Origin of the sequence: Gluconacetobacter azotocaptans (genome assembly GCF_014174355.1) — a bacterium.
Taxonomy (GTDB): Bacteria; Pseudomonadota; Alphaproteobacteria; order Acetobacterales; family Acetobacteraceae; genus Gluconacetobacter; species Gluconacetobacter azotocaptans.
In genome coordinates, this window is the sequence record NZ_JABEQF010000001.1 from 282,167 (window position 1) to 491,842 (window position 209,676).

171 protein-coding genes, 2 pseudogenes, 1 CRISPR repeat array and 1 riboswitch (1 of these 175 running past the window's edge) are annotated in these 209,676 nt (G+C 66.3%); of the genes and pseudogenes, 106 read left to right on the forward strand and 67 right to left on the reverse strand.

All coding sequences use genetic code 11. From position 1 onward, the window contains the following. Positions 1-371, reverse strand: partial view of an acrylate utilization transcriptional regulator AcuR gene (acuR, locus tag HLH34_RS01310; protein WP_183117774.1) — the 5' portion only. The gene continues 322 nt to the left of window position 1, outside the view; only the first 371 of its 693 coding nucleotides appear in the window; it begins with the start codon at positions 369-371; its stop codon lies beyond the left edge, outside the window. 161 nt (positions 372-532) lie between these two features. On the opposite strand from acuR, the gene HLH34_RS01315 reads away from it, so the two are divergent. The 3 genes from HLH34_RS01315 (at position 533) to HLH34_RS01325 (ending at position 4,068) form a co-directional block, all read left to right on the forward strand. Continuing rightward, positions 533-1,975, forward strand: coding sequence for an NAD-dependent succinate-semialdehyde dehydrogenase (locus HLH34_RS01315; protein WP_183117775.1), 1,443 nt, complete (start codon positions 533-535; stop codon positions 1,973-1,975). 7 nt (positions 1,976-1,982) lie between these two features. Beyond that, positions 1,983-2,807, forward strand: a complete 825-nt coding sequence (locus HLH34_RS01320; protein ID WP_183117776.1) for a nitroreductase family protein — start codon at positions 1,983-1,985, stop codon at positions 2,805-2,807. Positions 2,808-2,973: 166 nt separating this feature from the next. Next, positions 2,974-4,068 carry a branched-chain amino acid aminotransferase gene (locus tag HLH34_RS01325; protein WP_183117777.1) on the forward strand — a complete coding sequence of 365 codons (1,095 nt, stop codon included), beginning with the start codon at positions 2,974-2,976 and terminating at the stop codon, positions 4,066-4,068. 145 nt (positions 4,069-4,213) lie between these two features. Here the strand turns inward: HLH34_RS01325 and HLH34_RS01330 are convergent, their stop codons facing one another. Next, positions 4,214-4,690 (reverse strand): MarR family winged helix-turn-helix transcriptional regulator, encoded by a 477-nt coding sequence (locus HLH34_RS01330; protein ID WP_183117778.1) that lies wholly within the window; start codon positions 4,688-4,690, stop codon positions 4,214-4,216. A gap of 179 nt (positions 4,691-4,869) precedes the next feature. Here HLH34_RS01330 and HLH34_RS01335 point away from each other — a divergent pair, with 179 nt between their 5' ends. The 8 genes from HLH34_RS01335 (at position 4,870) to HLH34_RS01370 (ending at position 15,439) form a co-directional block, all read left to right on the forward strand. Beyond that, a complete protein-coding gene (locus HLH34_RS01335) occupies positions 4,870-6,219 on the forward strand; it encodes an MFS transporter (protein ID WP_183117779.1) in 1,350 nt (449 codons plus the stop codon). A gap of 109 nt (positions 6,220-6,328) precedes the next feature. Next, positions 6,329-7,456 carry an FAD-dependent oxidoreductase gene (locus HLH34_RS01340; protein ID WP_183117780.1) on the forward strand — a complete coding sequence of 376 codons (1,128 nt, stop codon included), beginning with the start codon at positions 6,329-6,331 and terminating at the stop codon, positions 7,454-7,456. A gap of 24 nt (positions 7,457-7,480) precedes the next feature. Further along, positions 7,481-7,969 carry a (2Fe-2S)-binding protein gene (locus tag HLH34_RS01345; protein WP_183117781.1) on the forward strand — a complete coding sequence of 163 codons (489 nt, stop codon included), beginning with the start codon at positions 7,481-7,483 and terminating at the stop codon, positions 7,967-7,969. 8 nt (positions 7,970-7,977) lie between these two features. Beyond that, positions 7,978-11,610 carry a molybdopterin cofactor-binding domain-containing protein gene (locus HLH34_RS01350; protein WP_183117782.1) on the forward strand — a complete coding sequence of 1,211 codons (3,633 nt, stop codon included), beginning with the start codon at positions 7,978-7,980 and terminating at the stop codon, positions 11,608-11,610. Beyond that, entirely contained in the window at positions 11,607-12,920 is a 1,314-nt protein-coding gene (locus HLH34_RS01355) for a solute carrier family 23 protein (RefSeq protein ID WP_183117783.1), read from the forward strand. The genes HLH34_RS01350 and HLH34_RS01355 overlap by 4 nt, the downstream gene beginning before the upstream one ends. 4 nt (positions 12,921-12,924) lie before the next feature. Continuing rightward, a complete protein-coding gene (locus HLH34_RS01360; protein WP_183117784.1) occupies positions 12,925-13,974 on the forward strand; it encodes a 2,5-dihydroxypyridine 5,6-dioxygenase in 1,050 nt (349 codons plus the stop codon). Next, complete coding sequence (locus tag HLH34_RS01365) at positions 13,971-14,597, forward strand: isochorismatase family protein (RefSeq protein ID WP_183117785.1); 627 nt, start codon at positions 13,971-13,973, stop codon at positions 14,595-14,597. Before HLH34_RS01360 ends, HLH34_RS01365 begins: the two co-directional genes overlap by 4 nt. 38 nt (positions 14,598-14,635) lie before the next feature. Beyond that, positions 14,636-15,439 carry an alpha/beta fold hydrolase gene (locus HLH34_RS01370; RefSeq protein ID WP_183117955.1) on the forward strand — a complete coding sequence of 268 codons (804 nt, stop codon included), beginning with the start codon at positions 14,636-14,638 and terminating at the stop codon, positions 15,437-15,439. Between the two features lie 21 nt (positions 15,440-15,460). Here the strand turns inward: HLH34_RS01370 and HLH34_RS01375 are convergent, their stop codons facing one another. Next, on the reverse strand, positions 15,461-16,234 hold the full coding sequence (locus HLH34_RS01375) for an SDR family oxidoreductase (RefSeq protein ID WP_183117786.1): 774 nt from the start codon (positions 16,232-16,234) through the stop codon (positions 15,461-15,463). Positions 16,235-16,355: 121 nt separating this feature from the next. On the opposite strand from HLH34_RS01375, the gene HLH34_RS01380 reads away from it, so the two are divergent. Further along, complete coding sequence (locus tag HLH34_RS01380; protein ID WP_183117787.1) at positions 16,356-17,303, forward strand: LysR family transcriptional regulator; 948 nt, start codon at positions 16,356-16,358, stop codon at positions 17,301-17,303. A 7-nt stretch (positions 17,304-17,310) separates the two neighbouring features. Here HLH34_RS01380 and HLH34_RS01385 read toward each other — a convergent pair whose 3' ends face one another. From HLH34_RS01385 to HLH34_RS01395, 3 genes are all read right to left on the reverse strand, one after another. Further along, entirely contained in the window at positions 17,311-17,664 is a 354-nt protein-coding gene (locus HLH34_RS01385; RefSeq protein WP_183117788.1) for a RidA family protein, read from the reverse strand. Between the two features lie 84 nt (positions 17,665-17,748). After that, on the reverse strand, positions 17,749-18,918 hold the full coding sequence (locus HLH34_RS01390) for a cytochrome-c peroxidase (protein ID WP_220792002.1): 1,170 nt from the start codon (positions 18,916-18,918) through the stop codon (positions 17,749-17,751). A 226-nt stretch (positions 18,919-19,144) separates the two neighbouring features. Continuing rightward, positions 19,145-20,788 (reverse strand): phospholipase C, encoded by a 1,644-nt coding sequence (locus tag HLH34_RS01395; protein WP_373318654.1) that lies wholly within the window; start codon positions 20,786-20,788, stop codon positions 19,145-19,147. A gap of 231 nt (positions 20,789-21,019) precedes the next feature. Between HLH34_RS01395 and HLH34_RS01400 the strand changes: the two genes are divergently transcribed. The 3 genes from HLH34_RS01400 to HLH34_RS01410 all read left to right on the forward strand — a co-directional run bounded on the left by HLH34_RS01400 (position 21,020) and on the right by HLH34_RS01410 (position 26,100). Continuing rightward, positions 21,020-23,056, forward strand: coding sequence for a hypothetical protein (locus HLH34_RS01400; protein ID WP_183117790.1), 2,037 nt, complete (start codon positions 21,020-21,022; stop codon positions 23,054-23,056). A 156-nt stretch (positions 23,057-23,212) separates the two neighbouring features. Continuing rightward, positions 23,213-25,096 (forward strand): DUF4422 domain-containing protein, encoded by a 1,884-nt coding sequence (locus HLH34_RS01405; protein ID WP_220791986.1) that lies wholly within the window; start codon positions 23,213-23,215, stop codon positions 25,094-25,096. Positions 25,097-25,143: 47 nt separating this feature from the next. Continuing rightward, complete coding sequence (locus HLH34_RS01410; protein WP_220791987.1) at positions 25,144-26,100, forward strand: glycosyltransferase family 2 protein; 957 nt, start codon at positions 25,144-25,146, stop codon at positions 26,098-26,100. A gap of 59 nt (positions 26,101-26,159) precedes the next feature. Here HLH34_RS01410 and hutU read toward each other — a convergent pair whose 3' ends face one another. From hutU to hutI, 3 genes are all read right to left on the reverse strand, one after another. Then, entirely contained in the window at positions 26,160-27,839 is a 1,680-nt protein-coding gene (gene hutU, locus HLH34_RS01415) for a urocanate hydratase (protein ID WP_183117793.1), read from the reverse strand. Between the two features lie 104 nt (positions 27,840-27,943). Further along, entirely contained in the window at positions 27,944-28,660 is a 717-nt protein-coding gene (gene hutC / locus HLH34_RS01420; protein ID WP_183117794.1) for a histidine utilization repressor, read from the reverse strand. A gap of 54 nt (positions 28,661-28,714) precedes the next feature. Then, on the reverse strand, positions 28,715-29,950 hold the full coding sequence (gene hutI / locus HLH34_RS01425; protein ID WP_183117795.1) for an imidazolonepropionase: 1,236 nt from the start codon (positions 29,948-29,950) through the stop codon (positions 28,715-28,717). Between the two features lie 124 nt (positions 29,951-30,074). On the opposite strand from hutI, the gene HLH34_RS01430 reads away from it, so the two are divergent. Both HLH34_RS01430 and hutG read left to right on the forward strand, forming a co-directional pair. Beyond that, a complete protein-coding gene (locus HLH34_RS01430) occupies positions 30,075-31,460 on the forward strand; it encodes a formimidoylglutamate deiminase (RefSeq protein ID WP_244959542.1) in 1,386 nt (461 codons plus the stop codon). Between the two features lie 33 nt (positions 31,461-31,493). Further along, positions 31,494-32,303, forward strand: coding sequence for an N-formylglutamate deformylase (gene hutG, locus HLH34_RS01435; protein WP_183117796.1), 810 nt, complete (start codon positions 31,494-31,496; stop codon positions 32,301-32,303). Between the two features lie 6 nt (positions 32,304-32,309). Here hutG and HLH34_RS01440 read toward each other — a convergent pair whose 3' ends face one another. Both HLH34_RS01440 and HLH34_RS01445 read right to left on the reverse strand, forming a co-directional pair. Further along, positions 32,310-33,380, reverse strand: coding sequence for a C45 family autoproteolytic acyltransferase/hydolase (locus tag HLH34_RS01440; RefSeq protein ID WP_183117797.1), 1,071 nt, complete (start codon positions 33,378-33,380; stop codon positions 32,310-32,312). Then, a complete protein-coding gene (locus HLH34_RS01445; RefSeq protein WP_306417763.1) occupies positions 33,377-34,831 on the reverse strand; it encodes an aspartate aminotransferase family protein in 1,455 nt (484 codons plus the stop codon). Before HLH34_RS01445 ends, HLH34_RS01440 begins: the two co-directional genes overlap by 4 nt. A gap of 68 nt (positions 34,832-34,899) precedes the next feature. On the opposite strand from HLH34_RS01445, the gene HLH34_RS01450 reads away from it, so the two are divergent. Next, positions 34,900-35,703 (forward strand): aldolase, encoded by an 804-nt coding sequence (locus tag HLH34_RS01450; protein ID WP_183117798.1) that lies wholly within the window; start codon positions 34,900-34,902, stop codon positions 35,701-35,703. A 10-nt stretch (positions 35,704-35,713) separates the two neighbouring features. Here HLH34_RS01450 and HLH34_RS01455 read toward each other — a convergent pair whose 3' ends face one another. Further along, complete coding sequence (locus tag HLH34_RS01455) at positions 35,714-36,574, reverse strand: LysR substrate-binding domain-containing protein (protein ID WP_183117799.1); 861 nt, start codon at positions 36,572-36,574, stop codon at positions 35,714-35,716. A gap of 98 nt (positions 36,575-36,672) precedes the next feature. Here HLH34_RS01455 and HLH34_RS01460 point away from each other — a divergent pair, with 98 nt between their 5' ends. Continuing rightward, complete coding sequence (locus HLH34_RS01460) at positions 36,673-37,572, forward strand: DMT family transporter (RefSeq protein ID WP_183117800.1); 900 nt, start codon at positions 36,673-36,675, stop codon at positions 37,570-37,572. 4 nt (positions 37,573-37,576) lie between these two features. Here HLH34_RS01460 and HLH34_RS01465 read toward each other — a convergent pair whose 3' ends face one another. Beyond that, entirely contained in the window at positions 37,577-38,368 is a 792-nt protein-coding gene (locus HLH34_RS01465) for a helix-turn-helix transcriptional regulator (protein WP_183117801.1), read from the reverse strand. Positions 38,369-38,458: 90 nt separating this feature from the next. Between HLH34_RS01465 and HLH34_RS01470 the strand changes: the two genes are divergently transcribed. Next, entirely contained in the window at positions 38,459-39,223 is a 765-nt protein-coding gene (locus HLH34_RS01470; RefSeq protein WP_183117802.1) for a class I SAM-dependent methyltransferase, read from the forward strand. A 12-nt stretch (positions 39,224-39,235) separates the two neighbouring features. On the opposite strand, the gene HLH34_RS01475 is transcribed toward HLH34_RS01470, so the two are convergent. Continuing rightward, positions 39,236-39,841 (reverse strand): TetR/AcrR family transcriptional regulator, encoded by a 606-nt coding sequence (locus tag HLH34_RS01475; RefSeq protein WP_264784514.1) that lies wholly within the window; start codon positions 39,839-39,841, stop codon positions 39,236-39,238. 78 nt (positions 39,842-39,919) lie between these two features. Here HLH34_RS01475 and HLH34_RS01480 point away from each other — a divergent pair, with 78 nt between their 5' ends. Together HLH34_RS01480 and HLH34_RS01485 are read left to right on the forward strand one after the other, a co-directional pair. Continuing rightward, complete coding sequence (locus HLH34_RS01480; RefSeq protein WP_183117803.1) at positions 39,920-41,197, forward strand: MFS transporter; 1,278 nt, start codon at positions 39,920-39,922, stop codon at positions 41,195-41,197. 96 nt (positions 41,198-41,293) lie between these two features. Then, positions 41,294-42,727: a M20 family metallopeptidase gene (locus HLH34_RS01485; RefSeq protein ID WP_183117804.1), complete on the forward strand. Its 1,434-nt coding sequence runs from the start codon at positions 41,294-41,296 to the stop codon at positions 42,725-42,727. A 142-nt stretch (positions 42,728-42,869) separates the two neighbouring features. On the opposite strand, the gene HLH34_RS01490 is transcribed toward HLH34_RS01485, so the two are convergent. Beyond that, the gene (locus tag HLH34_RS01490; RefSeq protein ID WP_183117805.1) at positions 42,870-45,425 is read right to left on the reverse strand and encodes a TonB-dependent receptor plug domain-containing protein; all 2,556 of its coding nucleotides are present in this window, start codon (positions 45,423-45,425) and stop codon (positions 42,870-42,872) included. A 324-nt stretch (positions 45,426-45,749) separates the two neighbouring features. Here HLH34_RS01490 and HLH34_RS01495 point away from each other — a divergent pair, with 324 nt between their 5' ends. The 12 genes from HLH34_RS01495 (at position 45,750) to HLH34_RS01550 (ending at position 58,194) form a co-directional block, all read left to right on the forward strand. Further along, on the forward strand, positions 45,750-47,351 hold the full coding sequence (locus HLH34_RS01495; RefSeq protein ID WP_183117806.1) for a flavin monoamine oxidase family protein: 1,602 nt from the start codon (positions 45,750-45,752) through the stop codon (positions 47,349-47,351). Beyond that, positions 47,351-47,770: a c-type cytochrome gene (locus tag HLH34_RS01500; protein WP_183117807.1), complete on the forward strand. Its 420-nt coding sequence runs from the start codon at positions 47,351-47,353 to the stop codon at positions 47,768-47,770. The genes HLH34_RS01495 and HLH34_RS01500 overlap by 1 nt, the downstream gene beginning before the upstream one ends. A gap of 4 nt (positions 47,771-47,774) precedes the next feature. After that, positions 47,775-48,284, forward strand: coding sequence for a RidA family protein (locus tag HLH34_RS01505; RefSeq protein WP_183117808.1), 510 nt, complete (start codon positions 47,775-47,777; stop codon positions 48,282-48,284). A 164-nt stretch (positions 48,285-48,448) separates the two neighbouring features. Next, complete coding sequence (locus HLH34_RS01510; RefSeq protein WP_183117809.1) at positions 48,449-48,952, forward strand: HD domain-containing protein; 504 nt, start codon at positions 48,449-48,451, stop codon at positions 48,950-48,952. Positions 48,953-49,550: 598 nt separating this feature from the next. Further along, positions 49,551-50,132: a hypothetical protein gene (locus tag HLH34_RS01515; protein ID WP_183117810.1), complete on the forward strand. Its 582-nt coding sequence runs from the start codon at positions 49,551-49,553 to the stop codon at positions 50,130-50,132. Then, positions 50,129-51,457, forward strand: coding sequence for a discoidin domain-containing protein (locus tag HLH34_RS01520; RefSeq protein WP_183117811.1), 1,329 nt, complete (start codon positions 50,129-50,131; stop codon positions 51,455-51,457). The genes HLH34_RS01515 and HLH34_RS01520 overlap by 4 nt, the downstream gene beginning before the upstream one ends. A gap of 157 nt (positions 51,458-51,614) precedes the next feature. Continuing rightward, the gene (locus tag HLH34_RS01525) at positions 51,615-52,250 is read left to right on the forward strand and encodes an ABC transporter ATP-binding protein (protein ID WP_264784513.1); all 636 of its coding nucleotides are present in this window, start codon (positions 51,615-51,617) and stop codon (positions 52,248-52,250) included. Then, on the forward strand, positions 52,247-53,041 hold the full coding sequence (locus tag HLH34_RS01530; RefSeq protein ID WP_183117812.1) for an ABC transporter permease: 795 nt from the start codon (positions 52,247-52,249) through the stop codon (positions 53,039-53,041). Before HLH34_RS01525 ends, HLH34_RS01530 begins: the two co-directional genes overlap by 4 nt. A gap of 140 nt (positions 53,042-53,181) precedes the next feature. Beyond that, a complete protein-coding gene (locus HLH34_RS01535) occupies positions 53,182-53,550 on the forward strand; it encodes a YtcA family lipoprotein (protein WP_183117813.1) in 369 nt (122 codons plus the stop codon). Then, on the forward strand, positions 53,547-54,596 hold the full coding sequence (mdtN, locus tag HLH34_RS01540; RefSeq protein ID WP_183117814.1) for a multidrug transporter subunit MdtN: 1,050 nt from the start codon (positions 53,547-53,549) through the stop codon (positions 54,594-54,596). Before HLH34_RS01535 ends, mdtN begins: the two co-directional genes overlap by 4 nt. Next, positions 54,593-56,629, forward strand: a complete 2,037-nt coding sequence (locus HLH34_RS01545) for an FUSC family protein (RefSeq protein ID WP_183117815.1) — start codon at positions 54,593-54,595, stop codon at positions 56,627-56,629. Before mdtN ends, HLH34_RS01545 begins: the two co-directional genes overlap by 4 nt. Next, positions 56,626-58,194 carry a TolC family protein gene (locus HLH34_RS01550; protein ID WP_183117816.1) on the forward strand — a complete coding sequence of 523 codons (1,569 nt, stop codon included), beginning with the start codon at positions 56,626-56,628 and terminating at the stop codon, positions 58,192-58,194. Before HLH34_RS01545 ends, HLH34_RS01550 begins: the two co-directional genes overlap by 4 nt. Before the next feature lie 52 nt (positions 58,195-58,246). Here HLH34_RS01550 and HLH34_RS01555 read toward each other — a convergent pair whose 3' ends face one another. Next, entirely contained in the window at positions 58,247-60,460 is a 2,214-nt protein-coding gene (locus HLH34_RS01555) for a malate synthase G (RefSeq protein ID WP_183117817.1), read from the reverse strand. Positions 60,461-60,513: 53 nt separating this feature from the next. Then, entirely contained in the window at positions 60,514-61,821 is a 1,308-nt protein-coding gene (gene aceA, locus HLH34_RS01560; RefSeq protein ID WP_183117818.1) for an isocitrate lyase, read from the reverse strand. A 145-nt stretch (positions 61,822-61,966) separates the two neighbouring features. On the opposite strand from aceA, the gene HLH34_RS01565 reads away from it, so the two are divergent. Further along, complete coding sequence (locus HLH34_RS01565; RefSeq protein ID WP_183117819.1) at positions 61,967-63,409, forward strand: helix-turn-helix domain-containing protein; 1,443 nt, start codon at positions 61,967-61,969, stop codon at positions 63,407-63,409. A 123-nt stretch (positions 63,410-63,532) separates the two neighbouring features. Beyond that, the gene (gene acs / locus HLH34_RS01570; RefSeq protein ID WP_183117820.1) at positions 63,533-65,473 is read left to right on the forward strand and encodes an acetate--CoA ligase; all 1,941 of its coding nucleotides are present in this window, start codon (positions 63,533-63,535) and stop codon (positions 65,471-65,473) included. A 54-nt stretch (positions 65,474-65,527) separates the two neighbouring features. On the opposite strand, the gene HLH34_RS01575 is transcribed toward acs, so the two are convergent. Further along, the gene (locus HLH34_RS01575; protein ID WP_183117821.1) at positions 65,528-66,406 is read right to left on the reverse strand and encodes an SDR family oxidoreductase; all 879 of its coding nucleotides are present in this window, start codon (positions 66,404-66,406) and stop codon (positions 65,528-65,530) included. Between the two features lie 116 nt (positions 66,407-66,522). Here HLH34_RS01575 and HLH34_RS01580 point away from each other — a divergent pair, with 116 nt between their 5' ends. From HLH34_RS01580 to HLH34_RS01600, 5 genes are all read left to right on the forward strand, one after another. After that, a complete protein-coding gene (locus HLH34_RS01580) occupies positions 66,523-67,461 on the forward strand; it encodes a LysR family transcriptional regulator (RefSeq protein ID WP_183117822.1) in 939 nt (312 codons plus the stop codon). 31 nt (positions 67,462-67,492) lie between these two features. After that, entirely contained in the window at positions 67,493-68,911 is a 1,419-nt protein-coding gene (locus tag HLH34_RS01585; RefSeq protein ID WP_183117823.1) for an amino acid permease, read from the forward strand. Between the two features lie 69 nt (positions 68,912-68,980). After that, entirely contained in the window at positions 68,981-69,787 is an 807-nt protein-coding gene (locus tag HLH34_RS01590; RefSeq protein ID WP_183117824.1) for a dienelactone hydrolase family protein, read from the forward strand. A 37-nt stretch (positions 69,788-69,824) separates the two neighbouring features. Further along, on the forward strand, positions 69,825-70,679 hold the full coding sequence (locus HLH34_RS01595) for an SDR family NAD(P)-dependent oxidoreductase (protein ID WP_183117825.1): 855 nt from the start codon (positions 69,825-69,827) through the stop codon (positions 70,677-70,679). Between the two features lie 11 nt (positions 70,680-70,690). Then, entirely contained in the window at positions 70,691-71,164 is a 474-nt protein-coding gene (locus HLH34_RS01600) for a hypothetical protein (protein ID WP_183117826.1), read from the forward strand. A 22-nt stretch (positions 71,165-71,186) separates the two neighbouring features. On the opposite strand, the gene HLH34_RS01605 is transcribed toward HLH34_RS01600, so the two are convergent. After that, positions 71,187-72,062, reverse strand: coding sequence for a fatty acid desaturase family protein (locus HLH34_RS01605; protein WP_183117827.1), 876 nt, complete (start codon positions 72,060-72,062; stop codon positions 71,187-71,189). A 468-nt stretch (positions 72,063-72,530) separates the two neighbouring features. Between HLH34_RS01605 and HLH34_RS01610 the strand changes: the two genes are divergently transcribed. From HLH34_RS01610 to HLH34_RS01650, 9 genes are all read left to right on the forward strand, one after another. Further along, positions 72,531-73,631 carry an alkene reductase gene (locus HLH34_RS01610; protein WP_183117828.1) on the forward strand — a complete coding sequence of 367 codons (1,101 nt, stop codon included), beginning with the start codon at positions 72,531-72,533 and terminating at the stop codon, positions 73,629-73,631. A gap of 23 nt (positions 73,632-73,654) precedes the next feature. Beyond that, positions 73,655-74,857 (forward strand): MFS transporter, encoded by a 1,203-nt coding sequence (locus HLH34_RS01615; protein ID WP_183117829.1) that lies wholly within the window; start codon positions 73,655-73,657, stop codon positions 74,855-74,857. 63 nt (positions 74,858-74,920) lie between these two features. Then, a complete protein-coding gene (locus tag HLH34_RS01620; RefSeq protein ID WP_183117961.1) occupies positions 74,921-76,927 on the forward strand; it encodes a M61 family metallopeptidase in 2,007 nt (668 codons plus the stop codon). Positions 76,928-77,011: 84 nt separating this feature from the next. Next, positions 77,012-77,578: a TIGR00645 family protein gene (locus HLH34_RS01625; protein WP_183117830.1), complete on the forward strand. Its 567-nt coding sequence runs from the start codon at positions 77,012-77,014 to the stop codon at positions 77,576-77,578. A gap of 20 nt (positions 77,579-77,598) precedes the next feature. Next, positions 77,599-78,222, forward strand: a complete 624-nt coding sequence (locus HLH34_RS01630; RefSeq protein WP_183117831.1) for a trimeric intracellular cation channel family protein — start codon at positions 77,599-77,601, stop codon at positions 78,220-78,222. Between the two features lie 94 nt (positions 78,223-78,316). Beyond that, positions 78,317-78,523, forward strand: coding sequence for a TOBE domain-containing protein (locus tag HLH34_RS01635; protein ID WP_183117832.1), 207 nt, complete (start codon positions 78,317-78,319; stop codon positions 78,521-78,523). A 5-nt stretch (positions 78,524-78,528) separates the two neighbouring features. After that, positions 78,529-79,041: a molybdopterin-dependent oxidoreductase gene (locus HLH34_RS01640; protein ID WP_183117833.1), complete on the forward strand. Its 513-nt coding sequence runs from the start codon at positions 78,529-78,531 to the stop codon at positions 79,039-79,041. 9 nt (positions 79,042-79,050) lie between these two features. After that, complete coding sequence (locus HLH34_RS01645) at positions 79,051-79,923, forward strand: extracellular solute-binding protein (protein ID WP_183117834.1); 873 nt, start codon at positions 79,051-79,053, stop codon at positions 79,921-79,923. Beyond that, the gene (locus tag HLH34_RS01650) at positions 79,920-81,743 is read left to right on the forward strand and encodes an ABC transporter ATP-binding protein/permease (RefSeq protein ID WP_183117835.1); all 1,824 of its coding nucleotides are present in this window, start codon (positions 79,920-79,922) and stop codon (positions 81,741-81,743) included. Before HLH34_RS01645 ends, HLH34_RS01650 begins: the two co-directional genes overlap by 4 nt. A gap of 11 nt (positions 81,744-81,754) precedes the next feature. On the opposite strand, the gene HLH34_RS01655 is transcribed toward HLH34_RS01650, so the two are convergent. Together HLH34_RS01655 and HLH34_RS01660 are read right to left on the reverse strand one after the other, a co-directional pair. Next, positions 81,755-82,378, reverse strand: a complete 624-nt coding sequence (locus tag HLH34_RS01655) for a LysE family translocator (protein WP_183117836.1) — start codon at positions 82,376-82,378, stop codon at positions 81,755-81,757. A 5-nt stretch (positions 82,379-82,383) separates the two neighbouring features. Beyond that, positions 82,384-83,442, reverse strand: coding sequence for a threonine aldolase family protein (locus HLH34_RS01660; RefSeq protein WP_183117837.1), 1,059 nt, complete (start codon positions 83,440-83,442; stop codon positions 82,384-82,386). Between the two features lie 53 nt (positions 83,443-83,495). Continuing rightward, a riboswitch (SAM-I-IV-variant riboswitch) is annotated at positions 83,496-83,601 on the reverse strand. A gap of 112 nt (positions 83,602-83,713) precedes the next feature. Here HLH34_RS01660 and HLH34_RS01665 point away from each other — a divergent pair. Further along, positions 83,714-84,973, forward strand: coding sequence for an MgtC/SapB family protein (locus HLH34_RS01665; RefSeq protein ID WP_183117838.1), 1,260 nt, complete (start codon positions 83,714-83,716; stop codon positions 84,971-84,973). On the opposite strand, the gene HLH34_RS01670 is transcribed toward HLH34_RS01665, so the two are convergent. Both HLH34_RS01670 and HLH34_RS01675 read right to left on the reverse strand, forming a co-directional pair. Next, on the reverse strand, positions 84,970-86,394 hold the full coding sequence (locus HLH34_RS01670) for a protein adenylyltransferase SelO (RefSeq protein WP_183117839.1): 1,425 nt from the start codon (positions 86,392-86,394) through the stop codon (positions 84,970-84,972). The genes HLH34_RS01665 and HLH34_RS01670 overlap by 4 nt on opposite strands. Before the next feature lie 115 nt (positions 86,395-86,509). Further along, positions 86,510-86,920, reverse strand: a complete 411-nt coding sequence (locus HLH34_RS01675) for a DoxX family protein (protein ID WP_183117840.1) — start codon at positions 86,918-86,920, stop codon at positions 86,510-86,512. Between the two features lie 239 nt (positions 86,921-87,159). Here HLH34_RS01675 and cas3 point away from each other — a divergent pair, with 239 nt between their 5' ends. From cas3 to cas2e, 8 genes are all read left to right on the forward strand, one after another. Beyond that, positions 87,160-89,853, forward strand: coding sequence for a CRISPR-associated helicase Cas3' (gene cas3, locus HLH34_RS01680; protein WP_183117962.1), 2,694 nt, complete (start codon positions 87,160-87,162; stop codon positions 89,851-89,853). Between the two features lie 121 nt (positions 89,854-89,974). After that, positions 89,975-91,627 (forward strand): type I-E CRISPR-associated protein Cse1/CasA, encoded by a 1,653-nt coding sequence (gene casA, locus HLH34_RS01685; protein ID WP_183117841.1) that lies wholly within the window; start codon positions 89,975-89,977, stop codon positions 91,625-91,627. Then, entirely contained in the window at positions 91,624-92,217 is a 594-nt protein-coding gene (gene casB / locus HLH34_RS01690) for a type I-E CRISPR-associated protein Cse2/CasB (protein ID WP_183117842.1), read from the forward strand. The genes casA and casB overlap by 4 nt, the downstream gene beginning before the upstream one ends. Continuing rightward, complete coding sequence (gene cas7e, locus HLH34_RS01695; RefSeq protein WP_183117843.1) at positions 92,214-93,272, forward strand: type I-E CRISPR-associated protein Cas7/Cse4/CasC; 1,059 nt, start codon at positions 92,214-92,216, stop codon at positions 93,270-93,272. Before casB ends, cas7e begins: the two co-directional genes overlap by 4 nt. Positions 93,273-93,280: 8 nt before the next feature. Continuing rightward, on the forward strand, positions 93,281-94,063 hold the full coding sequence (gene cas5e / locus HLH34_RS01700; protein WP_183117844.1) for a type I-E CRISPR-associated protein Cas5/CasD: 783 nt from the start codon (positions 93,281-93,283) through the stop codon (positions 94,061-94,063). Next, a complete protein-coding gene (gene cas6e, locus HLH34_RS01705; protein WP_183117845.1) occupies positions 94,060-94,746 on the forward strand; it encodes a type I-E CRISPR-associated protein Cas6/Cse3/CasE in 687 nt (228 codons plus the stop codon). Before cas5e ends, cas6e begins: the two co-directional genes overlap by 4 nt. 12 nt (positions 94,747-94,758) lie before the next feature. Beyond that, positions 94,759-95,718, forward strand: coding sequence for a type I-E CRISPR-associated endonuclease Cas1e (cas1e, locus tag HLH34_RS01710; RefSeq protein ID WP_183117846.1), 960 nt, complete (start codon positions 94,759-94,761; stop codon positions 95,716-95,718). Beyond that, entirely contained in the window at positions 95,699-96,040 is a 342-nt protein-coding gene (gene cas2e / locus HLH34_RS01715; protein ID WP_183117847.1) for a type I-E CRISPR-associated endoribonuclease Cas2e, read from the forward strand. Before cas1e ends, cas2e begins: the two co-directional genes overlap by 20 nt. Before the next feature lie 72 nt (positions 96,041-96,112). Then, positions 96,113-96,997: a CRISPR direct-repeat array (repeat unit 29 nt; unit sequence GTGTTCCCCGCATGCGCGGGGATGAACCG). Positions 96,998-97,479: 482 nt separating this feature from the next. Here the strand turns inward: cas2e and HLH34_RS01720 are convergent. The 3 genes from HLH34_RS01720 to alr all read right to left on the reverse strand — a co-directional run bounded on the left by HLH34_RS01720 (position 97,480) and on the right by alr (position 101,497). Further along, a complete protein-coding gene (locus HLH34_RS01720; RefSeq protein ID WP_183117963.1) occupies positions 97,480-98,913 on the reverse strand; it encodes an aminotransferase-like domain-containing protein in 1,434 nt (477 codons plus the stop codon). A 122-nt stretch (positions 98,914-99,035) separates the two neighbouring features. After that, on the reverse strand, positions 99,036-100,292 hold the full coding sequence (locus HLH34_RS01725) for a D-amino acid dehydrogenase (RefSeq protein ID WP_183117848.1): 1,257 nt from the start codon (positions 100,290-100,292) through the stop codon (positions 99,036-99,038). 56 nt (positions 100,293-100,348) lie between these two features. After that, a complete protein-coding gene (gene alr / locus HLH34_RS01730; RefSeq protein WP_183117849.1) occupies positions 100,349-101,497 on the reverse strand; it encodes an alanine racemase in 1,149 nt (382 codons plus the stop codon). 135 nt (positions 101,498-101,632) lie between these two features. Between alr and HLH34_RS01735 the strand changes: the two genes are divergently transcribed. The 3 genes from HLH34_RS01735 (at position 101,633) to HLH34_RS01745 (ending at position 104,062) form a co-directional block, all read left to right on the forward strand. Further along, on the forward strand, positions 101,633-102,076 hold the full coding sequence (locus HLH34_RS01735) for an Lrp/AsnC family transcriptional regulator (protein WP_183117850.1): 444 nt from the start codon (positions 101,633-101,635) through the stop codon (positions 102,074-102,076). A 179-nt stretch (positions 102,077-102,255) separates the two neighbouring features. Beyond that, positions 102,256-103,605, forward strand: coding sequence for an aspartate aminotransferase family protein (locus HLH34_RS01740; RefSeq protein ID WP_183117851.1), 1,350 nt, complete (start codon positions 102,256-102,258; stop codon positions 103,603-103,605). Positions 103,606-103,645: 40 nt separating this feature from the next. Further along, the gene (locus tag HLH34_RS01745; RefSeq protein WP_183117852.1) at positions 103,646-104,062 is read left to right on the forward strand and encodes a tautomerase family protein; all 417 of its coding nucleotides are present in this window, start codon (positions 103,646-103,648) and stop codon (positions 104,060-104,062) included. A 321-nt stretch (positions 104,063-104,383) separates the two neighbouring features. Here the strand turns inward: HLH34_RS01745 and HLH34_RS01750 are convergent, their stop codons facing one another. Together HLH34_RS01750 and HLH34_RS01755 are read right to left on the reverse strand one after the other, a co-directional pair. Next, positions 104,384-105,277 (reverse strand): NAD-dependent epimerase/dehydratase family protein, encoded by an 894-nt coding sequence (locus HLH34_RS01750; RefSeq protein WP_183117964.1) that lies wholly within the window; start codon positions 105,275-105,277, stop codon positions 104,384-104,386. A gap of 2 nt (positions 105,278-105,279) precedes the next feature. Beyond that, positions 105,280-106,386, reverse strand: a complete 1,107-nt coding sequence (locus HLH34_RS01755) for an alkene reductase (protein WP_183117853.1) — start codon at positions 106,384-106,386, stop codon at positions 105,280-105,282. A 148-nt stretch (positions 106,387-106,534) separates the two neighbouring features. Here HLH34_RS01755 and HLH34_RS01760 point away from each other — a divergent pair, with 148 nt between their 5' ends. The 3 genes from HLH34_RS01760 (at position 106,535) to HLH34_RS01770 (ending at position 108,839) form a co-directional block, all read left to right on the forward strand. Next, positions 106,535-107,449, forward strand: coding sequence for a LysR family transcriptional regulator (locus HLH34_RS01760; protein WP_183117854.1), 915 nt, complete (start codon positions 106,535-106,537; stop codon positions 107,447-107,449). Positions 107,450-107,544: 95 nt separating this feature from the next. After that, entirely contained in the window at positions 107,545-108,501 is a 957-nt protein-coding gene (locus tag HLH34_RS01765; protein WP_183117855.1) for a CHAD domain-containing protein, read from the forward strand. Between the two features lie 122 nt (positions 108,502-108,623). Continuing rightward, positions 108,624-108,839 carry a hypothetical protein gene (locus HLH34_RS01770; RefSeq protein WP_183117856.1) on the forward strand — a complete coding sequence of 72 codons (216 nt, stop codon included), beginning with the start codon at positions 108,624-108,626 and terminating at the stop codon, positions 108,837-108,839. On the opposite strand, the gene HLH34_RS01775 is transcribed toward HLH34_RS01770, so the two are convergent. Beyond that, positions 108,840-109,340, reverse strand: coding sequence for an L-2-amino-thiazoline-4-carboxylic acid hydrolase (locus tag HLH34_RS01775; RefSeq protein WP_183117857.1), 501 nt, complete (start codon positions 109,338-109,340; stop codon positions 108,840-108,842). It abuts the gene before it with no gap. A 199-nt stretch (positions 109,341-109,539) separates the two neighbouring features. Between HLH34_RS01775 and HLH34_RS01780 the strand changes: the two genes are divergently transcribed. Continuing rightward, on the forward strand, positions 109,540-110,520 hold the full coding sequence (locus HLH34_RS01780) for a DMT family transporter (RefSeq protein WP_183117858.1): 981 nt from the start codon (positions 109,540-109,542) through the stop codon (positions 110,518-110,520). Between the two features lie 24 nt (positions 110,521-110,544). On the opposite strand, the gene HLH34_RS01785 is transcribed toward HLH34_RS01780, so the two are convergent. The 3 genes from HLH34_RS01785 to HLH34_RS01795 form a co-directional block, all read right to left on the reverse strand. Then, a complete protein-coding gene (locus HLH34_RS01785) occupies positions 110,545-110,832 on the reverse strand; it encodes a DUF1330 domain-containing protein (protein WP_183117859.1) in 288 nt (95 codons plus the stop codon). A 72-nt stretch (positions 110,833-110,904) separates the two neighbouring features. Continuing rightward, a complete protein-coding gene (locus tag HLH34_RS01790; RefSeq protein WP_183117860.1) occupies positions 110,905-112,056 on the reverse strand; it encodes an acyl-CoA dehydrogenase family protein in 1,152 nt (383 codons plus the stop codon). Between the two features lie 148 nt (positions 112,057-112,204). After that, positions 112,205-114,511, reverse strand: a complete 2,307-nt coding sequence (locus tag HLH34_RS01795) for a TonB-dependent receptor (protein ID WP_183117861.1) — start codon at positions 114,509-114,511, stop codon at positions 112,205-112,207. 706 nt (positions 114,512-115,217) lie between these two features. Between HLH34_RS01795 and HLH34_RS01800 the strand changes: the two genes are divergently transcribed. Next, positions 115,218-116,297 (forward strand): purine-nucleoside phosphorylase, encoded by a 1,080-nt coding sequence (locus HLH34_RS01800; protein WP_183117862.1) that lies wholly within the window; start codon positions 115,218-115,220, stop codon positions 116,295-116,297. Positions 116,298-116,389: 92 nt separating this feature from the next. Here the strand turns inward: HLH34_RS01800 and HLH34_RS01805 are convergent, their stop codons facing one another. Further along, the gene (locus HLH34_RS01805) at positions 116,390-117,646 is read right to left on the reverse strand and encodes an ammonium transporter (RefSeq protein WP_264784510.1); all 1,257 of its coding nucleotides are present in this window, start codon (positions 117,644-117,646) and stop codon (positions 116,390-116,392) included. 266 nt (positions 117,647-117,912) lie between these two features. Between HLH34_RS01805 and HLH34_RS01810 the strand changes: the two genes are divergently transcribed. Continuing rightward, a complete protein-coding gene (locus HLH34_RS01810) occupies positions 117,913-118,575 on the forward strand; it encodes a helix-turn-helix domain-containing protein (RefSeq protein ID WP_183117864.1) in 663 nt (220 codons plus the stop codon). Between the two features lie 42 nt (positions 118,576-118,617). On the opposite strand, the gene gloA2 is transcribed toward HLH34_RS01810, so the two are convergent. Continuing rightward, a complete protein-coding gene (gene gloA2 / locus HLH34_RS01815) occupies positions 118,618-119,001 on the reverse strand; it encodes an SMU1112c/YaeR family gloxylase I-like metalloprotein (protein ID WP_220791989.1) in 384 nt (127 codons plus the stop codon). Positions 119,002-119,142: 141 nt separating this feature from the next. Between gloA2 and HLH34_RS01820 the strand changes: the two genes are divergently transcribed. Continuing rightward, positions 119,143-119,343, forward strand: a complete 201-nt coding sequence (locus HLH34_RS01820; protein WP_183117865.1) for a hypothetical protein — start codon at positions 119,143-119,145, stop codon at positions 119,341-119,343. A 390-nt stretch (positions 119,344-119,733) separates the two neighbouring features. On the opposite strand, the gene HLH34_RS19280 is transcribed toward HLH34_RS01820, so the two are convergent. Further along, positions 119,734-120,039 carry a hypothetical protein gene (locus HLH34_RS19280; RefSeq protein WP_244959544.1) on the reverse strand — a complete coding sequence of 102 codons (306 nt, stop codon included), beginning with the start codon at positions 120,037-120,039 and terminating at the stop codon, positions 119,734-119,736. On the opposite strand from HLH34_RS19280, the gene HLH34_RS19285 reads away from it, so the two are divergent. The 10 genes and pseudogenes from HLH34_RS19285 to HLH34_RS19295 all read left to right on the forward strand — a co-directional run. After that, complete coding sequence (locus tag HLH34_RS19285) at positions 120,038-120,316, forward strand: hypothetical protein (protein ID WP_244959545.1); 279 nt, start codon at positions 120,038-120,040, stop codon at positions 120,314-120,316. The two genes, HLH34_RS19280 and HLH34_RS19285, sit on opposite strands and share 2 nt — an antisense overlap. After that, on the forward strand, positions 120,316-120,600 hold the full coding sequence (locus HLH34_RS19290; RefSeq protein WP_244959546.1) for a hypothetical protein: 285 nt from the start codon (positions 120,316-120,318) through the stop codon (positions 120,598-120,600). Before HLH34_RS19285 ends, HLH34_RS19290 begins: the two co-directional genes overlap by 1 nt. A 640-nt stretch (positions 120,601-121,240) precedes the next feature. After that, the gene (locus HLH34_RS01830) at positions 121,241-122,275 is read left to right on the forward strand and encodes a hypothetical protein (RefSeq protein ID WP_220791990.1); all 1,035 of its coding nucleotides are present in this window, start codon (positions 121,241-121,243) and stop codon (positions 122,273-122,275) included. A 407-nt stretch (positions 122,276-122,682) separates the two neighbouring features. Next, positions 122,683-123,768, forward strand: a complete 1,086-nt coding sequence (locus HLH34_RS01835; protein ID WP_183117867.1) for a hypothetical protein — start codon at positions 122,683-122,685, stop codon at positions 123,766-123,768. A gap of 23 nt (positions 123,769-123,791) precedes the next feature. Next, entirely contained in the window at positions 123,792-124,571 is a 780-nt protein-coding gene (gene rfbF, locus HLH34_RS01840) for a glucose-1-phosphate cytidylyltransferase (protein ID WP_220791991.1), read from the forward strand. Positions 124,572-124,595: 24 nt separating this feature from the next. Further along, complete coding sequence (gene rfbG / locus HLH34_RS01845; RefSeq protein WP_244959547.1) at positions 124,596-125,756, forward strand: CDP-glucose 4,6-dehydratase; 1,161 nt, start codon at positions 124,596-124,598, stop codon at positions 125,754-125,756. Then, positions 125,753-126,169: a dTDP-4-dehydrorhamnose 3,5-epimerase gene (locus HLH34_RS01850; RefSeq protein WP_264784508.1), complete on the forward strand. Its 417-nt coding sequence runs from the start codon at positions 125,753-125,755 to the stop codon at positions 126,167-126,169. Before rfbG ends, HLH34_RS01850 begins: the two co-directional genes overlap by 4 nt. Then, positions 126,166-127,041, forward strand: coding sequence for an SDR family oxidoreductase (locus HLH34_RS01855; protein WP_244959568.1), 876 nt, complete (start codon positions 126,166-126,168; stop codon positions 127,039-127,041). Before HLH34_RS01850 ends, HLH34_RS01855 begins: the two co-directional genes overlap by 4 nt. Then, positions 127,038-128,363, forward strand: a complete 1,326-nt coding sequence (locus tag HLH34_RS01860; RefSeq protein ID WP_183117870.1) for a protoporphyrinogen/coproporphyrinogen oxidase — start codon at positions 127,038-127,040, stop codon at positions 128,361-128,363. Before HLH34_RS01855 ends, HLH34_RS01860 begins: the two co-directional genes overlap by 4 nt. A 93-nt stretch (positions 128,364-128,456) precedes the next feature. After that, positions 128,457-128,751: pseudogene (locus HLH34_RS19295) on the forward strand (IS481 family transposase); the annotation flags it as partial. Between the two features lie 27 nt (positions 128,752-128,778). Here the strand turns inward: HLH34_RS19295 and HLH34_RS01865 are convergent. The 6 genes and pseudogenes from HLH34_RS01865 to HLH34_RS01890 form a co-directional block, all read right to left on the reverse strand. After that, positions 128,779-129,739: pseudogene (locus tag HLH34_RS01865) on the reverse strand (integrase core domain-containing protein). A 169-nt stretch (positions 129,740-129,908) separates the two neighbouring features. Further along, the gene (locus HLH34_RS01870) at positions 129,909-130,565 is read right to left on the reverse strand and encodes an ABC transporter ATP-binding protein (protein WP_183117871.1); all 657 of its coding nucleotides are present in this window, start codon (positions 130,563-130,565) and stop codon (positions 129,909-129,911) included. A gap of 15 nt (positions 130,566-130,580) precedes the next feature. Then, the gene (locus HLH34_RS01875) at positions 130,581-131,309 is read right to left on the reverse strand and encodes an ABC transporter permease (RefSeq protein ID WP_244959548.1); all 729 of its coding nucleotides are present in this window, start codon (positions 131,307-131,309) and stop codon (positions 130,581-130,583) included. A 70-nt stretch (positions 131,310-131,379) separates the two neighbouring features. Further along, positions 131,380-132,543, reverse strand: a complete 1,164-nt coding sequence (locus HLH34_RS01880) for a capsule biosynthesis protein (protein WP_220791992.1) — start codon at positions 132,541-132,543, stop codon at positions 131,380-131,382. Between the two features lie 112 nt (positions 132,544-132,655). Further along, on the reverse strand, positions 132,656-134,191 hold the full coding sequence (locus HLH34_RS01885) for a glycosyltransferase family 2 protein (RefSeq protein WP_183117874.1): 1,536 nt from the start codon (positions 134,189-134,191) through the stop codon (positions 132,656-132,658). A 106-nt stretch (positions 134,192-134,297) separates the two neighbouring features. Further along, positions 134,298-136,412, reverse strand: coding sequence for a glycosyltransferase (locus HLH34_RS01890; protein ID WP_183117875.1), 2,115 nt, complete (start codon positions 136,410-136,412; stop codon positions 134,298-134,300). Between the two features lie 228 nt (positions 136,413-136,640). Between HLH34_RS01890 and HLH34_RS01895 the strand changes: the two genes are divergently transcribed. Both HLH34_RS01895 and glf read left to right on the forward strand, forming a co-directional pair. Further along, complete coding sequence (locus HLH34_RS01895; protein WP_264784507.1) at positions 136,641-137,786, forward strand: polysaccharide biosynthesis/export family protein; 1,146 nt, start codon at positions 136,641-136,643, stop codon at positions 137,784-137,786. 98 nt (positions 137,787-137,884) lie between these two features. Next, complete coding sequence (glf, locus tag HLH34_RS01900; protein WP_183117877.1) at positions 137,885-139,033, forward strand: UDP-galactopyranose mutase; 1,149 nt, start codon at positions 137,885-137,887, stop codon at positions 139,031-139,033. A 257-nt stretch (positions 139,034-139,290) separates the two neighbouring features. On the opposite strand, the gene HLH34_RS01905 is transcribed toward glf, so the two are convergent. After that, entirely contained in the window at positions 139,291-140,805 is a 1,515-nt protein-coding gene (locus tag HLH34_RS01905; RefSeq protein WP_264784505.1) for an LTA synthase family protein, read from the reverse strand. A gap of 396 nt (positions 140,806-141,201) precedes the next feature. On the opposite strand from HLH34_RS01905, the gene HLH34_RS01910 reads away from it, so the two are divergent. The 4 genes from HLH34_RS01910 (at position 141,202) to HLH34_RS01925 (ending at position 146,949) form a co-directional block, all read left to right on the forward strand. After that, positions 141,202-142,374: a glycosyltransferase family 4 protein gene (locus HLH34_RS01910; RefSeq protein WP_183117879.1), complete on the forward strand. Its 1,173-nt coding sequence runs from the start codon at positions 141,202-141,204 to the stop codon at positions 142,372-142,374. Between the two features lie 533 nt (positions 142,375-142,907). Beyond that, positions 142,908-144,392 (forward strand): capsular polysaccharide export protein, LipB/KpsS family, encoded by a 1,485-nt coding sequence (locus tag HLH34_RS01915; protein WP_244959549.1) that lies wholly within the window; start codon positions 142,908-142,910, stop codon positions 144,390-144,392. Beyond that, the gene (locus tag HLH34_RS01920) at positions 144,389-145,591 is read left to right on the forward strand and encodes a glycosyltransferase family 4 protein (RefSeq protein ID WP_183117881.1); all 1,203 of its coding nucleotides are present in this window, start codon (positions 144,389-144,391) and stop codon (positions 145,589-145,591) included. Before HLH34_RS01915 ends, HLH34_RS01920 begins: the two co-directional genes overlap by 4 nt. A gap of 134 nt (positions 145,592-145,725) precedes the next feature. After that, positions 145,726-146,949 carry a capsule biosynthesis protein gene (locus HLH34_RS01925; protein WP_244959550.1) on the forward strand — a complete coding sequence of 408 codons (1,224 nt, stop codon included), beginning with the start codon at positions 145,726-145,728 and terminating at the stop codon, positions 146,947-146,949. Here the strand turns inward: HLH34_RS01925 and HLH34_RS01930 are convergent. From HLH34_RS01930 to HLH34_RS01965, 7 genes are all read right to left on the reverse strand, one after another. After that, on the reverse strand, positions 146,892-148,178 hold the full coding sequence (locus tag HLH34_RS01930) for an aminotransferase class I/II-fold pyridoxal phosphate-dependent enzyme (protein ID WP_183117882.1): 1,287 nt from the start codon (positions 148,176-148,178) through the stop codon (positions 146,892-146,894). The two genes, HLH34_RS01925 and HLH34_RS01930, sit on opposite strands and share 58 nt — an antisense overlap. Before the next feature lie 175 nt (positions 148,179-148,353). Further along, positions 148,354-155,418 carry a type I polyketide synthase gene (locus tag HLH34_RS01935; protein WP_183117883.1) on the reverse strand — a complete coding sequence of 2,355 codons (7,065 nt, stop codon included), beginning with the start codon at positions 155,416-155,418 and terminating at the stop codon, positions 148,354-148,356. A gap of 1,558 nt (positions 155,419-156,976) precedes the next feature. Beyond that, complete coding sequence (gene holA, locus HLH34_RS01945; RefSeq protein ID WP_183117885.1) at positions 156,977-157,993, reverse strand: DNA polymerase III subunit delta; 1,017 nt, start codon at positions 157,991-157,993, stop codon at positions 156,977-156,979. Next, positions 157,990-158,733 (reverse strand): hypothetical protein, encoded by a 744-nt coding sequence (locus HLH34_RS01950; protein WP_244959551.1) that lies wholly within the window; start codon positions 158,731-158,733, stop codon positions 157,990-157,992. Before HLH34_RS01950 ends, holA begins: the two co-directional genes overlap by 4 nt. Positions 158,734-158,737: 4 nt before the next feature. Next, entirely contained in the window at positions 158,738-161,353 is a 2,616-nt protein-coding gene (gene leuS, locus HLH34_RS01955) for a leucine--tRNA ligase (RefSeq protein WP_183117886.1), read from the reverse strand. Between the two features lie 120 nt (positions 161,354-161,473). Further along, positions 161,474-162,001, reverse strand: coding sequence for a DUF3576 domain-containing protein (locus HLH34_RS01960; protein WP_183117887.1), 528 nt, complete (start codon positions 161,999-162,001; stop codon positions 161,474-161,476). 182 nt (positions 162,002-162,183) lie between these two features. After that, a complete protein-coding gene (locus HLH34_RS01965) occupies positions 162,184-163,356 on the reverse strand; it encodes an MFS transporter (protein ID WP_183117888.1) in 1,173 nt (390 codons plus the stop codon). 289 nt (positions 163,357-163,645) lie between these two features. Between HLH34_RS01965 and HLH34_RS01970 the strand changes: the two genes are divergently transcribed. Then, complete coding sequence (locus HLH34_RS01970) at positions 163,646-165,589, forward strand: glycoside hydrolase family 3 C-terminal domain-containing protein (RefSeq protein WP_244959552.1); 1,944 nt, start codon at positions 163,646-163,648, stop codon at positions 165,587-165,589. Here the strand turns inward: HLH34_RS01970 and HLH34_RS01975 are convergent. From HLH34_RS01975 to HLH34_RS02000, 6 genes are all read right to left on the reverse strand, one after another. Further along, a complete protein-coding gene (locus HLH34_RS01975) occupies positions 165,570-166,796 on the reverse strand; it encodes a lytic transglycosylase domain-containing protein (protein ID WP_373318645.1) in 1,227 nt (408 codons plus the stop codon). The two genes, HLH34_RS01970 and HLH34_RS01975, sit on opposite strands and share 20 nt — an antisense overlap. Next, positions 166,784-167,230 (reverse strand): DUF1489 family protein, encoded by a 447-nt coding sequence (locus HLH34_RS01980; RefSeq protein WP_183117890.1) that lies wholly within the window; start codon positions 167,228-167,230, stop codon positions 166,784-166,786. Before HLH34_RS01980 ends, HLH34_RS01975 begins: the two co-directional genes overlap by 13 nt. 17 nt (positions 167,231-167,247) lie before the next feature. After that, on the reverse strand, positions 167,248-168,399 hold the full coding sequence (locus tag HLH34_RS01985) for a nucleoside hydrolase (protein ID WP_373318644.1): 1,152 nt from the start codon (positions 168,397-168,399) through the stop codon (positions 167,248-167,250). Positions 168,400-168,438: 39 nt separating this feature from the next. Beyond that, positions 168,439-169,641: a radical SAM family heme chaperone HemW gene (gene hemW / locus HLH34_RS01990; protein ID WP_240162215.1), complete on the reverse strand. Its 1,203-nt coding sequence runs from the start codon at positions 169,639-169,641 to the stop codon at positions 168,439-168,441. Continuing rightward, positions 169,631-171,631 carry a potassium transporter Kup gene (locus HLH34_RS01995; protein WP_183117891.1) on the reverse strand — a complete coding sequence of 667 codons (2,001 nt, stop codon included), beginning with the start codon at positions 171,629-171,631 and terminating at the stop codon, positions 169,631-169,633. Before HLH34_RS01995 ends, hemW begins: the two co-directional genes overlap by 11 nt. A gap of 66 nt (positions 171,632-171,697) precedes the next feature. Further along, the gene (locus HLH34_RS02000) at positions 171,698-172,447 is read right to left on the reverse strand and encodes a YggS family pyridoxal phosphate-dependent enzyme (protein ID WP_240162216.1); all 750 of its coding nucleotides are present in this window, start codon (positions 172,445-172,447) and stop codon (positions 171,698-171,700) included. 199 nt (positions 172,448-172,646) lie between these two features. On the opposite strand from HLH34_RS02000, the gene HLH34_RS02005 reads away from it, so the two are divergent. The 4 genes from HLH34_RS02005 (at position 172,647) to HLH34_RS02020 (ending at position 177,724) form a co-directional block, all read left to right on the forward strand. After that, positions 172,647-173,939 carry an RsmB/NOP family class I SAM-dependent RNA methyltransferase gene (locus HLH34_RS02005; RefSeq protein ID WP_183117893.1) on the forward strand — a complete coding sequence of 431 codons (1,293 nt, stop codon included), beginning with the start codon at positions 172,647-172,649 and terminating at the stop codon, positions 173,937-173,939. Positions 173,940-174,014: 75 nt separating this feature from the next. After that, positions 174,015-174,692 carry a ribulose-phosphate 3-epimerase gene (rpe, locus tag HLH34_RS02010; protein WP_183117894.1) on the forward strand — a complete coding sequence of 226 codons (678 nt, stop codon included), beginning with the start codon at positions 174,015-174,017 and terminating at the stop codon, positions 174,690-174,692. Positions 174,693-174,753: 61 nt separating this feature from the next. Beyond that, complete coding sequence (locus tag HLH34_RS02015) at positions 174,754-176,547, forward strand: heparinase II/III family protein (RefSeq protein WP_183117895.1); 1,794 nt, start codon at positions 174,754-174,756, stop codon at positions 176,545-176,547. A gap of 52 nt (positions 176,548-176,599) precedes the next feature. After that, positions 176,600-177,724 (forward strand): glycosyltransferase family 4 protein, encoded by a 1,125-nt coding sequence (locus HLH34_RS02020; RefSeq protein WP_183117896.1) that lies wholly within the window; start codon positions 176,600-176,602, stop codon positions 177,722-177,724. 72 nt (positions 177,725-177,796) lie between these two features. On the opposite strand, the gene HLH34_RS02025 is transcribed toward HLH34_RS02020, so the two are convergent. Next, positions 177,797-178,294 carry a hypothetical protein gene (locus tag HLH34_RS02025; RefSeq protein WP_183117897.1) on the reverse strand — a complete coding sequence of 166 codons (498 nt, stop codon included), beginning with the start codon at positions 178,292-178,294 and terminating at the stop codon, positions 177,797-177,799. Beyond that, positions 178,291-179,538 (reverse strand): aminopeptidase, encoded by a 1,248-nt coding sequence (locus tag HLH34_RS02030; protein WP_183117898.1) that lies wholly within the window; start codon positions 179,536-179,538, stop codon positions 178,291-178,293. The genes HLH34_RS02025 and HLH34_RS02030 overlap by 4 nt, the downstream gene beginning before the upstream one ends. Before the next feature lie 94 nt (positions 179,539-179,632). Here HLH34_RS02030 and HLH34_RS02035 point away from each other — a divergent pair, with 94 nt between their 5' ends. Beyond that, on the forward strand, positions 179,633-180,001 hold the full coding sequence (locus HLH34_RS02035) for a Rieske 2Fe-2S domain-containing protein (protein WP_240162131.1): 369 nt from the start codon (positions 179,633-179,635) through the stop codon (positions 179,999-180,001). Positions 180,002-180,010: 9 nt separating this feature from the next. On the opposite strand, the gene HLH34_RS02040 is transcribed toward HLH34_RS02035, so the two are convergent. The 3 genes from HLH34_RS02040 to HLH34_RS02050 all read right to left on the reverse strand — a co-directional run bounded on the left by HLH34_RS02040 (position 180,011) and on the right by HLH34_RS02050 (position 182,509). Continuing rightward, positions 180,011-180,400: a DUF4186 domain-containing protein gene (locus HLH34_RS02040; RefSeq protein ID WP_183117899.1), complete on the reverse strand. Its 390-nt coding sequence runs from the start codon at positions 180,398-180,400 to the stop codon at positions 180,011-180,013. 17 nt (positions 180,401-180,417) lie between these two features. Further along, entirely contained in the window at positions 180,418-181,662 is a 1,245-nt protein-coding gene (gene tyrS / locus HLH34_RS02045; protein WP_183117900.1) for a tyrosine--tRNA ligase, read from the reverse strand. A 181-nt stretch (positions 181,663-181,843) separates the two neighbouring features. After that, the gene (locus HLH34_RS02050; RefSeq protein WP_183117901.1) at positions 181,844-182,509 is read right to left on the reverse strand and encodes an alpha/beta hydrolase; all 666 of its coding nucleotides are present in this window, start codon (positions 182,507-182,509) and stop codon (positions 181,844-181,846) included. A 613-nt stretch (positions 182,510-183,122) separates the two neighbouring features. Between HLH34_RS02050 and HLH34_RS02055 the strand changes: the two genes are divergently transcribed. From HLH34_RS02055 to HLH34_RS02090, 8 genes are all read left to right on the forward strand, one after another. Then, a complete protein-coding gene (locus HLH34_RS02055) occupies positions 183,123-184,277 on the forward strand; it encodes a cysteine desulfurase family protein (protein WP_373318655.1) in 1,155 nt (384 codons plus the stop codon). After that, entirely contained in the window at positions 184,274-185,509 is a 1,236-nt protein-coding gene (locus HLH34_RS02060; protein WP_183117903.1) for a cysteine desulfurase family protein, read from the forward strand. The genes HLH34_RS02055 and HLH34_RS02060 overlap by 4 nt, the downstream gene beginning before the upstream one ends. Continuing rightward, on the forward strand, positions 185,497-185,811 hold the full coding sequence (locus HLH34_RS02065) for a ferredoxin family 2Fe-2S iron-sulfur cluster binding protein (RefSeq protein ID WP_183117904.1): 315 nt from the start codon (positions 185,497-185,499) through the stop codon (positions 185,809-185,811). The genes HLH34_RS02060 and HLH34_RS02065 overlap by 13 nt, the downstream gene beginning before the upstream one ends. Positions 185,812-185,835: 24 nt before the next feature. Beyond that, positions 185,836-186,915 carry a tRNA 2-thiouridine(34) synthase MnmA gene (gene mnmA, locus HLH34_RS02070; protein WP_183117905.1) on the forward strand — a complete coding sequence of 360 codons (1,080 nt, stop codon included), beginning with the start codon at positions 185,836-185,838 and terminating at the stop codon, positions 186,913-186,915. Positions 186,916-186,944: 29 nt separating this feature from the next. Continuing rightward, entirely contained in the window at positions 186,945-187,613 is a 669-nt protein-coding gene (locus HLH34_RS02075; RefSeq protein ID WP_183117906.1) for a glutathione S-transferase, read from the forward strand. Between the two features lie 7 nt (positions 187,614-187,620). Further along, the gene (locus tag HLH34_RS02080) at positions 187,621-188,715 is read left to right on the forward strand and encodes a glycosyltransferase family 4 protein (protein WP_183117907.1); all 1,095 of its coding nucleotides are present in this window, start codon (positions 187,621-187,623) and stop codon (positions 188,713-188,715) included. An 80-nt stretch (positions 188,716-188,795) separates the two neighbouring features. Further along, the gene (locus HLH34_RS02085) at positions 188,796-189,794 is read left to right on the forward strand and encodes a CobW family GTP-binding protein (RefSeq protein ID WP_183117908.1); all 999 of its coding nucleotides are present in this window, start codon (positions 188,796-188,798) and stop codon (positions 189,792-189,794) included. Next, entirely contained in the window at positions 189,791-190,855 is a 1,065-nt protein-coding gene (locus tag HLH34_RS02090) for a WD40 repeat domain-containing protein (protein WP_183117909.1), read from the forward strand. Before HLH34_RS02085 ends, HLH34_RS02090 begins: the two co-directional genes overlap by 4 nt. Before the next feature lie 51 nt (positions 190,856-190,906). Here the strand turns inward: HLH34_RS02090 and HLH34_RS02095 are convergent, their stop codons facing one another. The 3 genes from HLH34_RS02095 to HLH34_RS02105 all read right to left on the reverse strand — a co-directional run bounded on the left by HLH34_RS02095 (position 190,907) and on the right by HLH34_RS02105 (position 194,413). Further along, on the reverse strand, positions 190,907-192,277 hold the full coding sequence (locus HLH34_RS02095) for a chloride channel protein (RefSeq protein ID WP_183117974.1): 1,371 nt from the start codon (positions 192,275-192,277) through the stop codon (positions 190,907-190,909). A 207-nt stretch (positions 192,278-192,484) separates the two neighbouring features. Continuing rightward, complete coding sequence (locus tag HLH34_RS02100) at positions 192,485-193,381, reverse strand: cation diffusion facilitator family transporter (protein WP_183117910.1); 897 nt, start codon at positions 193,379-193,381, stop codon at positions 192,485-192,487. 3 nt (positions 193,382-193,384) lie between these two features. Continuing rightward, entirely contained in the window at positions 193,385-194,413 is a 1,029-nt protein-coding gene (locus HLH34_RS02105) for a cation diffusion facilitator family transporter (protein WP_183117911.1), read from the reverse strand. 184 nt (positions 194,414-194,597) lie between these two features. Between HLH34_RS02105 and HLH34_RS02110 the strand changes: the two genes are divergently transcribed. Then, positions 194,598-196,283, forward strand: a complete 1,686-nt coding sequence (locus HLH34_RS02110) for an NAD(P)/FAD-dependent oxidoreductase (RefSeq protein ID WP_183117912.1) — start codon at positions 194,598-194,600, stop codon at positions 196,281-196,283. A gap of 12 nt (positions 196,284-196,295) precedes the next feature. Here the strand turns inward: HLH34_RS02110 and HLH34_RS02115 are convergent, their stop codons facing one another. Then, entirely contained in the window at positions 196,296-197,216 is a 921-nt protein-coding gene (locus HLH34_RS02115) for an AraC family transcriptional regulator (protein WP_183117913.1), read from the reverse strand. Positions 197,217-197,599: 383 nt separating this feature from the next. Here HLH34_RS02115 and HLH34_RS02120 point away from each other — a divergent pair, with 383 nt between their 5' ends. Genes HLH34_RS02120 through HLH34_RS02130 form a run of 3 tightly spaced genes read left to right on the forward strand, consistent with a single transcriptional unit; the run spans position 197,600 to position 203,431 of the window. Further along, positions 197,600-200,785 (forward strand): efflux RND transporter permease subunit, encoded by a 3,186-nt coding sequence (locus HLH34_RS02120; RefSeq protein ID WP_183117914.1) that lies wholly within the window; start codon positions 197,600-197,602, stop codon positions 200,783-200,785. After that, the gene (locus HLH34_RS02125) at positions 200,778-201,947 is read left to right on the forward strand and encodes an efflux RND transporter periplasmic adaptor subunit (RefSeq protein ID WP_183117915.1); all 1,170 of its coding nucleotides are present in this window, start codon (positions 200,778-200,780) and stop codon (positions 201,945-201,947) included. Before HLH34_RS02120 ends, HLH34_RS02125 begins: the two co-directional genes overlap by 8 nt. Beyond that, the gene (locus HLH34_RS02130; RefSeq protein ID WP_183117916.1) at positions 201,944-203,431 is read left to right on the forward strand and encodes an efflux transporter outer membrane subunit; all 1,488 of its coding nucleotides are present in this window, start codon (positions 201,944-201,946) and stop codon (positions 203,429-203,431) included. The genes HLH34_RS02125 and HLH34_RS02130 overlap by 4 nt, the downstream gene beginning before the upstream one ends. Positions 203,432-203,628: 197 nt before the next feature. On the opposite strand, the gene HLH34_RS02135 is transcribed toward HLH34_RS02130, so the two are convergent. Next, a complete protein-coding gene (locus tag HLH34_RS02135; RefSeq protein ID WP_183117917.1) occupies positions 203,629-205,890 on the reverse strand; it encodes a primosomal protein N' in 2,262 nt (753 codons plus the stop codon). Between the two features lie 74 nt (positions 205,891-205,964). On the opposite strand from HLH34_RS02135, the gene HLH34_RS02140 reads away from it, so the two are divergent. The 3 genes from HLH34_RS02140 to HLH34_RS02150 all read left to right on the forward strand — a co-directional run bounded on the left by HLH34_RS02140 (position 205,965) and on the right by HLH34_RS02150 (position 208,868). Next, complete coding sequence (locus HLH34_RS02140) at positions 205,965-206,918, forward strand: tyrosine recombinase XerC (protein ID WP_183117918.1); 954 nt, start codon at positions 205,965-205,967, stop codon at positions 206,916-206,918. Between the two features lie 68 nt (positions 206,919-206,986). Beyond that, positions 206,987-207,928: a prolyl aminopeptidase gene (pip, locus tag HLH34_RS02145; RefSeq protein WP_183117975.1), complete on the forward strand. Its 942-nt coding sequence runs from the start codon at positions 206,987-206,989 to the stop codon at positions 207,926-207,928. A gap of 103 nt (positions 207,929-208,031) precedes the next feature. After that, complete coding sequence (locus HLH34_RS02150) at positions 208,032-208,868, forward strand: retroviral-like aspartic protease family protein (protein ID WP_264784532.1); 837 nt, start codon at positions 208,032-208,034, stop codon at positions 208,866-208,868. A gap of 19 nt (positions 208,869-208,887) precedes the next feature. Here the strand turns inward: HLH34_RS02150 and HLH34_RS02155 are convergent, their stop codons facing one another. Together HLH34_RS02155 and HLH34_RS02160 are read right to left on the reverse strand one after the other, a co-directional pair. Continuing rightward, a complete protein-coding gene (locus HLH34_RS02155) occupies positions 208,888-209,364 on the reverse strand; it encodes a hypothetical protein (RefSeq protein WP_183117920.1) in 477 nt (158 codons plus the stop codon). A gap of 184 nt (positions 209,365-209,548) precedes the next feature. Next, the coding region (locus HLH34_RS02160; protein WP_183117921.1) for an ammonium transporter at positions 209,549-209,676 on the reverse strand (128 nt) is incomplete at its 5' end.

Below are 209,676 nucleotides of genomic sequence, written 5' to 3' on the forward strand. Positions count from 1 at the left end.
CGGTAGGCATGCCGGGCCATGCCGGCACAGGCATCGTCGATCATCGCGTACAGCCGATCGAGCGGCGCGCGGGCATCGTCGCACAGGAACCGTTCCAGCCGCCGGTCGAAATAGGCGGCGTAGCCGTCGATCAGCCGCAGGCCGAACGATTCCTTGCTGTCGAAATAATGGTAGAACGACCCCTTGGGCACCCTGGCGATCCGCAGGATCTCGTCCAGGCCGGTGGCCACATATCCCTTTTCGGTAAGCAACGCGATGCCGGTGCGGATCAGCAGGTCGCGCACGTCGTCGCCGTCGCCCGGCGCGCGCGGCGGCCGGCCGCGCCGGCGGGAATGGGGAGGCGCGACGAGGCAGGGCGGGTCGTCGGACATGACGATTTATTGGACCGGTCGTCTTTTAAAATCCAGTATCGTTCCCGTGAGGCAGGCCGCGTTCAGAGGCTTTGACCCGGGCGGGCGGTTCGGGCAGGGTTTCGCCCCCGGCCCGCGAGCCGGCAGCCTGCCTTTTCACTCGCAGTTATGGAGAGCCCGTCGTGCCCCACTATCCGGATACCCTCCTGTTCATCGACGGACAGTGGACAGCATCGGGGGACAACCGCTTCATCGACGTGGTGAACCCTGCGACCGAACAGGTGATCGGGCGGGTGGCCCACGCCGGCCAGCCGGAACTGGCGGCGGCGGTGGTGGCGGCCGAGCGTGGTTTCGCGGTCTGGAGCCGCATGTCGGTGTTCGATCGCTACAAGATCATGCGTGAGGCCGCGACCCTGTTGCGCGCGCGCGTCGGCACCATCGCCCCGATCATGACCATGGAGCAGGGCAAGCCGCTGGGCGAGGCGCGGGTCGAACTTCTGGCGGCCGCCGACACCATCGACTGGCTGGCCGAGGAAGGCCGCCGCACCTATGGCCGCCTGGTCCCGTCGCGCGCCACGGGCGTGACCCAGGCGGTGATCCGCACGCCGGTCGGCCCGGTTGCCGCGTTCTCGCCGTGGAATTTCCCGGTCAACCAGGTCGTGCGCAAGGTCGGCGCGGCTCTGGCGACCGGCTGTTCGATTATCGTCAAGGCGGCCGAGGAAACGCCGGGCTCGCCGGCCGAACTGATCCGCGCCTTCGCCGACGCCGGCGTCCCGCCGGGGGTGATCGGCCTGGTCTACGGCACCCCGTCCGAGATTTCGGAAACGCTGATCGCCCATCCGGCCATCCGCAAGGTGACGTTCACCGGGTCGACCGCGGTGGGCAAGATGCTGGCGGCGCTGGCGGGGTCGCACATGAAGCGTGCGACCATGGAACTGGGCGGCCACGGTCCGGCGATCGTCTGCGCCGATGCCGATGTCGACCAGGCGGCGACCACCCTGGCGGCGGCCAAGTTCCGCAATGCCGGGCAGGTCTGCGTCTCGCCGACGCGCTTCCTGGTCGAACGTCCGGTCTTCGGCCGCTTCGTCGAACGGTTCGCGGCGCTGGCCGCCGCCCATAAGGTCGGTGATGGGCTGGAGCCCGGCACCACCATGGGGCCGATGGCAAACGTCCGGCGCATCGACGCGATGGAATCGCTGATCGCCGACGCCACCGCCAAGGGGGCGGAAATCGTCACCGGCGGCCATCGTGTCGGCAATTCGGGCTATTTCTTCGCGCCGACAGTGCTGTCCGGCCTGACGGGCGAAATGCGGATCATGAACGAGGAGCCGTTCGGCCCGGTGGCGCTGATGTGCCCGTTCGACACGCTGGACCAGGTGGTGACCGAGGCGAACCGGCTGCCGTACGGGCTGGCCGCCTATGCCTTTACCGGGTCGGGCCGCACGGCGGCGCGGCTGCGCGACGAGGTGCGCACCGGCATGCTGACCGTCAACCATCTGGGCCTGGCCTTCCCGGAAGTCCCGTTCGGCGGGATCGGCGATTCGGGATACGGGTCGGAAGGGGGCACCGAGGCGCTGGAAGCCTATCTGGACACGCGCCTTTTCACGATGCGCGAATACGTCTGAACCCGGCATGACCGACGATGTGATCGCCGAGCTGTGGAGAGAGCGCTACCGGACCGCGCCGCCGGCCGGCGGATGGTCCGGCGACGACGTGCTGCGCCATCTGCTGTCGCATCGCTCGGTCCGCGCCTACCGTCCCGACCCGCTGCCCGACGGGGCGTTGGAGGCCGCGGTGGCGGCTGCGCAATCGGCCTCGACCTCCTCCAACCTTCAGGCCTGGAGCGTGGTGGCGGTCGAGGACCCGGCCCGGCGCGCCCGCCTGGCGGCCCTGGCCGGCGGGCAGGCGCATATCGTGCAGGCGCCCCTGTTCCTGGCCTGGCTGGTGGACCTGTCGCGCCTGTCGCGACTGGGGGCGGCCCGCGCCCACACCACCGACGGGCTGGATTACCTGGAAATATTCGTCGTAGGTGTCGTGGACGCGGCCCTGGCGGCCCAGAACGCGGCTGCGACCTTCGAATCGCAGGGGCTGGGGATCGTCTATATCGGCGGGTTGCGCAACCATCCCGAACAGGTGGCGCGGGAACTGGAACTGCCGGAGCGGACGATGGCCGTGTTCGGCATGTGCGTCGGTCATCCCGATTCCGACCGGCCGGCCACGATCAAGCCGCGCCTGCCGCAATCGGTGGTCCTGCATCGCGAACGCTACGGCATGGCGGACGAGGCCGCGGGCATCGCGGCTTACGACCAGTACGACGCCGCGTTCCAGCGCGAACAGGGGCTGGCGCCGCGCGCCTGGTCCGACGCCATGGTCCGCCGGGTGGCCGGGCCGGAATCGCTCAGCGGCCGCGACCGGCTGCGCGACGCGCTGGCGGCGCTGGGCTTTCCGCTGCGCTGACGCCGGCGGTCAGCCCTGCCCCGTTCAGGGGGCTGGCGGGCTTGACGCGCGGCGCGATCTGGGGACTCTGGCCGATCGGCGCGGCCTGTCCGATGGGCGTGCGCCATGCCTGTCATGGGCCGGCGCGCAGAGGATCGCGCCGATGTGGTGGTGAAAGAGCAAGATCATGGATAGCGCCGACAATTTTCGTTTCACGCTTTCTCCGCATCCCGCGCCGGTTCCGGCCGCGCAGCGCGCCGCGCTGCTGGCCGATCCGGGATTCGGCCGGGTCTTCACCGATCACATGGCGGTCGTCCGATACAAGGAAGGCCAGGGCTGGCATAACCCCACCATCGAGGCCCGGGCGCCGATCCCGCTCGATCCCGCCGCTGCCGTGCTGCATTATGCGCAGGAAATCTTCGAGGGAATGAAGGCCTACCGTGCCGCCGATGGCGGCGTGGTCATGTTCCGCCCCGACGCCAATGCACGCCGTTTCCACCAGTCGGCCGAACGCATGGCGATGGCCCCGGTGCCCGACGCCCTGTTCCTGGAGGCGGTGCGCCAACTGGTGCGCGTCGATCGCGACTGGATCCCCGAAGGCGAGAATGCCAGCCTGTACCTGCGTCCGTTCATGATCGCGAACGAGGCGTTCCTGGGCGTGAAGCCGTCGTCGGAATATCTGTTCATCGTCATCGCCTCGCCGGTCGGGTCGTATTTCAGCGGCGGCGCGGTGTCGGTCTGGGTGTCCGAGGACTATACCCGCGCGGCCCCCGGAGGCACCGGGGCGGCCAAGTGCGGCGGCAATTATGCCGCCAGCCTGCTGGCGCAGCGCGAGGCCAAGGCCCAGGGCTGCGACCAGGTGGTGTTCCTGGATGCCGTCGAACATCGCTGGGTGGAGGAGATGGGCGGCATGAACATCTTCTTCGTGATGGACGACGGGTCGCTGGTGACGCCGCCGCTGGGCGGGACCATCCTGCCGGGCATCACCCGCGACGCGATCCTGACGCTGGCGCGTGATCGCGGCCTTGCGGTGCGCGAGGAACCGTACAGCATCGACCAGTGCTATGCCGATGCGGCCAGCGGCCGACTGAAGGAAGTCTTCGCCTGCGGGACGGCGGCGGTGGTGACGCCGGTCGGCCGGCTGCGCGGCAAGAGGGGCGAAATCGTGATCGGCAGCGGCAACGGCGCCGACCCGGTGACGGAAAGCCTGCGCGCCGCCCTGATCGGCATCCAGCGCGGCCAGCTTCCCGACCCGCACGGCTGGGTGCAGCGGGTCGACTGACCCGCGCCGCCGACCGGCCCACAGGCCGGGCTTTGTCCGAACCCACCAAAGGGCGTAGCCCTGACGAATGGGATGCAAGGGCCTCGGCCCTTGCCGGGTTCGGGCAGAGCCGACCTTCCTTTGAAGCCTGCCGCCGCAGAAAAATTCAGATCCCGGCGAGTTTGCGCAGGATATGCATCGCCGCGACCCGTTCGCACTCGTTCAGCGGCGCCAGGGTCAGTTCCGTGATGTGCAGGGCCTCGGGGATATGGGTGCGGACCAGTTCCTCGCCCTGCGGGGTCAGCGACACGATGCGCTGCCGCCGGTCGGCGGTGTCGTTGTGGATATCCACCAGCTGCCGTTCCTTCAGGCGCGCCACGATGCCCCGCAGCGTCGCGTGATCGATGGCCGTGGTGCGGCCGATATGGATCAGCGGGGCGGGTTGTTCGTCGCGGATGGCCACCAGCACGGCGAACTGCACGGCGGTCAGCCTGTCGTCGGGAATCGTTTCCTGGAAGAGCGCGGTATGCCGCTGATAGGCGCGGCGCAGCAGATGGCCGATCTGGGCGGACAGATCGTAGGCGGCGGGGGGCGCGGGTTTGGACGACCTGCCTGAGTTCGTGCTCCTGGTCGCCGCCGTCATGATGCCTCTTTCCGTCCTGGCCGTGTCGTGGGGACCATACGTGACTTGGTCTGTTCATGCAAAAATCCGGTAAGGTGCCATTGGTTATCGGGAACGATTTCCAATCGAAATGTCTAGTCGGCACGACAAATAATGTGTACGCTATATCGGAATGATCTCGAACGGCCGGGTGCGCGTATATGACGGGTTCCGATCTCTCCCTCGATCTTGATGGCGATTTCTCGCGAGGCGGCGTGGCGGGCGACCCTGTCGCCGCGCTGTATCGGCGGGTCGCCTGGCGGATCGCGCCTTTCCTGTGCCTGGGCTTCCTCGCGGCCTATGTCGACCGGGTGAATGTCGGCTTCGCCAAGCTGCGGATGGCGTCCGACCTGGGGCTGGGCGAGGCCGCGTACGGCCTGGGGGCCGGCCTGTTCTTCATCGGCTACGTGCTGTGCGAGGTACCGAGCAACGTCGTCCTGCAACGTGTGGGCGCGCGCTTCTGGCTGGCCCGCATCATGTTGACCTGGGGCCTGCTGTCCGGGGCCATGTGCATGGTCCACACGCCGATGTCCTTCTACGTGCTGCGCCTGCTGCTGGGCATCGCCGAGGCCGGGTTCATGCCCGGCGCGCTGCTCTATCTCAGCCAATGGTTCCCGCCGGATCGCCGCGCGCGGGTCACGGCGCTGTTCATGGTCGGCATTCCGCTGTCCAGCGTGCTGGGGGCGCCGCTGTCGGGCTTTATCATGGCGCATGTCTCGGGCGTGGGCGGGATCGCCGGCTGGCGCTGGCTGTTCGCGATCGAGGCCCTGCCGCCCATACTGCTGGGCGTGTGGGCCTTGCTGTTCCTGCCCGACAGCATCGAGCGATCGGCCTGGCTGAGCGGGGCCGAGCGGCAGTTCCTGCGTGGCCGGTTGCGCGAGGCGCACGACGATCATGCGGTCTCGCACCTGTGGGCGGCCTTTCGCGACATCCGGGTCTGGCACCTGGGGCTGATCGACGGGTCGGTGCTGCTTGGCCTGTATACGGTGGCGTTCTGGTTTCCCTCGTTCCTGAAAGGGCACGGAGTGCACGATCCGATGACCATCGGCTGGATCACGACCATCCCGCACCTGGTCGCGGTCTGCTGCATGATTTTGAATGGATGGCATTCCGACCGGTCGGGCGAACGCCGGCTGCATATCGTGCTGCCGATCGTGGCGGGGGCGGTGCTGCTGGCCTGCAGCACGCTGGCGGACGGCAGCCTGGTGCTGTCGGTGACGCTGATCGCACTGGCCAACGGGGCGATCCTCGGCGCGCTGCCGCCCTTCTGGTGCATTCCCGCCAATTTCCTGACAGGGCCGGCCGCCGCGGCGGGGCTTGCGATCGCCTGTTCCTTCGCCAACCTGGCGGGCTTTTTCGCCACGGCCCTGATCGGCTGGACCATCGAACGCACCCACAGCCCCGACCTGGCGCTGGATATCTTCGCCCTGGCAATGGGGTGTGCGGCGCTGAGCCTGTTCCTGATCCCCCGGTCGGTGGTCGATCGCGGCGGGAAACGCCCCATGGCGTGACGCGAGGCCCGAGGCACCAAATTTCTTGCCGGACCGAAATATCGCGTATACACTGTAAATGAATCGGGGCATCGGCCCTGCGGCTCGAATGTGAACAGGATGTGGAACAATGGCTGAAGCGTTGCGGATCGGGATCATCGGGGCAGGGCTTGGCGGGACGGCGGCGGCCGGCCTGCTGCAGCGCGCGGAGTTCGACGTCACGCTGTATGAGCAGGCGCCGTCCTTCTCGCGCCTCGGGGCCGGGATCCAGTTCGGGCCGAACGTGATGAAGATCATGCGGCGCCTGGGGCTGGAGCAGAAGATCGAGGAGGTCTCGTGCCATCCCGATTACTGGTTCAGCCGGAACTGGGATGACGGCGCCTACCTGTCGCGCATTCCGCTGAACGCCCAGCACGATCGCTATGCCGCCACCTACATCACCATCCATCGCGGCGACGTGCATGAAATCATGATCGGCGCGGTCGATCCCGCCCGGATCCGTTTCGGCAAGAAGCTGGTGGATCTGGAGGAAACGGCGGCCGGCGTCGTCCTGTCGTTCGAGGACGGATCGACCGACACGGTCGATATCGTGGTGGGCGCCGACGGGTTGAATTCGCGCGTGCGCGAGAAACTGCTGGGCGTGGAAGATCCGCTGTTCACCGGGTGGGTGGGGCATCGGGCGATCATCCCGGCGTCGAAGCTGTCGGGACTGGATGTCGAACCCTGCGTGAAATGGTGGTCCGAGGATCGCCATATGATGGCGTATTTCCTCGACAAGGACCGAAGCGAATTCTACTTCGTGACCGGCGAGCCGGCGGAAAGCTGGCCGCGCGGCGTGGCCTGGGTGCCCAGCACGCGCGACGAGATGCAGGCGTCCTTCAAGGGTTATCACCCGCTGGTGCAGGCCTATATCGAGGCCGCCGACACCATCACCAAATGGCCGCTGTTCACCCGCCATCCGCTGCCGTTGTGGCACCGGGGGCGCGTCGTCCTGCTGGGCGACGCCTGCCATCCGATGAAGCCGCACATGGCGCAGGGCGCGGCGATGGCGATCGAGGACGCGGCAATGCTGACCCGCTGCCTGTCGGAACTGGGCACTGCCGATCTGGGGGGCACGTTCGAGGCCTATCGCACCCATCGTATCGAACGCGCGTCGCGGGTGCAGCAGGTCTCCAACGCCAACACCTGGCTGCGCGCCGACGAGGATCCGTTCTGGGTCTACGGTTACGACATCTACGGCGTCGACCTGCGGGGCTGACGGCGCGGGCCGGGGAGGGCAGGCATGGCGGACGGCGCGGTCGAGATCATGGTCAACGGGACGCGGCACGCCGTGCAGGTCGATCCCGGCACGCCGTTATTGTACGTGCTGCGCAATGACCTGGGGCTGAACGGACCCAAATACGGCTGCGGCCTGGGCGAATGCGGGGCCTGCACGGTGCTGATCGCGGGGCGGGCCGCGCGTTCGTGCAGCGTGCCGGTCGATGTTGCCCGTCACTGGCCCATCACGACCCTGGAAGGGCTGGTCGTGGACGGCGTGCCCGACCCGGTGCAGGATGCCTTCATTACCGAACAGGCGGTGCAGTGCGGCTATTGCCTGAACGGCATGGTCATGACCGTGCGGGCGCTGCTGAACGCCAACCCGGCCCCGACCGAGGCGGAGATCCGCGATGCGCTGCGGTACAATCTGTGCCGCTGCGGCACGCATATGGAAATCCTGAACGCGGCGCGCCGGGCCTGCGGCCTGCCGGTTCGCGTGGCAGCGGGGGGCTGAGGGCGGCCATGGACGACATCGCCCGTTCCGGCGGATTTCTCGCCATCGTCCGTCCCGCCCGCTCGCCGGGCGGCCTCGTGGCGCGGGCGGTGTCCATCGAGAGCCTGCCGGAGGAGATCTTCGTCGTCGTGCATGCGACGGGCGGCGTGACCGGCTATTGCGGGCATGTTGACCTGGGCACCGGCATCCGCACCGCGCTGGCCCAGATCGTGTCCGAGGAACTCGACGTACCGTTCGGCGACGTCGCCATGGTGCTGGGCCATACCGGCGAGACCCCCAACCAGGGGGCGACGATCGCCAGCGAAACCATCCAGGTGTCCGCCGTCCCCCTGCGCAAGGCCGCCGCCCATGCGCGCGCCGTGCTTCTGGACCTGGCCGCCGACCGGACCGGCCGCCCGGCGGCGGAGCTGGACCTGCGTGACGGGCTGGTCGTCAGCGATCTGCCGCTGCCCGACAACGCCGCCCTGACCTACGGCATGCTGCTGCACGGGCAGGCCCTGCGGGTGCAACTGGACGAGGACATCCCCGTCAAATCGCCCGACCGCTATCGGGTGGTGGGGCGGACGGTGCCGCGCGTCGACATCCCCGACAAGGTGACGGGCCGGGCGGTCTATGTGCACGACGTGCGCGTCGCAGGCATGCTGCACGGGCGGGTGGTGCGCCCGCCCTATGGTGGGTTCGACCACGGGCCGTTCGTCGGACGCAGCCTGCGGCAGGTGCATCGCGCGTCGGTGGCGCATCTGCCGGGGCTGGTCGATGTGGTCGTCATCGGTGATTTCGTCGGCGTGGTGGCCGAGCGCGAGGAACAGGCCGCCGAGGCCGCGCGCCTGCTGCATGTCGTATGGGACGTGCCCGACCTGCCGGACCTGTCGGACCTGGAAGGCGCGCTGCTGGCCAATCCGGCGACTCCGCGCCGCCTGCTGGACCGGGGCGATGTCGATGCGGCGCTGGACGGCCCGGGGGCCCGGATGGACCGGACCTACCTGTGGCCGTACCAGATGCATGGCTCGATCGGCCCGTCCTGCGCGGTGGCCGACTGGCGGGCCGATGGGCTGACCCTCTGGTCCGGCACGCAGAATCCGCACATGCTGCGCGCGGATATCGCCCTGCTGGCCGATCTGCCCGAGGAGCGGATTTCCATCATCCGGCACGAGGCCGCCGGATGCTACGGCCGCAACTGCGCCGACGATGTCTGCGGCGATGCCATGCTGCTGTCGCGTGCGGTCGGCCGGCCGGTGCGGGTGCAACTGACCCGCGAACAGGAACATGTGTGGGAACCCAAGGGCGCCGCGCAGTTGATGCAGGTGCGCGGCGGCATCACGCCCGACGGCGTGCCGGCGGCGTATGATTTTTCCACGCGCTATCCCTCGAACGTCTCGCCGTTGCTGGGGCTGGTGCTCACCGGCACCGTCCCGGCGGCCGTGCCGTCGGTGGTGCCGATGGGCGACCGCACCTGCATCCCGCCCTATGCCTACGACAATGCGCGGGTCACGGTGCATGACATGCCGCCCATCGCGCGGGCGTCGTGGTTTCGCGGCGTGTCGGCAATGCCCAACAGCTTCGCCCACGAATGCTATGTCGACGAACTGGCCGCCGCCGCCGGGGTCGATCCGGTGGAGTATCGCCTGCGCTACCTGAAGGATGCGCGTGCCGCCGAATTGCTGCGCGCCGTGGCCCGGCGGGCGGACTGGGCGGCGCGCACCGCACCTGTCCGGGTCGATCCGGCCGCGCGGGTGCTGCGCGGGCGCGGGGTGGCCTATGCCCAGTATGTCCACGGCACCTTCCCGGGGGTGCCGGCGGCCTGGGCCGCCTGGGTCACGGATGTCGCGGTCGATCGCCAGACCGGCCACGTCACGGTGACGCGCGTCGTCGTGGGGCAGGATTCCGGCATGATGGTCAACCCGGCCGGGGTGCGGCACCAGATCCACGGCAATGTCATCCAGTCTACCAGCCGCGCCCTGCGCGAGGAAGTGTCGTTCGATGACTCCGGCGTCGCCAGCCGGGAGTGGGGCGGCTATCCGCTGATCACATTCCCCGAGGTGCCGGACATCGACGTGCTGATGCTGGACCGGCCGGACCAGCCGCCGCTGGGCGTGGGGGAATCGGCGTCGGTTCCCGGCGCGGCCGCCATCGCCAACGCGCTGTATGACGCGACCGGGGTGCGGTTTCGCGAACTGCCCTTCACGCCCGACCGCATCCGGGCCGGGCTGGATGCGGCGCTGGGCCCGCTGCCCGCGCCGGAGCCGGAGCCTCTGCCGCAACCGATGCCCGCGCGGCCTGCGCCGATGCCCGCATTGGCGCGCCCACGCCTGTGGACGGGGCTGGCGGCACTGGGGACGCTCTGTTCGACCATCGGTGGGCTGGCGGTGACGGCTTCGCCATGGCGGCCGGAAATCGCGCCGATCGCCCGTCCGGACCCGCGCCTGTTTTCGGCCGAGACCATCGCGCGGGGCCGCGCGCTGGCGGCGGCCGGCGACTGCGCCGTGTGCCATACCGCGCCCGGCGGCGCGGCCAATGCCGGCGGGCTGGAACTGGACACGCCCTTCGGCATCATCCGCACGACCAACATCACGCCCGACGAGGAAACCGGCATCGGCCGCTGGTCCTATCCCGCCTTTGCCCGCGCCATGCGCGAGGGAATCGGGCGCGACGGCCGGCATCTGTATCCCGCCTTTCCTTACACCGCGTTTGCCAAAATTACCGAACCCGACATGGAAGCGCTGTACGCCTATCTGATGGCGCAGCAGCCGGTGCGGAATGTGGTACCGGAAACGAAGCTGGCCTTCCCCTACAATATCCGGCCGATGATGGCGGGGTGGAACGTGTTGTATCACGACCCCCGGCCATTCGCGCCCGACCCCGCCCGCTCGGTGGAATGGAATCGCGGCGCCTATCTGGCCGAGGGGCTGGGCCATTGCGGCGCCTGCCACACCCCCCGCAACGCCCTGGGGGCCGAGCGGTGGAAGAGGGCCTATCTGGACGGCGGTGAGGCCGAGGGCTGGGATGCCCCGGCGCTGAGCGCGCTGTCGCGGTCGCCGCTGCCCTGGACGGCGGACGAATTGTTCACCTATCTGCGCACCGGTTTTTCCGACCGGCACGGGCCGGCGGCGGGGCCGATGGCACCCGTCGTGGCCGAGATGGCCCGGATGCCCGAGGCGGATGTGCGGGCGATCGCGGCCTATGTTGCCTCGTTCGACACGCGCGAGACTACCGGGGATCTGCCCGCCGGGAATCTGGCCGAACGCATTGAGGACGCGGCCGCCGCGCGCCAGGCCGACGCGGCCTGGGCCGGACAGGGGGCGCGGGTCTATGGCGGCAGTTGCGCCGCCTGCCACGAGGGGCAGCAGGCGCATATGTTCGGCGCCCGCCCGTCGCTGGCGCTGAACACCAATGTCGCCGCCGACCGGCCGGACAATCTGGTCCGGGTGATCCTGGACGGGATCGCCCATCCCGCGACGCCGGGCGTGGGGGCGATGCCCGCCTTCCGCGACAGCCTGACCGACGGGCAGATCGTCGACCTGGTGCGCCATATCCGCGCGACCTTCGCACCGGGCCGCCCGGCATGGGACGGGGTCGCGGCGACGGTGGCCCGGCTGCGCGCCGCGCCGTCCCATGCGGCCCCTCATCCGGTGCTTCCATGAACAGCGCATGGCCGACATGGCGCCGGGTGGACGGGCAGGGCGTCGTCGCGCCCGACGAGCGCCTGGCGTGGGGCCAGACCGTGATGATGGGCCTGCAGCATGTGCTGGCGATGGCGGGCTCGACCATTCTCGGCCCGCTGCTGATGGGCTTCGACCCGAACGTGGCGATCCTGTTTTCGGGGCTGGGGACCCTGCTGTTCTTCGTGGTGACGGGCGGGCGGGTGCCCAGCTATCTGGGGTCCAGCTTTTCCTTCATCGCTCTGGTGGCGTCGGTGACGGGCTATGCGGGGCATGGTCCCAACCCGGACGTGCCCCTGGCGGCCGGCGGCATCGTCACGGCGGGGGCGGTCTATGCGTTGCTGGGGCTGCTGGTGTGTGCGACCGGCACCGGCTGGATCGAACGGCTGATGCCGCCGGTGGTGACGGGGGCGGTGGGGGCGGCGATCGGCCTCAACCTGGCGCCCATGGCTGCCCATGGGGTCAGCGGATCGCCGGCCGCGACGCTGACGGGCCTGTTCACTCTGCTGGCCGTCGCAGCGTTCGCCGTCTATGCGCCGCCCCTGCTGCGCCGGTTGTCGATCCTGTGCGCCATGGCGTTGTCCTGCGTGGTCTATGTGCTGGCGGCCAATGGGCTGGGCCTGGCGCCGCCGGTCGATTTCGCGCCGGTGCGCGCCGCCGCCTGGTTCGGCCTGCCGCCCCTGCGGGCGCCGCGTTTCCAGCCCCACGCCATGCTGGCCATCGCCCCGGTCGCGATCGTGCTGGTGGCGGAAAATCTGGGGCACCTGAAGGCATTGGGCGCGATCACCGGCCAGCCGTTCACGCGCATGGCCGGGCGCACCTTCCTGGGCGACGGGCTGGCGACGATGCTGGCGGGCAGCGGCGGCGGCACGGGGGTGACGACCTATGTCGAGAATATCGGCGTCATGGCGATCTCGCGCGTCTATTCCACGCTGATCTTCATCGTCGCGGCGCTGTTCGCCATCCTGCTGGGGTTTTCGCCGGGCTTCGGGGCGATGCTGCGGGCGATCCCCGACCCGGTGCTGGGCGGTCTGGCCATTGCCGTATTCGGGCTGATCGCCGCGACCATGGTCCGGATCTGGGTCGATCACGCCGTCGATTTCACCGACCCGCGCAATCTGTTCACCGTCGGCGTGGCCCTGGTGGCCGGGGCGGGAAATCTGACGGTGTCCGTGGGTGGCGTCACGCTGGGCGGCATTACCACGGCGACCGTGGCCGCGATCGGCCTGTACCAGTTTCTCGGGTGGGGCCGCGCGCGCAATGTCGTTGCCTTGTCTTCCGGCAGGGAGTAGGAAAATGCCTGTAAGCGACTTCGAACTTGTGGAGGCCTGGGGCCAGGTCCTGGCCCTGTCGGGGGTGCGGGCCGGGCAGACGGTGACGGTCCTGACGTCGAGCGACACGAATGCGCAGACGATGCGCACGGCGATCCTGGCCGCACAGGCCAGAGGGGCCATCGTCAATCGGCTGGACCTGCTGCCGGTCAACGGCGGCACGTCGCTGTCGCGCGACCCGCTGGCCTTCGTCGGCACGACGCCGCTGACCGGCAACCGCGCGGCGCTGGAACTGCTGAAGGCCAGCGACCTGGTGCTGGATTTGATGACCCTGCTGTTCTCGGCCGAGCAGCATGAAATCCTGGCGGCCGGCGGGCGCATCCTGCTGGCGGTCGAACCGCCCGAGATCCTGCTGCGCATGGTCCCCACCGAAGCGGACCGGCAGAAGGTCCTGGCAGCGTCGAAGGTGCTGCGCGCGGCGCGCGAGATGCATGTGACCTCGGCCGCCGGCACCGACGTCCGCTTCACCCTGGGCGATTATCCGATCCTGGAGGAGTACGGCTTCTGCGAGCGGCCCGGCCGGTGGGATCACTGGCCCAGCGGCTTCCTGGCCACCTGGTCGAACGAGGGCACGGCCCAGGGCCGGATCGTGCTGGATCGCGGGGACATCCTGCTGCCGCAGAAATCCTATGTGCGGGACCCGGTGACCTTCACGATCCGCGATGGCTACGTGACCGAAATCGAGGGCGGGCTCGATGCCGATCTCCTGAAAGGCTACATGGAGTCCTTCAACGATCCGGAAGTCTACGCGATTTCCCATGTCGGCTGGGGGCTGCAGGACCGCGCGCATTGGTCGGTGTTGGGGCTGTACGACCGCGAGGCGACGATCGGCATGGATTCCCGAGCCTGCGCCGGCAATTTCCTGTGGTCGACCGGTCCGAACAACGAGGCCGGGGGCACGCGCGACACCGCCTGTCATATCGACATTCCCATGCGCAACTGCACCGTCATGCTGGACGGAAACGCGGTGGTGCGTGACGGCAAACTGGTGAACGCAACGGAGGGTGGACAGTGACCGAGACGAATAACGCGCTGTATCAGCGCCAGGGCTTCGGCCGCCAACTGGGCATCGTGGGGCAGGTGGGCCTGCTGATCGTGGATTTCGTCAATGGCTTTGCCGATCCGGCGGCGTTCGGCGGCGGCAATATTCCGCAGGCCATTGCGCAGACGAAGCCGTTGCTGGCAACGGCCCGTCGCCTGGGCTGGCCGGTCGCGCATACGCGCATCGTCTTTGCCGATGACGGGTCGGACGCCAATGTCTTCTCGGCCAAGGTGCCCAGCATGCTGGGCCTGACCGAGACCAATCCCACCAGCGCCATCGTGCCCGAACTGGCCCCGCTGGCGGGCGAGTATGTCGTGCGCAAGACCGTGCCCTCGGCGTTTTCCGGCACGCCGCTGGCGTCGTGGTACGCGCATCGCGGCGTGCAGACGCTGGTGGTCGCGGGCTGCGTCACCAGCGGCTGCGTCCGCGCCAGCGTGATCGACGCCATGTCGCTGGGCTTCCGCCCGATCGTCGTCGCCGACTGCGTCGGCGACCGCGCGATCGGCCCGCACGAGGCGAACCTGTTCGACATGGCGCAGAAATGCGGCGACGTCATGCCGTACGAGACGCTGCTGTCGCGCCTGTCCAACCAGTGACTCCCAGTGCCGGCCGCCTATTGATGAAGGACGAGATGATGACCGAGAGCACCTTTCTGTACGGGGCGAACGTCCACGCCAATTCCATTCGCCAGCATTATCTGCGCTACGGCGGCAAGGGTATGCCGCTGGTGCTGGTTCCGGGCATCACCAGCCCGGCCATCACCTGGGGCTTCGTCGCCGAACGCCTGGCGGCGACGCACGATGTCTACGTCCTGGATGTGCGCGGGCGCGGCCTGTCCGAGGGCGGGCCGGACCTGGCCTACGACCTGGACGCCTATGCGGCCGACGTGCGGGGCTTCGTCACCGCCCTTGGGCTGAGCGAGTACGTGGTGCTGGGTCATTCGATGGGGGCGCGGATCGCCATTCGCATGGCGCGGCAGGACGCCACCGGCATCGCCGCGCTGGTCCTGGTCGACCCGCCGGTCAGCGGCCCGGGCCGCCGTGCCTATCCGGCGCGGATCGAATGGTATGTCGAGTCGATCCACGAGGCCCGGCGCGGCATGGATGCCGAGGCAATGCGCCGCTATTGCCCCAGTTGGACCGAGGAGCAGCGTCGCCTGCGCGCCGAATGGCTGCATACCTGCGACGAACTGGCGACCCGTATCACGTTCGAGAAATTCCATACCGAGGACGTGCATCAGGATATCCCTTACCTGACGCCCCCCACGCTGCTGATGAGCGCCGCCCGCGGCGATGTCATCCTGCCCGAGGAGGAGGCCGAGATCCGCATCCTGTTGCCCTCCGTCGCCACCACCCGCGTCCCCGACGCCGGCCACATGATCCCGTGGGACAATCTGGACGGCTTCTGCGACGCGGTCGCCGGCTTCCTGGCGGCCTGATCCGGGCGGAGTGGGCGGGACTTATTTGGTGGTGTAGCCGCCGTTGACCAAAATGGTCTGGCCCGTCATCCACCAGCCGTCCGAAACCAGATGGCGGATGATCGGCACTATATCGGCGATGTCGGTCAGCCCGGTGGTGGAGAACGCGGAAAGAGCGGCGGCGGTCTTGTGGTAGGCTACGGCGTCGACGCCCTCGGCGGGGTAGAAGAACGGGGTATCCATCGGGCCGGGACCCACCGCGTTGACCGAGATGCCGCGTGATCCGAATTCCTTGGACGCGGCCCGGGTGAAATGTTCGACCGACGCCTTGGTGCCCGCATAGGTCGCATAGAATGGCGTGTACGCCCCCAGCAGCGAAGTCACCAGCGTCAGCACCTTGCCGCCGTCATTCACGTGGCGCCCGGCCTCGCGCAGGAAGAAGAAGGCGCTTTTGGCGTTGACGGCGGTCATGTCGTCATACTCGGCCTCGTCGGTCTCGATGATCGGCTTTTTCAGGACCTTGCCCACGGTGTTGATGGCGATGTCCGGCCGGCCGAAGGCCTGGATTGTGTCGGCGAACAGCGTCTCCATCGCCCCGGCGGTCGTCAGGTCGGCCTGGAAGGCGGCAGCCTCGGCACCGGCGGCCCGGATGGCCGCCACCGTCTCGTCCGCCGCGTCGCGGCTGGCGGTGCTGTTGTAATGGATGGCCACCGCCCGCGCGCCCCGCGCCGCCAGGTCGCGGGCCACCAGCCCGCCCAGATTCTTGGCGCCGCCCGCGATCAGGACGGTCTTGCCCTGGATGGTATGGCTGGTCATGGTCCGCTTCCCTTCCCTGTGGCCTGTCGGGAACAGAATGGGTGGTCCGGATTTCAGGATAAAGATGCCTGTCTTGACATGATCCGTCGCCGATTGCGAACAATCGTGCGGAGGCGATGTGATGGACCGGATCGACCTGTTCAGGATCTTCGCCCGCGTGGTCGCATGCGGGCATTTCACGCAGGCGGCACAGACCCTGCATCTGCCGCGCTCGACGGTGTCCACCTCCATCCGGACGCTGGAGACGCTGCTGGGCACGCGCTTGATTCACCGCACGACGCGCCGCATGGCGCTGACCGAGGACGGGCGGATGTTCCATGACCGCTGCCTGAGGTTGTTGCAGGAGTATGACGAGGCCGAAACGCTGTTCCGCCGGGGCGCGGCGCCCCTGCATGGCCGGCTGCGGATCAACGTGCCGGCGCGGTTGGGACGGCTGGTGATCGCGCCGGCCCTGCCGGATTTCCTGGGCCGGTATCCGGGGATCGCACTGGACATGGGGTCCACCGATCGGGCGGTCGATCTGGTGTGGGAAGGGGTCGATTGTGCCGTCCGGGTCGGCGTGCTGGAGGACTCGGGTCTGATTGCCCGCCCGGTCGGACAATTGACGTTGGTCAATTGCGCCAGCCCGGATTATCTGGCGCGGCACGGCATTCCGCGTGAGACCGCCGAGCTGGCCCGGCATGTCGCCGTCGGCTACACGGCCCCCGCGACGGGCCGGACCGAGGAATGGGAAGTCGCGGGCCGCGACGGCGTGCGGCTAATGGCCCTTCCCAGCCGGGTGACGGTCAATTGTGCCGAATCCTATATCGCCTGCTGCCTGGCGGGGCTGGGGTTGATCCAGGTGCCGCTGTACGACGTGCGCGCCCATCTGGATACGGGCGCGCTGGTCGAGGTGCTGCCCGATGCGCGGGCGGCGCCGATGCCGGTCCATCTGGTCTTTCCGCATCGCGGTCCGCGCACGCGGCGGCTGGCGGTATTCGCCGACTGGCTGACCAGCTTGCTGGCGGCGCGCGTGATCGACGCGCCGGACAGCGGGCCAACCCGTCCGCCGGTCGCGGACGGGGGGTGATCGGCGATCAGGGCAGGGCGGCGATGCCCGTCAGTTCCACGCGCCAGTAGGGGTCGGCCAGGCTGGCCTCGACGGTGGCGCGGGCGGGCTTGTTGGCGGGGTCCAGCCAGGCGTCCCATGCCCGGTTCATGCCGGCCATGTCGCCCATGTCGGCCAGGAAGATCTGCACCGTGATCAGGCGGCTCTTGTCGGTGCCGGCCTCGGCCAGCAGGGCGTCGACCTGCCGCAGGATGTCGGCCATCTGGCCCTCGGCATCCAGTGTGGCGTCATCGGCCACCTGACCGGCAAGATAGACCAGCCCATTATGGACGACCGCGCCGGTCAGGCGGGCTTCGGGTTGCAGGCGGGTAATGGGCGACATCGGATGGCCTTCCTCTGATGGATGGGCGGAGGATCGGGACGATAGACCGATCGGGCCCTGTGGAAACAGGGGGGGGCGGCGCCGTCAGCGCGCCGGGCGGTCGGTCAGCGTGCCGAGGAAGGCGACGATATCCTGCCGCTCCCGGTCCGTCAGGGCCGGGGCGTCGCCCGGGTGGCGGTCGAACGGTGCGTCGGTGGTATCGATGTTCGATTGGTAGGGCTGCGGAAGGTCGTCGTATTTCAGCACATGCCCCTTCGCATCGACGGGGTACACCCGTTGCGGCGCGATATCACGGAACGTGTAAAAAGCCAGGACCTGATCCAGCGTGCGAAAGACCCCATTATGGAAGAAGGCATGCCGGGTGGCGGTGTTGCGCAGGGTCGGGGTCGTGAACATGCCGCACCACATGGCCTGCCCCGTCATGTCGGGGCGCTGCGGCCCGCACAGGCCCAGATCATGGAATGCCGCGTCGCGATTGACGGCCAATGCACGGTTCCGGGGGGCGCCGAGGGCTTCGAACTGGTGATCGGTCAGCAGCGGCGGCGCGCCGTCCGGGCCGGGCCGGTCGGGATGGCAGGCCGCGCAATTGCCTTTGGCCGGGTCGTTGAACAACAGATATCCCCGCCGTTCGGCCGGCGTCAGGCGCGCCCGGCCTTCCAGCCAGGCGTCGAACCGGCTGGAATAGGGATGGAAGGCCGGATCCTCGATCTGATAGCGCGACACGGCGAACAGCGCCTCGGCCAGCAGCAGGTCCGGCGACTGTGCCGCGGCGGGGCCGGCCAGTTGTAGCAAGACCCTAGTGTAGGGGGCATGGGCCAGCCGCGACAGGACGATGGCGCGGCTGGAAGCCATTTCCTGCGGGTCGAACAGCGGGCCGGACGCCTGCTGTTGCAGTGTGTCGGCCCGCCCGTCCCAGAACAGTCCGCCCTGCGGGACCAGGTTGGTGGCCGATGCCGCGACGTTCTGCGCGCTTTTGGCCGCGTGGGGCGCTGGCGGCCCAGCGGCGGCTGCTGGGGGTGGGCCTTCGCTCTCGGCGTCGTCGGGGCCGATACTGAATCCGGGCCGGCGTTCCAGATAGGTCAGCGTCGGCACGGCGCGCAGGCCCTGCCGGGTCAGGTCGTGGCCCCCGCGCGCCACCATGTCCTGGCCGGGAGGGCCGTAATGTGCGGCCCGGTCGTGGCATGACGCGCAGGAGAGCCGCCCCGATCCCGACAGAGCCTGGTCATGGAAGATTGCCCGGCCCGCCAGCGCCATGGCCGACAGCGGCGCCGAGAGCGGCCGTTGCAACCGCACCGGACAGGGATTGCCGCCGTCGCTGGCGGGCAGGCATGCGCCGGCCCCCATGGCGCTGGACTGGGCATTGCCCAGCGCCGGCCAGAGAACGAGCCCCAGGATGGGAAGCCAACGAAGAGGCGGACGACCAACCGGCAGCCATCCGAATGGCCGCCGGGGGGCGTCGGCGCGGGGCCGGGTCATGCCGTTATCGGGAAGGCCGCGTGGTTGCCGTCCGCAACGGCGTGCCGCTACGGGGATCGAGGTAAAGGGGGACCAGGCGCGGTGGCTGCGTGAAGTCGAACAGGCCGGACAAATCCGCGGCGTCGGCATCGAACGAGCCGCCGCCCAGGCGGGCGCCACCCAGCCAGTTATCCTCGATGAACCGGGTGACCGAACTCTGAGTGATCAGGGTATGGCCGACGTAGTTGGTCCGCGCCCAGGGCGAGACGACGATCAGCGGAAGGCGGGTGCCGGGGCCACAGCGTCCGTTGACCGGCTTGCCGTCCACGCCGGCCGGCCGGGTGCCGGTGCCGCATCGGCCCGGTCCGTTCAACTGGTCGGTCTCGGCGTCGAACGAGGCGCGGGTGGTGGGCGTGAAGGCGTGATCGTACCAGCCGTCCGAATCGTCCCACGCGATGATGATGGCGGTGTGCTTCCATTCCGGCCGATGCTGCACGGCGTTGATGACACCGACGAGGCCCTGCTGCTCGTCCAGCGGGTCGGAATAGCCGGCATGGCCGTCCTGATAGGCCGGCAGTTTCAGGAACGACACCGCGGGTAGCTGTCCGGTGCGCAGGGCGGCGAAGAAATCATGCAGGTCGTATTCGTGGTTCGCCGGATCGCGCGTGGTGCCGTCGGGGCCGAACGTATGGCCGATGGCGGCGACGGACCCCGGCCGGGCATGGGTAGGGTTGGCGGTGCTGGGATAGTACTGGAACCAGTTGTGATGCGGGATGTAGTCGACGACGGTTTCGCCAACGAGGGGCGAGGGTGTGGCGCGCTGGCATCCGGTGGACCCGTCGGGGTTGCGCAGGCCCAGGTCGAACCCGCCCATGAACCCGCCCCACGAAATGTCGGCGGCATTCAGCAGGTCGCCGATATTGCGCCCGCGCATCACCACCTGGTCTCCGGGAACCGAACATACGTCGTGGGCGGGGTCGATGTCGTTGATCATCGTCCAGCCGCCCTGTCCGTCGGCAATGTAGGGCGACGAGATCTGCCGGGTCGCGGGCTTCTGCGTCGTCGCGACGATCTGCATGCCGTTGGTCTGGCCTGACACCACCTCCAGCGCGCCGGGGGTCGAGGGGCCGTAGGTATCGGTATAGGCCGCGTCGCTCATGGCGAATCTCTGGACATAGCGCCACAATGCGCCGACGGTGTTGCCGTCATAATAGCCCATGACCTGCCCGCGGGTGGCGAATGCGCCGACACCGCCCGGCGTGCCGCGCCCGGTGTGAAGGGGAAACAGGTCGGCCTTGCCGCCGTTATAGGCCAGTTGTTCGGCCGTGTAGGCGTGGTTCTGGTCGGCGGTGGCGGCCTGGCTCCGGTCCAGTCGGAAGGGCAGGGCGGCCTCGCGCCCGTTGAGCGGGCCGGCATTGGGGTTGGACGTCAGCAGGCCGGCGGCCGCCAGCGTATTGGCCACAGGGGTACCCGCCCGCGCGACGAAGGCCGGTTCGCCCGGAGGGTTGGCCGCCTGCGGATAGGTGGCGAAATAATGGTCGAACGAGACGTTTTCGTCATACACGACGATCAGGTGCCGGATTGGCGTGGCGGGGGCATGCGCCTCCGCCCCCGCCCCCAAGGCTGGTCCCGAGCGCATGAGAAGGGGACTGGAGAGCGCGGTGGCCATAAGGACAGACAGCACGCACCGTCTAGATGTTACAATTGGGCGACAGAGGGCAAACATAGTCGTAAGTATAAAGGAGGATAGGAAGATGGGAAACGGTTTTCTGGACCGGCAGAACGATCTGTTGTGATGCCCCTGATTGCGGATAAGGCGTATAGTGCGTGACCGCCCCGAGAGCCGGAGGGTGCGGACGCTGATCGTCAGCGTGGATTTCCTTAGGGATGTGAGTTTTTGATGGAAGACAGGGCGCTCAAGTTATCAGACCTGACGATCTTGATCGCGTTGCCGATCATCCTGTTTCAGGTTTTTCAGTATATGGAGGTGGAGAACCCGATTTATATTTGGGATTACAAGGCCTACTGGCTGACTTGGGAAAATTTTTCCCAGATGGCGGTCCACGCGCCATGGCATTGGGTCAAGGCGAATTTGGCAAGCATAAATGGAAGTGATTACAATACGTCGCCAATTTCCGTCCTGTTTCCATTTTATTTCATCGGTATAGGGAGCAGGTTAGAGTATGTTCTTGGACTGTCTCTGTTTTATCTTCTGCCCATCGTGTATCTGACCGCTGCGATCTTCGACAGGCTGAAACCCGGCCAGTCGCGGTTGTGGCAGGGGGTAATCGTTCTTGCCACGACGGCCTACGCGCCATTCTGGAAACCGATCCTCCGAGGGTATCCGGATGATGTCGGTCTGATCGCCATCATGCTTGCCATCCTGTATGTGCTTCGCACCGATCTGACCGGCAGGATACGGCCGAAGACCATCCTGATGCTCGGTATCCTGATGTGGATGCCTTTTCTGCTGCGGCGGTGGTATGCCTATACCGTGGTGTCGCTGTACATGACGATGCCCTTCCTGAATTTCATGCTGTTTTCGGGGCAGGAGAAGTCAAAACTGGTGCAATTCAAGAATGTAGCCGGCCATTTCGTTGGCGCCGGCATTGTTTCTATCGTATTTGCTATTATATTTCAGCTTAGTCTGCTCCGACGCATTGTCGGAACAAATTATTCCTATATCTATTCGGCTTATCAGACCGATTTCCAGACGTCGTTGCATTATATGCTGCATGACGGTGGATTATATATGCTTCCGTTTTTCTGTGTTGGCGCCATATGGAGCATGTCCAGGACCAGAAGCCCGGCAAAGAATTTCTGTCTTTTTTCGGCGGCAAATTTATTCATCAGCTTTATCCTTTTTACACGCACGCAGAGCCCGGGCATGCAGCATTGTCTGCCGTTTTCGATGTGGGTTTTGTTCACATCTCTTTTCGGGTTTCGATGGTTGCTTGACCTGATCCGCAATGGTGCCGCTCAGAGGGCCGTGATGCGCCTGGCGGCCGTGACTCTGTTGCTCATTTTCATGGCGACGTTCAACAGGGTGCAGGGCAGGGCCATGCTGGTTAACGACTACATGCCATCGAAACTCTACCCGCTTCATCTGGATAATTTTCAGAATTACCGGACGATGGCCGACACGCTGGAAAAACTGGCGTCGGGCGACGACAGGATCCTGGTGCTGAGTTCGAATGACATATTGAGCGACGATCTGGTATCAACCCTGACGCATGGTCGTATCGACAGCCATCTGGTTTACGCGTCGCAGGTCGATTTGCGTGACAGGCTGCGTCTGACCGAATTCATGGCGCGATATGTGGTCGTGGCCGACCCGATCCAGATTCACCTTCATCCGGAGGGACAGAGGGTGATTGCGATTCCTGCGCAGGAAATACTGAGTGGGAGGGGGATCGGGGCGGCTTACAGAAGGACAGATATGGCGTTTCATCTGTCCAATAACGTAACGGCAACCATCTTTGAAAAAATCAGGCCATTTACGCCGGACGAGGCGGAACGGTTTATCAAGGAATTCGTGGATTTCTATCCGGACTGGAAAGGGGCGTATTCGACGCCGTTGAGCGAATCCTATCTGACGGCGAACATTGCGCGGGGGGATATCTGGGGCGCATTCGACCTGGGTTTCAACGGAGAAGCTATCGTCGCCCATCCGGGGGAACATTCGCCGACCATCGTGGACTGGTATTTCGGCACCCTTCACGAGTTGGCTTTTCGTTCGACCAATACCCGCTGCCCGACAGCCGACGGGGTGACGATCCAACTGGCGCAGGGGGACGGCGCGCCGATCCGGATCGAGGTGCCGAACGGCGGCACGCGAGAGGTCGACGTGTCGGCGCTGGCTGGAAAAACCGGGCGGGTCGTCATTGATAAGAACGGGAATTCGGCCTGCGATGAGGTAGAAATCACAGCGCGATAGGTCCATCGTCCAGGTCCGTAAAACGGGGTAGAGTAGCGGGGGAGAAGGAACCGGAGAGGTCCCTTTTGCCTTGATGTTGGGAAGAATTGCGAGAGAACATGCCGCCAGCGGTCGTGGTGCCACGGGAGACATGTTAAATCGTGAGAAGATGCGTGTTTGAAGAATGAGGCCGAAGTGAAGACCGAAATATATATCGCTGCCCACAGAGAAGCCGACATGCTTTCCGGAGCGTGCTTTATTCCGATCCAGGTAGGAAAATCTCTGTCGAACGAGGATATGTACCCGACCGGCGACGATACAGGCGATAATATTTCGGAAAAAAATCATACCTTCTGCGAACTGACCGCTTTGTACTGGCTCTGGAAAAATACCTCCGGACAGGATTATGTCGGGCTGTTCCATTATCGCCGCCATCTGAATTTTTCCCTGGTCGAAGGGCCGGAGGACCAGTGGGGGATGGTTGTCTATCCGGCGATGGATGACGAATATGTGGATGCGAACAACCTGACCGACGATGGCGTGTCGTTTTTCGTCGGGGAGAACGACATCGTGCTGCCCAAGCGGTGGGATGTCCGACAGGCCGGCTCACGCACGATGCGGGAGCATTACAAGAGCGGCGGGCATCACAATATCAAGGACTATGACCGGGCAACGGAAATCATCAAGAAAAAATACCCCGCTTACGCGCCGTTCGTGCGCAAGGTGAATGAGTCTTCGCGGGGCTACTTCACCAACATGTTTGTCATGAAGCGGGACATTTTTGATCAATATTGCAGCTGGTTGTTCGATGTGCTGTTCGAGCTTGAACGACAGATCGACTTGTCGGCCTATTCCATTCAGGAAGATCGGGTCTTCGGCTACATTTCCGAGTGGCTTTTCAATATATTTATCGAAAAATATATGTATGATCACAAGGAAGTGAAAGTCCGCGAGGCCCAGCGTACGTTCGTCGAGAATCCACTGACGTCGGTGACGCCGTTCTTCGATGAGAACGCCGTTCCGATCGTCCTGTCGTTCAACGACGCCTTCACGCCTTATGCGGGCGCCTGTATCCAGTCCATCATCAATACGTCATCAGCGGACACGAATTACGATATCGTCGTCATCAATGACGATATATCGGACAATAGCAAGACGCTGTTGACCAGCCTCGCCAGCGGCAGGGCCAACATATCCATACGGTTCATCGAAGTCGGTTTCATATTCGATAAATTCGACCTCGATACGCATATGCATTTTTCCAGGGAAACGTACTATCGTCTTTGTATCCCGGAAATATTTTCACATTATAGTCGAATCATTTATATTGATAGCGATACTATCATAAAGCGTGACCTGGCGCAGTTGTTCGCGACGGATCTTCAGGGGAAGATGGTGGGCGCGGTGCGGGACTGCGTCATGACGGGCTTCCGCAAGCTGCGCATTCCGTCGATGGCGGAATGCGGGGGGCTGGATGCGGACAGCTATCTGCGTGGATATGTCGGGATGCCGGATCCGGCCGGCTATTTTCAGGCCGGCGTCATGGTCTTCGATCTTCCGCGGATAGATGGTGCGTATCCGGACCGTGTCCGGTCTATATTGGAATCAGGTCGACGTTACTGGTTCCTGGATCAGGATATCCTGAATCTTCTTTTTCAGGGCAATGTCCATTACCTTGATATGCAATGGAACGTCTATCACGGCAATGGCGATGTCCACACGTTTTTCGCCAATCTGCCGTCCGATATCCGCAAGGCCTACATGGATGCGCGAAAGGCGCCCTACATCATCCATTATGCCGGTGAGAAGAAGCCCTGGTCCTTTCCATTAATCGATTTCGCCGTCGATTTCTGGACCGTGCTGCGCCAGACCCCGTGGTATGAGTTCGTGGTCATGCGGAATGCAAAGGGGGCCTCGGAGACCGCTGTGCAGCATGGGTCGATAATCGTCGGGTTGCGCGACATAGCGCGCGCCGTTGCCAGCCCGATTGCCCCTCTGGGGTCGAAGCGGCGATCCGCATTGAGGAAAATATATAATGTCGCGCAAAAAATTCGAAATTGAATTGGTGACGGCCCGTCCGGATTCCGTGTGACAAGATGACGAAGCAAATGACGCCGATATTGGCCATTGTTGTGCCATGCTATAATGAATCGGAAGTCTTTCCTCTGTGTCTTCGCGAATTGTCGGCCGTCATGGCCGGCATGGTCGGAAACGGGTTGATTGCCGGCAACAGCTACCTTCTGTTCGTCGATGACGGCAGCAAGGACGACAGTTGGGCCCAGATCGAAGCGGCCTGCCGTGGCAACGGCCATGTGCAGGGCCTGAAGCTGTCGCGGAACAAGGGCCATCAGCTTGCCTTGCTGGCGGGCCTTGCGGCGGCGGATGCCGACATCATCGTCAGCATAGATGCCGATCTTCAGGATGATATTTCGGTCATACCGGACATGGTGAAGGCATATCTCGCCGGCAGCGACATCGTGTACGGCGTGCGTGGGTCACGCGATGCGGACAGCGGCTTCAAGCGTGTCACGGCCGAAGGCTTCTACAAAGTCATGGGGCTGATGGGGGTGCAGCAGGTCTTTAACCATGCCGATTTCCGGTTGCTCAGTCGGCGGGCGTGCGCGGCGCTGCTCTCGTACCGCGAGCAGAATATCTATCTGCGCGGCCTGGTTCCGCTTATCGGCTTCACATCATCCTGCGTCTATTATGATCGCGCCGAACGCGCGGCGGGGGAATCGAAATATCCGCTGAAAAAGATGATCGCCCTGGCGCTGGAGGGCATTACATCGCTCACCGTCACGCCGCTGCGGATCATCGCGACCCTGGGCCTGTCCATATCGGCCCTGTCCATGGTGGCCACCGTTTATTCGATCGTGATGAAATATACCGGCAAGACGGTGGAAGGCTGGACATCGGTCATGATCGCCATCTTCTTCATGGGCGGTGTCCAGATGCTGTCCCTGGGCATTATCGGCGAATATGTCGGCAAAATTTACATGGAGACGAAAGGCCGGCCGAAGTTTTTCGTGGAAAAACATGTGGGTAGTCTACGCGACGCATCGTAATGCCCCTCCACAAACAGCAGGTCGATCTGACGGCCGCGAGGGGCCGCCGGATGTGAACATTACGGCTGCCGCGTGATCATCGGCAGGTCCAGCCCCCGCTCGCGCGCGCAGTCGATGGCGATGTCATAGCCGGCGTCGGCATGGCGCATCACGCCGGTGGCGGGGTCGTTCCACAGCACGCGCTCCAGCCGGCGCGCGGCCTCGGGCGTGCCGTCGGCGACGATGACCATGCCGGCATGTTGCGAAAAGCCCATGCCCACGCCACCGCCGTGATGCAGCGACACCCAGGTGGCGCCCGATGCCGTGTTCAGCAGCGCGTTCAGCAGCGGCCAGTCGGACACCGCGTCGCTGCCGTCGCGCATGGCTTCTGTCTCGCGGTTCGGGCTGGCGACCGATCCACTGTCCAGATGGTCGCGGCCGATCACGATCGGGGCCTTCAGTTCGCCGCTGGCCACCATCTCGTTGAACGCCAGGCCCAGGCGGTGGCGATCGCTCAGCCCGACCCAGCAGATACGCGACGGCAGGCCTTGGAACTGGATCCTGTCGCGCGCCATATCCAGCCAGTTATGCAGGTGGATGTCGTCGGGCAGCAGTTCCTTCACCTTCTGGTCGGTGCGGTAGATGTCCTCGGGGTCGCCGGACAGGGCGGCCCAGCGGAACGGCCCGACGCCGCGGCAGAACAGCGGGCGGATATAGGCCGGGACGAAGCCGGGGAAGGCGAACGCATCTTCCAGCCCGGCCTCGAAGGCCATCTGGCGGATGTTGTTACCGTAATCGAAGGTCGGGACACCCTGGCGGTGGAAGGCCACCATGGCTGCTACATGCAGGCGCATCGACGCCTTCGCCGCAGCCTCGACGGCCGCCGGGTCGGTGACCCGCATCCGTTCGGCCTGTTCCAGCGTCCAGCCCGCAGGCAGATAACCGTTCAGCGGATCGTGCGCCGAGGTCTGGTCGGTTACCGCATCCGGACGGATGCCGCGCCCAACCAGTTCGGGGAAGATCTCGGCCGCGTTGCCCAGCAGGCCGACCGACACGGCCTCGCCGCGCGCGCAGGCGGCGTGGATGATCTCCAGCGCTTCGTCCAGCGTGTCGACCTTACGGTCCAGATAGCCGGTCTGCAGGCGCTTTTCGATGCGGCTGGGCTGGCATTCCACCGCCAGCATCGAGGCCCCGGCCATGACGGCGGCCAGGGGCTGCGCGCCGCTCATGCCGCCCAGGCCGCCGGTCAGGATCCATTTGCCCTTCAGCGTGCCGCCATAATACTGGCGCCCCATCTCGACAAAGGCTTCGTACGTGCCCTGCACGATCCCCTGCGACCCGATATAGATCCACGACCCGGCCGTCATCTGCCCGTACATCATCAGGCCCAGCCGGTCGAGTTCGTTGAACTTGTCCCAGTTGGCCCAGTGCGGGACGATGTTGGAATTGGCGATCAGGACACGCGGCGCATCCGCATGGGTGCGAAAGACGCCGACCGGCTTGCCCGATTGCACCAGCAGGGTCTGCTCGTCACCCAGGTCGCGCAGGCATTCGACGATCTTGTCGTAGCAGGCCCAGTTGCGGGCGGCGCGGCCGATGCCGCCATACACCACCAGGTCGGACGGTCGTTCGGCCACGTCCGGGTCCAGATTGTTCATCAGCATGCGCAGGGCGGCCTCGGTCTGCCAGCTTCTGGCGGAACGGGACGTGCCGGTATCGGCGCGGACGATGCGGTCGTTCGGGGACGGCTGGTGGGTCATGGCGACACCTTGACTATACTTGTATATGCAAGTGGTAGCGGCGACCCGCCGCGCCTGTCAACGCAATTCGTAACGGGGTCGGACCGGTCGCCCCGGCTTCGCCGTTACGGGCGGTAGCGTCCGCCCAGGCTGTAGCGGCTTCCGGGATAGGTGAAGATGCCCTTCATCACGACGCGGCTGTCCACCCAGGTGCGGCGCACCAGTTGCAGGCAGGCCTCGGGCGCATCCAGTTCCAGCAGGTCGCAGATCTGCGCGTTGGGGGTGATGGCGAAGACCACATGCTCGACCTCCTCGGGGCCGGCGATGCGGTACAGGTGACGGTGCGGATGGGCGATGGAGAAATCCTGGTCCAGATAGTCCGGCGCGAAATGCGGCGAGACGAAGCGTTCCTCGACCTGCAAGGGGGTGTCGTCCTCGTAATGGACGATGACGGAATGGAACAGCCGGGCGCCGGGCCGCTGGTCGAAGGCGGTCGCCAGATCCATGTCCGCGCGGATCGTGTCCAGGGTAACGATGCGCGACCGATGGATATGGCCGCTGGCCACGATATCGTCGGCGATGTCGCGCAGTTCCAGAAGCTCGGCGCCCGTCGAAGGGGGCGAGACGAACGTGCCCACGCCCTGCGCCCGCGTCACCACCCCCTCGCTGGTCAGTTCGCGCAGGGCACGATGGACCGTCATGCGCGATACGCCCAGCGTTTCGACGAACGCGCTTTCGGACGGCAGCCGGCGCCCGACTTCCCATTCGCCGCTCTGGATGCGGTCCAGGATATATTGCTTGACCTGTCCGTACCGGGTCGGCGGGCGGAGAGTGTCGGACATGGGGCGTTTCTCCTGAAATGCGGCGGCGATCTGATTATACCGGCCCACGCCGGTTTACGAGCCGGCCGCCCCGTCGGGCCGGCCCTGGAAGACTCGGCCCAGGGGACGCACGCCGCCGATCCAGTAAGACAGTTCGTGCGGGCCGGCGACCGGCCAGAAGGCGATGTCGGCCGACAGGCCGGCGGCCAGGCGCCCGGCTTCGTCCCGCAGGCCCAGCGCCCGGGCGCCCACATGGGTGACGCCGGCCAGGGCCTCGGCCGGCGTCATCCGGAACAGGGTGCAGGCCATGTTCATCATCGTCGTCAGGTCCAGCGCTGGCGACGTGCCGGGATTGCAGTCGGTGGCCAGGCCCATCGGCACCCCATGGCGGCGGAACAGTTCGACCGGCGGCACGGTCTTTTCCCGCACGAAATAGAATGCGCCGGGCAGCAGCATCGCTACCGTCCCGGCGGCGGCCATGGCGCGGATGCCATCCTCGCTGGCATATTCCACATGGTCGGCCGACAGTGCGCGATAGCGCGCGGCCAGCGCGGCGCCCCCCAGGTCGGACAGCTGGTCTGCGTGCAATCGCACCGGCAGGCCCAGCGCGCGGGCGGCGTCGAACAGGCGTGCGACCTCGTCGGGCTGGAAGGCGATCCCTTCGCAGAAGGCGTCGACGCTGTCGGCCAGCCCCTCGGCTGCGACGGCCGGCAGGACGGCGTCCAGCAGATGATCGACATAGGCGCCCCGCCGCCCGGCGAACTCCGGCGGCACGGCATGCGCGCCCAGGAAGGTCGTATGCACGCGCACCGGCAGGTGGCGGGCCACGGCGCGGGCTACCCGCAACTGCTTCAGCTCGTCTTCCAGGGTCAGGCCGTAGCCGGACTTGATTTCGACCGTGGTGACCCCGCCGGCGATCAGCCGCCGCGTGCGCTGCAGCGCCAGGGCCAGCAAGTCCTCGAAGCTGGCGCGCCGTGTCGCCTGCACCGTGGACAGGATGCCCCCGCCGCGCCGGGCGATGGCTTCGTAGGATACGCCGTTCAGCCGTTCCTCGAACTCGCCGCTGCGGTCGCCGGCATAGACGATGTGCGTGTGCGGATCGACCAGCCCCGGCGTCGCCCATGCGCCGTCGCAACCGATGACGTCGCGCGCCAAGTCCTGCGGCCGGCCGGGCAGGGCGTCACGCGGACCGACCCAGACGATCCGTCCGCCCTGCGCCGCGATGGCGCCGTCCGCGATGCGGCCGTACGCGTCGTCGGGTTGGGCGTCCATCGTCGCCAGATGCACGTCGATCCACAGCGTGTCCCACATTATCGTTGTCCTCGCGATTCGATCATGCGTTGAAAGATGTCCAGATATGTATATACGTCTATGCCCTATCTGGCATCCCACCGAAACGGATAACAGACAGGACAGGCAGGACGGGTCGATTTCGATGACAATGGGTCCGACGACAGTGGGGTTCGCCCGGCAGGCACTGCTGCCCGATGGCTGGCGGGACGATGTGCGCATCGTGACCGACGCCGCCGGCCGCATCGCGGCGGTCCAGGCCGGGGCCGACCCGGCCGGCGCCGACTGGCGGGCCGACATCGTAATTCCGCCGATGCCCAGCCTGCATTCCCACGCCTTCCAGCGCGCCATGGCCGGGATGACGGAAACGCGCCAGAACCCCACAGACACGTTCTGGACGTGGCGCACACTGATGTATCGCCTGGCGTTGCGGCTGTCGCCCGATCAGATGGAAATCGTCGCGGCGTATCTGTACATGGAAATGCTGTGCGCCGGGTACACGCAGGTTGCCGAATTCCACTATCTGCACCATGCGCCGGACGGCACCCCCTATGAGCGAAAGGCGGAAATGTCGCTGCGCCTGCTGGCCGCGGCGCAGGGGGTGGGGATGGGGATCACCATCCTGCCGACGCTCTATGCCCAGGCGGGCTTCAACGCGGCGCCGCTGCAACCCGACCAGCGGCGTTTCGCCACCGATGTCGAGACGATCGGTACGATCGTCGCCGATCTGCGGCGGGCGTCGGCGCATGATCCGCTGGCGACGGTGGGCCTGGGCTTCCATTCGCTGCGTGCGGTAACGACCGATGCCATGCGCCGCGCCCTGGCAGCACCCGAGCATGACGGGCCGATCCACATCCATGTGGCTGAGCAGCAGCGCGAGGTTACGGACTGCCTATCCGCCACCGGACGGCGGCCGGTGGCGTTCCTGATGGACGAAATCGGGGTCGACGCGCGCTGGTGCCTGGTGCATGCCACCCATCTTGATGCCGATGAAACCGCCCGGCTGGCCGCGTCGGGCGCGGTGGCCGGCCTGTGCCCGATCACCGAGGCCGATCTGGGCGACGGGCTGTTTCCACTGCGCGATTTCCTGGATGACGGCGGCCGGTTCGGCATCGGGACCGACAGCAATATCCTGATCAGCCCCGGCGAGGAACTGCGCCTGCTGGAATATGGCCAGCGCCTGGGGCGGCAGCAGCGGTGCGTGTCCCTGCCGTCGGGACAGACGGGTTCGGTCGGCGGATATCTCTATCGCGCGGCGCTGCGCGGCGGGGCGCAGGCCTGTGGGCTTCCGGCCTGGGGACTGGCGCCGGGGGCGCGGGCCGATCTGTGCGTGCTGGATGCCGGCCGCCTGTCTTTGCCCGGGCTGAAAAGGGACGCGATCCTGGATGCCGCGCTGTTCGCCAGTCCGCGCCTGCCGGTGCGCGACGTGATGTGCGGCGGCGTCTGGCGTGTGCGCGACGGTCGGCATGCGGATCATGACCGGCTGACGCAGGCGTTTCGCACCACCGTCGCCGCCGTGCTGGCGGACTGATCGCCAGGGACATCGGCCGGAGAGGATGTATCAATGATCCCACCCGTCTTTTCATTCACACCGGGCACGTCCCCCGTGCTGGTGACCCTGCCGCACGCCGGCACCGCCCTGCCGCCGGGGATGGAGCCGCACCTGACCCCGCGCGGCCGGATGCTGCCGGACACCGACTGGTACATGGACCGCCTGTATGCCGGCGCGCTGGCGCGGGGCGCCGGGGTACTGCGGGCCAACTATTCCCGCTATGTCGTCGACCTCAATCGCGGCGCGGACGATGCGGCGCTCTATCCCGGCCGGCCCAGCACCGGGCTGGCGCCGCTGCTGTCGTTCGACGGCGATCCGCTCTATGTCCCGGGGCAGGAGCCCGATGCGGCGGCCCTGGCGGAGCGGACCCGCCGGTTCTGGGCCCCGTACCACGACGCGGTGACGGCGGAACTGGTGCGTCTGCGCGGCATCTGGGGCTGGGCCGTGCTGTGGGACGGGCATTCCATCCGGTCCGAATGCCCGCGCCTGTTCGAGGGCGTGCTGCCCGACCTGAACCTGGGCACCTATGGCGGCCGGTCGTGCGACGCAGGACTGACCGCCCGGCTGGTCCGTCATGCCGAAGGCCTGACGGAATATACCCATGTGCTGAACGGGCGCTTCCAGGGCGGATACACGACCCGGCAGTACGGGCAGCCGTCCGACCATGTCCACGCCGTCCAGCTTGAAATCGCGCAGAGCGCCTATCTGGCCAGCGAAGATGCCCCCTGGCCCGCCGATCCGGCGAAAGAGGCGCGGCTGCGCGCGGCCATCGACGGCTTCCTGGACATCGTCATCGCCTGGCGACCCCACGGTCTGGCGTGAAAGGCGCTACCGGGTGCGGGCTGGGTCTTCCTTTTCCTTCTCCGGCCGTCGCGGCACCTCGAAGGTGAAGCGGGCGGGGCCGGACAGCGTATCGTAAATCTGCCCCCCGACTCCCTTATCCGTCACAGTGAAGCGGACGGTGGCCAGCGTATTTTCCTCGTCCGGGTCGACCGGGTCGTCGCGGCGGATCGGCAGGCCCGGACCCGCCCGGTCGCGCAGGACCGCCAGCGGATCGCGCGCCGCCAGGCCGGACGTCACCAGTTCGTCGCCCCGACGCTGCCGGCAGGCCGAAGATTCTGTGACGATCTGGGGGATGTGGCGCTGCTCGGGATGGACGGCGTGGTTGGCATGGACCGCCGGCGCCGTGACGGTCCGGACGGAACAGACGTGGGCCGAAAATTCGATGCTCATCAGTCGCGGGTCGCCCGCCTGGGCCAGCGTCAAATGATAGCCGCCGGCCCGTTCGGCGTGGCGCAGCAGGTCGATGGCGTGGTCCAGGCTGGCGCAGTCCAGCACCGCCCGGGCCAGCACCATGCGGGGCACGCCCTGGGCGGTGGCCCGGAAGCGGATATTGTTCACCGTCTGCACCAGCCCGGCATCGTTCAGCGCGAAGGCGTGTCCGGGCAGCGAGGCCGGATAGAGGAACGATGAAAAGGCGATCCCGTCATCCGGTTTTACCCGGACCCAGGCGCAATGTCCCCGGAAGGCGGGGTCTCCGTCCTCGTTATGTGCGATGGTGATCGACGGGCCGGGCAACATCACGGTCGTGCAGCCTTCCGGCGCCATCGCCCAGATGTCGCCGCGGCAATTCCAGGCGAACAGGTCGGCGAACGGTACCTCCAGCCCGTGGGCCATGCCGTGCAGTTCGGCGAACTGGCGGGGGAAAAGCCGTTGTACCTGGTCGCGCATATGCCCCACGCGCCGGTCGTCGCGGTGGGCGGTCACATGGGCCCAGCCGGCGGTGTGGATCAAATGGGCATGGACGATGTCCCGCCCGAACATGCCCATCCCCACGCCGGTTTCGTACGCGCTTCCGCCGACCGTCAGCGCCCGCAGGGTGGCGTTGGCTGCCGTCATGACGGCAGCGTGGCCAGCGCCGCGTCGATGGCGTCGCCCAGCCGGTCGACGATACGGCCGACGTCGCCGGGTGTGACGATGAAGGGTGGGGCCAGCAGTACATGGTCGCCGCGTGTCCCGTCCGCGGTGCCGCCGGACGGATAGACCATCAGGCCGCGCGCCATCGCCTCGTGCTTGATGCGGGCATGCAGTTTCAGGGACGGGTCGAAGGGCGCGCGGGTCGCGCGGTCGGCGACCAGTTCGACCGCGCGGAACAGGCCGCGTCCCCGGATGTCGCCGACTTGCCGGCTGTCGCCCAGCCGTTCGACCAGACCGCGCTGCAATATCTCGCCCATCGCTGTCACGTTGGCCAGCAGCCCGTCGCGACGGACGATGTCCTGCACCGCCAGTCCGGCGGCGGCGGCCATCGGGTGGCCCATGTAGGTATGGCCATGCATGAACGCGCCGGACCCGTCGGCGAACGCATCGAAGATCCGGCCCGACAGCAGCACCGCGCCGATCGGCTGGTAACCGCCGCCCAGGCCCTTGGCGATGGTCATCAGATCGGGCGACACGCCGTCCTGTTCACAGGCGTGCAGCGTGCCGCACCGGCCCATGCCGCACATGACCTCGTCCAGGATCAGCAGGACGCCGTACCGGTCGCAGATGGCCCGGACCCGCTTCAGGTAATCCGCCAGCGGCGGGACGGCGCCGGCCGTCGCGCCGACGACGGTTTCGGCGACGAAGGCCATGACCCGCTCGGGGCCGATTTCCAGGATCCGGTCCTCCAGCGCCTGGGCGGCGCGGGCCGCGTAGGCCGCGTCGCTCTCGCCGGGTTCGCGCAGGCGGTAGGCGTAGCAGGGGTCGATATGATGGGTGTCGATCAGCAGCGGCTGGAAGGCCGCGCGCCGGCCCGCATTGCCCCCCGTCGCCAATGCGCCCAGCGTGTTGCCGTGATAGCTCTGCCGTCTGGCGATGACGTGCCGGCGCTGGGGCTGCCCTGTCTCGACCATATACTGGCGGGCCATCTTCAGGGCGGCTTCGACCGCCTCGGACCCGCCGCTGACCAGATAGACGCGCTCCAGCCCCGGCGGAGCGTCCGCGACCAGCCGTTCGGCCAGTTGCTCGGCCGGTTCCGAAGTGAAGAAGCCGGTATGGGCGTAGGCCAGGCGGTCGAGTTGCGCATGCAGCGCGGCCAGGACGTCGGGATGCTGGTGACCCAGGCACGAGACGGCGGCGCCCCCTGAGGCGTCGATATAGCGCCGTCCCTCGCTGTCGATCAGTTCGATCCCCTGTCCGCCGACGGCGACGGGCAGGGTGGCGCGCGCGGTGCGATACAGCAGGCGGGTCATGCGGCGCGCGCCCAAGGCTGGAAAGGGGTCATTGTCGGCCAGTGCGTTGGCAAACCGCCGGCGCATGCGACCATGCGGCACAGCACCGGGGGCGGGGTGGGCATGGCCGATTCTTGGCACGCTTCATCCGGTTGTGCAACAATCTCGCCCGACGGCCGAACCCGTCGTCCCGAGGCATGAGGTATGTGATGGCTCATCCGCTCTTTCCCCGTGGGAATGGTCCCTCCGGATCGTCGGCCGGGCATAACCGGCCGGATCTGGAGGCCGAGATCGTCTGGCAGGCGCGGGCCGATCTGGCCGCGTGCTTTCGCATGGCGGCCCGCCTGGGGCTGGAAGAAGGGATCTGCAACCATTTCTCGGCCCTGGTGCCGGGGTATGACGATCTGTTCATCGTCAATCCCCACGGCTATGCCTTTCGCGAACTCACGGCCTCCAGCCTTCTGATTTGCGATTTCGACGGCAATGTCGTCGACGGCGCGGGCCAGCCCGAGGCCACGGCGTTTCATATCCATGCCCGCATCCACCGTCAGGTGCCACGAGCGCGGGTAGCGCTGCACACCCACATGCCCTACGCCACGGCCCTGACGATGACCGAAGGCGACCCCCTGCTGTTCGCCGGGCAGACCGCCCTGAAATTCCATGGCCGCGTCGCGGTGGACCAGCATTATAACGGCCTGGCGCTGGATGCGGCGGAAGGCGATCGCATCGCGGCGGCCATCGGCGGGGCCGACATCGTCTTCATGCGGCATCACGGCGTGATGGTGCTTGGCCCGACGATCGCCGAGGCCTGGGACGATTTGTATTATCTGGAACGCGCCTGCCAGGTGCAGTGCCTGGCCATGGCGACCGGGCGGCCCCTGGTGCCCGTGGACCCGGCGGTGGCAGAGGCGACGGCACGGCAGATGCGCGCGGGCGACGCGGAGTCCGCGCGGCTGCATCTGGCATCGGTCCGGCGCGTCTTGGATGCCGAGGACCCGTCCTACCGGTCGTGAGGACTGCCGGTCAAAGGGCGATCAGCGCCAGATTGGCGCGCAGGAAATCGTCCATGCATTCCACCGCCGCGCCGTCGGCGGCGTGGCTGCGCAGCAGGCTGAATTCCAGATGGTCCAGGGGCGGCATGGCTTCGGCCTCGCCGATGATGTCGATGGACGGCGGCACGCTGCATCGCGCCAGGGCCGCGACCGCAAGGCCGGCCTGCACGGCGGCGACCAGCCCCGGCAGGCCGGCGCTGAAGCAGGCGCAGCGATAGGGACGTCCAGCCTCGCCCAGCGCATGCAGCACGCCCGAGCGCGCGGCGCATCCCGGTTCGAACAGCGCGACCGGTAGTGGATCGCGCCTCCAGGCTTCATGCGCGCGCGACGCCACCCAGACCAGCGGTTCGCGGCGCAGCACCGGATAGGGCTGTTCGGGCAGGCGGGTGACGATTGCCAGGTCGATCCGTCCGGCCGCGATGGCCGGCACCAGCCGGACCGATGGTTCGCAGACCAGTTCGACCGTGACCAGAGGGTGATGCGCCGCGACATGCGACAGGATGGGCGGCAGCAGGAAGCCCGCATAATCGTCGGGGACACCCAGCCGGACGCAGCCGCGTTCCTCGGGCTGGGTTACGCTGGCCCAGACCTCGTCCGACACATGCAGCAGTCGCCGCGCCTGCACCAGGAAATCCGCACCGGCCGGGGTGGGGACGACCGAACGCGGATGGCGGACCAGCAGCGGCCGGCCGACGCTTTCCTCCAGCCGCTGGATCTGCATGCTGACGGCCGACTGGCTGCGCCCGATCCGTGGGGCGGCCGCCGACAGGCTGCGGCATTCCACGACGGTCACGAAACTGCGGAGAAGATCGAGGTCGAGCGGATGTGCCATGCCATCAATATAACGGATGGCAGCATTCAGTTCTATTCGTTTGAGTGAACGGAAGAAGCCGTCCACTGTGCCGTCCTCCGCCACGGCAGGTTTTCGTCATGACCCATCGCGACCATCACGGTCATCCCGCACTGAAGCTGGCCTTCGCCATGCTGCTTTCCGGCACCATCGGCGTGTTCGTGATGCAGAGCGGGCTCGACCCGATCAATGTCGTGTTCTGGCGGTGCGTGTTCGGCACGGCGTTCATGGGGGCGTGGTGCCTGTTTCGCGGTTATTTCCGTGGGCTGGCCTGGCGGGGCGTACGGATGGCGATCGTGTGCGGCGTGCTGGTGGTCCTGAACTGGATCACGCTGTTCACCGCCTATCGCCTGACGTCGATCGCGACGGCAACCATTGTCTATAACGCCTCGCCGTTCTTCGTGGTGCTGGCGGGACGCCTGTTCCTGAGCGAGGCGATCACCCGCGACCAGATGGTATGGATGTTGGCGGCGTTCGGCGGCGTCGTGCTGGCCAGCGGACTGCTGTCGTCCGGGGAGCATGGGGAAGCGGGCTGGGCGGCCGGCACCGCGATTACCCTGGTGGCGGCGATGCTGTATGCGATGACGACCCTGATTTCCAAGGGCATGGGGCATCAGCGGCCGGAAATCACGGTGTTCTGGCAGACCGCGACGGGCATCGTGCTGCTGGCGCCATTGGCCGACCTGTCTCATCCGGTGCCGGCCGCCGCGTCCTGGGGGTGGCTGCTGGGGCTGGGGGCGGTCCATACCGGCCTGTGCTACGTGCTGATGTATGCGTCCTATCCCCGGCTGACGACATCGACGATCGGCACGCTGTCGTTCATCTACCCGCTGGTAGCGATCGTCAGCGACTGGATGGTCTATGGCCATCGGCTGACGGTGGCACAGATCACCGGCGCGCTGGTGATCGCGGTGGCGACGCTGGGATCGCGGCTGGGCTGGCGGGTGGGGTGGCCGCGTGGTTATTCGCGCGCCGGATAGCGATTTACCCGTCGCCCGGCGGCAGCACGACCAGCTTGTAGTCCGGATGGCCGGCGGGAATGAGCGTGATCTGGTCGTGGACCAGCAGGCCGTCCTGCGGGTGCATGAACCGTCGCGGGCCGCCCGCACGCGACAGTACGGCATGCCCGGTCCAGAACCGCGCGAAATCCGGGCTGTCGCGCAGCAAGGCCGCAACGATGCGTTCCAGGGCGGGATCGTCGGCCAGGCGCGCCGTATCGGCGCGGAATTCGGCCAGGATCCGGTGCGCGCGGTCATCCCAATCCTCCAGGAACGTTCGGGCGGCGGGGTCCAGGAAGACGTAGCGCAGCAGGTTTGGCTCCGGCCCCGCCAGCCAGCCGGTAAACAGATGGCGCGCCCGGGCATTCGCCGCCCGCACGCACCATAGCCGGTCCAGAAGATAGGCGGGCGCGTCTATCAGTTCGGGCAGGCGGGTCAGGTCGGGCGGCAGCGATTCAGCCCCGGCCGGGTCGGGTGGGCGTGGGTCCTTCTGGCGGGTGAGTTCGAACAGATAGGCGCGTTCGGCCGGAGACAGGCGCAGCGCATCGGCCAGGCGCCCGAGTGTCGGGGCGGACAGGGTGATGTCGCGTCCCTGTTCCGCCCAGGTGTACCAGGTGGTGCTGATGCCGCAGAGCTGCGCCACCTCCTCGCGCCGCAGGCCGGGTGTCCGACGGCGGGCGGAGACGCGCATCACCCCGGCCCGTTCGGGCGGCAGGGCCTCGCGCCGGGCACGCAGGAAGGCGCCGAGAACGGGGCGCTGGTCGGGGGCGATCGGCATGATGGCAGTTTTTATACCAGGATAAGTGGACATCTTATACCCGTGTCCTGGGCCCTGTACCTTGTCGTTATCAACGCCCGGGAGACGGACATGACGGACGAACAGGATCATTTCGCCGCGCGGCATTACGGTGCGCGTGCGGCCGACTACGTCAGCAGCGCGGTCCATGGCGCCGGCGCCGATCTGGACGAGATCGAGCGCGTGGTGGCGGGCCGGGGGCTGCGCCGCGTTCTGGACCTGGGGTGCGGCGGCGGGCATGTCGCCTATCGCGCGGCCCCGCACGTCGCCGAAATCGTGGCCTGCGACGTCACCCCCGAGATGCTGGAGGCCGTGGCCCGCACCGCGCGGCAACGCGGCCTGGCCAACATCGTGACGCGCCGCGCGGCGGCGGAATCCCTGCCGTTCGCGGACGGAACGTTCGACGCCGTGCTGTGCCGGTTCACGGCCCATCACTGGTCCGACATGGAGGCGGGAATGCGCGAGGCGCGGCGGGTTCTGGCAGCGGGGGGTGTCGCCGTCTTCGCCGATGCCGTCGCTCCGGTGGACCCGCTGTGCGACAGTTGGTTGCAGGCGATGGAACTGCTGCGCGACCCCTCGCATGTGCGCGATTATCGCGTGGCGGAGTGGATGGCGGTGCTGGGGCGGGCCGGATTTGCGGTGCGCGCGTTCACGGCGCACCGGCTGCGGATGGGTTTCGCCGACTGGGTCGCCCGGACCCGTACCCCGGCCGAGCGGGTGGCGGCCATCCGGTCCCTGCAGATTGACGCGCCGGCGGCCGTGCGCGCGGCCTTCGCAATCGAAGCCGACGGCAGCTTCACGTTCGACACTGCTACGATAACGGTCGCGCCAGCCTGATGTCCGGGGGAGTCAGGCCCCGTCGGGCGGACAATTGGCGTCGATGATCTGCCGGGCGAGGAGGGCGACATTGCCGGCCGGGCCGCCGGGACCGAAGATCTGGGCGGCGATGAAGGTCCCTTCCATCAACAGCAGCAGGCCGTCCGCCAGCAGGGCGGGGTCGCGCGCGTTCATGGCCCGGGACATGACGGTCAGGCGCTGCCGGACCTCCTCCTTCAGGCGGCCGGCCACCTGCCGGACGGGATGGGCCTGGTCGGGATATTCCACCACTGCGTTGGTCAGGCCGCAGCCGCGATAATCGGCCTGCGACGCGCGGTCGGCCAGGCCGGTGAAATACGCCATGATCTGGGCGCGCACGTTGTGTGGATGGCGGTCGGCCGTCGCCTCGAATCGCCGCCAGAATTCCTCCTGATAATCGCACAGATAGGCGGCCGCCAGATCGTCCTTCGAGCCGTAGGCCCGATAGAGGCTGGGTTTCGTCACCCCGGCGTTCCGCACGATCTCGTCCACGCCCACGGCGCGGATGCCGTGGCTGTAGAACAGGTCACGGGCCGTATCGCGGATTTTCTCCGCCGCACGGCGGCGGGGCGGGGTGGGGGAATCGGTTTTCAGGGACACGATCGGCAAACTCGCGATTGACAATGTTACTGAGCGGTACGTATCTGTTTATAGCACAATCAACCATCGGTCGGCCACATGCGCATATCCTCCTCCCATCCTCGTTACGTCTTCGTGGTGCTGGCGGTCACGTTCGTCTCGCTGCTGGTTTCGGCGGCGCTGCGGGCGACGCCCGGTGTGCTGATGATGCCGCTGCAGCATACGCTGGGCTGGACGCGCGAGGATATCTCGTTCTCGGCGGCGGTCGGCATCTTCCTGTATGGGCTGATGGGGCCGTTCTCGGCGGCGCTGATGCAGGGGATGGGCATCCGCCGGACCCTGTTGGGCGCGCTGGCGCTGATGGCGCTCGCCACCGGTGCGTCGCTGTGGATGACCCGGCCGTGGCAGTTCTTCGCGACCTGGGGCGTGCTGACCGGCCTGGGGACCGGGTCGGTTGCGATGGTTCTGGGGGCGACTGTGGTCAATCGCTGGTTCGTCGCGCACCGGGGCCTGATGATGGGCATCCTGGCGGCCAGCACCGCCACCGGTTCGCTGCTGTTCCTGCCGGTGCTGGCGGCATTGGCCCAGAACCGGGGCTGGCAGGCCGTGGTGCTGGCGGTCTGTGCTGCCTGCGTGCTGCTGATCCCGCTGGTGGCGGTGTTGCTGCCGGAACGGCCGTCCGATCGCGGGCTGGTGCCCTATGGCGCCGGGCCCGGCTACGTCCCGCCGCCGCCGGCGCATGGCCATCCGGTGGCGGTGGCGCTGGGCACGCTGGCATGGGCGGCTGGGCGCCTGGATTTCTGGCTGCTGTTCCTGACGTTCTTCGTCTGCGGCTTCACCACCAACGGGCTGATCGGCACGCATTTCATCGCCATCTGCGCCGACCATGGCATCGCCGAGGTCCCGGCGGCAGGACTGCTGGCCACCATGGGGCTGTTCGACCTGGTGGGGACGACGCTGTCGGGCTGGCTGACCGACCGGTTCGATGCGCGCAGGCTGCTGTGCGTCTATTACGGGCTGCGCGGGGTCTCGCTGATCTTCCTGCCGTTCTGTGATTTTTCACCGGCCGCCCTGATGGTGTTCGGCGTGTTCTACGGGCTGGACTGGATTGCCACGGTGCCGCCGACATTGCGCCTGACCAATGCGGCGTTCGGCGAACGTCTGGCCCCCATCGTGTTCGGCTGGGTCTTCTTCGGCCATCAGGTCGGCGCCGCCTGCGCCGCCTATGTCGCCGGGATGCTGCGGGAGCGGATGGGAAGTTATGAACAGATGTTGGTCATGGCCGGGCTGACGGGCCTTGTCGCGGCGCTGCTGGCCTTGGGCATCGGCCGGCGTATTGCCGACGGCGGGGGCGAGCCGGCGCCGGTCGCGAGTTGAAAGCGATCGCCTCGGGCGCGCATGCCGCTTGATCTTCCGCGCCGACCGGGATGAAAACGGAGGAGGAACACCACGTTTTCAGATCCGGGGCAGGCGATGCGAAACAGCAATGAGATATGGGATTTCGTCGAAGCACGGAAGGAACCGCTCATCGCGCTCAGCGATGCCGTCTGGGCGGTGCCGGAACTGAATTTCGGCGAATTCCGATCGGTCGCCCTGCATGGCGCGACCCTGGAGAGCGAGGGCTTCCGCGTGACCCGCGACGTGGGCGGCCTGCCGACGGCGATCATGGGCGAAGCCGGCGAGGGCGGTCCGGTGATCGCCATTCTGGGTGAATATGACGCCCTGCCGGGCCTGAGCCAGCAGGCCGGGGCCACCCAACCCCGCCCCCTGCCGGGTGACGGCAACGGCCATGCCTGCGGGCATAACCTGCTGGGTTCGGCGTCGCTGCTCGCCGCGACCGCGGTCAAGAACTGGCTGGCCGCCACCGGGACGCCGGGCCGTGTCCGCTATTACGGATGCCCCGCCGAGGAAGGTGGCGCGGGCAAGGGATTCATGGTCCGCGCCGGGGTGTTCGATGACGTCGATGCCGCGATTTCCTGGCATCCGTTCTGCTTCGCCACCATCTTCCCCCCGGCGGCGCTGGCCAATGTCCGGCTGGATTTCACCTTCACCGGCCGTGCCGCACATGCGGCCGCCGCCCCGCATCTGGGCCGGTCGGCGCTGGATGCGGCGGAACTGATGAATATTGGCGTCAATTACCTGCGCGAACATATGCTGCCGACTTCACGCATCCATTATGCCTATCAGGATGCGGGCGGTGTCGCGCCGAACGTGGTGCAGGCCCGAACCGTCATCCGATATACCGTTCGGGCGGCGGAACTGGAGGACATGCTGGCGCTGGCCGAGCGCGTGCGCCGGGTGGCCGAGGGGGCCGCGATGATGACGGAAACCACCGTCACCTGCGCGGTTATCAGCGGCATGGCCAATTTGCTGGGCAATCCACCGCTGGAGGCCGCGATGCAGGCCAATCTGGAACGCCTTGGCCCGCCGCCGTTCGACGCCGCCGACCAGGCCTTCGCGCGCGAAATGCAGGCGACCTTCAGCGAACAGGATATCGTCACCGCCTTCCGGCAGGTCGGCCTGCCGGTCGATCGCAATACGGCATTGTGCGACAGGATCCTGCCCTATCCGACGCCGGGCGGCCCGGTGACCCTGGGATCCACCGATGTCGGCGACGTCAGTTGGACGGTGCCGACCGTTCAGGCGCTGGGGGCGACCTGTGCCATCGGTACGGCACTTCATTCCTGGCAGATGACGGCGCAGGGCACGTCCGCGCTGGCCCACAAGGGCATGGTCCATGTCGCCAAGATCATGGCGGCGACCGCGACCGACCTGCTGTCCGATCCGGGGTTGCTGGACCGCGCGAAGCAGGACCATGCGGCGAAGCTGCGGCAACGCCCGTATGTCAGCCCGATCCCGCCGGAGGTTCAGCCCCCGGTCCTTTACCCGGATCAGGTCGTCGGGTGAATCGGGCACGGCGACGCCGAAGTAAGCTCTTCCAAAAAAACAAACCCCGCCATCTCTGGCGGGGTTTGCCGGAAGTCCGGATAATCCGTGGCCAGCGGACCGATAGGGGATCCGCTGATTGGCCGGTTTCGGATACCGCGATTTAGAAGGTGGCGTTGATGCGGCCGTAGTAATAGCCGCCGGTGATGGGGATGCTCGAGGAGTTCTGGTCGTACTGGTTGGCGCCGAGATAGTTGGTGTAGGGCGTGAGCATGCGCGGGCGCTGGTTGAACAGGTTGTTGCCGCCCACGGCAAAATGCCAGTGCCGGTTGAGGCGATAGCCGATTTCCAGATCGGTCATCCAGACCGGCGTGTTCTTGAACTGCTGGAAGCACGTGATGGAGTACTGCATCGGCGAGCCGTCCGGGCAGTTCAGGTTGGCCGGCGTCTGGTCCGCGAACTGCATCATCGACGTGGTTTCGCCGTACCGGGTTTCGCGGATATTCACGTCCCAGTTCCCGACGGTGTAGTACGCGTTCAGGATGATCTTGCTGCGCGGCGAACCCGTGGTCAGATACCCGATCGTCTGGTCGTTCATATAGGAACTGCCATCCGAGGCATTGTTGATGTGCGTCATGCGCGTACGGTTGAGGTTCAGCGCCAGGGTCGTGTCCAGGGTTCCGTACTGGTTCATATGGAAGATATAATCCCCCATGATGTCCAGGCCCTGCGTGCGGGTGCTGCCGACGTTGGCGAAATAGTTGGCCGACACGTCGGCGGAAGTGATGCCCGCGGGCAGGGTCGCGCCCGTCATCGCGATCGCGTCGATCGCTGTCTGCCCGTTCGCGGTGCCGCCACCGAAAATACGGTCACGGATATTGATCTGATACACATCCGCCGAAAGGTGGAAGCCGTCCACCGGTTCGAGGACGAACCCGCCTTCGACGCTGGTCGAACGTTCCGGCTTCAGCGGCTGCGCGCCCAGGGCCTTGGCGGCCGCGCCTTCGGTGGCCAGCAGCCCGGTGGCCCCGGTTGGCGACACGTTCAGTGCGCTGAAATGCTCTTCCGGCAGGGTGGGGGCGCGGAAACCGTTGCTGATGGTGGCGCGGACCGCGATGCGCTTCGTGATGTCGTAGCGGGTCGAGACCTTGCCGTTCTCGGTGTTGCCGAAATCGGTGTAATGCTCGAACCGGCCCGCGAAATCGAGGTCCCAGTGCTTCAGGGGATGGAAGTCGCCGTCCAGATAGCCCGCCCAGACGTCGCGGCCCCACTTGCCCGAGTTTTCCGGCATCAGACCCGCATAACCCTGGGTGCCGCCGTACATGTACGAGGCCGGGTTGCCGGGAAGGATGGTATATTGCTCGAGCCGGTGTTCCGCGCCGAATGCCAGCGTCATCGGCACGACGTGGCCGATGTTGAAATTACGCCGCATGTCCAGATTGTTGGTCCACTGCATCAGTGTGTAGGATTCGGCACGCGCCTTGTTCGGCGACCAGCCCTCCTGCGCGATCATATTCGGGTTGGCAGTGTTCTTGTTGCCGATCGAATCGTCGTCCGCGCCGTAGGTGGTGCTCAGATCCCAGCCGAAGCCGAAGAAATTGTCGCCCTTGAGGCCGAGGGTCGCCGCATAGTCATTCTCGTCGATCGTTTCGAGCGGCGAGAAGCCGTTGGGCCAGATGCTGGGCGCCACGTTCGGCAGGCGATAATTCTCATATGCCTCGGAGTGACGATGAGCATAGGTGATCAGGCCGTAGCCCTGCACGCCCTCGGTCAGCGTCTTGCCGAATTCGATGCTCAGGTTCTCGCGCGTTTCCTCGGGCGTGCTCATGATCTTGTTGGAGTCATGAGGCACCACGAACCCCTTGTACTCCGGGTTCCCCTGGATCGTACGCACATCGGCCGAGTACGGGACCATGTGGTCGGCGTGCATCTCCTGCCCGCTGATATGGACATACCCGTCATCGCCGAAGCTGAAGCCACCGTCGATACCGACCTGGTACTGCCAGCCATCGCCGTTATAGGCGTTGGCACCTGTCTGGCCGGTGATGTTCAGACCATGGGCGGTCTTCTTGAGAATGATGTTGACCACGCCGGCGATCGCATCCGAACCATACATGGCCGCCGCGCCGTCGCGCAGGACCTCGATATGGTCGATCGCATTGGCCGGGATCATGTTCAGGTCGACCGGGGTGGAACCCTGCTGCGGTCCCTGGTCGGCATAGATGTTGGCGGTGGTGTGACGGCGCTTGCCGTCGACGAGCACCAGCACCTCGTTCGGGTTCAGGCCGCGCATGCGGATCGAGGAGGTCAGCGCGCCCGCGTCGGCGCCCATGGCCTGAGTCGTGATGGACGGATCGGTGCGCACGATGGCATCGGCCAGATTGACCTGGCCCGAGCGCATCAGGGTCTGGGCGGTCAGGATGCTGATGGGTGCCGTGGAATCGCGGGCGCGGCGATGGAAGGCATGCGTGCCGGTGACGATCACGGCTTCGCCGGCGTCGGCCGGCGGCGCGCGATAATACGGGACGGCCGGGGCGGCTGCCGGAACGGCGTGTGCAGCTGCCGGTGCAACGGGGGCCGTCTGTGCGGTGCTGGCCGCGGGCTTCGACGCATGGCGCGTGGTCTTGTGGGGGACCGTCGCCGCATCGGCGCCTGCGGTGCCGAGGCAACCGACGGCGGAAATCATGGTCGCGGCAACAAGGCGTCGTCGTAAGCTCATAAAGATGACCCGTTCATGATTTGATAAAACCTGGGTAACCTTAGCGTCATGCGGAACGTTCCGATAACAGCCTAATTCGGTATCGTGACGCTTTCGTCTCAATATGTTGCATTTAGATGACAGTCGGGGGTGGCCCGATGTGGTCCGGATGGCAATGGCGGCGCGTGGTTTGTGCCGTCGCGGGCGATGGATCGGGACGCGGGGTGAAAAACCATTACGATTGTGTGATCGGATTGTTGCCCCGATCCGACATCTCCCTGTAACTACCGTTTCACCCGCATGGATCGTCATCCGACATGCGTCACTTCATCCTGGGGAAGCTTGATGACAAATGCTTTGCAGCCTCCGGCGGCCACGCGCCGCCAGATGCTGACTCGAATCGGTATCCTGGGTGGCAGCGCGGCCCTTTATCAGGCGATGACCAGCCTGGGCCACGCGGCCGGCACCGACTTTCGCGGCGCGCCGGCCCTGACCGGGGCGAAGCGCGGCACGCGGGTGCTGGTGCTGGGCGCCGGCCTGGCCGGCATGCTGGCCGCCTATGAACTGCGCAAGGCCGGCTATCAGGTCCGGATCCTCGAATTCCAGAACCGCAGCGGCGGCCGCAACATTTCGTTGCGTGGAGGCGACACGCTGACGGAACTGGGGGGTGCCACGCAGAAGGTCCAGTTCGCCCCCGGCAACTATATCAATCCCGGCCCGTGGCGCATCCCCTACCACCACCAGGGACTGTTGCATTATTGTCGCGAGTTCGGGGTGGAGCTGGAACCGTTCGTCGAACTGAACCACAATTCATGGTTGCATTCGTCCACCAATTTCGGTGGCAAGCCGGTGCGCTATCGCGACTATGCCGCCGACTTTATGGGCTTCACGGCGGAACTGCTGTCCAAGTCCATCGACCAGCACAAGCTGGATGAGGCCGTCTCGGCCGACGAGCGCGCGCATGTCGCGGCGGCGATGCGCGGCTGGGCCGGGCTGGATGCCGACGGCGCGTATCGCAAGGGCGTCACCAGTTCATTGCGCCGTGGTTTCGCGAAGCCGCAGGGCGGCGGCGTGGATGGCGCGCCGATTCCGTCCGACCTGTTCGCCCGCGACGAGGTCATGCGCTCGGGCCTGTGGCAGTGGCTGGCGTTCCACGAGCGGCTGGACATGCAGACGACCATGTTCCAGCCGGTCGGCGGCATGGACCAGGTCGGCAAGGGCTTCACCCGGCAGGTTCATGACCTGATCACCCTGAACTGCAAGGTCTCGTCCATCCATCAGGACGATCATGGCGTTCAGGTCACCTATAACGACATGGCCAATGGCGGCGCCGTCCGGCAGGAAAGCGCGGATTATTGCGTCTGCACCATTCCCCTGTCGGTGCTGTCGCAGCTCGATATCCAGGTCAGCGGCCCGCTGAAGGCCGCGATCGCCGCGGTGCCCTACGCCTCGTCGGTCAAGCTGGGCATGGAGTTCAACCGCCGCTTCTGGGAAGAAGATGACCAGATCTATGGCGGCATCAGCTTCACCGACCAGCCGATCAGCCAGATTTCCTACCCCAGCCATGGCTATTTCTCGCGGGGGCCGGCGGTCCTGCTGGGCGGCTATATGTTCGGCCCTGCCGCCTACGATTTCGCGGGCATGACCCCGGCCGAGCGAATTGAGCACGGCCTGGCGCAGGGCTCGGTGATCCATCCGAACTATCGCAAGGAATTCCGCGGCGGCGTGGCCGTGTCCTGGAGCCGGATGCCCTGGACGCTGGGATGCTGCTCCATGTGGACCGAGCAGAGCCGCAAGATGCACTACAAGACATTGTGCGCGGTGGACAACCGGATCGTCCTGGCCGGCGAACATGCCTCCTATATCGGCTGCTGGCAGGAAGGCGCGATCCTGTCCTCGCTGGACGCCATCACCCGTCTGCACAAACGCGCGCTGGGAGCTGCCTGATGCGTCCCGCTATCCTTCTGCTCGCCGGCCTGGTCGCCGGCACGACCCTTGCCACGCAGGCGCGCGCCGACAGCGCCAGCGCCGTCGTCGGCCATCTGCAGCCCCTGACCGACGGGGCCTCGATCTACCAGCATGTCTGCCAGGGGTGCCACATGCCCGACGGCCGTGGCGCGATGGGGTCGGGGGCGCGCTTTCCGGCCTTGGCCGGCAACGCCAAGCTGGTCAGCGCGGATTATCCTGCCTACGTCATCCTGAACGGGTTCGGCGGCATGCCGTCGTTCGCCGGGCTGCTGACCGACAAGCAGGTGGCGGACGTCGTGAACTATGTCCGCACGCATTTCGGAAATCACTACACCGACGCCCTGAAGCCCGCTGACGTCGCCGCGCAGCGCCCGGCCATTACCCCCGAAGAGGAATAAGAACATGACGACATTCAAAATCGTTCGCGGTGCCGTGCTGGCGGCGGTTCTGGGCGCGGCCGGCCTGTCGTCGGCCCGGGCGGAAGGGGTAGTGCGCCACGTCGATCCGGCGAGCCATTTCCCCATCGCCACGGCGATCGAGGTGCTCCCCGGGGCGACCACCATCTATCTGAGCGGCATGGGCGCTCCGCCGGCCGACAAATCGGCCAAGCCCAACACGCTGGCGGCCTATGGCGACACCGAAACGCAGGTCCGTGCGTCGCTGCAGCGCATCCAGGGCGAACTGGCGAAGCTGAAGCTGAGCCTGGGCGACGTCGTGCAGATGCATATCTACATGGTGGCCGATCCCAAGCTGGGGAAGATCGATTTCCCGGGCATGATGAAAGCCTACACCGAGTTCTTCGGCACGCCCGCGCAGCCCAGGCTGCCGACCCGCTCGGCCTTCGAGGTCGCGCATCTGGCCAATCCGGGCTGGCTTGTGGAAATCGAGGTCACGGCGGTTCGCGCCCCGTAAGTTCAGCGCAGGCGGTTTCAGCCCCGGCCGGCAGGCATGTCCCTGCGGCTCGGGGCTGGCCGTTGATCGATCGCCGTCCAACATCGAATTATGTTTGGCGGCAGGCAACCTTATGCGGATGCCGTGCATTAGGGTGCCGGGATAATCGACTGGGAGACCGTCGGGTGACGGATCTGGTTTCGCGCGCTGCCGCCTTTGCGACAGCCGCACACGCCGGTGTTGGCCAACGCCGGAAATACACCAATGAACCCTTTATCGTGCACCCGCGGCGTGTCGCCGAACTGGTTGCCAGCACTGGCGCGCGCGACGAGGTGGTGGCGGCCGCGTGGCTGCATGACGTGGTCGAGGACACGCACGTCACGCTGGCCGAGATCGAGGCCGTGTTCGGTGCCGAGATCGCAACGCTGGTGGATATGGTGACGGATGTCGCCCCCCGGAAAGACGGGGCGCGTGCGGTGTGCCTGGGGCTGAACCGGGACCACCTGGCCAAGGCCTCGGCCGAGGCGCAGACGATCAGCATCGCCAGCCTGATGGACAATGCCGAACTGATCACCCGATACGAAGCCGACCAGGCAAAGCATCACCTGCAGGAAAAACTGGAGCTCCTGCGGGTTCTGGGCAAGGGTGACGCCGGGTTGTACATTCAGGCGGCCATGGTCGTGGCCTGAGAGCCCATTCCGAGGGGGGCAGTGCCGCAAGCGTGACGGCGCCACGTGTCGAACATGCGCAACTTTCCGCGCCGGGTGATGTTGACATTCTCATCCCCCAACGGGAGGTCTCGTCATGCAAACAGATGAAAGCGTCAAGCCGGATCTGCGGTCCCTCTCACAGGACCGCGATCGAAATTGTGCCCCGATCGGTTATCCGCCGGTGGCCGATTCCCTGTGTTTCGAAACCGTACCCCTGGGCATGCCTCGTTCTGACGGCACAGCCTCCTCGTCGTCGTGACGGTGTAGTTCCGGATCCGATCGCTCGGCGACCGGGTCCGGGACAAGGGCCTGAATCGGGATCGCCGTCACAAGTCCGTGTGCAATGCTGTGCAATATGGCCGTTGCGTGCGCCGTATTGCAGCGCCGGGATACTTTGTAACAAAATGAGATGAATCTTCCATGAAATTTTTATTAAGGTAACACGGATTGCTCCGGTCCGGACGCCGGAATAATCATCTTTGATGATGTTCTGGCGAGAGTAACGTGTTTGATGAATCAAATCAGTAAAGCACCTGATGCGCACTGGAACAGTTATTACGCCTCTGATGATGTGCCGATGTTGCCGTCCCAGTTCTCGGTTTTTGTGGCTTCGGAATTTCCCGATGCCGATTTCATCATCGATATCGGTTGTGGAAACGGCCGGGATGCTTTTTTCTTCTGCAAGCAGGGCTATCGCGTCGTGGCGGTGGATGCCTGTGCGGCGGCAATCGATTCGATCGAGGGCAAGGGCGCAGGCATCGGGGGGCCGCTGGCTCTGCAATGCCGGATCGACGCCATCGGAACGGCTGCGGAAATCGGCAGGGTTCTGACCGAGAACGGTATCGAGGGCCAGGGCGTGATCTATGCCCGTTTCTTCCTGCATGCCGTCGACCACGGCGGCGAAAATGCGTTCCTGGAGGTCTGCCGGGAGATTTCGACCCTGCGGGACGTGTCCGTGGCGGTGGAATTTCGCACCATCCGGGACAGGAGCCTTCCGAAGGAGACGCCGGATCATTTCCGGCGGTATCTCAACCCCGTCGAATTCGTGCAGAATGCCGCGCGCTTCGGGTTCAGGACAGTATACCTGACCGAAGGGTTCGGGTTCGCCAAATATAGATCCGATGACGCCCATGTCGCGCGCGTGATCCTGGCACAATGAATGTAGCCTTGCCTGATGGGGCGATCGGCGGGATATTTCCGAGGTCTCTGGTCCAGATTGCGGACTTCATTAACGCGGCGGCCCCGAGCCTGTTCTTCGGCGGATCCGGCGGATCGCCGCTGAGCGTCGGAATAGCGGGACGGGTGCGCTTCCTGCGCCTTGGGTTGCATGGCGCGGGCCCGCTGCATCTGTTCCATGTCGAGGTCAGGGACCGGAGCGGGGCGATGAACCTGCATCCCCGCCAGGTGACCGCGAGTTCCCTCTACGGCATGTCCGACAAATCCCCCAGGGAGCAGAAGCAGGCCTTGCAGGCACGTGCCCTGTCCCTGCTGTACTATCCCGTCGTGGGTGGGGATGGCCTGCATACGGCGGATGAGGACACCACCCCCTGGGTGCAGATCGATCTGCAGCGCCCGACCACTGTCGAAAGCATCCGCATCAGGAACCGGACCGATGTCTGGGCATGCCGCAACTGGTCCCTGACCGTGGAAGCGTCCGAGGATGGTCAGGACTGGCGGGCGGTATACGATCATCGAGCCGTCGTCGACGCGGTGAGCGTTCTGGTAGAGCAGCAGATCGCAAATGCGGCGTCGCCGGAACAGGGACGGGCCTTTCATCTGTACTGGCGGACCCTGCGCGTGTTCCTGTCCGGAGCGATCATCGAGCACGCCTTTTTCGACACGCTGTCGATCAGCGATGATGAACGCGGTATTCTTGGCGACGTCCTCAACACCAGGCTACTGTACCGATTCCAGCAGGAGATTACCGCGCACGGCATGGCGCGGACGTTCCGCTACTGGAGCGCCGACGAAAAAAAGAAATATGTCGAGGATGCGCTGGCGATCGTGGATGCCCTGAAGGACCTGTCGCCCCATGTCATGATCGGCTACGGGGCCGTGCTGTCCTATATCCGGTCGGGCGATCTGATGCCGCACGACGACGATATCGACGTGGTCATCGCGATGGATCAGGCCGCCTTCGCGGATATTCCCGCGGCCACGCGCGCGGTCAGCGCCTTCCTGACCGAACGGGGGTTCAGGCTCGACGGAGATTTCTTCTCGCATCGGTGGGTGGCGGCGCGGGATGACAAGACGTTGGATGTCTTCGTCGGCCTTTATTCGGGTGACACCGTCCGGTTCTATCCCGGACCGCCAGGAGGATGCGCGATCGTGGACGTGTTTCCCACGATCCCGGTCAGATTGTGCGACTGCATCGTTCCGATCCCGGCCAACCCGTTCCGCTACGTCGAGGCCATTTACGGCCCGTCATGGCGCATTCCGCAGCCTCTGTTCAGCCACGACTGGAACGAAGACGCGTTTGCGTGACGTCGGCCGCGCCCTGCCAATGGGCGGTGGGGGGCATTATGGTGTCTTTCGCGCCTCAACCAGTGGGTCTACAGCTTGAAGAGCATGTCGCCCCGGGCCTTCTGAAGGACCGTGGGTGACGTCATTGCCCAGCATGGATTCACGTGGTTCCACCAGAGTGTCGGATCGAACCCATTCCCGCCCCCTGTGCCCCGCCGGCCTGTCGCTACGGGGCCTGCGCAACTCCCATGCCGGGCCCTTCGATGTCGATGTGCCACGGGGGCGCTGTCTGGTCGTCACCGGCATGTCGGGGGCCGGCAAGTCGGTCCTGTTGCGGATGATCGCCGACCTGGACCCGCATCAGGGGGGCGTCGCGCTGGATGGCGTCGCCTGCGCCGACATGCCGGCGCATCAATGGCGGCGGCAGGTGCTTTATCTGCCCGCCGAACCCGGGTGGTGGTCCGACATCGTGCTGGACCACATGCCCGACGCTGCCGAGACCCGCGGGTTGCTGGTGCAGGTCGGCCTGCGTGAGGGCGTGTTGCGGACCCCGGTGCACCGCCTGTCGACCGGCGAACGGCAACGCCTGGCGCTGGTCCGTGCGCTGCTGCTGCAGCCGGGCGTGCTGCTGCTGGACGAACCGTGTTCCGCGCTGGACGAGGCGACCACCCGGAAGGTCGAAGCCCTGCTGGGCGATCGGAAGGCAAAAGGAATGGCGATCGTCCTGGTTTCGCACGATCAGGCGCAGGCCGACCGCATGGCGGACCTTCGCCGCCATATGATGTCCGGTCATTTCACCGGGGATGCGGCATGACCCCGATCCTGCTGACGACGTCAGACCTGCTGCTGGCCGCGGGCCTGATCGGTATCTGCGTGCTGCTGTCCGTCGTGCTGTCGCTGGACATTCATCGCACGCTGGCGATCGCGGCGGTGCGGATGGCCGCCCAGCTGGTCCTGACCGGCAGCGTCCTGCTGTTCGTGTTCGGCAGATCGTCGGTGTGGCTGACGTTTCTGGTGCTGGCCTTCATGTTCGCGGCGGCCTCGTACGAGGTCGGCTCCCGCCAGCAGGTATGCCTGGCTCCGTCATGGCATTTCGGCATCGGGGGCTTCGCCACGATTTTCGGTACGGTGGTCGTGGTGCTGGTCGGGCTGCTGACGGCGTTGCAGCCGCACCCGTGGTACCAGGCGCGCATCGCCATCCCGATGACAGGCCTGCTGCTGGGCAACGTCATGAACGCGACCAGCCTGTCGATGAACACGCTGCTGTCGGCCGTGGGGCGCGAGCGCGCGGCCATCGAGGCGCGGATCATCCTGGGTGCCACGCGGGCCGAGGCGATGAACGGCCTGATCCGTCAGGCCATCCGCACCGCCCTGATCCCGACCCTGAACCAGATGGCGGCAGCCGGCGTCATTACCCTGCCGGGTATCATGACCGGGCAGATTCTCGCTGGGATGAACCCGCTGGACGCCTCCAAATACCAGATCGTGCTCATGAGCCTGATCGTGAGCGGAAACATGATCGGCGCCACTCTGTCGGCCGGCCTGACGGCGGCGCGCCTGACCGATGCGCGCGGGCGCCTGCGGCTGGACCGCCTGCGCGACTGACCTGCGGCACGCACGCCCGGATCGCTCGTGGTCGCGACATATTTTATTCTCTTGACGGAATAGGGGGGGACCTGTTCACGATCCGGGGAATCATGCGATCCACGGAGTGCGGATGCTGTCAGGGCGTCGAGTGACGAAGCATGGCGGGCCGCGTCCGGGGCGACCGGGTGCCCGATAGGCCGGCCGGTGTGGCAATGGTCCGCACCGCGACACGCGGTCGGACCTTCCGGTCAAGGGCCGGCCGTGCGGGACTGGCCCTGCTGCCGGTCCTGGTCCTGACAGGATGCGGGGGCGGCGCCGCGCCGCTTTTGATTATCTTCGGCGCGTTTTTCCCGGCCTGGATCTTTTGCGCCGTGCTGGGCCTGCTGGGTGGGGCGGTGCTTCGCCTGGTACTGGGGCGGTTGGGTGTGCATGCCTATATCCGCCTGCCGGGCCTGTTCTATGCGGCCTGCATGGTGCTGCTGGGCGTGTCGGTCTGGCTGGCCTGGTATGGCGGGTCGGCCGCATGACGCCTGAACAGCAGCGGCGATACGACGCGACCCGGCCTTATGCGCTGGGTTTGCTGGTGCTGGTTCTCCTGGCTGTCTGCCTGACGGTCTGGCTGGCCTGGCAGCGCAATCGCGACTATGCCCGATCCGAGGCGGTGTCGATCGACGCCGAGATCGTGAACATGGCGCCGGAGGTGCCGGGGCGTATCGTCAGCCTTCCGGTCCGCACCAACCAGCATGTCCGCAAGGGCGACATCCTGTTCCAGATCGATCCCGAACCCTATCAGATCCGGTTGCGCCAGGCACAGGCGATGCGCGATGCCGCGGCGGCGCGACTGGACCAGCGGCGCAGGATCGTGAATGGCGAGGCCGCGAACGCCGATGTCGCGCGGCGGCAGGTGACGCGCGCGCAGGCCAATCTGGATCTGGCGCGCATGACCGTCGCCCGGCTGCGGCCTTTGCTGGGCAAGGGCTATGTCACCGCGCAGGCGGTCGATCAGGCCGAAACCGCCCGGCGCGACGCCGAGGTCAGTCTGGCGCAGGCCGAAAGCCAGGCCAGAAGCCTGACGGACAATCTGGGCTCGACCGACGCGGCCGCAGCCGACGACCGGCTGGCGCAGGCGCAGCTTGACCAGGCCCGCCGCGACCTGCGTGAAACCACGGTCCGCGCGCCCTGCGACGGCATCGTCGACGGGTTGAGGACATCGGTCGGCCAGTATGTCGTGACCGGCGTGGCGCTGTTCGCCCTGATCGACAGCGAACAGTGGTATGCCGAGGCCAATCTGCGCGAAACCGACCTGGCACGGGTTCGTGCGGGCATGCATGCGACGGTCTGGGTGATGCAGGACCGGACCATTGCGATACGCGGCGAGGTGGACAGCATCGGCGCCGGGGTGCAGGACACTGGCAACATCACCCTGCAGGGCCGCCTGCCGGTGGTGGAGCGCGACCTGAACTGGGTCCGCATCGCCCAGCGTTTCCCGGTGCGGATTCGCCTGCTGGACCCGCCGCAGGCGCTGATGCGCGTCGGGGCCTCGGCCGTCGTGGTGATGGATGGGCCGTCATGAGACGTCGCCTGACGATGACGTCGCGCCTGACGGACCTGCCCCTGTGGTATCGTTTCTATCTGGAACTGCTGCCGTTCCCCGGACGGGCGCGCGCGGCGCTGCTGGTAGCGGCGACCTGCGCGGTCGTGCTCGTGCTGTGCGATTCCATCCACTCCATCCTGCCGGCCTACTCGCTGTACATGGTGTTCTTCTGCTGGCAGGAATCGTCGGCCAAATCAGTGACAATGGCGGGCCTGCTGATCATCGTCAGCACCATCTGCCTGCTTGGCGTGGGGAACCTGTTGTCGATCCTGGTCGCAGGTTCCGCCGGGTTTCGGATCGGCTGCATCGTCGGGCTGACATTCTGCGGCTTCTTCCTGGCCCGGACGACGAAGCTGGGGCCGGTCGCTTCGGTGATCGCGTTCTTCGAGGTCTATACTCTTAGCCTGATCGACGTCCTGCCCGATCCCGCGCTGATAACCCGCATCTACTTCTGGGTGTGGGTGATGATCGTCGTGCCGATGCTGGTGAGCATCGCCGGCAATCTTCTGGCGGGCGAACGACCGTTCGATCTGTTGCGGGACCGGCTGGCCCAGCGGCTGCAGGTCGTGGCGGCAATGGCCGCGCGGCCCGGCGCCGACGGACGGGCGCTGCTGGCGCAACTGGTGCGCGAGGGCGACGAGGCGCTTCTCGATTTCTATAAGCAGGCGACACGGCGGATGGGTGGCGTCCGTGGCGAGGCCTACGGGCACGCCATCGCGCTGACCGGTCGCCTGGCGACGGTGATGCTGGCCTTGCCCGACGATGCGCGCACGGCGGACGGGCTGGCGGCGCCGCTGGACCGGCTGGCCGCCTGGTGCCGGTCTCTGGCGGCCAGCCTGGGGGGCGGCGACCAGGGCGGCGCGCTGTTGGACAGCATGCCGGGGATGGTTCCGGCGGCCCTCGCGCCGCCGTTCGGCAGCATCGTCGTGGAGGCAGGGGACATCGTGCGCCGTATCGCCACGGCGTTGTCCGGCGACAGGCCGGCCGGGGCCGAAGGCGCGCCGTCGCCACCGGGCTCGCCCGCCGCGCCGTTCCTGCGTGCCGATGCGTTTTCGAATCCCGACCATGTGCGTTTCGGCCTGAAAGCCACCCTTGCGGTCCTGATCTGCTACGGCACGTTTCGCATTCTGGACTGGAACGATATTTCAACCGCGCTGGTCACCTGCTTCTTCGTGGCGCTCGGCACGCTGGAGGAGACGGTCCACAAGGCGACATTGAGGATCGGCGGCGCATTGGTGGGGGGCGGGGCCGGAATTCTGTCCATCCTGTTCCTGATGCCGGCCATGACGGATATCGGCCACCTGGCGCTGCTGATCTTTGCCGGCAGCCTGGTGGCGGGCTGGATTTCGGTGGGCTCGGAACGGATTTCGTATTTCGGATGGCAGGCGGCGCTGGCCTTCTTCATCGTGCTGCTCAGCACCTCGGTCCTGCATCCCGGCGCGGGGCCGACGCTGGACATGCAGACCGCGCGGGACCGCGTGCTGGGGATCGTGCTGGGCAATGTGGTCATGGCCGTCGTGTTCGCGACCCTCTGGCCCGTCAGCATCGCGGCCACGGTCGACGATGCGCTGACGCGTGCGCGCGACGCGCTGGCCGAGATGATCGCGCCGGCGCCCGGCGACGAGGATGCCGGCGTCATCGGGGTCTCGCGCCGGTTGCGTGCGGCCCTGGCGGCAGCGAACCGCGCGGCGGATTATCTGTCCTTTCGTCCGCGCGATGTCAGGACGTCGCATGCGGACGACCGGGCGCTGCGGGTGCTGGAAGCCATCGAAAGCCTGTGCATTGCCGCGACGGTGCTCGACGGGTTGCCGCGTGACCCGGACGGCGCGGGCCGGCCGTTGGCGTCCGCCATGGCCGATGCCGTTCGACGGGGCGGCGGCGCGATTGCCGACGCGCTGGAAATGCTGCGGGCCGACCAGGCGATCCGGGATGACGCCGGCGGGCAGGCCCGCCTGTACTGGCATGGGCGCATGGCGCGGGGGCTGGAGGCGCTGGGGATGGCGGAACGATGAGGCGCGGCGTTCCTTCGCCGACGTCGGCGCTGGCGGCCATGCTGGCGGTCGGCCTGCTTGCCGGTGGTTGTGCCTCCTCCACCTCTACGTCCACGCCAGAGGCCCCCGCTCCGGCCTGGCCGTCCCTCGCCAACCCAGTGCGCCGGGATATGGGGGATGGGGTGCGGGTGGGAACAGGACACGCCGCGCCGCGCCAGGAGGATCGCCCGGTCATCGCGGGCCGTGTCTATGACCTGACGGATCTGATCGACCTGGCCGAGGCGACGAACCCGCGCACGCGCGGCGCATGGAACCGGGCGCGGAACGCGGCGCAGGGCATCGGCTTGGCGCGCGCGCTGTATCTGCCGCACCTCGCGCTGTCCGTCATGGCGGGGTATCAGACGGCGGCGGTGCCGCTACCGGCCTATCTGACGGCGGGCCAGGGATGGTTCACGCTGCAGACCGCCGAAATCATCCCGATGCTGACGGTGAACTGGCTGCTGTTCGATTTCGGCAAACGCGATGCCGAGATGGAGGTGGCGCGGCAGCTTGCCTTCGCCTCGGATGCCGGCTTTACCGGGGAACATCAGCGCCTGATGTTCGATGTCTGCCGCACCTATTTCCAGCTTAGCGCCGCGCGCGAGAGGACGCGCGCCGCCGGGCAGGCCCTGGCGGATGCCACGATTGTCGAGACGGCGGCGCGGGCGCGGCGGGGTCAGGGCATCGCGACGTCGATCGAGGTCGCGCAGGCGGTCCAGGCGACGGCCCAGGCCCGTTTCGCCCTGGTCGGGGCACAGGGGCAGGAAAGCACCGCCTATACCGACCTGCTGCACGCGGCCGGGCTGCCGTATGACACGATGATCGCGGTGCGCGATGCGGCGGATCGTCCGCTGCCATCGGGTGCGGACCAGAACCTGGACCGGCTGGTGCAGAAGGCGGTGGCGACGCGGCCGGACGTCCAGGCGTCGCTGGCGTCGGTGCGGGCTAGCCAGGCCCGGGTGCGTTCCGCCCAGGCCGATTTCCGGCCCAGGATCTTCATGACCGGCAATGTGGCGGGCAATATCGGCTGGTTTTCCGCCCGCCTGCACGGCAACGCCGCGAACGCGCTGGCCGCCCAGGGGCTGTCGCCGTCCGTGCCTGATTACACGATGTCCCAACCCATGGCGGGGGTGATGATGGGGCTTTCGGTCCCGCTTTACGATGGCGGGATGCGACGCAGCCAACTGGCCTCGGCCCGCGCGCAGGCGGATTCGGCGGCGGCGGACCTGGAGCAGATGCGGCAGAACGCGGCGCAGGAGGTCGTCGGCAGCTATAATGCGTTGCGCACCGGCCTGGCCGCCTTCCGTGCGGCCGAGGCTCTGCTGCGGGCGGCGACCGTGACGCATGACGCCGCCTTGGACGCCTATCGCCACGGTCTGGGCACCATGCAGGATGTAGCGATGGCCACCATCGGGCTGGAAACCGCGCGGCAGGACCGCGCCGATTCTCATGCCGCGGCGTTGACCGCGGCGGCGGCCCTGGCCTTCGCGACCGGGGCGCTGGGGTCGGCGTCGGCCGCCCCGCTGGCGCCCGACCCGGCGCCATGATGGGTCGTCGCGACCCCGGCGGGCATCCGCCTTCGGGGCCGCGACCGTCGCCTTACAGCGATGCCCGGTCCAGTTCCGGCGTCGTCTGCCGGGTGTGGGGAGCGGCCTCCTTTGCCGCGCGCCGCCAGCGATGCAACGTGGCCTCGGTATAGCCGTTGGGTTGCACGGCGCCCTTGAACACCAGGTCGGAGGCGGCGCGGAAGGCCGGTCCCGCCGTGTAGTGGGACAGGGGACGATAGCCGGGCTCGTCCCGGTTCTGGTCGTCGACCACCGCGGACATGCGCGTCATCGACGTCCGCACATCGTCTTCCGAGACGATGGCGTGACGCAGCCAGTTCGCCACGTGCTGCGAGGAAATGCGCAGGGTCGCCCGATCCTCCATCAGGCCGACATCATGCAGGTCCGGCACTTTCGAGCAGCCGATGCCCATATCCACCCAGCGCACGACATAGCCCAGGATGCCTTGTATGTTGTTGTCCACTTCCTCGCGGATTTCGGCGGCCGACCAGTCGGGCGTCCGGGCCAGCGGCAGGGTCAGCAACTGTTCGATCGCAGCCGGCGGCACCGTTTCCAGCCGGGCCTGGATCGCGGCGACATCGACGAAATGATAATGCAGCGCATGCAGCGTCGCCGCCGTGGGCGAGGGCACCCACGCCGTGCTGGCGCCGGCGCGGGGATGCGCCGATTTCTGCGCCATCATGTCGGCCATGCGGTCGGGCATCGCCCACATGCCCTTGCCGATCTGGGCCTTTCCCTTCAGGCCGCAGGCCAGGCCGATGGCCACGTTGCGCTGCTCGTAGGCCGCCATCCAGGGTTCGGCGCGCATGTCGGCCTTCCGCACGACCGGGCCGGCCTGCATGCAGTAATGGATTTCGTCGCCCGTGCGGTCCAGGAAGCCGGTATTGATGAACACCACCCGTTCGCGGGCGGCATGGATGCAGGCGGCCAGGTTGGCGCTGGTGCGCCGTTCCTCGTCCATGATGCCCATCTTGATGGTGTTCGGCGCCAGGTCCAGCAGGCGTTCGACCCGCGCGAACAGGGCGTTCGACAGGGCGACTTCCTCCGGCCCATGCATCTTCGGCTTGACGATATAGATCGACCCCGCCCGGCTGTTGGTCGTCCGCGACCCGCCGCGCAGATCGTGCAGGCCGATCGCCGCCGTGATGGCCGCGTCCAGCACGCCCTCGGGCACCGGATGATCGGCCTGGTCCAGGATCGCGTCGGTGAACATGTGATGGCCCACGTTGCGGATCAGCATCAGGCTGCGTCCGGGCAGCACCAGCGTCGTGCCGTCGGGCGCGGTATAATGGCGATCGCGGGCCAGGCGCCGTTCCAGCAGGCGGCCGCCCTTGCGGAACGAGGCCGCGAGCGTGCCCTGCATCAGGCCCAGCCAGTTGCGATAGACCAGGATCTTGTCCTCGACATCCACGGCCGCGACGCTGTCCTCGCAATCCATGATGGTGCTGAGCGCGGATTCGGCGATGACGTCCGACACGCCGGCGCGGTCGCGGCTGCCGATCGCCGAGGACGGGTCGAAGCACAGTTCGATATGCAGCCCGTTGTTGCGCAGCAGCACGACGCGCGGCGCTTCGGCCGGGCCCGAGAACCCGGCGAATTGCGCGGGTGTGCGTAAGCCGGCGGGGGCCGACCCGTCCCCGAAGTCGGCGACCAGCCGGCCGTCGGCGACGTGATAGCGCGTCACTTCCGCATGGTTGCCGCGCGCCAGGGGCATGATTTCGTCAAGCAGCAGCCTGACGCGGCGAATGACCAGATCGCCGCGCGCGGTATCGAAGGCGGCGCCGGGGACGCTGCCGCCGGCGTACGGTTCGGCGTCCGTGCCGTACAGCGCGTCGTACAGGCTGCCCCACCGGGCGTTGGCGGCATTCAGGGCGTAGCGGGCGTTCGTGACCGGCACCACCAGTTGCGGGCCGGCGATCCGTGCGATCTCGTCATCGACATGCGTGGTGGTGATCGAGAAAGATTTCGGTTCCTTCGCGATATATCCGATATCGCGCAAGGTCTTGATCTGTGCCCCGATGTCGCCCGGGTCATGCCCGGGCGATGTCAGGATCTGATCCACCGCCTGCTGCATCAGGCGTCGCCGTGCCAATGCATTCAGGATCTTCGGCGTGAAGGTGGAGACGATTTCGGAAAATCCGGTCCAGAAACGGGTGGCGGCGATACCCGTCCCGGGCAGGACTTCGTGGGTTACGAAATCGTCGAGGGCGTGGTCGATGCGCAGTTGGCCGATCGTGCGACGGGACATGATGTTTCCCCCAAAGCGTAAGTATGGACGCGGATTTTCCGAACGTTAAAAGATCAGGCAGGCGCCGTGTTCTTGTCGAACGACACATCGGCATGGAACTGGTCGGTTTCCGTCGAGCCCGCCATGGCGGCGGTGGAGGTATGTCCGCCCCCCGCCACGGTCGCGACGGCGTCGAACCAGCCCGTGCCGACCTCGCGCTGGTGGCGCGTGGCGGTGTAGCCGTCGACCTCGGCCCCGAATTCGGCTTCCTGCAATTCGGAATAGGCGGCCATGCCGCGTTCCGCGTAGCCGTGCGCCAGCTTGAACATCGAATAGTTCAGGCTATGGAAGCCGGCCAGCGTCACGAACTGGAACCGGTAACCCATCGCCCCGATGGTGCGCTGGAATTCGGCGATTTCGCGCGGCGACAGCTTCTTCTTCCAGTTGAAGGATGGCGAGCAGTTATAGGCCAGCATCTTGCCCGGATACTGTTTGTGGACGGCTTCGGCGAACTGCTCGGCCTCCTTCAGGTTGGGCTCCGACGTCTCCCACCACAGCAGGTCGGCATAGGGCGCGTAGGCCAGCGAACGGGCGATGGCATAGTCCACGCCCAGGCCCTCGCGGATGCGGAAGAAGCCTTCGCGGGTGCGCTCGCCGGTCAGGAACGGCCGGTCGCGTTCGTCGATGTCCGACGTCAGCAACTGCGCCGCGTGGCTGTCGGTGCGGCAGATCAGGACGGTGGGCACGCCCTCGACGTCCGCCGCCAGGCGCGCCGCGTTCAGCGAGCGGATATGCTGGCCGATCGGGATCAGCACCTTGCCGCCCAGATGGCCGCATTTTTTCTCGGACGCCAACTGGTCCTCGAAATGCACGCCGGCGGCGCCCGCGGCGATCATCGCACGCATCAGTTCGAAGACGTTCAGCGGGCCGCCGAACCCGGCCTCGGCGTCGGCCACGATCGGGGCCATCCAGTACTGGCCGCGATCGCCTTCCTGGGTCGCGATCTCGTCACAGCGGCGCAACGCATTGTTGATGCGGCGCACGACGTTGGGCACCGAATTGACCGGGTACAGCGACTGGTCGGGATACATCTCGCCCGCCAGGTTGGCGTCGGCCGCCACCTGCCAGCCGGACAGGTAGATGGCCTTCAGCCCGGCCTTGACCTGCTGCATCGCCTGGTTGCCGGTCAGCGCGCCCAGCGCGTTGATGTAGGGCTCGGTCTTCAGCAGGTGCCACAGGCGTGCGGCCCCCATTTCGGCCAGGGTATGGCGGATGCGGAACGAGCCGGACAACCGCGCCACGTCGCGCGCGTCATGGTCGCGCTGGATCCCGGCGAAGCGTTCCGGATCGTTCATGAAGGTTTCGATGGATTCGATGGACATTGACGGACCCCCTTCTTCGATCGTCTTGTTCCATCAGTTAAGGGGGATGCGCTAATATGCGCCATATAAAAGAGGATAGGCGAAGATGAATGCTGTAAATGTTTTTACAAGTCGTTTTGTGTATTTGTAAAACGAAGGAAAGATCATGGCCCCCACGCGCATCGGCCGCATTATCCGGCGACTGCGGACCGAACGGTCGCTGTCCCAGCAGGGACTGGCCACGCGGCTTGGCATATCGTCCAGCTATCTCAACCTGATCGAACACGACCAGCGCAGCGTGACGGCGTCTTTGCTGATCAAGCTGACGCGGGCGCTGGACGTGTCGATCGAAACCCTGTCGGGCATTGACGAGCAGCGGCTGGAAGGCCTGTTGCAAGAGGCCCTGTGCGACCCGCTGCTGGGCGCGCATGGAGTGCCGGCGCCGGAAATCGCCGCGCTGGCGGCGCAGCCCGACGCCGCGCGGGCGGTCCTGACGCTGCATCAGGCGTTCCGAGCAGCCCATCATGACGCGACGCGCCTGATGCTGCCGACCGGCACGCGCGTGATTTTGCCGCAGGAGGAAGCGCGTCTGGTCTATGACGAACGCCTGAACTACTTTTCCGAGCTGGAAGACGCTGCCGAACGGGTCCGCACGGACATGGCGCATGGCGCGCGCCTGCCCGATGCCGATGCGCTGCCGCCGTCGGAAAGCAACCATATGATCGCGACCCGGCTGCGCCAGCATCATGGAATCGTGGTGCGGATCGCGCCCCTGGACGGGGCGTTCCGGCGATATGACCCCGACAGCCGGCTGCTGCTGCTGTCCGATCTGCTGCCCCGGGAAAGCCGTGGATTCCAGTTGGCGTTCCAGTTGATGCTGATCGAAGGCCGCGACAGCGTGGAGCGCCTGCTGCACGACATCGCGCCGAGCAGCGAGGAGGCGCGCCTGTTTATCCGCATCGGCCTGGTGAACTATGCCGCCGCCGCGCTGCTGATGCCGTATTCGGCCTTCCTGTCGGCCGCGACCGCGCTGCGCTACGACCTCGATATCCTGTCCGCCCGCTTCGGCGTGTCGTACCAGCAGGCGGCGCAGCGGCTGTCGACCCTGCAGAAGCCCGGCGAACGGGGCGTGCCGTTTTTCTTCGTGCGGACCGACCCGGCCGGCAACATCACCAAGAGTTTTTCCGCCTGCGGTTTTCCGGTTCCGCGCCAGGGAAATTCCTGCCCGCAGTGGAACGCCAATACCTGCTTTTCCACGCCCGGTGTCACGCAGGCGCAGGTGGCCCAGTTCACCGACGGCCGGACCTTCCTGTGCTTCTCGCGCACGGTCACGGGTATTTCAACCGGATGGAACGATATCCGTCCGGTGCATGCGGTGGCCATGGGATGCGACATCACCCGGGCCGGCGAGATCGTCTATTCCGATCGGCTGAATCTTCAGGCCCCGGCCATACCTGTTGGAATTTCCTGTCATTTGTGTGAATGGACCGAATGCCGGTCGCGTGCGTTCCCGCCCTTGCACCATCGCCTGGCGCCGGACATCAATCGCCGGGATTCGCTTCCGTTCACCTTCAGTCCGGCCCCGCCCGCCGGTTCGGAGCACGGCTGATCCCGAAAGCGGGCATGGGAATAGGGCTCGTGTCATGGGGGCGAAGCCGTTATATTCGCCGTTGGAAAAGGCTCCCAAGAAGTCGGATTTCATACCGATCAACCCATACGGATTGAACAAGCCGTGACAGAATCATCCATTTTCCCCGCTCCCCCGTCCTTCGCGGCGCAGGCCGCCGTGGATTCCGCCTGCCTGCGGCAGATGAGGGATGATGCGCTGCATCATCCGGAACGGTTCTGGCTGGAACAGGCCGGACGCATCGCATGGGCCGCGTTGCCCACCATCGCGTCGTCCTCGTCATTCGAGGGCGACGTCGCGATCCGCTGGTTCGAGGACGGCAGGCTCAATGCCAGCGTCACCTGCCTCGATCGCCATCTGGCCGAACGCGGCGACCAGGTCGCGCTGGTCTGGCAGGGCCAGGATGAGGGGCAGGTCGAACGGCTGACCTACCGGGCGCTGCATGAACGGGTCTGCCGGATGGCCAACGTGCTGCGCGACCTGGGCGTGGGGCATGGCGACCGGGTGGCGATCCATCTGCCGGTGGTCGTGGAAGGCGTGGTCGCGATGCTGGCCTGCGCGCGGATCGGGGCCGTTCATGTCGTCCTGTTCGGCGGCTTTTCGGCCGAAGGGCTGGCGGACCGGCTGGTGAACAGCGGCGCCGTCGTCGTCCTGACCGCGGATGAAGGACGCCGGGGCGGCAAGCGCATCCCCCTGAAGCCGACGATGGACGAGGCCCTGGACCGCGCCACGGGGCATAGCGTGCGAAACGTGCTGGTGCTGGCCGTGACCGGCGCCGAGACGCCGATGCATGCCGGGCGCGACCTGGCGCTGGCCCCCCTGCTGGCGGCGGCGCCGGCCGACTGCGCGCCCGCCATCATGGAGGCCGAGGCCCCGCTGTTCGTCCTGTATACCTCGGGCAGCACCGGCAAGCCCAAGGGCATGGTCCATACCATCGGCGGCTACATGGTGTGGGCGTCCTATACCCATGCCCTGGTCTTCGACCACAAGCCGGGCGACATCTTCTGGTGCACGGCGGATATCAGCTGGATCACCGGCCACACCTACGTGGTCTACGGGCCGCTGGCGAACGGGGGCACCGTGGTCCTGTTCGAGGGGCTACCCTCCCACCCCGCGCCTGGGCGGTGGTGGGAGGTGATCGACACGCACAAGGTCACGACATTCTATACCGCGCCCACCGCGATCCGCGCCCTGATGCGCGAGGGCGACGACGTCGTCGCCCGATATCCCCTGTCCAGCCTGCGCCTGCTGGGCAGCGTGGGCGAGCCGATCAGCGCCGATGCGTGGCTGTGGTTCCACGATGTGGTCGGCCGGGGCCGCTGCCCGCTCGTCGATACCTGGTGGCAGACCGAAACCGGCGGCATCCTGATCGCCCCGGTCCCGGCGGCCGTGCCGCAGAAGCCCGGTTCGGCGACGTTGCCGCTGCCGGGCGTGGACTGCGTGCTGCTGGACGACAAGGGCCGCATCGTCACTGGCGAAGGCGAGGGATGCCTGTGCATCGCCCGGTCGTGGCCCGGGCAGGCCCGGACCATCTGGGGCGACCATGCGCGCTTTCGCCAGACTTATTTCTCGTTCCACGAGGGCTATTATTTTTCCAGCGACGGGGCGCGGCGGGACGCGGACGGCTATTACTGGATCACCGGCCGCATCGACGACGTCATCAACGTATCCGGCCATCGCATCGGCACGGCGGAGGTCGAGGACGTGGTCGCGACCGACCATCGTTTCGCCGAGTGCGCCGCGGTGGGCGTGCCCCACGACCTGAAGGGCCAGGGGCTGGTCGTCTTCGTCGTACCGCGCGGTGGGGTGGACCGGGTCCTGGCGCAGGAGGCCGCCCTGGTCATCAGCCGCGGAATCGGGCGATACGCGGCGCCCGAACAGGTCTATGTCGTGCCGGACCTGCCCAAGACACGATCGGGCAAGATCGTCAGGCGCCTGCTGCGCAAGATCGCCTGCAACGAACTGGATGCGCTGGGCGACCTGTCGACACTGGCCGACGCCACGATCGTCGAACGGCTGATCGTGGACGTCGCGGGCCAGGGCTGACCCAACCCGGCAAGGGCCACCAGGCCCTTGCCGTCGCCCCGGCCGGGTGCCGTGTCAGACCGCACTCCATTGTTGCGCCATGTCCGCCGCAAAGTCGCGATATGAGCGCGGCGGATGGCCCAGCAGCGTCGTCAGCCGGGCGATCTCGGCCCCGTCGGCCATGGCGCCATCCTGCTGGTACCGCCGGAACATCAGCTTCAGGTCATAGGCCATCCACGCCGGCGCAAAGGCCCGGACGCGCTGTTCCAGCACCTCCAGGTCGTCGCCGCCGTAATGGATGGTCCTGCCCAGGGCCTCGCCCCAGATTGCGACGATGGCCTTGCCGGTCAGGCAGTCCGGTCCCACCAGATCATATGTCTCGCGGGGCAGGGGTGTTTCGCTGCGTTCGCGGCGCAGAAGTTCCTTGGCGGCCGCTTCGCCGATATCGCGCGTATCCACCATGGATATGCCTCTGCCGCCGACGGGAGCGCCGTAGGCGCCGTGCGCCAGCAGCACGTCTTTCTGCTGCATGTCATTCTGGATGAAATACGACGGCCGCAGCACCGTAGCGGGCAGGTCGCACGCGGCAATCATCCGCTCGACCGTATGCTTGCCCACGAAATGCGGCACGTCGGCATATATTTCCCCATTGAAGACCGAGAGATAGACGACGCCTTTCACGCCGGCCTCGCGGGCTGCATTCAGCGTGAGCATGGCCTGCGTCAGTTCGTCAGCGACATTCGGCACCAGCAGGAACAGGGTGCTGACCCCTTCCAGGGCCGTGCGGACGGCATCGATGTCCGACAGGTCGCCCCTGACCGGCCGGACACCGGTGGGGAGTTTCGCCTTTTCAGGCGTGCGTGTCAGGGCGCGGAGATCGGCACCCTGTCCGTTCAGGGACGCTAAAACCTGGGAACCGATCGTGCCCGTGCCCCCGGTGATCAGGATTGTCATGTCGAAAACTCCTTGGAACCGGTCGCGATGGTGCGGCCTTGAGAAAAACTAGCTGTTCCATGATCCGTCGTAAGGCAGCATGATCGGGACGACATGTCTCATGAATGGAACGCGCGATGGATCTGCATGCGCTGACGGATTTCAACCTCGTCGCCTCTCATGGCGGCTTCGGTCGTGCCAGCCGTGCCACGGGGCGGCCCAAGGCGACCCTGTCGCGCAAGGTCACGGAACTGGAACAAAGTCTCGGCGTGCGGCTGATCGAACGGGGAACCCATGCCCTGCGCCTGACCGACGAAGGGCAGGCGCTCCATGCCCGCACCGCGGGATTGCTTGCCGAGATCGCGGAGGCAGGGCAGGCCGTCGTGTCGGCCGCCTCGGTCCCGCAGGGACGTTTACGTGTCAGCGCGCCGGTGGTTCTTGCCCATGTCGCATTGGGGCGCATCGCAGCGCGGTTTGCCCGGGCCTATCCGCAGGTGCAACTGGAACTCGTCGCCGAGGACCGGATCGTCGATCCCGTCGAGGAAGGCTATGATTTCGTGATCCGCATCAATCCCGCGCCCGTCGATCATCTGGTGGGCCGCAGGGTCCTGCGCGACGATCTGCTTCTTGTGGCGGCTCCGGAGGTGGCCCGGACGGTGTTTCCGGTCCTGTCGGGCGACAGGACGGATGTTCCGGCCGTGCTTCGTGCGGCCACAGCGGGGGAGGTTGTCTGGCGGATTGTGGCCGAGGACGGACGGGTGGTGTCGGTCGCGCCGCGTCCCGTGCTGCGTCTTTCATCCCTTCTGATGATCCATAGCGCGGTGCGGGAGGGGGCAGGGGTCGCGCTGCTGCCCGGGCTGCTCGTTGCACGCGATGTCGCCGCGGGGCGGCTTGTCCGTTACGGCGCCGCGGCGGGGCCGCCGGTTGAAATCTGGGCATTGCAGAGTTCGCGTCGCCTTGTCGGCGCCAGGGCGCAGGCCTTCCTCAACGTGCTGGAACAGGAACTGGCGCTGTGGATATCCGGTCAGCCACGGGCGCCTGACACGGTTGTTGAACAGATTGGCGCAGTACCGTAACGTTCCCCGGCAATCGACAGGGGGCGAGCAGATGGCCGGAATTTCGCGGCAGCCCGGATCGACCGATCCAGGCAGGCTCAAGACTCGTCATGTCTCGATGATCGCGTTCGGCGGCATCGTCGGCGCGGGCCTGTTCGTGGGCAGCAGCGTGGCCGTGGCGGGGGCCGGACCGGCCGTCCTGCTGGGCTACATCGCCACCGGCGCGCTGGTCATGGTGGTGCTGCGCGCGCTGGGCGAAATGCTGCTGGCCGTGCCGGGCCGGGGGTCGTTCATCGATTATATCCGGCTGGGCAACGGCGAATGGGCCGGGTTCCTCAGCGGCTGGCTCTACTGGTTCTACTGGGTCATCGTCATCGGCAGCGAGGCGATCGCGGGGGCCATCCTGTTGCAGGACTGGGTGCCGCTGCCGATCTGGATGCTGGCGGTGCTGCTGGTGCTGCTGGTCAAGCTGATCAACATGATATCGGTCGACCTGTTCGGCGAATGCGAATTCTGGCTGGCGGCGGTCAAGCTGGTGTGCGTCGTGGGGTTCATCGGGACCAGCCTGCTGTTCGTCCTGCATGGGCTGGGCCATGCCCCCCATGTAATGGCGAACCTGCTGACGCATGGCGGGCCGATGCCGCATGGCGCGCTGGCGATCGTGGGCATGATCCCGACGATCCTGTTTTCGATGATGGGGTCGGAAACCGCGACCGTCGCGGCCGCCGAGACCGAAAACGCCGAAGCCAATATCGCGCGGGTCACCCGTTCCACCGCCATGAGGATCTCGCTGTTCTACGTCAGCTCGATCGGGCTGATCCTGTGTTCGGTGCCCTGGGCGGATATCGTGCCGGGGCATTCGCCGTTCGTGACGGCGATGGTGGCGATGGGCATCCCCGGGGCGGCGTTGATCATCCAGTTGGTGGTGTTCAGCGCGATCTTTTCCTGCCTCAATTCCAGCATCTACATCACCTCGCGGGTGCTGCTGGGGCTGGCGACGGCCGGCGAGGCTCCGCGCTGGTTCGGCGGGGTATCAGCGCGCGGGGTGCCTACGCGCGCCGTCGTCGTCAGCAGCCTGTCCGGGCTGCTGGTTGCGTTCTCGTCCATCCTGGCGCCGGATACGATCTTCGCCTTCCTGCTGGGCGCCAGCGGGGCGGTGATCCTGCTGGTCTATATGCTGATCGTCACCGCGCATCTTGCGGTACGCGGCGGGCTGGAACGGGCGGGCCATCGGTTCGCATTTCCCACGCTGCCGTTCTTTCCCTGGCTCAATTATGTCGTGGTGGCGGGGATGGGCGGAATCTACAGCGCCATGCTGCTGGACCAACGGCAGAGGGCGACCGCCCTGTCCAGCCTGGGCTGTGCCCTGTTCGTGCTGGCGCTGTACGGCGTCCGGCGTTACGCGGCGCTGCGTCGGTCGCGGGGCGCCGGCCCCGTGGCAGGCGCGGTGCTGGAACCGCGGCAGGTCTGAGACGCTTTTGTCCACGGCCGCACGCGCCCTGTCCGACGGGGACGCGGCGGGCGGTCCCAGGATTGTCCCATGAGATGTTCGAGCCGATTGATCGGGGGTGCGGCGCTTGTCCTCGGCCTGCTGGCCGCCCCGCCGGCATGGGCGCGGATGGTTGCAAAGCCCGTGGGCTGGGCGCTGGACGGAACCCGATTCCAGAGCGTCCTGGTCTATGACGACGCGGTCGCGGCAAAGCGTCCGGGCCTGGTCATGGTGCCCAACTGGCGCGGCGTGAATGCCATCGCCATCGACAAGGCTAAAATGATCGCCGGCCGGGATTACGTCATACTGCTGACCGACATGTATGGGGCGTCGATCCGACCGGCCGATGACAGGCAGGCGATGGCGGCGGTGAAACCCCTGCTGTCCGACCGCATGCTGATGCGCGCGCGCGTCCGGCGGGCGCTGGATGAATTGCAATCCCAGGCCGTGACGGCGCCGATCGATCTGTCCCGCCTGGCCGCCATCGGCTTCTGCTTCGGCGGGGCCGCCGTGCTGGACCTGGCGCGCAGCGGGGCGGACGTAAAGGCCGTCGTGTCCTTCCACGGGAACCTGACGACGGACGACCCGGCGCTGGCCCGGCGCATCAGGGCGGACGTTCTGGTCATGAACGGTGCCGACGACGCGATGACATCCCCCGATTTCGGTGCCTTCCTGGACGAAATGCGGCAGACGCCCACCGACTGGCAGTTCGTGGTGATCGGCCATGCGGTGCATTGTTTCACCGAGACCGAGGCGACCGCCCCGACCGGCATGTGCCGCTATGACGCCAGGGCGGCCGCGCGGTCCTACGCCCTGATGCGGCAGTGGCTGGCCGCGCGCTTCACGCGCATGCCCTGATCCGGGCCGGTTTCGCCGGGCGCTGGAGGACGAGAACATGAGCCATATCTGCATCCAGCCTTCCCACGTCGCGATCGTGACCGGCGGCGCCTCGGGGATCGGGCTGGCGGCCTGCCGGGCCTTTGCCGGCATGGGGCTTTCGGTCGTCGTCGCGGACATGAACGCCGAAGGGCTGGCCCGCGCGGTCGAGGACATCGCGGCGGCGTCGCCCCGCGGGCGCGATGCGGTGCGCGGCCTGCGGTGCGACGTGACGGTGCGCCAGGACCTGCAGATGCTGGAGGCCGAAGCCCGCGACGCCTTCGGCCGGGTCGATATCCTGATGGCTAACGCGGCGGTGCAGCCGGGCAGCGATATCCTGGGTCCCGATGGCGCCTGGGACCGGATTCTGGACACCAACCTGTATGGCGTGATCCGCACGGTACAGGCGGTCCTTCCGGGCATGATCGCGGACGGGCATCCGGGGCTGGTGATCGTCACCGGCTCCAAGCAGGGGATCACGACCCCGCCGGGCGATCCGGCCTACAACGTCGCCAAGGCCGGGGTGAAGGCATTTGCCGAGGCCGTACAGCACGATCTGCGCAATCGACCGGGATGCCGTATTTCCGCGCACCTGCTGATTCCGGGCTTCGTCTTCACCCCCCTGACGGCCAACGGCCGGACCGAAAAGCCCGCCGGGGCGTGGACCCCGGCCCAGACGGTCGATTTCATGATGCAGGGACTGGAGCGGGGCGATTTCTACATCCTCTGCCCCGACAATGAGGTGACGCGGCAGGTGGATGAACGCCGGATGCTCTGGGCCGCCAGCGACATCGTCGAGAACCGCCCGCCGTTGTCGCGCTGGCATCCGGATTATGCGGATCGGTTCGAGGCATTCCTGCGGGGCGCCGGCTGACGGAGGCAAGGATGACGGATACGCCCCCCGTACCCCTTGCGTGGATTCTGCGTGCCGTCGTCATGATCGCGATCTGCGGCATGGGGGCGCAGGGACCGGCGGCCCGGGCGCAGGTGGGATGTGGCCCCGGGGTGTTCGGCTGTGCGTCCAACCCGGCCGAGCGCGCCCGGTTGCGCATGCAGTTGGAGACCGAAATCCAGCAGCGGCAATTTTCTGCCCGTCAGCGCGGCCTGGAACAGGTGGAACGGGATCGCACCCGTCTCGACCAGTTGGGGCAGCAGCCGGCGGGGCTGCCCGGTTCGCCCGCCGAAATGGAGCGGCAACGGCAGGCGCAGGCCCTGCGCGAGGATATCGACCGGCAGACGGCCGCCACGCGCGGCCTGTACCATGCGCAGCCGCTGGGGCCGGGGACATGGAGCATCCAGAACCCGCAGGGCGTGCCGCAGGCCACCTGTCGCGAGGTCGGGCGTGTTCTGGTGTGCTGACGGCCGCCCTTGGGTCGATGCGTCAGGTGCCCGACGGGGCCGCCCGCGCGGCGCCCAGCGTTCGGAAATCCACCATCCGGCCGGCGTCCTCGTCCCAGATCCGGTGGCTCCAGACCTCGGCCCAACTGTCCCGCAGGCTCAGCGTCTTCACGTTGTGGAAGACCGGGTTGGCGTGATGGCACGCCTCCAGCAGGTAATTGGGGATACCGGGGGCGGCATGATGCACGTGATGGTAGCCGATCGACGCGGAAAACCATTGCAGGACACGCGGCAGCTTGAACAGCGAGCAGCCGGTCAGCGCCGCGTCGAAGGAATTCCAGTTGCTGTCGGCCTCCCAGTGCACGCCCTCGAACTTGTGCTGCACCAGGAACAGCCAGATTCCGAAGACGCTGGCCGGGTAGATCACCAGCAGCGAGACCATCAGCATGGTCGCATACCCGACCGCATGGCCGAGGGCGGCATAGATCAGCAGGACGGTGAGATTGGTCAGGTGCACGCCCAGACGCTCGCGCCACCAGCCTTTCGGGGTGTCGAACGGATAGCGGTACACAAAGAAGAAGATGATGGGCGGCATGATGAACATCGACAGGAACGGCTGGCTGGCGATGCGGTAGGACAGTTTCTGCATTGTCGACATGGCGCGATATTCCGCCACCGTGATGCAGTCGGAATAGATGTTCGACATCTTTCCCCTGTTGGCGATGTTGTTCCACGATCCATGATGGATCCCGTGGTGACGCCGCCAGTGGTCGTAGGGGGTAAGCGTCAGCACCGAGCACAGCCGGCCGGCCCAGTCATTGGCCCAGGCCGTGCGAAACAGCGACCGGTGCCCGAAATCATGCTGCAGGACGAACGTCCTGACCGACAGGCCGGACGCGATTGGCGCCAGCAGCAGCACGCTGTGGTATCCGTGGTAAATCCCGACGTAAATCAGTGCGTAACATAATAAAAGCAGGGAAATGGTCGTTGAAACCTGAAAAAAACTGCGAATGCTGTCAGATCGCTGAAAATTTTTTATGGATTTCAGAGCGGTATGGTTGGATGACACGGTGGCTCCACGAAAACGGCATGCTTTCAGGGATTATTGGTTAGAGATCGCTATGAAATATTTCAAGTTATTATTTATTGTTGACACAATTTAATAAAAAATCCCTATCATTGTTTCGATATGTTATTTGTCACAAAAATTTCTTTAAGTCGCGGTGCTTTCCTCGTGACTCGCCGCCGCGCGACCGAACGCTGGGCGTCACTTGTTCTTTTGTTTCCAAGATCCTGTGCCGGCCCGCATGGTTCGCGTGAGGCGCCGGGTGCGATATCCACGAACCGGCCAGGCGCCTCGCGACGCCGTTTCCCGAAGGACCATCGCATGCTGTTCACGCCCTACCGGCTGGGTCTACTCGATCTTCCCAACCGCATCGTCATGCCGCCGATGACACGGTCCCGCGCGGGGCAGGGCGACGTCGCGACCGGGTTGATGGCGGAATATTATGCCCAGCGCGCCTCGGCCGGCCTGATCGTCAGCGAAGGGACGCAGATCAGCCGGCAGGGCCAGGGCTATGCCTGGACGCCGGGGATCTACAGTGCCGAACAGATTGCCGGCTGGCGGCTGGTGACCGACGCGGTCCACGCGCGCGGCGGGCGCATCTTCGCCCAGCTGTGGCACGTCGGGCGGGTATCGCACGTCGCGTTGCAGCCGGACGGGGCGGCACCGGTGTCGTCCTCGCCGCTGCTGGCCGAGGGGGTGAAGGTATTCGTCGATCCCGACCGGCGCGGACCGCAGGCCGGTGTCGGCGAAATGGTGCAGCATTCCGCCCCCCGGGCGCTGACCGTGGCCGAAATCGGCGGCATCGTGCAGGATTTCGCGCAGGCGGCGCGCAATGCGCTCGATGCCGGCTTCGACGGCGTCGAACTGCATGCCGCCAACGGCTACCTGATCAACCAGTTCATCGATTCCCAGGCCAACAGCCGGACCGACGCCTATGGCGGGTCGCTGCCCAACCGCCTGCGTTTCCTGCGCGAGGTCACCCAGGCCGTGGCCGGGGTGGTGGGCAGGGGGCGTATCGGCGTGCGGCTGGCGCCGCTGACCACCTTGCAGGGGGCGGTGGACGACACCCCGCAGGCGACTTACCTGGCCGCCGCCCGGGTGCTGGACGAGGTCGGTGTCGCCTACATCCATGTCGCCGAGGCCGATTGGGACGACGCGCCCCACATGCCGCCGGCCTTCAAGGAGGCGCTGCGCCTGGTCTATGGCGGTACGCTGATCTATGCCGGAAAATACACCCTCGCCCGTGCCGAGGACGCCCTGCGCCGTGGCTGGGCCGACCTGATCGGCTTCGGCCGTCCGTTCATCGCCAATCCCGACCTGCCGGCGCGGCTGGAACGCGGGTTGGGGCTGATGGAACCGGACGCCGGCCGGTTCTTCGGCGGCGCGGGGGCGGGGTATGTCGATTATCCGGTGGCCGGCTGATCGCAGGCGCATAAGGAAAAACCATGAACGATATCCGAACGCGACGCGTTCATCCGGGTGTATTGGCGTTGGCCGTTACGTCCTTCGCCATCGGTGTTGCCGAATTCGTGGTGGTGGGCATCCTGCCCGCCATCGCGGGCGACCTGAAGGTGTCGCTGGACCGGGCGGGCGAACTGGTGGGGCTGTATGCGCTGGCCCTGGCCGTGGGGACGCCGCTGGTTGTGCTGGCGCTGGCGCGCTTTCCGCGCAAGCCGGTGCTGCTGGGGCTGGTCGCGGTATTCATGGCGGGCAACCTGCTGTCGGCGATGTCGGTCGATTATGCCTCGCTGCTGGTGGGGCGGGTCGTTACCGCCGTGGCGCATGGCAGCTTCTTCGCCATCGGCGCGACGGTTGCGGCCGCGCTGGCGCCGCGCGACCAGGCCAGCCGGGCGATCGCCATCATGTTCTCCGGCCTGACCCTGGCGATGGTGATCGGCGTGCCGCTGGGCAGCATCCTGGGCAACGGGATGGGGTGGCGCCTGCCGTTCTTCGCAGTCGCGGCCCTTGCGGCGCTGGCCCTGATGGCGACGGCATGGTGGCTGCCGCCGATGCCCGCACCGCGCGTCGGGCGGATGTCCGCCCAGCTTGCGGCGCTGGGCCAGCCGTCGATCCTGGCGATGATGTGCGTGACCATCCTGGGGTTCGGGTCCAGCTTCGCGGCCTTTACCTTCATCACCCCGATCCTGACCGGGCTGACCGGCTTTTCCTCGACGGCGGCCAGCGTGCTGCTGGTGGTGTTCGGCGCCGCGACCCTGGTGGGCAATCTGGCCGGTGGCCGGTTCGCGTCATCGTTGGGGTGGCAGTCGGCATTGCGCCTGCTGTTCGCGCTGCTGGGGGCGACGCTGGCGGTCATCGGCCTGAGCCTGTCCCATCCGCTGCCCATGGTCGTCATGCTGTTCATCTGGGGCGTGCTGGCGTTCGGCATGTCGCCCGGCGTGCAGGCCGCCATGCTGGAAACGGCGGAACGCGACGCCCCGCAGGCGGTGGATTTTGCCTCGGGCCTCAATATCTCGTCATTCAACCTGGGTATTTCGCTGGGCGAGACGGTGGGCGGCGCGCTGGTGGCGCACGGACATCTGGGTCTGACGCCCTGGGCCGGCGTCATCAGTGTGGTCGCGGCGCAGGTGCCGCTGGCCTGGATGGGGGCCAGGGCGCGGCGCGCCGGGGCGATCGGCGGCATGGCATAGACCGGATCGCAGCAGGGCGTCGTGACAGGGCGGATCGTTCCATGCCATTTCGGATAGACGATGATGGCAACCGATCGGCCCCGGAAGGTGCATATTTTGAGTTTGTTCCAGACACGCCTGCTCGCCCTGTCCCTGACCACCGCGCTTGCGGCCGTGCCGGCGTTCGGCCGGGCCGCCCCGGCCGAACCACCCCAGCCCCAACCGCTGGCGCTGCCCGCGTCCGTTCCCGCCCCGCGTGACGTGCCGTTCGACGGCACCATCAGGCTGAACGTCGACGCTACGGACCTTGCGCGCCATATCTTCACCGTTCGCGAAACGGTGCCGGTACCTGCCGCCCTGGCGGCGACGGGCGGGGACCTGACCCTGCTCTATCCGATGTGGCTGCCGGGCAACCATTCGCCGACTGGTCCGATCGACCAGTTCGGCGGCCTGGCGGTGCAGGCCGGCGGCGCGCCGGTCGAATGGACGCGCGACACGGTGACGGTCAGCGCCTTCCACCTGAAGGTGCCCAAGGGGGCGCATGCGCTGGATGTCCGGTTCCAGCTGCTGTCCCCGGTCTCGCCCGAGGAAGGGCGTGTGGTCATGACGCCGGACATGCTCAACGTCCAGTGGAATGCGCTGGCGTTGTATCCGGCGGGATATTTCACGCGGCAGATCATGGTGCAGGCCGACCTGCGCCTGCCGGCGGGCTGGCAGTACGGCACGGCGTTGCGCACACATGGGGCGACGGGCGGCGCGGTTGTCGCGTTCGATGCGGTGCCGTTCAACACGCTGGTGGATTCGCCGCTGTTCGCCGGACGATATTTCCGCCGCATCGATCTGGCGCCCGGCGCCGCCGTGCCGGTGACGCTCAACCTGGTGGCGGACAAGCCGGCGGAACTGGCGGCGACCGACGCGCAGATCAAGGCCCATCAGGCGCTGGTGACGCAGGCCGGGCTGCTGTATGGCGCGCATCATTACGATCATTACGATTTCCTGCTGGCCCTGACCAATGAACTGGGCCGCATCGGCCTGGAACATCACCGGTCGAGCGAGAACAGCGGCCCGCGCGGCTATTTCACCGACTGGGACAAAACGTTCGCGGCGCGCGATCTGCTGGCGCACGAATATACCCATTCCTGGAACGGCAAGTACCGCCGCCCGGCCGATCTGTGGGCGCCGGATTTCAATACGCCGCAACGTGGGTCGGGCCTGTGGGTCTATGAGGGGCAGACCCAGTACTGGGGCTATGTGCTGGCGGCGCGGTCCGGCCTGATGACCGCCCCGCAGGTGGTCGATGCGCTGGCCGGGGTCGCGGCGACGTACGACATGCGGCAGGGCCGGACGTGGCGTCCGTTGCGGGACACGACGAACGACCCTGTCATCGCCCGGCGTTCCCCCCTGTCGTGGAGAAGCTGGCAGCGGAGCGAGGATTATTATTCCGAAGGGCAGCTCGTCTGGCTGGATGCCGACACGCTGATCCGCAAGCTGTCGGGCGATACGCGGTCGCTGGACGATTTCGCGCGCCATTTCTTCGGCACCGACGACGGCAGCTTCGTGACCCGCACCTACGGTTTCGACGATGTCGTGCACGCCTTGAACGACGTCCAGCCGTATGACTGGGCCGCGTTCCTGCACCAGCGCCTGGACCGGACGTCGACGCACGCGCCGCTGGACGGGTTCACGCGCGCGGGGTACCGCCTGGTCTATACCGACAAGCCGAACGACTATCTGACATCCTACGCCGCCATCCGGCATGTGACGGATTTCAGCTTCTCGCTCGGGTTCATGCTGGGCAAGAGCGGCAGCGTGGCGAACGTCGAATGGGGCAGCCCGGCCTGGCAGGCGGGCATGACGCGGGACCAGCAGCTTGTCGCGGTCAATGGCGAGGCCTACGACCCCGACGTGCTGAAGGATGCGATCGTCGCGGCGCAGGCCAGCAACGCGGCGCCGCTGACGTTGCTGATGCGCGCGGGCGATCGCTATCTGACGCTTTCCATCTTGTATCATGCCGGCCTGCGCTATCCGCATCTGGAACGGGTTGCCGGCACGCCGGACATGCTGGCGGCCATCCTGACGCCGCGTCACTGAGGGCGGGAGACCAGCTCCCGCGTGGGAAGCCCCCGCGCGGGAGAAAGAAATGACAGCGGCATGGTCCGTGTGTAGGGTCCGTGCATGACCAGAACGGACGGACCCCACCCCCAGGATGCCTCGCTACGCCCGGAACATGTCGCCGAGCGTGCCTTCTTCGCCACGCGCTGGCTGGCTGCCCCGCTCTATCTCGGCCTGGCGGTCGGGCTGATCGTCATCCCGGTCAAGTTCTTCCAGTTGGCCTGGGGGTTGCTGGCCCATGTGTTCATCCTGCAATTCGATGATGTATTCGTGGGAATCCTCGATCTGATCGATCTGGTGATGCTGGCGAACCTGCTGCTGATCGTCATGTTCTCGGGCTACGAGAATTTCGTGTCGCGGCTGGATATCCGCGACCATCCCGATTTTCCAAGCTGGATCGGGCATGTCACCTTTGGTGATATCAAGCTGAAGCTGATGGCGTCCATCGTCGCCATGTCGGGAATACATCTGCTGGCCGATTTCATCCGCGTCGATGCCATGACCAACCGCGCGCTGGCCTGGACCGTCGGGATCCATCTGGCCTTCGTCGCCTCGGGCGTACTGCTGTCGGTGATGGACCGCCTGATGGAGCCGGCCGGGGGGCATCCCGCGTCCGCCACCGATCACTAGGCCTGTTCCAGAATCCGGTGATGCGGATCGGGCTGGGAACGGTCGTCCTGTGCGCCGATCTGGCCGGGACGGTGGTGTTTGCCGCCGAGGGCGCGATGGCGGCGATGATGCGGGGACTGGATCTGTTCGGGATCATGGTCGTGGCATTCGTCGTGGCGCTGGGCGGCGGAATGATTCGGGACGTGCTGATCGGCGCCGCGCCGCCCAGCGCCATCCGCGACTGGCGTTATCCGGTGCTGGCGTTCCTGACGGGCCTGGGGGTGTTCGCCTGCCGCCGCCTGCTGCATGTCGCGCCCGGCGGGCATGTGCTGGCGGTGCTGGATGCGGCGGGCCTGTCGCTGTTCGCCGTCGCCGGGGCTGAAAAAGCGTTGTCGTACGGAATCGGGCCGCTGGCGGCGGCCCTGATGGGCATGCTGACCGGCGTGGGCGGCGGCGTGATGCGCGACGTCCTGCTGGCGCGGGTGCCGCTGATCCTGGTGTCCGACATCTATGCCACGGCGGCGCTGGCCGGGGCGTCGGTGGTGGTCGCCGGGCGGCGGCTGGCCCTGCCCACGGGGGCGGTAGCCGGTGCGGGCGCGCTGACCTGTTTCTGCCTGCGGCTTGCGGCCCTGCGCTATGGCTGGCGCCTGCCGGGTGGAACGTAATGACAAAACGCCAAAATCGGCCTATACTATGATTTGTAGCATGCCCGACACAGTATGGTAGCGTACTGAACATAGTAATGGAGGGAAAACGACTATGAAATTGAGCGCCAGGAACCAGATCGCCGGAAAGATCGTGACCGTGGAAAAAGGTCAGACCACCGGCCATGTCCACCTCGACGTGGGCGGCGGGATCATCGTCACCTCCTCGATCACGAACGAAGCGATTGACGACCTGGGCCTGAAGGTGGGCGACGACGCCGTCGCCGTCATCAAGGCGTCCGACGTCATGATCGGGAAATAAGCGGCATGCGCCCGATCGCGCATTGGGCGCTCGTCGCCGCATTGTCCCTGTACGCGGGGACGACCGGCCTGTCCGCGCATGCGCGCGCGGATGGGCTGGTCGTGCGCGACGCGGCCGGGGCGGAGCATCGCCTGAGCATGACGGACCTTGCCGCCCTGCCGGTGGTGCGTGTCACGATGCCGCCGGGCAAGGACCACACCGCGCCCCGCCTGTTCGAGGGGCCGCTGCTGTGGTCGGTGCTGTCCCGTGCCGGGGTGGTCGGCGACCCGCCGCGCGACCTGGCGGCGCGTGTGATTCTGCTGGAAGGCACGGACCGCTATCACGCGGCGCTGGCGGTGGGCGAGGTCGCCCCGGATTTCGAGGGCAAGCAGGTCATCCTGGCCGAACGCATGGACGGTGCCGATCTCGGCCCGACCCATCTGAGGATCGTGGTGCCCGGCGACCGGCGCGGAGCGCGCGGGGTGCATGATCTGACGCGGATTTCGATTGTCGCCATTCCATCCGGCGCGGCGCGATAAAGGCGTGCGATGCAGAGACGTTCATTCCTGCTTGGGGCGTTGGCCGGGGTGCCGGCCGTAGCCCTGACCCCTGCCGAAGCGGCGGAGCCGGTCAGCGTGCTGTATGCGGGCTCGCTGCTGAGCCTGATGGAAAAGGGCATCGGCCCGGCCTTCGACGCGCGGGGCGAGGGCGCCTTCGTGGGATATGCTGGCGGGTCGGGGGCGTTGGCGAACCAGATCCGCGACGGATTGCGCCGCGCCGAGGTCTTCATCAGCGCCAGCCCGAAGCTGAACGATACGCTGGGGGCCGGGCATGGCGATCGGGTTCGCTGGTATATCGAATTCGCCCGCTCGCCCCTGATGATCGGCTACGATCCGCGCAGCCGCTTCGCTGCCGACCTGAAAGCGCGCCCGTGGTACGAGGTCCTGCAGCAGCCCGGCATCCGCATCGGCCGCACCGACCCCGTGCTGGACCCCAAGGGGGCATTGACGGTGCAGATGCTGCAACGGGCCGAGGCGGCGTACCGTCTGCCCGGCCTGGCGTCCCGGGTGCTGGGCGCGCCCGATAATCCGCGGCAGGTGCGGCCCGAGGAAAGCCTGGTCGGCCGCCTGCAATCCGGTCAGGTCGATGTCGGATTCTTCTACGCCACCGAAACCGCCGACCTGCATATTCCCGACATCGCCCTGCCGCCCGACATCGTGGTGGCGGCGCATTACACGGTCACGATCCTGCGCGACGCGCCCAACCCGGCGGGTGCCGAACGATTCGTCGCCTTCCTGCTGGGCCCGGCAGGGCGCGCGATCCAGCTCCGGCATGGGCTGGACATGGTGGGGCCGACCCTGACCGGTGATGCCGCCGCCCTGCCGGACCTGCTGCGTCCGTTCCTCGCCCCCGGGAAATGAGGCGTACGCCCGGGACGATCCGGATTCTGGGCGGTATCCTGACCCTGTACCTGCTGGCGCCGTTCGCGGCGGGCCTGTCGCGGATGGGCGACGCGGACTGGCGCGGCGTCGACCGGGCGGCCCTGCTGCACGCGGCGGGCGTGTCGGTGGCCAGCGCCACGGCCGCGACCGCGCTGGTTGCGGTGGCGGGCATCCCCCTGGGCTACGTCCTGGCGCATGGGCGCGGGTGGCGGATGGCGGTGCTGGGCGGCGTGGTGCAGTTGCCGCTGGCCCTGCCGCCGCTGGCCAGCGGCATCCTGCTGCTGTTCCTGCTGGGCTATGGCGGGCTGCTGGGCGGGCTGATGCATGGCGCGCTGACCGAATCCTTCGCCGGAATCGTGCTGGCCGAAGCTTTCGTCGCGGCACCCTTCCTGATCGTCGCCGCCCGCTCGGCCTTCGCGGCGATCGACCCGGCGCTGGAAGATGTCGCGGCGACCCTGGGGCATGGCCCCGGGGCGGTGTTTCGCCGCATCGGCCTGCCCCTGGCCCGGCGCGCCATCCTGGCGGGGCTGCTGCTGGCGTGGCTACGCGCCTTCGGCGAATTCGGGGCGACGATGATGGTCGCCTACCATCCGTATTCCCTGCCGGTCTTCACCTATGTCGCGTTCGGGGGCGCGGGGCTGCCGGCCATGCTGCCGGTGCTGGCGCCGACCCTGGCGGTGGCCGCCCTCGTCCTGGTGCTGGGGCAGGTGGTGGCGGCGCCGCGACGTGGTGGGGGGGCCGTTTCTTCGGATGTCCTGCCCCCTGTCGCAGCCGGCCCGGCGGCCATGGGGCCGGGGCAGGCCCTGGTGCTGGACCTGCGCCAGTGTCTGGAGGGTTTCGCCTTGCGGGTGGAATACCGCACCCGGGCCCGGCGGCTGGCCATTCTTGGCGCCTCGGGCTCGGGCAAGTCCATGAGCCTGCGCACCATCGCGGGGCTGGAGCGCGGGGCGGGTTCGGTCGTGCGGTGCGATGGCCGCGATCTGGCTGCACTGCCGCCCGAGGCGCGCGGCATCGCCTATGTCCCGCAGGGATACGCCCTGCCGCCGCATCTGACGGTGGCCCAGCAGGTGGGTTTCGCGGTGGACAGCGACCCGGCGCTGGTGGCGCACTGGATGGCGGCGTTCGGGCTGGCGGAACTGTCGCGCCGCTACCCGCATGAACTGTCGCCCGGCCAGCGGCAGCGCGTGGCGCTGGCGCGGGCGCTGTCCCGGCCATCGGCCGGCCTCGTGCTGCTGGACGAACCGTTCTCGGCACTGGATGCGCCGCTGCGCGCCCGGTTGCGGCAGGATGTTCTGGCGGTGCAGGGCGGGGTGCGGGCGACGACGATCCTGGTCACCCACGACCCGGCCGAGGCGATGCTGCTGGCCGACGAACTGCTGGTGCTGGAGGGGGGGCGCGTCATCCGTGCGGGCCCGGTGGACGAGGTCTTTTCCCGCCCCGGGGGTGAGGTCGCGGCGCGCCTGCTGGGGGCACGGACGATTGGCACGGGGGATGTACTGTCGCCCACGCGGATCGACATTGGCGGCGGCGTCGCGTTGGGCGTCGCGGGCGCGCCCCTGACGCCCGGCGCGCGCGTGCGCTGGGCGGTGCGGCCGCATCAGGTCCGGCTGGACCAGCGGGGGGAGTATCCGGCGACGATCCTGCATCGCGGGGCGGTTCGCGACGGGCAGCGATCGGTCCGCCTGCGGCTGGGGGAAGCGGTCCTTGATATCGTCGCCGACCCGTCCTGCCCGGACATCGGGCCATGCGGGGTCACGATCGACCCCCTGGCGCTTCAGGTGTGGCCGCAGGACGGGTAGGAGCGGACGATCTACCGCTGGTCGTGCAGCAGCAGGATGCCCCCGAACAGCACGAACAGCGAACCGCTGACCCGCTGCATGCGCCGTCGCCACGCCGGACGGGTCAGTACGGCCGACAGCCGCGCGCCACCGGTCGCGTAGATCAGCATCCACAGCGTTTCGGTCGCGGCCGAGGTCGCGATCAGGACGGCGTATTGCGGGGGCTGCGACGCCGACGGATCGACGAATTGCGGCAGGAACGACGCCGCGAAGATGATCGCCTTGGGGTTGCTGATGCCGACCAGAAAGGACGTGGCCAGCGACGCGCGGACCGAAACGGCGGCCGGCCCGTCGATGTCCGGCCTGTCCGCAGACCGGTCCAGCCAGGCCCGCAGGCCAAGCTGGATCAGGTAGAACGCGCCGGCATATTTCAGGATGCGGAACAGCATGGGCGATGCCGTCAGCACCGCGCTCAGCCCCGCGGCGGACGCGGTCAGCAGCACGATCAGCGCCAGCAGGCATCCGGCCATGCTGTGGGTGCATCTGCGTAGCCCGTGCCGGGTGCTGAACGTCATGATGTGCGTCATGTTCGGCCCCGGAATGGCCGACAGCAGGAACACGGCGTTCAGATACAGCAGCCACCCCTGGAGCGTCATGGCGGTCAGGACTGTTCGGGCGAGGGACGTGCGCCCGTGATGTCGCGCAGGTCCTGCACCAGCGTGTCGATCCGCGCCCAGTCGGAATCCCAGGCGAACATGAACCGCGCGCTGTCCCCGATGAAGCTGTAGAAGATCCAGCCCCGTTCATGCAGCGCCGCCGTCACGTCGGGCGGCAGCTTCAGGAACACCGCATTGGCCTGGACGGGAAACAGGATGTCCACGCCCGGCAGGCCGGCGACCTGATCGGCGAAATGCCGCGCGCAGGCGTTGGCATGGGCCGCATTGGTGCGCCAGGCGCCGGTTTCGAACATCACGGCCCACGGGGCGGACAGGAAACGCATCTTCGACGCAAGCTGCCCCGCCTGCTTGCAGCGGTAATCGAACCCGTTGGCCAGCGCGGGGTCGAAGAACAGCACGGCCTCGCCGATCGCCATGCCGTTCTTGGTGCCGCCGAAGCTCAGCACGTCCACGCCGGCGCGCCAGGTCATGTCGGCCGGGCTGCACCCCAGGCTTTCGATGGCATTGGCGAAACGCGCGCCGTCCATGTGCAGCCGCAGGCCCAGTTCGCGGCAGGTCCGGGCGATGTCGCCGATTTCCTCCAGGCTGTAGAGTTGACCGGTTTCGGTCGGCTGCGTGATGGTGACGGCGCGCGGGCGGGGGAAATGGATGTCGGTGCGGCCCAGTGCGAACGCGCGGATGGCGTCGGGGGTCAGCTTGCCGCCTTCGCCGCGCGCCACCAGGATCTTCGCGCCGTTCGAGAAGAATTCCGGCGCCCCGCATTCGTCGGTTTCGACATGGGCGATGTCGGACGCGATGATGCTTTCATAGGACTGGCACAACGCCGCCAGGGCCAGCGAATTGGCGGCGGTGCCATTGAAGACGAAAAACAGTTCGCACTCGGTCTCGAACGTCGTGCGGAAGGCGTTTGCCGCGCGCACGGTCCACTGGTCGTCGCCATAGGCCTGGGCCGATCCGCGATTCGCCAGCTCCATCGCGCGCATGGCGTCGGGGCATATGCCCGCATAATTGTCACTGGCGAACTGCTGCTGCGTGGGGGGCATCGGGTCATGGGCCTTTCGTCTGTTCGGTCCATCGCGAACGAAATGACGTGCGGCTCCTGTCCGTTGTTTGCCGGATCGGCCACATCTTCCCGTGCGGGAACGCCACCTTGCTCGGATGCAGGTTGGTGTCGGGCATTGGCCCGACTCTGGATGCCGGTTAAGTGATAGCGCATCGCCCAGCCTGCGACAATCCGATATCCGAAGCCCTGCGTTGTGCCGGCGGCAACGGCATGGTTCCCTGTCGCTGGCGCAAGGCGGGTGGGAGGTGTGGATGAAACTGGTCGCGGATCTTCTGGTCACACTGGGTCTGGGCTTCTTCTTCGGCCTGGCGTTCGAGGAATTCCATCACGACGATACCCGCACGCGGCCTGGCGGCATCCGCACCTTTCCGCTGCTGGCGCTGTGCGGTGCGCTGCTGTTCTGGCTGCCCTCCGGCAGTCCGCTGCCGTTCTGCGTGGGCCTGCTGGTGCTGGGCGGGTGGCTGGCGCTGTTCTATGCGGCGCGCCTGCAAGGCGACGGCGATAACGGCATCGTCGTGCTGGTGTGCAACCTGCTGGCTTATCTGCTGGGCGCGGTGGTCATGGCCGGACCGCGCTGGGTCGCGGTCGGGGGGACGGTGGGGGCGGTACTGCTGCTGACGGGCCGCGACCGGCTGCACGCGCTGGCCCGGCGCGTGGGCCTGGACGAGATCGTGACCGCCGGCAAGTTCCTGATCCTGACCGGGCTGGTGATGCCGCTGCTGCCGGATACGCCGGTTACCCGCCTGACCCACCTGACGCCGCATCAGGTCTGGCTAGCGGTGCTGGCGATCTGCACGGTGTCCTATGCCAGCTACCTGCTGCAACGCTATGTCGCGCCGAAGGGAACGGGGGTGTGGGTGGCGCTGCTCGGCGGCCTCTACTCCTCGACCGCGACGACGATCGTGCTGGCGCGCCGCCTGGGGGACGCCGCGCCCGACCCGTACCAGACGCAGGCGGGCATCGTTCTGGCCACCGCGATCATGTACCTGCGCCTGACGGCCATCGTGGGCGTGTTCGACTGGTCGCTGGCGCTGCATCTGGCGCCGCCGGCGATCGGGCTTGCCGCCTGCGGGGGGCTGATCGCCGCCATCCTGTATCGGCGCGGCGCCCGGGCCCCTGCGGCGGTGCAGACCGCGCCGCAGGGGCCGTCCAACCCTCTGGAACTGACGACGGCGCTGGTCTTCGCGGCGCTGTTCGTCGTGATCTCGGTCGCCACCGGCTGGGCGCGCGACCGTTTCGGGGTGGCGGGCCTGTATGCCCTGGCCGCCGTCGTGGGGGTCAGCGACATCGACCCCTTTGTGCTAAGCTTGGCAGAGGGCGGCGCGCCGGGCACGCCGGTCGCCGCGGCGGTGCTGGCCATCCTGATCGCGGCGTCGTCGAACAATGTGCTGAAGGCCGCCTATACGCTGGGTTTCGCCGGCCGCCGGCATGGCGCGTTGCCGGCCGGCATTCTGGTGCTGCTGGCGATGGCGGGGCTCGGGGTGACGGCCATGCTCGGCGGCTGGATCTAGGTCCCGCAGAATGTCGCCCGGACGCGCTCGGCGACCAGGGGCGGCCGCTCATAGTCGGGATCATCCGCGAATGGCGTGGTGACCGCCGCGAGCAGCGCCTCGAAAGGCCCGAAATCGCCCTTCTCGGCGGCTTCGATGACGGCCTCGATCCGATGGTTGCGGGGGATCACGGCCGGATTGACGCGCCGCATCTTCACGCGCGCGTCCGACGGCGCGCATCCTTCCGACGCCAGCCGTGCGTCCCAGCGCGCGCGCCAGGCCGCAAAGCCGTCCAGATCGGGGAAATCCGGCTCGGGGTCCGCGAGACGACGGAAGCTCCATGTGAAATCGGCGGAGGCGACCCGCAGCAGGTCGAGCCAGTCCGAAATCAGGCGCCGATCGTCGGGTTCGTCCGTTTCCAGCCCCAGCTTGCGGTGCATCAGCACATCGGCCGCCTTCTCGTAGCGTTCGCGGAAGGTCATCAGCACCGGCTGAAGACGGTCCACCGCGGCCTGCGGATCGGCGTCGATCAGCGGCACCAGCGTCTCGGCGAGGCGGGCGAGATTCCACATGGCGATCTGCGGCTGGTTCGCATAGGCATAGCGGCCGCCCTGGTCGATCGAGCTGAACACCTTGGCCGGGTTGTACTCGTCGAGGAACGCGCAGGGGCCGTAATCGATCGTCTCGCCCGAGACCGTCATGTTGTCGGTGTTCATCACGCCGTGGATGAAGCCGAGGCTCATCCAGCGGGCGATCAATTCCGCCTGCGCACTGACCACAGCATCGAAAAAGGCCAAATAGCGGTCCTCTCGCCCGACAAGGTCGGGGTAATGCCGCGCGATGGCGAAATCGGCCAGCGCCCTCAGCCCTTCCTCGTCCTGGCGCGCGGCGAAATACTGGAAACTGCCGACCCGGATATGGCTGGACGCCACGCGCGCCAGAACGGCGCCGGGCCTGAGCGTGTCCCGAATTACGGACTCGCCCGTCGCGACGGCGGCCAGCGTGCGCGTGGTGGGCACACCCAGCGCCGCCATGGCCTCGCTGACCAGATATTCGCGCAACACCGGCCCCAGCGCGGCCCGGCCGTCGCCCCGCCGCGAGAAAGGCGTGGGCCCCGATCCCTTGAGCTGGATTTCATAGGGGCGGCCATGCACATCCACCCCGTCACCCAGAAGCAGGGCTCGTCCGTCGCCCAGCACAGGCACGAACTGCCCGAACTGATGCCCCGCATAGGCGGTGGCGATCGGCGTCACGCCGGGGGGAAAGGCGCTGCCCGCCAGCAGGGCGACCCCTTCCGGCCCGGCAAGCCAGTCGGGATCGAGGCCGAGATCGCGGGCAAGTCCCTCATTCAGCTTCAGCAGACGCGGGGCACTGAGCGCGCTGGGGTCCATGCGCGCGAAAAAACGCGGCGGCAGGGTGGCGTAGTGATTGGCAAGCTGCATGGCGCGCTCCGGGCCGGATTGACAGTCCCTTCACGTCGCCATCCGGCGCCGCTTCGTCAAGCATTCCCTCGACCGGGGCCCGTCATGCCCCGACGAGGGTAGGGCGGCCCCGTCGTTATTTCGCCTTTCCCCCGATGGCGATCCGGCCCGGACCTGCCGCCGCCAGCGCCAGCAGGCCGCCGGCGATACTGAAGTTCTTGTAGAAATGGATCCACATGTCGTACCGCTGCATTCCGGTAAACGTCCAGTAATGATGGCCGATGAAGGCGGTGACAACGGTATAGGCGGCCAGAGCAAGCGCCAGCGGCGTGACCAGCACGCCGGCCACCAGCGCCAGCCCGATCCCCAGTTCCACGATGATGGCGATGCCCGCCGACAGGGCAGGGACAGGTGCGCCGGTGCTGGCCATGTAGGCCACAGTCCCCGCATAATCCGTCAGCTTGCCCCACCCCATGAAGACGAACAGGGCTGCGAGCAGGAGACGGGCGGCCAGAAGGACAGGGTCCCGAGGAAGAGAGATGTTCATGACATTTGCTTTCAGAGGCTGATGAGAACCGAACGGGCAGCGGGCACCCCGTTGCCGTTACGCAATCAATACAGCGTGAAGTGTGCGAACAAAATGGAAATCATATAAACATTATGTTTCCGAATTTTGAATGTCGATCGCATGCGCGGTGGGAGGCAGCCCCAAATGACCGTGTAGACGCCATCAGGTACCTCCGACACCTCCCTCACCGGTAAGTTCAAAAGGAAATGGCAGCGGTCATGCATTCGGATGGACTGGAACTTTTCTGGGGAAAGGCTCGTCCTGTTCCCGATGAGGGGGCGACGGACGACCCGCTCATGCATCCCCTCATAGCGCATATGCTGGATGTCGCCGCCGTCGCCATCCTTCTGCCGGGAAGCGGGAATTGCGGTCTCGATCGTCGCCAGCTTGGCCTGCTGGTCGCGCTGCACGACATCGGAAAGCTCATGCCGGCCTTTCAGGCAAAGGTGGCGAAATGCTGGCCTGAAGCCGTCCTGGGGCCTTTTCGCGGGGAGCACGTGCAATGTCCTCACGATGCGGCTGGGCTGGCACTTCTGGATCTTATGGTGGATGGCGCCCTTGCCCCGCTGTTTGGGAACGGTCCGGGTGGAAAACGCTGGCGGCCCAGTTTGAAATTGCAGCTTCTGCGTGCCATCGCAGGTCATCACGGGCAGCCCGTATCGGCTATGGATAGAGGAATTTTGGAGCAGGGCACGATCGTGCGTGCACAGGCGCTCGTGGCCCTCCTGTTCGATGTGTTCCGGCCTCCGCCGATCCTGCGTCCCGGTCCCGATACCCTCAAACGGCTCGAATGGATGCTGGCGGGCATCACCGTCCATGCGGACTGGATCGGCTCGCGGCAGGAATGGTTTCCTTACGTGAATCCGAAAAATGTGAGAGAACCAGAAGGGTATTTCTGGAATCATGCGTTGCCTCGGGCCCAGGCGGCCATATCTCGGTCCGGCTTGGGGCCAATGGCGCTGGCACCGTTCGCAGGCATCGTCCGTCTGTTCGACCATATCCGGGAGCCCTCGCCCGTTCAGGCCTTGCTCGAAGCCGCAGCGCTGCCGTCCGGACCGGTGCTCGTCGTCATCGAGGACATGACCGGCAGCGGCAAGACGGAAGCCGCGCTGGTTCTGGCCCAGAGGCTGATGGCCCAAGGGCGCGGTTCGGGATTGTTCGTGGCACTGCCGACGATGGCCACGGCAAACGCCATGTATGACCGCCTTGCCATGGCCTATCGCCGGCTTTTCCAGCCCTCGGCGCGCCCCTCACTGGCGTTGGCGCACGGACGTGCCCGGCTGGACGAGCGGTTTGTCGCGGCGCTGGCCCCTGATGACGGTCCGGGCGGGCGTTCGGCCGTCCAGACCATGGACGAGACGGCCGAGGCCTATTGCGCGGCATGGCTCGGAAGCGAGGCACGACGGGCCCTGATGGCGCAGGTGGGGGTGGGCACGATCGACCAGGCACTGATGGCGGTATTGCCCGTGCGTTTCGCGACGGTGCGGCAGGCCGGCCTGGCCGGGAAGATCCTGATCGTGGACGAATGTCATGCTTTCGACCCCTACATGCGACGTGAGATGGTCGCGCTGCTTCACTTTCACGCGGCGATGGGCGGATCGGCGATTCTGCTGTCGGCCACACTGACGCATCGGGTCCGGCAGGAACTGACCGACGCGTTCCGCAAGGGGCTGGGTGTGGCGGACCCCATGCGCCTGTCCGGCATGGCCTATCCGCTGGTCACCCTTGTCGGCAGAAACGGGGTCGAGGAACGTCCCTGCGCGCCACGGCCGGGTCTGGCGCGGAGCATTGCCGCCCGCCGCCTTGCCGACGCCGACGCGGCCACGCGCGCGGTGACCAAGGCGGCGGCCGGCGGCGCCGCGGTGGCGTGGATCCGCAACACGGTGGATGAGGTGATCGCAACGGCCCGGTCGCTTCGCGCGCAGGGGGTGGAGGCGCTGGTCTTTCACGCGCGTTTTGCCATGGTGGACCGGCTGACGATCGAACGGGACGTGCTCGCGCGGTTCGGAAAGGAAGGCGAGGCGGCGGGGCGCTCCGCCGTTCTGGTGGCATCCCAGGTGATCGAGCAGAGCCTCGACCTGGATTTCGATGTGCTCTGCACCGACCTCGCCCCCATGGACCAGCTCATCCAGCGGGCCGGACGGCTGCGCCGTCACCGGCGTACCGCCCGACCTGTCGATCGGGAGGAACTGCTGGTCATTTCGCCCGAGCCGGTTGCCGACCCCGATCCGCGCTGGATACAGCGTGTGCTGCCGGGAACGGCCTCGGTGTATCGCGATCCGGCACTGCTCTGGCGGACGGCGCGGGTGCTGTTCAGGCATGGGCGGATCGAAAGCCCTGCCGGCCTTCGTGCCCTGATCGAGGAAAGTGGCGACGCCAGTGCTGACGCCGTCCCGGAAGGATTGATGGCAGGCAGTATGGACGCCGCGGGGAAAGCCCTTGCCGCCGGCGCCGCTGCTGACCGGAACGTGTTGTCGTTTGATGCGGGGTACGCCACGGACGCCGCTCTCTGGGAGCGCGAGGCGAGAACGCCGACCCGATTGGAGGATCTGCCCTGCGTGACCGTGCGGCTTGCGGTGATGCAGGACCAAACGGTGCTGCCCTGGGCTGCCAAAGCCGACACAAGCCTTGCCCGCGAGAGTGAGCGCCACCGCGCATGGGCATTGTCCGAGGTGTCGGTGGCGCGCTACCGCCTGGCCAGTTGCCCGCCTCCCGTTGGCCTTGAGGTGGCCGTGACTGCCGCGCGCGCCGGGTGGTCACGTTGGGAGCGCGAGGCGGAAGATCAGGTTCTATTGCTTGTGCTTCGGGAAACGGAGGCAGGGTGGCGTGGCGCCGGACGGACAGAGACGGGTCATGAAATTGTAATCGGTTACGATCAGATTTATGGTCTTGAGATCTTTCGCGACCAGTAAATCTGAATAATATTCCGGTTGTGGCGTCGTTGTCAGAGTCGCTGAACAGGGGATAGGTATTTTTTCAATGTGCATTCGTACGCAATGCCGAATGAAAACTTCACACTCTACATATTAGGCAATGACTTCGCATCCCCTCAATCTCATCACCGATCCATGGCTGCCTGTCCGCCGGAAATCCGGCGCTGTCGCTTCCATCCGTCCGGCGCAGGTGGTGGAGAACATGGCAGGCGATCCGGTTGTGGCGCTCGACTGGCCGCGACCGGATTTTCGGGTCGCGTGTCTGGAATTCCTGATCGGACTGCTGGCAACGGCCTTTCCACCGCAGGACGAGGACGCCTGGTGCGAAAGCTGGGAAGAGCCGCCCTCGGTGGAGGCGCTGGACGAAGCCTTCGGTCGTGTGACCGACGCCTTCTGGCTCGACGGGCCGGGGCCGCGCTTCCTTCAGGATCTGCAAGAGTTGCAGAGTGGTCAGGAGCCCGTGGAGCGGCTGCTGATCAATGCGCCCGGCGACAGCACTGTAAAGAAGAACGCGGACCTGTTTGTGCACCGTTCGCACGTCACCGCGCTGGGGCGTCCGGCGGCGGCCATGGCCCTGTTCACCCTCCAGTCCTGGGCGCCCAGCGGCGGGGCGGGAAACATGACGGGGTTGCGCGGCGGCGGGCCGCTGGTGACGCTGGTCCTTCCACGCGAGGGGGCGAGCTTGTGGGAGGTCGCATGGGCGAACACCCCCGTTGGACCTCCGGTGCGCGATGCCGATCTGCCGCGCGTGTTTCCATGGCTTGCGCCGACGATCGGGTCGGGCAAGGATGGAACCAGCGTACGCGTCGGCCACAATGCCCATCCTTTGCAGTGCTGGTGGGGAATGCCACGTCGCATCCGTCTCGATTTCGAGGCGGCAGAAGACGGCGCGTGCGACCTGACGGGGCGGCCGGATGACGTTCTGGTGCCCGGCTGGCGGCAGCGTCCCTATGGGGCCAGCTACGCCGGGTGGACCGGCATGCCTTATGGCGAGGGTGCGGTGATCCATCCGCTTACGCCGCGGTATCGACAGAAGGCGGATGCCGAGTGGCTCAGTGTGCACCCGCAGCCCGGCGGCATCGGATACCGCCACTGGACCGGACTTGTCGTGAACAGCGTTGACGGGCAGCGGCTTCCTGCCAGCGCGGTGCGGACATGGCGCGACGCGCGTGCCCGCGACATTGCGGAGTCGCCTCGGCCCCGGATTCTGGCGGCCGGCTACGATATGGATAACATGAAGGCCCGCGGCTTCGTGGAAAGCGAAATGCCCCTGCCGGGTGCCACCGATCCGGCACGGCAGGAGGTGCTGGACATGCTGGCGCGTGACTGTGTCGCGGCGGCCGATCAAATGGCGGCCGTGATTCGAGGCTGCGTCCGGGACGCGCTGTTCGGCAAGGGAACGGTTTCGTTGGATGCGACGCTGCTTGCCAATGTGCGCGAACAGTTCTGGACGCAGACGCAGGAGGCGTTCTTCAACCTCCTCCACCAGGCGGCGCGCCTGGCCGACGGGGACGATATCGGCCTGCGGAAAGACTGGCTGCACAAGATCGGGCGGGCGGCCATGGCGCTGTTCGACGCGTCGGTGGTCTTGGCCCCGGATACCGGGGTGACCGAGGCGCAGCGATCGGCGCTGGCGCGACGGCGGCTTCGGGCGGCCGTCGCCGGCGGTGGAAAGGAGGGTGGTTCGATCATGGCGGTTCTGAAAATTCCGGTTCCCGTCATACGGAAGGCGACCGCAAGGACAAAGCCATGACCGGGCCAGACCGCAATGCCTTTGCCGAAAAGGCCAGGTACTGGTGGCATGAACTGCGGCCGGACCCCGGAAGCGGAAAACCGGGCGATCGGGCGACGCTGGCGCGGCTGCGGCGCTGCGGATGCGTGGCGGATGCACTGTTCGAGCCGGCGGTGCAGGCGCTCGCGCACCGCTGCGGCGCGCGGCATGAGGATGATCTGGCCCGCGTGGCGCTGGTCGCGGCGGTTCTGGCGCATGTTCGCTCGGACGACGCCTCGCTGCCCGTGGCGCGGCGGATCGGACCTGTCGATGCAACGGACGCGAAGACGGCGCTGTGCAAACCGGTCCGATTCCGCAGGGTGCTGGACGCCGACGGCTTCGACGAATGCCTCAGGGCATTCCGACGACTCGTGATTCTTGCCGGTAACAGCGTGAATGTTTCCGATATTGCGAGATCGGTCTTTGCGTGGCCCCGGGAAGGAATGTGGGACCATACGGCGGCGGAGCGAATCCGCGTGCGCTGGGTGTACGAATACTGGAACGCGGGAGAGCCGGGCAACGGGGTGACTGCCGGAGAGTCCATGGAATCCGAGAAGGAACGTCAGTCGTGAGCCGATTTCTGCAACTGCATCTCTTGACCTTCTATCCGCCGTCCAACGTCAATCGTGATGATACCGGCAACCCCAAGACGGCGACGGTAGGGGGTGTGACGCGCCTGCGGATTTCGTCGCAGGCGCTTAAGCGGGCCTGGCGTACGTCGGAAATCTTTTCCTCGGCGCTTGCCGGGCATATGGGCCAGCGCACCCAGCGCCTGGGGGACGAGATCCGGCAGCATCTTCTGGGCAAGGGAGTGGACGAGAAAAAATCGATCGGGATTGCCCGCGCGATCGCCGGGATTTACGGCAAGGTAAAGGCGGAGAAGGACGACAACGCCTGCTTTACCGAACAGCTTGTCTTCATTTCGCCCGCCGAGCGCGACGCCGCGCTGGCGATGGCGGACCGGCTGGCCGCGGGGGAGAAGATCGACCCGGTAAAAGAGAAGGACGCGCTGCTGCAGCGAACGGATACAGCGGCCGACATCGCCCTGTTCGGCCGGATGCTGGCCAGCGAGCTGTCCTACAACCGGGAGGCGGCGGTGCAGGTCGCGCACGCCATCACGACACATCGCGTCACGGTCGAGGATGACTATTATACGGCGATTGACGATTTGAAACGCCCGGAAGAAGACGCCGGGGCCGGCTTTCTGGGCGAGGCCGGGTTCGGGTCGGGGGTGTTCTATCTTTATCTCTGCGTGAATCGCGACCTGCTTCGGAAAAACCTTGGCGGAGACAGCGAAGGCGGCGTGATGGAAGCGGCCCTGGGTGCGCTGGCCTCAGCGGCGGCGACGGTCGCGCCCTCCGGCAAGCAGAACAGCTTTGCCGCCCTTGCCCGGGCGCAGTACATTCTGGCCGAGAAGGGCAACGCCCAGCCGCGCACCCTGGCAGGGGCGTTCGCAAGGCCGGTTACCGGCCCTGACCTGATGGCAGGCTCGATCGCGACCCTGACGGAATTCCGCAGTGAACTGACGCGGGTCTACGGCCGGGCCAGCGACACGGAAGGTGAACTGGAAGTCGGCCGGAAGGACAGCATGACCCTTGCCGACATCGCGGCATTCTGCCGGTCCTGAGCGCAGCCATGGGGCAGTTCCTGACATTCGCCATGGTGGCGCCAATGGCGTCCTTCGGCGCGATCGCGGTCGGCGAGCGGCGTGACGGCTGGGACCGTCCGGCGCGTTCGGCCGTGCTGGGGCTCGTGGCAGCCTGCCTGGGCCTGACCCGCGATGACGAGCAGGCGCAGGCGGCGCTGGCCTCGGATTACGGGGTGGCCATCCTGTGCCATGCGCCGGGGAGGCTGTTGACGGATTATCACACCACGCAGGCGGCTCCGGCGCGGCGCAACTGGCGTCCGGCGACGCGGGCCGAGGAACTGGCCGCGTCGCCGGGCGATCTGGCGACCATCCTGTCCCGCCGCGATTACCGCACGGGGACGTGGCATCTCGGTACCCTATGGCCACGGCGGGAGCGCGCGCGCTGGACATTGCAGGCGATGCAGGCGGCCATGAACGAGCCGGTTTTCACGCCCTCCGTCGGGCGTCGTGCCTGTCCCGCGGGGTTGCCTCTGGCGCCTTGCGTAACGGACGGCTCCGCCGCCGCGGCCGTGCTGCTGGAGCGTCACCGGAACGGGCCCGAGGCACGACTGCATGTGCGGCGCGGCGCCTTTCGCGAGCAGCTTGCCGGACCGTCGCGGGGTGAAAATCCGCTGCTGGTTCTCGACGTGGGCGATGTGGCTGAACATGGGGACGGCTGCACCCTCCTGCACCGCGAGATACGGCGGGACCAGCCGCTCTCGCGCACGCGATGGCAGTTCGGACTGCGCGAAGAGGCCGTGCTGGCATATGGCGAGGGACTCACGGCATGAGCGGCGGCTTTCTCTCCCGCGTCACGCTGCGCCACGATGCGCCGGTGCAGGCTCTGGCCCGGCTTCTTGTCCCTGATGGAGAAGGACCCCGGCATGGCGCGGCCCATCATCTGCTCTGGACCCTCTTTGGCGATACGCCGGAGCGCAGGCGCGATTTCCTGTGGCGCCAGGTGGAAGCCGGGCATTTCATGGTGCTGTCGGCCCGGCAGCCTGTCGATGCCCATGCGCTCTTCGACATCGAGACCCGGCCTTTCGAACCTGTTCTGAAAGAAGGGGACAGGTTGCGCTTTCTGTTGCGGGCCAATGCCACGGTCGACCGGAAGACGCCCGGACGGGCACGCAGCCAGCGGCATGACGTGGTCATGGATATGCTTCATCGCCTGCCACGGCATGAACGGGCAGACGCGCGCGAAAGCGTGGTGGCGAGCGCCCTGGAATCCTGGGCCGGGCGGCAGGGCGCACGCGCAGGCTTCGCGCTGGCGGCTCCGGTCACGGTAGAGGGGTGCGATGTGTGGCGGATACCGCGTTCCGGCGGGCGTGGCATGGCATCGTTCGGGGTAGTCGATCTGACGGGGGAGTTGCGCGTCACGGTGCCCGAAACATTTCTGGCCGCGATCCTGCACGGATTCGGCCGGGCGCGGGCCTTCGGCTGCGGGCTGATGCTCGTCCGCCGGGCGATCTGAACGGGGGCGGCCATGTCCCATGCCATACCGGGCCTGCCGCCCCCGCGGCCCATTCCGCTGAAAGAACGGTCCTCGGTTCTGTTCGTGGAAAAAGGGCAGCTCGATATACTGGACGGCGCCTTCGTTCTGGTCGACCAGAACGGCATCAGGTCGCACATCCCCATCGGCGGTCTCGTCTGTCTCATGCTGGAGCCAGGCACGCGCGTCAGTCATGCCGCCGCGGCACTGGCGGCGCGTGCCGGGACGCTGTTGATCTGGGTGGGGGAAGCGGGCGTAAGGCTTTATGCCTCAGGACAGCCGGGGGGCGCGCGGGCGGACAGGCTCCTGCTTCAGGCGCGGCTGGCGCTGGACGACACCGCGCGACTGAAGATTGTCCGCAAGATGTATGCGCTTCGCTTTGGCGAGGATGCCCCTGAACGGCGTTCGGTCGATCAGTTGAGAGGAATAGAGGGCGCCCGGGTGCGTGAAACCTATCGCCTTCTGGCCAGCACGCACGGCGCGCAATGGGACGGACGACGCTACGATCCGCATGAGTGGGATACCGCCAATCTGGTCAATCGCTGTCTCTCCGCCGCCACGGCCGCCCTTTACGGGGTCACGGAAGCCGCGGTTCTGGCGGCGGGATATGCCCCGGCCATAGGATTCCTGCATACTGGAAAGCCTCAGAGCTTTGTGTATGACATCGCCGACATCGTGAAATTCGAGACCGTCGTGCCCGAAGCCTTCCGGGTGGCGGCGGCCGTTCAGCGCGAGCGCCCGCTGGACGGGCAACGGATCTCGAACCCGGTGGCCGCCGTTCGCCACCGGTGCCGCGACCAGTTCCGGCGTACGAACATCCTGGCACGACTTATTCCGCTGATCGAGGAGGTTCTGGCCGCAGGCGGTCTGGACATGCCACCGGCACAGGACGAGGCCATGCCCGTGGCATTCGAAGACCGGAAGGGACTGGGCGATGCTGGTCATCGTGGTTGAGAACGCGCCCCCGCGTCTGCGCGGGCGGCTGGCGGTGTGGCTGCTGGAGGTGCGTGCCGGCGTCTATGTCGGCAATTACGGCCGGCGCACCCGCGAGATGATCTGGGGACAGGTGTGCGCTTATATCGAGGACGGCAACGCCGTCATCGCCTGGGCTGCCCCGAACGATGCAGGGTTCGAGTTTGATACCTGTGGCCGGAACCGGCGTGTCCCTGTTGACTTTGACGGATTCCGACTGGTCTCGTTCGGGCCGGAAGCCGCCCTTCCGGCGCAGCCGGGACCAGCGGCCGCCACCCCGCCGCGTCGGCGGGGCCGAGGCTGATAAAGCAGGCTTTCGGTCGGTAGGATCTTTGACAACCAAATAGATGTTTAATATCAATGCGCTCCAGGAAGAGTGTTCCCCGCATGCGCGGGGATGAACCGACCACATTCGACGGATTCGGGAAGAAAGTGCAAGTGTTCCCCGCATGCGCGGGGATGAACCGCGGTGAGATTCGAACTCACAATACCTTTCGGTGTGTTCCCCGCATGCGCGGGGATGAACCGTGGAACGAGCGAAATGGCAGGAGATCGCACGAGTGTTCCCCGCATGCGCGGGGATGAACCGAACATACGTCATCGTCCATCGCTGGCACGCGTGTGTTCCCCGCATGCGCGGGGATGAACCGGTATAGCCATCATCCACCATTGCCGGTGCCCCGTGTTCCCCGCATGCGCGGGGATGAACCGTCGGTGTGGTGCAGGTTGTGGTCTCCAAGGATGTGTTCCCCGCATGCGCGGGGATGAACCGGTATAGCCATCATCCACCATTGCCGGTGCCCCGTGTTCCCCGCATGCGCGGGGATGAACCGTCGGTGTGGTGCAGGTTGTGGTCTCCAAGGATGTGTTCCCCGCATGCGCGGGGATGAACCGATCTGCCCCGAATGCGACGGCGACGGCCGGCAGTGTTCCCCGCATGCGCGGGGATGAACCGGGCATAGAACGGTCTGCATCCGAGAGGTTCAGGTGTTCCCCGCATGCGCGGGGATGAACCGAAGGGCTAATCAATATGGCATTTCAAAAACAGGTGTTCCCCGCATGCGCGGGGATGAACCGAACGTGCTGAAAAGCAGCCTCTACCCTGGTGCGTGTTCCCCGCATGCGCGGGGATGAACCGTCTAGATCATCGATAGTTACGGTGCGTCCATGGTGTTCCCCGCGTGCGCGGGGATGAACCGATTATTGAATTTCGCCATCCGGTCGCGCCAAGGTGTTCCCCGCGTGCGCGGGGATGAACCGCAGGCCCGGCAGACCGCAATCAATACGGCAAAGTGTTCCCCGCGTGCGCGGATGAACCGGTCGGAGATGTGCGCCTCGTCAACGGCGCCAGGTGTTCCCCGCGTGCGCGGGGATGAACCTGCGGGATCTTACGAGACATCGCGGCCTGATACAGTGTTCCCCGCATGCGCGGGGATGAACCGGAGACGTGACCATGATCGATCCAGATCGAGACGTGTTCCCCGCATGCGCGGGGATGAACTGACGGGCGCCAGCGTCAACGTGCGCTTGCCCAAGTGTTCCCCGCACACACATGCGAGGATGAACCAAACGACCCCCGCACATCCTCGTCCCGGCGACGCGTTCCCCATACACGTGGGGATGAGCAGGGCGAGGCGGCCGTTTCTCAAGCTGAGGTGCTGCGGGTCTATGCGCTGGAGGATGCCGAAAGGCGCCCTGCGAACAGGGTGAGGCAACCGGCAACTGTATGCCACGATCCGGCGGTCAGGCAGGTGGGCGGGCGGCGTCCCGATCCGGCATCGCCTCGCGCAGGAATTGGAACAGGCGTGGGTCGTTGGCGTGGATGACGTTCAGGCGCATCCAGGGTGTTTCGGCCTGGTCGGGCCGGAACAGGCAGCCGGGGGCCAGCATGATGTCTTGCGTGGCCGCCCGTTCGGCCAGGGCGCGCATGTCCGTCGGCCGTCGGGGGGCGGCCCAGACGAACATGCCGCCTTCCGGGCGGCAGAACAGGTCCAGGCCGGCGGCATCCAGCGCGTCGCACAGCGATTTGCGCGCCGTGGCCAGCCTGTCGCGCACGCGGGCCAGGTGCAGGCGGTAGCGGCCTTCGGTCAGGATGGTGTGGACGATGCTTTCGCCCAGGCCCGAACTGGTCAGGCTGCCGGCCATCTTCAGGCGCAGGACGTGCTGGGCCAGGTCGGGCCGGCAGGCCAGGAACCCCACACGCAGGCCAGGCGAGATCGTCTTGGAAAAGCTGCTGACATGGATGACCCGCCGCAACTGGTCCAGCCGGGCCAGGGTGACGGTGTCCTCGGGCGCCAGGCCGGCGAAGATGTCGTCCTCGACGATCAGGAAATCATGCCGTTCCGCCAGCATCAGCGCCTGATGCGCGACCGGCGCGGAATAGCTGGTGCCCGTGGGGTTGTGCAGCCGCGTGTTGGTGACGAACAGCCGCGCGGCGTGGTGGCGCGCCAGCCGGTCCAGATGCTCCAGGCACGGTCCGTCCTGCAGGCGCGGCACGCCGACGATCCGCGCGCCCAGCGATTGCAGGGTGGGGTAGAGGTTGCTGTAGCCCGGATCGTCCACCAGCACCGTGTCGCCGGGGCGGATCACGCAGCGGATGGCCAGTTCCAGCGCCTGGCTGGCGCCATGGGTCAGGATGATCGAACCGTCGCCGCAGGCGATCTGCTGCTGGGCCAGCAGCAGGCGGATGCTCTGGCGCAGCCCGGGGTGCCCGTAGGGGTTGCCGTAGCGCATGATGGCCGGGTCGGGCCGGCGGGCCTGCACGGCCAGCGCGTGGCGGATGGCGTCGGTGAACAGGTACTCCTCGGGCAGCCATCCGCCGCCGGCCTTCAGCAGCGGCGAATTTTCCTCGTACGCCCGTTGCAGCAGCCACAGCGAATCGACCGAGGTGGCGACCGGCGCCGGCACGTCGCGGGCCTGATGGCGGGGGCGGGCCGCCACGAAATATCCGCGGGCGGGCCGGGCCTCCAGCGCGCCATCGGCGACCAGGCGGTTATAGGCGTTGGACACCGTCAGGGTGCTGACCCCGCACTGTGCCGCCAGCCGCCGGACCGAGGGCAGGCGGCTGCCCGGCGCCAGGCTGCCGTCGCCGATCCGCTCGGCCAGCGTCTGGACGATCTGGCTGACCAGCGGACGCGGATGCGCGGGATCGACGTGGAAGGGAAAGGAAAAAACCATCACGAAGGCGCGGCCCGGTTCTGGTCCCGTCGGAACGGGAGGATCGTTCCCGTCTAGATCCGGCCGGCGGTCCTTGCAATGCGCGCGGTCACGCGGCGGGGCCGGCCAGGCCCCGCCGCCGGTCAGGTCCGATAGCGGCTCAGGGCCAGGTCGTCATGCGCGATGTCGGGCGTGCGGCCCGACATGACGTCGGCCAGCACGCGGCCCGACCCGCAGGCCATGGTCCAGCCCAGCGTGCCGTGGCCGGTGTTGAGGAACAGATTGCCGATGTCCGTCCGCCCCACGATCGGCGTGCCGTCCGGCGTCATCGGGCGCAGGCCGGTCCAGAACGTCGCGGCCGGCACGTCGCCCGCGCCGGCGAACAGGTCGGTCAGCGAATGTTCCAGGGTAGCGCGGCGCGGGGCGCGCAGCGACGTGCTGAACCCGGCCAGTTCGGCCGTGCCGCCCACGCGGATGCGGTCGCCCAGCCGGGTGATGGCGATCTTGAACGTCTCGTCCATCACTGTGGACACCGGGGCGCGGGCCGCATCGACGATCGGCGCGGTGATGGAATAGCCCTTGATCGGATAGATCGGCAGGTCCAGCCCCAGCGTGGCCACCATGGCGGGCGAGAAGCTGCCCAGCGACAGCACGTAGGCATCGGCCTGGTACGTGCCGGTGTCGGTCACGACCGCCGTGATGCGCGCGCCGTCGCGCTGCAGCGACCGGATGGTGTTGTTGTACAGGAACGTCACCCCCTGGCGGACCGCCAGCGCGGCCAGGTTCTGGGTGAACTGGAACGCATCGCCGGTTTCGTCCCCCGGCAGGCGCAGGCCGCCGACGATTTTGCCCTCGGCCTGGGCCAGCCCCGGTTCCGCCCGGACGCAGGCCGCCGGGTCCAGAAGGTCGTAGGGGACGTCGTAGCGGTCCAGGATCCGGGTGTCGTCGGCGATGTGGTCCAGTTGCTTCTGGGTGCGGAAGACCTGCAGCGTGCCCTGCTGCCGGTCGTCGTAGCTGATGCCGGTGGTGGCCCGCAGGTCGCGCAGCACGTCGCGGCTGTACTCCGCCAGGCGCACCATGCGTCCCTTGTTGCGGTCGTACGCGGCGGTGGTGCAGTTTTCCAGCATCTGCGCCAGCCAGCGCCATTGCTTCGGGTCCGGCATCGGCCAGAAGACGAAGGGACGGTTCTTCATCATCAGCCAGCGGATGGCCTTCAGCGGCACGCCCGGCCCCGCCCAGGGGGAGGAGTAGCCCGGCGAAACCTGGCCGGCATTGGCGAAGCTGGTTTCCAGCCCCGGGCCCGGCTGCCGGTCGATGACCGTGACCTCGTGGCCGGCCTGCGCCAGGTACCAGGCGGACGTCACGCCGACGACGCCGCTGCCGAGAATGATGATTTTCATGTTTATCCGCTTTTCTGGCCGCTTTTCGGGGCCGCTCGGGGCGGCCGTTTGGAATGTCAGAGGTCGGCTGGGGCGTGGTCCGCGACGTAGGCGCGGTGATAGCGCCGGCCCAGCGAGGTCAGGATTTCGTAGCCGATGGTGCCGGCCGCCTGGGCCACGTCGTCGACGCCGCGCCGGGTATCCAGCAGATCGACCGTGGCCCCGGGGCGGATCAGCCGTTCGGGTGCGTCGGTGACGTCGACGGTCATCGAATCCATCGAAATGCGGCCCAGGACCGGCAGGCGCACGCCGTCCAGCCACGCGCACCCGTCCTCGGCGCCGCAGCGCATGAACCCGTCGGCATAGCCGACGGCGATGGTCGCGATCCGCCGTGGTGACGCCGGACGGTAGGTCAGGCCGTACCCCACCCCATCGTCCGGTCCCACCACGCGGGTTTGCAGGATCCGGGCCTGAAGCCGCACCACCGGATGCAGCGGATTGGGCCGCGTCGCATCGGGCGCCACGCCGTACAAGGCGGCGCCGGGACGGACCAGGTCGAAATGGAAGTCCGGCCCCAGGAAGATACCCGACGAGGCCGCCAGGCTGGCCGGCGCGCGGGGCAGAGCCCCCCGCAGATGCAGCAGCCGCGCGCGCTGACGCGCGCTGGCCGGATCGTCGGGGTTATCGGCGCAGGCCAGGTGGCTCATGACCAGGCGCACGTCTATGCCGCGCAGGGCGTCGGGGTCGTCGGCGATGGCGCCGACGTCGCGTTCGGACAGGCCGAAGCGCGACATGCCGGTATCCAGTTGCAGGACCGCCGGCAGCGGGCGCGCCAACGTGGCCGCCTGCGCGCGCCAGCGGCGCAACTGGTCCAGGTCGTTGATGACCGGGACCAGATCATGCCGGACGCATTCGTCCTCGGTCTGGGGCAGGGCGCCATGCAGGACGATGATCCGCGCGCCGGGCGAGACATGGCGGCGCAGGGCGATGCCCTCGTCGATATGGGCGACGAAGAAGGTCCGCGCCCCTTCGGCCTCCAGCGCCGGGGCCACCTGGGCCGCGCCCAGCCCGTAGGCGTCGGCCTTGACCACCGCGGCGCATTCCGCGCCCCCGGCCCGCGCGCGCAGCAGCCGGTAGTTGGCGCGGATGGCCGCAAGGTCGATGGTCAGGACGGCGCCGGCCCGCGCGCGGGGCCAGCCTGTATCGATAGCGCAAGGAACGGGCATGCGGCGCTCCGGTTCGGGGGACTGTCCCGATCCTACCGGACACCGGGCGGCATTTCCTGCCATTCAATCGCATGATATGCCGCGCAGGGACGAAATATCGCGTCATCATGCGACGGGATGGTGGAATGTGGCCTCATGAATACTGACAAGGTGACCGAGGCGATTCTGCGGCATCTGGGCCAGGATGGACGGATGACCAATGCCGACCTGGCGCAAAAGGTCGGCCTGTCGCCGTCGGCCTGTCTGCGCCGGGTGCGGCAGTTGGAACAGGACGGCGTGATTCGCGGCTATCGCGCGGTCATCGACGAACGGTCGCAGCATGGAGGCACCACCGTGATCGTGCAGATCACGCTGGAACGCCAGACCGAGGAATGCCTGCGCCGGTTCGAGGCCCGGGTGCGGGAATGCCCCGACGTGCGCGAATGCTATCTGATGACGGGAGACGCGGATTACCTGCTGCGCGTGGTGGCGCGGGATGCTGCGGATTACGAACGCATCCATAAGGAGGAACTGTCGCGCATGCCCGGTGTCGCGCAGATCCAGAGCAATTTTTCGATCCGCTCGGTCGTGGGGAAGTAGCACCGTCCGGCCGCGCGATCTGTACAGGTCCGCCGACCGGTACAGCTTCGTGCGGAACGCCGGGAACTGTATATATGCGGATGCGAAACGACGCCCGATACTGACCGGGCGCGTATCGATTTCCGGCATCCGGCCCGGGACGGCGCGCGTCACCTGGCATCAGGATACGGGATCGCACCATGACGCAGCTTTCCGAGGATTTCGACTGCCCGGCCGCCGTGACGGACGGGGCATACTGGCTTCCGTTTTCCGCCAACCGCCGGATGAAGGCCAACCCCGCGCCGCGCATCATCGCGCGGGCGAAAGGCCCCTATTATTATACCGAGGCGGGCGAGGAACTGTTCGACACGCTGTCGGGCCTGTGGTGCACCCCCCTGGGCCACGGCCATCCCCGCATCGTCGAGGCGCTGAAGACCCAGGCCGAGACGCTGGATTACTGCACGGCCTTCCAGGTGACCAACCCCGTTACCGTCCGCCTGGCCGGGCGGATCGCCGAGCGGGCGCCCCAAGGCCTGAATCACGTCTTCTTCGCCAATTCCGGATCCGAATCCGTCGATACGGCGCTGAAGATCGCGCTGGGCTATCACCGCCTGCGGGGCGAGGGAAACCGCTTCCGCATGATCGGGCGGGAAAAGGGCTATCACGGCGTGGGATTCGGCGGCATGTCGGTCGGCGGCATCGTGCCGAACCGCAAGATGTTCGCCAGTGGCATGATCCCGGGCGTGGACCACATGCGCCACACCCACGACCCCGCCCACATGGCGTTTTCACGCGGGCAGCCGACCTGGGGCGCCGATCGGGCGGACGATCTGGAACGCCTGGTCGCGCTGCATGACGCATCGACCATCGCGGCGGTCATCGTCGAGCCGATGCAGGGCTCGTCCGGCGTCATCGTGCCGCCGGTCGGCTATCTGCAGCGCCTGCGCGAGATCTGCACCCGCCACGGTATCCTGCTGATCTTCGACGAGGTCATCACCGGTTTCGGCCGCATGGGCGCGAATTTCGCGGCCGAGCGTTTCGGCGTGACCCCCGACATGATCGTCTTCGCCAAGGCGATCACCAACGGCGTGGTGCCGATGGGCGGCGTGATCGTCAGCGACGAGATCTACAACACCTTCATGGCCGGTCCGCCCAACGCCATCGAATTCTGCCACGGCTACACCTATTCCGGCCATCCGCTGGCTGCGGCGGTGGCCCATGCCGTGCTGGACGTGATGGAGGAGGATGCGGTGCTGGAGCGTGTGCGCACGCTGGAACCGGTGCTGGAGGAAGCCGTGCACGCGCTGCGCGGGCTCAACCTAGTCTCGGACATCCGCAATATCGGCCTGGCCGCGGCGATCGACGTCGTGCCGGTCGATGGCGCGCCCGGCGCGCGGGGGCTGTCGATTTTCGAGAAGGGGCTGGAATCGGGCCTGCTGCTGCGCTGCACGGGCGATACCATCGCCTTCGGCCCTCCGTTCATTTCCACGCCCGAGCAGATCCACGCCATGGTCGACGGCGTGCGGCGGCTGATCCAGGCCGCCGACTGACCCCGCCCGTTTCATCTCTGGTCAAAAGAAGGAAAAACCTATGCCCCTGCTGCATTTTCACCTGATCGAAGGCCGCTCCGACGCCGAGATCAAGACCTTGCTGGACGCCGCGCACGAGGCGATGCTGGAAGCCTTCCAGGTGCCGGCCGGCGATCGCTACCAGATCGTATCCGAGCACAAGCCCTCGCGCATGATCGTCGAGGACACGGGGCTGGACATCCCGCGCACCCGCGACGTGGTGCTGGTGCAGATGTTCAGCCGGCCGCGCGGGGACGAGAAGAACGCCCTGTTCTATCGCCTGCTGGTCGAACGGCTGCAGCAGGCGTGCGGCATCGCGCCGTCCGACGTCATGATCTCGGTCGTCGAGAACCAGGACGCCCACTGGTCCTTCGGCCATGGCCGGGCGCAGTTCCTGACCGGGGAGCTGCCCGGCCCGGCGAAGCCGGCGGCCCACTGACACGAACTTTCCGAAAGACTGACGGATGAGATGTCCCTGCCAAGGGCGTTGCCCTTGACCCACCAGAGGGCAGTCGCCCTTTGGAAACCCATTCGTTATCAAATGATTGGGGTGCAGGGCCTCAGGCCCTGTCGGGTCCAGGGCAGAGCCCTGGTTATACGTCAATCTCAAGGCGAGTTGGTATTATATGGGAACAGGAAGGTCGGGCTTCGCCCGAACCCGGCAAGGGCCTCGGCCCTTGCTCCCATTCGTTTCATGAAGTCCTGGGTTTCCAAAGGGCTATGCCCTTTGGTGGGTCAAGGGCAAAGCCCTTGCCTTGGGTCAGCGCGGCATTTCGGTCTCGATCCAGTCGGTGACCGAATGCCGTGTCGGCGCCCAGCCCAGTTCGCGCCGGGCCTTGCCGGCGCGGACGCGGCTGTTCGACCCCAGGGCGAAGACCGCCAGTTCCCGGCCCCAGCGGGCCACGGCCTCCACCGCCGGCCACGACTGCGCCGGCCCCAGGCCCAGCGCGCGGGCGATGGCGCCCACCAGTGCGCCAAACGATTCCTCGCCGTTCTCGACATAATAGAAGCTGCCGGCCGGGGCCTTTTCCAGCGCCAGCAGGTACAGATCCGCCATGTCGGCGATATGGACGTTCGACCAGATGTTCAGCCCGCGCCCGATATAGCGGGCGATGCCGCTTTCCTTCGCCTGCGCCACCAGGGGCGGGATCTGCACGCTTTGCGCGGGCGCGCCCAGCGTGTTGCCGTAGATCAGGCTGTTGCACAGCACGATCGTGCGCACGCCGGGGGCGGCCTCGACGATCAGCCGGTTCAGGGCGACGCGATGTTCCTTGTCGGGTTCGGGCGTGACGGGCGTGTCCTCGGTGAAGATCGCGTCCGACGGCTCGCCCATCGCCTCGTCGCCGACCAGGCTGGTGCCGCTGGTGTGGATGAAGGGCTTGCCGCTGCCCGCCAGCCCGGCCAGCAGGGCCAGGACCGCGCCCTGATGGTCGCTGTCGGCGGCGTTGATGACGGCATCGGCGGCGCGGGCTTCCGCCGTCAGCAGGGCCGCATCGTCCAGCGTGCCCATGACGGGGGTGATGCCGTGGGCCGCCACGCCCGCCGCCTTGTCCGGCGAACGGACCAGGCCACGGACCTCATGCCCCTTGCCAGCCAGCAGGGCGGCGACCGAACCGCCGATATAGCCGCTGGCGCCGGTGACGAAGATCTTCATGGTCATGCACTTTCCTGCTGATAGGTGGGATAGTCGGTGTAGCCACGCGCGCCGCCGCCGTAATGCAGGCCGCGGTCGGCGGGGCGCAGCGGCCAGCCCTGTTCCAGCCGCGCCACCAGATCGGGATTGGCGATGAACGGCTCGCCGAAGGCGGCGATGTCGATCAGCCTCTCGGCGATCAATGTTTCGGCGCGGTTGCGGGTCATGCCGCCCGCCAGGATCAGGACGCCCGTGTACTGCGCCCGGAACCGGCCGAGGAAATCGGGCGGGATGGCCACGCTGCCGCGCGATTTCTGGTCCATCAGATGGACATAGGCGAGGCCGCGTCTGCTGAATTCGTCCGCCAGGAACAGATAGGTTTCCTCGATCCCGGGATAGGGCTGCATGTCGAACAGCCCGCCATAGGGCGAAAGGCGGATGGCGGTCCGTTCCGCGCCGATGCGGGCGATGACGGCGTCGATCGCGTCCAGTACGAAGCGGGTGCGCCCTTCCAGCGTGTCGCCGCGATAGGCGTCGGTACGGTCATTGACGGTCGGGTTCAGGAACTGCTCGATCAGGTAGCCGTTCGCGCCGTGCAGTTCGACGCCGTCGAACCCCGCCGCGACGGCATTGGCGGCCGCCTGTGCGAAGTCGGCGATCACGCCCCGCACCTCGTCGGTCGAAAGCGCACGGGGCCGGGATACATCGACCGCACCCGGCACGCCGTCCTCCGTCATCCCCCAGGCCTGGCTGTCGCGGGCGATCCGCGCCGTCGAACTGACCGGTGCCACGCCGCCGGGCTGGTTGCTGACGTGGCTGACCCGCCCGACATGCCACAACTGCGTGAAGATCACGCCGCCCGCGTCATGGACGGCGTCGGTGACCTTGCGCCAGCCGGCGACCTGATCCGCGCGGTACAGGCCGGGAATGCACAGGAAGCCTTCTGCGGTGGCCGAGATCGGCGTGCCTTCGGTAATCAGCAGGCCCGCCGTGGCGCGCTGCGCGTAATAGAGGGCGGTCAAATCGTCCGGCACGCCGTCGGGCGTCCGCGCACGGGTCATCGGCGCCATCGCGATGCGGTTGCGCAGCGTATGGCCGACCATACGGAACGGCTGGAAGAGACGATCCATCAAAACGGCTTCCTTGCAGGACGATCGCAGGATTTCTGCCTGCCATCCGGGTGGCGTGGTCCGCGAAATCTGGTCCGGATGGCGGCGCTTGATAATTCGACGAAAGGGCACATCATTTATGAGGATGTTTCACAGATCGGATGGGTAGATGGATAACCGGGCCGGCGAGATGATGGTCTTCACCCGGGTGGTCGAGGCCGGCAGTTTTTCCGAGGCGGCGCGGCAGATGCGCATGACGCCTTCCACCGTCAGCAAGCTGGTCGCCCGCATCGAGGACCGGCTGGGCGTCCGGCTGGTGGAACGATCGACCCGGCGGCTGTCCCTGACCGATGAGGGGCGGCTATATTACGAGCGCAGCGTGGCCCTGCTGTCGGAGCTGGACGCGATCGAGGGCGAACTGGCCCATGGGGCGCGCAATGCCGGCGGCACGGTGCGGATCAATGCCTCGGTGGGGTTCGGCGTGCGGGGGATCGAACCGCTGCTGCCGGAGTTCTGGCGGACCTATCCCAACATCGTGGTCGATCTGTCGCTGTCGGACGAGATCGTGGATTTGTACCTGGATCGGACCGACATTGCATTCCGGGTCGGGCCGCTGGCGGATTCGGGACTTGTGGCCCGCAAGCTGGGCACCGCGCGGCGCATGATCGTGGCCTCGCCGGATTATCTGGCCTGTCGCGGGACACCGCGCGCCATCGAGGATCTGCCGGCCCACAACTGCCTGGGCTTCAATTTCCGCCGTGCCGCGCCGGTGTGGCCGCTGCGCGACGGAGGCCGCGTCGTCGACCGGGTTGTCGGCGGCACCCTGCTGGCGAACAATGGCGAAACCGTCCATCGCATGGTGCTGGCGGGTGTCGGGCTGGGCCGCCTTGCTGATTTCCATGTCCGTCCCGACATCCGGGCCGGTCGTGTGGTGGAGGTGCTGGCCGAGGCCGGGCAGGGCGAAATGGAGGACGTCCATGCCCTGTATCTGGGCGGACCGCGCGTGCCGCAGCGCATTCGCCTGTTCCTCGATTTCATGGTGCCGCGGTTGCAGGCCTTCCTGCGCGATGCCGCCACGGCGTGAGGGCGGGCAGGGTCGCGCAATCGGCAATGGATGACGCGGCCGCTTGTCATTAGGGTTGACGGCCGGTGGAGAGTTCTTGGGAACGGAACGGGATCATGCCCGATATAGTGCTGCCTGCCATTCCTGACAGCCTCAAGGCCGGGCCGATCGTGCTGGGTCATGGGGATACGATCCGGACGGCCGCGTGCACCATCATCGCCGCGATCCATGCGCATCTGGCCGCCAACCTGGACGCCGCCATCGACGGGCGCAATCCGGAAGGGGTGCATCAGGTGCGGGTGGCGCTGCGCCGCTTTCGCGCCCTGGCCGGATTGTTGCGGCGCGACAGTCTCAACGTGGTGCTGGACGGGGCGTCGGGTCATGCCCGCACGCTGGCCCATGCGTTGAACGACGCGCGCAACTGGGATGTGTTCACGATCACGACGCTGCCGGGCCTGGGCGCGCTGGCGCATGTCGAGGTCGATGCGCCGGGCGTACTGGGTCCGCTGTCCGTTCCGCTGCGGCAGGGGGCGGGCGACGCGGCGCGGACGGCGCTGACTGGCGCCGAGGCGCGCCGGTTCCTGTATCTTCTGGAACAGATGATCGACGGAGCGGTCTGGATCGCGCCGCTGCCGGCGGCGGTCCAGCAGACGCTGGACGAGCCGGCCGTCGATTTCGCCGCACGTCATCTGACGCGCCTGCACCGCAAGGCGCACCGCCAGGGGCGGGACCTGGCCCTGCTGGCGCCGGAGGAACGGCACCAGTTGCGCCTGACCTTGAAGAAATTGCGCTATACCTCCGAATTCTTCCAGTCCCTGCATGCTCCGGGCACGGGGGCGGCCCCCTACATACGTCGCCTGTCGCGCCTGCAGGACGTGCTGGGCATGGACAGCGACGTGCTGACGACGCGGGCCCTGCTGGCGCGAATCGGCGAGGCCGCGCCGGGGCCCGACATCCAGCACACGCTGGGCGCCGTGGCAGGCTTCCTGTGCTGCCGTCAGGCAGCCACACAGGACAGGACCTATGCCAGGTGGCGCAAATTCCGGCGGCAACCCGTCTTCTGGCGTGTCTGACCGCGGCTGTCATCAAACCATCACGAACTGTTCTTGCGCCTGTCGTTGCCCGTGGGCATGGCCTGTGCTCTTGCACGCACGTCTTCCGTTGGCATATCGCCGTGAACGAAGGGACCTGCGTCATGTTCAAATCCGAGATCGTCGAAATCGACGGCGTCTTCGTGGGGGTCGTCATCCAGACCCGGCACGATGGCGCACGGGTGTTTCGCGCCATTCACGAATGGCTGCGCCCCCTGAACGGTCAGATCATGTCGTCGTTGCAGGAGGCACGGAACAGCGCCACCGGGCAATTCCGCCGCCGCCGGGTGGCATCGTGCCTGGCTCCAGTCGCGAGTTGATCAGCCGCCGGCTGGCGCCTCCCGTCCGGGGGACGCCAGCCGATAGCGGAAATCGCAGTGGGATGCGCCTTCCATGATCGTCTGGGTGCGGGTGAAGACGATGTCGGGGTTATAGCCGGCACAGAATTGTCCGTCGCGATTGCAGGACAGCAGCGGCCCCAGTTCGCCCAGCCCCATCGCGCGATACATCTCGGCATAGCGGCAGCGGGTCACGTCGAATTCCAGGATGTCGGCCCGCGCGACATGCACCGTCAGTTCCAGCGCGTCCTCGGCCGTCCACAGGCGCAGGGCTTCGGCGAAGTCGGCGAGGTCCGGCATATGGCCCAGCGCTGCGCGGAAGGACGCCCCCTGGTCCACCGCCGAGCGCGTCACCGCATCGCGGATGGTGTCGCGCGCGACCTCCGCCCCGTGGGAGGCCGCCAGCACGTCATGGACGCAGCGCAGGATGTCGGCCTCGATCCGCCGGCGTTCCAGGATGGGCATGGGCTGCTGTGTCGACATGGAAATGCTGTCCCCGCCGGCCCGCGTCCCGCGCATGCCTGTGCGGCAACGGGCCTGATGTTTCGATTCCGGTAATGTTCGGATTGTCGCGCGGCGCGGTCAATATTATCGAAGCGAAAACGTTTCGCTATCCGGATGTCGGGGCGGACCGTTTCGCGGCGCGGGACCCTGCGCCGTATCGCAGCGCAGGCGGAACATCATGTCGCAGCAGGCACACAGGCCCGAAGCCTACGGACGCGAAGCTTTGGGGATCGCGTTCGCGTTCATCTGTCTGGCCATCGTGGGGGTCATGCCCATTATCTCGGACAGCCGTCCGGCCGGGTCCGACGCGCTGAGCTTCGCGTTGCTGATGTCGTTCTGGCAACTGGTCTGCTCGCTGCCGCTGGTGTGGCGCAAGGGGCAGGCCGCCGATGTGATCCTGGGTCGTGTCCGGACCACCGTGCCGCGCGGCTGGATGCATGTGGTGACTCTGGGCACCGGCATGATGTTCGGCCTGTCGACCTATGTGTTCGTGCTGTCGGTCGACAAGGCGGGTGAGGTCTCCACCGCCATCGCGCTGCAGGCCTATCCGCTGTTCTCGACGCTGTGGGAGGTCCTGTTCCTGGGCAAGCGCAAGAGCTGGCTGGAACTGGTCTTCACGCTGCTGATGATCCTGGCGCTGGTCTACCTGGCCACCAACGGCACCTTCCGGATCGCGGGCCTGTCCCTGTGGTTCCTGGTGGCGCTGGCCACGCCCCTGTTATGGAGCGTGGCGCACGTCGCGTTGAAAGAGGTTCTGGACCGCAGCGCCATCACTCCGGCCCAGGTCACATTTTCGCGCCTGCTGGTCTCGACCTGCTTCCTGTTCGTGCTGTGGCTGTCGTCGGGCGGCGGGCAGGCGGGGCTGCGGGATGTCCTGTCGCCACGCTTTCAGGAACTCGCGCTGCTGCTGGGGGCGATCTATTATCTGGAACTGCTGACCTGGTTCCACGCGGTCCGGCATGTCGATGTGTCGGTCGCCAGTTCGATCACCATTCCGGCGCCCGCCCTGACGATGCTGATCGGGGCGGCGTTCATGCATGTGCCGGTCCGGTCGTACCAGGTCGCGGCCATGGGCGTGATCGTCGTGGGCATGTACGGGCTGCTTTATGCCGGCAAGCGCAAGCGGGTGGCGGCCGGCCGCATCCCTGCGGTGTCGTGATAGGTAGGTGCGGCCGGGCGCGCCTTACGTGCCCTGGACGATGACCACCCGATAGGCCGATCCCCGGTGCCGATGTCGGGCGACAGCCTGGTAGGCCGGGCTGTCGTACCACGCGCGGGCGTGGGTCATGGTGGGGAATTCCACGATCACGACCCCTTCCGGTGCGGCGCCTTCCAGAACGTCCTGAGTGCCGTAGGCGGCGAGAATGCGGACCGGATGGCCCTCGAAGGTCGGCGCCACCGCCTGCATGTAGGCGTCGAGTTCCGCCTGATCCGTGGTGTTTTCGCGGGTGAAGACGATATAGGCGGACATGTCGCGGACCTCCTGAGCGGGTAGCAAGGCCGAGACTGACACGCCACGCGGGTTTTTCCAAAAGGGGCGTTGTTATTCGGGCGGGGGCGTCAGGGCGGCCCGGCCGGCGGCAGCCAGCGCCACGTCGGCCTGCGGCGTGTGGATGCGGGCGCACAGCACGTCGCGGTAATGGCGTTCCAGCGGATTATCCTGGCTCAGCGCCGGATTGCCGATGGCGGCGACGGCCTGCTCGACCGCGCGGATCGCGTTTTCGGTCGTCAGATGTTTGACCAGGTTGGCGTCGAGGGCCGACAGGGTTTCGCGGTCGTGCCGGTCGAGCGCATCGGCCAGCAGGGCGCGATTGGTCATCAGCAGCCCGTCGATTTCACCCAGCAGGCTGTGGAAACGCGGCAGGGTGGCCAGCGGCTGGCCCAGGTTGGCGGGAACGCGCGCGTGCAGGAAGGAGATCAGCCAATTCCGGGCGGAGCGCGCCACGCCGTCGTACAAGGCACCGATGACGAGGGCATGGGTGCTTTCCGCGCCGCTGTCGCGCCGGGCCCAGTCCTGGGGCGGACGCAGATCCACCAGATGGTCGTCCGGCAGCGCGACATTGTCGAAGACGATGGTGTGGCTGCCGGTCGCACGCATGCCCATCTGACGCCACGTCCGCTCGATCCGGACCCCCGGTGCGTCCAGCGGCACCAGCGCCTGCCCGGTGCGGGGCGTGTCCTCGCGCGTGCTGACCCAGGCGATGCCCCAGCGCAGCGCGGTGGAGCCGGTGGAATAGATCTTGCTGCCGTTCAGGCGCCATGTCGTGCCGTCGTGGTGCAGCACCGTCGCCGGCATGCCGCCCCGGGCGGGGGTGCCCAGTTCGGGTTCGACCCGCAAGGCGTTCAGCAACGCGCCGTCGCGCACCGCCGCCGTCGAGACCAGTCGGTGCACGTTCTCGGGCCATCGGCCGGACTGGACGATCGCGGCGTGCTGCAGATATTGCATCGACAGGATCAGCGCCGTGGACGGATCGCCCTGGGCGATCGTCCCGACCACCTCGGCGACCTGGCGCAGGCCCAGTGCGTGACCGCCATAGCGGGACGGCACCGTCAGGGCCAGTAGCCCGGCCTGGCGCAGATCGTCCAGATTTCCGGTCGCGATTTCGCCGGACCGGTCGTAGGTGGCGGCCCGCGCGGCGAAACGCGCGGTCAGGGTCCGCAGCAGGTCGGGCGTGTAGGGAAGCCGCGGGTGCATGCCGTCCATCGTCGTGCCTTCGGGTATGATGGCCGACGTTACGGCCCCGCCGAGCGATCATCAAGCCGTGATGACGGTGGGCCGTACAGGCAAAGACCCGCCCTGCCGGCAGGCAGGACGGGTCTTTGCCGCGTGGGACCGGATTCGATCAGAACGCGGTCGAAATCGTCCCGGTCATGGAGAAGCGCGGCTCTACCATGAAGGAGTTGCCATAGCCGGCATAGGGGGCAAGGTTGCCGCTCCACACGGGGTGGGAGTTGAGGTCCTTGGCGCTGTAGACCACGCCCATCGCGCCGGTGCGGACGATGGACCCGGTCAGGTTCGTGAAGTTCAGGCGGAAGGTCGGCGACTTGGCGAACAGGAAGGGCGAGAAATGATAGCCCAGCGACAGCGTGTCCGTCACGAAGCCCGGCATGCGCTGGTCGCCTGCCACGCTGACCGATTGCGGGCCGGTGTAATGGACGTTCCCGTTCGCGAAGAACCCCTTGTAGGTGTAGGTCAGTCCGAAGTTCGCCATCACACGTGGCGCCATGACCGCCTGCGTGCCCTTCGAATGGATCAGCGTGTTCGAATAGGGATCGAGCACGTCGCTGTCCTGCGTGGCGTGGAGATATTCGACCGACGCATAAGGGCTGAAACCGTGTATGGAGCGGCCCGCCACCATCACGTCGAAGCCGCGCATGGTCTGGTTGCCGATCGAGAACGGCGAGAAGCTGTTCATGCCGACGTATTGGTTCACGATACGGTTCGTGACGTTGTAGTTGAACAGCGCCACGTCGGCGATGATGTATTTGTCGTGATACCGGTATCCCAGTTCTTCCTTGATGGAATACTGGTTTTTCAGGAAATTCGGGCTGGTGGGCAGCCATCCCATGTCAACCGCGCTGGGCTGGCGATAATCGCCTTCCGCGTTGACATAGATCTGGTGATGCTCGTTGAACGTGTAGCCGATAGACAGCTGCGGCAGCGGTTCGGTCGTGTTGGTATTGTAACGGCTGTACGGATCCGCGGTCCAGCTGTTGGCCATCACGAATTTGAAGCCGGCATGGATCACCAGCTTGTCATACAGGTATTTCGCGTTGTCCTGCACGAACAGGGAATGGAGTTCGTAGCCAGCATCCTGTCCATAGGGCGCCGTGGTCTTGTAAAGTTCCCACGGGCTCGGCGGGGTGCCGTCCGGGTTCGTCTGGCCGCTGGGGTAGGACTGGAGCGTGTAGGTATTCTCGTACCAATATCCCGCGGAGACCTCGTTGTGCGAATCGATCCGGTAGCCGAGCTTCGCCACCGCGCCCACCTGGCGCGTCGAATTCTGCAGGAAGAAGTTGGTCAGGTTGGGGCCGGTGTAAGGGCCGCCCGCGCCATTGTCGATCGGATTGCCCGGAGATGCGTCCCAGCCCTGGCCGAAGCTGAAATAGGGCTGCAGGTCGAAGCTGAAGCGCGCCGGCAGCACCAGATGGAGCGGCGCGGTCAGGAAAACCTGGTTCCAGTGATCGTTGTTGTTCTTCCAGTAATTGTCGCTGGTCGGGTCGGCGGTGCGGCCGTATCCCGTTCCGGTATGCTTGTATTTATAGAATTCCTGCGCGGTCGGGTAATTGTCGATGATGAAATCTTCATTGTTCCACGACAGGAAGACCTTGGCGGTCGAACCGTTTTCCCAATCCTTCTGCACACTGAAATCCAGATGCTGGCGATCGTTGGCGCCGGCGCCCATCCAGGGGCGGTTGTGCGTGTGAGAGAACGAGATATAGCTGCGCACGCCGCTGTTGCCGATATCGCCGGATTCCAGGCGAAGGAACTCGCGCGACAGATTGTTCGTCCCGTAGGAGAAATCCATCAGCCCGCCGAATTTATGCGACGCGGTGTGCGAACGCTCGTCCATCACACCGCCGGCCGCCGACATGACCGGCAGATCGGTCGCCGAACTGCCCGGCGTCACGTTGACCTCCTCCAGATTTTCCGAATCGATGTCCTCGGCCATGTATTTCGCCGCCGCGGCCGGTGCGCCGTCGATCATCAGACCCATGTCGAGGTCGGTCAGGCCGCGCACCTGGATCATGCCGCCCTGCATGCCGGCGGTATCGGGGGTCGACACGCTCACGCTCGGCAGGTTCTTGATCAGGTCGAGCGCGGTGCTGGTGGGCGCGCGCATCTCGATATATTCTTTCGCGACGGTCTGCACCGTGTGGGGCGCCGTCTCCAGCCGCATCATGCCGCCGCCGCCATTCAGGGCCTGCCGCGACGAGACGACCGAAATGTCTTCGGCGCTGCGCGGCGTCGTGGTTTGCGGGCGCGCGACGGGCGCCGTGGCGGGCGTGGGATGGTGCGCGGTAGCGGCCGCCTGGGTCGCGGCGGCTGCCGGAAACTCCGGCCATGCCGCAATACAGACCACACCTGCCAGGCAGGACATGGCCTGCAGCCGGTTTCGTAGCCCCGGCGTCCGATGATAGCGCGTCATTCTCTGTTACCCTTCATTCTTTCCACCAGCCGCGGCACGACTCTGTCCTGACTCGCGTTATGTCGTTACTTGGATATGGCCCTGCCTAACAGGAGGGGACCCGTTTGTCGCCATGGATTGATTGCATTCAGAGCCCGTAAACCAAAAATAGCGCCTTCGCAGGCTGGCGCCCGGCCTGGATGCATCGTCCGCGCCGCGCCTTTCAACAGTATGAAACTGATGAGAGTTCAGTAATATTCAACAGAAAAGACATCAATCAACAAGACCTGGTCGGGGTAGTATTTGTTTATATTTTCTAATATTTTAAGATTTCGCGTTGGATGTTGCCCTGTTCGCAAAGATCTTCAGGAACGGTCCGGGATCGTTACATAATGTGCAACGGAACATGTCTCAAGGATAAAAAAAGGAACAGATCGTTGCCGTTTTGCGAGCGGTATGATTTCCCGTCGGAATAGGCTGCGGCCGGCACGCTGTCCCAGGTTGACCTTGCCACGGCGCAATTCCTGCATATCTTCGATCCGGGTATGAATGTTATTAAAAATCCTGCATCACCTGCTGGTCATCCAGGGGAGTGGTGCTTTACTTGCTTTACCGGGCGCTCGGCCCATCCGATCCTGTTTTGCAGACAGTGGCTTGGAGTCGGCTGCATCTATATCGCATTTGAAATGATTTGCCCCGTTGGGAATGGCGGAAAGGAAGAATGGTAATGAACCGGCATTCGGTGTGGGGATATGTGGCGCTGGCGGTCATCGGCCTGTCTGTGCCGGCGCGGGCGGCTGAGGATGTACGGGCGGTCGTGATCGCGAATTGGGAAAACGGCGCCGATCGTGGCGACGCACCCGGTGAGTACCAGGACTGGGTGGAGCGCGAGCATCTGGATACGAAAATCGCGATCCGGGGGGCGCCGGACGTCGTGCGCCGGAACCGTGCCGGTTTGTACGGTGTCGTCCTGCGGCATGGCGTGACCGACCTTGCGGCCTTCGTTCTGGACCCGCGTTTCGATTTTCATCACACCTATTGGCTGTTTACCGGCATTTCCGGCATCGATCCGCACGCGGCATCGGTGGGCAGCGTCGCCTGGGCGCGCTGGGTGGTGGATGGCGATGCGTTACGCGAGATCGACGATCGCGACATTCCAAAGGATTGGCCTTATGGCCTGTATGCCATCGGGGCATCGCGTCCCGACACGTTGCCCGCGAATCCAAATCATTACGGATCAGTGACGGACGTCGCGGAACTGACCAAGGCCTATCCCCTCAACCAGGGGCTGGCACGCTGGGCTTTCGCGATCAGCCGCAAGGCCGTCCTGGCGGACGATCCGGCCGTGGCCGCCCGGCGGCGGGCATGGACAGGTTTTCCCCAGGCACAACGGCCGCCTTTCGTCCTGATGGGCGAGACGCTGGGCGCCGAGCGCTACTGGCACGGCGCGGGGCGGAACCTCTGGGCGGAGAATTGGGTGAAGCTGTGGACCGGCGGCCAGGGCCGGTTCGTGATGACGAACGAGGAAAGCCAGACCTATCAGCGGGAAATGCGGACATTGGCCGCCCTCGGCTTCGTCGATGCCGGTCGCATCATGGTCCTGCGGTCGGGCAGCAACTTCTCCATGCCGCCGCCGGGCGTGCCGGTGACGCAGTCAATGGGGGACGAGGGGCCGGGGCAGGCCGTGGCGTTCGATAACAACGAACGGGCGGGGGCGCCTGTCCTGGCCGAGATCCTGTCTCATTGGGACCGGTATCGCGATCATGTTCCTTCCGCCGGGCCGGACGACCCGGGTGTTTCCCCGTGATCGGGCTCCAAGGCGGCTAGGACCGGTAACTGTTGGTTCAGGTCAAAGCCAGCCTGTCCCGCCAGCGATGTCATTGCGTTCATGGGGCGATATCAGTCGTGCAGCATCTCGCCATGCAGGGCGATATCGAGGCCTTCACGTTCCACATCCGGCGAGACGCGCAGGCCGCATACCCGCTGCACGATGACCAGGATCAGGGCGGTCGCCACGATCGTCCACAGGACGATCACGCCGATGGCTTTCGACTGGACCAGCAACTGGTGCCAGTTGCCGTCCAGCAGCCCCGAATGCTCCGGGCCGCCGACCAGACGGGTGGCGAATATGCCCGTCAGGAACGCGCCCACGATGCCGCCGATGCCATGAATGGCCCAGACGTCCAGCGCATCGTCATATTTGAAGTGATGCTTCGGCCAGTTGACGGCCCATAGGCAGATCACGCCGCCGATCAGCCCCATGACCAGCGCGCCGGATACGGTGACGAAGCCGCAGGCCGGGGTAATGACGACCAGGCCCGCGATCGCCCCGGACAGCGCGCCCAGCAGGCTGGGCTTGCCGTGCAGTTTCCACTCCGCCAGTGTCCACGACACCAGCGCGGCCGAGGCCGCGATCTGGCTGTTCAGGATGGCCAGCGCCGCTGTGGGGCCGGCCGACAGCGCCGATCCGCCATTGAAGCAGAACCAGCCCATCCACAGCAGCGAGCCGCCGATCATCGTCAGCAGGATATTGTGCGGCGCCATGTTCTCCGACCCCAGGCCCATGCGCCTGCCCAGCACGAGGCAGGCCAGCAGCGCGGAGGTGCCGCTGGTGATGTGCACCACTGTTCCGCCGGCGAAATCCAGTTCGCCGCTTTGCCCCAGCAGGCCGCCAGGCCCCCAGACCATGTGGGCGACGGGGCAATAGATCAGCAGCACCCACAGGACCGCGAACAGCATGGCGGCGGTGAATTTCATCCGGTCTGCCGTGGCGCCCAGCACGATCAGCGGTGTGATCGTCGCGAAAGTCAGTTCGAACATCACATAGAGATATTCCGGGATCGTCGGCGCGCCCGGCGACACGGAATTGAGCGAAACCCCGGCCAGAAACGCCCGGCCGAACCCGCCCAGCACCGGCGTGCCGGGCGAGAAGACAAGGCTGTAGCCACAGACGACCCAGATCAGCGACACCAGTGCGCAGCCCGTCGCGCATTGCATCGCGATGGCCAGCACGTTCTTCTTGCGCACCATCCCGCCATAGAACAGGGCAAGGCCCGGCAGCAGCATCAGCGACGTGAAGACGGACGACACCAGGATCCAGGCCGTGTCGCCGCCGGACAGCGACGGGCCCGTATCGGCCGCTGAAGCGGCCGTCACCGGGGCAAGGCAGAGAAAAAGCGCGAAAAGGGAGAGGAGAGGGGGAGGAAGACGGACGATTGTCATGAACCCCAGCCTACCCTTCGGAATAGTCGCCTGCCTGTCCGCGCCGTCGGGACGGGTCACGAATTCGTTGCGCATCATTCATGGTGTGTCGCGCGTTGACAAGGCTGTGCGGGCCAGCCGGGCCCGTGGCGCGTGACGTTTCCCTGCGACGTCGGGTGGGCCTATACTGGATTGCAGCCGGCAAAAGGAACGTCCGCCTTATGTCTTCCTCTCCTCCCGGACCCGCGGCCGCCAACCCATCTGATATCGAGGACCTGACGACCGGATCGTCCGCTCCGCCGGTCAGGGAGATGACGCTGGAGGAATCGCTGGGAAGCCAGCTCCGGCTGCTGCGCCGGCAGGCGGATCTGCGTGGGGGCGATGTGGCGCATACGGCCGGCATTTCGCTCAGCATGCTGTCGAAGATCGAAAACGGCCAGATTTCGCCGTCGCTGTCGACGTTGCAGGCGGTCTGCCGGGCGTTGAATGTGCCGCTCAGCCAGCTTTTCTCGACGTTCGAGGAACAGCGCGACTGTTCCTTTGTCCGCTCGGGCCAGGGCGTGGTGATCGAACGACGTGGCACAAAGGCGGGGCACGAATATCAGCTTCTGGGCCATCTGCTGGGGGGCGCGCTGGTGATGGAGCCCTATCTGATCACCCTGCATGAGGACGCCCAGCCGTATACCAATTTCCGGCATAACGGGGTGGAACTGATCTACATGCTCTCCGGCCGGGTGGTGTACCGGCACGACACCGACACTTACGAGATGGGGCCGGGCGATACGTTGCTGTTCGACAGCGGCTCCCCGCACGGGCCGGAAAAACTGCTGGAAAAGCCCATGACCTATCTTTCGATCATCGCCTATCCCCGATCGGCGGATTAGACGCTGCTACGTGAGTCCGCGGGCGGGGGCAATGCGGAGGGCTTAGCCGACCTGATAGAGTTCCAGCGGCAGGTCGTCGGGATCGGCGAAGAAGGTGAAATCGCGGCCGGTCAGTTCGTCCGTCCGGATGGGCTCGACCTCGATTCCTGCCTGCTGCAGGTGGCGGACCGCCGCCGGCAGGTCGGACACCGCGAAGGCCAGATGCCGCAGGCCGCAGGCTTCCGGGCGAGAAACCCGCGGTGGCGGGGCGGGAAAGGAAAACAGCTCGATCTGGGTGGCGCCGACAGCCAGGTCGCATTTCCAGGACGCGCGTTCGGCGCGATAGGTTTCACGGATGATCGGCAGGCCGAGAATGCGGGAGTAGAAATCCTTCGATCGCGCGTAGTCCGAGCAGATGATGGCGACATGGTGAATGGCGTCGATCATGGGAAATGGGATCCGATGAGGGGAGACGCCCATCCATGCCACGGCTGACGGTCTGGCGACAGGGGGCCTCTTGCGGTGTGGCGGCGGCACCCCAGATTCCACCCATGGGCGTCCTGCCCGTCAGGCCCCGGGAGGGTTCTCATGACCAGTACACCGGAAGCAGTCGCCGCCGATCTTTATAATCGCTACGGGTCCGACGCCCTGGCGATCGCGCAGACCCATCTGGACGAGGCCCGGCAGGCGGGGGACGAACGCATGGCGCGCCACTGGATTGCGGCCTGTGACGAGATACGGCACCTGCACGCGGGTGAAGACGCGGTCGAAATCGACCTTGACCGATAGGCAAAGCCGTCAGAGTTCATACATTCGTGATCCATAGGGGGCGCAAGCCACACTATGACATCACCGGATCGGCATCCCGTCGTGTAGTGTCCCCAAAAAACGGGGAGGCTCATCATGGCGGCATGGGTTCAGTCCGCGATATTGTTTCTTCTGGCTGTGGGATACATCACTCTGGCCGTGACGCATTGACGGTGGGGGGAGCCGGGTGTTTCCAGCGTCGTCGATTTCCTCGCGGTGCATGACCCCGCAGATTTTCCGGATACGCGCCGCGTTCGTTCTGCGCCATCTTGCGCGGAACACGAAGGTGGCGAGGGTGTCCGGCAATGGTTCAGAATACGGTTCCGTCGGAATCCACCGATGTGGACGGACCGAAGGCGGTAGCCAGTTGCTTCACACAGGAAGCGGGTTGTCTCCAGCCTGCTTCATCATCATGCCCTGGAGGACGGAGGGCATGATAATATCGTCCGCGCCGGTCATGCCGACCGGGCCTGGTCCGATCTGTACCACCATGCGCTCACCATTCGCTGGGGCACGTTTTCCTAGGTTTCGCTGGCGCTCTACATTCTGATCAATGTCGGTTTCGCGCTGCTGTACATGGTCGTTCCCGATCAGGTGACGGGGGCGCATCCGCACGCGTTCTGGGATTTCTTTTTCTTCCAGCATCCAGACCCTGTCGACCGTGGGATATGGCGTCATGGCGCCGGTCGGGCCTGTGGCGCATGTCATTGTGTCGCTCGAACTGCTGGGCGGCATGCTTCTGAATGCGGTCGCCACCGGCCTCGTCTTCGCCCGGTTCTCTCGCCCCAAGGCACGGGTGATCGTCAGCGACCGCGCCCTGATCCGCGCCGAAGAAGGGGGCCCGCATCTCAGCATCTGGATCGCGAACCGGCGACTCAGCCCGATCCTATCGGTCAGCCTGGAAATGTCGCTGGCGCGCCTGATCGTGCAGCCGAATGGCCGGCTGGCCCGCTAATGCAGTCTCATGTGCTGGTCCTGCGTTTTGCTTTTCCCCTGCTGCACGTCATCGACGGCAGCAGCCCCCTGAATGGTCTGGAACTGGAACAACTGGAAGCGGAGGAAGCGGAAATCGTGGTGACCATGACCGGGACGGACGAGGTGTCCGGGCAGCGGGTGTTTTCACGTAACGCTATGGGTTCGACCGGGTGGTGTATAATCATCGCTTCGTCGATATCATCGACGCGGCCACAGACGGCCGGATTACCGTCGACTACCCGGTTTCACGAGACAGGGCATTGAGAGCGTGCTGGATATTTGGTCCCTGCACGACGCCGGGCCTCTCGGAAGCCGATTTGATTAAGTCATACCCGCCGCACTTTGCCTAGTAGTGTGGAAATTGGCTTCAGCCGCTGCTGGAATAAGGTAGCCGATGGGGTTAAGAATGCGGCGATTGTTGATGGGTTGGATGCCTTTCCCCGGCAGCATCGAATATAATTTCACTTCAAGTCAGCCTCAGAGCCCTTCGGGAAATTTGGCGCAGTTCAACTCCTTTTCGGTGGAGGCTGATAGTAGGCCTTCCTTGATGCACTATCGCCACTTGACCGTACAGTAGTGGGCACAATCCTTCGCCCACAGGTGCTATTCTGAGTATCTCTCCTCCAACAACAGGACAGAAGGACAGATAATGAATCGCTCGATCCATTTACTATTGGCTGTTTCAGTATGTGCTCCTACCTGCGCGCTCGCGTTCCCTACGAATACGACGCCCGCATGGGAGGCCCCTCAGGAGAGGGGTAATCCGTCTAACATTGTTCCCCCCCCTGCGCTGACAGCCGCCATAGGCGCCAAAATGGATGCCAGCAACGGGCAAGCGCTTGATCCTATAATCCACGGAGGCACCCTTGACGGCGCGCAGGCGGTTGGGGGGGTAGGAAACGGCGTGGTTCTGCGCACGTTGGCTAAGCATTTCAACGATCTGTCAAACGTGCTGGATTTCGGTGCCGGACCAGGGGCAGTGGACAGTAGTTCCAGCTTTCTTGGAGCCTATACGTCGTCCGGTTTTCCGATCGTCTACATTCCCTATTTTTCCGGCGGGTACAGAATCGACAACATCATAGGGTCGTCAAGTCGCTTGCTGTATACCGGCGTCGGCAGCCTAAGGAATGATAATGTCGGGATAAGCTTTCTGAATGGCAACGTGATCTCAGGTGCTGGTGTCGGCACGCCTAGCACGGGCCATGGCACGTTCAACGCCACGTACACGAACCCATGGAACGTGACGACGAACCTCAAGATGGAGTTTGACCCCGCTGCGATTCCGTCCGCCGGCCAATATGTCACCTATCAGGGCCTGTCCGTTGAATGCCTCCCCGAGCGCCCAAACAACGGGGACGCTGTTGCGAATCACCGGGGGATCGCTTGCGTCTATCGTGGCGCGGATACCGGAACCGGTGGTGGAACGGGTACTGCTATCGGCACCGAGGTCGATAATGACGTGCTGAACCTCAATACCAACTCCGGAAACGTCGACGAAATCGACCTTAATGTTAATGGGAGGGTGGCGGACGGCGGCATATCGCGCGGGCTATTCATTACGGGTGGAGGCGTCGATGGATTAACATGTAATTGCGTCGCGCTTGATATTCAACATGGCTCGTATGGCGGAATAAAGCCGATCCTGTGGGGCACCGGAATTTCTATTCGCTCCTCGGTACAGTCGCTGCAGATGTATAAAACAACGGCGTCCGAAGGGGGGAGCTTTGTGCAGGCATATGATGAAAATGGCAATACATCGTTCATTGTTGATAAAAATGGTTATGTTGGGGCTTCTGGTCTAACTTTGACAAAAAATTATACACCTAATTCGACTAGTTCTTGCAAAAAGGGTCGTATAATGGCGGACGATAACTATATATATGTTTGTACTAGCTCGGGCACTTACAAACGTGTCGCACTGAGTGCCATTTCCGATTAATCGGCACGGAGTGGCGGGCGCAGCGTCATCTGGGAGCATGCATCTGATCCTAGTCTAGCGGCCTGATGGGAGGATACATACATCAGGGTCAGGGACTCGGATCTCTTGCATCGCTCGGTCGACAGTCGCAGTCAGACGATCGCCCTTCTACTGTCGGTCCCCGAGGTCGCGGATCGGCGACGCGCGGCTTCTGAAAAGCACCGGCGCAGTCGTGTAATGTGATTTCGCGGATCATCATGGCTGACGTTCGGGGCAAGACAGAGGCGTCCTGTTTATAGTCGCGGCATACCAGCGCAGACTGCTTTTGTTGCCCTATTTCGGTAAATAGCAGCCTACCCGAGTTGACGAAGGTTGCAACATCGGGTTAAAATTAAAACAGCTTTCTATTAATTTGAGAGATGAGTTATATGGCCCTGCTAACCGAAAAGTATTTCAAAGATCATGCTTGGAGGTTTTTGAGATCTGACGGAATCATTATTGCGCCGGTTTTGCGTTTTTGCAACGACGGTGTAATTGGAGGGTACATTAACCTTCTGGAACGCTGCTGGCGCCTCACGGGTGAAAAGTTGGCGCTTCAGGACATTTCCGGAGTAACGACTACGCGTTTCGAGGTGGTCGGGGAAGATGATCTCGGCGTAACCGAAATGCGCGGAAAATCATTGGTTGATTCGCGTGTTGAGCATGTAATTCAGCGTATTCAAATGCCCTCTCTAGCTGACTTTGAAGAGAATAATGAAGCAGATACAATAGAGTTCGTTCGAGAAATAAACAAATTTGAAAAAAAAACGAGAAAAAATCTTGTTGTTTTGCGAGCGAATTCGAAATCTCTACATTATTTCTGGCCGAAGTATATCAGTGAAGAGGATAGGAATTGGGACTTATGTATAAGCTGGTATGGTTCCGAGGTTCCTGAGGAAATAGAGGGTTGTGAATATTTTGTTCACCAGAAAAAAGAGCGAAAATTCGGAGCAATTTTTAATCTTTTTTCTCAAAAATATTCTCTTCTGGATTATGAAAATTTCTGGTTTCCGGACGATGACCTTGAAACCTCGTGGCGGGATATAAACAGGCTATTTAATATTTTTACGCGATCAAGATTGGATCTTGCGCAGCCTTCCTTGGCGGTAAATTCTTCTTCATTTATAAATCATCAGGTAACGGCTCAAAATAAAGAGTATCTCTTGAGATATAGTAATTTTGTAGAGTTGATGTGTCCTATCTTTACTCGGGAGACACTGAAACTATGCCTTCCGGCTTTTAATGGGACAAAGAGTGCCTTTTGTCTCGATCATATTTGGGGAGGACTGGGAGGTAGGGTTCCGGGACGAATGGCAATCATAGATGACGTTGCTGTGTCGCATACGCGGCCGATGGCCGTCAACTACGATGGTGAAGAGGCTATGAATGAAGCAAATCGTCTAGCCGCACTTTATCATATTGAAGGCAGTTACGCCATAACTGGCGGAATTGATCGCGACAAAATATTTCTGTAATGCGATATAGTAAGAGGTGTGTAATGGGAAATATTAAGGCCGTTATTCTGGCTGGTGGTTTGGGTACGCGTTTGGCCGAGGAGACAGCGACAAAACCGAAGCCAATGGTGGAGATTGGTGGAAAGCCCATTCTTTGGCATATTATGAAGATCTATAGCGCGCACGGGATAAACGATTTTGTCGTATGTCTCGGCTACAAAGGTCATGTCATTAAGGAATATTTCTTGAAATATTTCCAATACATGTCGGATGTAACCGTTGATCTCAAAAACAACACGATTGAAACGCATTTTGCTAAAGCTGAGCCGTGGCGAATTACCCTTGTGGACACGGGAGAGTTGACTATGACGGGTGGGCGCCTCAAGCGCGTTCTACCTTACGTTGAAAACGATCCGTACTTCTGTATGACCTATGGTGACGGGGTCGGAAATGTCGATATCACCCGGTTGATCGATTTTCATAAGTCGCATGGTCTTGCTGCCACCGTTACCGGTACACAGCCGCCTGGACGGTTCGGAGCGTTGAAGCTGGACAATGAGCGGGTGGTCTCTTTCCTGGAGAAGCCCGTTGGAGATGGTAATTGGATCAACGGGGGGTTCTTCGTGCTGTCGCCGAAAGTAGGCGAGAGAATCGCCGGTGATGACACGACGTGGGAACAGGAACCACTGGAGACGTTGGCGCGAGATGGGCAACTCGGCCTGTTCCGCCATTCGGGGTTCTGGCAACCCATGGACAGTCTCAGGGATAAGGTTCATCTGGAGAAATTGTGGGATTCTGGCGAGGCTCCCTGGAAAATTTGGTAATCCGGGGTTGAGATAATTCAGCGGATGCTAAATTCTGTTTTTTTTGGCAAGATTGAAGCGATGGCAATATCCAGTTTCGACAACGTTTATAACGGCGCGCGCGTTCTTATTACCGGTCATACTGGTTTTAAGGGGGCGTGGCTATCTGCCTGGCTGCTCGGATGCGGGGCAGAGGTCTGTGGATATTCAAAAGATATTCCGACCACGCCTTCTCTTTTTGAATTGGCAGATCTTTCCAGCAAGATGCAGCATCGAATCGGAGATATTCGGGATCTCTCTTCGTTGCGCGATACCATTCTGACTTTTCGTCCCGATTTTGTGTTTCATCTGGCAGCGCAGCCTATCGTATCGACATCCTACAAGGATCCGCTGGAAACCATCACCTCCAATGTGACGGGAACGGCGAATGTCCTGGAGGTTCTCCGGCATGTTGATTGGTCATGCACTGCCATTATCATCACGTCGGACAAGTGTTATGACAATGTCGAGTGGGTCTGGGGTTATCGCGAAACCGACGCCATGGGCGGAAAGGATATCTATTCCGGCTCAAAGGGGGCTGCCGAATTAATTTTCCGATCTTATTACCATTCGTTCTTTGCAGGGAAGAACCATCCAGTACGTCTTGCATCCGCGCGCGCGGGGAATGTCATTGGCGGTGGGGACTGGGCCGAGGATCGGATCGTTGCGGACTGCATCCGTGCCTGGGGCGAGGGGCGCAAGGTGGAAATCCGCTCTCCGTCCGCGACGCGTCCCTGGCAGCATGTCCTTGAGCCTTTAAGTGGCTATCTCACGCTTGGCGAGCGACTGGCCACGTCGAAAAAATTTGACGGTGAGTCCTACAACTTTGGCCCGCGCGCAGAGCAAAACCGCACGGTTGTCGAGCTTCTTGGCGATCTCGGAGTGATATGGGGACTTCGCTCCGAAGCGGATGCTTACGAGATTACCGGCAGCATTCCCTTCCACGAGGCTGGCCTGCTCAAGCTGAACTGCGATAAGGCGCTGCTGCATATGAACTGGGAAGCCAATCTTTCCTATCATGAATGCATGAGCATGACCGGATCCTGGTATCGCCGTGTCCTGAAAGACAAGGAGAGCGCGCTGGACGTCACGTTGGAACAGATCACGCAATATGAACAATTCGCGAAAGAGCGGCATAGGGTATGGAGCAAGGGGCGGGCGTCGTGACGGCACCCTTCCTGACTCCATTGCGACGCATTTCTACGCCAAAGGGGGACGTGCTGCACGGCCTGAAGGCAAGCGATCCAGGTTTCGCGGGCTTTGGTGAGGTATATTTTTCTCAGATCCTGCAGGGTGAAACCAAAGGTTGGAAGCGCCATTTCAAGATGGTGCTCAATTTGGTGTGCCTGACAGGTCGTATCCATATCGTCGTTCGGGACATGGACCAGGTCCTCTGCGATGTGCAACTTGCGCCTGAGCCTGCGGATGACTACCAGCGTCTGACGGTTCCTCCAGGGTATTTCGTGGCTTTTCGAGGCGTAGCGCAGGGGCCTTCCATGCTCCTCAACGTTGCTTCAATTCCGCATGACCCTGCTGAGGCCGAGACCGTACCACTTGAACATTTCCTGTGGACAAGATGATTCGCGGGACGGTTTTGCTCCTTGGCGCCGGGGGGATGCTCGGGAGCACATTTCGGGCCCTGTGCCCGGATGTCGCGTTTCAGACGCTTTCTCGTGGCGAACTCGACGTATCGTCACCTCGCGTTCTGCTCGATAGGATCGTTGGGCTGGCGCCCACGGTCATCATCAATTGTGCCGCCGACACGAATGTCGATCGGGCGGAAGCGGATCCGGCTGACGCCTTCGCGGTCAATGCTGTGTTGCCCGGGCTGGTGGCGCAGGCTGCCCGGCAGGTTAACGCACTTCTAGTGCATTTTTCGTCGACAGGTTGTTATGGCCGGCATCAGGATGGTGATCTGCTCCCGCATTCTGATTTCGAGGCCGTTTTTCCTACTACTGCGCACCATCGTAGTAAAGTTGCAGGCGAGCTTGCGGTTCGTGAGGCCGGGTGCCGGCATCTCATCCTGCGTTTGGGCTGGCTGTATGGCGGCAGCATCACCCACAAGAAGAATTTCGTTTGGGCCCGCATAAGGGACGCGCGTAGCAAACCTGAACTGGCTTCGGACCCCTTTCAGACCGGTTCGCCCACGCTGGTTGATGATGTGGTGCGCCAGACACTGGTATTGCTGGAGGTTGGCGTTGTAGGAACGTTTAACTGCGTTGCCACCGGAGCAGTGTCACGCTTCGACTACGTGGCTCGGATCATGGAACTGGCAGGCCTTTCGTCTCACTTGCGTCCGGCACGCTTCAAGCGCGCTGCTTCGGTTGCGGAAAACGAGGCAGCGGTGAACGATAAGCTTGCTCTCATGGGACTGAACATCATGCCGCTTTGGGATGAGGCTCTTGCGGGCTATGTAATGCGCCTGCTTGCGGAAGAGGCTGAATCGATATGACGCATGATGATGCTGTGATTGTCCTTGGTGGCGGCATCGCGGGCCTCGCGGCTGCCTATCGTGCCCGCGACTTTGGCCATAGGGTGCCGATATTCGAAGCGGCGGAGCGTGCGGGGGGACTCCTCGACAGTTTTGCCCTGACGACGCCAGAGGGTGAATGGATATTCGATAATGCCGTTCATCTTTCCTTCGCCACCGAACCAGAGGTACGGAATGTGTTTGATCGCACGCCGTATCTCAACCATGAAGCCCGATCCTTGAATTGGGATGACGGCTACTGGCTACCGCACCCCGTCCAGAACAATATGTTTGTGCTCCCGGCGGAACAAAAAACCGATCTCATTGCGAATTTTGCCGAGCATGTGGCTAATACCCCGATGGAGGTCGAAATCGACACCTATCGTGACTGGCTCATGCATCAGTATGGAGAAAAAATCGCTGAACGCTGGCCACTGCGCTACACGCGCAAGTATTGGACGCTGGATGCCGAAAAATTAGGAACGAAATGGATCGGTAGCCGGATGCGTCGCGCGGATCTGCGTGAATTACTGATGGGTGCAATGAGTCCACGCGCGCCGAATACATATTATATATCGACAATGCGTTATCCTGAGCAGGGTGGATATCGTGCATTTTTGAAGCCTCTTCTGGATGGCGCCGAGCTTCATTGCGGGCATCAGGCGGTTGAAATTGACAATTGTCGAAAGACGGTGCATTTCGGCAATGGAAAATCTTGCAGCTATAGTCGTTTGATTGCGACCATTCCTTTGCCGCGCTTAATAGAGCTCATGATTGATGTGCCGGAAAAGGTCCGCGAGGCGGCGTCAGGACTTTTCGCGACGGCAGTTGATATCGTGTCAATCGGTATCAGAAAGCCGGATGTCTCGCCGAGCTTGTGGTTTTATATTTACGATGAAGACACTCTAGCCGCGCGTGTCTATTCGCCGAGCTGGAAATCGCCCAACAATGCACCCGCTGGCCATTCTTCGCTTCAGTTCGAAATCTACTCTTCACCAGTTGTTCCCCAAACGCGGGAGGCTTCCGAACTTATTGAAAATTGCCTCGTAGCTCTTGAAAAAATGAAACTTGTCACTCGAGAGGATATCATTTTCACGCATCATAAACGTCTTCCATATGGCAATGTCGTATTCGACCGCCATATGGAAGAACGGCGTGATCTTGTCCGGGATTGGGTGCGTAGCCAAGATGTCTATTTGGCAGGTCGTTTTGGTGAATGGGACTATCTCTGGTCGAATCAGGCATTCATGTCCGGCATACGTGCAACTGAGGATGTTTTTCGATCAGCAGAGACGACTATCTAACTGTCAGGTTGTGATACGTCATTGGGGTAGTGTAGACCGAGTAATCTCCTGTTACAGGCTATGGTTTGCTTCCTTCCGCAGGGAGACTGAATGATATTTCAGATCCATCCGCAGCCCCGTACGACACCCGTGGTTCGGGCGGAAATTGCCCGTTCGTCCGAGCCAGCGGGAGTGCTGGCCCGTCGCTATGGGATCAGCGATGAAACGGTCTGCAAATGACGGAGCCTGGACCAGAGCCTGTCAGGATCACAGCAGCCGTCCGGGAAAACTGGTATGGAAAGCCACGGACAAAGAACGGGCCGTTGTCTGTCAGATCCGCCGTTTGACCGGTTTCGGTCTGGACGACCTGACATTCGTCGTCAGACATTTCCTGCCGCATCTTGAGCAGCGCCCACCGGGTAGTCCGATGTAATTGTTAGTGCATGAGAGCCTCCGTCGCCATTTCCGGTGCCGGTGGACGGTAGCCGAGACGACTGTGGGGACGGACGGTATTGTAATGTCGTCACCAGGCCTCGATCAGGATCCTGGCTTCCGCCAGACTGTAGATGGTCTCGCCGTTCAACAATTCGTCGCGCAAGGAGCCATTGAAACTCTCGTTGTAGCCATTCTCCCAAAGCGAGCCCGGGTGATGTAGAGGGTCTTCACGCCGATCCGCCCGAGCCATTTCCGGACCGCGCCGGCAATGAACTCGTTGCCATTATCAGGCCGGATATGGGCAGGCGGTCCCTGCCAGAGGAACAGTTCGGCAACGTGGCCAGGATATTCCCCGGATGCAGGAGCCGTCATTGACAGAGCGGCGGCGCTTACGTTGTCGCTGGGGTACCTTGAGCCCCTCGCGTCGCCAGATCCGTTCGACCCCCTTATGGTTCACCGCCCAGCCGGCCCATGCAGCAACGCCGTAATCCGGCGGTAGCCATAGCGCCCATATTGCCGGGCCAGGGCGATGATATCCTCAGTCAGTGCCTCTTCATCATCTGCCCCACACGGCACCTTGCGCTGTGTCGACCGATGCTGTCCCAGAACGCGGTACACCCGCCGCTCGGACACCGGCATCACGCTGCGAATATGGTTGATGCAGCGCCGTCGCTGCGCGGGGCTCAGAAGTTTCCCTTTGCGACTTCCTGCAGGATCAGCTTGTCCAGCGTCAGGTCCGTGACCGCCCGACGAAGCCGCGCATTCTCCTTTTCCAGCTCCTTCATCCGGCGAGCCTGATCGGTTTTCAGGCCACCATATTCTTTGCGCCGGCGATAATAGGTCTGTTCGCTGACTCCAATCCGCCGGCAGGCTTCCGCAGCCGTCCCGCCCTGGCCCAGAACAATCTCGACCTCACGCAACTTCCCGATGATCTCCTCGGGCTTGTGCTTCTTCGATGGCATCTGTCATCCCTTCAGCAGTGAATTCCATCTTACCCAATGGACCACCCTGAAGGGGGTACCTTACTCCCTCGCAGCCTCGTTCCTGATCGCAAAATGTTAGCAGATCTTAAACACTTAAATAATCAACCAGCGCCACCGATTGGGGGAACGCAGGTCCGAGGCTATTTGTTCAGCGATTGAGGGCCTCGTACTCGTTGATCGCCTCGCTGACGTCACCGCATAAATGAAGCTTGCGATCGTGGATTACCCCGCCTCGATCACAGACATCACGAATGAAATCCATGCTGTGCGAGACGATCACGAGTGCCCGATCCTTCTTTTGGACGAATAATTCGTCCTGGCAGCGTTGGGTGAAGCGCGCATCGCCCACCATCACGACCTCGTCGATCAGATAGCAATCGAAATTGATAGAGATCGACAATGCAAAAGCAAGGCGGGCACGCATACCCGATGAATAGGTCTTGACCGGCTCGCCGAGCTGCTTGCCGAGTTCGGCAAAATCGTCGACGAATGCGCGTGTATTGGTGTAGTCGAGATTATATATCCGGCAGATGAAACGCAGATTATCCAGCCCACTCAGGCTGCCCTGGAAAGCCCCGGTAAAGGCGAGCGGCCACGAGATCGACATCGTCCGTTCGACCCGGCCGGACGTGGCCAAGTCGACGCCACCCAGAATACGGATAAGCGTGGACTTCCCGGCCCCATTGCGTCCCAGAACGCCCAGCTTCTGCCCGCGTTCAAGCTGGAAATTGACCCGGTCGAGAACACGTCGCGGCCCCTTTCCGGGGATGTGATAATCCTTGCAGATGTCAATACACCGAAGCATGGAGAGATCCCTAGTTCACTGCACGACGATGTGGCGGCGCACACGGAGCGTGAGGTAGATCCCGATGAGTAGCAAGGTCAGGGTCGCCCAGAAATCGTAGTTGATGTCGTAAATGGGATGGGCTGTGGAACCGAACTGGCCTTCCCTGATCATTTCCATGTTTTCGACGCTGGGAGCGCATAGCATCGCCCACCGGTCTTTTTGCGGCAACCAGGCGACCATCGAGAATGCGCCGGAAAATGGGAGCGAGAGATAGGTCGCTATCCCGACGATTTTTTCGACCGTCTCGGACATTTCCGTCAGTGCCGCGAAAATCAGCGCCGTGGCGAGGCAGAACATGGCGTGAAACCCGAGACCTGCGTAAAGGATTCCCCAGTGAAGCGGGGGCTTCATGTATCCTCCCAGGATGGCGCCGCTGCCCACCAGCAAACCAGCCATCAACGTGCCGAGAACTTCCAGGGCCCATCGGGCAACGATGATGTCGAGCGGCGTCACCTGGCGATGGAACAGCAGCGACCCGTTCGCCTCGTACGCCTTGACCGAACGCTGGATACTATGACGCCACATCGTCAGCGGGACATAGCCCGTGATGACGATCGCCGTAATCGGCAAGCCGTGCTCATGGGGGGGACGGATCGCTGTCCACATGATCGCGACCCCCGAGCAGAAAAGGATCGGCTCGCCAATGACCCAAAGGAAACCGATGTTCTCTCTTCCGAAACGCGTGTGAATTTCGCGCATCATCAGCGCCCATATCACCCTCATCTGGAGGAGAAATGCATGCCGGAGGGTCGTCGGGCGGTAGCTCAGACCACTAGACATCTTGATGTTCCCGTGCACCGGCGATCAGCAGGCGCGCCATTAGAAATAAGGCAAAACAGCTCACAAACGTGACGATGACGGAAACCAGACGGTGCGGATAAACCGCATAATCGGGAAGATTCGGCGTGGCGACCTGATCGAGATATACAGCCTGACGATTGGCCTCGGCGCGGGCTGCGGCCAAGGCAGTGGCGTCCGCGGCAAGCTCGCGTTCCAGCAGTTGGCGACGAACCTGGAGATCAGCGTAATCCGGAATCCGCGAGACCAGGGAATCGTCCTTTCCGGTGATCCGGGGCTGCAACGCCACGATTCGTGCCGCCAAGGCTTCTCTCTGGCGCTGATACACCGGAATCAGCGGGCTCTGCGGGGTCGCACGAAGAAGGTCGGTCAGCTTGAGCTGGACAGCAATCTCCGCGTCCTCAAGGCCGACGATCTGCTCAAGCAGCGGCTGGGACTGGCGCTCGGGGTCGAGCAGCGACTGGGTCGTACGGTATCGCGCAATGTCGCGGGAGAGAGACCGGTATTTTTCCTCAGCCAGTTCCACCTCATGCAGGGCGCTACCGATTGTGTTCTGACGTTGCCTTTCGTTCATCCGGTTCACGAGCGCTTCGCTCGCGCTGATCACGATTTCGGCAATTTGCTTCGAATCTTCTGGCCGGAATGTGCGGACGCGGAGCGTCGAGATACCGCTGCTGGTGTCCAATTCAGCCGTTATATGTTTCTTGTAATACCAGAAAAAATGCTCGAAATCATCTCGGTGCAGCCAGCCGGGGAAACGGGCAAGCGCGTCTGCTCCAGGTCGGTTGAACGCCTCCCGAAGTTCACTGTTCTGGCGTAGCAACGCCGCAGCGTCGCGGGACGTCATATAATTCTGTACCGCAAAGGTATTTTCGGTGGCGCCATTCTCCCCCTGCGAGGACAGTAGATCAGACAGGACGAGCCCTTGTTGGCCCGCAGGACCGCGCACCACAAAACTGGTTTCGGAGACATACTGGGGTGCCGCAAGCAGAAAAAAATAAACAGCGCTGAACAGCGTCGGCAACACAACCGTCAGTATAATACCGCCATGATCTCGCAATACACGTAGGCGATCCTTCGCCTTTACCTCAGTCTGGAGGCCCGATGCATCACGCGCGTTAATATGGTACCCATTCATGCCAACCTCATATCTCACCCCAGGTTGCAAGGCAATCTGACCCCGCTGGGGCAAGTCGAAGACGGGGTGCCGCGCCAGTCAGACCCAAGTGTAGCCAGCCCGGCACCCGATATTACCACTGGGAAACATCGATCCCGAGAAAGCGTCGCCACCAGTCGGGTGTTATCATGGCCGTGAGGTCCCGCCGCGATGGATGCCGCCCGAACAGAACACGCAGGACAACCAGGAACAGTTCCCTGACCAGAAAGCGCTGACGCGCAGGTTGGAATGAATGAAATGTGGCGCGCCCGTTCGACACGACCAGCACTGCGTCTGGCCGCTGGCGGGTGCCGCTGATCCAGACGGGGGCGGCGACCGGAACAGGAGCGGACGCAACTGCCTTGCGCGGCAGATCTCCAAGAACACGTCCTACCGTCAGCACCGTACGGATCACCGGCGAGGGGTGGCGGTCCAGCGTCACCGGAACGACACCGGGTACGGGAAAATCCGGACTTTCACGTTTCACCAGGGCGCAGTGCGCGTCAGCTCCCCAGGAGGTCAGACCGGCAGCCCCGTCCATATAGGCCGCCAGCGCGTCGATTCCCGCTTCTGCGAGTTCATAGCGATACGTCGCCAGTGCATCGACCACCCCGCGAGCCAGGCGTAAAATGGGTACTCGCCGCCCCGGTGGGCCATGCAGCAGCGTCCGCAACAATGCGTTGCGGCGATCATAAAAATGGTGCCATGAGCGCGCTTTCCGGGAAAAGGCTTCATGTTCCACGAAAATGCCGGGCCACATCACTGTCGGGAATCCCGCCTCCGTCAAGCGAAGTCCATATTCCGCGTCATCGCCGCGAATAAAGAAAGGCAACGGGAGCCCGCAGCGCTCAATCGCCAGGCGCGGGAGGCACAGGCACCACCATCCGCAGAAATCGACCTCGGCGGCCGCGGCAATTACGCGCGTGGTCTCCTCGCGACCCAGCAGAAGCCCCTCGCGCGGTACACGATCATAAACAGCGGGATGAAGGCGATCGACATCGTGACCCAGCGAGATCAGGCGGGATGGATCGGCAATATCATGCATCGCGCCGCCGATGCAGAGCGTATCGGGAACATACGCACAGATTTTCTCCAGCCGCGTGACCAGTTCGCCTGAAATTGCGACGTCGTCGTCCATCAGAAGGACGTGAGTGATCCGTCCGTCGCTCAGACTCTCGATGATCCCACGGGTAAAACCCGCGGCTCCTCCGCGGTTTTCCTGCTCCACGACGCGCAGGAAAGACGGATCGGCCGCGGAGAACAGGCGTTCCGCGAGTCCGGGATCGCCCTGGTTTACGATCCAGAGGGCGGCAATCGCCTGATGCTGCGCTGACAGGGCATCGACCAGCCTCCGTAGGGCGACCTCGCGGTTGTAGGTGCAAATGACGACAGCGATCGCCGGCGAACGCACGGCGGGCTCAGAGCACACCCATTCGATCGCGATCGAAGGGCCATCTGCACCCGCATCCGCGATTTCGCAACGCAGATGCTCCGCGCGCGAATCAGCCTCCCCCAGCGGCAGGGTCGTCACACCCTGGCCGCATATCCATTCACCAAGAACCCGACGCTCGTCGCCGATTGCAATGACGGCAACCGTCACCGGCACCGTGGCAGACACACGCAGCGCCATGGCCCCGGTGTGCGCGTAACGCTGCCACGGGCGGAGAAAAAAATCGTCCTGCCAGTCCGCTCCCGGTCCTGCGTGGCCAGCTTGCAGGACCGTCCAGCGCGGACTGTCAGATGTCAAAGGTCCGGACCAGTTCGCGCCAGAAAGGTTCGGATGTCAGGGTATCGTACCGTGCTGCCCATTGCGGTTGCACGACCACTATCTCCTTTTGGAACTGGCGCAGGGCGCGGGCAAGTCTGGTGCGGGCCTGATGGTAAAGCGAGGGGTCGTTGCTGAAAATATGGTACCCGATCTTTTGCGGATCATAGTAGGCCCAGTCGCGCCCCGCCCGGATATCGCGCCAGTTGATATCGTTGCGGCTGTTGAAAACCGTCATCTGTCGCTTGCGGGCAGACAGAATCTGCATCGGAGAGGGACGCTTGGCACGAAGGGTGATGTTTCCGTTGTGGCTGGCCTGCTGGTACAGGTTGTAGGCGCGCGTCAGTAGGCTGCGCCCGCGATTTGTTCCGCTGACCCAAGGAACGATAAATTTGTCTGATGTGCCGGGAGGTGTCGGGATCACGCCTACAGGAAGCCTGGTGCTGAACGTATGATTGACCGAGAATTCCTTGTAGACTTTCATGACCCGCGCGTGAAGATCGGCCGCGTCGGTACGTTCAAGAATATCCGGACCTTTCAGGAAATCCTCAATCGCGATCGCCAGCAGCATCGCAGATCCGTAATGGTAGATATCGGAAAATCCGCGGAAACGGCGCAGGAGAAGCCGTGTTACACGACGCATCTGCGAGCGGATACGCTTCTCCACTGCCGCCTGCCGTGTCGCAAAATCGTCCCCGAGCAGCAGCGCATAGAGAATTTCAGTATGGCAGGAAAGGCGGATCAGCTCGTTGCGAATATTATAATAGGCGAACCAGCCTTCCGGCTTGGCGTAGTAGGGTTCATGCCACACTGCGATGCCTGGTACCGAGAGAACCTGGCCACCGCGCATTGAAAGGCGCACCCCGTAGTCCACGTCGTCCAGATGCACGAAGCATGGCAAGGGCATGCCAAACTTCCTGAACCCGTCAACATGTCCGCCAAAGAGCCACCAGCCGTTGAAATTGAGGTTGTGGTTACGCATGAGCGCATCCTTAGCCTCCAGCTCACCAAGATCCGTGGGCGGAAGCCGCGCGAACGGCCGTTCAAACCGGTCCGGTACCCAGTGCGCGCCGCCATCCGCCAGAAGGACCGGATTGTACACGTCGAGCTGGGCGCCCCCGATAAAGACATCGGGATCACGACTGAGACGAAAAAGATTGATCAGACGGGTAATAGCCGTCGGTTCAACATCTGCATCGTCATCCAACATGACAATATGCGTGTACGTTCCACCCTCAAGGGCTTCGAATATGCCGCGACCAAATCCGCCCGCGCCGCCGACGTTGCGCTGGGCTATGAGCCTGACGTTATCCGGCCATTCGGGACGATTTTGTACGGTGCCTGCATTGTCGACAACAACGATGCCGTACCCCGGACAATGCGGTGCCAGGGCAGATACCAGCCGGTCGATATTTGCCGCCAGTTGCTCTTCGCGTTTGAAAGTGCAGATCACGAAGCAGGGGCGGATCTCTTGCAAGGCCGCATCGTAAATTCCCCAGCAGGCACGCTTCAGGATGACATCGCGCAGCGGGTTGGCGGCTCCATCCATGGCATTCCAAGCCATACGGTACATCTGGTGCTGGAGAGCCTCGCCATTCGTTACGGCCGATTGGGCGGTCGAATAGAAATCAAGTGCCTCAATACTGAAGTACCACCGTCCGATGCGCGCCTCGGCACCAATGATGTCAAAATCCAGACGGACAGTACGGCTGTCCGGCCCGCCTTTTTCTACGAGAAACTTCTGTGTTGCGAATTCCGTGACCTGCCCTGCCTGCGAGCGGTGGTAGAGTCCAACCCGGAAATTCCCGGCGATCTCCAACTCCAAGTAGAGCTTTGCGTTCGGGACAATGTGATTGATCTCGCGCTCATAGAGCGCCGTCATGAACCCGTCGAACGTGACGACCTGTCCGCGCTCGATGATCACATTTCCGTGATCATCCATGTCCGTGAAGGGTTTGACCATATAAAGCGGCTTGCTTCTCTGGTCAGGCCTGAAATTGATTGGAAAAAAGGGGAAAGGCTTGCCTACGGATATGGCCTCATCCGCCGAATGCTGCTGTGCTGCTTCCGCAGAGACAAAGTTCATTTGATGCCGGTTCCCCAGAAATTCAATTTGACCCTTCAAATGACCACAAGACACCCGAGCGATGCAAGATTGCTTCCGCCGGACGCGTGCAGCCGGACTGGAACACGACGGCTCGGACAGCACCGCGCCTTGTTGCAGTCTGGACGATGCATAGGCATAAGGAGCGCCAGTCGGTCACCACCACAATGAGATATAATGTCCCGATCCCTTGCTAGGCTTGTTGTTCTCGTGGCGGGCGTGCTGTCATTGGCTGGATGCAGTGCGTTGCCAGGCACAGGACCGATTGAAGCTGATGTGCTCAGCTCCCAGGACAAGCCCGGGCACAATCCTCTCGGCTTTCGTATCGTTCCGCTTACACCGGCAACGGTCTCCGTTCTTGAGTCCGAACAGCTTCCTTCGCTGTCGACCCTGGATGCGACTGCTCCCGCGCTCGGAGCAAACGGGACGATCGGGCCGGGCGACGAATTGTCGATCTCTGTGTTCGAGGTGGGAAGCGGGCTTTTTGCATCAGGGAACAGCGCGGCGGGCGCCCGGACTCGGAGCAGCAGTGCGCCCGATACCCCCGCTTCCAACGTCACGATGCTGCCTCCCATCGGGGTGGACCAGCACGGCGATATTCCTTTCCCCTATATCGGCAACCTGCACGCTGCGGGCATGACCGAATCGGAACTGGGCAAGGCAATTGCCAGTCACCTTGCCGGCCTGGCCCAGGATCCTCAGGTTCTTGTCCATATCCTGACCGATCTGCACAACTCGGTCATTGTCTCCGGTGATATCCACCATCCGGGTCGCCAGTTCCTGACGCTTGCCCATGAAGGACTTCTCGACATCGTAGCGATGGCCGGGGGGGCGACCCATTCAACGGAAGACAGCATCGTGCTGCTCTCGCGCAAGGGGGTTACCGGCCGCGTACCGCTGCGAACGCTCGAGAACGATCCGACCCAGAATATCCCGCTTATGCCGGGCGACCAGGTGCAGGTGATTTATCTGCCAAGGACTTATACCGTTTTCGGCGCCGCGCACGTGACCGAGACACCGTTCAACACGCCCGTGCTGACCCTGGCGCAGGCCGCCGCTCGGATCGGCGGCCCGGATGACGCCCGGGCTGATCCCAATGCCGTGTTTCTCTTCCGCTTCGAGAGCAACCCAGTCGCTGGAAAGCTTGGACTTTCACCTCGTCCGGGCGGGGTACCGATTATCTACAAGCTCGATATGATGGAGCCCACAGCGTATTTCCTGGCTGGCAAGGTGGCCATGAAGGACAAAGATCTGATTTATGTCGCGAATGCGAAAACCGATCGGCTCTACAAACTCGTCAACCTGATCGGTACCCTGGTGAGTCCGGCCATGAGCGCGGCCTGGGTTGCCAAATAGCGGTTCGCAGAGCGTGGGGACGCGGCAGGAATCCTTTTTGCCTGCCACGTTCCGCTTGGTTCACAAGCCCGCATAGTCCGCGTTAAACGGGAGATATCATGAAATATTGCATTGTCGGAGCCGGCTTCAGCGGCGCGATTGTCGCCCGCCATCTCGCCGGTGCCGGCCACACCGTAGTCGTGCTCGACGAGCGCCAGCACCTCGGCGGCAATTGCCACACGGAACGTGATGCTGAGACCGGCGTGATGGTGCACCGCTACGGCCCCCACATCTTCCACACGGCGGATGAGCGCGCCTGGAAATACGTTGGACAGTTCGGTACCTTCCGTCCGTTCGTCAACAGGGTCAAGGCGGTCTCGCAGGGGAAAGTCTATACGCTTCCTGTCAATCTCCTGACCATCAACCAGTTTTTCAACACGACCATGGGCCCCCGCGAGGCAAGGGCGTTCATCGCGGAGAAGGCCGACCGCTCTATCACGGAACCGCGCAATTTCGAGGAACAGGCGCTCTCGATGATTGGCCCCGAACTCTACCGGGCATTTTTTCTTGGATACACGCGCAAGCAATGGGGGCTGGAACCGACCGAATTGCCGGCGTCTATTCTCAAAAGGCTTCCTCTGCGGTTCAATTACGACGACAATTATTTCAATCACCCGTGGCAAGGCATGCCGGAAAACGGCTACACCTCGATCATCAAGAACATTCTTGACGCTCCGGGAATCGAGGTCCGGCTGGGCACGCGATTTGAGGCCGTGGAGGAACAGTTTTCCCATATATTCTACACCGGCCCGATCGACCGTTATTTCGACTTCCGTCTCGGACGTCTTGGATACAGGACGCTCGATTTTGAACGATTCGAGGACGACGGAGATCATCAGGGTACCGCGGTCATGAATTATTGTGATGAGGCGGTTCCCTTCACCCGCATATCCGAGCACAAGCATTTCGCACCATGGGAGCAGGATCAGTTTTTACGCACGGTCTGTTTCCGCGAATACAGCCGTCTCGCCGGCGCGAATGACACCCCTTATTATCCCATCAGGCTCGCCCAGGAAAAACATATGCTGGATAACTACATCCAGTTGGCCAGGGCAGAACCTGGCGTGTCTTTTCTCGGGCGGCTTGGCACCTATCGCTATCTGGACATGGATGTCACCGTCACCGAGGCCCTCGCTGCTTGCGACAGGATAGACGACGCCCTTCGCGCGGGGGCTGCGATTCCCGCGTTCTTTGTCGATCCTGGATGATCTTCTGCCATTCGTCCCGGCGGGAGGCGTCTCACCGCTCGCCGGGCACTGCAGTTGGAACGCCGGGATGCCGGAAGGAAACGGCGCTTTCCTGGCGCTTCACCTGTAGTGCCAGTCAAGAGCGAGACCGAGAATAACATTTCGCAAGAACGGCGAAATGAAGACAAGGACCGTCATTTCAGGGTTTGAAGGCGCGCTCGAGGCGTTGCATGCCTTGCGAAGCTTTCCAGGTAGAAGATAAAGGGTGGCCCGCCCGATCAAAGTCGTGATCTGGACACGGTTTTTGGCCCGGTTGTCATGCCTGTCATGCTTCCCGTAGCGGAAAATGGCAGGGTAGCTGTGATGTTGCGAGACAGGTGGGAACGTTTCATAAGACAGTCTGCAATATTGTGGCCCAGCATGTGGACATCAATGTCGCGTCGGTTGCCTGCGGGGCGTGTGCCGTCCAGGATAAAATAATCGGTCGAGGAATCGATATTGAATCCGCCGCGGGACAGCGCGGGCAGGCTTGGCTGATGGTCGCCATAGAGTGCGAATATGCCGCCGTCGTCGTTCAGCCAGCGCGAGGAGGCGAGTTGGCCGATCATCCGGTCGGTACTCATCAGGCTGTCCAGATAACCGCCGAGTTCGGAGGCGAAGGGACCGGGGGTCGTGGCCTGTGTCGGCCAAGGGCCGTGGTTGGCGACCGTGATGGCGAACACGAAGACGGGCTGTGTCTGACGGGCGATGAAGTCATTGACCCAGGCGCCCAATATTTCGTCGGAGACGAGTTGGCCATGCCGGGCGCCGAAGGCCTCGCCCCCGATGAACCGGTCGAAGCCGAGGTTGGGCATGACCTTGTGCCGGCTGTAGAATCGCCGGTCATAGGGATGGACACAGACCGTCAGGTAGCCTGCCCGACGCAGGCGTGCGGCCAGTGTGTCGATGGGCTCGCGGGCAAAGGAATGGTAAGGGTTGAAGCGATCCAGCCCCAGGTCGGCGGGGGAGGCGCCGCTGATGACGGCGAATTCGCTGCGTGTGGTGTTGGCCCCCCAGGAATCGACGTTGAGGTGGCCATACCGCCAGGCGCGGTTCCGGCACGCCGCATATTCCGTCAGGGGCGAAGGCAGGGCAGGGGCCAGCCGGCCGATGTCGAAGAACGATTCGGCCTGGACCAGAACCACCGGGGGCTTGTCCGGTGGAACGGTCACGATGCCAAAGCTGCAGGCGGCCCGGCGCTCCGGCCGTTCCTGGCGCGAGCAGACGGTATGGGCGGCGAAGCTGCCGAGCATCCCCAGCTTTTCCGCGTCCAGCACGGGATCGCCGCTCGGCCCCAGCTTGCGCAGGACTTTCGCCATGAGGTTCAGCGACGGGCGCCAGAAATAGGCGGCGATAGGAAGCAGCAGCAGCAATGCCCCCGCCACGCGTGACAGGATGGGGCTGCCGGGCATGGCGGGGGATTCGACCGAAAACAGCCATGCCGTCGCCAGGACCAACGCGCCGCCGATGCCGTAGAAGAGGGCGGGATGGACATAGGGCAGGTAGAAGCGCGGATGGGTGAAGACCAGGAAGAGTTCACTGGCATCGGCAAAGACAACAGGTTCCCGAAGAATCTGACGCTTGGTGTGATCGGCCAGAAGCAGGCCGGCGGCAAGAACGGCCCACAGCAATGCTGAGGACGCCGGACGCTGGGTGAGCAATGACAGTGCGAGCCACAAGGTCCCCCCGATCGCGATGTCGGGGATGTCGTTGAGGATCGGCCGGGTGATCTTGCCCCCGGTCGTCCGAAGCACGAAAAGCGTCAGGAGTCCGAGAACCGATACGACGGCGATGGCCCAAGCCTGCATTCTACCACCTTGTGTCTTGTTCGGCGCGTGGCATACGCCCAGGTCGAATCCCAGCGGTCGGGGTGAAATCGGCAGCCCCGAACAGTGTCATCAGATGTCTGATAGCGCGCAGTCCATACACAGAAGGGGGATGTTTTGCCATGCCGATGAATGGCGTCGCCCTATAAAGCATGCAGAGGTGTTGCGTGTTTCGGGGCACAATATCCCTTTCGATTTCGTTCGACGAGTTGGTGCGTTTTTTTGCGAAGGCCACATGGGCTGGGGGAATTTTGGCGTTGCGGCTGTTTTGTAAAATAAATTTTATATTCCCCTGCTGCCTCACCCATATGTACGAGGCCCCCCTTGTCTGACGGGCCTGCAATCTGGCTGGACGGTCGCAATGCGAAACGGGCCGGCGGTACCGGCGTGGCGCGCTACACCCAGGCGATCGCGGACTGTCTGGAGCAGGCGGGCACGCCTGCGACCTATCTGACCGACAGCGTCGAGGGGGCGCCGGCTGGCCATCCGCATTCGCCGGGCCGGCGTCTATTGCGCATGTTGCAGACCATACGGGGGGATTATCCCGCAACGGTGCGCAGGGACGGGCCAGTGCCCTATGTGGTGTGCCCCGATATTTTTCGGATCGCGCACGTCAAATTCAAGCTTTGGGGCGCTTTGGCGACCGTTTCGGTGCCGTCGCCCCCCGATATCATGCACTGGACTTATCCCCTGCCCATACGGGTGAAGGGGGCGCGGAATGTGGTGACGATCCATGACGTCGTTCCCCTGACGCATCCGGACCTGACCGGGATCGAGCCGGTGCGCTATCGGCGCCTGATGCGTCGCCTGGTTCGCTCGGCCGATGCGGTGGTGACGATTTCCGAAACGGCGCGTCGCGATATCGCCGCCCAATGCGGCATCCCGCTGTCGCATGTTCATAACCTGTCCCAGGCGGTCGGGTTCTCCAGCGACGAATTGGGCCAGGCGCGGGAGGCGCGGCCGCCCGCGCCGCCGGGCTACTTCGTGCATGTCGGACGCGTCGAAAGCCGCAAGAACATCTGTCGCCTCGTGGCTGCCCATGCCCGAAGCGGCACGCGACGGCCGCTGGTCCTGATCGGACCCGATGGGGATGACAGGCCCGATTACGCGCCCTTTGTCGGCGACACCCCCGTGATACGTCTGCCCTGGTGCGATCGGCCCAGTCTGATCCGGGCGATCCAGGATGCGCATGCCCTGCTCTTTCCTTCGCTGGCCGAGGGATTCGGGTTGCCGATTGTCGAGGCGATGGCCCTGGGGACGCCGGTATTGACCGCGCGGGGCGGGGCGACCGAGGAAATCGCTACGGCGGACGCGGCGATCCTGGTCGATCCCTTGGACATTGCCGATATCGCCGGAGGAATCCGGATATTGGACGACCTGAATGCTACTTCTTCTCGGCGATTGGCTTTGCAGCGAAACGGAGCAAAGCGTGCATCCCAGTTTTCCTATGGCGCTTATGCCGAACGGCTGCGCCGATTCTATCGTTCGTTACTGTGAAGGAGCAGGCGGTCGGTCTGATGTGCTGGGGTAAAAATTATATTTGGAAAATGAATGAATACAGACATGTTGACCCGTTTTTTCATGCAGGCTTTCGTTGTCGATTTTGAATTGTCTGGTATACCTCTATGAGGTGACGGTCGTCGAAGCGACGTTCGGGCATTGAATGCAGCCTGTATTTTCAGGCGATTTCGAGGGGACATGGCATCGCGAATGCCCGGGGACGACAAGCGATGCGGGTAGAGGAGAGGGTGCTTCACATCGGCAGCGCAAAACCTCGGCAAGGGGGCGGATCGATTGCCTTGTTGCGCGCCCCGCCCTTTCATCGGACCATGCCGACCCTCGCCTTGAGGCGGGACGCAACCGCTCCGGATCATGAAGCTGTTTCCGGCCCGGAACTGGATGACCTGGCCGCGCGCATCGTGCAATTGCGGGTCGGCGGATGCTTCTGGGGCCGGCCTGCCGGACGGGGGAGGTCGGTCGTCGTTTGCGGTTTGGGATGGCGCCCCGGTTCCCGCCCGATGCGTTGGGTCATGCGGGATGTCCTGGCCGCGCATGCGGCGGAGGACGTGGTTCTCGTCGTCGGACCACGGCAGGGGGGATTGACCGCGCAAGCCCGGCGGTACGGGCTTGCGGTGGTCGCGGCCGAGAGCGACCCGCATCATCTTCTTGACGACGCAACCTGTGTCTATGCCGCCGAGGCGACCGATCTTGCCCGGTTGGCCGTTTTGCGCGGTATTGCGGTCAGGATGCTGGATGCGTCGGGCGTACGTCCAGGCGGGTTGAGCGTGCGTGACGTCATGACGGAAATCGCGGTGCGAACGGAGTACACTGATCCGTTCACCGGCATGGCAATGGCGTGCGCCGATGCGATCACGCTGCTGGACGACTGGCGGCGGACGATCATGGCCAATCGTCAGATCGGCGCATGTCTGGGAATGTCGCGATGGAAGCGGCGCAGGATAGCCGATTTCCTGGCGACGGCGCCGGGTCATCCGCCCTTTCGTCAGCACATCGATGCCGGGCAGCGCGGCGCGGCGGCGGTATGGGCGACCCGGCAGCCGTCGGGACTGGAAGATACGGCGAATCGGGCGGCGATTCCGCTCTGGCGGATCGAGGATGGTTTCATCCGCTCCATCGGTCTGGGCAGCGCATTGACCCCGCCTTCGTCAATTACCGTCGATACGCGTGGCATATATTACGACCCGGCGCAGGAAAGCGATCTGGAGCATATTCTGGCGACGGCTTCATTCGATGCCGCACTGCGCGCCCGCGCCGGAAAATTGATGGATGCGCTGGTTCGGCTTGGTATTTCCAAATATGGCCCGGGTCGGACATCTGCCCCCCACGAGCCATGGGAGGCTGCGGGACGGCGGACCATTCTGGTGCCCGGGCAAGTCGCGGACGATCAGTCGGTGCGCCGGGGGGGAGGGCGGATTTCGGGAAATCTGGAACTGCTGCAGGCCGTTCGGGCAGCTAATCCCGACGCTTTCATCCTGTATCGGCCACATCCCGATGTCGAGGCGACCCACAGGGTGGGGCATGTGGAAGATGCCGTTGTATTGCAGTTCGCCGATCGAATCGATCGGGGCGGGGCCATCACCGATACGATTGCCCGGGTTGACGAAGTTCATACCCTGACCTCGCTGGCGGGGTTCGAGGCCCTGATGCGGGGACGGGGTGTCGTGACCTATGGCGTCCCGTTCTATGCGGGATGGGGGCTGACGGTCGATCTGGGGGATGTTCCCGCGCGACGGACCCGGCGGCTGTCTGTGGAAGAACTTGTCGCCGGAGTTCTGATCCTGTTTCCGCGCTATCTCGATCCTGTGACACGGCTGCCCTGCAGCCCGGAAATCCTGATCGACCGCCTGCAGGATGCCAATGTATGGCGACCGACCTGGTGGATGCGGGCATTGTCTCTGCAGACAGCCCTGCGCAAGGCCGTCGCGCGCTACCGTGCGGCCCTGACGTCATCGCGAAAGGAGGGCGTCACGACATGCGGCGGTCTGACCCCATGATGTCTCGTCCTGTCCTGATGGATATTTCCCGCCTGTTGTCCCGCGCCGGCAGCGCGGTGCCGACCGGCATCGACCGCGTTGAACTGGAATATGCGCTGTATCTGTCGCGGTATTTTCCCGCACGGGTCACCTTCGTGGCCTATCACCCCGTGGGGCGGATCGGGATCTTGCCGCGGCGTCTGACAGACTGTTTCCTGCGGATGCTGACGCGCGCCTGGACGAAGGCGAAACGGCCATGGCGTGGGGCCTCGCTTATGGCTGGCCTGCTGTTGCAGGCGGCGGCGGTCGGGGCGGTCGGCAATACGATGCAGCGCCGGCTGTATCTGCTGCTGTCGCATCACCATCTGATGCAGCGGGACGTGATCGCCCGCTTTCTGGGGCGGGCGAATGCCGGGCTGGCCGTCATGGTCCACGACCTGATCCCGATCGAATATCCCGAATACGCCCGCCCGACCGAGCCGGATCGTCATCGGCAGCGCATGGACACGGTTGGGCACCTGGCTGAGGCCGTCATCGTACCGTCGCAGGCCGTTGCGGAGTCTCTGCGGCACTATCTGGCGCCGAGCGGGCGCTGCCCCTCCATCGGCGTGGTGCATCATGGGTGCCATGTCAGCCCGTCGGCCGCGGTGCCTGTCAGCGGCCTGGCGCCCGACGCCCCTTATTTCGTCGTGCTGGGGACGATCGAGCCGCGAAAGAATCACCTGCTGCTGCTGAACATCTGGCGGCATATGGCGACAGGGCATGATCGTGCCCGGTTGCCGCATCTGGTGATCATTGGGCGCCGCGGATGGGAAAACGAAAATATAGTCGACATGCTGGAGCGCTGCCCCGCTCTTCAGGGCATCGTGCACGAGCACGCGACATCATCCGACGTGGTTGTCGCGGATCTGGTCCGTAATGCCCGTGCCCTGCTGTTTCCCTCGTTCGCCGAAGGATTCGGTCTTCCGCTGCTGGAGGCCCTTTCCTTGGGCATCCCCTGTCTGTGCAGCGACCTGCCGGTTTTCCGGGAAATCGCAGGAGATCTGCCCGGTTATCTGGACCCGCTGGATGGACCAGGGTGGGAGCGTAAAATCCTGGATCTGACCGAGCACGATACGCGCGGGCAGCGGGAGGCGCCGCCGGCATTTGCCGATTGGCCAACGCAGGCGGCAGCCGGATTGGCGATGATCGACGGGATGGACCGCGCGCATGCCGCGTAGCAGCGCATCCTGCGGGCCGCTGTGCCAGCCTGATGGGACATTGGTGGAAATATCCGGTGTGGATATTGTTTTTGGTCTTGGGGTGTGCGTGCGGGTGGCTCCGTTCGTCTGATGGATATGGAAGCGGGGACGGTTTGCTGAGTTTTCTGGTGTTGCAAGGAAATGCCACGCCTTTCTTTTCCGAACTGGCTTCGGCCCTCAAGGCTGCCGGCCATCATGTCCGCCGCATCGCCTTCAACGGCGGGGACTTCGTCTTTTCATCGGACGCGATCCGGTTTCACGGACGCCAGAAAGCGTTGCCGGCGTTCCTCGAGAACATCGTGGCGCGCGAGCGACCGGATGCGATCATTCTGTTCGGCGATTGCCGTCCGGTCCATCGGGCGGCGACCGAAATCGCCCGTGCGCGGAATATCGGCATATGGGTGTTCGAGGAAGGATATCTGCGGCCCGGCTGGATCACGCTGGAACCGCATGGTGTCAACGGATTTTCGGCATTACCGCGTGACCCCGCCGTCATCCGGGCGCGCGGCATAGTACCATGGCCTGCCCGGCGGTACGATCCGCATGCGGATTTCCTGCGGCGCGCCGTCTACGACGTTTCCTATCACGCCCTGCGTCTGGCTCTGACCCCGTTTTTCCCCCACGCGCGGTTTCATGCCGCCATTGATCCGTTCGTGGAATATGCGGGCTGGCTGCGCGACTGGGCCGGACGTCTGGTGCATAAGCCGCAAGCCGCAGTCCTGCCCAGCGGTCCCTTCATGCTGGTGCCGATGCAGATGGAGGGGGACTACCAGCTGCGGGTCCATTCCCCGTTCCACAGCATGGGCCATGCGCTGGAGCGTATTCTTGCCTCTTTTGCCGCCCATGCCCCGGATACGCTGTCTCTGGTCGTGCGGCGTCATCCGCTCGACCCCCGCCTGACCGATTGGGAGGGGTTGATCCGCCGACGCGCGCACGCGCTGGGCGTCGCAGGCCGGGTTTATTTCATGGCCGACGGGCCGCTGGAACCTGTCCTGGACGCCTGTGCCGGAGTCGTGACGGTGAACAGCACCGTCGGGCTGCAGGCCTTGCGGCAGAACAAGCCCGTCAAAATTCTGGGGCAGGCCATCTATGAGGTCGAAGGACTGACCTTCCTGGGCCCGTTGGGTCGGTACTGGCGCGAAGCCTGCGCGCCGGATGCCGAACTGCTGGATGCGTTCTGCCGCATGCTGGTCCAGGAGGTACTGGTCGAGGGCGATTTCTTCACCCCCGAAGGGCGGGCGCTGGCGGTGGAGGGGTCGGTTCGGCGGATTCTGTCTGCCTATTCCGACAAGGCCCGCAGTTCTTCTCCGAGCAACGTGGCGGTCGCCTCGATCTGATCGGGCGTGTGCGACGCGCTGACGAAGAAGCGCAGGCGCGCCGCCCGTTCCGGCACCGCGGGATGGATGATCGGCTGGACGTTGACGCCGCGTTCGAACACGGCCTGGGAGAGGCGGGCGGCAACAAGGGAGCTGCCGGTGACCAGCGGCACGATGCCGTAGCCGGCGGAACTGCCGGTGTCGAACCCCGCATCCTGGAAAAGGCGCAGAAGATGGGCGGAATTTTCGCGCAGGCGGGCGATGCGCCACGGCTCCTCGCGCAGGATGTCCAGTGCGGCCAGGGATGCGGCGGCGCCGGTCGGCGGCAGCCCGACGGAATAGACGAATCCGGCGGCCGTGCGCTTCAGGTAGGTGATGACGTCCGCGCGTCCGGCGATGTACCCGCCGCAGGAAATCAGGCTTTTGCTGAGGGTCCCCATCCAGAGATCGACCGAATCCGGTGCGATGCCGGCATGTTCGGCAATGCCGCGTCCGCTGGCGCCCAGCACGCCGGTCGAATGGGCTTCGTCCACCAGCGACATGCAGTCGAATTCCCGGGCCAGGGCGACGAAGGCCGCGAGGTCGGGGATGTCGCCATCCATGCTGTAATGGCCTTCCAGCACCAGCAACGCGCGCTTGTGCGCCTTGCGATGCATCCATAACTGCTCGCGGGCGGCGGCCACGTCGTTATGGGCGAAGGCGACGCGGCGGGCGCCGGACAGGATGGCGCCCTGGATCAGGCTGTTATGGGCCAGTGCGTCGTGGACGATCAGATCCCCCGGCCGCATGAGCTGCGCCAGCGTCGTCACGTTGGTCGCATGGCCCGACACCATCACGACGCAATCCTCGGCGCCGTGCCATTCGGCCAGAGCGCCTTCCAGTTCCCGGTGGAAGGGACGCTCGCCCGACACCATGCGGCTGGCCGAAACCGTCGTGCCGTAGCGGCGGAGCGCGTCCTCGACCCGGGCGGTGACCCGGGGATCGCCATTCAGGCCCAGATAGTCGTAGGACGAGAAATTGATATAGCTGCGGCCGTTGATCGAGGTCGTGGCCCCGGCGAGCCCGTCGTGCTGGCGAAAGAACGGATCGACCACGCCAAGCGCCGCCGCGCGCTGCGCCATGATTTCCATGTCTTCCACGCCGGGCAGCGTCCAGCCGCGTGTGCTGGTTTCGGCAGGTGCCGCGCCCGACAGGCTGGCCAGCAGCTTGATGCGTTCGCCAAGGCGTCGGCCGAATTTCGGTCCCGTCATGTGGTCATACCAATCCGCGTTATGAATGTCTCTTCGGCGGCGCGGCTCAGGCCCTGCCCTGAAACCCGCCAAAGGCCACCGGCCTTTGGAAACCGATCTGTCTATCAATAATCGGGGTCCAGGGCCTGAGGCCCTGGTGGGTTCGGGCAAAGCCCGACCTGTCCTGCCGGCTACGTCATTTGCCTTCGTCGACTGGTATCAGGTCTTCCTCGTTCTGAGGGGCAAGTTCGGGCGATACGGACACGGTCTGCCGCTCCTCGTCGGACAGATGGCGGGTCAGGACGGCCTCGGCCGGTGCGGTGGCGTCCTGTCCGCCATTGCCCAGCAGGGCGGCGACCTGGCGTGCGACGCGCCCGACGGTCATCTCCTGCCATGCGAAGCCGGGAAGCGAGACACCGAGCCGGCGTTCCAGCCCCAGAGCCAGTTCGACCGCCGTCAGCGAATCCATCCCCAGTTCGGCCAGCGGCTGGTCCAGGGGCAGGGCCTCGCGGTCGGCCTGCATGATGCGGGTCAGCTCGCCCAGGATCACGTCGGCGACGATTTCCCGCCGCCGCTCCTCGGTTGCCGTGGCCAGCAGGCTCATCAGGTCGCCGGTGTCGCTGTCTTCGTCGCGCCGGCGCGCCACGGCGCCGAACAGGGGTTCGTCCAGAATGGGCAGCATGTTGCCGGTGGCCTGCCAGTCCATGTCGGCCAGGACCGGACAGGGATCGGACGAGACCAGAAGATCGGGCAGGGCGTCCAGCGCCGCCATGGCCCGCATGGATTGCGCGCCCAGCCGGCGATCCAGCGCCTCGCGCGCCGCGGCGTTGCGTTCCAGGAATCCGGCGTCGGCGATCGGCCCCCAGCGAACGGCGCAGCCGGGCAGGCCCGCGTCGCGTCGCCGCTGGATCAGCGCCTCGACCGCCGCATTGGCGGCGACGTAGGCGCCCTGGCCCGGCGCGCCAAGGGTGATCGTGGCCGACGAGAAGACCAGGAAGAGCGAAAGAGGGTCATCGCGCGTCAGCCGGTCCAGCGCGAGCGCGCCGCCCAGCTTGGCCTGGACCGAGGCCGTGACCTGCTCCTCGGACAGGGTCGAGACCAGCCCGTCCGCCACGCTGACGGCGGCATGCACGATACCGCCGAGGGGCGGCATGGTGGCCCGGATGTCACCGATCAGGGCGGCAAGTCCGGTCGGGTCGGTGACGTCGCAGGCCCGGACTTCGACGGTCAGCGCGCCGGCATCCAGCAGCGTGGCGCGCAGGGCCGCGACGCCGTCGGCCTCGGGGCCGCGCCGGCTGACCAGCACCAGATGGCGCGCCCCCCGGGACACGAGCCACAGTGCGGCGCGCGCGCCGAAACCGCCGGTCCCGCCGGTCACCAGAACGGTCCGGTCGGCCGGGACCTCCAGATCGGACGGCACATGCACCGGGCCCATCGTCAGCACGATCTTGCCGACATGGGCCGAGGTCCGCATGAGGGCGAACGCATCGGTCGCGGCGGCGGCGGGAAAGCTGGTATGCGGCAGCGGGCCCAGCGCGCCTTCTTCGAGCAGGGCATGCAGGCGCTGCGTCAGGGTGCCGACCAGTTCCGGACGATGCCGCACCAGCGCGTCGACGTCGATCGCATGATAGCTGACGTTCTGCCGCAGTGGGCCGATGCCGACCCGGGTGTTGGCCAGGAAGTCGCGCTTGCCCAGTTCCAGGAAGCGACCGAACGGCCGCAGCAGTTCGAGACTGCGTTCCATGGCGTCGCCGCTCAGGGCGTTGAGGACCGCATCCACCCCCTGTCCGCCCGTGACATCCAGAACGTCCGCGCCGAACCGCAGCGACCGGCTGTCAAGCACGGTCTCGATCCCCAGCCGGCGCAATGCCGCGCGCTTGGCGGGGGAACCGGCGGTGGCGATGATCCGTGCCCCGACATGGCTGGCATATTGAATGGCGGCCAGGCCGACGCCGCCCGCAGCCCCGTGGATCAGGACCGTTTCGCCGGCGCGCAGCGACCCCACGGTTTCAAGCGCGTACAGCACCGTCAGATAGGCGACCGGGACCGTGGCGCCTGCCGAAAAGGACAGCCAGTCCGGCAGGGGCAGGACGCTGCGCCGGTCGGTCACTACGCAGCTGGCATGGGCGGCGGCGGACAGCGCCATGACGCGGTCGCCGGGCGCAAGATCGGTGACCTCGGCCCCTACGGCCTCGACCACGCCGGTGCATTCCATGCCCAGCGTCGCGCCCGCAAAGCCGTCCAGCAGCAATTCGTCGGGCAGCATGCCGATGGCCGACAGCACGTCGCGATAATTCAGCCCGCTGGCCCTGACATCGATGACGACGTCGCGCGGGCCGGGTTCGGTCCGGGCCTGCGGCACCCAGCACAGGCGGTCCAGCGGCCCCGGAACCGGCTGGATCAGCCGGACAGGATCGGACGCCGGGGTGGCGGCGCGATCGGGCAGGCCCTCGCGCAGGCGGCGGACCAGACGTCCGTCGGGCGTCCAGCGCACTTCGCGTTCGTCGTCCGCGGCCGCGCCTTCCGCGCGCAGGGCGTCTTCGATCCCGGCTTCCGTCATGGCGGAGGACAGGTCGATCCGGCGGCAGCGCAGGGAGGGAAATTCGTTGGCGATTGTCCGGGCAAGGGCCACGCGCGCGGCCTCGTGGGGGGTGCTGCCGGCATCCCGGGTAATCACCGCCAGGCATTCACCGGCCTCGGCCGCCTGTCGGGCGTCATGGGCCAGGGCCAGCATCGCCCGGGCGGCCAGGGCGGTTTCATCGTCCGCGATTTCATCCTGGGGCGCGTACGACAGGCGCATCGGCGCCAGCGCCGGCGCGGCGTCGGCCGTGGACAACGGGTCTTCGGCCTCGGCCGCGACCGCCGCCAGCAGGGCGAGCGGGAACGGCGCCTGGCTGGGCGTGCTCTCGGCCACCGCGCGCAGGCGATGCGGCAGTTCGCGCCAGGCGGCGATCGTGGTGAGCGGGTCGGCGGACAGGCCGCGCAGCGTGGTCCAGCTGCTGTCTTCGGCTGCCTCGGCCACCAGAATCAGACCGCCTGGGGCCAGCCGGTCGGCCTGGGCCAGGATGGCCGCCGGCACGACGCCATGCAGGCCGGGCGTGTAGGCGACCAGGACATCATACGCGCCGGCCGGCACGGTTTCGGCCAGGACGATGCCAGGCAAATGAGCCAGCAACGTCGGGCGCAGCCGGGCCTGGCGTTCGCGGTTGGGTTCCAGGACCGTATAGTCGAGGCGCGTCGGCAGGCCCGTCAGGAGCGGGGCCAGCTGGCGGGTCAGGGTGCCCCGGTCGGCATGCAGTTCCAGCACGCGCACCGGGCGGTCCTGCGGCCAGTCACGCGTATAGGCCGCAATGGCGTCGGCGATCTGCGCGGCGGCCAGTTCGACGGCGCGGCCGGACAGCAATTGCCGGAAGGCGACGTCGGGAAAGGCATCGTCGCCTGCCGCTGCGTCGGGTCGGATGGTGCCCGCCACGCCGCTCTGCTCCCCCACCCAGGCGAGCAGCAGGGCCGCCGGCAGCCATTGCGGAAGGTCGAGGAACAGGGTCTGCCAGACGCGCGCGAGGTCGGGTGCTTCGGTGGGGCCGTCAACGGGTAGCGTCTCTGTCGCGCTGCACGTGGCCAGGAAGGCCTGGGCCAGAAGACCGGCATCCCTGTCATCCGCATCGCCCGCCGGTGTTTCCAGGGTCGGGCGCAGGGCAAGGAAGCGATCGTCGGACAAGGGCGCGGGCGCGATGGGCGACGGCAGCCAGATTTCATGGAAGCTGCGTTCGGCTACCGGGGTGGGGCGCTCGCCCGGCATGCGGGTGAACCAGCAGGCGGTGGCTGAAAGCACCGCGCGGCCGGCGGCATCCAGCATGACGATGTCAGCTTCGGTTTCGCGGGGGCCTGAGGTGGTGACGGCGGCCTGTCCACGCACGGGCGCGTCCGCCGTCATGTCCAGGCGGATGGTTCCGAATTTTCGCGGCAGCGGCGCATCGGCGGATTGCGGCCCGGCATGATTGACAGCCAGGCCGACCAGCGCCTGGAAGGTGCCGTCCAGCGCGGTCGGATCAAGCGTCAGGCCGGTGATGGGGGACTGGCCGGTCAACGTCACGTCCACCCGGTCCACGGCCATGGCGGTTGCGCCGACACGCTGGAAGGCCGGCCCGTAGGCCAGTCCGGCGGCGCGCGCCGTTGCGTAGAGTGCATCCCCCGCAAGTACGGAATCGGCGGTGGCCGGCGGCAGCGCCACCGGGGAAACGGGGGACACGCCGGCCCGCGTGGTCGCATGGCGGGTCCAGACCGCCTGGGCCAGCCTGGGGCGGCTGTCGATGGTGATGGTGCCGTCCGCCGCAAGCCGGACCCGGATTTCCCGCAGGTGCGCCGGGTCGATGATGACTGGACGCATGATCTGGAAGTCGCGCAGTTCCAGCACCTGCGCCGCGGGCCACGCCGCCCGTGCGGCGGTGAAGGCGAATTCGATCATGCAGGCCGCGGCCAGGACGATGGTGTCGCCGACCATGTGATCGGCAAGCCAGGGCTGCACCGCACTGTCCAGATGCGCGATCCACTCGTTCGGGTCCGTCTTGCCGCGCGCACCCAGAAGGGGATGGGTATTCTGCTGGTCCCACAGGACGACGGCAGCGTCGTCGGTCGGGGCAAACCAGTAGCGTTCGCGTTGCCACTGGACGCCGGGCAGGCCCCTGACATGGGCCGGGCCGACGAAACAGGACGCCGACAGGATATCGCCGCCGGCAGCAAAGCAGGCCAGGGCGGCGCGGGGGAAGGGATCGGTGGTGATCTTGGCCGGCACCGCCGGCATGACCCGGGACTGCACGTCGCCGTCCCGCAGGATGTCGCGCAGATAATGTTGCAGGACCGGGCGCGGGCCGATCTCGATGAAGATGGCGCCCCCCAGGGTGGCCGCCTGGCGCACGCCTTCGGCGAACAGGACAGGGGCGCGCACATTGCGCCACCAATATTCGGCGTCGAACAGGGTCGTGACCGGCTGGCCCGTCACGGTCGAGATCAGCGCCCGGTCCGGCAGGCGTGCGGCGATGGGGCCAAGATCCTGGATCAGCGGGGCGGCAATCGCGTCCATCTTGCTGCTGTGGTAGGCATAGCCGACCTTCAGCCGGTGGATCTGCAGCGACGTGCCGGTATTCGCGGCCTCCAGCAGGTCAAGAGCCTCGACATCCCCCGCGGCCGCCAGGGCGTTCGGCGCGTTGTAGGCCGCGATTTCCAGGCCGGGGGCGGCCTGTTCCATCAGGCGCGTCGCCTCGTCGACATCGCCATGCAGCGCGGCCATGCCGCCGCCGGGCGCCGTCGCCTGATGACGGCTGCGCAGCACGACGATGCGCGCGGCCTCGGCCAGATCCAGCATGCCGACATAGAAGGCCGCCGCGATTTCGCCGACGCTATGGCCGATCGCGATGTCCGCCCGCATGCCCTGTTGGGCGAGACCGCGCAGGACGCCGATCTGGAAGGCGAACAGCATGGGCTGTGCGATGTCCGCCGGTTTGGCCGACCAGTCGCCCGAGCGCATCGCCTCCAGCACCGACCAGCCGAGATGCGGACGCAGCGCCGCATCCGCCTCGGCGATGCCGGCGGCGAAGGCCGGGCTGATGTCCAGCAGATCCTGCCCCATTCCTGAAAACTGGGTGCCGTTGCCGGAAAAGACGAAGACCGTGCGCCCTTGGGCAAGGGCCTGCCCGGTCACGACATCGGGATGGGCGCGCGCGTCGACCCAGGCGGCCAATGCCGCGCGCATGTCCGCCGCATCCCCGGCGGGCACGCCCAGACGATAGGCCAGGTGCGCACGGCGGGTCGCCATGCCGCGCAGATCGGTGTCGGTCCAGGGCGTCGTGGACCAGATCCGTGCCAGGCTGCGCAATCCCGCTTCGGACCGGGCGGACAGCAGCAGCGGCAATCTGTCGTCGGACGCAGGCGCGGGCGGGCGATTTTGGGTCGGCGCGATCGGGGCGCTGGCCAGGATCGCGTGGGCGTTGGCGCCGCCGAAACCGAAATTGTTGATGCCGGCGATCAGCGGGCCTTCGCCGAGCGGCAGGGCCTTCGTCACGACATCCAGGTTGAGTGCCGCGAACGGGATGGCGGGATTGGGGTTGTCGCAATGCAGCGAGGGCGGCAGGCGCCGCTTCTGCAAGGCCAGCATTGCCTTCAGAAGGCTGACCAGTCCCGACGCGGGCTCGAGATGCCCGACATTCGTCTTTACCGAACCGATCGGCAGCGGGGTGTTTCTCGGCTGGCCCAGGGCAGTGCCCAGCGCCGTCGTTTCCACGGGGTCGCCGGCCGGGGTGCCGGTGCCGTGCGCTTCGACGAAGGCGAGCTGATCGGGCGATATGCCCGCCCGGTCATAGACTTCGCGCAGCAGGGCGGTCTGGGCCTTGGCGCCGGGGAAGGTCAGGCCTGGCGTACGCCCGTCGGCGTTGACCGCGGTGCCGAGAATGACCGCGCGGATATCGTCCCCGTCACGTCGGGCCGCCGACAGGGGCTTGAGCAGCAGCATGACGCCGCCCTCGCCCCGCACATAGCCGTCGGCATCGGCGCTGAACGAATGGCACCGGCCGGTCGGGGACAGCATTCCCGCGGCGCAGAAGCCGATGAACGGATAGGGCGACAGCAGCATGCTGACACCGCCGACCATGGCCAGGTCCGTACGACCGGCCCGTAGATCCTCGCACGCGGTATGCAGGGCGAACAGGGACGACGAACAGGCGGTGTCGATCGTCATGCTTGGCCCACGCAGGCCAAGAGCGTGGGAAACACGATTGGCGAAAATGCTCAGCGTGTTGCCCGGCATGAAATAGGCGTCCGACGACGACGGGTCGGTCAGGCGCTGGTTGGCATATTCCAGGCCCGAGGCACCGATATAGACGCCTGCCGTGGCGATCGCCTCGGGCGTCGTCCCCGCGTCTTCCAGGGCTTCCCAGGCTAGTTCCAGCAGCAGGCGCTGCTGCGGGTCGATCTGCCGGGCTTCGCGCGCCGAAATGCCGAAGAACGCAGCGTCGAACTGTTCGACATTGTCCAGTGTCGCGGCGTGCGTCGCATAGAACTTCCCGGGCTCGCCGCGACGCGGGTGCCAGAAATCCCGCAATGGAAAGCGGTTTTCGGGGATCGGTCGTACGCTTTCGCGTTCTTCGTCCAGAAGTTGCCAAAGACCGGCAAGATCCGTCGCGCCGGGCAGTCGACAGGAAGCGCCGATAATGGCGATGGGCTCTTCCGGATTGTCGGCACTGTACCCAGACGTGGAACGGTTCAGCATGAAGGGATGTATTTCCAGATGCGGTGATGACACAGGATGTAACGCGATCAAGACGGGGCGAAAAGGTCTGGCGGGATCGAAAAGCGGTTAAGTGGAAGCCCGTCTATTCCCTTTCGTCACAGCTCGGACCCTCACGGATCGTCAGAAGGGGCCGGCGGACGCGTGGCCCCGCATCCGCTCCCCGCGGACGTCGGGCAGGGGGGGCGATAAAAAGCTGCTCGGGAAATGAAACCGTCGGTCGTCCAGCGCGGGAAGCAAGGGAAATATCCGGCGATGGGAATTTTCAACCTGTGTGCTCGTAACTGCGCGGAAAAATAAATAAAAATTTTATTTCGAAATATCCGTTTGTGTCAACCTCGTTGCGGCCTGACATCCTTGCGGACCGGCGCAGCTGCCGTGGCGCGTCTGGCGCAAGCGGTGGGACCAGCTGGATCTCGAACATATCGCGGATGAGCTCGAAGACGTGGACAACAGCGAATAGTGCGAGCGGCAGGCGCATGGCGGTCCTGATCACCCATCTCCTGAAATGGATCAGGCATGAGCGGGCGCGCGGAGCAGTTCTTGCTGGTTTCGGCGAACCGGATAGCAGTCAGTTCGCCCTTATCGTGTGCGATCTCATGCTTTTCCCCCTCGGCCAACGAATCGCATGAATATTTGACGAATTGGCGAGGATCGACGTAATCCGCGCCAATGCCCGATGGATTCGCGGCGTACCATCAATGCAAGCATCACCATAACAGCGCCTATTTCCGTATCCGGAATTCATTCCTCGCTCGGGCGAATACCGGGCCGTGCCTTATCACGGCGTGTCGTGTCGCTTATGACTGGTTCCTGGACGACGATGAGCGGGGGCCAACGGAACGAAATCCAGCCGAAATATTACATGTTGCGCCCACCACCTGAAGGCGGCCCAGTTCCAGGTCGTAGGATGCTATCGGTGCCGATTCTGTGCGCCGGCCGTGCGCGGCGCCAAGTCTGCGTTCCGTGGCCCGCGATAGTTCCGGTTAGTTCGTGTGGGCCAGCGGCATCGGCTGTCACCTGCTGTTGGTATCGTTTCTTTCGACGCTACCAACATGACCACGGGCTGCTGTGGATTTCCACGGCCCGCATGGGAAAGGTCGCGGACAGAAAATGCCGGTTTTCCCGCACTTTCCGGCCCGCATGGTCTGTATGAAGCATCATGGAACAGGTGGTTGGTGTCCGCGGCGGGATTCGAACCCACGGCCCCAGGATTCATCCCACTTCGGCTTTCGCCGCCGCCATCGGGTGATGGCGTTCGTGGTCTGGACTGTCCCTTCACCTTGGACCCGAAGGCCGTTAGGTGCTGCCCGTCCAGTCTCTACACCTTCCCGGCCAGGCCGGGCTTGGCTCGGGATCGGCACGGCGCGCGGCCCGAGCGTTCCCCGAATTTGAGCAGATCCGTCACGAGGTTTCCCGCCGTGACGCCCAATTTTGAAACCAGGAATCCTGTGCTCTATCCTGCTGAGCTACGCGGACACACAGATGCTGTGTAGACGACCGCCGGGCTGGGGGCAAGCGTCCGTCGTTCAGGTTTGGCTTACCGATCCCGCCGCAGCATCATTGCAGTACCCGCCAGGCGGGCGATGTGACGGCGGCACAATGTCAGGTCCGGCGCGCCGGTCTGCTTGCAGGCCAGTTCCAGGCTCTGGGTCTGTTCGGCGGCGTCCATCAGGCGGTCGGCGGTCCACAGCGAGAGGGCCTGGCCGAAGGATTCGGTGCGCTTGAAGAATACGGGGGGGCGCAGGGCGCGCATGGCATCGGTGCGGCTCTGCCCCGAATCCATCGCGAGGCGCGCCCGGCGCAGGCGGTGCAGGTGCGACAGCAGGGATCGTGCGATGGCGATGGGGCTGGTGCCCTCGGCCAGGGCGCGTTCGATCGCCATGTCGGCCGCCGCCCGGTCGCCGGCCGTTGCGGCGAAGGCCGCGTCTTCCAGTGACACCCCGGCGGCGTCACCGATGCAGGTGCGTACGTCATCCAGTGACAATTGTCCACCGCGACCGGCATACAGCGCCAGTTTCTCGACCTCGCCGCGGGTGGCGGCGCGGTCGGGGCCCAGAAGGCCGGCGAACCATGACAGGGCGTCCGGGTCGATCCGGATCTCCTCGGCCGCCAGCATCTGGCGGATCGACGCCTCCAGCGCGCGGCCTTCCTCGGGATAGCACGCGATGGCGGCAGTTTCGGCATGGCTCTCGACCAGCGTGCGCAGGCGCGAGCGCGAGGCCAGGCCCGGCGCCTCGACAATCACCAGCGTGTCGGATGCCTGCCCCAGGCAGTGCTTCAGCGGGGTGGTCATGGCATCCGTGGCGTCACGGACCCAGACGACGCGTCGTCCACCGGTCAGCGACAGGGCGAAAACCTCTTCCTCCAGCCGCTCCGGTGCGTCGCGGTCCAGGACGGCGACCCGAAAGGGGTCGTCCAGGTCGGGCGCCACGGCCAGGGCTGCCGTGCGGGCGCGCTCGCGGACCAGGCCGGTGTCGTCGCCATGCAGCAGGATGACGCGCAAGGCCCCCGGGTCGCGCAGGATGCGCGCGGCCGAACGCGCGTCGAGCTTCACTGGTTGCCCGTCGTTCCGTTCGCGGGCTGGCTCTCGTTCGCGCCCGACGGGTTGGGGTTGGTGCGCCCGATGGCCATTGCGGGCATGCCGTCCTCGCCCACCGACTGCTGCTGAATCTCGGTGCTGGAATTGGGCATGACGTTGGGATCGACATAGCTTGGCCGCGGTCCGGCCACACGCGTCTGCTGCGGTGGCGGGGCCTGGGTGCGGAACCAGATCGCGACCTGCTGGGTAATCCGCTCGGCCAGCGTATTGGCGATCCGGCGGGCCAATACGGCCTGATTCAGGTTCTGGGCGAAATATTGCTCGTAGGTCTCGTTTTCGCCGTCCATGACCTGTGCGTTGCCCTGGGCCAGGACGACCGGCGCGGGTGCCACCGTCCGCAGGACCCAATGCGCGTGGCCGGTGGCGCGGGTGCGGCCGGAGGTATTGTCCGCATGGATGTCCAGGCTTTCGTTCATGACGAACGAATTGACCTGCAAGACGTAGCCGGTGGGGTTTTCGGGGCCGGACCCGGCCATGTCCTGTTGCAGGAACAGGCGCAGTTCCTGGCCGTACCGTTCCGGGATGCCGGCGACATAGACCTGTCGCAGCTTGTCCGGAATGGTGCCGCCGTCCGCCGCCTGGCCGCCGCCGCTGCCATACAGGGGCTGAAAGCCGCAGCCCCCCAGCGCCAGCAGCAGGGCCGCCGCCATGACCCGGAATGCGCCCCGGCGGCGCGCTTGGCGGGGAAGGGTCATCCGGTCAGCCTGCGATCACGAAATTGACGATGCGGTTGGGCACGTGGATGCGTTTGACGATCTTTCGCCCGTCCAGCAGGCGCGCGATGTTCGGTTCGGCCTCGGCCTGGGCCAGAATGTCGGCGGCCGGGGCATCCGGGATGGCCTCGATCGTGGCGCGCAGCTTGCCCATGATCTGGATCGCGATGGTCACCTGGCGCGCGACCAGCAGCGCCGGATCGGCCTCGGGCCACGCGCGCTGAACGGCCGGCGCCTGGCCGGGCTCGAGGATGGAGAGCATCTCCTCGGCCTGGTGCGGCACCATCGGGGCCGTCAGCAGGCACAGGGTCCGCGCGGCCTCGCGGCGGGCGAAATCCATGCCCTCCTGGCCCGACTGCCGTTCGGTATCGGCAAGGGCGGAGGTCAGTTCGTGCAGGCGCGCCACCGCCACATTGATGGCGAATCCGTCCAGCGCGTCGCCTACGGACACGATCGCCCGGTGGGTGGCGCGCCGCAGCGCATCGGCGGCGTCGGATACGGTTTCCGGGCAGGTCGCCGTGTCGGGCACGGTCTCGGCGACCGTGCGGACGGTGCGGAACAGGCGTTGCAGGTATCGCGCGGCACCCGCCACCCCGGCCTCGGTCCATTCCATGTCGCGCTCCGGCGGGCTGTCGGACAGCACGAACCAGCGGGCGGTGTCGGCGCCGAACCGTTCGATGATCGCGACCGGGGCGACGGTGTTCCGCTTGGATTTGGACATCTTCTCGACACGGCCGAGGGTGACCGGCGTGCCGGTGTCGCGGCGGACGGCGCCCTCCGCGCGGCGTTCCACTTCCTCAGGGTACAGCCATTGCCCGTCGGCGTCGCGGTAGCTTTCGTGGTTCACCATGCCCTGGGTGAACAGGCCGTCGAACGGTTCGTTCAGGCCGACATGCCCGGTCTCGCGCATCGCGCGGGTGAAGAAGCGGGCATAGAGCAGATGCAGGATCGCGTGTTCGATGCCGCCGATATACTGGTCGACCGGCAGCCAGCCATCGGCGGCGGCGCGCACGGTCGGGGCCGCGGCATGCGGTGCGGTGAAGCGCGTGAAATACCACGAACTGTCGACGAACGTGTCGAACGTGTCCGTCTCGCGCGTGGCATCGGCCCCGCAGCGCGGGCAGGCGACATGCTTCCAGCTGGGGTGATGCTCAAGCGGGTTGCCGGGGCGATCGAACGTCACGTCCTCGGGCAGCACCACCGGCAACTGGTCGTCGGGCACCGGTACCGCACCGCAGGAGGCGCAATGGATGACCGGGATCGGGCAGCCCCAGTAGCGCTGGCGCGAAATGCCCCAGTCGCGCAGGCGCCAGTTCACGACGCCCCGGCCGACGCCCATTCCTTCGAGGCGCGCGATTGCCTCGGCCTTGGCCTGGACCGTATCCAGACCGTCGAGGAAGCCGGAATTGAACAGCGTGCCGTCGCCGTCCCACGCCTTGCCGGTGATGGTGAAAGCTGTCGCGTCCTCGCCAGGCGGCAGCACCACGGGGCGGAACGGCAGATGGTAGGCATTGGCGAAATCGAGGTCGCGCTGGTCGCCGCACGGGCAGCCGAAGATGGCCCCCGTGCCGTACTCCATCAGCACGAAATTTGCGATCCAGACCGGGAAGGTCTGGTCGGGCGCGAAGGGGTGGGACACGCGCAGGCCGGTGTCGAACCCGCGCTTTTCCGCGGTTTCGATCGCTTCCTCGGACGTGCCCAGCCGGCGGCATTCGGCAATGAAGGCCGCGGCCTCGGCGTTGGTCTGCGCGACCCGCGCCGCCAGCGGATGGTCGGCGGCAACGGCGATGAAGGCCATGCCGAACAGCGTGTCGGGCCGCGTGGTGAAGACTTCGACGGAATCGAGGTCGGTGTCGAAGCCGGCGGGCGGGCTGTGCAGCGCGAAGCGCACGCGCGCGCCGACCGACCGGCCGATCCAGCGCTCCTGCATGGTGCGCACCCGGTCCGGCCAGCGCGGCAGGTGCGACAGGCCGTCCAGCAGGTCGGGGGCGAATTTAGTGATGCGCAGGAACCACTGCGACAGCTGCTTCTTCTCGATCGGGGCGCCCGAGCGCCAGCCGCAGCCGTCGACGACCTGTTCGTTGGCCAGGACGGTGTGGTCCACCGGGTCCCAGTTCACCCAGCTTTCGCGCCGTTCCACCAGGCCGGCCTGCAGCATGTCCAGGAACAGCTTCTGCTGCTTGCCGTAATACTCCGGCAGGCAGGTCGCGATTTCACGATCCCAGTTGAACGAGAAGCCCAGGCGCTTCAGCGTGCCGCGCATGGCGGCGATATTGTCCAGCGTCCACGTGCGCGGGTGCACGCCGCGTTCCCGCGCCGCGTTTTCGGCGGGCAGGCCGAACGCATCCCACCCCATCGGGTGCAGCACCGAATAGCCGCGCGCGCGCTTGTAGCGCGCAACCACGTCGCCCAGCGTGTAGTTGCGGACGTGACCCATGTGGAGCTGCCCCGACGGATAGGGAAACATTTCCAGCACGTAGTATTTCGGCCGGTCGGCGGGGGGGACGTCGGGCACGTCGAAGACCCCCGCCCGTTCCCATTCCGCCTGCCAGCGCGGCTCGGCGGTGTGGAAATCATAGGGGGCGGGGGAGGTCTCGGTCATGATTTCGGTCCGGGGCGCATGGCCCTGATAGGCGAAGGAAAGGAAGGGCGGTCAGGGCGCCTGGTCCTGACGGCAGGGTCGTGACCCATCCCGGCGCACCCGCGCCGGGATGGGGTGGGATCAGTGGCCGCCGTCGGCGCGCAACTGCCGCGCGCGGGTCAGGATCTTGGAGGTGATGTCCGACACGGTGTTCGGCGCGACCGGCGTGTCCTCCCATTGCCCGTCGGTCAGGGCCTGGCGGAAGACCGAGACGCGGATGGCGTCGGAGCGCAGGTTGCGCGACAGGATATAGGCCGTGATCTTGAACCGCTCGTTCCTGGTCGCGGGCGGCGTGTACCAGTCGGTCAGGATCACCCCGCCGACCGCATCGGCCGAGGCGAAGGGCATGAAGGACAGCGTGTCGATCGCGCCCCGCCACAGATAGGCGTTGACGCCGTTGTTGGCCAGCTGGTCGTCGCCGCCATTGGCCGACCGGTCCTCGTTGAGCAGATGGTTCTGGGGCAGGGCCAGCCCGGTATCGGCGCGGTGCGACGACCCCGAACAGGCCGCCAGCCCGGCCAGAACCGGGGCGAGCAGCATGGCGGAACGCACCGGCCCCCGCGGCGAGAGGGCATGGCGAATGGCGACGAATGGCGGTCGAACGGTCATGATGCCCCTGTGGCCCCCTCGGGTGTGGACCCGTATATGGACCGGCCGCCGTGGCGCGTCCCGCCTGCTTCGGTCCGACGATCGCGCCACGGTCCTGCCGGTTTAGATGCCGTCTTCATATCCCGGCCGGCCATCCCCGCCAAGTCGCCCGGCGATTTTCTCTTGCCGGCGGGGCGATCGGGCTAGGCGCGGCCCTCGTGCCTGACGCGAACAGTCCGGCTGTCGGCCTGCTGCGCCCATAATGTCAGCAGCAGCGCCACAAGCGCCAGGACCGCGCCCACGATCGGCAGCCCGCCATAGGACCAGGCGGTCGGCACGACCATGCCGCCGATCCACGCCCCCACGGCGTTGCCCAGGTTGAAGGCCCCCTGGTTGAGGGTGGAGGCCATGTTCGGGGCCTCGGCCGCCTGCTGCACCACGCGGTATTGCAGCGGCGGGACCAGGGTGAAGACGATCACCCCCCACAGGAACAGCGTCGCCATCGCCGGGATCGCCATCCGGCTGGTCAGGGTAAAGGCCAGCAGCACGACGATCGAGGCGACCAGCGTCATGATCACCGACGGCAGCAGCTTCCAGTCCGCCAGGCGGCCGCCCAGCAGGTTGCCGATGGTGATGCCGGCGCCGAACAGCAGCAGGGCGATGGTGACCAGATGCGGCGACAGGCTCGCGCGCGTCTGCAACAGCGGGGCGATATAGGTGAACACGCTGAACAGGCTGGCCGAACAGACGGTAGAGATCACCATGGTCAGCAGCACCTGCGGCCGCCGCAGCACGCGCAGTTCCGCCAGGACGCGGGTGGGTGGATGCGCGTTGTCGCGGGGCAGCAGCGCCGCGATCGCCAGCAGCGCCACCACCCCGATGGCGCACACCGCCCAGAAGGTCGCGCGCCATCCCGCCCACAGGCCCAGCGCCGTGCCGAAGGGCACGCCGAACACGTTGGCCAGCGTCAGGCCCGCGAAGACCAGCGACAGCGCCTGCGCCCGTTTCTCGCGCGGGACCAGGTTGGCGGCCACGATGGCGGCGGTGCCGAAGAACGCGCCGTGGCAGAAGGCGGTCATGACCCGGGCCGCCATCAGCAGGGCGTATCCCGGCGCGATGGCGCAGAAGAAATTGCCGACGATGAACATGGCCATCAGGACCAGCAGGGCCGTCTTGCGCCGCAATGGCGCGGTGGCGACGGCCACGATCGGCGCGCCGACCGTCACCCCCAGCGCATAGCCCGAGACGAGCTGCCCGGCGGCGGGAATCGAAACGTGCAGGCTGGCCGATAGCTGCGGCAGAAGACCCATGATGACGAACTCGGTCGTCCCGATTCCGAAGGACGCCAGCGCAAGCGCGAGGAGGGGCAGGGGCACGATGACGGATTCCGAAAAGGGGGCATCGCGCGTAAGCGATTCGGATGTTCTTCTTCCCTGTTCCGTTCCGCTTGAAAAGAGTGTTCATGCGGCGTCGGATCGAACCGCGTGCGCAGCGACGTTTTCGCCACATGCGCGTTGACACATGGAGTGTTGCGAAATCGTGCGGGTCCGGCGATGCAGGGCGGAGACCGAGGGCGGATGTCGCATCCCTCCGACGGATGAAAGCAGGACGAGGGTCATGCGGATGACGGGTGCGAGGCGGCGGAGCGGACAGTGGCGGGGTCGCATGAGTCGGGTAGCGGTGGCGGCCGTCGCCGCGGGCCTGGTCGGCGGCGGGGGCGTCATCCGGGCCGGGGGCGTCGAGCGGCCGGCCAAGCTGGCCGTCCTGCTGGCGCGCCTGACGCCGGCCGAGAAACTGGACCTTGTGCAGGCCCGCCTGTCGCGCCCGCAGGCGGGCCAGGCGACCGTCGTCACCCTGCCGGGCATACCCCGCGTCGGCCTGCCGGCGGTACGCATTGCGCTGGAGGGTGCCCAGGGCGCCCCATCGCCGCTGGCGCTGATGGCAAGCTGGGATTTGGGACTGGCGCATCGGGTGGGGCTGGCCTCCGCCCGATCGGCGCGGGCGGCCGGGCAGGCCGCCGTTCCAGTGGGCGGCGTCGGCCCGGTGGGCGTGGGCCGTACGCGCGACGGCGAGGATCCGCTGCTGGCGGGCAGCGTGATGGGGGCGATGGCCGCCGGCCTGATGTCCGGACATGTGCTGCCGCTGTTCGGGGGCGACGATGCCGGAAGGGCCGGGCCGTCCGTGCTGCCCGGCGACCGGATGCTGGGCCTCTATCTGGCGATCGGGCAGGCCCATGGCGGGGGGATTCTGTGCCGCACCACCGTCGCCGCCGCCCGCCCCTGCGGCGACACGGACAGGATGGGGCGTACGATCCGCGAGGGCTGGAGATTCGGTGGCATGGTCACCGAGGTCGCGGACCGCGAGGCCGATGGCGACGGAACGTCGCGCCTGCCGTTCCTGCTGGCGAGCATCGCCGACGGGGTGGATCTGGAGGCGTCGCCATCGGGGGCGGACGGGCTGTACGCCGTGCCGCTGCGCCAGGCGCTGCGGAGCGGGGCCATGCCGTGGTCGCGGCTGGACACGATGGCGGAACGGATCCTGCGGACTTTTGACGAATCGGGCGTGATCGACCGGCCGGCGCCCTATGTCACCCCCCAGGCGGCGGCGGGCCTTTCCTCCGCGCGCGACCCGCTGCTGGACGAGGAAATGGCCGAGGGCGCGGTCCTGTTGCAGAACGAGAACGACGTCCTGCCGCTGGCCGGGACACAGGCCGAGCCGGTCCTGGTGGTCGGAACAGGCGGCACGCATGACGCCGCGGGGGCCGTGGCCGAGGCGATGCGGCGCACGGGGCAGGTCGTGCGCCTGGCGGCCGATTCGCCGGGTGACGGGGGCGTGCCCGCCGACGCGGCGAAAGCGGATTGCGTGCTGGTCTTTTCCGACGGGCGGCAGGACGACCGGCTGATCGCCGCCCTGGCCGGCAATGGCGGCCATGTGGTGGTGGTCCTGCTGTCCGACGATCCGGACCGGCCGATGCCGTGGCTGGATCTGGTCGACGGGGTCGTGCAGGCCTGGTCGTGGCGGGGAGGCGGTGCCCCGGCCCTGGCCGCGCTTCTGACCGGACAGAAGGATTTCGCCGGACGGCTGCCGGCCACCTTCACGGGCGGACGCGCACCGGCCGATGTCGGGCGGGGCGGCTACAAGGCGTTCGACCGCGCCCATGTCGCCCCGCTTTTTCCCTTTGGATACGGGCTGTCGGAACGGGCGCGCTTCACCTATTCCGACTTGCGGGTCACCCGGGACGGGACGCGCCTGGTGGTGTCGTTCGGGGTCGCGAACGCCGGCAGCGGCGCGGGCCGGGACGTGCCGCAGATCTATCTGGACCTGCCGGCCGGCGTCGGGGATGCGCCCAAGCGGCTGGTAGGCTGGCGGACAGTGCAACTGGCGCCGGGGCAGGGCGCGCATCTGTCGATGGGCATCGACGCGCATCTGCTGGGTCAATGGAATGCGCCGGCGCTGGAATGGGTGGTGCCGGCGGGCGATTATACCGTCTCGCTCGGCGCGCATTCGGCCAATCTGGTGCGGCACGTGGCCTTGCATCTGCCGGAAATGCACGTGCCCGGCGCCCTGCCGCCGGGTCCGGCGGCGGAGTCTACTGTCCGGGACGAATGACCATGCACGCCAGCCCCTGCTGGCGCAGCGTGGCACAGGCCGACGCTGCGCTGGCGCGCGCCAGTCCGGACAGGCGTGCGCGATAGAGGGCGTGGCCGATCGACGGGACGGGTTGCACGACGCTGCGCGCGCCGTTCAGGGCCGTGAACGCCGCCTGACGGGCCATGGTGGTGGCGAAGCGGGCCTGCCCTTCGGACGTGAAGGCGCCTACCTGCACCGCCCATTGGCCGTAATTTACGCCGTCCGGCGGCAGCGCGTGCGGCGCGGCGGGCACGCGGATCACGGCGGGCAGGACACGCGGCACGGACGCGGCAGGCGGGGCGAGGACCTGGGGCAGGGACGGGCTGGGCGGCGGAAGCGTCTCGGGCAGGGTGGACGCCGGCGGGCACGGTGCGTCGGGATCGTATGCCGCGTCGGGGTCCTGCGCGCACCGCGCGGCGCGACCGGCCGGCGCGCGCGGGACGTAGGCCGCGTACTGCACGGGCTGGCCGCCGGTCGGGTTGGCCATGGTCGGGGTGACGACCACCGGCAAGGCGGGGGCGGCGGGGCGGACGGCGGACGCCATGACGACCGGCAGCGGGGTCGGGGTGGCCGATACCATCTGCGTGGCGCCGCCATAGGCGGCCAGCGGGCCGCTCAGGGCGACGTCGTTGCCCAGATTGGGGGTCACCGACGCCAGGTAGTTGATTGTTTCATTCGGCAGCGCGCGCCCGGTCTGCAGATAATCGTCCAGCCGCTGCGGCCCCGCGTTGTAGGCCGCAAGAAAGCCCGGCGCACCGTACCGGTCGTACATCTGGCGCAGATACGCAGTCCCCGCCAGGATATTGTCGTGCGGTTCATACGGGTCGGGGCCAAGCGCGTTCTGCGCCTGCATGTCGGCATAGGTCTGCGGCATCAGCTGCATCAGGCCCATCGCCCCGGCGGACGAGGTGATGGGCTGGCCATCCAGATATTCGTGCCCGCCCGATTCCTGCTGGATGACCGCCCGGATCCACGGCTGCGGAACCGAGAAGCGCGACGATGCATCGAGAATGTAGGGTCGCCACGGGTCCTCGGCCGGACCGGGCGCGCGATAGGCCCCGTTGCGGGCGTAATAGCGGGAATAGCGCGACGCCGGCCCGCCGCTGCAGGCCACCAGCGACGCGGCGGCGCACAGCAGCGACAGGCGGATCGCCATCCCGCGCACGGGGGCGGTCAGATCAGGCACAGCCCGGCCAGCTCCCGCCGCAGGGCCTCGGGCAGCGTGCCGCCCGCGTCCGTCGGGCCGCTGAAATCGGGGGGCGCGTCGGCGGGGGACAGGTAGCGCCAGCCCTGGAACGGCCGCATCGGTCGCGGCGCGACGGAGACGATCTGCGGATCCAGCACCACCAGGGCGCAGGCCGCCCCGTCCTCGCGCACGTCGGGGCGGATGTCCACGACGCGCTGGCGGCACAGGATCATCCCGCCGATGACGCGGTAGAGCGACCCGCCGGCCAGAATCTCCTCGGCCCGGCGGGGGAACATCCGGGTGCGCAGCCAGGGGCGCCCGTCGGCGCGCGTGCCGTCCAGCCCGTCACCGGCGCCATCCATCATCGTCCGCTGCCGATGGGCCAGGTCGTCGAGGGACGAAATCCCGACTGCGAGCTTGACCAGATGGAGCATGATGACGGGACGTGTCCTCAGTGGTGGGCGGGTGCGGCGTGCACGGGCACGTCACTCTGGGCCTGCCGGAGGAACGTGTCGAGGAATCGCCGCGAATCGATGGATTGCACGATCCGGACCTTGCGCACGCCCATTGCCTTGGGGGCCGTCTGGTCGGGCCAGACATAGGCATGGCCGTAATTCGGCCCCTTCGAGATGTCGATATCCATATAGGCCTCGACCGACGCGGTGATCAGGGTGGGGTCGGCGGCGATCGCGGTGGCCATTTCATCCCACATCGGCAGCGGGTCGTAATAGGCGCCGATATAATCGGTCATCGGCGTCTTCTTCCGCATGATCTGCTTCAGATAGTCGCGCGTCATCATCAGGTCGTTCGACACGTTGCCGACGACCGTGATCGCCGCCCACGGCGCGGTCAGCGTGATGTGCGCAGCCTCGGGGTCGAATATCATGTTGAAGTCGGACGCGAAATCGGCGTTCCCGGTCACCGATTTCATGCTGGTGTCCAGCAGCCCGCCCATGAACACCAGCTGCCGGGCGGTGGCGGCGAAGGTCGGGTCGAGGCGGATCGCCAGCGCCAGGTTGGTCATCGGCCCGGCCGAGACGATGGTGACCGCGTGCGGGTGGGCATGCACCTGGCGGATCAGGAACAGGGCGGCGCTTTCATCGACCGGCCGTAGCGTCGGGTCGCCTTCCTTCAGATGGGGCAGCGGGGGCTGGACCGACGGCGTGCCGTCGATCGACCCGATTCCGCCCCAGGCGCCCTTCCACGGGATGATGCCGAACTGCTGTTCGCGCAGGCGCATCATCGGCACGCTGTTGATCAGCGGATAGACCGCGCCGTCGGCCACGGGAACATCGGTTCGGCCGATGATCTCCAGGAACCGGCGCAGATGGGCGGATTCCTGATTTTCCCAGGCGTCGCCGCTGGCGATCGTGAAGCCCAGGACCTTCACCGCCGGATCGAACAGCAGCGGAATGACGGATTGCTGGTCCGAGCCGCCCGGCCCGAGGAAATCATTGTCCTCGATCACCAGTTGCGGTTCGCCGGCGCGCGCCGGCGACGGCGCCGCCGTGGCCAGCAGGCCGGCGGCCAGCAGCGCCGCCGCCCCCCGTCGCAGCATGTCGGGAACGGAACGATAGCGGGCGCGGGAGGGGAAGGAGGTCATGCGGGTCCCTGTGAGGCGGTGGGTTGTCGGGCGGGCGCCTTACAGGACCAGCGCCGCCAGAAGTGCCTCCAGGCGGAGGCGGCCCGACGGCGTGGCGCGCAGGATCGTCCCGTCCGGCGTGTCGTCGCGGCGAAGATAGCCTTCTTCCGTCGCCGCTTCCAGAATGGTGGGATCGAGGGCGTCGGCCATCGCGAGTCCGGTGCGCCGGGCGAAACGGCCTTCGTCGATTCCTTCGGTCAGGCGCAGGCCCATCAGTAGCATTTCGCGCGCGCGGTCGCGGGGGGACAGGGTTTCGTCCTGCATCAGGCCGGTGCCGTCGCGTTCCACCCGCTCGGCCCATGGTTCGGGCGCGCGATGGCGCCGGGTGGCGTGCAGGCCGCCCTCCAGCGTCATGCGGCCATGCGCGCCGGGGCCGATGCCCAGGTAGTCGCCATAGCGCCAGTAGGTCAGGTTATGGCGGCTCTCGGCCCCCGGTCGCGCGTAGTTCGAGACCTCATAGCCCAGCAGTCCGTGCCGGGCGGCCACGGTGGCGGTTTCCTCGTACAGGCGGGCGGCGTCGTCCTCGTCGGGCAGGGCCAGCAGGCCCTGGCGGTGCAATCCCTCGAAGCGGGTGCCGGGTTCGATCGTCAGCTGGTACAGCGACAGGTGGTCCGAGACCAGCGAAAGCGCCTGGTCCAGTTCGGACCGCCACTCGGTCAGGGATTGGCCGGGGCGGGCATAGATCAGGTCGAAGGAAATCCGGTCGAACAGGGTGCGCGCCAGGTCCAGCGCGGCGACGGCCTGCGCCGCCGAATGCTCGCGCCCCAGCAGGCGCAGCGCAGCCTCGTCCAGGCTCTGGATTCCCAGCGAGATCCGGTTGACCCCCGCGTCGCGAAAGGCGCGCAAACGCTGGGCCTCGACGCTGGTGGGGTTGGCCTCCAGGGTGATTTCCAGGTCCGGCGCCACGTCGAACAGGGCCTGTGCATCCGCGATCAGGGCCGCGACGGTGTCGGGCGCCATCAGCGAGGGCGTACCCCCGCCGAAGAAGATCGACCCCAGCCGGCGCCGCCCGCCCTGTGCGTTCAGGCGCGCGGCCTCGTGTGCCAGTTCGCGCCGCAGGGCGGTGGCGAAGCGGGCCTGCGGGATGGTTTCGCGGACGTGGCTGTTGAAATCGCAGTACGGGCATTTGGCCAGGCAGAACGGCCAGTGCACATACAGCGCCAGGGGCTCGGCCCCGGCCGACAGGGGGGTATCAGATGGCAAGCCGCACGCCCAGTTCCACGACACGGTCCGGCGGGATACGGAAGAATTCGGTGGCCGGGGTGGCGTTGCGCGCCATCAGCAGGAACAGCGACATCCGCCAGCGCGACATCTTCGGCACCGAGGACCGGACCAGCAGTTCCCGGCTGGTGAAATAGGACGCCTGCAGCACGTCGAAGTCGATGCCGTTGGCCTTCAGGTCTTCCAGCGCGCGGGGCAGGTTGGGCGTCTCCATGAAGCCGTAGCGCAGGATCACGCGATAGATGTCCGGGGCCAGTTCCTGCAATGCGACGCGATGGCCGCGCGCGGCTTCGGGCTGGTCCAGGGTCTGGACGGTCACGAACAGCACGTGCTCGTGCAGCACCTTGTTGTGCTTCAGGTTGTGAAGCAGGCAGGTGGGCACGAATTCGGGCGTTGCGGTCATGAACACGGCGGTGCCGGGTACGCGGATGGTGCGCGATTGCGGCAGCCGGGCGAGGAACGAGTTGACCGGCAGGCTGTCCAGCTTCTGCCGGCTCATGATCAGGCCGCGGCCGCGTTTCCACGTCGTCATCATCAGCGTCAGCGTGATGCCCAGCAGGACCGGCACCCAGCCGCCCTGCGGGATCTTCAGCGCATTGGACGCGAAAAAGACGCTGTCCATGACGAAGAAGCCGCCGAACGTCACGACGGCGGCGGGGCGCGACCAGTGATAGAGCCTGCGGAACGCCACCATCGCCAGCACGCAGGTGCACATGAACGTGCCCGTCACCGCGATGCCGTAGGCCGAGGCCAGGGCGTCCGAACTGCGGAACGAGACGACCAGCAGCAATGCGCCGACCATCAGGAACCGGTTGAAGTCCGGCAGGAAGATCTGTCCTTCCTCGTTCTTGTTGGTGTGGGTGATGCGCATGCGGGGCAGGTAGCCCAGCTGGATCAGCTGCCGGCACAGGGAAAACCCGCCCGATATCCCCGCCTGGCTGGCGATCACCGTCGCCAGCGTCGACAGGATGATCATCGGGATCTGCATCCAGTGCGGAGCCAGCTGGAAGAACGGATTGTTCAGCGCCGAGGGCGTGGTGATGATCAGCGCCCCCTGGCCCAGATAGTTCAGGGCCAGGCACGGCAGGACGCAGAACAGCCACGCATAGCGGATCGGCTGCCGGCCGAAATGCCCCATGTCCGCATAGAGCGCCTCCGCGCCCGTGACCGACAGCACCACCGAGCCCAGCGCGATGAACGACAGCCAGCCGTGAAAGACGACGAAGCGGATGGCATAGATCGGCGAGATGGCCATCAGGATGCCGGGATGATGCAGGATTTCCAGCGCACCGAGGATGCCCAGCATGCTGAACCATACCAGCATGACCGGCCCGAAGATGGTTCCCACCTTGCCGGTGCCGTAGGACTGCACCGAGAACAATCCGATCAGGACCACGATCGCCAGGGGAATGACCAGTTCGCGCGCGGCGGGGAAACTGACCTCCAGCCCCTCGATGGCGGACAGGACCGAAATCGCCGGGGTGATCAGCCCGTCGCCGAAGAACAGGCAGGCCCCCGCGATGCCGACCATGCCCAGCACCAGCTTCATCCGGGTGTTTTCGGACACGCGCTGCGCCAGCGACATCAGCGAAATGATGCCGCCCTCGCCGTTATGATCGGCGCGCATGATCAGCAGGACGTATTTGATGGTGACGATCAGGATCAGGGACCAGATGATCAGGCTTTCGACCCCCATCACCTCCCACGGTTCGATCTGGTGATGCTGCGAGACGATCATGACGGTCGAGCGCAGAGCATAGAGCGGGCTGGTGCCGATGTCGCCGAACACCACGCCCAGCACGACCAGAAGGGCCGCGAACCCGACCGGATTGGCCGCGTGTTCGTGCTGGTCGGCGCCGAATTCCGTGACCTTCGGCCCCTTGCCGGCCGGCGCACCGTCCACGGGTGCGCTCACACCGGACGGGTTGGCGGGCAAGGGTCCGGGGGCGGAATCGCCCGAGGCTGGCGTCATGTCGGGACGTCTCCGCTGTTCAGATAAAGGGAACGGCGGGCAGGCCGACCTTGTCCTCGCATAGCGTTATGATCCGGGGGCGGCAAGGTGACTTGCCGGGACCCCCCTATTCGCCATCACGGGCCGGTGTCCGAAGATCGCGCTGCCGACGCGGACATGGGTTGCCCCGGCGGCGATCGCCGCCTCGAAATCGGCGGACATGCCCATCGACAGCACGGCCAGACCATGCCGGCCGCCCAGTTCCGCCAGGTAGCGGAAATGCGCGGCGGGGTCCTGGTTGGCCGGTGGAATGCACATCAGCCCGCGCACCGCAGCACCGAACCGCCGGCGGCAGGCCGTGATGAAGGCGTCGGCTTCCTCGCGCGGCACGCCGGATTTCTGGGCCTCGTCGCCGGTATTGACCTGCACCAGCAGGTCCGGCAGCCGCCCCGCGCGGTCGGCGGCGCGTGCGATCGCGTCGGCCAGCGCCGGGCGGTCCAGGCTTTCGATCATGTCCGCGATCCGCACCGCGTCCAGCGCCTTGTTGGTCTGCAGGCCGCCGATGACGTGCAGCCGCATTTTCGGCCATTGGGCGCGCAGGGGCGGGAATTTCGCCATGGCTTCCTGCACGCGGTTCTCGCCGAACACCATCTGGCCTGCCCGCAGTGCGGCGATGACGCTGGCCTGCGGATGGAATTTCGAGACCGCGACCAGCGTCACCCCGGCTGCGTCGCGTCCCGCCCGCTGCGCGGCGGCGGCGATCCGCGCTTTGATCGCCGCCAGCGCTTCGGCCACGGCCGTGTCGTCGGGGGAAGCATGCGCGCTGGACGCCTGCATGTGCGGGGCGAGGGCGGCGGGGTCGGGCGGAAGCGCGGTCATGGGCGTTACGGTTGGTCCGGCGGGGCCACCGGTCAAGGGGGCCGACGGTTCTTTCGCGCGGTTTTCGGGGCGAGGGGCTGGCGGCGCCCGCTGTGTCATGCCATCAGCGCACGCTTCGAACCGTAATCAGGGACTGGGAAGGCGGGGCCGCAGGATCATGAGCCAGGGACCAAGGAACAGGCCGCGCGTGGCGGACGCCGACCCGACGCGCGATATCGCCTTCGACATCGTCCTGGGCGTCATCGCGCACCGGCGGATGCTGGAAACCAGCCTGGAGCACTCGCCGGCGGCGCGGGACGCGGATGCGCGCGACCGCGCGGCGGCCCACCGGCTGGCGGCCACCGTGCTGCGGCACATGGGCACAGCCGGCATGGTGCTGGAACCCTTCCTGAAGAAGGAGCCCCCCGCGCCGGTGCGCGTCGTACTGCTGATCGGCGTGGCGCAGCTTCTGCTGCTGGATACCCCGGCGCACGCGGCGGTCGGCACGGCCGTCTCCCTGGCGCGCCGGCAGGGCCTGACACCGTTCGCGGGCCTGGTGAACGCGGTGCTGCGCCGTGTGGCGCAGGCGGGCGCCGGCGCGCTGGAGGGCCTGGACCAGGCCCGGCTGGACGTGCCCCCCTGGCTGTGGAGTTCGTGGGGCGACCTGGCCCGCCCGGTGGCCGAGGCCCTGGGGCGCGAAGCCCCGCTGGACCTGACGTTGCGACCCGGCGCGACCTGCCCGCCCGATTGGGTCATCCTGCCCACGGGCAGCGTGCGCCTGCCGGCCGGAACCCGTGTCGCCGACCTGCCGGGCTATGCCGACGGGGCGTTCTGGGTGCAGGACGCCGCGGCCGCCCTGCCGGCGCGCCTGCTGGCCGTGCGCCCCGGCGAGCAGGTCGCCGACCTGTGCGCCGCGCCGGGCGGCAAGACGGCGCAACTGGCGCTGGCCGGGGCCGACGTCACGGCGGTGGAGCGGGAGCCCGCGCGCATGGCGCGGCTGCGCGACAATCTGGCCCGGCTGGGACTGGCCGAGCGTGTGACGACGGTGCAGGGGGACGCGACCGAGTGGCGGCCGGGCGCCCCGCTGGACGCGGTGCTGCTGGATGCGCCCTGTTCGGCGACGGGCACGGCGCGCCGGCACCCCGACGTACTGTGGATCAAGCGCCCGCGCGACCTGACCGCCCTGACGGCGGGGCAGGACCGCCTGCTGGCCGCCGCGCGTGACATGCTGCGCCCCGGCGGCCGGCTGGTTTATGCCGTGTGCTCGCTTCAGCCCGAAGAAGGACCCGAGCGTGCCCGCGCCGCCATCGCGATGGGGCTGGAGCCCGACCCCTTCACGCCCGAGGAACTGGCGGACCTGCCCGAGGCTCTGACGCCCGAGGGCTGGCTGCGGACCCATCCCGGGCTGTGGGCGGCGCAGGGCGGCATGGACGGGTTCTTCGCCGCGCGGTTCCGCCGCCGCCTAGGATAACGTGATCGGGCGGTGCCGTGCTGCGCGCATGCAACCGCTTGCATGGGGGCCGTGATTTCCTGTTACACTGCGCTCATGCCTGCTCATTTTCCTCCCCTCGTCGCGCCCAGCGTGCTGTCCGCCGATTTCTCCCGCATGGCCGAGGAAGTGATCGCCGTCGAACGTGCGGGCGCGGACTGGCTGCATCTGGACGTGATGGACGGCCATTTCGTACCGAACCTGTCCTTCGGGCCGCAACTGATCAAGGCACTGCGGCCGCAATCCGGCCTGGTGTTCGACGTGCATCTGATGATCGCGCCGGTCGACCCGTATCTGGAAATGTTCGCCCGCGCCGGGGCGGACCATATCCATCTGCATATCGAGGCCGGGCCGCACACCCATCGCTCGCTTCAGCAGGTGCGCGCGCTGGGGGTCAAGCCGGGCGTCGCCCTATGCCCCGCCACCCCGCCCGAGGCGGTAGCCGAGGTGCTGGACCTTGTGGACATGATCCTGGTCATGACCGTCAACCCCGGCTTCGGCGGTCAGAAATTCCTGACCAGCCAGTTGGACAAGATCCGTACCCTGCGGCGCATGGCGGATGCGACGGGGCGGGATATCCGCATCGGCGTCGATGGCGGCGTGGATGTCGAAACCGCGGCCCTGGCCACGGCGGCCGGGGCGGACATGCTGGTGGCCGGCACGTCGGTCTATGGCCAGCCGGATTATGGCCGGGCGATCACCGCCCTGCGCGAGGCGGGCCGACGGCCCGCATGACCAGCACCGGGCTTGCGGCCGTCGGGATGGTGGCCGGACGCCATGGGATGAGAGGGGCCTGATGGTCCTGCGACGATGGAGCCAGGATGCGCGCCTTTCACTGGCGCGCCTGCCCTCCCTGGCGGGGCTGGGCCGGGTGCCGCCCGCCCCGGTGCACGCGATTCGCGACTTGTGGCCGGGCGACCCCGCGTCGGGCGCGCGCCTGGTGAAGGGCAGCCTGACGCATGCCGGCGTCACCCGCCGCATCGGCCCCGGCCGGTGGGAGGATCCGTCCTATCCCGAGCGTTTCCGGGCCTATCTGCATGGGTTTACCTGGCTGCGCGACCTGCGCGCCGTCGGTACCGACTCAGCGCGGTTGCAGGCGCGGGCGCTGGTCAATGATTGGCTGTCCCATCCGCCGACCGACCCGATGGTGCGCGACTGCGCGGTGACGGGGGCCAGGCTGGCGTCCTGGCTGGGCCATTACGATTTCTTCGCCGCATCGGCCGACGACGCCTTTCGCCAGCGCCTGATGATGCGCCTGCTGACCGAAGGCCGGACGCTTGCCGCCCTGGTGCCGCCGGAATCACACGATTGGCGGGCGTTGACGGCCTTCAAGGGCCTGCTGGCGGCCGCCGTCGCGATGCCGGACCATAGCGGCTTCCTGACCCGGTTCATGCGCTATATCGACGGGGAACTGGCGTGCCAGATCCTGCAGGACGGATGCCACATCCAGCGCAGCCCCGAAATCCAGTTCCTGGCGCTGCGCGAACTGGCCGAAATGCGGGCGATGCTGCAGGCGGCGCAGATCGCCCTGCCGGATTCCCTGGCGCTGGCCCTTGACCGGATGAGTCCGGTCCTGCGGGCCCTGCGCCATGGCGATGGCGGCCTGGCCCTGTTCAACGGCAGCCACGCGGGCAGCGTGGCGATGATCGAGATGGTGCTGTCGCAGGCGACGCGGGCACGGGTGGTGGCGACCGCGATGCCCGATGGCGGGTTCATCCGCCTTCAGGTCGGCCGGTCGCTGCTGCTGGTCGATGCCGCAGCGCCGCCGCCGCCGGGATTCGACGCCGAGGCCCATGCCGGCACCCTGTCCTTCGAGTTCTCGGTCGCGCGGCAGCGGCTGATCGTGAATTGCGGGGCCGGCGAACTGCCGGAATGGCGGCGCGCCCTGCGCGAGAGCGCCGCCCATTCGCTGCTGGTGCTGGAAGACAGCTCATCGTCCGATTTCGCCCCGCAGGGTGGAATCCAGCGACGTCCTGCGCATGTGACGGTCGAACAATTCGCCCAGGATGGGGCCCATTGGCTGGACCTGGCGCATGACGGATATCATGCGCCGTTCGGGGCGTCGTGGCGGCGGCGGCTCTATCTGGGCGACGGCGGCGAGAATCTGCGTGGCGAGGAAGTGGTGGAGGGCGAGCGCCTTCAGTCCTTCGTCCTGCGATTCCACCTGCATCCGTCGGTCGAGGCCGAACTGGATGCCGATGCCCAGGTGGTCGTGCTGGATGTCGGCGGATGGACCTGGAGGTTCCGCGCCGATGGCGGCACTGTCGCCGTCGAGGAAAGCGTCTATTTCAGCGGCACGGCGCCGGAGCGGACCAGGCAGATCGTGGTCAGGGTCCGGCCCGGCGCCAAGGCAGAGGACGGACCGGTTGAAGGCGCCCAGATGGGGCCGGAAACGGAACCAGCGGCCGGGACAACCGAAGACTCGCCCGAGGCCGAAAGCGCCGCCGGGCCGGAGGCTTCGGCCTCTCCAGAACAGATGGTAGCCGAAGCGCCCGCGCCATCGACGCCGGAAGCGCCTGCGGCCCCGGCCGAGGCCGGGGGACGGACGCGGCAGGTCGTGCGGTGGGCCCTGATGCGGACCGATGGCTAAGAAACGGGTTTTGAGGGAAGCTGCCGAGCAAGAGCGCCCCGCTGCGAAGACGATGAAAATTCTCGAAATCACGAACGTCGATTTCTCATTGCGGCATTTTCTGTTGCCCCTGATGCGCGGCCTGCGCGCGCGTGGGCATGAGGTCATCGGGGGGTGCGCGGACGGGGCCTTGCTGGCCGATGTCCGCGCCGAGGGATTTCGGGTGGAGGCGCTGCCGATGGCGCGGTCGTTCTCGCCGCTGGCGCAGGGGCGGGCGCTGGTCGCGCTGATCCGGCTGATCCGGCGGGAACGGCCCGACATCGTGCACGCCCACATGCCGATCAGCGGCCTGCTGGCCCGGCTGGCGGCGCGGCTGTGCGGCGTGCCGTGCGTGGCCTACACCTGCCACGGCTTTCTGTTCAATCAGCCGGGGTCGCGCCTGCGGCGGGGCGTCTCGCTGGTGCTGGAATGGTGCGCGGGGCGGATCACCGACCGGTATTTTACCGTGTCGTCCCAGGAAGCCGACGACGCGCGGCGCCTGCATATCCATCCGGCCGCCACGGCGGTGGGCAATGGGCGGGACCCCGCCGTGTTCCATCCGGACGCGCAGGCGCGCACGCGCATCCGGGCCGAACTCGGCGTTCCTGACGACGCGGTGGTCATCATCGTCGTGTCGCGGCTGGTCCGGCACAAGGGGTATCCGGAATTGCTGGCGGCGATGGCCCAGGTGCCCGGTGCGATGCTGTGGGTGGTGGGCGAACGTCTGGCCTCGGACCATGGCCAGGCACTGGATGCATGCTTTGCCGAGGCGCGGCGCGTGTTGGGCGGGCGCCTGCGCTGCCTGGGATATCGCGGGGACATTCCCGCCCTGCTGGCGGCGGCGGATATCTTCACCCTGCCCAGCCATTTCGAAGGGCTGCCGATGTCGGTGATCGAGGCGATGCTGTCCGGCCTGCCGGTGGTGGCAACCGATATCAGCGGCCCCCGGGAGCAGGTGGTCAACGGGCGAACCGGCCTGCTGGTGCCGGCCGGCGAGGCCGCTCCACTGGCCCGGTCGCTGACGCGCCTGGTCCGCGACGGGGCATTGCGCGCCCGGATGGGGGCGGCCGGGCGCACACGCGCCCTGGACCGGTATGACGAGGCCCGGGTGATCGCCCGAACCCTGGACGGGCTGCTGCTCCCGCCCCATAGGCACTGAATGCCTGGGTTTCCAAAGGGCTATGCCCTTTGGTGGGTCAAGGGCAAGGCCCTTGCCTGTCTCCCGATCAGGCTATTGCTGGCCGCCACCCGGCCCGGCCATGGCCTGCGCCAGGGTCTGGGCATCCTGCGGATAGTTGCGGATCAGCGCCACGTTTGCCGGATTCGGCTGCGGCGCCTGCACGCCCGGCGGCGGGGGCTGCTGGATCAGCGCCTCGGTCAGGCCGAAGGCCGTGATGCCCATTACGAAATCGCGCGGGGTGAAGCCGTGGGCGGCCAGGATCGGCGCCAGACCCGGGATGGACGCGGTGCGATCGATCGTCTGCGCCAGCGACAGGTTCGGCGTGTTGGGCGGCGCGATCCCGGCGGCCTGGATGGCCTGGATGGTGGCGGTCATGCGGGGCAGGAAATCGGCGGGCAGTGGATAGCGCGCCGCTTCCTGCATGTCGCGCTGGAATGTCGCCTGATCCACGCCCGCGGGCGGGGCGGCCTGCTGCTGCGCCAGGGCCGGCATGGCCGGCAGTACGGCGGCGGCCAGGGCCATCGCCATGAGGGACGTGCGTGTTTTCATACCGGGTTGGCCCATTCACCATGTCTCATCAGGGGTTCGCGACTGCCATCCTGCGTGATGGCATCGACGTCGATTTCGGCCGAACCGATCATCCAGTCGATATGGATGAAGCTGCTGTTGGCGCCGCGGGCCACGATCTGTTCGGGCGTCTGGCCGTCGGTATCCAGCATGCATTTGGTATAGGCCTGGCCCAGCGCAATGTGGCTGGAGGCGTTTTCGTCGAACAGCGTGTTGCGGAACAGGATTCCGCTTTGCGAGATCGGCGAGGAATGGGGCACCAGCGCCACTTCGCCCAGCCTGCTCGCCCCCTCGTCGGTCGCCAGGATGCGCTCCAGCACCGGAAGGCCCCGAGCGGCATGAGTCTCTACGATCCGGCCCCCTTCGAAGCGTACCGCGATGCCGTCGATCAGCGTCCCCTGGTGGAACAGCGGCTTGGTCGCGCGCACATGGCCTTCGACGCGCTGGGCGTGCGGCGTGGTGAAGACTTCCTCGGTCGGGATGTTGGGGTTGCACACGATGCCGTTGCGCGCGGGTTCCGATCCGCCGGCCCAGGCATGGCCGTCGGCCAGGCCCACCGTCAGGTCGGTGCCGGGACCGGTGAAATGCAGGGCGGCGAACCGGCGTTCGTTCAGCCAGTCGGCCCGGCGATGCAGCGTGGCGTTATGGTCGGCCCATGCCGCCACCGGATCGTCCACCGTCACGCGCGACGCCAGGAAGATCGCGTCCCACAGGCGGGCAAGGGCCACGTCCGGCGCATCGTCGGGGAAGACCTGCGCGGCCCAGTCCGGCGTCGCGCAGGCGACGATGTTCCAGTTGACGGCGAAACTGGTGATCAGTTCCATGGCCGGGCGCCCGGCCAGCGAACTGGCCTTGTTGGCACGGGCGACGCGGTCCGGGTCCTCGTTGCTCAGCAGTACGGGGTTGCCGCCTGTGATGGCCATTCGCGCGGCGCCGTTGCGATAGGCGTTGGCCATGCCGTCCTGCAGCCAGCCCGCCGCCACGTCGAAGGCGGCATCCGGCGCGTGGTGGAAGCGCGCCAGCGTCATCTGGTCGTCCGAAAAGAACGGCGTGACCAGTGATGCGCCGGCCCGATAGGCATGTTCGGTGATCCGGCGTACCAGCGGCACCGCGTCGAGCGGCGCGGTGATCAGCAACTGCTGACCTGGCGCAATGTTCAGCCCGATCCGGACCGCGACTTCGCCCAGACGGTCCAGCAGGCGGTCATGGGATGATGAGGAAGTCATGAACCTGCCATCCTGTAATTTCAAGTCGCGCCAGCCTAGCCTGATTGCGTCGGCCGGGCTAGGCACACCCCCGGCATCGGGCGGGCGGAACAGGATGACGGCGGACAGACGTGACCGGGGCATGGCGGATGCCGCTGCGAATGAGGTGCGGCTGTGCGCGGTCGCGGATGCGCGCGAACGGCCGTTTCGCGTCGTGGCGGCCGGCCGGGCGCTGGTGGTCTGGATGGCGGCCGACGGCGGGCCGCGCGTGTTCGCCGACCGCTGCCCGCACCGCGAGGCCCGCCTGTCCGCCGGGTACGTCGCGGACGGGCGGCTGGTCTGTCCGTTCCATCTGTGGGTGTTCGATGAATCGGGGCGGGCCGTGGGGCCTGACGGGGCAGCGCGCCCGACATGCGCGGTCCGGCGATTCGACGCCCATGTCCGCGACGGCGCGGTCTGGATCGACGCGGCCCGGATCGAGTGAAGTGGCGGCCTATCGCGCCCGTTCGCGGTCCAGCCAGATGCGGATCGCCGTCAGGATATAGGCCTGTTCGACCGGCTCCAGCGCGCGGCCCTTTGGCATATGATGCCATTTCTCCAGGCACGACCGGCAGCAGGTCGCGGTTGCGTGCTGCGCCACGAAGACGGGGTGGCCCCGCCATGGGGTCTGCCGCCCGTCACGCGCCGGATGGGCCGGGGCCAACCGCCCGGCGATGAAATCGGCGGCATGCGACATCACCGTGGCGACGCCTTTCGCCTCCAGATAAGCGCGGTCGCGCGCGTCCAGATGGAAGCGCGCCCGGAAGGCCGAACGGCCCAGCCGGACCCACAATTCATCGGGAACGGGCGGGGGCGGGGCAGGCGGAGGCGCGTCCGTGGTCATCGGCCCCCTCCGTACGCCTATTCCGGGCGCACCAGCAAATGGTGCTTGCGGCCTGACGACAGCTTGATGGCGCCGTCCGTCAGGTCGGCGATCGAGATCACGGCGCCCTCGTCGCGCACCGGGATGTCGTTGACCCGTGCGCCGCCGCCCCGGATCAGGCGCCGGGCCTCGCCATTGCTGGCCGCCATGCCGCTTTCGACGAACAGGCGGAAGGCCGGAATTCCGGCCTCGAGCACGGCTGCCGGAATCGGGCGGGTGGGCAGGTCGGCCGGGGCCGCGCCTTCCTCGAACGTGCGGCGGGCGGCCTCGGCGGCGGCCTCGGCGGCGGCGCGGCCGTGACACAGGGCGGTGGCCTCGGTCGCCAGGATCTTCTTGGCCTCGTTGATCTCGGCATCCCGCAGGGCGGCCAGACGGTCGCATTCCGCCAGCGGCAGGTCGGTGAACAGGCGCAGGAAGCGGCCGACGTCCGCGTCCTCGGTATTGCGCCAGAACTGCCAGTATTCGAAGACCGGCAGCTTGTCCGCCGACAGCCAGACCGCCCCGCGTGCCGACTTGCCCATCTTGACGCCCGACGCGGTGGTCAGCAGCGGGGTCGTCAGGCCGAAGACCTGCTTCTGGTCGGTGCGGCGGACCAGGTCGATGCCCGATACGATGTTGCCCCACTGGTCGGACCCGCCCATCTGCAAGGTCACGCCCAGGGTGCGGTTCAGTTCGCGGAAATCGTAGGATTGCAGGATGGAATAGTTGAATTCCAGGAAGGTCAGTCCCTGTTCGCGTTCCAGCCGCGAGCGGACGGAATCGAACGACAGCATCCGGTTGACCGAAAAATGCACGCCGACGTCGCGCAGCAGGTCGATATAGGACAGCCGGTCCAGCCAGTCCGCGTTGTTTGCCAGCACCGCACCGTTGCTGTCGTCGGCAAAGGACAGGTACTGACGCAGGCTGCCTTCGATGCCGCGCAGATTGGCGGCGATGGTGTCGCCCGTCATCAGCATGCGCGCCTCCTCGCGGAACGAGGGGTCGCCGATTCGCGCGGTGCCACCGCCCAGCAGCGCCACCGGCCGGTGCCCGTGCTTCTGCAGCAGGCGCAGCATCATGATCTGGATCAGGCTGCCGACATGCAGGCTGTCGGCGGTGGGGTCGAAGCCGATATAGCCCGCCACCGGTCCGGCCTGCATGGCGGCGTCCAGGGCCTCCATGTCCGTGCATTGGAAGATGAAGCCGCGCGCTTCGGCTTCCCGGAGGAATTCGCTCTGGGGCATGATCGGTCACTCTGGTTTCGTATCGGGCCGGCCGGGGGCCGGAACGGGTCGCGCCATGCACTAGCACGCCCATCCGGCAACATGAACCCGGCAAGGACGCGGGCGGTGCGGGGCCGCCTGGCGGTACGAAACATCGAGCAGAGGCGGCCGAACGGGGCAGGTACCCGTCCGGCCGGCGGCGTCAGTCCGCGGCCAGAGCCAGCGCGCCGCGCGTCATGACGGAACCGACATGATCTTCCAGCGCGTCGGCCACCTGGTCGGCATGGTTGGCGAAGATGTGGTCGGCACCGGCGAAGATGCGATAATCGACGGCCACGCCCTTCTGGGTGTTCAGCTTGTCGACCAGCTTGCGGATCGCGGGTTCCGGCACCAGTTCGTCGGCCTCGCCCGCGATCATCAGCCCGCCGCAGGGGCAGGGCGCGAGGAAGCCGAAATCGTAATGATTTGCCGGCGGCGCCACGCTGATCCAGCCGGTGATTTCCGGCCGGCGCATCAGCAGCTGCATGCCGACGAACGCCCCGAACGAATAGCCCGCGATCCACAGGCCGCCGGCGTTCGGGTTGACCATCTGCATCCAGTCCAGCGCCGCCGCCGCATCGGAAATTTCGCCGATGCCGCCGTCGTAGCGACCCTGCGACCGGCCCACCCCACGCGAATTATATCGCATGACCGAGAAACCCATCTTCTCGAACGAGCGATACATCGCATAGGTGATGCGGTTGTTCATCGTGCCGCCATGCAGCGGATGAGGGTGGAGCACGAGGGCGAGCGGCGCATTGGGCTCGCTCGAATGGTGATAACGTCCCTCCAGGCGGCCGTCAGGGCCGGCGAACATGACCTCAGGCATTCGTATCCCGCGATGTGTCTCCCCGCGCCCATGGGCATGGCGACGGAGTTGTTACTGTTACGGCCTGCGGATGACGATGCCCCGTCATCCGTCGGCGAAGAGAAAACCCCCTCGGGCGCATCCGGAGGCAGGAGGCACGATCGGGCGGCCGGTTCACGTCAAACCTGATTATTCCGGCACCGCCGGCCCGTGGAGGCCGGAAGTGCCTTGGGAATCATTTTTTTATTATTGTGGGGCAAGCCTCGGACCATTCAAAATGCTGGTTCGTCGGGCGTGGGATGCGTTCTTGTCAGTCATCGAAGGCTGGAGGGGTCAGGGTCGCGCGGACCGGTTGACTTCCAGCATGACATCGCCATAGTTCACTATCCCTTTTTTCAGGCTCCCCAGTCAGTTCCGCCATTGGTTTCGTGTCAGGCGGAATGGCGCGTTCAGCCGTGAAAACATGTATTTGCCCGGAAACCCGGCAGGTGCCGATGGGCCGGACAGTGACTGTATATAGCGATCCGAAATCGCCAATTACCAGATAAATCGTCTCGGATCGCCTCGGTCGACCTGTGCGGCGTCGGCATGGCCCGGGGTGATCTGTCCCAGGCAGGAGGGGGCAAAGGCAAGGATGCGTGGCATGGACGACGGTTTTTCCTATTTCGACGCCAATGCGTCCGAACCCGTGCGCCCGGCGGCCCTGGCGGCGATGGCCGACGCGGCGGGCGTGGCAGGCAATCCGTCGTCGGTCCATCGCGCGGGCCGGCAGGCGCGCGCCATCCTCGAACAGGCGCGGGAAACGGTGGCCGCCCTGTTTGGCGGCCGGGCGGAGAACTGCGTCTTCACCTCCGGCGGGACCGAGGCCAACGTACTGGCGATTGCGGGCCTGGGGCGGGGCCGGTGCCTGCTGGCGGGTGCGACCGAGCATGACGCGGTGCGCGCTGCCGTGCCTGACGGCGCGGTCGTTCCGGTGGATGGCGACGGTGTCGCCCGCCTGGACGTGCTGGACCGCCTTCTGGCCGAAGGCGGCCCCGATCGCCCCGCGCTGGTCTGCCTGATGCTGGCGAACAACGAAGTCGGGACGATCCAGCCGGTGGTCGACGCCGCGCGGATCTGCCGGGCGCACGGTGCGCTGCTGCATGTCGACGCGGTGCAGGCGGCGGGCCGGATTCCGGTGGACCTGGCCGCGCTGGGGGCGGACAGCATCGCGATTTCGGGGCATAAGTTCGGCGGCCCGAAAGGGGCGGGGGCGCTGCTGCTGTCCGGCGATGTCGTGCGGACCCTGCAGCCGATGATGGCCGGGGGCGGGCAGGAACAGGGGCGGCGCGGCGGCACCCCGGCGCTGCCCGCAATCGCGGCGCTGGCGGCGGCGGCGGCCGAGGCCGTACGGGACATGGCCGGCGGTGACGATGGCCCGGCGCAGTGGCGCGACGCGATCGACGACGCCGCGCGGGGGGGCGGGGCGGTCATCTGCGGCGGCGGGGGAGCGCGCCTGCCCAACACCACCATGCTCGCGCTGCCCGGACGCCGGGCGGAGACGCAGCTGATCGCGTTGGATCTGGCGGGGTTCTGCGTCTCGGCGGGGTCGGCCTGTTCGTCGGGCAAGGTCGCGCGGTCGCACGTGCTGGCGGCGATGGGGTTGGGCCCGCTGGCCGGCGAGGCGATTCGCGTCTCGCTGCCCTGGACCACGCGCGCCGGAGACGTGACACGCTTCATCGCCGCCTATGCTGCGATGGCGGCGCGGTTGCCGGCCCGCGTCGCGGCGTCGGAGGAGGTACGGGCATGACGGCGGAACTTTATCTGGACTACCAGTCCACGACCCCGTGCGACCCGGCGGTGGTCCAGGCGATGTTGCCCTGGTTCACCACCGAATTCGGCAACCCGCACAGCGCCGACCATGCGATGGGCCGGCGCGCGTGGGACGCGGTGGAGGCCGCGCGGGCCGAAGGCGCGGCCCTGCTGGGGGCCGACGCGCGGGAGGTCGTGTTCACCTCCGGCGCGACCGAGGCCAACAACATCGCCATCAAGGGCGCGGTGCGCCATCTGGCGGCCCGGGGCGATGCGCGTCGGCGGGTCGTCACCGTGGCGACCGAGCATAAATGCGTCCTGGAGGCCGTACGCGACCTGGCGGCGGAAGGGTTCGAACCGGTGGTCCTGCCGGTCGGCGCGGATGGGCGGCTGGACCCCGAAACCCTGCGCGCGGCGCTGGCGGTCCCGACCCTGCTGGTCAGCATCATGGCCGCCAATAACGAGACCGGCGTGCTGCACGACCTGGCGGCCCTGGCGCCGATCGTCCGGGCGGCCGGCGCGCTGCTGCACAGCGACGTGGCGCAGGCGGCGGGCAAAATAGCGCTGGACGTGCGGGCGATGGATTTCGACCTGGCGTCGGTGTCGGCGCACAAGCTGTACGGACCCAAGGGCGTGGGGGCGCTGTATGTCCGGCGGCGGCCGCGCGTGCGGCTGGCCCCGCTGTTCTCGGGCGGCGGGCAGGAGCGCGGGGTGCGCTCCGGCACCCTGCCGACGCCGCTGCTGGTGGGGTTCGGCGAAGCCTGCCGCATCGCGCGGGCCGGCCGGGTGGACGAGGCGCGGCGGACGGCCGCCCTGCGCGACGGCCTGCTGGCGCGGCTGCAGGCGGCGATGCCGGGGATCGTCGTCAACGGGTCGATGGCGCATCGCCTGCCGGCCAACCTCAACCTTCGCCTGCCCGACGTGCGGGCGCTGGACGTGATCGCCCGGGCCGGGGGGCTGTGCGTCTCGACCGGATCGGCGTGTTCGTCGGCCGAGTTGGTGCCGTCCTACGTGCTGACGGCGATGGGGCTGGATGCGGATGCGGCGGCGCGAAGCTTGCGTCTGGCCGTGGGACGCTATACCTCAGCCGCCGATATGGATCGTGCGGCCGCGATCCTGTGCCGGGCGGTGGAGGATGTCCGCGCGGCGGGACGGGAGCGCGCCGCCCAATCCACCGATGACGGTTCCACCCAAGACGATACGGCCAGGATAGCAGAATGCCGCACATGATTTTCATCGAGAGCGACGGTACGCGTCGCGAGGTCGACGCCCCGCTGGGCCTCTCGGTCCTCGAGATCGCGCACAAGCACGGGGTCGATCTGGAAGGCGCGTGCGAAGGGTCGCTGGCCTGCGCGACCTGCCACGTCGTCGTCGATCCCGACTGGGCGCCGAAGCTGGCCGCGCCGACCGAGGACGAGGAAGACATGCTGGACCTGGCCTTCGGGCTGGAGAAGACGTCGCGCCTCGGCTGCCAGATCGTCATGACCGATGCGCTGGACGGGCTGGTCGTGCGCCTGCCGCGTACGGCCTGAGGCACAAGCAGAAGGGGCCTGCCCATGCGAATCATGGTCGCCATGTCCGGCGGCGTGGACAGCAGCGTCGTCGCGGCCCGGCTGGTGGCCGAAGGCCACGAGGTCTTCGGCGCGACGCTTCAGCTGTATGATTCGCGTGACAGCGGGCGCAAGGGCGCGTGCTGCGCGGGGCGGGACATCCACGACGCCCGACGCGTCGCCGACAAGCTGGGCATTCCCCATTACGTCATCGACGCCGAAAGCCGCTTCCGCCAGAGCGTGATCGAGAATTTCGCGGATGCTTATGCCGGGGGCGAAACCCCGGTGCCCTGCGTCGCCTGCAACCAGGGCGTGAAATTCACCGACCTTCTGGGCATGGCGCGCGACCTGGGGGCGGACGCGATGGCCACCGGCCATTACGTGCGCCGCACCGAGGGGCCGGACGGCCCCGAACTGCACCGGCCCGTGGATGCGGACCGCGACCAGTCCTGGTTCCTGTTCGCCACCACGCGGGCGCAGCTCGATTTCCTGCGCTTTCCGCTGGGCGACCTGCCGGACAAGGCCGCAGTGCGGGCCGAGGCCGAACGGTTCGGCCTGGCCGTCGCCGCCAAGCCCGACAGCCAGGATCTGTGCTTCGTGCCCGATGGGTCCTATGCCGCGCTGGTCGAGAAGCTGCGCCCCGACATGGCGGGCGGGGGCGAGATCGTGGACGCCGGGGGCCAGGTGGTCGGACGGCATGACGGCGTCACCCGATTCACGGTCGGGCAGAGCCGCCGGCTGGGGGCGGCCGCGATGCGCGACGGCGCGCGGCAGATGGTGGTGGGCATCGAGCCCGCGACGCGGCGCGTGGTGATCGGCCCCCGGGCCGGCAGCGCGGTGCGGGACATGACGCTGCGGGACATGAACTGGCTGATCGCGCCGCCCGAGGGCGATCTGCGCTGCAAGGTGCAGATCCGCGCCCGCGAAATCGCGCGCGAGGCCGTCGTGCGGCGGACGCCGGACGGCGCCACGGTGGTGCTGGACGAGGCCGCGCTGCCGGCCCCGGGGCAGGCCTGCGTGCTGTATGACGGCAGCCGGGTCCTGGGCGGCGGGTTCATTCGGCGGCGCGAGACGCAGGCGGCCTGAAAGGCCTGGCGCAAGACATGGGGGACGACATGACGGACGGCAGACTGGTCATCGGAACACGGCGCTATTCGTCCTGGTCGCTGCGGGGCTGGCTGGTCGTCCGGGCGGCGGGTCTGGATGTCGAGGAAATCGTGATCCCCATCGCCGGCGGCGGGGGCACGGCCGGGATCAAGGCGGTGTCGCCCAACGGGCTGGTGCCGTACCTGGAACATCGGGGCGCGCGGGTCTGGGAAAGCCTGGCGATCGGCGAATATTGCGCGGAAATCGCGCCGGCCCTGTGGCCGTCCGACCGGGTGGTGCGCGCCCAGGCCCGCAGCATCGCGGCGGAAATGCATGCGGGCTTTCGCGCGCTGCGCATCGCCATGCCGATGAACCTGGGCCGCGACGCCCGCCCCCTGGCCGACGGGCTGACGCCCGAGGTCGTGGCCGACATCGCGCGGATCGACGCGATCTGGTCCGAAACCCGGGCGGCCTTCGGGGCAGGGGGGCCTTATCTGTTCGGGTCCGTCCTGACGGTGGCCGATGCGATGTACGCGCCGATCGTCGCCCGCTTCCTGTCCTACGGCGTGGCGTTGTCGCCGCCGGCGGCGGAGTACGCGGCGGCGTTGCGGGCGCATCCGCTGATGGTGCAATGGTATGCCGAAGCGGCGGCGGAGCCGGAATCCTGGCGGCTCGACCGTTACGAATCCGTTCCCTGATGGGCGTATGGACAGACGCCCGGTCGTAACGGTTCTGCCCCCGCGCGAGCAGTTCGCGCCCGGGCGGGCCGGGGCGATCAGCCTGCTGGTGCATCGCCTGGCCGGCCCGGACGACGTGGTCGTGGGCGGGAAGGTCGATGGGCCGTTCGGCGACGTGACGTTCGCTCCGGCTATTCCCTCGTTCTGGGACGGCGGGCGCTATGTCGCCGCCGTCGCCCGGACCATCCGGCCCCTGCGCCCGGCGATGATCGAGGTGCACAACCGCCCCGATGTCGCCCTGGCACTGGCCCGGCGTTTCGCCTCACTGCCCATGATGCTGGTCCTGCACAACGACCCGCAGGCGATGCGCCAGGCCGGAACGCCGGGGCAGCGTGCGGCGATCCTGCGGCGCATGCGCGTCGTCACGGTGTCCGGCTGGCTGCGCGACCGGTTTCTGGACGGGGTGCCCGCACCGCGCCAGCCTGTGGAGGTGGCGCCGAACTGCATCGACCTGGCGGCGCTGCCTCCCCCCGTCCCCCTCGCGGAGCGGGAGCGGACTATCCTGTTCGCCGGCCGGGTGGTGGTGGACAAGGGGGCGGATGCGTTCGTCGCGGCCTGTGCCGCCCTGCTGCCGGGCCTGCCGGGCTGGCGGGCGGAGATGATCGGCGCCGACCGTTTCGGCCCGGACTCGCCCGAAACCCCGTTCCTGGCCGATCTGCGTCCGCGCGCGCGCGCGGCGGGGGTCGAGATGGCGGGCTACCAGCCGCATGATCGGGTGCTGGCGGCGATGGCCCGGGCCGCCATCGTCGTGGTGCCCAGCCGGTGGCCGGAACCCTTCGGCCTGACGGCGCTGGAGGCCATGGCCTGTGGTGCGGCGCTGGTGGCGTCGCCGCGCGGCGGTCTGGCGGAGGTGGTGGGCGATGCCGCCCTGCTGGCCGATCCGGACCCTGTGGCGGGCCTGACCGAGGCGATCGGGCGCCTGGCGGGGGCGGAGGCATTGCGCGCCGACCTGTCGCACCGGGGGTTGGCGCGGGCGCGGGGCTTCGCACGTCCGGCCGCGCGCGCGCGGCTGGAGGATCTGCGCCGGACCTGCATCGAGGTGGGCCCTGGGCCGGGCGCATGAGGTTTCCGCCTCGGGGGGATGGGACCGGCGGCCCGGCGGGCCTATATGCAGGAACGATTGGACGCATGACAGGAGAACACATGTCTGAGACCCAGCAGGCGCCGCAGGGCGGGGCCAGTGACGGGCGGGTGCCGGTTACGGTGCTGACCGGCTTTCTGGGCGCGGGGAAGACCACGCTGCTCAACCACATCCTGACGGCCGAGCATGGACGGAAATACGCTGTCGTCATCAACGAGTTCGGGGAGCTCGGCGTGGACAACGACCTCGTGGTGGATGCCGACGAGGAAGTGTTCGAGATGAATAACGGCTGCATCTGCTGCACCGTGCGGGGCGACCTGATCCGCATCCTGGGCAGCCTGATGAAGCGGCGGGGGAAGTTCGACGGCATCATCGTCGAGACCACCGGCCTGGCCGATCCGGCCCCGGTCGCGCAGACCTTCTTCGTGGACGAGGACGTGCGCGGCAAGACGCGGCTGGATGCTGTGGTGACCGTCGTGGACGCCCTGAACGTACTCCAGACGCTGGACGAGAGCCCCGAGGCGGTGAACCAGATCGCTTTCGCCGACGTCATTATCCTGAACAAGACCGACCTGGTGGACGAGGTCGCGATCGCGACCATCGAATCGCGCATTCGCGCCATCAACGCGGTGGCGCGCCTGCATCGCGCGCAGCGCGGCGACGTGGCGCTGACCGACGTGCTGGACCAGGGCGGGTTCGATCTGCAACGCGCACTGCAGCACGCGCCGCGCTTTCTGGAAGACACCAGCCACAGCCACGAGGAAGGCGTGACCTCGATGTCCTATGAAATCGAGGAACCGCTGGATGCGGCCAAATTCCAGGCCTGGATCGGCGCGCTGCTGCAGGAGCAGGGGGCCGATATCCTGCGGGCCAAGGGCATCCTGAACTACGCGGGCGAGGATCGGCGCTTCGCCTTCCAGGCCGTGCACATGATGGCCGATGGCGATTTCATCGGACCCTGGAAGGACGGCGAAAAGCGGGAATCCCGCCTGGTCTTCATCGGCCGCAACCTCAATCGCCCGCGCCTGCGTCGCGGCTTCGAAAGCTGTCGCGCGCAATGAGCGGGTCGTTGACGGGCGGCGGCGTGCCCGCCGGCCTGCTGGAGACCCGGGGTGCGACGCGCGGCATCGAGGGCCATGTCATCGGCTGCGTCGCGTCGCGTGACAGCGGGCAGTTCGCCTTCGTGACCGGCGAGGGCGATATCGTCCTGGCGGCGCGCGAGGACTTCACCAACGCGGCGGCGTGGCAGGTGCAGACCGTGCATGACGGCGCGATCCTGTCGGTTTCGGCCGACGCCGCGCCGTCCGGCTTCCTGACCGGGGGCGACGACAACACCCTGCGCCGGGTGGGGGCCGACGGGTCGGTCACCGAACTGGTGCGCGGCCGGCGCTGGGTCGAGCATGTGGCAAGCTGGTCGGACGGCAAATCCGGGGTGATCGCCTTCGCCTCCGCCAAACAGTTGGAACTGCGCGACGCCACGGGCACGAAGACGCTGAAGGTGCTGGAACATCCCTCGACCGTCAGCGGCATCGCTTTCGACGCCAAGGGCAAGCGCATCGGGGCGTCGCACTACAACGGCGCGTCACTGTGGTTCGTGCATGCCAAGGTGGATACGCCCCGGCGCCTGGACTGGAAGGGCAGCCATACCGGAATCGCCATCCATCCGGGCGGCGAGGCGCTGGTGACCACCATGCAGGAAAACGATCTGCATGGCTGGCGCCTGTCCGATGGCCACAACATGCGCATGAGCGGCTATCCGCAGAAGGTGCAGTCGATGGCGTTTTCCCGCACCGGGAAGTGGCTGGTGACCAGCGGGGCGGACAGCGTGGTGATGTGGCCGTTCTTCGGCGGCGGCCCGATGGGCAAGCCGCCGTCCGAACTGGCCGGCCTGCCGGGTGTGATCTGCCAGCGTGTGGCCTGTCACCCCGTGCACGAGATCGTCGCCGCCGGCTTCGCCGATGGGACGATCCTGCTGGAGGACGCCGCGGCGCAGCGCGTGCTGCCGGTACGCGGGGCGGGTAACGGCGCGGTATCGGCGCTGGCGTTCAGCCCCGACGGCTGCGCCCTGGCCTTCGGGACCGAGGACGGGCAGATCGGGATCGTCGACTTGGCGTCGCGATAACACTCTGGCCCCCTGGACGCGCCCCTGGACGTGCGTGGCGTCCGGGGGACGTCAGATCGGCTTGGAGGCCGCGCCGGCCGGCGGCCCTGCCGCATGGGCCGGGGCCGACGTTTCGGGCTGCGGGGGCGGGGCGTTTTCGACCACTCCCAGGAATTTCTCGGCCAGCGCGCTATAGAGCGAATGGCCGCAGATCATGCGCGATACGGCAAAGGCCAGGAACGACGTCGCCAGCAGCGCCAGGGTCACCTGCTGGTTGTCGGACATTTCCATGACGATCACCGTCGCGGTCAGTGGCGCCTGCACCACCGCCGAGAAATAGGCGACGGTCCCCAGCAGCACGACGGCGCCCGGTGTCGTGTGCGGCAGGAACTGCGCCACCCATCCGCCCATCCCGGCACCCACGGCCAGCGACGGCGCGAACAGCCCCCCGGGAATGCCCGAGCAGTAGGACACGATGGAGGCGATGTATTTCAGGATGAAGAACGACACCGGATAATGGGTCTGCCCGGCAATGATCTCGCGCGCCTGGACATAGCCGGTGCCGTAGGTGATGCCGCCGGACGCGATGCCCAGGATGGCCAGGATCACGCCGCACAAGGCGGCGAAGGCGACGGGATGCCGGGCCACGAACTGTCCCAGCAGGCCGGGCAGCCCCGCCGAGGTACGGATCAGAATAGCCGAGAACAGGCCCCCGCTGACGCCGCCCAGGATGCCGCAGGCCAGCACCGCAATCCAGCTGATGCCGATCGGCACCACGACGTCGGTATGGCCGAAATAGGTATAGTTGCCGACCAGCGCGATGGCGGTGACGCCCGACAGGATGACGCCGGTCAGCATCGTGCCGCTGGTGCGCTGCTCGAAGGAATGACTCAGTTCCTCGATGGCGAAGACGATTCCGCCCAGCGGCGTATTGAAGGCCGCCGACACGCCCGACGCGCCGCCCGCCAGGATCAGCCCGCGCCGGATGCCGATCGCCGACAGGTTCAGCCAGCGGCCGAACGCATGCATGATCGCCGCACCCACCTGCACCGTCGGCCCCTCGCGCCCGATCGAGGCGCCCGCCAGCAGGCCCAGCGTGGTCAGCAGGATCTTGCCGAACGCGATCCGCAGCGACAGCAGGCGGTCGACGACCGTGAAATCCTCGAGGTGCAATGTGGCGATGGTCTGCGGGATGCCGCTGCCCTGCGCGCCGCGGAACAGGGTCCGGGTCAGCCACGACGACAGCGCCAGCCCCGCCGGCGTCAGCGCCAGCATGATCCAGGGGTCCCAGGCGATCATGCGCGTCCGCAGGGACTCGGCCTCGTCCGCCGCCGTGGCGAAGCCCACCGCCACCAGCCCGACCAGGATCGCGGCCGTCCAGTACACCAGCTTGCGCCGCCACTGCGCCGTCGTCACCCGGGCGGACCGGCGCAACTGCCGCATGTGGCGGCCGCGCAGTTCTGTCAGGTCGGTCTTCATCATTCGGATGTGGGGCATGATGGTCCTTGCCCGCGAGGGGCAGGGTATGTGTGCGGCGGCATGTGCCCCTTTACCCCGGATCGCCGGCGCGGTTCCACAGGAACCCGTTCGCGACCCCTGTTTAGGGGTACAGGCTGTATTGTCTCACGCACGGGCACGGGTGCCGGCCCCTCAGGCCGGGATGGCGATTCCCTCGTGCTTCGCCTTGCGCTCGGGCTCGACATGGATGTGGATCAGCGCCTCGCCGATGCGCGCACGCAGTGCGGTCTCGATCCGGTCGCAGATCTCGTGGGCGGCATCGACGCTCATGCCGCCGGGGACGACCAGGTGGAATTCGACGAACGCCATGGCGCCTACGATGCGTGCGCGCAGGTCATGGGCCTCGATCGCGCCGTGGGCGTTGTCGGCGATGATGGTCCGGATGTCGGCCAGCGTGTCGGGCTCCGGGGCCTCGTCCATCAATCCGGCGATCGAGGTCCGCATCATGTCCCAGCCCACCCGCAGGACGTTCAGCGCGATCAGGCCCGCCAGCGTCGCGTCCAGCCGGACCCATCCCGTCAGCGGGATCAGCGTGAAGCCGCAGATCAGCCCCACCGTGGTCCAGACGTCGGACATGACGTGCTGCCCCGCCGCGATCAGGGTCGGCGACCGCCGCGCCCGCCCGGCCCGCAGCAGGACCAGCGCCCAGGCCAGGTTCAGCAGGCCTGCCGAACCGTTCAGCACAATGCCCAGCAGCGGCGCGCGCGGCAGGGTGGGGTGCTGCCAGTCCAGCCAGGCTTCGCGCCCGATGGCCAGCGCCGTCAGGATGACCAGCACGCCCTCGACCACCGCCGACAGATATTCGGCCTTGTAATGGCCGTAGGTGTGGTTTTCGTCCGGCGGCAGGCTGGCGACGCGCAGCGCCCACAGTCCGGCCAGGGCCGCGACGACATTGATGATCGTCTCCATAGCGTCGGAATAGAGCGCGACGCTGCCGGTCACCCGCCAGGCGGCGTATTTCAGGCCCAGCGCGACAAGGCTGACGCCCAGGCTGATCCAGGCGAGGGCGTATTTGCTGATCTGCGGCATGGATCAGACCGTATGCGCGTCGGCCAGAATGCAGCGCGCGGCGTCTGACTGGGTCTCGATCTGGAAGGTCGGATGGCCGATCCAGAAGCGTGTGCGCAACGCCTCGGTCGCGTCGCACAGCAGGGTGTCGTCGGCGGAAGGCGCGTCGGTGGGGCAGACGGTACGGACCAGATGGACGGTCAGTGCGGTCTCGGTGGTGCTGATGGGCCAGATATGCAGGTCGTGCAGGTCGGTCACCCCCGGCAGGCCGCGCAGATAGGCCTCGACCCCCTGCCGGTCGATGCGGCGGGGGACGCGGTCCAGTGCCATGTCCAGCGAATCGCGCAGCAGCGACCATGTGCCGGCGACGATGGCGGCCGACACCACCAGGCTGATGACCGGATCGACCCGCAGCCAGCCGGTATACAGGATCACCCCGCCCGCGATCACCACCGCCAGCGACATCAGCGCGTCCGCGGCCATGTGCAAAAACGCGCCCCGGACATTGAGGTCGTCGCGGCTGCCGCCGGCGAACAGCAGGGCGGTGAACCCGTTGACCAGGATGCCGATGCCCGCGACCGCCATGATGGTGCCGCCGGCGACGGGGGGCGGGGCCGTCAGGCGCAGGATCGCCTCCCACACGATGCCGCCGGTGACCAGCAGCAGCACGATGGCGTTGGCCAGCGCGGCCAGGATGGACGACCGGCGCAGGCCGTAGGTGAAATCGGCGCTGGGGGCGCGTTGCGATAGGCGCTGCGCCAGCCAGGCGGCCGCCAGAGCCAGCACGTCCGACAGGTTGTGCCCCGCGTCGGCCAGCAGCGCCAGCGCATGGGACAGCACGCCCCATGTGGCCTCGGCCGCGACATAGACCAGGTTCAGCGTGATCCCGACGGCGAAGGCTGTGCCGTAGGACGACGGGGCATGCGCGTGGTGGTGCCCGAATCCATGTCCATGGTCGTGCCCATGGCCATGCCCATCGTCATGGCTGTGGGCGTGTCCCTGATCGGCATCGTCGTGGGGATGCGTGTGGGGATGGTCATGCGCGTCGGCCATGGCGTCCTGGGTGTCTCGATGTCCGGGGAGGGGCCGCACCTCTCTAACAGAAGGCCGGGCCGCGCGGCTAGGGCCGTGGTCTTTTGTCGCGGCCGGCCGTCGTGATATGGCACGGCCGGACAGGGTGCGATCCGCGCCGTCGCCGCCCCCGCCCGCCACCCCAACCGAGATGAATCCGGCTGCCATGCTCAGACTGACCGAACTCAGGCTTCCCCTCGACCATGCGCCGGATGCGCTGGCGGCGGAGATCGTGCGGCGGCTGGGCATTCCGGCCACGGATCTGCTGGACCATACGGTGTTCCGCCGGGGCTACGACGCGCGGCGGCGCGGGGCGGTTGTGCTGGTCTATACCGTCGATTGCATGGTGCGCGACCAGGACGCGGTGCTGGCGCGGCTGGCGGACGATCGCCATGTCGGCCTGGCGCCGGATACGGCCTATCGCTTCGTGGTGGATGACGGCGCGGCCCTGGCGGCGCGCGAGGGCTACCGGCGGCCGGTTGTCATCGGGGCCGGGCCGTGCGGGCTGCTGGCGGGGCTGCTGCTGGCGCAGATGGGGCTGCGGCCGCTGATCCTGGAACGCGGCAAGATCGTGCGGGAACGCACCGTCGATACATTCGCGCTGTGGCGCAAATCGGTGCTGACGCCGGAAAGCAACGTCCAGTTCGGCGAGGGCGGGGCGGGGACGTTCTCGGACGGCAAGCTCTACAGCCAGGTCAGCGATCCGCGCCATTACGGGCGCAAGGTCCTGGCGGAATTTGTCCGCGCCGGCGCGCCCGAGGAAATCCTGTACCTGTCCAAGCCGCATATCGGCACGTTCCGCCTGGTTTCGATGGTCGAGCATATCCGTGCCGAGATCGAGGCGCTGGGCGGCGAATACCGCTTCGGCACCCGGGTCGAGGAGATCCTGATCGCCCGCGACGCTGCCGGCGCCCGGCGGGTGGAGGGGGTGCGCCTGTCCGGCGGCGGCACCGTTTCGACCGGTCATATCGTCCTGGCCATCGGTCACAGCGCCCGCGATACGTTCGCCATGCTGCGCGACGCGGGGGTCGAGATGCGGGCGAAACCCTTTTCCATCGGCGTGCGCATCGAACATCCGCAGTCGGTCATCGACATGGCCCGCTTCGGCACGCAGGCGGCCACTCCGCTGCTGGGGGCGGCGGATTACCGGCTGGTGCATCATGCCGCCAACGGGCGCGCGGTCTATTCCTTCTGCATGTGTCCGGGCGGCACCGTCGTCGCCGCCACGTCCGAGGAAGGCCGCGTCGTCACCAACGGCATGAGCCAGTATTCGCGGGCCGAACGCAACGCCAATGCCGGTATCGTCGTGGGTGTTGCGCCGGGCGTCGATTATCCCGACGACCCGCTGGCCGGCATCGCCTTCCAGCGCCATTGGGAACGCCAGGCCTATCTTGCGGGCGGCGGCGGCTATCGCGCACCGGCGCAGCGCGTCGGCGACTTCCTGGCCGGCCGCCCGTCGACCCATCTGGGTACGGTGGAACCGTCCTATCGCCCCGGCGTGACGCCGACCGACCTTGCCGCGTGCCTGCCGGACTATGTGGTGGCGGCCATGCGCGAAGCCCTGCCGATGTTCGAACGGCGGCTGCGCGGGTTCTCGATGGACGACGCGGTGATGACCGGGGTGGAAACCCGCACGTCCTCCCCCCTGCGCATCCCGCGCGGTCCGGACGGCCAGAGCGTGAATACCGCCGGCCTGTATCCGGCGGGCGAGGGCGCGGGCTATGCCGGCGGTATCCTGTCGGCCGGGATCGACGGCATCCGCGTGGCCGAGGCCGTGGCCCTGACGATGGCCGGCCGCCCGGTGGACGGGCTGATCCGCGAAACGATGACCCACACCGCCGCCGCGCAGTAGCGGTCCGGCGGGTCAAACGGATTCGGTCATCATCCTGCTGCCGACGGCGGGTGCTATGCGGATCGCGCTGACATCGCGGACCGGCGGCTTGCCGAACATGCGCCGATATTCGCGGCTGAACTGCGACGGGCTGTCATATCCCACGGAAAAGCCCACTTCCGCGGCATCGGCGCCTTCGGTCATCAGGCGTTTCCGGGCTTCCTGCAGCCTCAGCCGCGTCCGATACTGCAAAGGGCTCATCATGGTGGCGGCCCGGAAATGGCGATGGAACGACGACGGGCTCATGCCGGCGATCCGGGCGACCGTCGCGATGTCGAACTGTTCCGTGAAATGGCGCCTGATCCAGCTGATGGCGCTGTTGATCTGCGACAGGTTGCTTTCGGCCGATGCGATCTGCCGCAGGACGTCGCCCTGATCGCCCTGCAGAAGCCTGTAAAGCAGTTCGCGTACGATCATGGGCGCCAGGATCGGAATGTCCTGCGGGGTATCAAGCAGGCCGACCAGTCGCGCGGCAGGGTCGAGGATCTTCTGCGTCAGGGGACTGACGCTCAGGCACATGCGGCAGAGCTGACCGTGGTCGGTCCGCTCGGCGTGCATCTCCAGCAGCAGCGAGGCGATCTGGGCCGGGTCGATGGACAGGCAGAGCGCCAGATAGGGCTCTTCGGGCGTCGCCTTCACGACCTGGCCGGTGACCGGAAGATCCACGGTGGCGATCAGATAGTTGCTGGCGTCGTAATCGAAGATCCTGTCGCACAGCATGACCTGCTTGCTGCCCTGGACGATCATGCAGAAGCGCGGTTCGTATACGCAATCGACCGGCGTGGTCGGCGCATCCGCGCGAAAGAAGACCAGGCCGGGAATGGCGGTCCGCACACTGGCGTCGGGGCAGTGACGGGCGATCATATCGCGCAGAACGGTCAATGGTTCAGGCATCTGATCCTCCCTGCCCAAGATCCATTCCTGACTAACGCAGATGGAAGCCATTGGCCAACGCAACCCGACGACGCGATCGGATCATGCAATAAACTGGGCGGATCGTGCTATCTCTTGCGCCAATTCAGGCTATGGGTGCGGTGATCAGGCATTTCGATGTCCGTGACATGATCGGATCATGCAATAAAGAGGCAGTATCGCTCTATCGACCTCAGCCTTCCGTGTTGCATGATCCTGCCAACGAAAGCAGTCGGGCTGCGATTTTCTTTCGACGGCATAACGTCGCGACGGGTCGTGCGCCCGATAGCAGCGGATCGCGATGCGTCCCGGATCGCACCGGCGAGACGCCCGCGTGCGTCCGCGCCTCATGAAAAGAGAGATTTATGGGAATAGTAGGTTTCGCGCTGCGACGACCTTATACCTTTCTGGTCGGTGGTGTCCTGATCCTGTTGCTTGGTGTGACAGCGATTTTCAGGACACCCACGGATGTGTTTCCGTCCATCGACATCCCGGTGGTGACGGTCGTCTGGTACTATGACGGCCTGGATGCGGCCGAGACGGAAAAACGTATTAGTACATACACGGAATTTTCCGAAAGCTTCTTCGTCAACAATCTCCGCACGATCGAAAGCCAGACCACGCCAGGGCTGGTCCTGCAGAAGCTGTATTTCCAGCCCGGCGTGAATGTCGACCTGGCAATGGCGCAGACGGTTTCGGCCACGAATTCCATTCGCGCCTTCCTGCCGCCCGGCGTCCAGCCGCCGATCATCATGCAGTACAGCGCCTCCAGCGTGCCGGTGCTTCAATTGTCGCTGTCGTCGGACAAGCTGACCGAAAGCGATCTGTACGATTACGGCATCTATCGTGTGCGCCAGCAGCTTGCGCCGATCCCCGGCACGATGCTGCCCCCGCCCTATGGCGGCAAGATCCGGCAGGTCATGGTCGATATCGACCCGGCCAAGCTGGCCGGCACGGGGCTGACGCCGCTGGATGTATCGAATGCGATCAACGTGCAGAATCTGACCCTGCCGGGCGGCACGGTGAAGTTCGGCCCCACGCAGTACGACATGCGGATGAACGGGATGCCGGACGTGGCGGCCCGCCTGAATGACGTGCCGCTGAAGCGCGATGCGAAAACCGGCGCGATCCTGCGCATCGGGGACGTGGCGCAGGTGCGCGACGGCACCGCCGTGCAGCAGAATGTCGTGCGGCGGGAAGGGCAGCGTTCGGTTCTGCTGTCGATCATGAAGGCCGGAAATGCGTCGACGCTGGATGTGGTGAATGCGATCCGCAACACGGTGCTGCCGATCACGCGCGCCTCCGCGCCACCGGGCATGAAGATAGACGAATTGTTCGACCAGTCGGTGTTCGTCAAGGCGGCCATTACCGGGGTGGCGTCCGAAGCCGTGATCGCGGGGCTGCTGACGGCGGCCATGATCCTGGCCTTCCTGGCAAGCTGGCGTTCCACGCTGATCGTGGCGGTGTCGATCCCGCTTGCTATTCTGTCCTCGATCGCCGTTCTGGCCGCGACCGGCGAGACGCTGAACCTGATGACGCTTGGTGGGCTGGCGCTGGCTGTCGGTATCCTGGTGGATGACGCCACGGTGACGATCGAGAATATCCATCGCCTGCGTCACGAAGGTGCGGAACTGCGCCTGGCGGTGCTGGACGGCGCGGCCGGCATCGCGCTGCCCACCCTGGTGTCGACGCTGGCGATTTCCAGCGTGTTCGTCTCGGTCGAATTCCTGGTCGGACCGTCGCGCTTCCTCTTCACGCCGATGGCGCTGGCGGTGGTCTACGCCATGCTCGCCTCCTACGCGATCAGCCGTACCCTGGTGCCGATCTTCGCCGCCCTCCTGCTGCGGTCCGAGGAGCGGGAGGCCGAGCGGCGGCGCGCGGCCAATGTGCCGCCCGGCCGGATCGAACGCTTCGGCGCCTGGTTCGATCACGGGTTCGAGCGCCTGCGCGCCGGATATATCCGCACCCTGGGCGGCCTGCTGGCCAGTGCGTGGAAGGTGCCGGCCCTGGCGCTCGGCGTCGTCGTCGTGGCGGTGGGGATTTCCACCCAGGTCGGCCAGGATTTCTTTCCCAACATCGACGCGGGCGAGTTCAAGCTGCATGTCCGCGCGCCGGCCGGGACGCGGATCGAAACGACGGAAAAGCTGTTCGATCAGGTCGAGGACACGATCCGCGCGGTCGTACCCGAGGGCGAGCGGCAGCTCGTGCTCGACAATATCGGCATTCCGTTCCGCTACAGCATGCCGTTCGATGACGGCACCACGATCGGTCCGAATGACGGCCAGATCATGGTCGCCCTGAAGGAACATCACCACCCGACCGCGGACTATATCCGCACGTTGCGCACGGTGCTGGCCCAGCGTTTTCCGGAATCCGTGTTCTATTTCCAGCCGGCCGACATCGTGACCCAGATCCTGAATTTCGGCCTGCCCGCACAGGTCGATATCCGCATCGCGGGGTACGACGCCCCGACCGATCGCAAGGTGATGCGGGAAATCCTGCAGGAGGTCGCACGTATCCCGGGCCTGACGGACGTGCATCTGCACCAGCAGATCGAGGCGCCGGAACTGGCGATCACCATCGACCGGGTGCGCGCGCAGGACCTGGGGCTGACGCTGAACGACGTGGCGCGCAACGTCATGGTCTCGCTGGCGTCGTCGAATACCGTGACGCCGAATTTCTGGGTCGATCCCAATACCGGCATCCAGTACCCGCTGGCGGTGCAGACGCCGCAATACCGGCTGAACGACCTGGGCGACCTGCGCAATACGGTCGTCGCGGCCGACAGGGGGCTGGACCGCACGCCGGCGCTGCTGAACAACGTCGCGACCATCACGCGCGGCATGGCCCAGAACGTGATCACCCACAGCAACATCCAGCCGACGCTCGATATCGACGCCAGCGCCGAGGGGCGTGACCTGGGTAGCATCGCGCGGGACATCGACCGCGTGATCGCCCGACATCGCGGCGAACTGTCGCCCGGCAATGCGATAGAGGTGCATGGCCAGATCGAGAGCATGCGCTCGGCCTTCGCGCGTCTGGGCGTGGGGCTGATGGTCGCGGCGATCGCGGTCTACCTGCTCATGGCGGTGAATTTCCAGTCCTTCATGGACCCGTTCGTCGTCGTGCTGGGCCTGCCGGGCGCCATGTGCGGCATCGTGTTCATGCTGTTCGTGACCGGCACGACTTTTTCCGTGCCGTCGCTGATGGGCGCGATCATGAGCGTGGGCGTAGCCAGCGCCAATTCGATCCTGCTTGTCACCTTCGCCAAGGAACGTCGCGCGGACGGGCTTACGGCCGCCGAGGCGGCGCTGGCCGCCGGGCAGGCGCGGCTGCGTCCGATCCTGATGACGTCGCTGGCCATGGTCATCGGCATGCTGCCGATGTCGCTGGGGCTGGGCGACGGCGGCGAACAGAACGCGCCGCTGGGGCGCGCGGTGATCGGCGGACTGATGATGGGAACCTGCGCCACGCTGTTCGTGGTGCCCTGGCTCTATAGCCGCCTGCGCAGGCGCGAGAGCCGTATTCTGGAGGAGTATAGCGATGTCTGAGCCTGTTTCCGCGCCGGTGAAACGGCCCGTGACGGAGCGCCGGACAGGCGCGTTGATCGGCCTGGGGCTGGTCGCGGCCCTGGGCTATGGGGTCTATGCCCATGTCGCGCGCGGGGTGGCTGTGCGGGCGCTCGCGATGCAACGGCAGACGCTGGTTCCCGCAGTGCGGACGATGCAGGCGCGGGTCGAGACCGACCCCGCGCTGCTGGACCTGCCGGGCGAGACGGCGCCGCTGGAGACGGCTGCGATCGGCGCGCGCGCGTCCGGCTATATCGAACGGCGCTTCGTGGATATCGGCACGCCGGTGAAGGCGGGGCAGGTGCTGGCGGTCATTCGCGCGCCGGAACTGGACCAGCAGGTGGCGCACGCCCAGGCCGTGCTGGGGCAGGCACGGGCCGATCTCGATCTGGCGCGTGTGACGGCGCGGCGTTCGGGCGGCCTGGTCGGCGGCGGCGCGGTCAGCAAGCAGAATTTCGACACCGACCGCATCATGCAACAAGCCCGCGTGGCCGAACAGGACGCAGCGCATGCCGCCTGGGCCGAGATCGCGCAACGCCAGGCCTATACAAGCGTGACAGCGCCGTTCGACGGGGTGGTGACGGCCCGCACGATCGAGGCCGGCGACCTGGTGAGTGCCGACAGCATGGGCGCGCAGCCCCTGTTCGTCGTGGCGCGCACCGACCGCCTGCGCGTGCGCGTGCACGTGCCGCAGGAGGAAGCGCGCGACGTCGCGGTCGGCACGTCGGCGGTTGTCCGCGTGCCCGAGCGCCCGGGGCAGACATTCGCCGGCACTGTCGCGCGGACGGGCCATGCGCTGGAACGCGACAGCCGGATGCTGCCGGTCGAGATCGAACTCGACAATCGCGACGGCCGGCTGGCGGCGGGCCTGTATACGACCATCCATTTCGCGTTGCCGCGCGACACCCGCACCATCCTGATCCCGGCCGAGGCGCTGCTGTACGAGGCCGACGGCCTGTCCGTCGCGACCGTTGACGGGGACAATCGCATTCGCATGCACAAGGTGACGGTCGGGCGGGATTACGGCGACCGCATCGAAATTCAGGACGGGCTGCCGGATGGAAGCCAGCTTGTGATCCATCCGCCGTCGGCGTTGTACGACGGCAGCCTGGTCGCGCCCCGGCCGGACGCGAAGGGAGCATGAGCGTGCGCGCGGATATCTTCGGCCGCCACGCCGTGGCGGCCGCCATGGCCCTGGTCCTGTCGGGCTGTACCATGATTCCCGATTATCATCGTCCGGCGGCCCCGGTGGCGGCGGCATGGCCGAAAGGTGCCGCCTACGGCGCCGATGCGGCCGAAGCCGCAACGGGAATGCAGGACTGGATGCTATTCTATCGCGACCCGGTCATGCGGACGCTGATCGGCATGGCGCTGGACAACAACCGCGACCTGCGGATCGCCCAGCACCAGGCCGAGGCCGCCAGCGCCCAGTTCGACATTGAAAACGCGGCGCTGTTCCCGACCCTGAACGGCACGGCGGGCGCCAACATCCAGAAGCAGTATTCCCGGATCTGGAGCCTGTCGCAGAGTTCCGGCCCGTTCTACATGCGCCAGTATGCGGTGGGATTTGGCATTTCGGCCTATGAAGTCGACCTGTGGGGGCGCATTCGCAGCGCATCGCAGGCGGCGTTCGATCGCTACATGGCGAACGCCCTGTCGCGCGAGAGCATGCGCATCAGCGTGATCGCGGGCGTCGCCTCGGCCATGCTGGCCTGGACGGCCGACAATCAGGCGCTGCTGGTCACGCAGGACGTGCTGGACAATCGCCGGCGCACCTATGCGCTGGTGCGGCAGACGGCGCAGGTCGGAACCGGCACCCAGCTTGACGTGGCGCAGGCGGAATCCGACCTGCATGATGCCGAGACCAACCTGCAGATCTACACCCGCCAGCGGGCCGAGGCCCTGAACCAGTTGGAGCTTCTGGTCGGCGCGCCGCTGCCGTCCGAAACGATGCAGGCGCTGTCGGCCAAGACGTCTCTTGCCGCTGTCGAAGGATTTCCCGACGTGCCGCCCGGCCTGCCGTCGGACATGATCGCGCGGCGGCCGGACATTCTGTCGGCCGAGGACGCGCTGCGGGCCGCCAATGACGATATCGGCGCCGCCCGGGCCGAATTCTTTCCCAAGATCCAGATCACCGCGGCGAACGGCACGGCCAGCAACAACATCACCCGCCTTTTTCAAAGTGGCATGGGGGCCTGGAACGTGGCGCCGCAGATCACGCTGCCGCTGTTCGATGCCGGACGGCTGACGGCCGAACTGAAGATGGCGCGGGCGCGTAAGAAGGAGGAAATTGCCCGATATGAAAAGACAATCCAGACCGCGTTCAAGGAGGTCGCGGACGCGCTGGCGGGACGCGGCACCTATCTCGGCCAGCTTGCGGCGCAGCAGGCGCTGATCGCGTCCAGCACGCGGCAATATCGTCTCGCCCTGGCCCGCTTCCAGGCGGGATACGACCCGTACCTGCAGACATTGGTGGCGCAACGGACCCTGTATGCGGCGCAGTTGGGCGGCATCACCACCCGGCTGCAAGCCATGTCGAACAGTGTCACACTCTACAAGGCGCTGGGTGGCGGCTGGGCCGAGGCGGTCCCACCCCGGAAATCCCCGGCGATCGACCATATTCTTTGAGGTCAGCACACGCAGATTCTGAAGGCCGGCCCCTGAGAGCCTGACCGGAAATGCACGCTGGCGGCGATCCGACGCGCGTTTTCTGTGCTCCGATGCTCACGGCCATCAAGGCCGCTCCGCTTCGGTGCTCGAAAACACACGCCGGGCGCGGCCCTTGCGGGTCTCTCGCTCGCCAGCCCACATTTCCGGTCAGGCTCTCAGAGAAATGATACCGGGTCGATATCCACGTCGATCCGGGCCCCGCGTTCGGGTTTGACCAGCGACAGCCAGTGACGCAGCAGCGGCTGCACCGCGACGTCGCGTCGCGTGCGCAGCAGCAGGCGCCGGCGGTGGCGGCCGCGCAGGATGGCCAGGGGGGCGGGGGCTGGGCCCAGCACCTGCAACCCCTCGCCATGCGGCGCTGCGTGGCCCAGCGCACGGGCGGTGGCGTCGGCGGCGTCGGGGGTGTCGGCGCTGACGATCAGCGCGGCCAGGCGTCCGAAGGGGGGCCAGAAGCCGGGCCGGCGCTGTTCGGCCTCCTGCCGCATGAAGGCTTCGAAATCGCCCGAAACCAGGGCCTGCATCACCGGGTGGTCGGGCGTGTAGCTTTGCAGCAGGACCTGCCCCGGCGCCTCGGCGCGGCCGGCGCGGCCGGCGACTTGGTGCAGCAGCTGCACCGTCCGTTCTGCCGCCCGCAGGTCGCCGCCGCCCAGCCCCAGGTCTGCGTCGACCACGCCCACCAGCGTCAGGTGCGGGAAATGCCAGCCTTTGGCGACGATCTGCGTGCCGATCACCAGGTCGATTTCGCGGCGCGCGATCCGGGCCACGGCGTCGGCGGTGGCGGCGGGGCCGGGCAGGGTGTCGCTGGCCATCACCTGAATCCGCAGGTCCGGAAAGGTGGCGCGGGCTTCCTCGGTGATGCGTTCCACCCCCGGCCCGATCGGCGTCAGGCTGGCCTCGGCATTGCACCGCGGGCAGGCCGGGGGCACCGGTTCCTGATAGCCGCAATGATGGCAGGTCAGGATCTGGCGCACGCGATGTTCCACCAGCCACGCGGTGCAGTTGGGGCATTGCATGCGGTGCCCGCAGGTGCGGCACAGCGTCAGCGGCGCATAGCCCCGGCGGTTGAGGAACAGCATCGCCTGTTCGCCGCGCCCCGTCGCCGCCGTGATCGCTTCCGTCAGCACCGGCGACAGGAACAGCCCGCGTTCGGGCGGATGGGCGCGCATGTCGATGGTGCGCACCTCGGGCATCGTCGCCCCGCCATGCCGCGCCGTCAGGACCAGATGGCGGTACCGGCCAGCGCCGACATTGGCCAGAGTCTCCAGGCTGGGGGTCGCGGACACCAGCACCACCGGCGCGCCGGCCACGCGGGCACGCACCACCGCCATGTCGCGGGCGTGGTAGGTGACGCCGTCTTCCTGCTTGAAGGCGGTCTCATGCTCCTCGTCCACGATGATCAGGCCGAGGTCGGGGAACGGCAGGAACAGCGCCGACCGCGCGCCAACCACGACCGGGGCTTCGCCGTCCGCCACCGCGCGCCAGGTGATGCGGCGCAGGCGCGGCCCCAGGTCGGAATGCCACAGCGCCGGCTCGGCGCCGAAGCGGCGGGCGAAACGGCCGGTCCATTGCGACGACAGCGCGATTTCCGGCAGCAGCACCAGCGCCTGCCGCCCCCGGGCGAGGCAGGCGGCAATGGCTTCCATGTAGATCTCGGTCTTGCCGGATCCGGTGACGCCTTCCAGCAATGTCACCGAGAATCCGCCCCGGGTCGCCAGGTCGCGCAGGCTGTGCGCGGCGTCGGCCTGCTGCCCGGTCAGGACCGGCGGCCCGTGGTCCGGGTCGGGCAGGGCGAAGGCCGCGGGGGCCGCCATCGGGGTGTGGCGCAAGGCCCCGGCATCGGCCAGTCCGCGCACGACGCCGACGCCCACCCCGGCGCGGCGGGCTATTTCGGCCGCCGTCAGGGGGCCGTGGGCCGATACGATCTCCAGCACTTTCCGCCGGGTGGGCGTTTCGCGCAGGTCGGGCGGCAGCGGGTCGGCGACCGTCCACCCCAGAACGGGGGCCGTGGGGGTTGTCGCCGTGGTGCGCAGCGCCATCGCCAGCACCATCCCGGGCGGCGACAGCGTATAGGCCGCGACCCAGTCGACGAAGCGGCGCAGGCCGTCGGGCAGCGGCGGCAGGTCCAGCAGGGCGGTGACGGGCTTCAGCCGTCCATCCGCCACCGCCGGCATCGGGGGCGGGGCGAATTCGGGTGGCAGGATGCTGTCATTATCCCAGACCACGCCGGTTTCCGTCCGCCGCCCCAGCGGCACGGCCACGATGGCACCGGGGCGCAGGCCCGCGTCGGCCAGGCTGTCCGGCACGGCGTAGTCGAACGGGCCGGGGAAGGGCAGCGGCAGCAGGACGCGCACGCGGGGCCGGGTCGTCTTTCCCGGCTTTCGCGTCGGGTCGCGTTTGTCTAGACTCGCATGCGCCATGCCGTTTTCTATCGCCCCCGGTGCCGCGTGTCTTGCCTGCCGTCGCGGAACAGCGTGATGCGGGGACGCATGCCATGACCGGGGCCGAAGCATGCGAGGCCTTTCTGGCATGGCTGCGGGACGAGCGGCGGGCATCGCCTTTGACGATCGAAGCCTATCGGGGCGATCTGGTCCGGTTTCTGGATTTCATCGGCGGCCATGTCGGCGGCGAGGTCGATCTGGCGATGCTGGACCGCCTGTCGCTGGCGGACCTGCGCGCGTGGCTGGCGTTCGAACATGCCGCATCGCTGCAACCCCGTCGCGATGGCCGTGTCAGCACGCAGGATCGTGCCGCCCGCACCCGGGCGCGGCGGGTGTCGGCCATGCGGTCGTTCTTTCGCTATCTGGCGCGCCGGCATGGCGGCACCAACCCCGCGCCGCGCCTGCTGGCCGCCCCGCGTGCGAAGGCCACTCTGCCACGCCCCCTGACCCGCGACCAGGCGCTGGAGGTCCCGCAGGGGGTGGGCGATCTGGCGGTGACGCCGCTGGCGCGCGTGCGCGACGGGGCTTTGTTTCTGCTGCTGTACGGCTGCGGCCTGCGCATCTCCGAAGCCCTGGGTCTGGATATCCGCGACCTGGATCACGCGCTGGCCGGCGGGGGCACGCTGCGGATCCGTGGCAAGGGCGGGCGGGAACGGCTGGTGCCGGTCCTGCCGGCGGTGCGGGCCGCCCTGCTGGACTGGCGGGCGCGGCATCCCGCGCCGCTGCCCGAGGCGCCGCTGTTTCCCGGCGTGCGCGGCGGGCGGCTGCAACCCGCCGTGGCGCAGCGGGCGATGCGAACGTGGCGGCACATGGCCGGCCTGCCGGACCACGCGACGCCGCATGCGCTGCGCCACTCCTTCGCCACGCACCTGATGACAGGCGGGGCGGATCTGCGGACCATCCAGGACCTGCTGGGTCATGCCAGCCTATCGACGACCCAGCGCTATACCCTGGCGGACGAGGCGCAGTTGATGGAAGTCTGGACCCGTGCGCATCCTCGCGCCTGAGAGGCTGGTTTAAAATTCGCCTCTGACATGACGAAGGATCGAAGACCGTGACGACCGCATCCCCGCGCATGCCTTACCCGCCCATCGAACCCTATGACCGGGGGCACCTGGAGACTGGCGACGGCCATACCCTCTATTGGGAACTGTGCGGCAACCCCGACGGCATTCCCGTGGTGTTCCTGCATGGCGGCCCCGGCGGCGGGTGCAGCCCGATGCAGCGGCGTCTGTTCGACCCCGCCCGCTATCGCGTCCTGCTGTTCGATCAGCGCGGCTGCGGCAGGTCGGCCCCGCATGCCGACCTGCGCAACAACACCACCTGGCATCTGGTCGAGGATATCGAACGGCTGCGCCGCCTGATCGGGGTGGCCTGCTGGCAGGTGTTCGGCGGGTCATGGGGGTCGACGCTGGCGCTGGCCTATGCCCAGACCCATCCCGAGCGGGTCACGGCGCTGGTCCTGCGCGGTATCTTCACGCTGCGGCGGGCGGAATTGCAATGGTACTATCAGGAGGGCGCCTCCTGGCTGTTCCCCGACAAGTGGGAGGCATTCCTGGCGCCGATCCCGCCGGACGAGCGCGGCGACCTGATCGCCGCCTATCGCCGCCGCCTGACCAGCGACGACCCCGCGATCCGCACCCAGGCCGCGATCGCCTGGAGCCTGTGGGAAGGCGAGACCCTGACCCTGCGCCCCGCGCCGGCCCTGTCGGCCCAGCATGCCGACCCCGACTATGCGCTGGCCTTCGCGCGGATCGAGAATCATTATTTCGTCCATGGCGGCTGGCTGGAAGAAGGCCAGTTGATCCGCGACGTCGATCGCATCCGTCACATCCCGGCGGTGATCGTGCAGGGACGCTATGACCTGGCGACGCCCGTACGCACGGCATGGGACCTGCATCGCGCATGGCCCGAGGCCGCGTTCCACCTTGTGGACGACGCCGGGCACGCGGTGTCCGAACCGGGGATTCTGGATGCGTTGCTCGACGCCACCGACCGGTTTGCCCGCGCATCCTGAGGGTCGGCCGGTCCGGGCCCTGCTATCGGTTCTCGGCCTGTCGGTTCTGGCCCTGGCGTGGGGGGGCGCCGGGCCGGCGCGGGCCCAGGACGGGGCCTGCGAGGTGACCCGCATCGCGCGGGTGCCGCTGCGCGATGACGGGGGGTATCTGACGATTCCGGTCTCGATCGCGGGGCAGGCGGTCAGCATGCTGGTCGATACCGGGTCGGAAGGCGGCCTGGTGAATGACGGGGCGGTGCGCGCCCTGCGCCTGGCGATCGATCCCGACCGGCGGACCATCATGCATGGAACCGGCGGCCTGGCGGGCGTGGTGCCGAACGTCATCGTGCCCGACATGCGGATCGGCGGCGTACGGTTCGGGGATGTGTCGCTGCCCGTCGGCGACCTGCCGGGGCAGCCGATGCTGCATCCGCCGGTCGCCGGCCTGCTGGGCGGCGACGTGCTGGCGCGCTTCGACCTGGAACTCGACGTCGCGGGCGGATGGCTGTCGCTCTGGCGGGTGGAGACGGGGTCGCTGGCCTGCAAGGGGCCGCCGGGCTGGCGGGGGGAGTATGATACCATCCCCCTGCGGCGCGACGGGCATCGGGTGACGATCGAGGCCGAACTGGATGGCGTGCCCATGGTCGCCCTGGTCGATAGCGGGGCGCGCTCGCGCATTGTCTCCGCCGCCATGGCCGAACGGGTCGGGGTCGGTCCCGATCGTCTGGCGATAGATCCCGGAGGGGAAAACAGCGGTGTGGATGGGCGGGCGATCGCCTATCGCTGGCACCGGTTCGCCAGCCTGCGCATCGGGCGGGAGGTGGATCGGGCGCCGGTCCTGACGGTCGCGCCGCTGCACGACCGTGCGGATATGCTGCTGGGCGCGGACTGGTTCGCCGGGCACGCCGTCTGGATTTCGTACGCGACCGGCCGGATGTTCGTCCGCCGGTCGTCGCACTGAAACGCGGCGCGTCCGGTCGTCAGCCCTTCAGGTGGGCGTTGCAGACGCTGTAGTAGCCGCCGCCTTTCTGGATCCACTTCAGGCCGCCGTTGCTGTTGGTCGCCTTGTTGGCTTTGTACTGGTCGACGCAGGTATGCATGCGGGCCTTGCCGGCGCTTTCTGAGGCATATTTCGGCGACACGGCGCTCGGCAGGACCGCGTTGCCCGCGGCGACGGGGGCCGGTGCTGCCGGAGCGGGCGCGGCCGCCGGTGCCGTGGCGGGGGTGGCTGCCGGTGCGGCTGAGGTCGAACTCGCGGCAGCTGGCGTCGCGCACTGCGTCGCCTTGAACTGGGTATAGGGCTGGCCCTGAATCGTGCCGGCCTTCCGGGCGGCATTGAATTTCTGGTAGCACGCCTGCGCCGCGCTGACCGCGTGGGCATGATCGGGCACGAGCGAGAGGGCCGGGGCAGTCAGAAGCAGGGCGAACGCGAGGCGGCCGCGAAGAGCAATAGCCATGAGGAAGGCAACCCTTTCCGGTTTCGGGCCGGAGTCGCGGGACACCACGCGCCGCGAACCGGTCTGTCAGGACAGGAATTCATAACAGTTTGACATCAACGCGGAAAGAAAAAGGCCGGCCGGGAGGCGTGCTCCCGGCCGGCCTGGTTCCGCTGCCCAGGGGGGGATGCCCCTGGACGATCGGTCAGTTGATGCGTTCGCCGTGCAGGACCATGTCGAGGCCTTCGACCTCCTGGTCCTGGGTGACGCGCAGGCCGATGGTCAGGTCGACGATCTTGAGCAGGACGAAGGTGGCGAGGGCGCACCAGACGA

Coding starts and splice junctions, on each gene's coding strand:
- HLH34_RS01320 (WP_183117776.1), top strand. CDS start 1,983: ATGACCGACGATGTGATCGCCGAGCTGTGGAGAGAGCGCTACCGGACC.
- HLH34_RS01325 (WP_183117777.1), top strand. CDS start 2,974: ATGGATAGCGCCGACAATTTTCGTTTCACGCTTTCTCCGCATCCCGCG.
- HLH34_RS01330 (WP_183117778.1), bottom strand. CDS start 4,690: ATGACGGCGGCGACCAGGAGCACGAACTCAGGCAGGTCGTCCAAACCC.
- HLH34_RS01335 (WP_183117779.1), top strand. CDS start 4,870: ATGACGGGTTCCGATCTCTCCCTCGATCTTGATGGCGATTTCTCGCGA.
- HLH34_RS01340 (WP_183117780.1), top strand. CDS start 6,329: ATGGCTGAAGCGTTGCGGATCGGGATCATCGGGGCAGGGCTTGGCGGG.
- HLH34_RS01345 (WP_183117781.1), top strand. CDS start 7,481: ATGGCGGACGGCGCGGTCGAGATCATGGTCAACGGGACGCGGCACGCC.
- HLH34_RS01350 (WP_183117782.1), top strand. CDS start 7,978: ATGGACGACATCGCCCGTTCCGGCGGATTTCTCGCCATCGTCCGTCCC.
- HLH34_RS01355 (WP_183117783.1), top strand. CDS start 11,607: ATGAACAGCGCATGGCCGACATGGCGCCGGGTGGACGGGCAGGGCGTC.
- HLH34_RS01360 (WP_183117784.1), top strand. CDS start 12,925: ATGCCTGTAAGCGACTTCGAACTTGTGGAGGCCTGGGGCCAGGTCCTG.
- HLH34_RS01370 (WP_183117955.1), top strand. CDS start 14,636: ATGACCGAGAGCACCTTTCTGTACGGGGCGAACGTCCACGCCAATTCC.
- HLH34_RS01375 (WP_183117786.1), bottom strand. CDS start 16,234: ATGACCAGCCATACCATCCAGGGCAAGACCGTCCTGATCGCGGGCGGC.
- HLH34_RS01380 (WP_183117787.1), top strand. CDS start 16,356: ATGGACCGGATCGACCTGTTCAGGATCTTCGCCCGCGTGGTCGCATGC.
- HLH34_RS01385 (WP_183117788.1), bottom strand. CDS start 17,664: ATGTCGCCCATTACCCGCCTGCAACCCGAAGCCCGCCTGACCGGCGCG.
- HLH34_RS01390 (WP_220792002.1), bottom strand. CDS start 18,918: ATGGCGCTGGCGGGCCGGGCAATCTTCCATGACCAGGCTCTGTCGGGA.
- HLH34_RS01395 (WP_373318654.1), bottom strand. CDS start 20,788: ATGGCCACCGCGCTCTCCAGTCCCCTTCTCATGCGCTCGGGACCAGCC.
- HLH34_RS01400 (WP_183117790.1), top strand. CDS start 21,020: ATGGAAGACAGGGCGCTCAAGTTATCAGACCTGACGATCTTGATCGCG.
- HLH34_RS01410 (WP_220791987.1), top strand. CDS start 25,144: ATGACGCCGATATTGGCCATTGTTGTGCCATGCTATAATGAATCGGAA.
- hutU (WP_183117793.1), bottom strand. CDS start 27,839: ATGACCCACCAGCCGTCCCCGAACGACCGCATCGTCCGCGCCGATACC.
- hutC (WP_183117794.1), bottom strand. CDS start 28,660: ATGTCCGACACTCTCCGCCCGCCGACCCGGTACGGACAGGTCAAGCAA.
- hutI (WP_183117795.1), bottom strand. CDS start 29,950: ATGTGGGACACGCTGTGGATCGACGTGCATCTGGCGACGATGGACGCC.
- HLH34_RS01430 (WP_244959542.1), top strand. CDS start 30,075: ATGACAATGGGTCCGACGACAGTGGGGTTCGCCCGGCAGGCACTGCTG.
- hutG (WP_183117796.1), top strand. CDS start 31,494: ATGATCCCACCCGTCTTTTCATTCACACCGGGCACGTCCCCCGTGCTG.
- HLH34_RS01440 (WP_183117797.1), bottom strand. CDS start 33,380: ATGACGGCAGCCAACGCCACCCTGCGGGCGCTGACGGTCGGCGGAAGC.
- HLH34_RS01450 (WP_183117798.1), top strand. CDS start 34,900: ATGGCTCATCCGCTCTTTCCCCGTGGGAATGGTCCCTCCGGATCGTCG.
- HLH34_RS01455 (WP_183117799.1), bottom strand. CDS start 36,574: ATGGCACATCCGCTCGACCTCGATCTTCTCCGCAGTTTCGTGACCGTC.
- HLH34_RS01460 (WP_183117800.1), top strand. CDS start 36,673: ATGACCCATCGCGACCATCACGGTCATCCCGCACTGAAGCTGGCCTTC.
- HLH34_RS01465 (WP_183117801.1), bottom strand. CDS start 38,368: ATGCCGATCGCCCCCGACCAGCGCCCCGTTCTCGGCGCCTTCCTGCGT.
- HLH34_RS01470 (WP_183117802.1), top strand. CDS start 38,459: ATGACGGACGAACAGGATCATTTCGCCGCGCGGCATTACGGTGCGCGT.
- HLH34_RS01480 (WP_183117803.1), top strand. CDS start 39,920: ATGCGCATATCCTCCTCCCATCCTCGTTACGTCTTCGTGGTGCTGGCG.
- HLH34_RS01485 (WP_183117804.1), top strand. CDS start 41,294: ATGCGAAACAGCAATGAGATATGGGATTTCGTCGAAGCACGGAAGGAA.
- HLH34_RS01490 (WP_183117805.1), bottom strand. CDS start 45,425: ATGAGCTTACGACGACGCCTTGTTGCCGCGACCATGATTTCCGCCGTC.
- HLH34_RS01495 (WP_183117806.1), top strand. CDS start 45,750: ATGACAAATGCTTTGCAGCCTCCGGCGGCCACGCGCCGCCAGATGCTG.
- HLH34_RS01500 (WP_183117807.1), top strand. CDS start 47,351: ATGCGTCCCGCTATCCTTCTGCTCGCCGGCCTGGTCGCCGGCACGACC.
- HLH34_RS01505 (WP_183117808.1), top strand. CDS start 47,775: ATGACGACATTCAAAATCGTTCGCGGTGCCGTGCTGGCGGCGGTTCTG.
- HLH34_RS01515 (WP_183117810.1), top strand. CDS start 49,551: ATGTTGCCGTCCCAGTTCTCGGTTTTTGTGGCTTCGGAATTTCCCGAT.
- HLH34_RS01520 (WP_183117811.1), top strand. CDS start 50,129: ATGAATGTAGCCTTGCCTGATGGGGCGATCGGCGGGATATTTCCGAGG.
- HLH34_RS01530 (WP_183117812.1), top strand. CDS start 52,247: ATGACCCCGATCCTGCTGACGACGTCAGACCTGCTGCTGGCCGCGGGC.
- HLH34_RS01535 (WP_183117813.1), top strand. CDS start 53,182: ATGGCGGGCCGCGTCCGGGGCGACCGGGTGCCCGATAGGCCGGCCGGT.
- mdtN (WP_183117814.1), top strand. CDS start 53,547: ATGACGCCTGAACAGCAGCGGCGATACGACGCGACCCGGCCTTATGCG.
- HLH34_RS01545 (WP_183117815.1), top strand. CDS start 54,593: ATGAGACGTCGCCTGACGATGACGTCGCGCCTGACGGACCTGCCCCTG.
- HLH34_RS01550 (WP_183117816.1), top strand. CDS start 56,626: ATGAGGCGCGGCGTTCCTTCGCCGACGTCGGCGCTGGCGGCCATGCTG.
- HLH34_RS01555 (WP_183117817.1), bottom strand. CDS start 60,460: ATGTCCCGTCGCACGATCGGCCAACTGCGCATCGACCACGCCCTCGAC.
- aceA (WP_183117818.1), bottom strand. CDS start 61,821: ATGTCCATCGAATCCATCGAAACCTTCATGAACGATCCGGAACGCTTC.
- HLH34_RS01565 (WP_183117819.1), top strand. CDS start 61,967: ATGGCCCCCACGCGCATCGGCCGCATTATCCGGCGACTGCGGACCGAA.
- HLH34_RS01575 (WP_183117821.1), bottom strand. CDS start 66,406: ATGACAATCCTGATCACCGGGGGCACGGGCACGATCGGTTCCCAGGTT.
- HLH34_RS01580 (WP_183117822.1), top strand. CDS start 66,523: ATGGATCTGCATGCGCTGACGGATTTCAACCTCGTCGCCTCTCATGGC.
- HLH34_RS01585 (WP_183117823.1), top strand. CDS start 67,493: ATGGCCGGAATTTCGCGGCAGCCCGGATCGACCGATCCAGGCAGGCTC.
- HLH34_RS01590 (WP_183117824.1), top strand. CDS start 68,981: ATGAGATGTTCGAGCCGATTGATCGGGGGTGCGGCGCTTGTCCTCGGC.
- HLH34_RS01595 (WP_183117825.1), top strand. CDS start 69,825: ATGAGCCATATCTGCATCCAGCCTTCCCACGTCGCGATCGTGACCGGC.
- HLH34_RS01600 (WP_183117826.1), top strand. CDS start 70,691: ATGACGGATACGCCCCCCGTACCCCTTGCGTGGATTCTGCGTGCCGTC.
- HLH34_RS01610 (WP_183117828.1), top strand. CDS start 72,531: ATGCTGTTCACGCCCTACCGGCTGGGTCTACTCGATCTTCCCAACCGC.
- HLH34_RS01615 (WP_183117829.1), top strand. CDS start 73,655: ATGAACGATATCCGAACGCGACGCGTTCATCCGGGTGTATTGGCGTTG.
- HLH34_RS01620 (WP_183117961.1), top strand. CDS start 74,921: ATGGCAACCGATCGGCCCCGGAAGGTGCATATTTTGAGTTTGTTCCAG.
- HLH34_RS01625 (WP_183117830.1), top strand. CDS start 77,012: ATGACCAGAACGGACGGACCCCACCCCCAGGATGCCTCGCTACGCCCG.
- HLH34_RS01630 (WP_183117831.1), top strand. CDS start 77,599: ATGCGGATCGGGCTGGGAACGGTCGTCCTGTGCGCCGATCTGGCCGGG.
- HLH34_RS01635 (WP_183117832.1), top strand. CDS start 78,317: ATGAAATTGAGCGCCAGGAACCAGATCGCCGGAAAGATCGTGACCGTG.
- HLH34_RS01640 (WP_183117833.1), top strand. CDS start 78,529: ATGCGCCCGATCGCGCATTGGGCGCTCGTCGCCGCATTGTCCCTGTAC.
- HLH34_RS01645 (WP_183117834.1), top strand. CDS start 79,051: ATGCAGAGACGTTCATTCCTGCTTGGGGCGTTGGCCGGGGTGCCGGCC.
- HLH34_RS01650 (WP_183117835.1), top strand. CDS start 79,920: ATGAGGCGTACGCCCGGGACGATCCGGATTCTGGGCGGTATCCTGACC.
- HLH34_RS01655 (WP_183117836.1), bottom strand. CDS start 82,378: ATGACGCTCCAGGGGTGGCTGCTGTATCTGAACGCCGTGTTCCTGCTG.
- HLH34_RS01660 (WP_183117837.1), bottom strand. CDS start 83,442: ATGCCCCCCACGCAGCAGCAGTTCGCCAGTGACAATTATGCGGGCATA.
- HLH34_RS01665 (WP_183117838.1), top strand. CDS start 83,714: ATGAAACTGGTCGCGGATCTTCTGGTCACACTGGGTCTGGGCTTCTTC.
- HLH34_RS01670 (WP_183117839.1), bottom strand. CDS start 86,394: ATGCAGCTTGCCAATCACTACGCCACCCTGCCGCCGCGTTTTTTCGCG.
- HLH34_RS01675 (WP_183117840.1), bottom strand. CDS start 86,920: ATGAACATCTCTCTTCCTCGGGACCCTGTCCTTCTGGCCGCCCGTCTC.
- cas3 (WP_183117962.1), top strand. CDS start 87,160: ATGCATTCGGATGGACTGGAACTTTTCTGGGGAAAGGCTCGTCCTGTT.
- casA (WP_183117841.1), top strand. CDS start 89,975: ATGACTTCGCATCCCCTCAATCTCATCACCGATCCATGGCTGCCTGTC.
- casB (WP_183117842.1), top strand. CDS start 91,624: ATGACCGGGCCAGACCGCAATGCCTTTGCCGAAAAGGCCAGGTACTGG.
- cas5e (WP_183117844.1), top strand. CDS start 93,281: ATGGGGCAGTTCCTGACATTCGCCATGGTGGCGCCAATGGCGTCCTTC.
- cas6e (WP_183117845.1), top strand. CDS start 94,060: ATGAGCGGCGGCTTTCTCTCCCGCGTCACGCTGCGCCACGATGCGCCG.
- cas1e (WP_183117846.1), top strand. CDS start 94,759: ATGTCCCATGCCATACCGGGCCTGCCGCCCCCGCGGCCCATTCCGCTG.
- cas2e (WP_183117847.1), top strand. CDS start 95,699: ATGCTGGTCATCGTGGTTGAGAACGCGCCCCCGCGTCTGCGCGGGCGG.
- HLH34_RS01720 (WP_183117963.1), bottom strand. CDS start 98,913: ATGGTTTTTTCCTTTCCCTTCCACGTCGATCCCGCGCATCCGCGTCCG.
- HLH34_RS01725 (WP_183117848.1), bottom strand. CDS start 100,292: ATGAAAATCATCATTCTCGGCAGCGGCGTCGTCGGCGTGACGTCCGCC.
- alr (WP_183117849.1), bottom strand. CDS start 101,497: ATGCCCGTTCCTTGCGCTATCGATACAGGCTGGCCCCGCGCGCGGGCC.
- HLH34_RS01735 (WP_183117850.1), top strand. CDS start 101,633: ATGAATACTGACAAGGTGACCGAGGCGATTCTGCGGCATCTGGGCCAG.
- HLH34_RS01740 (WP_183117851.1), top strand. CDS start 102,256: ATGACGCAGCTTTCCGAGGATTTCGACTGCCCGGCCGCCGTGACGGAC.
- HLH34_RS01745 (WP_183117852.1), top strand. CDS start 103,646: ATGCCCCTGCTGCATTTTCACCTGATCGAAGGCCGCTCCGACGCCGAG.
- HLH34_RS01750 (WP_183117964.1), bottom strand. CDS start 105,277: ATGAAGATCTTCGTCACCGGCGCCAGCGGCTATATCGGCGGTTCGGTC.
- HLH34_RS01755 (WP_183117853.1), bottom strand. CDS start 106,386: ATGGATCGTCTCTTCCAGCCGTTCCGTATGGTCGGCCATACGCTGCGC.
- HLH34_RS01760 (WP_183117854.1), top strand. CDS start 106,535: ATGGATAACCGGGCCGGCGAGATGATGGTCTTCACCCGGGTGGTCGAG.
- HLH34_RS01765 (WP_183117855.1), top strand. CDS start 107,545: ATGCCCGATATAGTGCTGCCTGCCATTCCTGACAGCCTCAAGGCCGGG.
- HLH34_RS01770 (WP_183117856.1), top strand. CDS start 108,624: ATGTTCAAATCCGAGATCGTCGAAATCGACGGCGTCTTCGTGGGGGTC.
- HLH34_RS01775 (WP_183117857.1), bottom strand. CDS start 109,340: ATGTCGACACAGCAGCCCATGCCCATCCTGGAACGCCGGCGGATCGAG.
- HLH34_RS01780 (WP_183117858.1), top strand. CDS start 109,540: ATGTCGCAGCAGGCACACAGGCCCGAAGCCTACGGACGCGAAGCTTTG.
- HLH34_RS01785 (WP_183117859.1), bottom strand. CDS start 110,832: ATGTCCGCCTATATCGTCTTCACCCGCGAAAACACCACGGATCAGGCG.
- HLH34_RS01790 (WP_183117860.1), bottom strand. CDS start 112,056: ATGCACCCGCGGCTTCCCTACACGCCCGACCTGCTGCGGACCCTGACC.
- HLH34_RS01795 (WP_183117861.1), bottom strand. CDS start 114,511: ATGACGCGCTATCATCGGACGCCGGGGCTACGAAACCGGCTGCAGGCC.
- HLH34_RS01800 (WP_183117862.1), top strand. CDS start 115,218: ATGAACCGGCATTCGGTGTGGGGATATGTGGCGCTGGCGGTCATCGGC.
- HLH34_RS01810 (WP_183117864.1), top strand. CDS start 117,913: ATGTCTTCCTCTCCTCCCGGACCCGCGGCCGCCAACCCATCTGATATC.
- gloA2 (WP_220791989.1), bottom strand. CDS start 119,001: ATGATCGACGCCATTCACCATGTCGCCATCATCTGCTCGGACTACGCG.
- HLH34_RS01820 (WP_183117865.1), top strand. CDS start 119,143: ATGACCAGTACACCGGAAGCAGTCGCCGCCGATCTTTATAATCGCTAC.
- HLH34_RS19285 (WP_244959545.1), top strand. CDS start 120,038: ATGGCGCCGGTCGGGCCTGTGGCGCATGTCATTGTGTCGCTCGAACTG.
- HLH34_RS19280 (WP_244959544.1), bottom strand. CDS start 120,039: ATGACGCCATATCCCACGGTCGACAGGGTCTGGATGCTGGAAGAAAAA.
- HLH34_RS19290 (WP_244959546.1), top strand. CDS start 120,316: ATGCAGTCTCATGTGCTGGTCCTGCGTTTTGCTTTTCCCCTGCTGCAC.
- HLH34_RS01835 (WP_183117867.1), top strand. CDS start 122,683: ATGGCCCTGCTAACCGAAAAGTATTTCAAAGATCATGCTTGGAGGTTT.
- rfbF (WP_220791991.1), top strand. CDS start 123,792: ATGGGAAATATTAAGGCCGTTATTCTGGCTGGTGGTTTGGGTACGCGT.
- rfbG (WP_244959547.1), top strand. CDS start 124,596: ATGCTAAATTCTGTTTTTTTTGGCAAGATTGAAGCGATGGCAATATCC.
- HLH34_RS01855 (WP_244959568.1), top strand. CDS start 126,166: ATGATTCGCGGGACGGTTTTGCTCCTTGGCGCCGGGGGGATGCTCGGG.
- HLH34_RS01860 (WP_183117870.1), top strand. CDS start 127,038: ATGACGCATGATGATGCTGTGATTGTCCTTGGTGGCGGCATCGCGGGC.
- HLH34_RS01870 (WP_183117871.1), bottom strand. CDS start 130,565: ATGCTTCGGTGTATTGACATCTGCAAGGATTATCACATCCCCGGAAAG.
- HLH34_RS01875 (WP_244959548.1), bottom strand. CDS start 131,309: ATGATGCGCGAAATTCACACGCGTTTCGGAAGAGAGAACATCGGTTTC.
- HLH34_RS01880 (WP_220791992.1), bottom strand. CDS start 132,543: ATGAATGGGTACCATATTAACGCGCGTGATGCATCGGGCCTCCAGACT.
- HLH34_RS01885 (WP_183117874.1), bottom strand. CDS start 134,191: ATGGCGCTGCGTGTGTCTGCCACGGTGCCGGTGACGGTTGCCGTCATT.
- HLH34_RS01890 (WP_183117875.1), bottom strand. CDS start 136,412: ATGAACTTTGTCTCTGCGGAAGCAGCACAGCAGCATTCGGCGGATGAG.
- glf (WP_183117877.1), top strand. CDS start 137,885: ATGAAATATTGCATTGTCGGAGCCGGCTTCAGCGGCGCGATTGTCGCC.
- HLH34_RS01915 (WP_244959549.1), top strand. CDS start 142,908: ATGCGGGATGTCCTGGCCGCGCATGCGGCGGAGGACGTGGTTCTCGTC.
- HLH34_RS01920 (WP_183117881.1), top strand. CDS start 144,389: ATGATGTCTCGTCCTGTCCTGATGGATATTTCCCGCCTGTTGTCCCGC.
- HLH34_RS01930 (WP_183117882.1), bottom strand. CDS start 148,178: ATGACGGGACCGAAATTCGGCCGACGCCTTGGCGAACGCATCAAGCTG.
- HLH34_RS01935 (WP_183117883.1), bottom strand. CDS start 155,418: ATGCTGAACCGTTCCACGTCTGGGTACAGTGCCGACAATCCGGAAGAG.
- HLH34_RS01950 (WP_244959551.1), bottom strand. CDS start 158,733: ATGACCCTTCCCCGCCAAGCGCGCCGCCGGGGCGCATTCCGGGTCATG.
- leuS (WP_183117886.1), bottom strand. CDS start 161,353: ATGACCGAGACCTCCCCCGCCCCCTATGATTTCCACACCGCCGAGCCG.
- HLH34_RS01960 (WP_183117887.1), bottom strand. CDS start 162,001: ATGACCGTTCGACCGCCATTCGTCGCCATTCGCCATGCCCTCTCGCCG.
- HLH34_RS01970 (WP_244959552.1), top strand. CDS start 163,646: ATGAGTCGGGTAGCGGTGGCGGCCGTCGCCGCGGGCCTGGTCGGCGGC.
- HLH34_RS01980 (WP_183117890.1), bottom strand. CDS start 167,230: ATGCTCCATCTGGTCAAGCTCGCAGTCGGGATTTCGTCCCTCGACGAC.
- HLH34_RS01985 (WP_373318644.1), bottom strand. CDS start 168,399: ATGACCTCCTTCCCCTCCCGCGCCCGCTATCGTTCCGTTCCCGACATG.
- HLH34_RS01995 (WP_183117891.1), bottom strand. CDS start 171,631: ATGACGCCAGCCTCGGGCGATTCCGCCCCCGGACCCTTGCCCGCCAAC.
- HLH34_RS02000 (WP_240162216.1), bottom strand. CDS start 172,447: ATGCAGGCGTCCAGCGCGCATGCTTCCCCCGACGACACGGCCGTGGCC.
- HLH34_RS02005 (WP_183117893.1), top strand. CDS start 172,647: ATGAGCCAGGGACCAAGGAACAGGCCGCGCGTGGCGGACGCCGACCCG.
- rpe (WP_183117894.1), top strand. CDS start 174,015: ATGCCTGCTCATTTTCCTCCCCTCGTCGCGCCCAGCGTGCTGTCCGCC.
- HLH34_RS02015 (WP_183117895.1), top strand. CDS start 174,754: ATGGTCCTGCGACGATGGAGCCAGGATGCGCGCCTTTCACTGGCGCGC.
- HLH34_RS02020 (WP_183117896.1), top strand. CDS start 176,600: ATGAAAATTCTCGAAATCACGAACGTCGATTTCTCATTGCGGCATTTT.
- HLH34_RS02025 (WP_183117897.1), bottom strand. CDS start 178,294: ATGAAAACACGCACGTCCCTCATGGCGATGGCCCTGGCCGCCGCCGTA.
- HLH34_RS02030 (WP_183117898.1), bottom strand. CDS start 179,538: ATGACTTCCTCATCATCCCATGACCGCCTGCTGGACCGTCTGGGCGAA.
- HLH34_RS02035 (WP_240162131.1), top strand. CDS start 179,633: ATGACGGCGGACAGACGTGACCGGGGCATGGCGGATGCCGCTGCGAAT.
- HLH34_RS02040 (WP_183117899.1), bottom strand. CDS start 180,400: ATGACCACGGACGCGCCTCCGCCTGCCCCGCCCCCGCCCGTTCCCGAT.
- tyrS (WP_183117900.1), bottom strand. CDS start 181,662: ATGCCCCAGAGCGAATTCCTCCGGGAAGCCGAAGCGCGCGGCTTCATC.
- HLH34_RS02050 (WP_183117901.1), bottom strand. CDS start 182,509: ATGCCTGAGGTCATGTTCGCCGGCCCTGACGGCCGCCTGGAGGGACGT.
- HLH34_RS02055 (WP_373318655.1), top strand. CDS start 183,123: ATGCGTGGCATGGACGACGGTTTTTCCTATTTCGACGCCAATGCGTCC.
- HLH34_RS02060 (WP_183117903.1), top strand. CDS start 184,274: ATGACGGCGGAACTTTATCTGGACTACCAGTCCACGACCCCGTGCGAC.
- HLH34_RS02065 (WP_183117904.1), top strand. CDS start 185,497: ATGCCGCACATGATTTTCATCGAGAGCGACGGTACGCGTCGCGAGGTC.
- mnmA (WP_183117905.1), top strand. CDS start 185,836: ATGCGAATCATGGTCGCCATGTCCGGCGGCGTGGACAGCAGCGTCGTC.
- HLH34_RS02075 (WP_183117906.1), top strand. CDS start 186,945: ATGACGGACGGCAGACTGGTCATCGGAACACGGCGCTATTCGTCCTGG.
- HLH34_RS02080 (WP_183117907.1), top strand. CDS start 187,621: ATGGACAGACGCCCGGTCGTAACGGTTCTGCCCCCGCGCGAGCAGTTC.
- HLH34_RS02085 (WP_183117908.1), top strand. CDS start 188,796: ATGTCTGAGACCCAGCAGGCGCCGCAGGGCGGGGCCAGTGACGGGCGG.
- HLH34_RS02090 (WP_183117909.1), top strand. CDS start 189,791: ATGAGCGGGTCGTTGACGGGCGGCGGCGTGCCCGCCGGCCTGCTGGAG.
- HLH34_RS02095 (WP_183117974.1), bottom strand. CDS start 192,277: ATGCGGCAGTTGCGCCGGTCCGCCCGGGTGACGACGGCGCAGTGGCGG.
- HLH34_RS02100 (WP_183117910.1), bottom strand. CDS start 193,381: ATGCCGCAGATCAGCAAATACGCCCTCGCCTGGATCAGCCTGGGCGTC.
- HLH34_RS02105 (WP_183117911.1), bottom strand. CDS start 194,413: ATGGCCGACGCGCATGACCATCCCCACACGCATCCCCACGACGATGCC.
- HLH34_RS02110 (WP_183117912.1), top strand. CDS start 194,598: ATGCTCAGACTGACCGAACTCAGGCTTCCCCTCGACCATGCGCCGGAT.
- HLH34_RS02115 (WP_183117913.1), bottom strand. CDS start 197,216: ATGCCTGAACCATTGACCGTTCTGCGCGATATGATCGCCCGTCACTGC.
- HLH34_RS02120 (WP_183117914.1), top strand. CDS start 197,600: ATGGGAATAGTAGGTTTCGCGCTGCGACGACCTTATACCTTTCTGGTC.
- HLH34_RS02125 (WP_183117915.1), top strand. CDS start 200,778: ATGTCTGAGCCTGTTTCCGCGCCGGTGAAACGGCCCGTGACGGAGCGC.
- HLH34_RS02130 (WP_183117916.1), top strand. CDS start 201,944: ATGAGCGTGCGCGCGGATATCTTCGGCCGCCACGCCGTGGCGGCCGCC.
- HLH34_RS02135 (WP_183117917.1), bottom strand. CDS start 205,890: ATGGCGCATGCGAGTCTAGACAAACGCGACCCGACGCGAAAGCCGGGA.
- HLH34_RS02140 (WP_183117918.1), top strand. CDS start 205,965: ATGACCGGGGCCGAAGCATGCGAGGCCTTTCTGGCATGGCTGCGGGAC.
- pip (WP_183117975.1), top strand. CDS start 206,987: ATGCCTTACCCGCCCATCGAACCCTATGACCGGGGGCACCTGGAGACT.
- HLH34_RS02155 (WP_183117920.1), bottom strand. CDS start 209,364: ATGGCTATTGCTCTTCGCGGCCGCCTCGCGTTCGCCCTGCTTCTGACT.